Below are 219534 nucleotides of genomic sequence, written 5' to 3' on the forward strand. Positions count from 1 at the left end.
CTTCCCGCAGCTTGGTGCGCAGCCGCGAGATCCGGACGTCCATCGCCCGGTCGAAACTCTCGCCCGCCGCGCCGCCCAGGGTCTCCTGCATCTGTGCGCGGGTGATCAGCCGTTTCGGACTGTCCAGGAACAGCCGCAGCACCTCGCCCTCGGCATGGGAAAACGGCGTTTCGGCACCGCTTTCGTCCTCCAGCGCGTAGCGGTCGAAATGGGCCGTCCAGCCGGCGAACGTCGCCGTGTCGCCCTGCCGCCGCGCCACGCGCGGGCCGCGCAGCCGGGCGCGGATGCGGGCGACCACCTCCGCCGGATCGAAGGGCTTGATGATGTAATCGTCGGCGCCCAGCTCCAGCCCGGTCACCCGGTCCTGCACCTGCGCGCGCCCCGAGATGATGATCACCGCCGCGCCCTGTTCCAGCGCCAGCCGGTGCACCAGCGTCAGCCCGTCGCGGTCGGGCAAACCCAGATCGACCAGGCACACATCCGGCGTGGCGCGCTTCAGCGCTGCTTCGAATTCGGTGGCCCGCGCAAAGGTCATGGTGCGGAACCCGGCCTCGGTCAGCACGTCCGACAGGATCACGCGAATGGCCGGTTCATCGTCGAGGATGGAGACGAGCGGGGCGGTCATGCGGCGCTCCTGCGGTGGCCGAGAAAGGCAGAGAGCTCGTCGGCGGTGAAGGGCTTGGTCAGCACGGGCGCGCGGCGGCGGGCCTCCACATGCCGCGGGTGATCGGGGGGCAGCGCGGTCATCAGATGCACCGGCAGATGCGGCAGGCGCAGCGGCAGGTCCGAGCCCGGCTCGGCCCCTTCCAGGGTGATGTCGGACAGCACCAGATCCACTTCCAGCCCCTCGGCCAGCGCGCAGGCCTCCTCGACCGAGGCGGCCTCGGCCACGACATGGCCGAGCGCGGTCAGCATCTCGCGCACCTGGGCGCGCAGCTCGGGATTGTCCTCGACCAGCAGCACGAGCCCGGACTGCGGCAGCGACAGGGCGCGGCGCAGCGGCAGGCGCAGGGTCACGCAGGCGCCGGGCGCGCCGTTGCTGAGCTTCACCCCGCCGCCCGCGAGCTTGACCATGTCGTAGACCATGGCGAGCCCGAGCCCGGTGCCCTCGCCACCCTTGGTGGTGAAGAACGGGTCGAGCCCGTGTTTCAGCGCCTCTTCGCTGAACCCCGGCCCGGTGTCGGCGACCGACAGCTCCAGCCAGGTATCCTTGATCGCACGGGCGCTGACGCGGATGACGCCCTCGCTGCCGCAGGCATCGGCGGCGTTGAGGATCAGGTTCAGCACCGCGTCCTGCAACAAGCCTGCGTCGAGCAGGAAGCTGCCTTCGATCTGCGCGTCGGTCTCCAGACGCACGCTGCCGGGCAGCGAGGGGGTGGCCAGCGTTGCGAGATCGCTGAGCAGCGCCGCCGGTGCGACCGGTTCGGGCCGCCAGGCGCGGTGGGTGGTGATGTCGGCGATGCGGTTCAGCAGATCGCCGCCACGCCGCGCCGCCTGAAGGGTGCCGGCGACCAGCGCCTCGGCCTCGCGGGTCTCGACCATGCGGGCGAGTTTCGACTGCATGCCGAGGATGATGGTCAGCAGGTTCGAGAAATCATGTGCCATGCCCGAGGTGAGCTGCACCGCCAGTTCGCGCCGCCGCGTCTGTTGCAGCGCCGCGCGCGCCTGGGTCTCTTCGGTGACGTCATGGCTGAGGATATAGACCCCGGGATCCTGCGGATCGGGGGTAAAGACCGCGCGGATGCGGCGCGACGAGCCGTCATCGGTGAATTCGAAGATGCTTTGCGTCCCCGCGAGCGCGCGTTCCAGATGCGGTTTCACCTTTTCATAGGCGGGCCCCAGCGCCGTGGAGATATGCAGGCCCAGGATGTCCGAGGGCCGCCCGGGCATCACCGAGGACAGCCGCCGGTTGGAAAAGGTGTAATGCCCGGTGGCATCCACGCGGGCGATATGGGCGGGCATCATCTCGGTGGTGAGCCGGGTGCGGGCCTCCATCTCGGTCAGTTCGCGCCGCGCCTCCTCCAGCGCCGCGTTGGTGGCGGCGAGCTTGCGGTTGGCGGCGGCGAGCTTTTCCGAGCGCAGCAGCACCTCTTCCGAGAGCAGCTCGGAGCGGGTGCGCAGGAGCTGCTCCTGCCGCTTCACCGCGGTGATGTCGGTATAGACCGTGACCCAGCCGCCCTGCGGCAGCGGCGCGCCCTCGACGCTGATGGTCCGGCCGTTGGCGCGGGTGCGCTCCATGTAATGCGGCTCGAAGGCGCGGGCCTGATCGACGCGGGCGCGCACGAAGGCCTCGATGTCGGTGACCGTCCCGTATTCGCCGGCGGCGACGAGATGGCGGATGGTCTCCTCGAAGGTTGCGCCCTCGGTCATCAGCCGTTGGGGCAGGTCGAACATCTCGCCGAAGCGGCGGTTCCAGACCGCAAGCCGCAGATCGCTGTCGTAGATCGACAGCGCCTGCTGGATCAGGTTCAGCCCGGCCTGGGTCAGTGCAGCCTTGGTCATGTCTCCTCCTGGTCTATGGCTAGCACCGCCCGGCGCGGCTGGAAAGCGTGGCGCGGCATTTGCGTGGAGGCGGGCGGGAATGCTGCGGGGCGGCATGACGCGCCCGGCTGTTACAATTCGTAAGGATTGGGAAAACTTCACGAAAACATTGACCGTCAGCATGCTCGTGACCCTTAATGGGGTCAGAATCGCGCATCAGACGCGATGGCCCTCTGGAGGAGGGGGCGTGCGTCCGGGAGACCGGGCGAAACGGGAGGAAACAACTTGGCGTATATGTCCGAGGGCGTGGAAGGTCTGCGCTCGATTCCGGCGCTGTTGCACAGGAACGCGACGCAATTCGCGGGGCGCCCGGCCTATCGCGAGAAAGAGTTCGGCATCTGGCAGAGCTGGACCTGGGCCGAGGTCGAAAAGGAGATCGAGGCTTTTGCGCTGGGGCTGCTGAACCTCGGCGTGAACCCCGGCGATCATGTCGCGGTGATCGGGCGCAACCGACCGACGCTGTACTGGTCGATGGTGGCGGCGCAGATGTGCGGCGCGGTGCCGGTGCCGCTGTATCAGGACGCGGTGGCCGAAGAGATGGAATATGTGCTGCAACATTGCGGCGCGCGCTTTGTCATCGCCGCCGATCAGGAGCAGGTCGACAAGGTCATCGACATCCAGGAGGACCTGCACCAGTTCGAGCATATGATCTATGTGGACCCGCGCGGCATGCGGAAATACGATCACCGCACGCTGCACGAATATGCCCACATCCAGAACCAGGGTCGCGCCGCCTATGACGAGTTCATCGGCGAGCTGACCAGGCGGCGCGAGGCGCTGGGTTATGACGACACCTGCGTGATGCTTTACACCTCGGGCACCACCGGCAAGCCCAAGGGCGTGGTGCTGTCGAACCGCAATATCATCGAGACGGCGCGGAATTCGGCGGAGTTCGACAAGCTGGGACCGGGCGAGGAGGTGCTGGCCTATCTGCCGATGGCCTGGGTCGGCGATTTCATCTTTTCCATCGGTCAGGCCTATTGGACCGGGTTCTGCGTGAACTGTCCCGAAAGCGCCGAGACGATGATGACCGATCTGCGCGAGATCGCGCCCAGCTATTATTTCGCGCCGCCGCGGGTCTTCGAGACGCAGCTCACCCAGATCATGATCCGCATGGAGGATGCGGGCGCGCTGAAGCGCCGGATGTTCCACCATTTCATGGCGCATGCGCGGCGGGTGGGGCCGAAGGTCCTGGACGGCAAGCCCGTGGGTGTGCTGGAGCGGCTGAAATACGCTTTGGGGTCGTTCCTGGTCTACGGGCCGCTCAAGAACACGCTGGGGTTTTCCAAGGTGCGGGTGGGCTATACCGCCGGCGAGGCCATCGGGCCGGAGATCTTCGATTTCTACCGGGCGCTGGGGATCAACCTGAAACAGCTTTACGGGCAGACCGAGGCGTCGGTCTTTATCACCCAGCAGCCCGATCACGAGGTGCGGCCCGATACGGTGGGGGTGCCCTCGCCGGGGGTGGAGATCCGCATCGCCGAGAACGGCGAGGTGTTCTACCGTTCGCCGGGGGTGTTCGTGGAATATTACCAGAACCCCGACAGCACGGCGGACACCAAGGACGCCGAGGGCTGGGTCGCCACCGGCGATGCCGGGTTCTTCGAGGAGGGCACCGGGCATCTGCGGATCATCGACCGGGCCAAGGATGTGGGCAAGATGGCCGACGGGGCGCTGTTCGCGCCGAAATACGTCGAGAACAAGCTGAAGTTCTATCCCAATATCCTCGAGGCGGTGGTGTTCGGCGCGGATCGCGACCGCTGCACCGCCTTCATCAACATCGACCTGACGGCGGTGGGCAACTGGGCTGAACGCAACAATATTGCCTATGCCTCCTATCAGGAGCTGGCGGGCCATCCGCAGGTGCTGGAGACGATCCGGTCCCATGTGGAGGAGGTGAATGCCTCGGTGGCGGAGGACGAGATGCTCTCGGGCTGCCAGATCCACCGCTTTCTGGTGCTGCACAAGGAACTGGATGCCGACGATGGCGAACTGACGCGGACGCGGAAGGTGCGGCGCAAGATCATCGCGGAGAAGTTCCACGATCTGGTGACCGCGCTCTATGACGGCTCGTCGAGCGTCTACACCGAGACCGAGGTGACCTATGAGGACGGGCGCAAGGGCAAGATCAGGGCGACGCTGACGGTTGTGGACGCGCAGGTGGTGCCGGTGGCACCGCGCGCGATGGCGGCGGAGTGAGCGGGATGGCTGGACGTCGCTCGTGCTGCGCACATCGCCCCGCCCGCCATCCCGTGGGGCGCCCGAGCCGGGGAGGCCCGCGATGATGGATGGGGCGGATCAGAGTATTTGGGGGGAAGATGAAAGGCAGGAGGCCGTGACGGACACGCAAGGCTATGTGACCGCCGACGGGCGGCAGATCGGGGGGGTTCTGATGGAACTGCGCAACATCACCCTGCGCTTCGGCGGCGTGGTGGCGATCAAGGATATTTCCTTCGACATTCGCGAAGGCGAGATCCGCGCGATCATCGGGCCCAACGGGGCGGGCAAGAGCTCGATGCTGAACATCATCAGCGGGTTCTACACGCCCTCCGAGGGCGAGCTTTGGTACAAGGGCGCGAAACGGCCTGCGATGAAACCTTATGAGGTGGCGCGCATGGGTGTGGCGCGGACCTTTCAGAACATCGCGCTCTTCGAGGGCATGTCGGTGCTCGACAACGTCATGACCGGGCGGCTCACGCATATGCATGCGGGCATCGCGTCGCAGGCGCTCTGGTGGGGCCGCGCGCGCGACGAGGAGATCGCCAACCGCGAGAAGGTGGAGAAGGTCATCGACTTTCTGGAGATCCAGGCGATCCGCAAGACGCCGGTGGGGCGGCTGCCCTATGGCTTGAAGAAGCGGGTGGAGCTGGCGCGGGCGCTGGCGGCGGAACCGTCGATCCTGTTGCTCGACGAGCCGATGGCGGGGATGAACGTGGAGGAGAAGGAGGACATGAGCCGCTTTATTCTCGACGTGAACGACGAGTTCGGCACCACGATCTGTCTCATCGAGCACGACATGGGCGTGGTGATGGATCTGAGCGACCGGGTGGTGGTGATGGATTACGGCAAGAAGATCGGCGACGGGCCGCCCGAGGAGGTGCGGGCGAACCAGGACGTGATCGACGCCTATCTGGGAGTGGCGCATTGAGGCCGGGGGGCGGTGTGTGCCGGCCGGCGGCAGAGCGCCGGTCCGGAATGGGGGTGACAGGGAGTGAGACGGGGCAGACGCTATGCTGAACGAGATTTTCATCAAACCCTTCGCCGATATGGTCGGGGCGCCGGATTTTCTGTTGCAGGTGCTCTGGGAAGGGCTGGTGTCGGGGATCCTCTATGCGCTGATCGCGCTGGGCTTTGTACTGATCTACCGGTCGAGCCGGATCTTCAACTTTGCCCAGGGCATCATGGTGGTCTTTGCCGCGCTGACGCTGGTGGGGCTGCACGCCATGGGCGTGCCGGCCTGGATCTGCGTGATCCTGACGCTGGGGGTGATGTTCGTGCTGGCGGTCACCATCGAGCGGGTGGTGCTGCGCCCGCTGGTCGGCCAACCCGACATCATCCTCTTCATGGCCACCATCGGGATCACGCTGTTCCTCATCGGCTTCGGCGAGATCATCTTTGGCGGCGAGAACAAGGTGATGATCACCTCGGAGCTGGGCATTCCCACGGACTCGGTGCTGCTGGAACCCTGGGGCGGGCTGCTGATCCTCGAGCAGAAGGACATCACCGCGGTTGTGGTGGCGGCCCTGCTGGTGGTGGCGCTGCTGGCCTTCCTCAACAAGACGCGCATGGGCCGGGCGATCCGGGCGCTGGGCGACGATCATCAGGCGGCGTTGTCGGTGGGGATCTCGCTTCAGACGATCTGGGTGCTGGTCTGGTTCATCGCGGGGATCATCGCGCTGGTCACCGGCATCGCCTGGGGCGCGCGCGCGGGGGTGAGCTTTGCGCTGGAGGTCATCGCCTACAAGGCGCTGCCGGTGCTGATGCTGGGTGGACTCGAATCGATCACCGGGGCCATCGTGGGCGGGCTGATGATCGGCATGCTGGAGAAGCTCTTCGAGATCTATTGGGGGCAGCCGCTGCTGGGCGGCAATACCGAGACCTGGTTCGCCTTCATGCTGGCGCTGATCGTGCTGCTGTTCCGCCCGCAGGGGCTCTTCGGGGAACGCATCATCGAAAGGGTCTGACGCCGGTCCGGGCGCAAGCCCGGCAAACCCTCCGGGGGAGGGTTTGAGGCGGCAGAGGGCGGAGCCCCGATGACGAGGCAGCGACGAGGGCAGCCCGGAAAGACCTCCGGGGATCGGTTTCCGCCATATGCGGGCGCCTCGGAGGAAGAGACAGATGATGGTGGGCAGGATTGCCCACCCTACGACCGGGCCGTCGCGGTGACAGGACGGAGCGGGTGGCGCCGGGAGGAGAGACGGGGCCGCCGATCAAGGGAGAAGATCAAGATGGCAAAGCTGATTGCGATCCTGAACGTGGTGGCCTGGGCGGGCTTCTGGGCGTTCGGCTATCTGGCGCTCACCGCCAATACGGCGGCCGGCGGGCAGACGGTCACCGCGCTCATCCTGGCGGCGCTTGGCGGCGCGCTGGGGCTCTGGGCCTGGTTCTGGCTGGTCGGGCACAGCGAGCGCACGGGCTATGCGCCCGCGCCCAAGCGGGCCTTCCCGGACGAGTTCCGGGAGCACGAAGGCAGCCTCTGACACCGCTTCAATAGCGGCTCTGATCAATGCAGTTCGCGGCGGGGTGTCCCGACCGCACGGGTGCCCTGCACCCTCACAGACAAGGGAGAGAAGGCGGGATGCTGTATCGCACGGCCGGACAATTCAAGACCAGCTATCAGGCCGACCAGGCCCTGTTCCCGATCCGTCAGGACGCGGTTCTGCTGGGCATCATCCTGATCTTCGCCTGGGCGATCCTGCCGCTGGTGGCGAGCGAATTCGCCTATCAGACGCTGCTGATCCCGATCCTGATCTATTCGCTGGCGGCGCTGGGGCTGAACATCCTGACGGGCTATGCCGGGCAGCTTTCGCTGGGCACGGCGGCCTTCATGGGGGTGGGCGCCTATGCCTGCTACAAGCTGGTCACGCTGTTCCCCTGGATGAACCCCATTGTGGCCATCCTGCTCTCGGGGGTGTTCAGCGCCGGGGTGGGGGTGCTGTTCGGCATCCCGTCGCTGCGGATCAAGGGGTTCTACCTCGCCATCGCGACGCTGGCGGCGCAGTTCTTCCTGGTCTGGCTCTTCGAGAAATGGGGCTGGCTTTACAACTACAACGCCTCGGGCGCGATCCAGGTGCCCAATCTCGAGATGTTCGGGGTCTATGTGGCCGGGCCGCAGGCCTCGTCCGTCGTGCAGTATTTCGTGGTGCTGGGGGTGGTGACGCTGATGACCCTCATCTGCATCAACCTCACCCGCGGCACGCTGGGGCGGAGCTGGAAGGCGACGCGGGACATGGACATCGCTGCCGAGCTCATCGGCATCAACCTGATGCGCTCGAAGCTCACCGCCTTTGCGATCTCGTCCTATGTGGTGGGCGTGGCGGGCGCGCTTTTCGTCTTCATGTGGCGCGGCGCAGCGGAACCCAACCTCTTCGACATCCCGCTCAGCTTCCGCATCCTCTTCATCGCGATCATCGGGGGGCTCGGGTCGGTCCTCGGGAACTACCTGGGCGCGATCCTGATCGTCGGCCTGCCGGTGGTGCTGAACACCGTGCCCGAGGCGCTGGGCCTGCCGATCTCGTCCGCCACGGTCGAGCATCTGAACGTCATGATCGTCGGCAGCCTCATCGTCTTCTTCCTGATCATCGAGCCGCACGGGCTCGCCCGTCTCTGGGCGCTGATCCGGGAGAAGCTGATCATCTGGCCCTTCCCGCACTGACGGGCGGGTCGGCACGACCGGAAAACACAACCATTCATCGGACATTCAAGGGAGGAGACTCGATGAAACACTTTACCAGACTGGCCGCCGCTGCGGCGCTGGGCGCGCTGATGGGCGGCACGGCGCTGGCCGAGGGGCTCTACACGCCGAACCTCGCCTATCGCACCGGGCCCTTTGCGGCGACCGGCATCCCGATCATGAACGGGCAGAAGGACTATATGGAACTGCTGAACGCCCGCGACGGCGGCATCGGCGGCGTTCCGGTCGATTTCGAGGAATGCGAGACCGGCTATTCCACCGAGAAGGGGGTGGAGTGCTACGAGAAGACCAAGGGCCGGGCCATCGTCACGCAGCCCTGGTCGACCGGCATCACGCTCCAGGTGCTGCCCAAGACCAATGTCGACGAGATCCCGATCCTGGCGCCCGGCTACGGCTTTTCGCCGATGGCCGACGGCAAGGTGTTCAAATGGGCCTTCAACACGCCGCTCTCCTATTGGGACGGCGCCTCGATCATCCTGGAATACCTGTCCCAGCAGGGGGATCTGAAGGGCAAGAAGGTCGCCTTCCTGCATCTCGACCACCCGTTCGGCAAGGAGCCGCTGCCCTATCTCGAGATGAAGGCGGAAAGCCAGGGCTTCGAGCTGCTGCCGATCCCGGTCGGGCTCAAGGAGATGCAGAACCAGTCGGCGCAATGGCTTCAGATCCGCCGCGAACGCCCGGATTACGTGATCATGTGGGGCTGGGGCGCGATGAATGCCGGTGCCATCACCGAGGCGGTGAAGACCAAGTTCCCGATGGAGAACATGCTGGGGGTCTGGTGGGCCGGGCATGACGCGGATCTCAACCTCGTGGGCGAGGCCGGCAAGGGCTATAAATCGGTGAGCTGGTCCTTCCCGAACCCGGATGCGCCGATCATGGCGGATCTGCAGAAATATCTCGTCGAGCCGGGCAACACCCTGTCGAACCCGGAGGAGATGGCCGGGGTCTTCTATTCGCGCGGGCTGGTCATCTCGATGATGCTCGCCGAGGGCATCCATGTGGCGCAGGCGCATTTCGGCAAGGGCGAGATCTCTCCCTCCGAGCTGCGCTGGGGGCTGGAGAACCTCAACCTCACCGAAGAGCGTCTGGCCGAGCTGGGCATGACCGGCATGGTGCCGCCCTTCTCGACCTCCTGCGCCAACCACACCGGCCATTCGGGCGGCTGGATCCTGGAATGGGACGGGGCGAAATTCACCAAGGCCTCGGATCTGATCATGCCCGACAGCGCGGCGATCGCCGAGCTGGAGGAGGCCAAGGCCAAGGAATATGCCGAAGCCAACGCGCCCTGGCCGATGAACGACGATTGCAAGATGTGATCTGAGCTGCCCGGCGGCGGCGCGGGTGTCGCCGCCGGATTTCGCGTATTTGGAAAGAGAAGAAGATGCTGGATTCGGGACGCACCGAGACCCTTCTCGAGGTCAACAATATCGAGGTGATCTACAACCACGTCATCCTCGTGCTGAAAGGCGTGTCGCTGTCGGTGCCCAAGGGCGGGATCACCGCGCTTCTGGGCGGCAACGGCGCGGGCAAGACCACGACGCTGAAGGCGATCTCGAACCTGCTGCATTCCGAGCGGGGCGAGGTGACCAAGGGCTCGGTGATCTATCGCGGCGAGCGGGTACAGGATCTGGACCCCGCCGCGCTGGTGAAGAAGGGCGTCATCCAGGTGATGGAGGGGCGACATTGCTTCGAGCATCTGACCATCGAGGAAAACCTGATGACCGGGGCCTTCACCCGGCGCGACGGCAAGGCGGCGGTCGCCGCCGATCTGGAGATGGTCTATGAGTATTTCCCGCGCCTGAAGGAGCGGCGGAAATCGCAGGCCGGCTATACCTCGGGCGGCGAGCAGCAGATGTGCGCCATCGGGCGGGCGCTGATGAGCCGCCCCGAGACGATCCTGCTGGACGAGCCCAGCATGGGGCTGGCGCCGCAGTTGGTGGAGCAGATCTTTCAGATCGTGAAGGCGGTGAACGAGGGCGAGGGCGTGTCCTTCCTGCTGGCCGAGCAGAACACCAATGTGGCGCTGCGCTATGCGCATTACGGCTATATCTTGGAGAATGGCCGGGTGGTGATGGACGGGCCCGCGGCGGATCTGCGCGAGAACCCGGATGTGAAGGAATTCTATCTCGGCATGTCGGACGAGGGCCGCAAGAGCTTCCGCGACGTGCGGTCCTATCGCCGCCGCAAGCGCTGGCTGGCATGACGCGCATGTATGCGATGTTTTCTGGCGCTTCCCATCCCCGAGCCGCTTCTGCCCGCCCTGCTGGATGTGCAGGAGGCGGTGCCCGTGGGCCGCGCGGTGCCGGAGGAGAACCTGCACCTGACGCTGGTCTTTCTGGACGATCAGCCGCAGACGGCATTGCAGGAGCTGCATCTGGCGCTGGAGAGCCGCGCGCTGCCGGGCTGTACGCTGGCGCTGACGGGGCTTGCGCTGTTCGGCGGGCGCCGCGCCAGGCTGCTGGCGGCGGATGTGGCGCGGGCGCCGGCGCTGATGGCGTTGCAGCGCGCGGCGATGCGGGCCGTGAGCGCGGCAGAGATCGCCCTGCCACGCGCGCGCTTTCGCCCGCATGTGACGCTGGTGCGCTTCGGCGCCGGTCTGCGCGAGGCCGACCGGCTGCGGCTGGATGCGGCGCTGGCGCGGTTCGCGGGTCTGGCCACGCCGCCCGCGCCGGTGGCAGCGCTGCGGCTCGTGGGATCGGTGCTGACGCCCGAGGGGGCGGTTTACGAAACGCTGGCGGAGTATCCGCTGGGGCCATGGTCCGGGACGGAATGACAAGGAGGCTCGGATGAGCAGGTATTACGACGATCTGGAGACGCGCAGCGCGGATGCGCGCGCGGCGGCCCTGGCGGCGGCCATGCCGGAGCAGATCGCGCGGGCCCGGGGGCTGCCGGGCTATGCGGAGACGCTGGCCGAGGTCGATGCGGCGGCGGTCACCGATCGCGCGGCGCTGGCGCGCCTGCCGGTGCTGCGGAAATCGGCGCTGGTCGCGGCGCAGGCGTCGGCGGCGCCTTTCGGGGGCTATGCGACGAAACCCGCGCATGGGTTTGCGCATGTCTTTCAGTCGCCCGGACCGATCTACGAGCCGGGCGGCAACGCGCACGACTGGTGGCGGCTGGGACGGTTCCTGTCGGCCTGCGGCATCGGGCCGGGGGACATCGTGCAGAATTGTTTCGGTTATCATCTGACGCCGGCGGGGATGATCTTTGAGAACGGCGCCCGCGCGGTGGGCGCGGCGGTGCTGCCCGCCGGCACCGGCCAGACCGAGCTTCAGGCGCGGGCGGCGCATGACGTGGGCGTGACCGCCTATGCGGGCACGCCGGATTATCTCAAGCTCATTCTGGAAAAGGCCGATGCGCTGGGCTTGGGGTTGGGAATCGCGCGGGCGGCGGTGTCGGGGGGGGCGCTGTTCCCGTCGCTCCGGCAATATTACGCGGATCGCGGGATTTCCTGCCAGCAATGTTATGCCACCGCCGATCTGGGCATGGTGGCCTATGAAAGCGACGCCATGGAGGGGATGATCGTCGATGAACAGGTGATCGTCGAGATCGTGACGCCCGGAACCGGCGATCCGGTCGCGCCGGGCGAGGTGGGCGAGGTGGTGGTGACCACGCTCAACCCCGATTACCCGCTGATCCGCTTCGCGACGGGCGATCTGTCAGCGGTCATGGAGGGGGAAAGCCCCTGCGGCCGGACCAATATGCGCATCAAGGGCTGGATGGGGCGCGCCGACCAGACCACCAAGATCAAGGGCATGTTCGTGCGCCCCGAACAGGTCGCCGCGCTGGTGGCCAAACATGCCGAGATCGACCGCGCGCGGGTGGTGGCGAGCCGCGAGGGCGAGATGGACGTGATGACCGTGCGTATCGAGACCGTTGCCGAGGATCCGGCCCCCTATGCGGGCACCGTGGCCGAGGTACTCAAGCTCAAGGGGACCGTGGAGCTGGTGAAGCCGGGCGGGCTGCCGCGCGACGGCGTGGTGATCGAGGACACGCGGCGCTACGATTGAGCGCCGCAGCGCTTGACGCCCGGGCGGGCGCTGCGCAGGGTCGCGGCGGGCGCCCGGAGGCCGCGTGTCGGACGGGGAGGGAGGCGCTCTGAACGAGGAGCTGTCTCATGTCCGTTTCCCCGGCCCTTGGGGTCTGCCGCTGCGGTGCCACCCGGATCGAGGTGAGTGCCGAGCCTCTGATGACCGCCGTCTGTCATTGCACCGGCTGCCAGAAGATGAGCGCCAGCGCGTTTTCGCTGACCGCGATGGTGCCCGCCGGGGCGTTTCGCGTGGTGCAGGGGGTGCCGGTGCGCGGCGGGGCGAAGACGCCGGGGCTGGATCACATGTTCTGCCCGGACTGCCTGACCTGGATGTTCACCCGTCTGAGCGGCTTCGAGGGGGCCGACAGCTTTGTGAATGCAAGGGCCACCATGTTCGACCGGCCCGACTGGTGCGTGCCCTTCCTCGAGACGATGACGGATGAGAAACTGCCCTGGGTCAGCACCCCGGCGCAGCGCAGCTATGCGGGCTTTCCCGGCGTCGAGGATTTTGCGGGGCTGGTCGGGGACTATGCGGCAAGCCGCGCCTGAGGCGGGTCAGAGCAGTTCCAGAACCCGTTCCGGAGGGCGGCCGATGATGGCCCGCCCTTCGGCGAAGGCAACCGGACGTTCGATCAGTTTCGGCTCGTCTGCCATGGCGCGCAGCAGCGCCTCGTCGCTGTCCTCGCGGGTCAGACCCCGCTCGCGGAAGGCGGCCTCCTTCGTGCGCATCATCGCGATGGCGGGCAGGCCGAGCGCGGTCTGCGCGGCCTTCAGCTCGTCGTAGCTGGGCGCGTCGTCGAGATATTTGCGAATCTCCGGGCGAAGCCCCTTTTCCTCGAGCAGCGCCAGGGCCTGCCGGGATTTCGAACAGCGGGGGTTGTGCCAGAGAATCATGTCCAGTCCTCTCGTCCGGTGCCCACTGCCTCGGCGACCGAGGCGAATCCGTCCCGCGCCAGCAGAGCATCGAGCCCGTGCAGGATTTCGGAGACGAGGCTGAGACCGCCATAGACCAGGGCGCTGTAAAGCTGCACCGCCGAGGCGCCGGCGCGGATCTTCTGATAGGCCTGCTCGGCCGAGCCGACACCGCCCACGCCGATCAGCGGCAGCCGTCCCTCGGTCAGCACCGAGAGGCGCGCCAGCACGCGGGTCGATTTCTCGAACAGCGGCTGGCCCGAGAGCCCGCCGGCTTCCGCCCGCAGCGGCGAGCGCAGGCCGTCGCGGTCGAGGGTCGTGTTGGTGGCGATCACCCCGGCCACACCCGAGGAGAGCGCCACCTCCGCGACATCGGCAAGCCCGGCCGCGTCGAGGTCGGGCGCGATCTTGAGAAAGACCGGGATCGGGCGGTCGAGATCCGCGCGGGCCTCCATCACACCGGCCAGCAGCGCCGCGAGCGCCGCCTTGCCCTGAAGGTCGCGCAGCCGTTCGGTATTGGGCGAGCTGACATTGACCGTGGCGAAATCCAGATCGGCGCCGCAGCGCGCCAGGACGCGGGCGAAATCCCCCGCGCGGTCGTCGCTGTCCTTGTTGGCGCCGAGATTTAGACCTAAAATCATGTCCTTGGGCCGATGCATCAGCCGCCCGGCGATGGCATCCATCCCGTCGTTGTTAAAGCCGAACCGGTTGATCACCCCGCGGTCTTCGGTCAGGCGGAACAGCCGGGGCCGGGGGTTTCCGGGCTGCGGCCGAGGGGTGGCCGCGCCCACTTCGACAAAGCCGAATCCGGCGCGGGAGAGGCCCGACAGCGCCTCGGCGTTCTTGTCGAACCCGGCGGCAAGGCCCAGCGGATTGGCAAGATCGAGCCCCGCGAGGCGGCAGCGCAGCCGGTCCGAGGTGATCGTGCCCGGTGCCGCGGCCAGCCCCGATTGCAGCGCCTTCAGCGCCAGCCCGTGGGCGGACTCGGGGTCCATGCGGTGCAACAGCGCCAGCCCGGCGCGCTCGACGAGGCTCATGTCATGTCATCCGGAAACACATGCCCGCCCATGCCCAGCGGCAGGGGGCGCGACCAGCGCACATCGGCCAGCCGCAGGGCGCCGTAGAGATGCGGGAACAGGGCCCCGCCGCGCGAGGGTTCCCATCTCAGGGCATCGCCCAGATCGTCGGCCTCGAAGGCCAGGATAAAGAGCCCGTCCTCGCCCGCGAAATGCTTGGAGGCGGTTTCGCGCACCTGATCCAAGGTGGAGAAATGGATAAAGCCATCGGCCTCGTCCACCGGTGCTCCGGTGGTTTCGCCCTCGGCTTGCAGCGCGGCCCATTCCCCGGACCTCAGGATTTTATAGATCAGCATGAGAGTGAGATGCCGGGGAACGCCCCGCCGGTCAATCCCCGGCGGAGCGATAGAGCGTCACAGCCAGCGTCCGAAATGGCGGTGAATGCGGGGAATGATGACCCAGATCATCGACACGACGATGATCGGCACCATCACGAGGTTGCGTTGCCAGATCGTCCAGCCCTCGGTCATGGGGGCGAGCCCGTAGAGGGCCAGCGTGACAAGCGGGTAGACGCCGAGGAAGACAAAGACCGCAAGGCGCGGCCGGGAAGGCGGACGGGAGGAGGAAGTCATGCGCGTTTCCTTTATATGAACGGAACGTATCGTTCCTATATTTTCTGGCATCGCCCTCTGTAAAGGGGTAAACAGGCGGAAACGGCGAAAGGCGATGCAAATGACTGTCAAGCGTGCGTCCATCGGGGCCCGGCGCAATCCCGCGACCGAAACGGCCATTCTGGATGCCGCCGCGGCGCTGCTGGCGGAGCGCGGGATCGCCGGGGTCAGCATGGAAGCGGTGGCCAAGCGGGCACGGGCGGGCAAGGCGACGCTCTACCGCTGGTGGCCGACGCGGGGCGCGCTTCTGATGGCCGTCTACCGCCGGCAGAAGCAGATCACCGGCTACCCCGAGACCGGCACGCTCGAGGGCGATGTGGCGGCGGTGCTCGACACGCTGTTCGCGCATTGGCGCCGGCCCGAGGGGCGGATCTTTCGCCATATCATCGCCGCGTCGCAAAGCGACGACGATCTGCGCGAGGCGCTGGAGATCTACCGTCAGGAGCGCCTGATAGGGCTTGGCGAGGTGTTCGAGCGCGCCGCAGGGCGCGGCGAGCTGTCCGGCGAGGTGCCGGTCCCCGAGATGGCGCGGACGGTCATGGCGATGGCCTGGCTGCATCTGCTGGTGGACAGGCTCGACACCGACACCGCCGGAATGGCGCGGTCTCTGGTGCGGGGCTGGGCCAAACCCGCCGACGGTTAGTCGCGGAGCCCGTCCTGGATCGCCCCGGGGGCCGCGCCGGCGCGCCGGGCAAGCCGCGTCGCCGCGAATTCGGCCACGCCTTCGTCGTGGCCGTCGGCGAAACTCGCCACGGTGACCGGGCGGTCCAGATCCGGGAAGTGATAGACCGCGCAGACGCAGCCGGGGCCGCCGCCTGAATGCCCGATGCACCGGCCGGCATCGCCCGCCCGGCCGTTCATCAGGCCAAGACTGTAGCCGCATTCGGTCCAGGGCCGGCCTGCGAGCGCGCCGCCGAGGGGAACGGCCTCAAGCATCTGTGCCAGAGCCGGCGCAGACAAAAGCGCACCCGAGAACAGCGCATGCAGGAGCCGCGCCGCATCGCGCGCGGTTCCTGTCAGACAGCCGTGATAGACCCAGCCGGGATGATAGGCGCCGGCGGTGGGGCAGGCCGTGCGGGCGAAATCGGCGCGGGTCCGGGCAAGCGCGATGCTGTCGAGCCCGAGCGGATCGCCGAGCGCCGCCTTGAAGAGCGAAAAGAAATCCGTCCCGGCGGCCCGCTCGATCTCTTCGCGTGCCAGCATGTAGCCGAGATTCGAGTAGGCCCAGCCCTGTCCGGGCGCGAATAGCGGGCCCTCTGCCATGACAGCGGCGACAAGCCGCTCACGCGGCCAGGGCTCTTCCTGCGCGGCAACCGCCGCCGCATAGGCGGGGAGCGGCCCGTAGTCCGGCAACCCGGCGGTATGGGTCAGAAGCTGCCGGAGCGTGGCGGGGAACGCCGTCACCGGCGCGTCGAGATCGAGCTTGCCGGTCTCGGAGAGCGTCAGCGCGCAAAGGGCTATGACGGTCTTGGTAAAGCTCCAATAGGGAAACACGGGCGCGGACCCGGCGGTTGCGCCTTCGCGCCCGTCAGCGCAGCTCCAGTGAGCGTGTGTCTCTGCCGGGTTTTGCATGGTCTCTCCTGGCGACAACCGGCGCATCGCGCCACCGGCCGGTTTCGGCCTGAGTTTGGGCGATGCCATGGGAATGTCATCTCCCGGCGCTACGTCACGCGAAGCAGTGCTTTGACACTCTCCCCGAAGCGTTGCAACATTTCTGTCATAAAACGCCTACAGAGAGGTTTTCCCATGTCTTTCCGTCTTCTGACGAGTGTTGCGGCGCTGGCACTGTCCGCCGGTGCGGCCAGCGCGGACTATTCGCTGACCATCCTGCACACCAACGATTTCCATGATCGCTTCGAGCCGATCAGCAAATACGATTCGACCTGTTCCTCCGAGGACAACACCGAGGGCAAATGCTTTGGCGGCATCGCACGCCTTGTGACCGCGATCGAGGCCGCGCGCGCGGGCGCCGAAGGCGACGTGCTGCTGCTCGACGCGGGCGACCAGTTCCAGGGCTCGCTGTTCTTCACGCAATACGGTGGCGATCTGGCCGCCGAGTTCATGACCAAGCTGAACTATGACGCGATGGCCGTGGGCAACCACGAGTTCGACAAGGGCCCCGAGGGCCTGTCGGCCTTCCTCGACAACGTGTCCTTCCCGGTGCTTTCGGCGAATATCGACGTCAGCCAGAACAACCTGCTGGCGGGCCGCGTGGCCAAATCCGCCGTGCTCGAACCCGGTTCGGAAAAGATCGGCATCATCTCGGTTCTGGCCGAGGACACGCCCGAGACCTCCTCGCCCGGCAATACCGTGATCTTTTCGCCCTCCATCGACGCGGCCCAGGCCGAGATCGACCGTCTGACCGCGGAAGGCGTGAACAAGATCATCCTGCTGACCCATGTCGGATACAAGGCCGACATCCATCTCGCCGAATCGCTGAGCGGCGTCGACCTGATCATCGGCGGCCACAGCCACACGCTGCTGGGTGACATGGACGGCGCCGAGGGCCCCTATCCGACCATGGCCAACGGCACGCCCATCGTCACCGCCTATGCCTATGGCAAGTATCTGGGCGAGATGAAGGTGACCTTCGACGACGCGGGCACCCTGACCGGGCTGACCGGCGCGCCGATGCTGCTCGATGCCTCGGTTGCCGAGGACGAGGCCACCGTCGCCCGCGTCGCCGAGCTTGCCGGGCCGCTCGACGAAATGCGCCAGACCATCGTCGCCGAGGCGGCCGAGCCGATCGACGGCGACCGGACCAGCTGCCGCGCGATGGAATGCACGATGGGCAACCTCGTGGCCGATGCGATGCTCGACCGGGTCAAGGATCAGGGCATCGAGATCGCCATCCAGAACGGCGGCGGCCTGCGCGCCTCCATCGACGCGGGTGAGGTGACGATGGGCGAGGTGATCTCGGTCCTGCCGTTCCAGAACACGCTGTCGACCTTCCAGGTGACCGGCGCGACGATGATCGCGGCGCTCGAGAACGGCGCCAGCCAGATGGAAGAAGGCGCGGGCCGTTTCGCGCAGGTCGCGGGCCTCTCCTACACCGTCGATCCCAAGGCCGAGGTCGGCAGCCGCATCTCCGACGTGAAGGTGGGCGGCGAGCCCATCGACCCGGAAAAGCTCTACGGCGTGGTGTCGAACAACTACGTGCGCAACGGCGGCGACGGCTACAAGATGTTCGTCGATGCGCAGAACGCCTATGATTTCGGTCCGGACCTGGCGGATGTGACGGCGGAATTCATCGCCGCCAACGCGCCTTACACGCCCTATACCGATGGCCGCATCACCGTGAAGGAGTAAGCGGCTCCCATCGCTCGGATGGCAACGCGCGGGGGCGACCCCGCGCGTTTTTCGTTTCGGGCGCTTTGTTCTGTCGGGCGGCCACGGTCTCATGCCACATGCGCGCGTTTCCGGGCCTTCATGGCCATCCCCGCCCGCATGTTCAGCCCCAGCAGCACGATGTTCAGCGCGCCGGCGCAGAGTTCCAGAAGCTGCACATAGGCGAAGGCGCCGGTCAGATCTCCGGCCCGTGCCCGCAGCCCGAGAAACACCGCCGCCGGGACGAGCACCAGCAGACCGTTCAGCGCCGCCACCCGCATCCGTGCCATCTTGGCCCGCACGGCGGGGGCTTTCGACCCTCCGGCGAGCCTGGCGCCGCTGGCGCCGGCGGCCGCCATGGCCAGCACCAGGAATGGCAGCACATAGAGGATCGCCTGCCGGATCGCGATCACCGCGCCGGAAGAGGCGAGGAATTCGGCATAAAGTGCCAGCGACCAGAACGATGCGACAATCGCCAGCGCGGCGGCGCCCGAGGCGCCATGGATCAGAACCAGACGGGAACGGGACATGGGGAAGACTCCTTTTTGATAGCAAGCTATGTATGTGGCGTATTGAATAGCGCGCTATGCAAGTGTAGGCAAGCCCCATGAGCGATTTCGAAAAGACCCGGTCCGCGGGCTATCTGGCCAATCACATGGCGCGGCTCTTTGCCCATGCGCTGGCCGAGCGGATCCGCCCGCTGGATCTGGCGCCGGCGCAGTTCATGACGCTGCTCGAGCTCTGGCGCGAGGACGGGCTCACCCAGCGCGATCTGGTGGCGCGGCTGGATGTGGAACAGGCGACCATGGCCAATACGCTGAAGCGCATGGAGCGCGACGGGCTGATCACCCGCCGCGCCCATGCCGAGGATGCCCGCGCCCGCACCATCCATCTCACCGCCCGGGCCCGCGCCCTTCAGGGGCCCGCCGAACGGGCCGCGCAGGAGGTGAACGACCGGGCGATGGCCGCGATGACTGCGCCGGAGCGCGCCGCTTTCGTCGCCGCGATGACCCGCGCCATCGACGCGCTGAAGGACTGACCGCCTCTTTCATCTTTCCGGCAAATACGCCGGGGGAAAGCGCGCCCCGGCGCGCGAGGGGGCAGCGCCCCCGCCTGGCCACTGGCCAAACCCGCGGATCGCCGGCATGCTGTCCGCCAAAGTCAGCCGGAGAGAGCCATGCACGGGCGCTGCACCTGCGGAGAGATCCGCTTTCACCTGACCGATACGCCGCTCATCACCCATTGCTGCCATTGCACATGGTGTCAGCGGGAGACCGGTTCGGCTTTTGCCCTGAACGCCATGATCGAAACCCGCAACATCGCATGCGACGCGGGCCGTCCGCAGGAAATCGCGCTGCCCTCGGCCAGCGGCAAGGGCCAGACCGTGGCGCGCTGCCCCAGCTGTCAGGTGGCGCTCTGGTCGCATTATGCCGGGGCCGGGCGCGCCTTTGCCTTTGTCCGGGTGGGCACGCTCGACGACGCGTCGCGCGTCGCGCCGGACGTGCATATCTTCACCGAAAGCGCCCATCCCTGGATCCCCTTTCCCGACGGCGCGCGGGTCTTTCCCGCCTTCTACCGCCGCTCGGCCACCTGGCGCCCCGAGGCGCTGGAACGGCGCGCGGCAGAGCTTGCGCGCGTGGCGCAGCAGCAACAGCAACAACAGGGCTGAACGCGATGGACCACCCGCTGATCGACCTCATCAACGCGCGCATCCGCAAGGCCGAGGAGGAGGGCGCCTTCGACAACCTGCCCGGCGCCGGACAGCCCTTGCCGGCCTGCGACGACCCTGAAAACGCGGTGCTGAACCGGATCCTGAAGGACAATGGCGCGGTGCCGGAATTCGTCTCGCTCTCGCGCGAGCTGGCAAAGCTGCGCGAAGAGCTGCGCGAGACCGCCGACCGCAGCGCGCGGCGCCGGCTGATGCAGGATATGTCGCTGCTGGAAGCGAAGATCGAGATCGCCCGCAAGGCGCGCTGAGGCTTGGACATCCCGCGCCGCCCGTGCCAGTGTCGCGCGCGGCGGAAGCTGGGGCACAGGAGGCGCGGGCGCATGGTCACGGTCAAGGAACAATACGAAGCCTACCCCTATCCCGAGCGCGATCCGGAAGACGAACGCACCCGCCTGATCACCGGATCGCCCTCGCATCCGCTGGAAATGGACCATTTCCTCTGGAACGGGCTGCGCGACTGGTCAAAGCCGCTGCGGGTGCTGGTGGCGGGCGGCGGCACCGGCGACGGGCTGATCCAGCTTGCCACGCTGATGCAGAAGGCCGGCGCGCCCGCAGAATTCACCTATCTCGACCTCTCGGCCGCCGCGCGCGAGGTGGCCGAGGCCCGCGCCGCGATCCGGGGCCTGGGCAATATCGCCTTTCACAGCGGCAGTCTGCTGGAGGCGCCAGAGCTCGGCACCTTCGACTATATCGACTGCTGCGGTGTGCTGCATCACCTGCCCGACCCGGCGGCGGGGTTCCGGGCCCTGCGCGCGGCGCTGGCGCCGGGCGGAGGCCTGGGCTTCATGGTCTATGCGCCCTATGGCCGATCGGGCGTCTATCCGCTGCAAGAGGCGTTCGGCGCGCTTTTCGAGGGGCTGCCGCCCGAGGCGCGGCTCGACCGGGCGAAACGGCTGGTGGCGGGGCTGCCCGAGGGGCATCCCTTTGCCTGCAATCCCAATCTGAGCGACCACCGCAAGAGCGACGCGGCGTTCTACGACCTGCTTTTGCACGGGCAGGACCGTGCCTATGCGGTGCCGGATCTGCTGGCGGTGCTGGCCGAAACCGGATGGGATCTGGCCTCCTTCACCACACCGGCGCTTTACGATCTGGCGCTGATCACGGAGGTGCCCGAGGACATGGCGCCCGAGACGCAGATGGCGGTGGCCGAAAAGCTGCGCGGGACGATCCGGATGCATACGGCCTATGCCGTGGCGCAGGGCGCCGGGCCAAGCGTCGCACAGGGGCGCAACCGCCAGCTCGTGCCGCATCTGCGCGGGGTGCAGCGGCAGGCGCTGGCGCGGGCGGTGGCGCAGGGGCGGTCGCTGCCGCTGCGCATCGGCCAGCTCTCGGCCGAGCTGGCGCTGCCCAGGGAGGCGGCGGCGCTGATCGCGGGGATCGACGGTCGGCGCAGCCTGGACGAGATCGCCCGTGCCGCGCGGATCGACCCGCTGGCCTTCGGCGCGCTCTGGGCGCGAATCGACGGCGCGCTGGCGCCTTGGGGTCTGCTGCTTTATTCGGGACTGCTGCGGCGCCCGGAACCGCCACGGCGCTGACCCGCGGCCCCGGCGTTCCCAGTCCGGGCGCGGCCAAAATGCCGCGTCACAGCGGTTTTTCCCTCTTGCCCTCGGGTGGGGCGGCGCAGAGATTGCCCCGGCAATGTGTAATCGGGGAGGATCCGAGATGGGTCTGTTCAACTTCTGGAAAAAATCCGGCAAATCGCTCGCTGGCGGCGGTGACGCCGCGCCGACCGCCGAGGTGCTGAAGCAGGAGGTCGCCGCTCTGGGCCTCAAGGCCGACGATGTCGAGATCTCGGTCGCGGGCGACAAGGTGACCGTTTCCGGCGGCGCGCTGAGCGCGGAAGAGCGGGAAAAGGTGATCCTCGCCGTGGGCAATGTCGAAGGCGTGGCCGAGGTCGAGGCGGAAGAGGCCGACACGGCGGTGTTCCACACTGTCGAGAAAGGCGATTCGCTCTGGAAGATCGCCGCGAAGACCCTGAGCAACGGTGCCCGCTACAACGAGATCTTCGAGGCCAACCGCCCGATGCTGAAGGATCCCGACGAGATCTATCCCGGCCAGGTGCTGCGTATTCCCGCCAGCGCCGAGGCCTGATCGCCTCCGGGCGAGGGGGCATCCCCTCGCCCCACGGCCCGGCGCACCGGCGGTGTGCCGGGCTTTGCCGCAATTCCGCCTCTTGCGCTGCGGCGCGTTCCTTTCCAGACTGCGGCTCTAGCAGGGAGACGCCCGAACCCATTCGGGACGTCAGGGAGGAGCGACGACCATGACCTTCGCGTCCGTGGCCGACCGAGATGCCATCGAAGCGGAAATGCCCTGGGCCGCGCGCGATGTGCCCGCCACGCTTTACGCCCAGTTGCAGCGCACCGCCGAAGCCTTTCCCGACCGCCCCGCCGTCAGCTTTCAGCTTTTCTCGGGGCCCGGCGACACGGCCGAGACGCTGAGCTGGCGGGTTCTGAAGGACAAGACGACCCAGGCGGCGAACCTCTTCCGTAGCCTCGGCGTGGGCGAGACCGATGTGATCGCCTATGTGCTGCCGAACTGCAACGAGACGGTGTTCACGCTGCTCGGCGGCGCCGTGGCGGGGATCGTGACACCGATCAACCCGTTGCTCGAGCCCGAACAGATCGCCGCCATCCTGCGCGAGACCGAGGCCAAGGTCGTGGTGACGCTCAAGGCCTTTCCCAAGACCGACGTGGCGCAGAAGGTGGCAGAGGCCTGCCGTCATGCGCCGCAGGTGAACTATGTGCTCGAGGTCGATCTCAACCGCTACCTGTCGCCGCCGAAATCCTGGATCGTGCCCTTCCTGCGCCCCAAGGTCACGGCCAAGCGCCACGCCGATGTGCTGTGCTTTGCCAGGGAACTGGCAAAGCAGCCGACCACATTGACCTTTGCCGATGGCGCCGAGGACCGTGTCGCGGCCTATTTCCACACCGGCGGCACCACCGGCATGCCCAAGGTGGCGCGGCACCGCTATTCGGGGATGCTCTACAATGGCTGGCTCGGCAGCACGCTGCTGTTCAGCGAGGAAGACAACATCATCTGTCCGCTGCCGCTGTTCCACGTCTTCGCGGCGCATGTGATCCTGATGTCGGCGCTCTGTTCAGGCGCGCATGTGGTCTTGCCGACACCGGCGGGTTATCGCGGCGAGGGGGTGATCGGGAATTTCTGGAAGCTGTGCGAACGCTGGAAGATCAGCTTCATCATCACCGTGCCCACCGCCGTTTCGGCGCTGATGCAGCAGAAGCCGGATGCGGATATTTCCTCGGTCAAGGTGGCATTCTCGGGCTCGGCACCGATGCCGCTGGAGCTCTTCCGCCGCTTCGAGACCGCCTGCGGGGTGACCGTCTGCGAAGGCTACGGGCTGACCGAGGCCACCTGCCTCGTTTCGGTGAACCCGCCCGAAGGGGTCAAGAAGGTGGGCTCGATCGGCATTCCCTTCCCCTATACCCATGTCAAGATCGTCAAGCAGACAGCAGAGGGGCCGCGCGAATGCGCCTGTGACGAGGTGGGCGAGATCTGCGTCTCGAACCCGGGGGTCTTTTCCGGCGCGACCTATACCGAGATCGACAAGAACCGGGATCTGTTCCACGAGGGGATCTTTCTGCGCACCGGCGATCTGGGGCGGATGGATGCGGACGGCTATCTCTGGATCACCGGACGGGCGAAGGATCTGATCATCCGGGGCGGCCACAACATCGACCCCGCCGAGATCGAGGAGGCGCTGCTGGTGCATCCCGCGGTGGCCTTTGCCGGCGCGATCGGCCAGCCCGACGCGCATGCGGGCGAGCTGCCCTGCGCCTATGTCGAGCTGGTGGCCGGGGCGGAGGTGACCGAGGACGAGCTGATGAAACACGCGCGCGTGCATATCCACGAGCGCGCGGCCTTTCCCAAGCACATGACGATCCTGCCGGAGCTGCCCAAGACCGCCGTGGGCAAGATCTTCAAGCCCGAGCTGCGGATGCAGGCGATCACGCGGGTCTATAACGGGGCTCTGGAACAGGCGGGGCTGTCCGCGCGGGTGGTCTCGGTGGTCGATGATCGCAAGCGCGGGCTGATCGCGCTGGTCGAACGCAACGGCGCCGATGCCGAAGCGGTCGGCCATTGCCTCGGGGCGTTCACCCGGCCCTGGGACTGGGCGGAAGAGGAGGTCGCGCTGACGCGGGCCTCGGCATGAGGCGCTGACCGCGCGGGGTCTGCGGGGACAGGGCGCGGCCGGGTCCGGAGGTCGCCGGGCAAGGGTGTCGGGCGGGTTGGCTGCTCAGCAGGCGCCCTTGGCGCAGAAGATCTCGTAAAGCAGGCCGATCACCCGGCCGGTGTCTTCGTTGGCGAGGCTGTAATAGATCGTCTTGCCGTCGCGCCGGGTGGTCACCAGCCCTTCCTCGCGCAGCCGCGCCAGCATCTGGCTGACCGCCGCCTGACGGATGCTGAGCAGTTCTTCCAGTTCGCCCACCGACTTTTCGCCCGATCCCAGATGACACAGGATCATCAGCCGGCCTTCATGGGCCAGTGTTTTCAGAAAGGACGCCGCGCTGCGCGCATTGGTGGCCATTTCCTCGGGCGGGGCAGGGATCGTCTGGGAGTTCACGTGTCAGGACCTCTTCGCAAGTGTCGAATATATAGCATGTTTGCGGCGGAATGCGAGATGGCGACGTGGTCGCTTGGCCTCTGCCCGGGCGGGAAAAGCCGGAAAAGCGGCGCTTTTTGCCCTTTGGGGGCCGTGTCAGGCGGGAGGCGCCGTGCGGACGGCCCGCACGAAACGGCGCGCCTCTTCGGCGGCCTGCGCCGTGCCCTGCCGCGAGTCGGCCAGCGGCGCGTCGGGGGCGGTCAGTGTCTCGGCGAGGCTGCGGGCGTGGTGCAACGCGGCGCCGGTGCTCAGCAGGAGCTGCGGCAGGCTCAGCCATTCGGTGCAGCGCGCCGCCATGTCCTGCGGTTGATGCAGGGCGCCCAGCAGCCCCGCGACATGTCTGCCGCAGGCCATCACGATCGAAGCCGCGACCCCGGTTGCCGCGTCGGTGGCGCCGGGGGCGAGATCCTGCCCGATCTTCGCGAGCGCGGTGGCGAGCCCCGCGCTCCAGCCCGCGACGGCCAGCACCGGGCGGCGGTCGCCATGCCAGCCATGGCCGGGATCGCCGAGGTTCAGCGCCTCCGCCAGAGCCGTGCGCAGGGCGGGGGCCTTCGGGCCAAGCTCGGCCAGACCGGTCAGCGAGACCCGGAGCGCCGTGCTTCGCAGCGCGGGCAGCCCGTCGCGCAGCGCCAGCAGCGGCCAGCCCCAGCCCGCCACCAGGGCGCCGGCTTCGCTCTCTGCCCGCGCGTCCGCGGCGACGGCGAGCGACGCCAGCAGCGCCGTCAGCTCGGAGCCGAAGATCGTCAGCACCTGGCGCAGCCTGAGCATCAGCGCGCTGTCCTCGATGTCCTGCGGGCAGACGCCCCAGCCGAGGTGCCGCGCGTGCTCGGGGGCCTGCATCAGACTGCGGAAGGCGGCGATCAGCTCCGGAACGGGGCTGCCGTCGCGCAGGGTGCCGGCGGCAAGCCCGCCCGGGTCGATCTGAAGCTCGAGGCTGGCGCGGTGGATCGCCTGTGCCGAGGTCTCGGGGATGAGCCCCGCAGCGCCCTGCACCTTGGCCAGCGCACCCAGCACGATCATCATCGCGCGGATCTCGGCGCTGTCGGAAAACAGCTTGCCCAGATCTCCGGCGGGAAAGAGCCGGTGCAGATGCGCGCTGTCGAAAGGGGTTGCGGTCATGGCGTCCTCGTCTCTGGCTGCGCCTCCCTATAGGCAAGCGCGCCGCCGGAGACCAGCGCTCAGCCCCGTGCGATGCGGTCGAGCAGCGCCGCCAGCCCCTCCGGATCGGAGAGGAAGGGCGAATGCGACCAGGCGCGTTCGTAGACGTCTCCCGCCGGCAGGGCTGCCGCCATTTCGCGCTGATACGCGGGCGGAATCGCTCCGTCCTCGCCGCAGACGATGTAGCTGCGCGGCAGCGTTTCGGCCTGGCCGGTGAGGGTCACGGGGGTTTCCTGCGGCGGGATGGCCTGCGGAGTGAGATGCGCCAGCGCATAGGCCACCGCCGCGTCGGAGCAATCGTGATAAAAGATGTCGCGGGCCATTTCGGGCGCGAAATGAAAGGTCACGCCGCCCGGATCGCGCCGGACCGCCGGCAGCAGCGGCTGGTCGCGCTGCTTGCGCCGCAGCGTGGCGACGCTGTCGCCGGTCTCGGGGATGTAGGCGCAGAGATAGACCAGCCTGCGGAACCGCTCCGGCGCGCGGTCGGCGGCCTGTGTTATCGGCACGCCGGCCATGGAATGCCCGACCACGATGGCGGGCTCGGCGAGCGCGCCGAGGATCGCATCGACATAGGATTCGAGCGTGACCGCCTCTGGCGGGGTGGTGTCGGCGCCGTGGCTGGGCAGGTCGATGGCCTGCGCCTCATGTCCAAGCGCTGTCAGCGCCGGCAGAACGTCGCGCCAGCACCAGGCGCCATGGGCGGATCCGTGGACGAGCAGGAAACGGGTCATTGGATGCCATGCCCCTGTGCGGTGAGGAAGTCGGTGAGGAGCCGCGCGTAATCGTCGGGCTTCTCGACGCAGGGCAGATGCCCGGTGCCGCGGATCAGCGCGAATTGCGATCCGGGGATCAGCTCGACGGTCTCGCGCACCAGATCCGGCGGGGTCGAGCCGTCCTCGGAGCCGGCGATCCCCAGCGCGGGCAGCCGCAGCCCCGAGGTGGGGGTCATGAAATCGGTGCCCGCGATGGCGGCGCAGCAGCCGATATAGCCCTGCATGTCCGTCCGTTCGAGCATGTGCCGCCAGGCCGCGCATTCGGCGCTTTCGCGAAAGGCGGGGGCGAACCAGCGCTGCATCGTGCCCGCGGCAAGCGCGGCGATGCCGCCGGTCTCGACCGCGGCGATGCGCTCGCCCCAGATCTCGCGGGTGCCGATCTTGCAGGCGGTGTTGGAAAGCACCAGCGCCCGCACCAGATCCAGCCGCTTGGCCGCCAGCCCCTGGGCGATCATCCCGCCGATGGAGAGGCCCACGAACACCGCGTCGCGAAAGCCCAGATGGTCCATCAGCCGCTCGGCGTCGCGCACCAGCGTGCCCATGGAATAGGGGCCCTCGGGGGCGTCCGAGAGCCCGTGCCCGCGCTTGTCGTAGCGCAGGATGCGCAGCCCGGCGGGCAGCCGCGCGACCACCTTGTCCCAGAGCCGGAAATCGGTGCCGAGCGAATTGGCGAAGACGACGGGTGCGCCGTCCTCGGGGCCGTCGATGCGGTAATGCAGGCGGATGTCGCCCAGATCGGCCATCTGCATGGGGCTGCCTCCCTGATCTTCTCGCGGCGAGCCTAGCGGGGCTTGCCGCGAGAGGAAAGAGAGGGCGCGCAAGGGCCGTGGCGACCGTCGGCAGGACCGGGCCGCGGACGCCCCGGTCTGTGGTGCGATGGCAGGCCGCGGCCTCAGGCGATCTCGATCAGTTCGATGGCGAAGGTGAGGTCCTTGCCGGCCAGCGGGTGGTTGGCGTCGAGCGTGACCTCGGTTTCGGTCACCTCGGCGACCACCACCTGCATGGTCTGGCCGGTGGGCGTCTGCACTTGCAACTGCGTGCCGAGGTCGAGCGGGATGTGATCGGGGATTTCCTGACGCGGCACCGCCTGGCGCGCTTCGGGATGCATCGGGCCATAAGCCTCGTCCGAGGGCACCTCGACGGTCTTCTTGTCGCCCACGGTCATGCCGGGGATCGCCTTGTCCAGACCGGGGATGATCTGGCCCGAGCCGACGGTGAATTCCAGCGGATCGCGGCCCGCGCTGGAATCGAAGGTGGTGCCGTCGGCCAGCGTGCCGGTGTAATGAATGCGGACAGTGTCGCCGGTCTTGACCTGCGTCATGAGAAACTCCGTTCTGTTGGGGGAAGCTGTGTGAATGGACGAGGCCGCGAAAGCGGGTGCTCGTATCGCTCGCCTCCAACCTAGCCCCGGGCTCGCCCGATTGCAAATCTTGACGGGTTTGGCCTTCCCCCGGCCCGCCGCCCGTGCCACCTTTGCGCGCGGAGGGGCCCGCATGACCATCACGACCTGCATCTTCGACGCCTATGGCACGCTTTTCGATGTCTCTGCCGCCGCCCGCAACGCCGCCGGAGAGCCGGGGCAGACGGCCCTCGCGGCGGTTTGGGAGGCGCTGGCCGAGGATTGGCGGCGCAAGCAGCTCGAATATTCCTGGCTGCGCGCGATCACCGGCGATCATGTCTCGTTCTGGCAGGTCACGCAGGACGGGCTCGACTGGGCGATGGAGCGCCACGGGCTGGCCGACCCGGAGCTGCGCGAACGGCTGCTGGCGCTCTACTGGGAGCTGGCCGCCTATCGCGAGGTGCCCGCCCTGCTGGCGCGGCTCAAGGCGGCGGGCAAGCGCTGCGCGATCCTGTCGAACGGCTCGCCGGACATGCTGGAGGGCGCTGTGGACAGCGCCGGTCTGGGGCTCTACCTCGACGCGGTGCTGTCGGTGGAGGAGGCCGGCGTCTTCAAGCCCGCAAGGGCGGTCTATGACCTGGTCGGGGCCCGTTTCGGCACCGACCCGGGCGAGGTGCTTTTTGTGTCGTCCAACGGCTGGGACGCGGCAGGCGCCGCAGCCTACGGCTTTGCCACCGTCTGGGTGAACCGGGCGGGGCTGCCGACCGACCGGCTGCCGGCCCGCCCGCAGCATATCCTCACCGATCTCACGTCTATCCCGGAGCTTCTCTGATGCCGCGTTTCACCACCTCCGACAATTTCTCGCTGTACTACACCGATGACGGGGAGGGCCTTCCGCTGCTCTGCCTTGCGGGGCTCACCCGCGACGGGCACGATTTCGACTATCTCGCGCCGCATCTCGACGCTGTGCGGATGATCCGGCTCGACTATCGTGGGCGCGGGCAGTCTGACTGGGGGGATCCCGCGACCTACACCATCCCCGTCGAAGCCCGCGACGCGCTGGAACTGCTCGACCATCTCGGACTCGAGAAGGCCGCGCTGCTCGGCACCTCGCGGGGCGGGCTGATCGCCATGGTGCTGGCGGCCACGGCAAAGGGCCGGCTGCTGGGCGTGGCGCTGAACGACATCGGCCCCGAGATCGCGCCGGGGGGGCTTGCGGTGATCAAGGATTATCTGGGGCGCAACCCGCCCTGGAAAACCGTAGACGAGGCGGTGGGCAAGCTGAGCGCCGCCCGGTTCGGTTTCGACGATGTGCCGGAAAGCCGCTGGCGCGAGGAGGTGGAGAAGCTCTATCGCGAAACGCCGGACGGGCTGAAAATTCCCTATGATCCCAAGCTGCGCGACGCGGTGCTGGGCGACGGCGCGCAGCCGGCGCCCGATCTGTGGCCGCTCTTCGATGCGCTGAAGGGGCTGCCGCTCTGCGCGTTGCGGGGCGGAAACTCGGATCTGCTCTCAGAAGAGACCTTTGCCGAGATGAAGGCGCGCCGCCCCGACATGATCGCGGTGGAGGTGCCTGGGCGCGGACATATCCCCTTCCTCGACGAGCCCGAGGCGCTCGATGCACTCTCCCGCTGGATCAAGATGCTGGGCTGACGGAGGATGATGTGGAAACAATTTCCGCATTGGCGGGCGATTGTTTCCAGAACGGCGATCAATGGGGGCGTCTGCCCCTAGGGTGGTCAAACAAGGCCGAATCGTGAGTGAATTGAAACATAGGTTTTCGACTCGCCTTTGGCGGTAATGTGTTTGGTATCAGAGCACTGGGGCTTTTGTTCGGCGCGGTCGTTCTGGGCTGGGCGTTCGGCGTCCTCGATGGAAGCGGCGCCGCCAACGACACCATCGTCACGGAGCACAGCGATGCAACGGTCACCGGCGGCGATGGCGACGACGTGCTGGATCTGCGTGAATCGGGCGCCGGGAACGATGTGATCTACACGCCGGCGCTTTGGAATTACGGCTCTCCCGGGGGCGGGATCGCGCTTGGCGGCGACTTTGCCGAAGTCAGGTTTGCGACGGCGCTGGAGGCGGGCTGACGAACACCCGGGTCGGGTGCAGCTCTCCGGCCTTGAAGACCCCAACGGCCACGGGCTGGCCTTCGAACGAGGCCCAAGCCTCGTCGCCATACTCGGCCTCGCCGGGGATCACCATGCCGGGGTTGCCGTTGCGCAGCCGCGCCGCACCCTCGGCAGTGCATTTCAGCTCGGGCAGCTCGGCGAGCCCGACTTCGAGCGGCAGCAGTCTCTCGTCCAGGGCGGGCGTTTTGGCCAGCGCGTCGATCTCGTCGATGCCGATGCCGTCCTCGGCGTCGAACGGGCCCGACCAGATCCGCCGCAGTCGCAGCACATGGCCGTGGCAGCCCAGCTTTGCGCCCAGATCGCGGGCAATCGACCGCACATAGCCGCCCTTGCCGCAGGTCATCTCCAGCTCGACATGATCCGCATCGGGGCGCCCGGTCATCACCAGTTCCTCGACCCAGAGCGGTCGCGCGGCGATCTCCATGGTCTCGCCGTCGCGCGCGCGCTTGTAGGCGCGTTCGCCGTCGATTTTCACCGCCGAGAATTGCGGCGGCACCTGCTGGATCTCGCCGACGAAGGCGTGCAGCGCCTCCTTGATCTCGTCATCCGAGGGGCGCATGTCGGAGGAGGCGATCACCTCGCCCTCGGCATCGTCGGTGTTGGTCGCCTGTCCCAGCCGCACCGTAAAGCGATAGGCTTTCAGCGCGTCGGTGATATAGGGCACCGTCTTGGTCGCTTCGCCAAGGGCCACCGCAAGAACGCCGGTCGCCTCCGGGTCGAGCGTGCCCGCATGGCCGGCTTTCTTGGCGTCGAGTGCCCAGCGGACCTTGTTGACCACCGAGGTCGAGGTCATGCCGGCGGGTTTGTCGACGATCAGCCAGCCGGAAATGTCGCGGCCCTTCTTGCGTGCCATATCTGCCCTCTGGTTGCTGAGGCGCGCGGGGTAGCGCGGACCGGATGGGCTTGTCAATCGTCGCCCGGCGGTGCGGCGCTCAGTGTCCGCGCGATGGTGTCGAGCGCGGCGCGGACCGGCGGGTCGTGGCGCGCCTCGTGGTGGCTGACCAGCCATTCGTCATGGGCCAGCGCGGCGATGGGATCGGAGAGCCGTCGCAGCCCGGTCTCGGCATCGCCGGCGAAACAGGGCAGCACCACCCGCCCGAACCCGGCCAGCGCCAGATCGAGGCAGAGCCGCAGGTCGCTGGCGGTGGTTGCGATCTCGTCGCCATGCTCGGCGCGCAGCCAGCGCTGCGAGGCGGCCAGCCCCGGCCCGTCGGGTTGCGCGACATAGCCGGTGACCTCGGCGCTGCTGCCATAGACCGCATAACCGATGCGCCGCAGCCGCCGCCGCGCCAGACGGGACGAGTCGGGCGGACGGTTGCGGATGCCGATGTCGGCCTCGCGTCGCGCCAGATCGAGCGGCGCGTTCGAAGGCAGGAACAGCGGCAGCCAGAGCGGATTGCGGCCCGGCGACAGCGCCCGGGCCAGGTGGCGCGAAGTCCAGGTTCCGGCGGTGATGCGCACCGGTGCGGGGCCGTGGCCGGCATCGGCCCAGAGCGCCACCCGTCGGCGCACCGCGCGCAGCTCGGCCGCCTCCGCCGCCAGCGCGCGCCCCTCGGCTGTGAGCGCGTAGCCAGCCTTGCCGCGCAGGAACAGCACCCGCCCGCTGTCGCGTTCGAGCCGGGTCATGCGCCGCGACAGGGTCGGCAGCGGCACGCCCCGGCGTTGCGCGGCGCCGGTCAGCGACCCGGCATCGGCCACATCGAGCAGCAACAGAAGGTCGTCGAGGCTGAAATGACTTTCATTCATGAAAGTCAGTTTGCGCCGAACGGCAGTATTTTCAAGGGATCTGTCGCGAGAGGATCGCCGCCGGGGGGAAGGCTTTGCTTGCAAAGGTGGAAGATGTGCAAGAATGACCCGTATGACACGACCCAACCGCCGACGCTTTATCGGAGCGAGCAGGCGCTGTTTGCCCGCAGGCTTGCCAGCCACCGGAAATGGCGCCGGCGAAGGCGGATCTTGTGGGTCCGAGCGTGGCTGTTCGGGCGGCGAAAGCTCAGTCGCGCCGCCCGGCAAAGCGCGCCTGCCAGTCCTCGCGCTCGGCATCCGTGATCTTGCGGAAGGTCACCTCGGGCACGACAAACCCGTGGCCGGCGGGCAGGGTCTCGAGCGCCGCCGCCACATCGTCGGGCCATGCCTCGCCATCCGCCGCAAGCGCGGTCAGGAGCTGCGCCGAGGCGTCGGGGATGAAGGGCGCGGAAATCACCGCATAAAGCCGGATGAGGTTCAGCGCGAGGCGGATCTGCATCGCCGCCGCCTCGGGATCGGTCTTGAAGGTCGACCAGGGGGCGGCTTCTTGCAGATATTCATTGCCGAGCACCCAGGCAGCGCGCAGCGCGGTGGCGGCCTTGCGCACCTCGTTGGCGGACATGTGGGTTTCGTATTCCCGGACCTTCTCGGTCAGAGCGGTGATGAGCTTGGTCTCGAGATCGCCATAGGCGCCGCCCTCGGGCACCGCCTCGCCGAATTTCGAGCGGCAGAACTTGGTGACGCGGCTGGCGAAATTGCCCAGCACGTCCGCCAGATCCTTGTTCACCGAGGCCTGAAAATTTTCCCAGGTGAACTCGCTGTCCGAGCTTTCCGGCGCGTGGCTCAGCAGCCACCAGCGCCAGTAATCCGCCGGCAGGATCTCCAGCGCCTGATCCATGAACACCCCGCGCCCGCGCGAGGTGGAGAACTGGCCGCCATCGTAGTTCAGGTAGTTGAACGACTTGATGTAATCGACGAGCTTCCAGGGCTCGCCCGAGCCGAGAATGGTCGCGGGGAAGCTGAGCGTGTGGAAGGGCACGTTGTCCTTGCCCATGAACTGGGTATAGGTCACGTCCTCCGCGCCCTTGTCGGTGCGCCACCAGCGCTCCCAGTCGGCGCCCTTGCCGGCCTCGACCCATTCCTGCGCGCAGGCGATATATTCGATGGGCGCGTCGAACCAGACATAGAAGACCTTGCCTTCCATTCCCGGCCAGTCCTCTGTGCCCTTCTTGACCGGGATGCCCCAGTCGAGATCGCGGGTGATGCCCCGGTCCTGAAGCCCGTCACCGTCGTTCAGCCATTTCTTGGCGATCGAGGTGGTGAGCACCGGCCAGTCGGTCTTGCTGTCGATCCAGGCTTCCAGCTCGTCCTTCATCTGGCTTTGGCAGAGGTAGAGGTGCTTGGTCTCGCGCATCTCCAGATCGGTGGCGCCCGAGATCACCGAGCGCGGGTTGATCAGGTCCACCGGGTCGAGCTGCTTGGTGCAGTTGTCGCACTGGTCGCCGCGCGCATCCTCGAAGCCGCAATTCGGGCAGGTGCCCTCGATATAGCGGTCCGGCAGGAAACGCCCGTCGGTGGGCGAATACATCTGGGTTTCCGAAACCTCGCGGATCAGCCCGCGCTCGGCCAGCACCCCGGCGAAATGCTGGGTGAGCCGGTGGTTCTGCGGGCTCGACGAACGGCCGAAATGGTCGAAGCTGAGCCGGAATCCCTTGGCGATCTCGGCCTGGATCTCGTGCATCTCGGCGCAATACTCCGCCACCGGCTTGCCCGCCTTGGCGGCGGCCAGCTCGGCCGGGGTGCCATGTTCGTCGGTGGCGCAGAGGAACAGCACTTCGTTACCACGGGCGCGCTGGTAGCGGGCAAAGAGATCGGCGGGCAACTGGCTGCCCACGAGATTTCCCAGATGCTTGATCCCGTTGATATAGGGGATCGCCGAGGTGATGAGATGACGCGCCATCTGTTGCCTGCCTTCTGCTCCGCTTCGAAGCCGCTTTAGCGGATGTGGCAAGGCGTGGAAAGTCCGGTGTCGGCGGGGGTTGGCTTTGCCGCGTCGCGGCGTAGTGTGGCGCCGAATGCGAAGCAGGAGAGACGCCATGAAGATGAAACCGCTGGGCCGCACGGGGATGACGGTCTCGGAGCTCTGTCTCGGCACCATGACCTTTGGCAGCCAGACCGGTTCCGACGAGGCCCTTGCCCAGATCGACCGGGCGCTGGCTGCGGGCGTCAATTTCATCGACACCGCCGAGATCTACCCGGTGAACCCGATCAGTGCCGAAACCGTCGGGCGCACGGAAGAGATCGTCGGCGCGTGGTTCGAAAAGACCGGCCGCCGGGCAGAGGTGGTGCTGGCCACCAAACATGCGGGCGATTCCAAGTTCATCCGCGACGAGGCCCCGATCAGCGCCGACTCCATTCCGGTCGCCATCGAAGGTTCTCTGAAACGGCTCAAGACCGATGTGATCGACCTCTATCAGTTCCACTGGCCGAACCGGGGCAGCTATCATTTCCGGCAGAACTGGCGTTTTGCGCCCTGGACCCAGGACCGGGCGGCAACCGTGCAGCACATGCAGGATGCGCTGGGCGCGTTGCAACGCGAGGTCGAGCGCGGCACGATCCGGGCCTTCGGCCTGTCGAACGAAAGCACCTGGGGCACCGCGATGTGGCTGCGCATCGCCGAAGAGAGCGGCGGGCCGCGGGTGGTCACGGTGCAGAACGAATATTCGCTGCTCTGGCGCATGGCCGACACGGATCTGGCCGAGCTGATGGTCAACGAGGAGGTGGGGCTGCTGCCCTTCTCGCCGCTCGGGGCCGGGCTGCTGAGCGGCAAGTATCAGAACGGCGCGGTGCCCGAGGGCTCGCGCATGGCGATCAACGGCGATCTGGGCGGGCGCAAGGGGCCGCGCGTGTTCCCGGCGGTCGATGCCTATCTGGCGGTGGCGCGGGAGTTCGGCCTCGATCCGGTGCATATGGCGCTGGCCTGGGCGGCACGGCGCCCCTTCGTGGCCTCGGCGATCTTCGGCGCGACGACGCTGGCGCAGCTCGACCGCGCGCTGGGCGCGGCAGAGGTGACGCTTTCGGAGGAGCTTCTGGAAGCGCTGGACACGGTGCACCGGAGCCATCCGATGCCCTATTAGGAAGGCGCGGGCCGGGCCGGCGGGTCCGGCCTATTCCGCCGCCATCCCGTCGGTGAATTGCAGCCGGGCCAGGCGCGCGTAAAGCCCGCCCTGGGCCACCAGCGCATCATGCGAGCCCTGTGCCACGATACGCCCGTGATCCATCACCACGATCCGGTCGGCCTTTTTCACCGTTGCCAGCCGGTGCGCCACGATGATCGTGGTGCGCCCCTCGGCCAGACGGTCCACCGCCGCCTGCACCGCGCGCTCGCTTTCCGCATCCAGCGCCGAGGTCGCCTCGTCGAGCAGCAGCACGGGCGCGTCGCGCAGGATCGCCCTTGCGATCGCGACTCGCTGCTTCTGACCGCCCGACAGCATCACGCCGCGCTCGCCCAGATAGGTGTCGTAACCGTCGGGCAGCGCGGTGATGAAATCATGCGCCGCCGCCGCCTTTGCGGCCTCCTCGATTTCCGCGTCGGTTGCGCCGGGGCGTCCGAACCGGATGTTCTCGCGTGCGGAGGCGGCAAAGATCACCGGATCCTGCGGCACCAGCGCGATATGCTGGCGGAAGGCGTCGCGCGTCATCTCGGTCAGGGGAACGCCGTCCAGCGTCACCCGGCCGGTATCGGGATCGTAAAAGCGCTGGATGAGCTGCACGATGGTGGTCTTGCCCGCCCCCGAGGGGCCGACCAGCGCCACCGTCTCGCCGGGACGGATCGAGAGGTCCACATCGTCGAGCGCTTGCACGCCGGGCCGGGCGGGATAGGCAAAGCCGACGTGATCGAGTGCGATCTCGCCCCGCACCGGCGCCGCGAGCGCGCGCGGCTGGGCCGGGTCGCGAACCGTGTCCTGGGCCTCCAGCAGCTCCACCAGCCGTTCGGTGGCGCCCGCCGCGCGTTGCAGCTCGCCGAAGATTTCCGACAGCGCCGCCACGGCGCCCGCGACCATCACCGAATAGATCACGAACTGCACCAGCGCGCCGGTGCTCATATGGCCCGCCCGCACGTCCCAGGCGCCCATCCAGAGCACGCCGACGATGCCGGTGAAGACCAGAAAGATCACGATCGCGGTCATCAGCGCCCGGACCCAGATCCGCCGCCGCGCCGCATCGAAGCTCTTTTCCGTAACCGCGCCGAAGGCCTCGCGCGAGATCGCCTCGTGGGTGAAGGCCTGCACGGTCTGCACCGCCGCCAGTGCCTCGGCGGCATTGCCCGAGGAGGCGGCGATCCAGTCCTGGTTTTCGCGGCTGAGCTTGCGCAGCTTGCGTCCCAGCGTGAGGATCGGCACGATCACCACCGGCACCAGCAGCAGCACCAGCCCGGTCAGCTTGGCCGAGGTCAGCAGCATCAGCACCAGACCGCCCGCCATCATCAGGATGTTGCGCAGGGCGATGGAGACGGACGAGCCGATCACCGACTGGATCAGCGTCGTGTCGGTGGTGATGCGGCTCAGCACCTCGCCGGTCATGACCTTTTCGTAGAACACCGGCGACAGCCCGATCACCCGGTCGAACACCGCCTTGCGGATGTCGGCCACCACCCGTTCCCCCAGCCGCGTGACCAGCGCGTAGCGCAGCGCGGTGCCGATCGCGAGCAGCGCCGCGATCCCGAGCGCCGCGAGGAAATAGAGATCGAGCAGGGCGCCGTCCTCGACGTTGAAATTGTCCACCACCCGGCGCACCGCCAGCGGCAGGGTCAGCGACACGCCTGCGGTGGCGATGAGCGCCAGCGTGGCGGCCAGCATCAGCGCCTTATAGGGCAGCATGAAGGGCCAGAGCGCCGCCAGCGATCCGAGTTTGCGTGATTTCTCCCGTTCTTCCGCGACCGCGGTCGCCGGGTTTCCGTGAGCCATGTCCCCTCCTGTCCTGCGCCGGGCTGTTTTGCCATGCCTCCCACGGGCGTCAAGTCGCCTGTCGCCCCGCGCGGGGCGGAAACCGCCGCGCTGGCGGGATCGGCCGCGTCCGGATCGGTCGGCACGGGCGATGGCTGGCGGCGGAGGGAGGATGGAGCGGGCGACGGGAATCGAACCCGTATCTCTTGCTTGGAAGGCAAGGGTCTTACCATTACACAACGCCCGCTCAGCGGTTAGCACGCCTAGTTCATGGGGCAGCGGCGGTCAAGCGGGATGTTTCCGCAGCGCCTTTGGCGGTGCCGCGCCCGGCGGGAAAAGTTTCGCTTCTGCTCGCGTGCTCCGGGCTCTACGGTTGCGGGTGAGCGGCCCCTGCGGTCGTCCCTGCCCGTATCCGCCGCCCCGCGCGGCCCGTTCCGCAAAGACCCTGCTCATGGCCTTCGATTTCATCCTGATGCTCACCGAGAACGACCGCACGATTCCGGAGGCACGGGCGCGGCTCGACGAGGCGCTGGAAGGCGGCGTGCGGCATATCGGCTTCAAGGATGTCGGGCTGCCGTTCTCCGAGCTCAAGGGGCTGGCCGATGCCATCCGCGCGGCGGGCGGGCGCTCGTATCTGGAGGTGGTGAGTCTGGACGAAGAGAGCGAGCTGGTCTCCGCCCGCGCGGCGGTCGAACTGGATGTGGATTGTCTTCTGGGGGGCACGCGGCCGCAGGCGGTAACCCGGGTGACCCGCGATCATCCGCTGCGCTACTTCCCCTTCGCGGGCCGGATCACCGGCCATCCCAGCGTGCTGGAAGGTCCGGAAGGAGAGATCGTCGAGTCGGCTCGCCGGCTGGCCGATCTGGAACATGTGCACGGGCTCGACCTGCTGGCCTATCGCTTTGCCGGCGAGGTGCCGGCGCTGATGACGGGCGTCTGCTCTGCCGTGGGCAAGCCGGTGATCATGGCGGGCAGCATTGACAGCGAGGCACGGATTCTGGCCGCCGCCGAGGCCGGGGCCGCCGGCTTTACCGTCGGCACGGCGGCGCTGGCGGGGGCCTTTCCCGCCGAGGGGCCGGGCTTTGCCGCACAGGTGCGCGCGATCATGGGCTTCACCGCGCGCGGACGGGCCCGCTCGACCGCGCCGCGCCGGCTGGCGCTGGCCGCGCATGACACCCGCAAGGCGCATCTGCGGGCCTGGGTGATCCGTCACGCGGCGGCGCTGCGGGGGCACCGTCTGGTCTGCACCGGCGGCACCGGGCGGATGATCGCCGAGGCCGCGCCGCAGCTCAGCCTGCGCCGCCTGCAACGCGGTTCGCACGGGGGGGACCAGCAGCTCGGAGCGCTGATCGCCACCGGCGAGCTGGATGCGGTGATCTTTTTCGCCGATCCCACCGTGCCGCATGGCGGCGAGGCGGATCTTCAGGCGCTGAGCCGGCTGGCGGCGCTGCACGACACGCCGCTGGCGCTGGGCCCCTCCGCCGCCGACATGATCGCCACCGCGCTGCTGGCCGCGCCCGGCGTTTGACCGGCGGGGCGGATGCATGCTCCACTGACGGCATGATCAAGGGGATTCTGCTCGATATCGCGGGCGTGGTGCTTGACGGCGAGACGGCGCTGCCCGGCGCGGCGGAGGCGGTGGAGGCCCTGCGCGCGGCGGGGCTGCCGCTGCGGTTCCTGACAAACTCCACGCGCAAGCCGCGCCGGCGGGTGGTTGCGGCGCTGCGGGACGCGGGTATCGAGGTGGCCGAGACGGATGTGCTGACCCCCGCCGCCCCGGCGCTGGCGCGGCTGCGGGCGGGCGGATACCGCCCGCATCTGCTGGTGCATCCCGATCTGGAAGAGGATTTTGCCGGGGCGCCGGCCTCTGGCCCGGAGGCGCTGGTTCTGGGGGATGCGGGCGAGGGGTTTTCCTATACGCGGCTCAACGCGGCGTTCCGGGTGCTGGAGACCGGGGCGCCGTTTCTGGCGCTGGCGGCGAATCGGGTCTTCCGCGACGCCGACGGGCAGCTCAGCCTCGATGCCGGGGCCTTTGTCCGGGCGCTGGAATATGCCAGCGGCACGCCGGCCGAGGTGCTGGGCAAGCCGGCGCCGGCTTTCTTTCGCGCGGGCTGCGAGAGCATGGGGCTGGCGCCGTCGGAAGTGGCGATGGTCGGAGACGATGCGGAAAGCGATGTCGCGGGCGCGCTGACGGCCGGTCTTGGGCAGGCATTTCTGGTGGAGACGGGCAAATACCGTCCGGGAGACGAGGCCCGCGCGCGCCTGGCGCCCACCGCGGTGCTGCCGGGGCTGGGCGCGGCGGCGGCGCGGATCCTGAGCGCATCGGCGGGAGAGGGGCCTCTTGCGTGATGCGCAGCTTTATTCTGCCTTATGGCGCCAAAAAACGCCGAGAATCTGAAAATTCGACAAATTTTTGCCTTAGTTACCCCTTATGAAAGCCATCAGCCATGAGGTGGGGGCCGATTGTGCTGTTCTAAGGAGCGAACCATGCTGCGCAAGACCGGTCTTCTTGCCCTCACCCTGGGCTGCCTCGCCATGCCCCTTCAGGCCAAAGAGCATTATGTGCTGCTGCTTGGTGACGGTTATTTCCCCGATTATGTCTATCCCAACTACGGCGACACGATCCGTTTCGTGAACAACTCCAACGTCGCCATGTCGGCCACCGCGACCGATGCGAGCTGGACCACCGGCCGGATGGAGCCGGGCGCGGTGGTGATCCTCGAAGTCGTCGAGGGCATGAAGCAGACCTTTGTCGATACCGTCGCGACCGACAGCACCGCTGTAGGCGTGATCGACTATCTCAACGCGGCGCCGCTCGATCTCGAGCGCAACAGCGAACACAATCACTAAGATTTCCGAGCCGCGTATCGGGCTCAGAGCGGTGCGACAAGCTGCGCGCCGCTCGCGCGGTTGGAGTTGACCTCCGGCGCGACCCGATGAAAGCGCAGGGCGTCCTCCGGCGCGGCCCGCATCAGCACGGCCGCGCCATGGCCGCGTTCGCCCAGCCAGAGCGCCCAGTCCGCCTTGGCCAGCACCACCGGCACCCGGTGGTGGATCTGCCGCATCGCGCCTTCTGCCGCGGTGGTCACGATGGCGCAGCTCCGCAGGCGCTGCCCGTCGCGCTCCCAATCCTGCCAGACACCGGCAAAGGCCATCGCCCGATGATCCGGGGCGTGGATGTACCAGGGCAGCCGATTGCCCTCGGCGTCCTTGGTCCATTCGTAGAACCCGCTGGCGGGGATCAGGCAGCGTCGGCTGCGGCAGGCGTCGCGGAAGGCGGGTTTCCGCGCCAGGGTCTCGGCCCGGGCGTTGAAGAGCAGCGGCCCGTCGCCGGGGGTCTTGTACCAGTGCGGAAGGAACCCCCAGCGCATGGCCGAGAGCCTGCGATGGCCGGCATCGCTGCGCACCGTGGCGACCGGCACGGTGGGGCAGATGTTATACGCCGGCAGCTCCGGCAGATCGTTGTCGGGCGTGGCCTGAAACAGATCCGTCAGAACGTCGAGCGGCTGGGTCAGCGCGAAGCGCCCGCACATCCGGCGCGGCCGCTCAGCGGATCAGCGTCTTGATCGCCCGGGCATGGGCCGGATCGGCGCCCAGCGTGTCCTCGGCCAGTGCGCGGGCCGCGGGCAGCAGCGCCTCGGGCGCGACCACACGGTCGATCAGCCCCCAGCTCATCGCCTCCTCGACGGGCACCTTCTGCCCTGCCATGAGGATCATCTTGGCCCGCGCCGGCCCCACCAGCGCCGCCAGCCGGGCGGGATCGGAGGGCTGCGGCAGGAAGCCCAGCTTCATCACCGGATAGAACACCTTCGCCCCCGGCACCGCGATGCGCAGATCGCAGGCCAGCGCCATGCCCATGGCGCCACCCGCAAGCGTGCCGTTCAGCGCCGCGATGCTGAGCCCGGGCAGCCGCGCGATGGCACCCGAGAGCCGCTCCCAGAGCGGCGAGGTGGCAAGCCCCGCGCGCGCGGCTTCAAGATCGGCGCCGGCTGAGAACACCTTGCCCACCCCGGTCAGCACGAGAACCTGCGCCTCGCGCGCCGCTTCGGCGATTTCACAGAGCTTTTCCAGCATCTCCGGGGTCAGCGAATTGGCCTTGTCCGGGCGGTCGATCACCGCCAGCCAATAGCCTCCGTCCTTTTCCAGCGAGATCATGCCACGCCCACCTTTTTCCGAATCTCCTCCTCGCGCAGCGACACCTCGCCGCCGAGGAACCCGTCCGCCTCTTCGCCGCACATCCAGAGCAATGTCTTGGCCACCCAGTCCGGCGGGATGTGATCCTCCCAGTCGAGCTGGCTGACCTGATTCACGCCGCTCGCCTTGATGGTGCGCTGCATCTGCGTGGCGACCGTGCCCGGTGAGAGCGAGATCGCCCGGATGCCCTTGGCGCGGTATTCCTCGTCCGCCGCGCGGGTCAGCATCAGCGCCCCGGCCTTGGAGGTGCAATAGGCCGACCAGCCTTCGAGCGGGCGATGCGCCGCACCCGAGCCGATGGTCAGGATCGTGCCGCCGCCGGCCTGCGTCATCACCGGCAGCGCGGCGCGCATCCCGTGGTAGACACCCTTGATATTGATGTCGATGAGCGCGCCCCAGGCCTCGGGATCGCTTGCGCCGAGCGGCGCGATGGGCTCGATCACGCCGGCGTTGTTGATCAGGATGTCGAGCCCGCCAAAGGCGGTCAGACAGTTCTGCACCGCCTGCTCGACCTCCCAGTAACGCGAGATTTCGCAGGGGATGGCCACGGCGTTTGCACCGATCTCGCCGGCCAGCTCGGCAACGGCGTCGCCGCTGCGGGCGACCAGAGCCACCTTGGCGCCGGCCGCAGCGAAGGTCCGGGCGGCGGCGGCGCCGATGCCGCGGCTCGCCCCGGTGATCAGCGCGGTTTTCCCTGTCAGATCCATGGGATGCCTCGTTTTTTCGATTCACATCCTTGGTAAAGGCTGGAATACCCCCGGTCCAGCCTCTTGACCCGGCAGGTCATGAGGCAGAAGCTCCGCCCATTGATTTTTCGCACGCCGAAGAGAGGGTTGATTATGCGGGTTTCGAAATATGCCATCGTGCCGGTGGCCGCAGCGTTGCTGATGGCATCGCCGGCGCTGGCCGAGGTGACGCCCGAGCAGGTCTGGGAGGATTTCAGCGGCTATCTGAAGAGCTTCGGCTACGAGGTGAACGCCAGCGAGGCGCTGTCCGGCGACACGCTGACGCTGTCGGATCTGCGCGTGACCATGGCACTGCCCGAGGCCAATGGCGCGGTTGCGGTCGCGTTCGGCAGCATGGAGCTGCGCGGCCAGGGCGACGGGTCCGTCAAGGTGGTCCTGCCCGAAACCGTGCCGATTTCCGTCACCGTCGCGCCCGAGGACGAGGACGCGGTCGATATGGAGATCGGTTATTCGCTCGACGCGCTCGACATGGTGGTGTCGGGCGATCCCGAGGCGATGACCTATGTCTTCAGCGCCGAGGCGATGGCGATGGCGCTGTCGAAGCTGGTGGTCGATGGCAAAGAGATCCCGCGCGACGGTCTGCGGGCCGAATTGACCACCGGGCCGGTCGAGGGCGAGGCTCAGGTGACCATTGCCGACGGCACGCGCGAGGTGGTGCAGACGGTCTCGATCGGGACGGTCTCCTATGACGTCGCCGGCCAGGATCCCGAAGGCGAGGGGGCGGGCATGCTGCTGGGCTCGCTCACCGGGCTGGTCTCGGAGAGCCTTGCGCGCATTCCGGCCGAGTCCGGTGCGGCGGATATGCCCGCGCTTCTGGCCGCAGGCATGACCGTGTCGGGCAAGATGACCTATGACGCCGGGCAGTCGCAATTCTCCTTCACCGAAGAGGGGCAGACCACCAGCGGCCAAAGCGCGAGTGCGGGCGGCAGCTTCGAGATCGGCATGTCGAAGGACGCGCTGATGTATGACATCGCCGCGCGCGAGGTGAATTACAGCCTGTCCGGGGGCGAGATCCCCTTTCCCGTCAGCGCCGCGATGGAGGAGATGAGGCTGACGATCGCCGCGCCGATCAGCAAATCCGACACGCCGCGCGATGTGGCGCTCGCGCTGACGCTGGGCGGGTTCACCACCTCGGACATGATCTGGAACATCTTCGACCCGGCGGCGGTGCTGCCGCGCGATCCGGCGACGGTGGCCTTCGACCTGACCGGCAAGGTGACGCCGTTCGTCGATTTCATGGATCCCGCGCAGCTTGCCGGGGTCGAGGCCGGATCGCAGCCGCCGGGTGAGTTGAACGCGCTGACGCTCAACAGCCTGACGGTCGAGGCGGCGGGGGCGAAAATCACCGGCACCGGCGATTTCACCTTCGACAACACCGATTTGCAGAGTTTCGACGGGATGCCGAAACCCACCGGCGCGCTGGATCTTCAGGTGGCCGGGGCCAATGGGTTGATCGACAAGCTGATCCAGATGGGGCTGGTCGCCGAACAGGACGCCATGGGGGCGCGCATGATGATGAGCATGTTCGGCGTGCCGGGCTCGGAGCCGGACACGCTGACATCGAAGATCGAGGTCAACGAGCAGGGGCATGTGCTCGCCAACGGGCAGCGGATCAAATAGCGATGCGCTTCGGCGCCCATGCTGGGAGGCCGGAATAGATTCGGGGCGGGCAATCATGCCCGCCCTTTTTTTGTGCCAGATGCGCGTCGAATGGCGCAGCGATGTGTTGAGGGGCGCTAGGTGCTTTCCGGGGATCGTTCCCGCAGCGCCGGAAGCCCCACGCCGGTCGAGTCGAACCCGCCGTCCACCGCCAGCACCTGCCCGGTGATATAGGAGGCATTTGGCGAGGCCAGGAACACGATGGCCTCGGCCAGCTCCTGCTCGGATCCGTAGCGGTTGAGCGGGATCGCGTCGTGATAGGCGTCGATGATGTCCTGCGTGTGCACCGCCATGGCGAGTTTCGTCCGCACCGGCCCCGGCGCGACGCAGTTCACTCTGATGCCGACCTCTCCGAGTTCGGCGGCGTATTGCTTGGTGAGCTGGATCACCGCCGCCTTCGAGGTGCCATAGGCCACCCGCAGCGTCGAGGCGCGCAGCCCGCTGATCGAGGCGATGTTGACGATGGCGCCACGCGTTTCGGCCAGCGCCTCGGTGCAGGCCTGGCTGCACAGGAACACCCCGTCGAGATTGGTGGCCATGACGCGCCGCCACATGGCGAAATCGCAGTCCCGGATCGGGCCGAACTCGGCCACGCCCGCGTTGTTCACCAGCGCGTCGATCCGGCCCGCCCAACGCAGCACCGCGTCGCGCATCCCGTCCACCTGGGCGGGGTCGGAAATGTCGAAGGGCAGTGCCAGCATGTCGGGCCGCGTGGCGGCCACCGTCTCCAGCTCGTCGCTGTCGCGGTCGACCAGCGCGACCTTCCAGCCGCGCGCGGCGAACAGATCGGCGGTGGCAAGGCCGATGCCGCGCGCGGCCCCGGTGACGATTGCGCAGTTTCCGGTCATGTGTCTCCTCCCTCCCACATGGCTTTGCCAAGTCTTGGCACGGGGGAGGGAGGATAGAAAGCCGTCCTAGCGCCAGCCGAGCGCCGGGGCGATCTCTTTCAGGATCGTCTCGATCACATGGGCGTTGTAGTCGACGCCCAGCATGTTCGGCACGGTCAGCAGCAGCGTATCGGCCTCGGCAATCGCCTCGTCACGGCGCAGCTGCTCGATCAGCCGGTCGGGCTCGTCGGCGTAACCGCGTCCGAAGATCGAGCGCTGCTCTTCGATGAAGCCCACCTGATCGCTCTCCTTGCCGCCACGGCCGAAATACATCCGGTCCATGTCATTGGTCAGCGCAAAGATCGAGCGGCTGACCGAGACGCGCGGCGCATGCGCATGGCCCGCCTCTTTCCAGGCGGCGCGATAGGCGCGGATCTGGTCGGCCTGCTGGATGTGGAAGGGCTCGCCCGTCTCGTCGTCCTTGAGGGTCGAGCTTTGCAGATGCATGCCTTGCTCGGCCGCCCAGATCGCGGTGGCGTTCGACCCCGCGCCCCACCAGATGCGGTTGCGCAGCCCTTCGGAATGCGGCTCCAGCCGCAAAAGGCCCGGCGGGTTGGGGAACATCGGTCGCGGGTTCGGCTGGGCAAAGCCTTCGCCCTTCAGCAGATCGAGAAACACCAGTGCGTGGCGCCGTGCCATGTCGGCGGCGCTTTCGCCCTCGTCGGGGCGGTAGCCGAAATGTTTCCAGCCGTCGATCACCTGTTCCGGCGAGCCGCGCGAGATGCCGAGCTGCAGGCGTCCGCCTGCGATCAGATCCGCCGCGCCCGCGTCCTCGGCCATGTAGAACGGGTTCTCGTAACGCATGTCGATGACGCCGGTGCCGATCTCGATTTTCGAGGTGCGCGCGCCGACCGCCGCCAGAAGCGGGAAGGGCGAGGCGAGCTGGCGGGCGAAATGGTGGACACGGTAATAGGCGCCGTCGAGCCCCAGCTCTTCGGCGGCGACCGCCAGTTCGATGGACTGCGTCAGCACATCCGCGGCGGTCCTGACCTGCGAACCACGGGAGGCATCCCAGTGGCCGAAGGAAAGAAATCCGAGTTTCTTCATGAATCCGGCTCCTTGAACGGTTTGCGCGGCCTCTGCCGCCTTGACCCTGAGATAAGGAGCGTGCCCCGCTCCCGGCAAGCCGCGTGGCGGTTCGCCTGGGCGCAGGGTCTGTGCAAATCCGCTCCGACCGCTGTGCGGCCGGAGCGGTGCCCGCCGATTACTCGATCAGGCCGATTTGCTGATAGAAGGCGTGGTTGTCCCAGAAGAGGTATTCCTCGTCCATCACGCCCGCGTCGGTCCAGTGGCCGATGGTGGCCATGGTCAGCGTGTAGCGCTTGCCGGTGGGCTGGATGACCTGGCCGCCGCCGATCGGCATGGGCTCCGAGAAGGTGCCGGTGATCTCACCCACGACGCCGGTCCATTCGCCCTGGCCGATGCGGATCGGGTGCTTGTCGATGGTGGTGTCGGGCGCAAAGACGAAGAAGGCGCTCAGATCGTCGATATGGGCGTCGAGGCCCTGCACCGTGCGGCCATCGGGCCAGTGCACCACGATGTCCTCGGCGTGGCTTTCGTGCAGGCGGTCCCATTGCTGGCCGGAGAAGACCTCGAAATCGAGCGTGTCGAAGGTTTCGAGGTTCTTGGCGATGCGGGCGTCCTCGGCCTGGCGCTGGGCCAGCTCGGCGAGGGCGGCGGTGACGACCGCGCTGTCTTGGGCAAATGCGGCTGTGGCGAGGCCGGCGGTCAGAGCGGCGGCGGTGAGGGTCGTGAGCGTTTTCATGTCGTGGTCTCCTTGGTTGGATCGGTGCATCTCTGCGTTGCGATGAGGGCAACCTAGGCCGAGTTTATTTTCCACGAAATGGATATTTTGTTGAATGACTATCCTTGAAATGTTCCTAATTTGAGCGAACAAAACTCCGCGCGCACCCCTGCCGTCTGGCAGGAGCGTCCCGGTCGTTTCTCCGTTGGGGAGGCGAGGCGCGCGCGGTCAGGCGCGCATCAGGTCCGGCAGGTCTCCGGTGATCCCGGCGGCTTCGCGGATAAAGCCCCGGCGCAGCGGTGCGGCGGCGTTGATCGCCGCCATGCCCAGGTCCCGGCCCAGCCGCAAAAGCGGATTGTCGTTCGAGAACAGCCGGTTGAAAAGGTCCGTCGCCGCCGCCAGCGAGGCGGTGTCGAAGCGCCGCCATTGCTGGTAGCGCGCCAGAACCATGGGCGAGGCGATGTCCTCGCCACGCCGCTGGGCATGGGCGAGCACATGCGCCAGCGCCGCCACGTCGCGCAGCCCGGCGTTCAGCCCCTGCCCGGCGATGGGATGCATGCCATGCGCCGCGTCTCCGATCAGCGCCAGACGATCCCCCACAAAGCTGTTCGCCAGCGTCAGGTTCAGCGGATAGAGGAACCGCTGCCCGGCGAGCGCGATCTCTCCCAGGAAATCGCCGAACCGCGGGCGCAGCACGGCGAGATAGTCCTCGTCCGGCAGCGCCTGAATCGCCCGGGCCCGGTCGTCCGCCTCGCTCCAGACGATGGAGCTGCGGTTGCCCGGCAGCGGCAGGATCGCCAGCGGTCCCGGCGGCATGAAGAACTGATGCGCGATGCCGTGATGCGGTTTCTCATGGGCGATGGCGCAGACCAACGCCGTCTGGCCATAGCCCCAGCCCGTCCGCCGGATGCCCGCCCGCTCCGCCGTGCCGCTGCGGCGCCCGTCGGCGCCCACCAGCAGTCGTGTGGTCAGGGTCTCACCACTGGCCAAGGTCACCGTCGCGCCCTGCGGTGTCACGCTCTGCGCCACCACCGTCTCGCCCGCGCGATGGGTGACCCGTTCGGAGGCGTCCATCGCCGCCATCAGCGCGCGGCGCAGGTAGCGGTCCTCGATCATCTGGCCCATCGGGCCTTCCTCGATCTCCGCCGAATCGAAATGCAGCCCAAGGAAGACCCGCGCCTCGCCGACACGCCCGTCGCTGACCTTGATTTCGGTCATCGGCTGGGCATTCGGCGCCAGAACCGGCCAAATCCCCAGATTTTCCAGCAACCTGACCGAAGACAGCGCCAGCGCGTAGCCGCGCCCGTCGAAATCTTCTTCCGCACGCGCAGCCTCGGGAAGCGCGTCGATGACGATGCTTTTCAGGCCGCTTTGCGCGGCTGCAAGCGCCAGGGCGGGGCCATTGAGCCCGCCGCCCACGATCAGGATGTCGCAATCATGTTCCATGGGGGCAAATATGCCCCCCTTCCCGGGATTGTCCATGCGCCGCGCTGCCGCTACCGTCGCGCGCGAACAGGAGAGGGAAGACGATGAGCGACTGGACGGAGATGAGTGCCACAGAACTGGGGCAGGGGATCGGCAAGGGCGAGATCGACCCCGTGGCGCTGGCGCAGGCCTTTCTCGACAAGATCGCCGCGCATCCGCTCAAGGACCGCATCTATGCCCGTCTGACCCCTGAACGCGCGCTGGCCGAGGCCGGGGCCGCCCGTGACCGCGCCGCCGCCGGGCAGCGCCGCTCGCCGCTCGACGGGGTGCCGGTGAGCTGGAAGGATCTTTTCGACACGGCGGGGGTCGCGACCGAGTCGGGCTCCAAGCTGCTCGAGGGCCGGGTGCCCGAGGTCGACGCGCCGGTGCTGCAGGTGGCCACGGCCATGGGGCTGGTCTGCCTGGGCAAGACGCATATGTCCGAACTGGCCTTTTCCGGCCTGGGGCTGAACCCGGTCACCGCGACGCCGCCCTCGGTCAACGATCCCGAGGCTGTGGCGGGCGGATCCTCCTCCGGCGCCGCCGCCTCGGTGGCCTTCGGGCTTGCCGCCGCCGCCATCGGCTCGGACACCGGCGGCTCGGTGCGGATTCCCTCCTGCTGGAACGATCTGGTGGGGCTCAAGACCACCTCGGGCCGCATCTCGCTCGAGGGTGTGGTGCCGCTGGCCGCGGGGTTCGACACGGTGGGGCCGCTTTGCCGCTCGGTCGCGGATGCCGCGCTGGTCTTTGCCGCGCTCGAGGGGCGGGCGGCGCCCGATCTGCGTGGCGCCACGCTCGAGGGCAAGCGCTTTGCCCGGCTCACCAATATCGTGCTCGACGACCTGCGCCCCGAGCCCGCGCGCGGCTATGCGCAGGCGCTCGAGAAACTGGCGCGGGCCGGGGCAGAGATCGTCGATCTCGAGGTCCCCGAGATCGCCATTCCCATGGCGGATGCGGGCGTCCTCTACACCACCGAAGCCTGGGCCACCTGGGGCGAGGCCATCATCGCCAACCCCGACGTCATGTTCGCCCCGATCCGCGAGCGTTTCGAGGCCGGGCAGCATTACACCGGCGCCGATTACCTGCGCGCCTGGGAACGGATGATGGCCGCGCGCGACGCCTATTATGCCGCCAGCGCCGGGGTGGATGCGGTGCTCTGCCCGACCGCGCCGATCCTGCCGCCGAAGATCGACAAGCTGATGGAGCAGGGAGAGTATTACGTCACCGAGAACCTGCTCGCTCTGCGCAACACACGGGTCGGCAATCTCATGGGCACCTGCACCCTGACCCTGCCCACCGGTGTGCCCTCCTGTGGCATCTCGCTCATGTGCCCGCACCGGCAGGAGGACAGGCTGCTCCGGCTGGGCGCCGCTGCGGAAAAAGCGCTCGCCTGAGCCTTTCATCTTTCCGGCAAATACTCCGGGGGGAGCGCGTCCCGGCGCGCGAGGGGGCAGCGCCCCCTCTCCCCCGCAAGGGCGCCGGACGCGCGGCGGAAATGCAACGCCCAAAGGGTCTTGCACGCTTTCCGCCGGAGCTGCGGCTTTCGCGCCACATCCCCCGGCGGACTCACCTCGGCGCTGGACGAAGCGCCGTCTCATCCCTTATCGTGCTCACAAAACGGGACGACAACGATCCCGAGAACAAAAGCAGTATTGCAGGCAGTCCAAAGGCACGTAGCCCATGTTTCCCGAGCGGTTTTCGAACCTGCCGCCCTATGCGTTCCCGCGTTTGCGGGCGCTGCTCGACGCGCATGCGCCGGGCGGCCCGGTCACGCATATGTCGATTGGCGAGCCCAAACACGCCTTTCCCGCCTGGGTGGGCGAGGTGCTGGCGGCCAATGTCGCGGAATTCTCGAAATACCCGCCCAATGACGGGACGCCCGAACTGCGCGCGGCGATCACCGGCTGGATCGCCCGCCGCTACGGGGTCGAGCTGGACCCGGCCACTCAGGTGATGCCGCTGAACGGCACCCGCGAGGGTCTCTACAACGCCGCGATGGCGCTTTGCCCCGAAACCAAGTCCGGCCAGCAGCCCACGGTGCTGATCCCCAATCCGTTCTATCAGGTCTATGCGGTGGCCACGGTCTCGGTGAATGCCGAGCCGGTGTTCGTGAACGCCACGCAGGAGACCGGCCATCTGCCCGATTACGGGGCGCTGCCCGCCGAGGTGCTCGACCGTGCGGCGCTGGCCTATATCTGTTCGCCCGCCAACCCGCAGGGCGCGGTGGCGGACCGCGATTACTGGGAGCGGCTGATCGCGCTGGCCGAAAAGCACGATTTCCAGATCCTCGCCGACGAATGCTATTCCGAGATCTACCGCGACACGCCGCCCCCCGGCGCGCTTCAGGTCGCGCGCGAGATGGGCGCCGACCCCGAGCGCGTGGTGATCTTCCATTCGCTCTCCAAGCGGTCGAACCTGCCCGGCCTGCGCTCGGGCTTTGTCGCCGGCGGGCCGGAGAGCCTGGCGCGGATCAAGCAACTGCGCAATTACGCGGGCGCGCCGCTGCCGCTGCCGATCCAGCGGGTCAGCGAAAAGGTCTGGGCGGACGAGGGACATGTGGTCGAGAACCGCGCGCTCTATGCCGAGAAATTCGCCATGGCCGACCGCATCTTCGGCAATGTGCCGGGCTACGCGCCGCCGCAGGCGGGGTTTTTCCTCTGGCTGCCGGTCGAGGATGGCGAGACGGCGGCGCTGAAACTCTGGCAGGAGACCGGGGTGCGGGTGCTGCCGGGGGCCTATCTGTCGCGCGATACGGCCGCGGGCAATCCGGGCAAGGGATATATCAGGGTGGCCCTCGTGGCCCCCGCAAAAGAAACCGAACAGGGGCTGACGCGGATCCGTGACTGTCTCTTCGGGCAATAAGAAAAAGACGAGGCGAGCGATGGCATATCAGGCACGGGGGCGTGACCCCCTATTCGACAGCAACATGCAGGCGGCAATCGAGAAGCGCGGCAAGGAGCTGGGCGGTCTGGCGCTGGTGGCGCTGGGGCTGATGGCTGCCGCGATGATCGGATCCTATACGCCCGACGATCCCTCCTGGCTGTCGGCCACCGATGCGCCGGTGCAGAACTGGATGGGTCGCATGGGCGCCTCCATCGCAGCGCCGCTTTTCATGATCGTCGGCTGGGGAAGCTGGGGTCTTGCGCTTGTGCTGCTGGTCTGGGGGGTGCGCCTCGCCCTTCACCGCGGCGAAGAGCGTGCGCTCTCGCGGGTCGTCTTTGCTCCGATCTGGATCGCCCTGTCCGCCGTTTATGCCGCAGGCCAGCCCGTGGGGCCGGAATGGACCCACAGCTTCGGGCTGGGCGGGCTGTTCGGCGATATGATGATGGGCTCTGTGCTGGGCATCCTGCCGCTGGGCGCGGGGCTCGGGCTCAAGCTCGCGATGATCGTGCTGGGGGTCGGCATCGTCACCATGGGCGCCTTCGTGCTGGGCTTCACCCGGATCGAGTTGAATGCCATCGCGCGGTTCCTGCTGGTCGGTGTGGTCATGGTCTATGCCACCCTGTTGACCCTGCTGGGACGCGGGGCCAGCGCGTCGGTGGCTGCCGCGCAGCATATGCAGGCGGCTCAGGCCGCCCGCCGCGAGCGTCGCCAGCAGGAAGCGGCAGAGGCCGCCGCCTGGGCCGCCGCGCAAGAGGCGGTTCCGTCTCCCTCGCTGGTGCGCCGCCCGCCCGCTGCCGCGCCCGCGGCTGCGCCGATGGCCACGCAGCCCGTCGCCCCGCGTGTCATGACCGCCACGCCCGCTCCGGCACCGGACTATGACGAGGGCTATGCCGGCTTTGTCGAGGCAGAGCCCGCGCCCGAGCCGAAAAAGCAGGGGTTGCTGGCGCGCGTGCCCGGGCTGATCAAGCGCCCCGAGCCGATGCCGGAACCCGAGCTGGTCGAACCCGCCGAGATGGATCACGATGTGGAGCAGCCGGGCGAGGAGCGGATCCGCGCCAAGATCGCCGATGTGATCCGCGCCCGCCGTCCCGAGCCGGCCTCCGAGGCGGCGCCCGCCTTTGTGCCCGACCCCTCGAAGCCGCTGACCAAGGGCCGTGGCCGTGGCCCCGATCCGCTGATCTATCAGCCCGCCCCCGCTGTGCGCCGCGAGCCGCCGGTGAGCGCCGCGCATCCGCATCCGCACAGCCTGCCGCCGGAGCCGCCGCTTTCTGCGCCGCGTGCGGCGGTGGCGGCCGCGCCTGTCGCAGCGCCTGCTGCCCCGGCGCCGGCCCTCGCGCCCGAGCCTGTCCTGTCGGCCCCGGCGCCCGCGCCGCAGCCGGAGACCGCCCGGGTTGCCGCGCCGATGCCAGTCGTGCCGCCCGCTCCGGCGCCTCTGAGCGAGGCGTTGCAGGCCGAGGACGCGGTGACCGACGATTACGACGATTTTGCCGATTACCGCGATTTCGACGATTACGGCGACGAGGACGACCACATCCCCGCCATGCCCGCTCATGTCGAACGCACGGCGATCCCGATCGCACAGCCCAAGAAGGTGGTGCAGCAGCCGCAGCGCAAGCCGATGCAGCCCTCGCGCCGCGCGCAGGCCGAGGCGCAGCCGCAGCTCAGCTTTGACGAGGGGCATTCGGAATACGAACTGCCGCCGCTCAGCCTGCTGGCCAGCCCCGATGCCATCGAACGCCATCACCTCTCCGACGAGGCGCTGGAAGAGAACGCGCGGATGCTGGAAACCGTGCTCGACGATTACGGCGTGAAGGGCGAGATCGTCTCGGTCCGCCCCGGCCCCGTGGTCACCATGTACGAGCTGGAACCGGCGCCGGGCCTCAAGGCATCGCGCGTGATCGGCCTTGCCGACGACATCGCGCGCTCCATGTCGGCGCTGTCGGCCCGTGTCTCGACCGTGCCGGGCCGCTCGGTGATCGGCATCGAACTTCCCAACGAGAACCGCGAGATGGTGTCGTTCCGCGAGATCCTGTCGTCCCGCGATTACGGCGACGGCAACCAGAAGCTGCCGCTGGCGCTGGGCAAGGATATCGGCGGCGACGCGATGGTCGCGAACCTCGCCAAGATGCCCCACCTGCTGATCGCCGGGACCACCGGCTCCGGCAAGTCCGTGGCCATCAACACCATGATCCTGTCGCTGCTCTACAAGCTGACGCCGGACGATCTGCGGCTGGTGATGATCGACCCCAAGATGCTGGAACTTTCCGTCTATGACGGCATCCCGCATCTGCTCTCGCCCGTGGTGACCGACCCCAAGAAGGCCGTCGTGGCGCTGAAATGGGTCGTGGGCGAGATGGAGGACCGCTATCGCAAGATGTCCAAGATGGGCGTGCGGAACATCGACGGCTACAATGGCCGGGTCGCCGAGGCACTGAAGAAGGGCGAGCTGTTCAAGCGCACGGTGCAGACCGGCTTTGACGACGAGACCGGCGAGCCGGTCTTCGAGACCGAAGAGTTCGAGCCCAAGAAGATGCCCTATATCGTGGTCATCGTGGACGAGATGGCCGACCTGATGATGGTCGCGGGCAAGGAGATCGAGGCCTGCATCCAGCGTCTGGCGCAGATGGCGCGGGCCTCGGGCATTCATATCATCATGGCCACGCAGCGGCCCTCTGTGGATGTGATCACCGGCACGATCAAGGCGAACTTCCCCACGCGGATCTCCTTCCAGGTGACCTCGAAGATCGACAGCCGGACGATCCTGGGCGAGATGGGCGCCGAGCAGCTTCTGGGCATGGGCGACATGCTCTACATGGCCGGTGGGGCAAAGATCACCCGCTGCCACGGACCGTTTGTGTCGGATGAGGAGGTCGAGGAGGTGGTGAACCATCTCAAGGCCTTCGGTCCGCCGGATTATGTCGCGGGCGTGGTGCAGGGGCCGGATGACGACAAGGCCGAGAACATCGACGCGGTGCTGGGGCTGAACACCGGCGGCAACACCGGTGGCGAGGATGCGCTTTACGATCAGGCGGTGGCCATCGTCATCAAGGACCGGAAGTGCTCGACCTCCTACATCCAGCGCAAGCTGGGCATCGGCTACAACAAGGCCGCGCGGCTTGTGGAGCAGATGGAGGACGAGGGCGTCGTCTCGCCGGCGAACCACGTGGGCAAGCGCGAGATCCTGGTGCCGGAGCAGGCCTGAACCCGCGGGGGCAGGATTCGCTGACAGGACCGCCGTTCGCGCCTTTGGCGCGGGCGGCATTTTTTTGAGTATTTTTAGAAAGATGAAGGGGGGCGGCGCGCTTTGCCCGGTGCGGGGCTGGACCGGCGCAGCGGGGCGCCTATCTGCTCATATCGGCGGGCGGCTATCGCATAACCGCGTTCGGGTTGCCATATAGAGGCGACGACACGAGCAGGAAGGACGTCACATGCTCCGACTCATCCCCGCCGCGCTGGCGGCGCTGATGCTGACCGCGCTGCCGGCGGCGGCGCAGAAACTCTCGCTGAACGAGATTTCGGGCTATCTGAACACGATCCAGTCGGCCAAGAGCCCTTTCACCCAGATCAATGGCGACGGCACGATCTCGACCGGGACGATCTATATCAAGCGCCCGGGCAAGGCGCGGTTCGAATACAACCCGCCGGATCAGGCGCTGGTGCTGGCCTGGTCGGGGGCGGTCTATATCTTCGACAAGAAGGTGAGCGGGCAGCCCGAGACCTATCCGCTGGCACAGACGCCGCTGTCGATCATCCTGGCGCGCAACGTCAATCTGGCGCAGGCCGGCATGGTCACCGGGCACAGCTATGACGGCACCGCGACCACGGTGACCGCGCAGGATCCGAAGCGGCCGGAATACGGCTCGATCCAGCTCAAGTTCACCGGCAATCCGGTGGAGCTGCGGCAATGGGTGATCGACGATGGCAACGGCAACCGGACCACGGTCGTGCTGGGCGGTCTGGAAGACACCGCGCTGGCCAACAGCGTGTTCGACGTGAAGCGCGTGGGCGGCCGCTGACCCGTCCCAAAGGGCAGGGCGCCCCGGGGCGCCCTGTGTTTTTCCGTCAGCGCCGCGCGGCGCGGCAATTGGCGAGTTGCACCTCGTAGACCACCGCGCGGTCTCCGACCTCGTCTGCGACGCGCAGCAGCCAGGCCTTGGAATTGTAGGTGCCGCGTTTGAAGCCCGTCCGCCCTTCGTGATAGGCGAGATACTGGTTGCGGGCGTCGCGCAGGCTGATGCCCAGACGGTCGCGGCTTCCGGCCATGTACCAGCCCATGAAATCGGTCGCGTCGCGGATGTCGTCGCGCTGCGCGCCGCGCTTGCCGGTGGCGGTCAGATATTCCTCCCAGGTGCCGTCCAGCGCCTGGCTGTAGCCGAAGGCCGAGCTTTGGCGGCCATAGGGAATCACGCCGAGCGCGTAGCGGAACGGGGTCCGCGCGTCGGATTTGAATTTGCTTTCCTGATAGATTGTCGCCATCTGCACATGCACCGGCACGCCCCATTTCCGTTCGGTCGCCCGGAAGGCGCGGATGTATTGCGGCCGCTGGTTCAGGATCGAACAGGCGTCGTCAAGATTGCCGGGCGACTGCCCGCTTCCGCCGCCGCCCCCGCAGGAAGCGGCCAGCAACACAATCACCAACGCGCGAAGCCATCTGCTCATCTGCCTCTCGCTTTTCATTGTTTTTATGGGTTTCTTGCCTAAACTTGAGTTTACCCCAATGCGCAGGCGGAGGGAATCACATTTCCGCTGGTAGCCCGCGTCAGCAACTCTATGCTGGCGAACGGGCAACGCTGTCCGGGAATGCCACTGTTGGGCCGCAGTTCACAGTGTGTTTCCTGTAAAAATCGTCCTTAAGTTGGACAATCCGCCACGGAAATGCCAAAACTTGGCCCAAGAGGTCTGAATGCACACACAGCGCGCGAAATATCATCTGGGCCAGGTCGTCCGGCATCGCAAGCACCCTTTCCGGGGCGTGGTCTTTGATGTCGATCCCGAGTTCAGCAATACCGAGGAATGGTACGAAGCCATCCCCGAGGAGTCGCGCCCGGTGAAGGACCAGCCTTTTTATCATCTGCTCGCCGAGAACGATCAGAGTTTCTACGTGGCCTATGTGTCCGAGCAGAATCTGGTTGCCGATTATTCCGGCGAGCCGGTGGATCATCCCGACATCCCGGACCTGTTCGGCGCCTTCAACGATGGCAGCTACGAGCTGCATTTCCAGCTTAACTGACGCAGCGGCGGGGCCTCGGGCATGGATCTCGCGGCGGCTCTGACCCTTGTGCTCTCCACGGCGGTTCTGGTGGCGATTCCGGGGCCGAACGTGGCGCTGATCGTGGGCAACACGTTGCGGCACGGGCTGCGCCATGGCGCGGCCACCGTCGCGGGCACCACGCTGGGCGTGGCCTTGCAGGTGGGGCTTGTGGTGGCGGGGCTGGCGGCGCTGCTCGATCTGGCGGGCTGGGCGCTGCACTGGCTGCGCTGGGCCGGGGTGGTCTATCTGCTTTGGCTCGGGGTCGCGGCCTGGCGACGCGGGGCCGAGGGGCTGGCACCGGCAGAGCCGCCGCGCTGTCCGCCGCTGCGGCTGGTGGGGCAGGGCGCGCTGGTGGCCGCGGTGAACCCCAAGACGCTGCTGTTCAACGCGGCCTTCCTGCCGCAATTCGTCGCCCCTGAGGGCGGCGCGGCGGCGCTGGCGGGAGTCGCGGGGCTGTATCTCACGGTGCTGTTTGCGGGAGATCTGCTTTGGGCGCTGGCCGCCCGCCGGGCGCGCCGGTGGCTTCAGGGCGCGGGGCGGCTGCGGCACCGGCTGACCGGAGCGCTCTATCTGCTGGCGGGGACCGGGCTGGCGCTTGCGCGCCTGCCGCGCTGAGCGCGGATCAGAGCGCCTTGCCGACCAGATCGAGGAAGTCGGACACGGCTTTCGGCGAGAGCGACCAGTCGCAGACGAGCCGCGCCAGCGCGGGGCTGTCCCCGGGCCCCTCCAGATCGTCCCAGAGGTGATAGACCGCGCCGGCCTCCTGTACGGCGCGGTGCACGCGCCGGGGCATTTCGAAGAACACCACATTGGCATGGGCCTCGGTCCTGACCGCGACCCCCATGCCTTTCAGCCCCTGCACAAGCTGGTCGCCGCGGGCATTGGCCCGCGAGGCGAGATCGTGCCAGAGATCGCCGTCCAGATAGGCCGCCATCTGCGCCGCGAGATAGCGATGCTTGGAAAACAGCAGCGCGCCGCGCTTGCGGCGCAGCTCGAACTCGGCGGCTTTGGCCGGGTCGAAGATCAGCACCGCCTCCACCCCCATCAGCCCGTTCTTGGTGCCGCCGAAGACGCAGATGTCCACGCCGATCTTCCAGCTCATCTCGGCGGGCGTCACACCCAGCTTCACCGCCGCGTTGGAGAAGCGCGCGCCATCGAGATGCACCGGCAGGCCGAACTCCCGCGCGACATCGGTCAGCGCGCGCAGCGCGTCGAGGCTGTAGACATTGCCGCGCTCGGCAACCTGGGTGATCGAGACCGGGCCGCGCAGCGGGCCGTGCACGCCCCGGGTCTCTTCGTTCGCGATGGCCGCGCGCAGTGCCTCGGGGCGCATGCGGTCGCCGTCGCCCACCAGCGTCAGCTTGGCGCCGCCGGTGTAGAATTCCGGCGCGTTGCACTCGTCTTCCTGGATATGTGCCACAGGGGAACAGAAGACCGTGGCATAGGGCGGGCAGAGACAGGCCAGCGACAGAACATTGGCCGCCGTGCCGGTGGGCACCAGATAGACTGCCGCCTCGGGCGCCTCGAACAACGCGCGCAGCCGCTCCACCACCTGTTCCGACAGCGTGTCGCTGCCATAGCCCGGCGCATAGCCGTCATTGGCGCGCGCCAGCGCTTCCAGCACTTGCGGCGCCACGGGACCGGAATTGTCGGAGGCAAAGAACATCAGGTCGGTTCCTCGATGATATGGTCTTCCCAATCGTCCTCGTCGATTTCGAACTCCGGCACCGTGCGGTGTCGCATCGACACGCCGGCGGCGTGCACCGTCTCGGGATCGCCCGAGATCAGCGGATGCCAGTCGAACAGCGGCTTGCCCTGCCAGAGCAGACGATAGGCGCAGGTCTGCGGCATCCAGTAGGCGTGTTCGTCGATATTCGAGGGTTTCAGAACGATGCATTCCGGCACGAATTGATGCCGGATCTCGTATTGCGCGCAGCGGCAGGTGCTGTCGTCGAAAAGCCGGCAGGCCACGCAGGTCAGCGCCACCTCGCCGGTTTCCTCGTCTTCGAGCTTGTTCAGGCAGCATTTGCCGCAGCCGTCGCAGAGCGCCTCCCATTCGCGCTCGGAAAGCTGGTCGAGCCGTTTCTTCTCCCAGAAGCGCGGCGTCAGGCCGCTGCGGTCGATGGGATCGCTCATAGGGCGGCCAGGATTGCGCGCGCCTGTGCGCAATCGGCCTCCATCTGGGTGATCAGCGCGTCGAGGCTATCGAATTTCTCTTCGGGGCGGAGATAGTCGACCAGCCCGATGCTGAGCGTGGCGCCATAGAGATCGCCGGAAAAATCGAAGATGAAGGTCTCGAGATTGGGCCGGTTCTCGCCGAACATCGGGCGCACGCCGATCGAGGCGGCGCCGTGATACTGGCCCTTGTGCTCGCCGTCCATGACATCGACCAGCACCGCATAGACGCCGAGCCTGGGCGGATGCAGCCCGTCGATGGACATGTTGGTGGTGGGATAGCCCAGCTCGCGGCCGCGCTGTTCGCCGCCGATGACCGTGCCTTCGATCCGGTGCCAGTGGCCGAGCTGCGCCGCCGCATCGCGGGGGCGGCCATCGCTCAGCGCCTGACGGATGGCGGTGGAACTGACCTGACCGCCGTCATATTCGAGGATCTCGGCGACGGTCACGCCAAAGCCCATCTCGTCGCCGAAGCGCTTGAGATCGTCCACGGTGCCCTTGCGGTCCTTGCCGAAACAGAAATCGGCGCCGACAACCACATGCGACAGGCCCAGCCCGTCGGTGATCACGCGGCGGGCGAACTCATAAGGGGTGAGCGCCGCCAGCGCACTGTTGAAATTCAGCTCGTAAAGCCGCTCGACCCCCAGTTTCTCCAGCCGCGAGGCGCGCGCCTTGGGCGACATCAGCCGGAAGGGCGGGGCGTCGGGGGTGAAATACTGGCGCGGATGCGGCTCGAAGGTCAGCACCCCCAGCGGCGCGCCGGCGCAGGCCGCGCGCGCGAGGCGGATCACTGCCTGGTGGCCGCGGTGCACACCGTCGAAATTGCCGATGGCCACGCTGGCGCCCCGGTCCTGGGTCTCGACGAATTGATAATCCCGGATGATCCGCATGGCCGAAGCCCTAGCCGCCCGCGCGTCCGGGTGCAAGGTGGCTTGGAACGCGCCTGGAAAAGCGGGGCGGGCTGTGGCAGATGTCGCCGCAAGCGCGCCCGCCGCTTCGGCCTTTGCCGGGCCGGGCGCCGCCGCTGGCCTGTGTGTGCCGTGGCACGCGCCGCAGGGCACGGCGCGTCGGTATGGCCGGGCGCAGGGCCCGATTCCCGCTTGCATCACCGGGCGCTCGGTCCTATAGGGGCGCCTCTACCCGCGCGGCCGGCCCGGAGTGGCATGCCGAGTCGCGCGTCAACGCCAAACGTCAAGGAGACGGAAATGCCCAAGATGAAGACAAAGTCGAGCGCCAAGAAGCGCTTCAAGGTGAGCGCCACCGGCAAGGTGATCACCGCTCAGGCCGGCAAACGCCACGGCATGATCAAGCGCACCAAGAAATTCATCCGCGACGCGCGCGGCACCACCACGCTGTCGGCCCCCGACGCGAAAATCGTCAAGGGCTACATGCCCTACGACCGCTGATAGGAGGATCGACACATGTCCCGAGTCAAAGGTGGAACCGTCACCCACGCCCGTCACAAGAAGGTTCTCTCGCAGGCGAAAGGCTATTACGGCCGCCGCAAGAACACCTTCAAGGTCGCAGCCCAGGCCGTCGACAAGGCCAACCAATACGCGACCCGCGACCGCAAGAACCGCAAGCGCAACTTCCGCGCGCTGTGGATCCAGCGGATCAACGCGGCTGTCCGCTCGTATGACGAGGCGCTGACCTATTCGAAATTCATCAACGGTCTGACCAAGGCCGGGATCGAGGTGGACCGCAAGGTTCTGGCCGATCTCGCCGTGCACGAGCCCGAAGCCTTCGGCGCCATCGTGGAGCAGGCCAAAGGCGCTCTGGCCGCCTGAGCCCGCGCTTATTAATCGAGAAAAACCGCGTCCGGAGCGATCCGGGCGCGGTTTTCTTTTGCACATGAGGGGTGCTGGCGACCCGTGAAGGACTCGAACCCTCAACCTGCTGATTAGAAGTCAGCTGCTCTATCCAGTTGAGCTAACGGGCCGGCATATCGTCCTTCTAGCCCCTCGCCCGGTGCTGCGCAATCGCCGCCGGAGGGGCATTTCCCGCCCTCTCCCGCGCTGTCCGCTTGCGTCCGGCCCCCGGCCTCGGTAGGTGAGGCGGCAAAGACAGATCCGAGGGTACCGCGATGGATGACCTGCGCGACAAATATATCGACCTGATCGCCACAGCGGCCGACGAGGCCACGCTGGAGGAGCTGCGCGTGCAGGCCGTGGGCAAGAAGGGCGAGATCAGCCTGCAGATGCGCAGCCTCGGCAAGATGAGCCCCGAAGAGCGGCAGGTTATGGGGCCGAAGCTCAACGCGCTCAAGGACGAGATCAACTCGGCGCTTTCCGCCAAGAAGGTGGCGCTGGCCGATGCCGCGCTGAACGACCGGCTTGCCGCCGAATGGCTGGACGTGACCCTGCCGGGCCGCACCCGCCGCGTGGGCAGCATCCACCCGGTCAGCCAGGTCTGGGAGGAATGCACCGCGATCTTCGCCGATATGGGCTTTGCCGTCGCCGAAGGCCCGCAGGTCGAGGAAGACTGGTACAATTTCGATGCGCTGAACATCCCCGGCCACCACCCGGCCCGTGCCGAGATGGACACGTTCTACATGCACCGCGCGGCGGACGACGACCGCCCGCCGCATGTGCTGCGCACCCATACCTCGCCGGTACAGATCCGCTCGATGGAACAGCATGGCGCGCCGCTGCGCATCATCTGTCCGGGGCGCGTCTACCGGGCCGATTACGACCAGACCCACACGCCGATGTTCCATCAGGTCGAGGGGCTGGCGATCGACAAGGACATCTCCATGGCGAACCTGAAATGGGTGCTGGAGGAGTTCTTCTCGGCCTATTTCGGCACCACGGTGAAGACCCGCTTCCGTGCCTCGCATTTCCCCTTCACCGAACCGTCGGCGGAGGTCGACATCCAGTGTCAGTGGAAAGACGGCTCGGTCGTGGTGGGCGAAGGCGACGACTGGCTGGAAGTGCTGGGCTCGGGCATGGTGCACCCGCATGTGCTACGGTCGGGCGGGGTTGATCCGGACAAATGGCAGGGCTTTGCCTTCGGCATGGGGATCGACCGGATCGCGATGCTGAAATACGGCATCCCCGATCTGCGCGCCTTCTTCGACAGCGATCTGCGCTGGCTGCGGAACTACGGCTTTGCGTCGCTGGACGTGCCGACGATCCGGGGCGGGCTGTCGCGGTAAGGCGGCTGCAAGGTACGCGGCTCGGGGGGATCCGGACCGTAGACCGCCTGATCGCAAGCGAAACGAAAGCCGGGCCCGGCGGCCTTCGGCCTTGATTCCGGGCCGAGCGCACGGGGATTGGACGTTTCGATGTCTCGAAGCAGAGGTTCGCCTGCCCCTCTCGACTTTGTAGGGTGGGCGAGACCCGCCACAAGAGAGACTGTTCGGCATGAAGCTCTTTCACCATGAGAACCGCGAACGCAACGACGCCACCCGCCGTGTCTACGCGCTCTTCGAGATCGCCTATACCGCCGTCGATTTCGCCGCCGCGCTCTGCTTTACCGTGGGCTCGGTGCTGTTCTTCTTTCCGGTCTACGAGATCCCGGCGGTCTGGCTCTTCACCATCGGCTCGGTGTTTTTCATGGCCAAGCCGACGCTTCGCCTGAGCCGCGAGATCAAGCTCTACCGCATGGGCCGGCTCGACCGGCTGGCGCAGCGGGCGGAGGGCGAATAGCGTTCACAGCCCCAGCGCTTCGCGCGCCCGCAGCAGGGTGTCGCCGGGCCGGCCCGAGGCGTCGATGCGCCGCCAATGGGCGGGCACCTGGGCATGCAGCGCCTGGCGGGCGACGACGCCCGCATCCGCATCCGAGGCATCGCCGCGCCGCGCTGTGACGCGGGCCTGCAAGGTGCCGGTTTCCGCCTCCAGCCAGAGTGCCGCGAACGGTAGGTTCAGCCGTGTTGCCATCGCCTCCACCGCCCTGCGCTCGGCGGGGGCGAGCCAGGTGGCGTCGATCAGCACGCTGCGCCCGGCGCGGAGCAGCGCTTCGGCGCGGGCCAGCAGCCGGTCATAGACCGCCTGCGTCGCCGCCGCGCCATAGGCATCGGCGGGCAGCCGGTCGAGCGGGCGCACCCCGGCAAGCCGCTTGCGCTCGAGATCGCTGCGCAGATGCACGGCGCCGGGGGCAGGGCTCAGCAGCGGGGCGAGGTCGCGGGCCAGCGTCGTCTTGCCGACGCCCGAGAGCCCGCCCGCCACCAGCAGCCGCGGCGGCGGCGGGGCAAAGCTGGCAAGCGCGTCGTCGAGAAAGCCCCGCGCCTGCGCGGCATGCTCTGCGGGGTCTCCGGCGGCGCGTCCGGTCTGGACCTCGACCATCGCCTTGATCGCCGCGCGGATGCCCAGGAAATAGGGCAGGGCGGCGAGCCCGGCATCCTGCTGCCCCTCTGCCGCGAAGAGCCAGGAATCGAGCACGATGCAGGCGGCGCGGGCCAGCCGGCGGTGGCGCAGATCCATCACCAGAAAGGCGAGATCGTAGAGCACGTCGCAGGTGCCCAGAACCTCGTCGAATTCCAGCGCGTCGAACAGCACCGGGCGCCGGTCCAGCAGCACGATATTGTGCAGATGCAGATCGCCATGCGCCCGGCGGACATGGCCCTCTGCCGCGCGCGCCGTCAGCAGCGGCGCCAGCGCCGCTTGCAGGCGCCGCGCGCGCTGGCGGAAGAGCAGGGGGCGCTCCGGGCCCAGCTCCTCCGTCATGCCGGAAAAGGCATCTTCCAGCTCGGTCACGATGTCGGCCATCAGCCGGGCGCCATCGGCATCGCGCCGGGGCGCCTGTTCGTGGTAGGCGTGAATGGACTCTCCCAGCGCTTGTGCGAGCCCGTCGGTCAGGGCGCCCCGCCCGGCAATCTCCGAGAGCTCGTTTTCGCGGGGGAATCGGGCCATGCGCAGCACCCATTCCACCACGGCGCCCCTGCCATCCAGCTCCAGCCCGCCATCCTCGCGGCGGGTGAGCGGGCAGATGTCGCGGTAGATCTCCGGCGCCATGGGACGATTCAGATCAAGTTCGCGGCGCAGCATCGCCTCGCGCAGCGGCAGGGTCGAGAAATCCATGTAGTCGTAGGTTACGGCGCGCTTGATCTTGTAGGCGTGGTCGCCGGCGAGAAACACATGCGCCCCATGGGTTTGCACATGTTCCACCGGCGCGCCGCCATGGCTGGCCGGGTCGGAAAGATAGGCAATCACCTCTGTCTGGTCGTCTGGCATGGGTGCCTCCGCCTCGCGGCATTGTCTCAGATTCCGCGACGCCGGCCATGACCAGAATCAATGGCGGCATTGCGGTGATGTGTTAGAATCGCCAAATTATGAAAGGGTGGAGGTTCATCATGAATATGATCGCTACCAAAGACCGTCTCACAACCGACCGCATGCCGGATCGCGACTTTCACATCCGCTGGAGCCTTGAGCCCTTCGCAGCCACCTCGGTGGTGGATGCGTGGCTCGATCTCGGTAGCGAGATGCAGTCCTTCTATGCGGACCGGATTCGCGAGGACGTGAGCACGCAGCACCGGTTCCTGCACTGCAAGAGCCCGGCTGAAATGTTCGAGATCCAGGCGGGGTTCTTCCGCAAGGCCGTCACCGACTACCGGGCTCATGCGGGCCGGATGTCGGAGCTGGCCGAGCGGCTGTGGTTCCCGAAACCCGGCGCGGATCAGCCGAACACATAGGTTCCCGGCGCTGCCCCGAGCGAGGGCAGCGCATCGGTGACAGCGGGGCGCGTCCCCGAGGACCGGCCAGAGAGCCAGTCTGCCCATGCGGGCCACCACGATCCCTCGACAGGCGTATGGGATGCCTGCCAGGCGTCGGCGCTTTCCGCGTGGCCAATCACCTCGCCGATCCGGTAATGCCGGCGCGGGTGGCCCGGCTCCGAGACGATGCCCGCGTTGTGGCCGCCGCTCGTCAGCAGGAAGGTGTTGCTGCCATCGGCGAAGCGGGTGATCTTCCAGACCGATTTCCAAGGCGCCACATGGTCCTTTTCGGTGCCGACGGCAAAGACCGGAATGTCGATGTCTTCGACCGAAACCGGCCGTCCGCCGAGCTTGTACTGCCCCAGCGCCAGCCTGTTTTCGAGGAACAGCCTGCGCAGATATTCCGAATGCATCCGCGCGGGCATGCGCGTGGCATCGGCGTTCCAGGCCATCAGGTCGTTCATCCCGCCGCGTTGGCCCAGCAGGTAATCGTTGATCGTGCGGGACCAGATCAGATCGTTCGAGCGCAGCATCTGGAAGGCGCCGGCCATCTGGTCGGATTTCAGATAGCCCTGCTCGGACATGATGTCCTCGAGGAAGGCGACCTGGCTGTCGTCGATGAACAGCGTGATCTCGCCCGCTTCGGCAAAATCCACCTGCGCGGCCAGCAGCGTCAGCGAGGCGAGCCGGCTGTCGCCGTCGCGCGCCATGGCGGCGGCGGCGATGGAGAGCAGCGTCCCGCCCAGGCAATAGCCGGCGGCGTGGATCTTCTGATCGGGGACGGCCTGGCCGATGGCGTCGAGCGCCTCGAACACGCCGAGACGGACGTAATCCTCCATCGAGAGTTCTGCGTCTTCGGCATCGGGGTTCAGCCAGGAGATCATGTAGACCTCGATTCCCTGATCCACGAGGAACCGCACCATGGAGTTCTGCGCCGAGAGATCGAGAATATAGTATTTCATGATCCAGGCCGGCACGATGAGCAGCGGCTCGGCCTGGACGGTCTTGGTGGTTGGCCGGTAGCGGATCAGCTCCATCAGCCGGTTGCGGTGCACCACCTCGCCCGGGGTGATTGCCATGTTTTCCCCGACCTTGAAGGCGCCGGTATCCGGCGGTGCATCCTCGGCGTAGCGGGCAAAATCCTCGAGCAGGTTCTGGAAGCCGCGCAGCAGGTTGGCGCCATGCTCTTCCTGCGTGCGTTCCAGCACCACCGGGTTGGTCAGCGCGTAGTTTGACGGCGCCATCATATCGAGCGTTTGCCGGGCGGCGAAATTGGTCATGTGTTCATGACGCGGAGCGACGCCCTGCACGCCGCTGGTGGCGGTATCCCACCAGCTTTCCGTCAGCAGAAAGCACTGGGCCATGAGATTATAGGGGTAGCGCTGCCATTCGGGGGCGCGAAACCGCTTGTCGGCGGCCATCTCGGCGCAGCCGCCCCCCTCGGGGGAGAGCGGGCAACTGACCGAGGCTTGCATGGCCCGGGCCGCGTTGGCCACGGCCTTTTCCTGCAATTCGGCCTGCTTGGCGGGCGAGCCTGCCAAATGCACCGCCCAGTCGAACCAGGCGGTCGCCAGCCCCATGGGGGAAAGCCCCCCGGTCAGGCTGCCGATGGTGGCGTGAAAGGCGCGGTCGATGGCGCTGTGCTGGTCAGCGTCCGCGGCCGGCACCGCTTGGGCGGGGGGGATGTTTCCGGCGTGTTTCATGGCCCCTCTCTGGCACGATTTGCTTTGGAATGTCTTGATCAAGAGCAAGAAACCCCCTCGACGTTACGTCGTATCTGAGCCGTTAGCGTAACCTTTTCGTGTCACTTCGGAACCCCGGGTCAGCGAATCGTGACTTGCCATAAATCAAACGATTGATTAATTCCTGACCATGGCACCGCGTCCCGACTCATCCGGCCCCGCCGAGACCACCCGCAGCAATCTGATCGCGGCGGGATTCGAGTTGTTCGGTACTGCCGGTTATGCGGCGACATCGACGCGCAGGCTGGCCGAGCGGGCGGGCACCAATGTCGCCTCCATCGCCTATCACTTCGGCGGAAAGGCCGGGCTGCACGCCGCCTGCGCCCAGGCGGCGGCGGAGCGGATCGCCGACGCGGTGGGCGCACCGCGGGATCCCGGCGCCATCGGCGCGGACGCGGCGGTTGCGGCGCTGGAAAAGGCGCTGCGCGGGTTGGCCGCGCTGCTGCTGAACGGCGAACAGGCGGCCAGCATGGTGGGGTTTCTGGTGCGCGAGATGAACGCCTCCGAAGAGATCGTCCAGATCCTTTTCGACCGCTTCGTCGGCCCGAAACACCGCGAGCTCTGCGCGCTCTGGGCGGCGGCCACCGGCCGCCCGGCGGAGAGCGAGGAGGTGCGGCTATCGGTCTTCTCGATGATCGGGCAGGTGCTTTACTTCCGACTGGGACAGCCGGTGGTGCTGCGGGGCATGGGCTGGGACGCGGTCGGTCCCGACGAGGCCGGGCGCATCGCCGAACATCTCGTGGCGCAGCTTCGCGCCTCTATCGACAGGAGCCGGATATGACAGGATTGCTTTGTGCGCTTCCCTTTGCCGCCGCGCTGTTCGGCGCCTGCGCGGATCCCGGCCCGCTGGCCACCGGCTATGTGGAGGGGGATTTCACCCTGATCGCGCCGGTTGCCACCGCGCAGATCCGGGGCGTTACCGTGACCAGCGGCGATACGGTCGCGGCGGGCCAGGTGCTGGTCACGATGGAGCGGCGCGATGCCGAGATCGCGCTCGCCCGGGCCGAGGCGGCGCTGGCGCAGTCCGAAAGCCAGCTCATGGACCTTCAGGAAGGCAAGCGCCCGGCCGAGATCCGCGCCATCGAGGCCTCGCTGGCCTCCGCCAAGGCGCAGGCCGAGGACGCGGCCCGCACCCGCGACCGGATGGTCAGCCTCGCCAGCCGCGGGGCCGTGACCGAAAGCCAGCGCGACGACGCCGTGACCGCCGCCACGGTCGCCGAAGCGCATGTGGCACAGATCGAGGCCGAGCTGGCCGTCGCCCGCCTGCCGGCGCGGGCGCAGGCGATTGCCGCCGCAAAGGCCGCGATGACCGGGGCCGAGGCCGCGCGCGACGAGGCGCGCTGGAACCTCGATCAACGGACCCTCGCCGCTCCGGCGGCGGGCACGATCTTTGACGTGATCCGCCATGAGGGAGAGATCGCCGGCCCGTCCTCTCCGGTGCTTTCGATGCTGGCGGAGGGCGCGGTGAAGCTGCGGCTCTACGTGCCCGAGACAGAGTTCTCGCAAGTGTCGGTCGGCACGCTTCTGGCGGTCAATTGCGATGGCTGCGGCGCCGGGATGACGGCGCGGGTGACCTATGTCTCGGACGAGGCGGAGTTCACGCCGCCGGTCATCTACTCGCTCGAGAACCGGCAGAAGCTGGTCTATTTGATCGAGGCGCGGCCCACGCTGCCCTCATCGCTGAAACCGGGGCAGATCGTCGATGTCTCGCTGGCGGAGACGGCGCAGTGACCGAGCCGGCCATATCGGTTCACGACCTGACCAAGCGCTTCGGCGACAGGACGGTGGTCGACCGGGTCTCGCTGTCGGTCGAGCGGGGCGAGATTGCCGGGTTTCTCGGGCCCAACGGCTCGGGCAAGACGACGACGATCCGGCTGATGTGCGGGCTGTTGCAGCCCGATGGTGGCACCGGGCGGGTGCTGGGCCATGACATCCTGACCGACCGCGGCGCGATCAAGCGCGAGGTCGGCTACATGACCCAGAGGTTTTCCTTTTACGAGGATCTCACCATCGAGGAAAACCTGAACTTTGTCGCCGGTCTCTACCGGATGACGCGGCGGCGCGAGGTGGTGCGCGAGACCCTTCAGGATCTGGGGCTCTACAGCCGTCGCGGGCAGCTTGCCGGCGCGCTGTCCGGCGGCTGGAAACAGCGGCTCGCGCTGGCGGCCTGCGTCATGCACCGGCCCAAGCTGCTGATGCTCGACGAGCCCACGGCGGGGGTGGACCCCAAGGCGCGGCGCGATTTCTGGGACGAGATCCACCGGCTCGCGGCGGACGGGCTGACCGTTCTGGTCTCGACCCATTACATGGACGAGGCGGAGCGCTGCCACCGGATCAACTATATCTCCTACGGCACGCTGGTGGCGCGCGGCACCGTGGCCGAAGTGGTGCGCGACGCGGGGCTCACCACGGTGATCGTCACCGGCGAGCGGACCGCCGAGGCAGCACGGCGGCTGGCCGGGGCGGCGGGGGTCGATCAGATCGCTCCCTTCGGCAATGCGCTGCATGTGGTGGGGCGTGACGGCGCTGCGCTGCGGGCCTCGGTGGCGCGGGTGGCGGAGGAGACGGGCACGCGGATGGCCGATGCCGAGACCAGCCTTGAGGACGTGTTCATTCAGCTCATGGGCGATGCGCAGGACAATATGGCATGACACGCATTCTCTCGTTCACAAGGCTCTGGGCGCTGCTGGTCAAGGAAACGATCCAGATGCGCCGCGACCGGGTGACCTTTGCCATGATGATCGGCATCCCGCTGGTGCAGCTCATGCTTTTCGGTTTTGCCATCAACACCGATCCGAAGGAGCTGCCCGCCGCGCTGGTGGCCCCCACGCAGGACCGTTTTACCCGCGCGATGGTCAGCGCGCTGGAGCTGACCGGCTATTACCGTTTCATCGCGCCCGACGCGACGGCGGCGGAGGCCGAGGAGATGATCGCGCGGGGGGACGTGGTGTTCGTGGTGACGGTGCCGTCGGATTTCGGGCGGCGGGCGGAGCGCGGCGACGCCCCGTCGATTCTGATCGAGGCGGATGCCACCGATCCCTCGGTGGCCTCGGGGGCGATCTCGACCCTGGGCACGGTCGCCTCGGAGGCGCTGCAACGCGAGGCGGGTGGGGCGCAGAGCGACGGTCAGGCGCTCTCGGTCGTGGTGCACAAGCGCTACAATCCCGAGGGCATCACGCAATACAACATCGTGCCGGGGCTGCTGGGGGTGATCCTGCAACTGACCATGGTGATGATGACCGCCATGGCGCTGACCCGCGAGACCGAGCGGGGCACGATGGAGAACCTTTTGTCGATGCCCGCCACGCCGCTCGAGATCATGCTGGGCAAGGTGGTGCCCTATCTCGGGGTCGGGGCGGTGCAGGTGGTTGTGGTGCTCGTCGCCTCGAAGGCGATCTTCGACATCCCCATGGTGGGGCATCTCTGGGTGATCCTGTTCGGGATCTTCGTCTTCGTGCTGGCGCTGGTGATCCTGGGCTATCTGATCTCGACAGTGTCGCGCACGCAGATGCAGGCGATGCAGCTCACCTTCTTCTTCTTCCTGCCCTCGATCATGCTCTCGGGCTTCATGTTCCCCTATCGCGGGATGCCGGGCTGGGCGCAGACGCTGGGAGAGGTGTTTCCGCTCACCCATTTCCTGCGGCTGATCCGCTCGGTCATGCTGAAGGGGGCGGATGCGCAGACGGTGGCGCAATCGCTCGCGGCGCTGGGGGTGTTCGTGCTGATCCTGTCGCTGGCGGCGCTGCTGAGGTTCCGCCGGACGCTGGACTGAGCGCGGGCAAATCTCTTCGAAGAGATTTGCAACGTCCTTCGAAGGACGTTGCCCCCTAGGCCGGCTGTTGCGTGGGCTGTGTGCGCAGGTGCCCCGCTCCCCAGGCGCTCAGAGCCACCATGGCCGCCGCCGTGCCGAGACAGAGCGGCAGGCCGCCGAGCTGATAGCTCGCGCCCGACAGCACCGTGCCCATGAGCCGCCCGGCGGCATTGGCCATATAGTAGAACCCCACATCCATGGTCACCCGTTTGTCCTCGGTAAAGGCGAGGATCAGATAGGAATGCAGCGAGGAGTTCACCGCAAAGATCGCACCGAAGACCAGCAGCCCGGCCACCAGCAGGGCGGTCAGCCAGGGCGCCGGCGCACCCGCCGCAGCGACCAGCCCGGCCAGCACGAGCGGCACCGCCGCCAGCATCAGCGCCCAGGTCCGGGTGTCGGCGATCAGCGCCGCAGTGCCCCGGCGCCGGGCGTGCAGCAGCTTGGGGGCGGCCGCCTGCACGGCGCCGTAAAGGATGATCCAGACCGCCATGAAGCTGCCGATGATGAAAAACGCCATGCGGTTGCCGGCTTCGGTCCCGTCCGACAGCACCGCATAGAAATAGATCGGGATGCCGACCACGAACCACACGTCGCGTGCGCCGAACAGGAACACCCGCGCGAAGCTCAGCCAGTTGACGTTGCGGTTCTTCGAAAAGACCTCGCGGAATTTCGCGTCCTTGCGGCCCGCCGGCAGCCCGCCCGGCATGCGCAGCACCACCGCGATCAGGATGACGCCCAGCACCGCCGCCATGCCCAAAACCGCGGGCACGAAGCCCGCGAGCCCAAGCAGCGCCGCGCCCAGCAGGAAGCCCAGCCCCTTGACCGCGTTTTTCGATCCGGTCAGCACCGCGACCCAGCGAAAGAGCCCGTCCTCGCCCTTGGGGGCCAGCAGCTTGACGGCGGATTTCGAGGACATCTTGGCAAGGTCCTTGGCCACGCCCGAAGCGCCCTGCACCAGCATCACATAAAGCACCGAGAGCCCCATCGCCCAGGACGGGTCGAGCTGCGCCAGCGCGATCAGTGCCAGCACTTGCAGCGCCAGCCCGGCGTAGAGCGTCGCCGTCAGCCCGAACCGTGCGGCGATCCAGCCCGCCGAGAGGTTCGTCACCACCCCCGCGATCTCGTAGAGCACGAAGAGATAGGCAAGCTGCACCGGCGAAAAGCCCAGCGTGTGGAAATGCAGCAGCACCAGCATGCGCAGCGCGCCATCGGTGAGCATGAAGGCCCAATAGGCGGCAGTCACTGCCACATAGGCGGCAAGCCCGCTGGCTCTCTCGGTCGGCATGTCGGGCGGTCCTTCGGGTGGCGGCGTCGGGTGTGAGTATTTTGCAGAAAGATGAAAGGGCTGTGTCAGAGCGAGGCGCCGACCATCAGCGCCACATCGGAAAGCCGGTTGGCGTAGCCCCATTCGTTGTCGTACCAGGCATAGAGTTTGAGCTGGGTGCCGTTGGTGACCATGGTCGAGGGCGCGTCCACGATGCTCGATCTGGGATCGTTGACGTAGTCGCAGCTGACCAGCGGACGTTCCTCGTAGCCGAGGATGCCTTTGAGCGGGCCGTCGGCGGCAGCTTTGAAAAGGGCGTTGACCTCCTCGGCGGTGGTGGGTCGGTCGAGCTCGAAGACGCAGTCGGTCAGCGAGGCGTTGAGCAGCGGCACCCGCACCGCATGGCCGTTCAGCTTGCCCGTCAGTTCGGGGTAGATCAGCGTGATCGCGGTGGCGCTGCCGGTGGTGGTGGGGATCAGCGAGTTCAGCGCCGAGCGGGCGCGGCGCAGGTCCTTGGCGGGTTTGTCCACGATGGTCTGGGTGTTGGTCACGTCATGGATCGTGGTGATCATGCCGTGTTTGATGCCGAGGTTTTCGTGCACGACCTTGACCACCGGAGCGAGACAGTTGGTGGTGCAGCTGGCCGCCGTGACGATGTCATGTGTCGCGGGATCATAGGCGTGGTTGTTGACCCCATAGACGATATTCGCGGTCGGGCCGTCCTTGACCGGGGCGGAGACCACGACCTTTTTCACCCCGGCGGCGAAATAGGGGGCGAGTTTCGCCTCGGTCTTGAAGACCCCGGTGCAGTCGATCACCACATCCACCCCGTCGAGCGGCAGGTCCTCGATGCGCTTTTCGCAGCGCACGGGCAGGCGGGTGCCGTCGATGGTCACGCTGTCCGCATCATGCGAGAAGGTCGCGGGCCAGCGCCCGTGCACCGTGTCGAATTCCAGCAGATGCGCGTGCATCGCCGCATCGCCCACCGCGTCGTTGATCCAGGCGATCCGGGCGCCTTTTTCCAGCAGCGGGCGCAGCGCCAGCTTGCCCATGCGGCCAAGCCCGTTCAGTGCGTAGGTGGTCATGCGGTGTGATCCTCAATGTCGGTTTGTCCGATCCGGTCGACGGCGGCCTGAAGCGAGATCCGGTCGAGCGTGTCGAGCGGCAGCGCGGTGAACCCCGCGAGCCGGTGTTTCAGCATGCCGTAGACCTGCTGGAAGGCGAGGCGCTTTTGCGCCTGGGTGCCCGTCGCCTTCACCGGGTCGGGCAGGCCCCAATGGGCGCTGATCGGCTGGCCGGCCCAGGCCGGGCAATCCTCGTTCGCGGCACGGTCGCAGACGGTAAAGACGAAATCCATGCGCGGGGCGTCTTCGGCCCAGAACTCCGAGATATGCTTGGCGCGCAGCGGGGTCGTGTCGAGCCCCTTGTCCCGCAGCATCTCGACTGCGATCGGGTTCAACTCGGAATAGGGCCGGGTGCCCGCCGAATAGGCCTCAAACCTGTCACCGGCGAGCGCGCGGAGCAGCGTTTCGGCGATGATCGAGCGGGCGGAATTGCCGGTGCAGATGAACAGCACGTTGTATTTGCGGGTCGTCATCTCCGGGTCTCCTTGCATCGGGTTATGCGCCTCGGGCGGGCAAAGATCGGGCCGCCCCCGGCAGCAATCGTTGAACAGGAACCCCATCAGCCCCTGTACCGCCGCCACATCTGCGCGATAGAGCAGCGAGCGCCCCTCGCGGGTCTGGGTGATCAGCCCCGCCTCGCGCAGCGCGGCCAGATAGACCGAGGCGGTGCTGGGCTTCAGCCCCAGCGCCGTGCCAATCTCGCCCGCCGGCACCGCATCGGGATAGCGGCGCAGGAGCAGGCGGAAGAGGTCCATCCGCTGCGGGTGGCTCAGGGTGCTGAGCTGGTCGAATCGAATCATTTCCATGATTCATGAATTATTGAATTATTTGGCGGAGCGCAATCCCGCCCGAACAGGGGGTAGGGTGGGCAATCCTGCCCACCGCCCGCGAGGCGCGGTTCTCTGCCGGATGGCCGGAAGAGGTTTAGACGGTGATGCCGCTCATCCGCGCGTGATGCAGGGCCGCCACCGCGCAGGAGGCGAGGCGGCTCATATCGTCGTCGGCCCGGCTGTTGAGGATGATCGGCACCCGCGCACCCATCACCACGCCCGCAGCCTCGGCATGGGAGATATAGGTGAGCTGCTTCGCCAGCATATTGCCCGCGTCGAGGTTGGGCACCACGAGGATGTCGGCCCGGCCCGCCACCGCCGAGGTGATGCCCTTGGTGCGTGCGGCGGCGATGTCGACGGCATTGTCCATCGCCAGCGGCCCGTCGACCAGCCCGCCGGTGATCTGGCCCCGGTCGGCCATCTTGGACAGCAGCGCCGCGTCGATCGAGGAGGGGATGTCGGGGTTCACCGTCTCCGTGGCCGAGAGCACGCCGACCTTGGGCTGCTCCATCCCCAGCGAGATCGCCAGGTCGATGGCGTTCTGGGTGATGTCCACCTTGGTCTTGAGATCGGGGGCGATGTTGATCGCCGCGTCGCTGACCAGCAGCGGATGGGGATAGCCCGGCACGTCCATGACGAAGATATGGGTGAAGCGGCGGCCCATGCGCAGGCCGGTCTGCTTGTCGAGGATCGGTCGCAGCAGCAGGTCGGTGTGAAGATGCCCCTTCATGATCGCCTGTGCCTGACCTGCGTGCACCAGCTCCACCGCCTTGCGGGCGGCGTTGCGGTGCAGCGGTTCCTCGATGATCTCGATGCCGTCCAGCGATACGCCCATGGCGTTCGCGACCTCGGCGATCTTGGCGGTAGAGCCGATCAGGATCGGGTCGATCAGCGTGTGGGTCCGCGCCATGAGCGCGCCGCCCAGCGAGTTGGGCTCTTCCGGACAGACGACGGCGGTCTTCAGCGCGGCGAGGGGTTCGGCCTTTTTCAGCAGCTTTTCGAAATGGCGGTGGCGCTGCACGATGAGGCCGGGCAGGTCCTGGCTGTTGTATTCGACCTTGCGGCGCGGGGCGAGCACCTCGGCCACGCCGGACAGCACCAGCGCGTCGTCGGCAATGCGGCGCACCTCGGTGGCAAGCGTGACGGTGCTTTCCTTCTCGTTCTTGCCGGTCACGGTCACCCGCATGACGATCTCGTCATCGGCGAAGACGCGGGCGTGAAACACCCAGCTTTGTGCGCGGTAGAGCGTGCCGGCGCCGGGCAGCACATTGCCCAGAACCGCGCCCACCAGCGCCGCGACGAAAGAGCCCGGCGCCATGGCTTCGGGGCGGCCGTCGCCGTCGCCATCCTGATCGTAGATATGCAGCGGGTTGTGGTTGCCCGAGACATTGGCATAGGCGAGCAGGTCGTCGGCGGTCACCAGGCGGCGCAGCTCGGCGCTGTCGCCTTCCTTGAGTTCGTCGAAGGTGCGGTTTTCGATATGCATTAAGATCTCCGGCTGTCGGCGCCCCGGCACACCGCGCGGGCGACCGAACGGTTTGGGCTGTCGCGATCAGCTATACGCGGCAAACGTATGTAATCCATGACCCGGGGCTGCGTCCGCTCGCCGCACCGCGGCATAAGCCGCTCTTCGCCGCAGTCTTCCGTTGCGACCGGTGAAAAACCGGGCAGAGCGGGGTCAGGTCAGCAGGTCGCGCAGCTTTGGAACAAGCGCGTCTGCGACTTCCTCATGCGCCGCCGGGCCCATGAGTTCGGCTGCGGCAGCGGCCTCGAAATCGGCAAAGACCAGCCCCGGGGCACCGCGTGCGCGTGCGGCTTCGGTGAGTGGCGCCTCGACGATCCCGGCGGCGCGGGGGCGCAGCGCCTCGATCATCGTGCGGTCGATGAAGAGCGGATCGCCCTCGAGCCCGGCGACCGGCTTTTCCGAGGGCGGATGGTCGGCGAACCACAGCAGCAGCACACGCCCGCGCAGCATGGTGAGCAGATGTTTCATCCGGGCCATCCAGGCCTGGCGCAGTTCCTCGGCGATCTCGGTGAAGCGGTCGTCCGACAGCGCGCTCAGCCGGCTCAGCAGGTGGCGGTTGAAATGGAACTCGGTGAAATCGACCTCGGGGTAAAGCGCCTGAAGCCGGTCCGAGGCGCGCAGGAACCGGTCGTTGCGGCGCGGATGCACGCTGTAATAGCGGTTCGACATGTTTTGCGCCCCCATGATCTGGAGCACGCAGATCTCGGCCCGTTCGGCCACATGCAGCACCGCAGGATCGTGCAGATAGAGGTCGAGCCCGGCATTCACCGCCCCGAAATTGATGCAGGGATGCTGAAGCGCGGCCTCGATCAGCGCGGGAAAGGGGGTTTCCACGAAGCGGCCATAGGTTTCCGTGCCGCCGAGAAAGCCGATATAAGGCGCATCGAGGGGCCGTCTGGGCCCCCGGAACAGCACGCGCGACCGGCCGTACCGGCACGGATAATAGTCCAGCGCACCCTGCGCCGTGACAGCATAGGTCATGGCTCCCACCTTCGGTCGATCTCACCCGCGAGGCAGAGTCCGGCAAAGATCTTGCCATTTCGCTAATGCGAAAAAGCCCGACAAATCCCCTCTGTGCGCCTTGCGGCGGGTCGCGGCGCGTGGCTATGGTTGGGGTGGAAAATCAGGGATGCGGGCGATGGAAATCAACAAGATCGGTGTTGTGGGCGCGGGGCAGATGGGCAATGGCATCGCCCATGTGATGGCGCTGGCCGGCTACGAGGTGCGGCTGTCGGATGTCAGCCAGGACGCGCTTGATTCGGCGGTGGGGCTCATCGCCCGGAACCTCGACCGTCAGGTCAGCCGCGACAAGGTCTCGCAAGAGGCACGCGACGCCGCGCTGGCCCGGATCCAGACGACGCTGGACATCGCGGAGATCGGCCAGACCGATCTGGTGATCGAGGCGGCGACCGAACAGGAAACCGTCAAGCAGAAGATCTTCGACAGCCTCGCGCCGCATCTTCTGCCGCATACGATCCTCACCTCGAACACCTCGTCGATCTCGATCACCCGGCTGGCCTCGCGCACCGACCGGCCCGAGCGGTTCCTCGGCTTCCATTTCATGAACCCCGTGCCGGTGATGCAGCTCGTCGAGCTGATCCGCGGCATCGCCACCGATCAGGACACTTACGAGACCTGCCTCCGCGTGGTCGAGAACCTTGGCAAGACCGCTGCCAGCGCCGAGGATTTCCCCGCCTTCATCGTGAACCGCATCCTGGTGCCGATGATCAACGAGGCGGTCTACACGCTTTACGAAGGCGTAGGCAACGTGCGTTCGATCGACATGGCGATGAAGCTGGGGGCCAACCACCCGATGGGGCCGTTGGAGCTGGCGGATTTCATCGGGCTCGACACCTGTCTCGCGATCATGAACGTGCTGCATGACGGGCTGGCCGATACCAAATACCGTCCCTGTCCGCTGCTGACCAAATATGTCGAGGCCGGCTGGCTGGGCCGCAAGACCAAGCGCGGCTTCTACGACTATCGCGGCGAAGAGCCTGTGCCGACGCGCTGAGCGTGCAGGCAGCCCAAGATTATTCGTCCGAAAAATCTTGGGCTTCGGAAAATTCGCAGAATTTTCAGGGGTGGGTCAAGCCTGTTGGCGCAGGCTGAGCGTGGCTTCGCGCAGCCAGGCCACGAATTCCCGCTGCTTTCCCGTCCAGGCTTTCACCGCTTCTGGGGTGATGGGCTCGCCCACCACCGGGCGTTGCGGACGTCCGCAGGCATGCATGACCTCGTGAATCAGCAGCCCCTGGCGCATCGTCGGCGACAGCTTGTTGGCGATCTGATAGGCGCGGCTGTTCTGGCCGGGGAAATAGATCGGCACCACCGTCGCGCCCGAGCGCTGGATCATCTTCGCGGTGAACGGGTTCCAGATCGCCTCGACCGCCGGGCCGAAGAGCGTGCGCGAGGCCGCCACCACTCCCGAGGGAAAGAGCGCGATCACGCCGCCTTTCTTGAGGTGGTCCATGGCGCTGGCACGCATTTCCAGGCTCTGTTCGCGGGCGCTTTCCTCATGCGGGAAGGGCACCGGGATCATGAACTGCTCGATCTCCTTCACGCCGGTCAGCAGCGAGCGGGTGAGGATCTTGTAATCGGTGCGCACCCGTCCGATCAGCTCGGCCAGGATCATGCCGTCCACCAGACCGTGCGGGTGGTTCGCCACCACGATCAGCGGGCCCTTTTCGGGAATGCGGCGGATCTGCTCCTCGGGAGTCTGGAGCTCGATGCCCATATGCCCCAGCGCCTGCGGCCAGAACCCCTGTCCCTCGGTCACGCCCGAGCGTTCGAAGCGGCGCACCAGCCGGATCAGCGGGATCTTTCCCGTCGCCCATTCCATCGCGCGGATGGTGTTGGCCTTCCACGGATTGGTAAAGGTATTGGCATAGCTCAGCTTGCGCTTGTCATAGGGGGCGGGCTGGGGGCGTGCCACCTTTCCCTGTCCGGCCGTGGCCTGATAGCTCTCAACCATGCGCCCGCTCTATCCCGTTTCCTTGCGCCCGGACCGTCGTCCGGGGCTCAGTTCTCTTCTCCGAAGCGGTTGGCGACCAATGCTTCCACGGCATCGGCCAACGCCTGCGCGTCCGGCCCTGAGGTTTCGACCTCAATAGAGGTTCCTTTGGACGCTGCCAACATCAAAAGCCCCATGATGCTGTCGCCCCCGGCGCTCAGCCCGTCCTTCGAGACCTCGGCGCGCGCGTCGAATCCTTCCACCACCTCGACCAGCTTGGCGGAGGCGCGGGCATGAAGGCCCTTTTCGTTCACGATCTTCAGCACGCGATGCACGGTTTCGGTCATGGACTCGGTTTTCCCTTGGGGCAGCTCTTGCGCTAGACGGGATCGGGCTTGACGTTGACGCTGTCAATATATTTCCGTCCGGCTTCCAGAGCGCCCTTTACCGCATCCGGCACCGCCATCTGCCGGCTTTTCGCCAGTTTGATCAGCATCGGCAGGTTCATGCCATAGAGAATGCGCCGGTTGTCGGGCTGGCAGGCCATCAGCGACAGGTTCGAGGGCGACCCGCCATAGAGATCGGTTACCACCACCACGCCGTCGCCGGTATCCACATTGTCGGCCGCGATGCAGATCTCGGCCTGCTTCTTGCTGCGGTCATGATCGGCTTCGATCGAGACAGCGACGACCCCGGGCTGCGCGCCCACGACATGTTCCACCGCCGCGAGATATTCCCGCGCCAGTCCGCCATGGGCCACGATCACGATGCCGATCACCCCTGCCTTCCTCCGCTAGCTTCGCTTTGCCCGCTCCGGGCCGCAAGTCCGCGCCGCTCCAGCTCGCGGTGTCTAGTTGACACTTGCCAGCCGCGCTCTGCAAGGGCGCTGGCGACGGTTTCCGTCACGGCAACGGAGCGGTGTTGCCCGCCGGTACAGCCGAAACCGAACGAAAGATGCGCCTTGCCCTCTTCCTTGCAGGCCGGCAGCACGAAGAGCGCCAGATCCGTCATCTTTGCGACAAAGGGCGCAAAGCGGGAATCCCGCGCGATATAGGCGGTCACCTCCGTGTCGAGCCCGGTCAGCGTGCGCAGCCCGGGTTCCCAATGGGGGTTGTCCAGAAAGCGGCAGTCGAACACCCAGTCGAGCCCCTGCGGCAGACCGCGCTTGTAGGAAAAGCTGTGCAGCGAGATCGCCAGGCGCTGGCCGGTCTCGTCGGTGAACCAGCCTTCCATCTGCGCGCGCAGATCATGCGGCGACAGCTCGCTGGTATCGACCAGGATGTCGGCGGCGACCCGCACGTCCTGCAACAGCTCCAGCTCGCGGGCGATGCCTTGGGTATAGCTTTCGTCGGGCGCCATCGGATGGCGGCGGCGGGTTTCGGAATAGCGCCGGGCGAGCACCGCCGGGTGGCAGTCGAGATAGAAGAGCTGCGCCTCGATGGCCGGCTCGGCGCCGAGCCGGCGGTGCAGGTCGAGCAGGCGTTGCACCGAGAAATCGCGGTTGCGTATGTCGATCCCCAGCGCCACCGGGCGGCTCAGCGTGCCGCCCTCCAGCAGCAGGCGCGGGATCAGGCTGAGGGGGATGTTGTCGATCGCCTCATAGCCGAAATCCTCCAGCACATTGATCGCGGTCGAGCGCCCGGCGCCCGAAGGCCCGGTTACCAGAACGACGCGCTGGCTTCCCGTCGGCTGATCCTGCATGGCAGCTCAATTCCTCCTGCCCCCCTTCAGATATTGCACGAGGGCTGCTGGAAAATAGGGATGCGCGGCTTTGTGAAGCAAGGGGATTCTTTGCCCTTGCAGCATGATTTCGCGGCGTTGCGGCAAGCGCTCCGTCTCGGCATGGTCGAGATCGAGAATGGCGGCCAGCCGGACGGGCCCCGATGGCTCGGCCGAGAGCAGCCCCAGCCCGCGCGCCTCGATCAGCCCGCGCAGCGGATCCGGAGCCGACAGCCACAGCGCGCCGTCGCGGGCGGAGACGATCACGCGGTCGTCGGCGACCAGCGCCGCGCCGCGCGCCATCATTTCCAGCGCCAGCCCCGACTTGCCGCTGCCCGAGGCGCCGCGGATGAGCAGCCCGTTGCCCGCAACGGCCACGGCGGTGGCGTGCAGCGGAGACGGGCTGTCCCAGGTCACGGGATCAGATCGGCAGGCCCACGACAAAGCGCGCGCCCAGCGGTTCCGAGGTCACGTCGGCTTCGGTCGGGCGGATGTTTTCGGCCCAGATCACGCCGCCATGCGCCTCGACGATCTGCTTCGAGATCGCCAGGCCAAGGCCGGAGTTGTTGCCGAAATCGTTCTCGGGGCGCTGCGAATAGAAGCGCTTGAAGATCTTTTGCAGCGCCTCTTCGGGGATGCCCGGGCCGGTATCCTCGACCACGACCAGCACGCGGTTGTCGCGGCGCCGCGCCCAGACGCGGATCGCGTCGCCATCCTCGCAGAAGCTGATGGCGTTGGTGATGAGGTTCACGAAGACCTGCGCCAGACGCGGTTCCAGCCCGTTGATCATGATCGGCTTGGCGGGCAGGTCGGTGATGAACTCGACCCCTTTCTTGCGCGCGTCCTCGCCCAGAAACTGAGTGATATTTCCAAGCATTTCGAGCAGGTTGAACTCCTGCTCCTCTTCCTTGACCAGCTCGGAATCGAGCCGCGAGGCGTTGGAGATGTCGCTCACAAGACGGTCGAGCCGGCGCACATCGTGTTCGATCACGTTGAGCAGCTTGTCGCGATGCTCTTCCTTCTTGACGATACGCAGCGAGCCGATGGCCGAACGCAGGCTGGCCAGCGGGTTCTTGATCTCATGCGCCACGTCGGCGGCGAATTGTTCGTTGCTGTCGATGCGGTCGTAGAGCGCCGAGACCATGCCGCGCAGCGCGCCGGAAAGGCGCCCGATCTCGTCGGGGCGGGCGGTCAGGTCGGGAATGCGGATGCGGCGCGACGCGCCCTTGCTGCGGTCGTTGCGGTCGCGTCCGATCTCGGCGGCGTCGGCGAGGTCGGAAATCGGGTTGGCGATGGTCGAGGCCAGCACCAGGCTGAGGCCGATGGAGACCAGCGTGGCGATGACGAACATCTGTAGCACGCGCTCGCGCTCGGCGCTGACGGCGGCGTCGATCCCGGCGGCGGTCGAGACCATGGCCACGGTGCCGATGATCGCGTCGCCCTGGCGGATCGGCGACAGCGCGGTGAACAGCGTCTCGCCGCTGCTGCCACTGCCCGAGGTCACGCGCGTGGCGGTGGGGTCGCCGGCCTCGATGGCGCGGCGCAGCCGGTCTTCGAGATCGAGCTCGGGCGCGCTTTCGAAATAAGAGAACAGCCCGGCGACCCCGCGCCAGACCGTATCGAGGAAATCCGAGATCAGCGTCGGGTGATCTTCGCCACGCGGATCGACGGGCTGGGGCAGGGGCAGCGTGCCGGTGGTTTCGCCCACAAGGAAATTGCCGGCGTCGAACACCAGCACCTCGACGCCCTGGCGCAGATCGAGCCCGTCGAGCGTGGCGGCCAGATCGACCCCGGGCGTGTTGCCCAGCACCGCCGCCGGCGTCGCGGGCAGTTGCGCCTCGAACACGTCCGCGATCAGCTCGACCTCGGAGATGAGCGCATTGCTGCGCTGTAGCACCAGCGTATCGCGTGAGGAATTGAGCCACAGGATGCCCGCGACCAGCACATTCAACGCGATCAGGTTGAACGTGATGATCTTGCGGGTCAGCGGCGAACGATTGAGCGAAAACAGGCTGCGCCGCGCGCGGCTGTCGCGCAGCTCTTTCTCAACCGTGCTGTCGGGGGCGACCCAATCGTCCCCCAGAACAACATCGGCATCCTGCCGTTCGCCCGACTGGTCGTCGCGCATCGAGATCCTTTCGGCCAGGGCCATCGCTTACTCTTCGTTGTAACGATACCCGATCCCGTACAGGGTTTCGATGGCCGAGAAATCGGAATCCACCGTACGCATCTTCTTGCGCAGGCGCTTGATATGGCTGTCGATCGTGCGGTCGTCCACATAGACCTGATCGTCATAGGCGACATCCATGAGCTGGTCGCGCGATTTCACGAAGCCCGGACGCTGCGCCAGTGCCTGCAGCAGCAGGAATTCGGTGACGGTCAGAGAGACATCCTTGCCCTTCCAGGTCACCGCGTGGCGCAGCGGATCCATGCTCAGCGAGCCGCGGGTCATCAGCTTGGTTTCCTCGGTGTCGCCCACCACATCGCCGGCGACCGCCTCCTGGCGGCGCAGAAGCGCGCGGATGCGCTCGACCAGAAGTCTTTGAGAAAACGGCTTTTTCACGTAGTCGTCGGCGCCCATGCGCAGGCCGAGTACCTCGTCGATCTCGTCATCCTTGGAGGTGAGGAAGATCACCGGCATCTTGGATTTCTGCCGCACCCGCTGCAGCAGATCCATGCCGTCCATGCGCGGCATCTTGATGTCGAAGACGGCCATGTCGGGCATCTTCTTGTTGAACGCGTCCAGCGCGGACTGCCCGTCGTTGTAGGTTTCGACCTCAAACCCCTCTGCCTCGAGAGTCATCGACACAGATGTCAGGATATTCCTGTCATCGTCCACCAAGGCGATTTTCGACATGGGCCTGTTTCCTTGTACTGCTCAACTGCCTGTTTTTTGCCGCACTATGCGGGAATTTGGGCTTTACAACAATCCCAAACTGCGAATCAGGCAAGCGTCCCGCCCTCATTGCAGAGGAAATGTGGTAAGGAATGGCTAAAATGCCTCAGTCGCTGCCGGGCCGGTCGGCGGGGTTTCGCGGGTGCTAACGCTAAACCAGAGCTGGTTGCGCTAACTGAGCGGATGCGTCCTGTTCTTGACGTAATGCGTCGTGCTAAAGGCTCCGGTGCCGGCGGCGGGCGCCTCCGGTGAACGGATCTCTTTTTCGTTCTGATTACGACCGCCGCGTTTTGCGCGGCTACAGGAGCTTGGCAGATGACATTTGGACGGGTGAACCCGCAATTCCGGCTGGAGGATCAGGGGATCGAGGGGCTGGGCAATGTCTATTACAATCTTATGGAGCCGGCGCTGATCGAGGCCGCCCTGAAACGCGGCGAAGGCACGCTGGGCAAGGGCGGCGCCTTTTACGTCTCCACCGGCAAGTTCACCGGCCGTTCGCCGCAGGACAAGCACGTGGTCAAGACCGACTCCGTCGCGGACAAGATCTGGTGGGAAAACAACCGCGAGATGTCGCCCGAGGGCTTCGACCGCCTCTATGAAGACATGATCGAACACATGAAGGGCCGCGACTATTTCGTCGAGGACCTGACCGGGGGTGCCGACCCGGCCTATTCCATCAAGGTCCGCATGGTGACCGAGCTGGCCTGGCACGGTCTCTTTATCCGCCACATGCTGCGCCGCCCCGAGCGCGACGCGCTGGACGATTTCATTGCCGATTTTACCGTCATCAATTGCCCCAGTTTCAAGGCCGATCCGGAAAAGCACGACTGCCGCACCGATACGGTCATCGCGATGAACTTCGACAAGAAGATGATCCTGATCGGCAACACCGAATATGCCGGCGAGAACAAGAAATCGGTGTTCACGCTGCTGAACTACCTGCTGCCGCTCAAGGGCATCATGGCGATGCACTGCTCGGCCAACCACGCGCCGAACAATCCGGTGGACACCGCCGTGTTCTTCGGCCTGTCGGGCACCGGCAAGACCACGCTCTCGGCCGACCCCGAGCGCGTGCTGATCGGCGATGACGAGCATGGCTGGTCGGATCGCGGCACCTTCAACTTCGAAGGCGGCTGCTATGCCAAGACCATCAACCTGAGCGCCGAGGCCGAGCCGGAAATCTACGCCACGACCTCGAAATTCGGCACCGTGATCGAGAACATGGTCTTCGATCCCGAGACATTCGAGCTCGATTTCGACGATGACAGCCTGACTGCCAACATGCGCTGCGCCTACCCGCTGGAGTATATCTCCAACGCGTCGCCGACCGCGCTGGGGGGGCATCCGAAGAACATCATCATGCTGACCTGCGACGCCTTCGGCGTGCTGCCGCCGATCGCGCGGCTCACCCCGGCGCAGGCGATGTATCACTTCCTGTCGGGCTTCACCTCGAAAGTGGCGGGCACCGAGCGTGGCATCACCGAACCGCAGCCGACCTTCTCGACCTGCTTCGGCGCGCCCTTCATGCCGCTGCGCCCCGAGGTCTATGGCAACCTGCTGCGCGACAAGATCGCCAAGCACGGCGCGACCTGCTGGCTGGTCAACACCGGCTGGACCGGCGGCGCCTACGGCACCGGCCACCGCATGCCGATCAAGGCGACCCGCGCGCTGCTGCATGCCGCGCTGAACGGCTCGCTGGCCAAGGTCGAGTTCCGCAAGGATCCGAATTTCGGCTTCGAGGTGCCGGTGTCGGTCGAAGGCGTGCCGGAGCTGCTGCTCGACCCGCGCCGCACCTGGTCGGACAAGGAGGCGTTCGATGCTCAGGCGGCGAAGCTGGTGAAGATGTTCGCCGACAATTTCGAGCAATACGTGCCCTATATCGACGACGACGTGAAAGCGGCCGCCATCGGCTGATCCCGTCGCTCGACGGATGAGAGATACAGCGCCCGCCGGAAACGGCGGGCGTTTTGCGTTGCGCGGGAGATCGCGCAAACTTGCCGGGCAATGCTCTTTCCCTTTGTGGGCTCGCGCAGTATCCCGTCGCAGGATCCGCCTTTCCGGAGACCGTCATGCTGTCACTGTCCCGTTCCGTGCTTGCCTGCCTCGCCGCGTTTGCGGCGCCGGCTCCGGCTGTTGCCGCGGAGTCCTATGCCCACGATCCGATGATCCTGATCGACCATGGTGTGATCTGTCAGGTCACCGCGCAGGGTGCGCGCCCTGCGCCCGACACGCTGCTGGGCGAAATCAACCTGATCGAGCAGACCCGCGATATGGATGTGACGACCCGCGTGGTGCCGGCGAAGGCGGGCATCAGCTTCGGGATCAAGTTCACCCTGCGCCCCGGCACGGGCGAGCGCGACATGCGGGTGATCGTGACCCATCCGCCCATGGGGCCCGAGGGCATCACCCGCGAAAGCTGGACCGCGGCGGTCTCGGAGGGGCGCAGCAGCCTCAATCTCTTCACCTTCGAATTCCCCTACGAGATGGTCCCCGGCGAGTGGGTCATGGCGCTGGAGGCCGAGGGCGAGCGTCTGATGGAACAGCGCTTCGAGGTGGTGCCGGAACTGGCGGCGCCGGGGGTATTGTCGGTCTGTTTCGGGCAGGATTTCCTGTCCTGATCAAGCGTTGGCGGGCGGTTCCGGGCCGCAGGGCGTTTTCCGGTTGCGGATGGCGCGGCGTCAGGGCAAGTCCCGCGTTCCCCTGCAAAGCGCCGCGTGGCAAGTTACCCACATATCCACAGTCGCCATCTTGAGCGCTACGGGAAGTCATCCACAACTTATTGCGTGGGTCTCGAATATTTCGCTTTACAGAAGCTGCCCCCCACATGCACGATATATGGTAAGGGGAGGGGAACAACTCCCAGCCCCTAGAGCAGTCAGCTAGCGCTTGGGGCGCAGCCATTTCCCCGGCGCTACGAGCACAAAGAGGTGGCGCATGGCACTGTCCGAAGAGTTTCTGAGCGACGAGATTCACCCCATCGATATCGTCGAGACGCTGGCCGAACACCATGAGTGGGATTTCGACCGTATCGCCGAGGATCAGATCGCCATGGCGGTGGAAGGCCAGTGGCGCACCTATTCGATCACCCTGGCCTGGTCCCCCTACGACGAGACCTTGCGCCTGATCTGCACTTTCGAGATGGAACCGCCCGAGCACGCGCTGCCCGAGCTTTATGCCGGGCTGAACGCGGTCAACGATCAATGCTGGGCGGGATCCTTCAGCTACTGGGCCGAGCCCAAGCTGATGGTCTATCGCTATGGGCTGGTGCTCGCGGGCGGGCAGAGCGCCAGCGCCGAGCAGATCGACACGATGATCTCGGCCGCGGTGCTGTCGTCGGAGCGCTACTACCCGGCGTTCCAGCTCATCGCCTGGGCGGGCAAGCCCGCCTCCGAAGCGATCAAGATCGCCATCGCCGAGGCTTACGGCCGCGCCTGACCACCGGGCGCCCGAAGATTTTTCGGACGAAAAATCTTCGGGCTCTGCCGTGGCGGCGCGGGTTTCGCAGAGCCCGGGATTTCCAGGCCGTTGCCCCTTGGGCAGCGGCCTTGTGCTGCCGGAGAGGCGCGCGCCTGACGGCACAGCTTGAATCCCGGAGCCTGCCACGACAGATTGGCGCCGACGCTAGGAGAGAGACATCATGCAGGATGGTGATATTGCACGCCGGGGCCTCGTGCTTCTGGGATGCGGCAAGATGGGGTCGGCCATGCTCGAGGGCTGGCTGAAACGCGGGCTTCCCGCCACATCGGTCTGGGTGATGGATCCGCACCCCTCGGACTGGCTGCGCGCCCGGGGCGTGCATCTGAACGACGAACTGCCCGAGGATCCCGCCATCGTTCTGGTGGCGGTGAAGCCGCAGATGATGACGGAGGCGCTGCCGTCTCTGGTGCCGCTCGGCAATGGCACGACGCTGTTCCTCTCCGTCGCGGCGGGCATCCGCATCGCGACCTACGAGACGATGCTGGGCGCCGACACGCCGGTCATCCGCGCCATGCCCAACACCCCGGCGGCGGTGGGGCAGGGGATCACCGCCATCGTCGGGAACGCGCGGGCCACGGATATGCAGTTGGCACAGGCCGAAGAGCTGCTCTCCGCCGTGGGCGCTGTGGTGCGGCTGGAGAGCGAGGCGCAGATGGACGCGGTGACCGGGGTCAGCGGATCGGGGCCGGCCTATGTGTTCCACATGATCGAATGCCTCGCCGCGGCAGGAGAGGCGCAGGGGCTGGCACCGGAACTGGCGATGCAACTGGCCAAGGCGACGGTCGCGGGTGCCGGGGCGCTGGCGATGCAGGCCGATGAGGACCCCGCGCAGCTTCGCCGCAACGTGACCTCGCCCAACGGCACCACGCAGGCCGGGCTCGAGGTGCTGATGGACGAGACGGCGGGCCTGCCGCCGCTGATGGCGGCGGCGGTGGCGGCGGCCACCCGCCGGTCGAAGGAGCTTGCCGATGGCTGAGATCACCTATGACGACTTTCTCGCGGTCGATATCCGGGTGGGGCGCGTGATCCGCGCCGAACCTTTCCCCGAGGCGCGCAAGCCGGCGATCAAGCTCTGGATCGACTTCGGCCCCGAGATCGGTCAGAAGAAATCCTCGGCCCAGATCACCGTGCATTACGATCCCGAGAGCCTTGTCGGGCGTCAGGTGATGGCGGTGGTGAATTTCCCGCCGCGTCAGATCGGGCCCTTCATGTCGGAATGTCTGACGCTGGGCTTTTCCGACGAAAGCGGCGCGGTGGTGCTCGCCGGCCCCGACCAGGACGTGCCTTTGGGCGCGCGGCTGCATTGACCCGCATTCTCATCGGCCGCAACCTGCCCGCGCGTGTCGTCGAGGCGGCCCGGGGCCTTTTCGACGTGACCTATCGCGACCGGCCCGAGCCGCTCGACCGGGAGGAGATGCTGGTCGCGCTGCGCGATTACGATGGCGCGCTCGTCACGCTGGGAGATGCTTTCGGGGGCGATGTCTTTGCCGAGGCCGGGGCGCCGCGCGCGCGCATCCTCGCCAATTTCGGCGTCGGCTATAACCATATCGACGTGGCTGCGGCGCGTGCCGCCGGGCTGGTGGTGACCAACACCCCCGGCGCCGTCACCGACGCCACCGCCGACCTCGCCATGACGCTGATGCTGATGACCTGCCGCCGCGCGGGCGAGGGCGAACGGCTGGTGCGCTCGGGCCGCTGGCAGGGCTGGCATCCGGTGCAGATGCTGGGGCTGCATCTGAGCGGCAAGCGTGTGGGCATTCTGGGCATGGGCCGGATCGGCCAGGCCATCGCGCGGCGCTGCCATTTCGGCTTTGGCATGAGCGTCGCCTATGCCAGCCGCACGGAAAAGACACTCGACTTTCCGGCGGAGCGGCTTGCTTCGCCCGAAGCGCTGGCGGCGGCGGCGGATGTGCTGGTGGTCGCGGTGCCCGCGAGTCCCGAGACCTATCATATGGTGGATGCCGGGGTGCTGGCGTCGCTGCGGCCGCATGCGCATCTGGTCAATATCGCGCGGGGCGACATCGTGGACGAGGCGGCGCTGATCGCGGCGCTGCAGTCGCATGCTTTCGCCGGGGCGGGGCTTGATGTCTACGAGCACGAACCGCTGGTGCCGGAGGCGCTGCGGGCGCTCGACAACGTCACGCTGCTGCCGCATCTGGGCACCGCCGCGCTGGAGGTGCGTGAGGATATGGGGCGCATGGCGGTGGAGAACCTGCGGGCGTTCTTTGCCGGTGAGGCGGTGCCGAACCCGGTGTGAGGAGAGGGGCGTGGTGGGCAAATTGCCCACCCTACCGCGCGTTGCCCCAGCGTGGGACAAGGCGAAGCCGCCTCTCACACCGCCTCTCACACATGGCCAAGCGATTTGGTGACGTCTACGCTTTGTTGCGAGCTCCCTCGGATTTGGCCAAGATAAAGCAAAAATAAGGGGTTCGTTGCGTTGCATCGCCATCCCACGGTCCGGCGATGGCACGACGCCCGATGCTTCTCGTCACCGTAGGGTGGGCAATCTGCCCACCACGCCGCAGACGCCTTACGCCTCGCTGTCCATCCAGATCGTGACCGGCCCGTCATTGACTAGCGCGACCTTCATGTCGGCGCCGAACCGGCCCGTGGCCACCGAAACCCCCTCCGCCTGAAGCCGCGCGGCGAAATACTCGTAAAGCTCTTCGCCGATCTCGGGCGGCGCGGCGGTGGAAAAGCCCGGGCGGTTGCCGCTGCGCGTGTCGGCGGCCAGGGTGAATTGGCTGACCACCAATGCTGCGCCGCCCAGATCGCGGACCGAGCGGTTCATGCGCCCCTCTGCATCCTGGAAGATGCGCAGCTTGGCAATCTTCGCCGCCAGTTTCTCTGCCTGCGCCGGGCCGTCTCCGCGCATGGCGCAGATCAGCACCAGAAGACCGGGGCCCACCTCGCCCAGCACCGCGCCCTCGACCGTCACCCGCGCCTCCGAGACGCGCTGGATGAGCGCCCTCACAGTTCGTCCTCCCAAGGCGGATTGGCTCCGGCGCGGCTCACCGTCACCGCCGCCGCCCGGGCGCCAAGCGCGACGCAGGGGCGCAGCGCCTCGAGCCCGGCGGCGCGCAGCGCCTGCCGGTCCAGCAGGTTCTCCCGCCAGAGCCCGGCCAGCAGCCCGGCATTGAAGGTATCGCCGGCGCCCACCGTATCGACCACCTCGGCCTTGTGCGCGGGCACCAGCATCTCGCCCGCCGCGCTGACCGCCAGAATGCCCTCGGCCCCGCGTGTCTCCAGCACCAGCGCCGCCCCTCCGGCGCATAGCGCGGCGGGGGTGGTGCCCAGCCAGGCCATGTCCTCGTCGGAGATCTTGACGATGTCGGCCCGTGCCAGCATCGCCCCAAGCCGCGCGCGATAGCGGGCCTCGTCGGTGATGAAGCCGGGCCGGATATTCGGGTCGATCATCACCAGCCGGTCGCCCGACCGCGCGCAGAGGCTGGCATAGGTATCGGCGGCGGGCTCGGCGACCAGGCTGATGCCGCCGAAGAACAGCGCGGCGATCTCGTCGGACAGGGCAGGGAGGTCGGTTGCGGCCAACATCCGGCCGGCGGTGTTCTCGTCGTAGAAGGCGTATTGCGCCTGCCCGTCGGTGAGCGTGACGAAGGCCAGCGTGGTGGGGCGCGGGGACCTGGGGCAGAGCCTGTCGTCCACCCGGGAGGCGCGGAGCGCCTCCGTCAGCGCGGTGCCGAACAGATCGGTGGAAAGCCCGCCGAAATAGCCCGCGGGCGCGCCCAGGCGCCCCAGCGCGATGGCGGTGTTGAAGACCGCGCCGCCGGGGACGGGGGCAAAGCCCGGCTCGCCGGCGGTGGTGGTCCGGGGCAGCATGTCGATCAGCGACTCGCCACAGCACAGGATCATGGCAACCTCCCTCTGTTAGCGCCGCAACCTGCCCTGACAAATCCGCCGACACAAGGCCCGGATTTGCGCAGGATCATGGCGCGGTCCCTGCCTCTGAGGGATAATCCGCAATGTGAGGAAAGGAGGTGGTTGTCATGGTCGAAACCAACCAAACCGGCCTCTGGCCGCACCTTTACGCGCCGCTTCGGGGGCTGAGTACCAAGCTGTCGGAATGGTTGTCTCCGGCCTCGGATGCGTCTTCGGATGACAGGGTCTACCGGATCTCGGTCGAACTTCCCGGAGTGCCCGAGGATGCGCTTGAGCTGACGGTGGACGACGGCGTTCTCACCGTGACGGGCGAGAAGACCGCGACCCGTGAAGACAAAGGAGAAACGTGGTATTTTACGGAACGGGAGTATGGTGCGTTCCGCCGCTCGTTCCGGCTGCCGGGCGATGCCGATGCCGGCAAGGCCGAGGCGCATATGAAGGACGGCGTGCTTGAGGTGACCGTCCCGCGAAGAGCGCCGGAGGAAGGCCGCGGCAAGAGGATCGCGGTGACGAAGGGATAGGCGCTAAGGCGGTGATCCCCGTCCCGCCTTCCCCGAAGCCTGTGCCTGCGTTATCGCGGAAGGGTGGACAGCAATGTCCACCCTTCATTCATAGGCCCTGATTCTGGGCCATGACATAGCCGACGATGGCGGCGGCGATCAGCCCGAGTGCCACGGCGAAGGCGATCTTCCAGGCCGACCAGGGGCGTTCGCCCTGCACCCGGCCCGTGGTGCCGTTCACCACGAAGCGGTAGGTCTTGCCGCGATATTTATAGGCCGCCATCCAGACCGGCAGCAGGATGTGCTTGAAGGTCACGTTCGACACGGCGGTGTCGATGCGGTGGATGCGCTGGCGGTCGCCGCCGATGTCGAATTTCACGTCGCGTTCGATCTGCCGGTCCATCAGCGCGCGTGCCTGGCCATAGCCCTCGTCGAGATCGACCTGATAGCCTTCTGCCCGGAACCCCGCGAGGAACTCCGGCCGGTAGGGTTCCATCCGCGTCAGATCCCAGGGCTCCAGTGCGTCGGTGAAGCGCTTGGGCAGGGAATGCGAGGCGAGAACCAGCACATCGTCGAAAAACCGCGCCACACGGCCCGAGGCCGGGCGCCAGCGGATCTTGGCCACCTGGACGGTCTGCATCTTGCCGTCGCGCATGACCTGCCGCGTCTCGTAATAGACCGTGCCCCGCTCGCCCCGGTAGTCCGAGGCAGTGTTGGCGTCGAAGGTCCAGTAGGGCACGTAGATGCCCTGCATCTTCCGCCCCTTGCGGGCATAGTTCTGAAGCCCGTTCGGGGCGAACCAGAGCCGGCCCAGCCAGTCGGTCATGGCGCTGCGGGCGGCCTCCTCGTCAAGCTGGAACGGCAGAAGGCCGCGCGGCTTGATCTGCCGGTGGGTGCCGGTGTCGGTCACCACCGGGGTGGCGCAGAACGGGCATTCGGTGGCGTGGGTGTCGGGGTCGAACTCGACCTCGGCGCCGCAATTGGGGCATTGGGTGACGCGCAGCTCTTCCATTTCCTGCAAGGGCAGGAGGTTGTCGATGGCGGTGCGGAAATCCAGCTCGCGGATGCTGCCCTTCCATGGGCCGGTGTCGCCGATCTCTTTCACATCGCCGCAATGGTCACAGACCAGTTGGCCCTTGGCGGGATCGTAGCGGTAATCGGCGCCGCATTGTTCGCAGGGAAAGCGGTGTTCCTCGATCATGATTGCACCCTTGGTTCCGGCAGCGCGACCCTAGGGCGGATGCAAGGGGGATGGAACCCGGTTTTCCTTTGCCGCGCCCCTGTCTAGGGTGGCGCCACCGCGGCCCGGCCCGCGGCGGTTCGATATGCAAGACGAGGCGGATGTGAAACAGCGGCTAGGAGCGGCGATTCTGGCAACGGGGCTGGCGGCTTGCGCGGTTCCGGCTTTGGCCGAGACCGTGAGCTACCGGTTCGACTGGCAGGGCTCGGGGGGGTATTCCATGCGCGGCGCGCTGGGGTTCGATGCGGAGCTTCTGGCGCGCGAGGAAATCCGGGCCGCCGATCTGAGCTGTTTTGTGATCGAGGGGTTTCACGACGGAGCGCCGGTCGGGCGATGGGCGCTGTCGATGCTGAACGAAGAGACAAGCTGGGTGCTGACCTTTTTGCCGCGTTCGTCGGAATTCGCTGTCTTCGGTCCCGGCCGTCTGATGCCGCAGGCCTGGAACATGGACGGGGCGGGCACCGACTGCGGCCCCGGCGGTTTCGGCTTCAACATCGGCAATGCGGCGCAGGATCTCTGCCTCAACGGCCGCCTGGTGGTCGAGTCGCAGGTGGCGCCCGCGCGCCCCTTTCCCGCGCGGCGGGAGCAGGGCATTTCGTTTCCGGCCGATGCCTGTCTGGGGCCGATGCTTATGAGCGCGCTGCCCGCGCGAGCCGTTCCCGTGTCTTTCCAAACCGAAAAGGACCCTCCCCATGGCCAAGACTGAGGCTGTCGCCACCCCATTGCTTTCCGATGAGCAGACCCGCACGACCCGGTTCGATTTCGCCCCCGGTGCGGAAACCGGCTGGCATGTGCACGATCATGATTACGTGATCGTCGCGGTCACCGACCTGACCATGCGGCTGGAACTGCCGGGCGGCGAGACCCGCGAGGTGTTCACCCCGGCAGGCCAGGCCTATCGCCGCGACAAGGGCACCGAACATAATGTCATCAACGCGGGCGACGCGCCGATGAGCTTTGTCGAGGTGGAAATCCTCTGAGGATGCGAAGGGCGGCTTGCCCGCCCTCGCCGCTCACGCGCCGGGGGGCGGCGGCGGCATGACGGTGAAGAGCTGTGCCAGCTCGGTCACGTCCTCGGCCTTTTGCCAGCCGTCCTGACCTTGCGTCCAGACATAGGTTTCGCGGGTCAGCCCGCCTTCGGTCACCATGCGGCCCAGCCGCGCCTTGGAGAAGGGGCCGCTGGTCTGGCCGTTCTCGGCGATGTGCCAGACATGTTCGACCGGCGGCGGGGGAGGCGGCGGCGGGGCCGAAGCGGCGGGCGCGGGCTGCGCCGCCGCCGGGCGCGCGCCCCAGGGTCCGGCCTGCATCCCGGTCATCTGCGCGCCCATCGCCATGCCGAGCCCGGCGCCGAAACCGGTGCCCATGGCCTGACCGGCGGCGGAGCCCTCGGCCCCCAGCGCTTCGGCAGCCTGGAACTTGGTATAGGCGTCAAGATTGCCGACCACGCCCATCGAGGTGCGCCGGTCCAGCGCCTTTTCCACGGCTTCCGGCAGCGAGATATTCTCGATGTAAAGCTCCGGCAGGCTCAGCCCGTATTCCGCGATGGTGGCCGAAATCCCCTCGGCGAGCATCCGGCCCAGATCGGCGGTGTTCGCAGCCATGTCGAGTACCGGAATGCCCGAGCCGGCGATGAGCCGCGAGAATTCCTGCACGATGATATTGCGGATCTGGAAGCTGATCTCGTCGGAGGTGAACTCGCCATCGGTGCCGACGATCTCGCTCAGGAATTTCGCCGGGTCGCTCACCCGGACCGAATAGGTGCCGAAGGCGCGCAGACGCACCGGGCCGAATTCCGGGTCGCGGCAGATGATCGGGTTCTTGGTGCCCCATTTCAGCCCGTTGAACCGCGTCGTGTTGACGAAATAGATCTCGGATTTGAAGGGCGAGCGGAAGCCGTGATGCCAGTGCTGGAGCGAGGTCATGATCGGCATGTTGTTGGTCTCGAGCATGTAGAGACCGGGGCTGAACACATCCGCGAGCTGCCCCTCATGCACGAACACCGCCGCCTGGCCCTCGCGCACGGTCAGCTTGGCGCCGTATTTGATCTCGTGCCCCTCGCGCTCGAAGCGCCAGACCATCGTGTCGCGGGTGTCGTCCACCCAGTGGATCACGTCGATGAACTGGCCCGAGAGGAAATCCAGAATGCCCATTGGTTGCTCCTTTGAAAGTCAGCTCGGCCCTGTGCCACCGGCAAGCTGCGCAGCCAGATCCCGCACGATGGGACGCACGGTGTCGGCGTCCATGCCCGGCTTCAGCCTGGGATCGTAGAGGATTTTCAGCAGCATCTCGTCATGCGTGGTCAGCAGGGCGAACTCGTCGTCGTCGTTGAAGATCGAGGGGCGTGCCTGGGGCGAGTCGTTGCCCAGCCCCAGCCCCTGCGCCACTTCCTCGTGGATGCAGGAGCGGCGCAGCAGATCGGGATGTTCGGACCGGATCACCGCGATGGCCTCGCCGTAGGAATAGCCGCCGGGCTGCTCGGAAAAGGCGATGACCAGGCAGTGGATCGAGCGCGGCAGGTTCTGGAACACCTCCAGCGCGGCGGGGTTCACATCGGGCACGAGCTGGCGGATGCGCGGGGCGATGCTGGCCTTGTCGTCCTCGGACATGAACAGCACATGGAAGTTCGCCGCGCCGGTGGTCATGGTGATCGGATGCCCGGTCACCCGCGCCAGCCGGCTGACATACTGGATCAGCATGTTGCGGTCCTGCACCTGCTGATCCGCCGGTACGAGATCGCCGAATTCCACCGAAACGCGGACCGGTTTGACCCATTTCTTCACCCGCCCGAGCTCGCCGCGCGAGGGGCGCAGCCCGGCGCCGCGCTCGTATTCCTCGGCCAGCGCGATGCGTTCGAAGTTCCGCGCCAACATCGTGTCGGTGAAGGGCGTGTCCGGGCCGCCGCCATCGGTGCGCAGCAGGCCCTGCGCCAGAAGGTCGGCCTGGACGCGGGCGTAATAGACCTCGAGATCGTGGCTGGCGAGCGACTGCCCCGCAGGTTTGCGGGGCGACGGGGCCACCGGTTGCAGCCCCGTCGGACGCGCATGCGGCGGCACGTCGGTCTTGCGGGGGGCAAGCGGCGAGGTCTCGCAGGCCGAGAGACCCGCAAGCAGACTGACCGCAAGTGCGATACGGCGCACGCCCCCGCGCATGGCTCAGGCGCCTTTCGGCACCGAGGTGCCGGCGGTGTCGCCGACACCGTCGCGGCGCGCCTTGGCCGAGGCCAGCGTGTCGCGCAGGTCGTGCTCCATCTTCTTGAGCTCCTCTTCGGCCTTGGCGCGGCGGGCCTTGCCCTCGTCGGCGATTTGCAGCGATTCCTGGATCGTGGCGATCAGGTCGGAGTTGGCCTGCTTCACCGCCTCGATGTCGAAGACGCCGCGCTCCATCTCCTCGCGGATCATCTTGTTGCTGTCGCGCAGGTTCTTGGCGTTGGCGGTCAGCAGCTCGTTGGTGAGGTCATTGGCGTCGCGCACCGCGGCGGCGGCCTCGGCCGAGCGCTGGATGGTGACCGCCTGCGCAAGCTGGGTTTCCCAGAGCGGCACGGTGTTGACCAGCGTCGAGTTGATCTTGGTGACCAGCGACTTGTCGTTCTCCTGCACCAGACGGATCGAAGGCAGCGACTGCATGGTGACCTGACGGGTCAGCTTGAGGTCGTGCACCCGGCGTTCGAGATCGTCGCGGGCGGCGCGCAGGTCGCGCAGCTCCTGCGCCTTCATCACCTGATCCTTCTCGGGCGCGGCCTGCACTTCGGCTTCCTTGGCGGGAATGACCGTGCCGTCGAGCTCTTTCAGCTTTTCCTCGCCCGCGGCGATATAGAGCGCCAGCTCGTCGTAGAATTGCAGCGTCTTGTCATAGAGCAGATCGAGCGACTTGATGTCCTTCAGCAGCGTGTGCTCGTGCTTGAGCAGGCTATCGGTGATCTTGTCGATCTGGCCCTGCACCTGCTCGTAGCGGGCGGTGAACTTGGCGAAGGGCGCGGCCTTGCCCAGCAGCTTCTCCCACCAGCTCCGCTTGCGGCGCACGTCCAGTTCCGAGACCGAGAAGCCGCGAATCGTGGTGACGATGTTGCGCAGGCTGTCGCCGGCCGGGCCCACATCCTTGTTGCGGACACCGTCGAGCATGGCCTGGCTGATCTCCTGAAGCTCGGCTTGCGCGGCAGAGCCGAAGGAGACGATGGAATTGGTGTCGGCCATGTCGATCTCGGACATGCGCGACCGGATCTCTTCGCCCACTTCCGGGGTGGCATCGGCCAGCGGTACGACCGCCGCCGCCTCGACGGGCTCGGGCAGGACCACCGCGTTCACCTCGTCAACCATCGCCAGCGCCTTTTCGGCTTCGGCTCTCACATTCTCAGACATCGGATGTCCCCCAGACTTTTCATTTACACGCTTCGGCTCAACTCAGCCGCACGCCTTCGCGTTGCAGCCGGTCCCGAAGAACTTCGATTTCGACCGTCAGGTCGGCATTGTTATCCAGCAGGAGTTTTTCATTCTTTTGACCGAAGCTCTCTTCCAGGTCGGTCAGCAGCATCATGAAATCGCTTTTTGCGCCGCGATCCTGCGTGCGGCTGTAGATGTCGGCGAATTTCACCGCCGCATCGCGGGCGCCCATCAGATAGACGCCCAGGTATTTGCGTGCCGCGGTCAGGTCGCGCGGGTCTTCCTCGACCGTCCGGATCAGCTGCGAGACCTTCTGGTGAAAGCGCTCGACCCGCGCCTCGACCTGGCGGTCGGAGGCGCGTTTCACCGCATCGTCCATGGCCGTGAGATAGGCTTCGGCCTCGTCCACCACCTTGGCGACGCGGTCCTGCTGGAAGGTGTCGATGCCTTCCATGCCCTTGCTTTTCAGCGGGTCGATGCCGAAGGCGCCCAGATGCAGCACCATGGCGGACAGCCCGTAAAGCGCCGGGGCGATGACGCCCGGCTCGGCCTTGAAGGCGGCGATGGCGATGCCGACCCCGGCGAGGCCGGCGGCAAAGATCTTGCGCGGGATCGAGGGGCGCCGCGCCACGCGACGTTCGTCGAAGGCGGCCTGCGCCCGCAGCCCGTCACGCAGCAGCCAGGCCCCGAGCAGCAGCACACCGGCGCCCGCGAGCCCCAGCGTCAGCCCGGCGGCGCCATCGTTGAGCGAGGTCGCCGCCAGCACGATCGGGGGCACGAACAGCACGTTCGAGCGCGCGCCCACAGGATCCACCTTGGCGCCACGGTAATGGCTGGGGCGGATCGGTTCGTCATCGGCCGATTCGGAGGCTTCGGGGCTGTATTTCCCGCCGTAGCGCTGCGCCATGTCAGAGGCCCCCCAGCCAGCCCGAGGTGACCCCGAACAGGAGCACGATCAGAAGAACATAGGCTACCTTCTGCAAGGCCGTCCCAGACATGCCGCCTCCCGGATTTTCGCGGTTCGCGGAAAACTTAGGGGGAAAGCGGGCAACTTGCTAGGGGGAAAGGCCCGGGCTTTCGGTCAGGCGGCGCGGTCTTGCCGCATGCGGATCCAAAGCAGGTCCGCTTCAAGCTCGAATGCATCGCGACCGGTCTTTGCGCCGGTTTTCCGGGCATTCTCTTCAAAGGCTTCGCCCAGCGTGGTGATATGCGCCACATAGCGGCGGCGCGCCTGCTGCCGGTCGCCAGAGTCCCAGGCGGCCAGCAGGCTGGCATTCTCGCGGCGCATGAGGTCGATGAACTTCACCACCGGCTTGCGCAGGCGCTTCATGTCGCAGGGCTGTTCGCAAAGCGCGCGGATCAGCCCCATGACGCTGGATTTCAGCGCCTCGACCTGGCGGCAGAGCTCGGCATCGCCCAGATCGGAGATCTCCTGAACCATGTCGTCGAGCGTGCTGTCGATCCGCGCCAGCACCGCTTCGGGGGCGGCGTGGCCGTCGGTCTTTTGCGGCGCCGCAATGTCCAGGGGCTGCCCCTTGTCCTTCATCGGGTCGAGCCCGAAGGCCATGACGGTCAGCGCCGAGGCGATCAGGCCGAAACCCAGCGGCAGCAGCAGCGACACGAAATGATGCCCGGCAAGCAGCAGCACCATCAGCCCGATCAGCGCAGCGCCGGTCGCCTTGCGCGGAAAGCGCGGGGCGCGGGCGGTCTCGGCCGCGTCATAGGCGTTCTGCAATTGCTGGCCGCGATGGATGAGCCGCAGCGCCGCGAGGAACAGCGCCAGTTGCAGTACCCCAGCGAAGGCCGAGGTCGGGCTGCCCTGAAACAGCAGCAGGATCATCGGGAAGGCCGCCAGGAACAGCACGCTCAGGCCCGAATCGAGCGGGCCCATGCCGTCGTCCTGTGTCTGTCCATGCAATGTCTTGGCCATGGCGGAGGCTCCGTTCACGAGGGGATCAGAGATAGCTCAGAGCAAAGATCAGCAGCCAGAGCGCCACAAAGGCGATCTTGGCGCCCGGGTTGCCGCTGCGCCGCATCCGCGTCGCGGCATGCGACAGCGCTTCGAACGTGTCATGCGCCACCATGCGCAGGTTCCCCAGAACCAGCAGCGTGGTGGCAGTCAGGATTGCGAAGGCGAGGATCGTTGTCATCATGGCCAAAGACTGCCCCCGAATCCGGGCGAAAAAGGGGCGTGTCTCGGGAAAAACCGGGCTAATTTTCGCCTAAGTTAACCGATGCTTAGCGGTGCCGGGTCCTCAGCCTTTTTGCGGCCCGCCGCGCGGTTTCCGGCGGCGTGTCGGCTGCGGGCGGTCGGGTTTGGCGCCCTCGAGACCGAGCTGGTCGCGCAGCACCCGGCCGCGGATCTCCTGGACCTCTCCGGGCTTTAGCTGCCCGAGCTGGAAGGGGCCGTAAGAGACGCGGATCAGCCGGTTCACGGTCAGCCCGATGTCGGTCATCGCGCGGCGGATCTCGCGGTTCTTGCCTTCGCGCAGCCCGATGGTCAGCCAGGCATTCGCGCCCTGCTGCCGGTCGATCGCCACCTGCATCGGCTGGAATGCCTGGCCATCGACGACGATCCCGTTGCGCAGCGGCGCCAGCATGTCGTCGGTGGGCCGGCCGTTCACCCGCACGCGGTACCTGCGCAGCCAGCCGGTCGAGGGCAGTTCGAGCCGCCGCTTGATCCCGCCGTCATTGGTCAGCAGCAGCAGCCCTTCGGAATTGAGGTCGAGCCGGCCGACGCTCATCACTCGCGGCAGATCGTCGGGCAGATCGTCATAGATCGTCGGGCGGCCCTGCTCGTCCCGGGTGGTGGTCACCAGCCCGGTGGGCTTGTGATAAAGCCAGAGGCGGGGCGCCTGCGGTGCCTCCAAGGGCTTGCCATCAATGGTGATTTTGTCCTGCGCGGTGACGTTCAGCGCGGCGCGGGTGATGGTTTCGCCATTCACCGTCACACGGCCCATCTCGATCATGCGCTCCGCCTCGCGACGGCTGGCCACGCCGGCGCGTGCCAGCACCTTGGCGATGCGGTCGCCGGGCGGGGTCTGGGGGTCTTTGCTGGGGCGGGCAGGAGGCTTTGTCATGCGTCCCCGCTTACTGCAAAGCCGCGCCCGGGGGAAGCCGCCTCGCCAAAGCGCCGCCGCTCGGCTATCACCGCGCCATGAGCTTTCGCAGTCATATGGAGCAGGCGCTGTCCGAGGCCCGCGCCGCCGCCGCGCGCGGCGAGGTGCCGGTGGGCGCGGTGGTCGTTTCGCCGGCGGGAACGGTTGTGGCCGCCGCCGGGAACCGGACGCGCGAACTGAACGATCCCACGGCGCATGCCGAGGTTCTGGCGCTGCGGGCGGCCTGCGCCGCCGCCGGGTCGGAACGGCTTCCGGGGCATGATCTCTACGTCACGCTCGAGCCCTGCCCGATGTGCGCGGCGGCGATTTCCTTTGCCCGGATCGGGCGGCTTTACTACGGCGCGGGCGATCCGAAATCCGGCGGCGTGGCGCATGGCGCGCGGGTGTTTTCGCATCCACAATGCCACCATACGCCCGAGATTTATGACGGGATTGCGGCAAAAGAGGCCGAAACGCTGCTCCGGAGCTTCTTTGCCGAGAGGCGGGACAGGGGATGCTGATTCTCTTTAACAAACCCTTTGGGGTGCTCTCGCAATTCACCGACAAGGGCACCGAAGGCAGTCCGCGCGCGACGCTGTCGGCCTATATCGACATGCCGCGGGTCTATCCGGCGGGGCGGCTCGACCGCGACAGCGAGGGGCTGCTGCTGCTCACCGACGACGGGCGGTTGCAGGCGCGCATCGCGCATCCGAAATTCAAGAAGCCCAAGACCTATCTGGTGCAGGTCGAGGGGGATCCGACGGATGCGCAGCTTGCGCAGCTGCGCTCTGGGGTGACGCTCAAGGACGGGCCGACCCGCCCGGCGCAGGTCCGGCGTATCCCACCACCGCTGCTCTGGCCGCGCATCCCGCCGGTGCGGTTCCGCAAGACCGTGCCCGACGCCTGGCTGGAGATGACCATCACCGAGGGCCGCAACCGGCAGGTGCGCCGCATGGTGGCGCATGTGGGGCTGCCCTGCCTGCGGCTGGTGCGCTGGTCGGTGGGGGACTGGACGGTGCAGGGGCTCGCGCCCGGGGAATGGCGCGCGCTCTGAGCAGGCCGCGCCGGCGACAGATCTGGTCATTTGCGCCGAAGGGCGCCATAGCTGCGGGCCATGGACCTCTGGATCGTCGTCACCATCTCTGCCGCGTTCTTTCAGACGCTGCGTTTCATGCTGCAGAAGGTGCTGAGCATGGGCGGGCTCTCCGCCACCGGTGCCACCTTCGCGCGTTTCCTCTACGCACTGCCTGCTGCCGCGCTGGTCACCGGGCTCTATATCTTGGCGACCGGGCAGCGCTGGCCCGAGATGGGGGCGGGGTTCTGGCCCTATGCGGTGACCGGCGGGCTGGGGCAGATCCTGGCCACGGTCTGCGTCATCGCGATCTTCAAGCAGCGCAACTTTGCGGTGGGGATCACCTTCAAGAAGACCGAGGTGATCCAGACCGCGCTGGTCGGGCTCGTCCTGCTGGGCGAGCGCATCTCGCCGGCGGGCTGGGGCGCGATCCTGATCGGGCTGGTCGGCGTGCTGCTGCTGTCGGAGATGCCGGGGGCGGGCGGCTCGTGGCTGCGGCGGTTCGGCAACCGCACGGTGGTGCTGGGGCTTGCCTCGGGGTTCTTCTTTGCCTTCTCGGCGGTGGGCTATCGCGGCGCCTCGCTGACCGTGGCCTCCGAGGATCCGGTTCTGCGCGCCTCGGTCACGCTGCTTTGCGTGCTGCTGTTTCAGGTCGCGGCCATGGCGCTGTGGCTGCGCGGCGCCGAAAAGGGTCAGATCTCGGCGGTCTGGGGCACCCGGCGGATGGCGGTCTGGCTCGGTCTGGTCTCGATGGCGGGCAGCCTGTCGTGGTTCATTGCCTTCACCTTGCAGACCGCCGCCTATGTCCAAGCCATGGGGCAGATCGAGCTGGTGTTCTCGATCCTGGTTTCGGTGCTGTTCTTCAAGGAGCGGGTCACGATGCGGGAGCTTGCGGGGATCGGCTTTCTTGGGCTGTCGATCCTGGTGCTCGTGCTGGTGCTGTAAGCGGCGCGCGGCTCAGCGCATCGCGCAGCACGAGGGTGACCGTGACAAAGCTCACGTAAAGCAGCAGATACCACGAGCCCATCTTGGCAAAGCTCACCATCTCGAAATCCGCCTGTCCGGCATAGACCCAGGTGCCGGTGTTGGTGCCGACATTCTCGGCGATCCAGAGAAAGACCGAGGTCAGGCCGGCGGCCAGCGGCAGCGGCATCCAGCGTGTGCCGTGACCGGTGCTGAACCACACGCGGGTGCGGGCGTAGAGCAGCAGGGTCGCCGCCATCAGTAGATAGCGTGCATCGGGCAGGTAGTGATGGGCGAAGAAGTTCACATAGATCCCGATCGCCAGCAGCAGCGTTGTCCAGAACGGCGGGTAGGGGGCGAAGCGCATGTCGAAGATGCGGATCACCCGTGCCATGTAGGAGCCGACCGAGGCATACATGAAGCCCGAAAACAGGGGCACGCCCCAGAGCTTCAGCACCGCCGGTTCGGGATAGGCCCAGCTTCCGGCGCCGACCTTGAAGAACTCCATCGCGGTGCCGGTGAGGTGAAACAGCAGGATCACCTTGGCTTCGGCCAGCGTCTCCAGCCGAAAGAGCAGGAACCCCGCCTGTAGCGCCACCGCATAGACCAGCAGCGCATCGTAGCGCGCGACGGCCCAGCCGTCCTGCCAGATCGCCTTGCTGACCAGCAGTCCGGCCAGCATCAGCGCCCCGAACAGGCAGGCCCAACCCTGTTTCAGCACAAACATCACGGCTTCCTGCGCCCAGCGGGGCAGCAGGCCGCGCATCCAGTCGCCAAGCGCGCGTTCAAGAGAGCGGGTCGGTTTCATGGCGTCATATGGCGCGGTGGGCGCGGGCCTGTCGAGTGGGGAATACCGGCAGGGGCAGGGGGCCGCCTATGAGGGGCTGACGAGGGGCGCGGCCCTGGCGGCAAACCCACCGGGGCGAGGATCGGGCACGCGCGGCGCGTGCCGGCCCGCGTTTCTAGGGTGTGTGGCCCATGCATCCGGCTCCCCGTGTGCCGCCGTCCCTCTATACGACGAGCGACGGTCCCTGCGCGGGTTGCGCTGTGCCGATTGGGCAGGATCTGACGCTGTCGCGTCGTCCGGATGACATCGGCGGCGCGAGAGGCGGCAAGCGACCCGAACGGACCGTCCGGCCTGCGCTCGCGCCCGGCGATGGCCCCCTCCCCCCGGCTTCGGGGGCTCGGGCCGTCTCCTTGCCTTTTCCATCCGACCGGAGACGGGCGGCCCGCTCAGGGGGCAAGCTCTGTGGCCAGCAGATCCACGAATTGCCGCACTTTCGCATCGAGCAGCCGTCGGTGCGGGTAAAGCGCCATGATCTCGACCGATCCGGCATCGTGATCCGGCAAGACCTGCCTCAGATGATCCAAGCCCAGGTCGCGGCGCACCAGGCTTGCCGGCAGCAGGGCCAGCCCCATTCCGGCCAGCGCCGCTTCGCGCAGGGCTTCGCCGGAATCCATCCGGAGCCGGGATCGCCCGGCAACCCGCATCCAGGTGCCGTCGCGCTCCTGCATCTGCCAGGTCAGCCGCGCGCGCTGGTGACTGTGAATCAGCAGATCGTGCCGGCTCAGATGCTCGACACGTGTCGGAGGGTCGGTCCGGGCGAGGTAGGCGGGGCTTGCGCACAGCACCAGCGGTTCCCGCCGCAGGGTCCGGCAGATCAGCCCGGGGTTCGGGGTGCTGACACCGATGCGAATGGCCAGGTCGGTGCCGTCTGTCACCATGTCGGTGACGCGGTCGGAAAGGCTCATCTCCACCTGCACCTGTGGCCAGCGGTCGAGAAACCGCTGCACGACCGGCAGCACCAGCCGCCGCCCCAGAGCATCGGGCGCGCTGATCCGCAACTCACCACGCGGATCGCCCGCCCCCGTGGTGAGTTCACCGCCGATGCTGTCGAGCGTTTCGCGCAGCGCCAGCGCCTGGGCGTGCAGGCGGCGGCCATCTTCGGTCAGGCTCAGGGCGCGGGTGGTCCGGCGCAGAAGCCGGGTGCCGAAATGCGCCTCGAGCCGCGCGACGGCCTTGCCGGCGGCCGAGCGCGAGAGCCCCAGGCTCTGGCCGCCCGCAACAAAACTGCCCGCCTCCACGACCGCAAGGAAGGCCATCAACTCGTCTACCTGCGCGCCGCTCAGGGCCGTGCGCGTCATTGCCGCTTTCCAATCGTCATAGAATGGAATCCTGTTCGTCTTTGCTGGCGCATACATAAGGGTTCGGACCGCGCCTGTCAGCCAGCGCGCGGCCGATGAGACCGTTGAAAAGGAGAAGAGGATGGATCCCCTCACCCGCATGAACCCGCCCACGCTGCCCGACGCCGGGCGCGCCGGCTATTCGCAGATTTCGGTGGCCCCGCCCGGGCGGCTTGCCTTTGTCTCGGGGCAGGTCGCCTGGCGGCGCGACGGCGGCGCGGTGCCCGGCACGCTCGCGGAACAGACCCGCGTGGTGATCGAAAACCTGGGCCACGCACTGGCGGCGCTCGAGGCCGGGCCAGAGCAGATCGTGCAGATGCGTGCCTATACGACCGATCTGAGCCCCGAAACGCTGGAGCTTGTCATGACCCGGCTCGGTGCCTTCCTGGCCGGCGCCCGGCCAAGCCTGACGGGGGTCGGGGTGCGCTCTCTGGCGGCACCCGATCTGCTGCTCGAGGTGGAGATGGTGGTGAGCGTTCCGGGCTGACACCCGCGACCGCCCGCGCGCGACAGGGCCGGAGACCGCGCCGGCGCCGCCGCCGGCCGGCGCTCCGCCTTGCCGGCAGATCCGCCTCCCGCGGGCGCCGCCGGCCTGCGCGGGAGCGCGATCGCTGTCCGGGCGCCGTATCCCTGCACCGGACGGCCGCGTCGGCCGCCTCAAAACGGCTGCCGCTTCCGCATCTCCCGGGTTGCGCCTTCCCCCTCCCGGTGCGAGGTTCTGCCGGCATCAGCAGGAGAGAGACATGCCCTTCACCCTCGCCACCTGGAACATCAACTCCGTCCGTCTGCGCGAGGCACTGGTGGCCAAGCTCCTGACAGAAGAGGCGCCGGATGTGCTCTGCCTGCAGGAATGCAAGAGCCCGGTGGACAAGATCCCGATGGAGGCGTTCCGGGCGCTGGGCTACGGCCATATCGTGGCGCGCGGTCAGAAGGGCTATAACGGTGTGGCGATCCTGTCGAAACAGCCGCTGCGCGATCTGGGCGACAAGGATTTCGCGGATCTCGGCCATGCCCGCCATGTGGCCGCCGAGCTGGAAAACGGCGTGACGATCCACAATTTCTACGTCCCCGCGGGCGGGGATGTGCCCGACCGGGAGGTGAACGAGAAATTCGGCCAGAAGCTCGACTACCTCGCCGAGATGCGCGACTGGTTCCATGCGGAGAAGCCGGGCAAGGCGATCCTTGTGGGGGATCTCAATATCGCCCCGCGCGAAGACGACGTGTGGTCGCATAAACAGCTTCTGAAGGTGGTTTCGCACACCCCGGTCGAGGTCGAGGCGCTGGGGGCGACGCAGGAGGCGGGCGGCTGGGTCGACATCACCCGCAAGGACATTCCCGAGGGGCAGCTTTATTCCTGGTGGTCCTACCGCGCCCGCGACTGGGACGCGGCGGATAAGGGCCGCCGGCTCGATCACATCTGGGCCACGCCGGACATCGCGGGCGCGGGCCATAACAGCCGCATCCTGCGCGCCGCGCGCGGCTGGGAGAAACCCTCGGACCACGCGCCGGTGTTCGCGACCTTCGATCTCTGAACGAGCAGGGGTGCGCCGGGGGCGTGTCTGGCGGGATGTCGTTGGCTGGGTCCCGAGGCTATGACATGGTCAGAGTGTCTGCTGTGGGGGACAAGGTTGGTCGGTCGCGCCGGGCATCCCCTTGCAGGATGTTGCAAAGATCACGGGGCCAGCTCGGTCGCTGCCAGTGCAATGCCGAAGCCGACCAGGAAAACGCCGAAACCCCGGTCAATCCAATGACGTGCATCGAAAATACGCCGCTGGACAGGCGGAGCGCCAAAGAACAGGCTGACGATGGAGAACCACGCCACATGGGCCAGCGAAATGAACATTCCGTAGGCAAGTCTTGTCGCGAGCGGTGTATCTGCCTGAACGACCTGCATAAATAGGCTGACGATGAAGAGCGTTGTCTTGGGGTTCAATGCGTTGGTCAGGAAACCGACCCGCAAGGCGCCAAGGTCGGACAGGACCGTTTCGGTCGCGGAAACCGGTCCCTCAGCCTTGTGGCTCAAGAGCATCTTCGTTCCCAACCAGACGAGATAGGCCGCGCCGACCAGCTTCAGAATATCGAACAGAGCTGGTGTCTCCCGGATCAATACCCCGATACCAAGCAGCGTGTAGCTGACATGGACCAGGACGCCCGCACCAATGCCAAGCGCGGTCAGGATGCCCGCCCGGTGGGAAAGCGACAAAGAATTGCGCGACACCATGGCGAAGTCCGGTCCCGGACTGATGACGGCGAAGATCGTGATGGTGATGACAGCAATCCATTCGGTCATAGCGTTTCCTCAAGCTCTTCTCGCTGAGTAACCCGGCACCGACGGCAGCAAAAACGATGACTTCTAACAGAATGTGTGAGAATAAATGACACATGAGGCAACACATCACATCGCTCCCGGCACTGGCCTGTTTTCGGGTGGCCGCCGAACTTGAGAGCTTCAGCAAGGCGGCAGAACGTCTAAATCTGACGCATGGTGCGGTCAGCCGAGCGGTGCGTCTTCTGGAGGAGGACCTTGGAACGCCGCTGTTCGAGCGTCGCAATCGTGCGGTTTTTCTGACGGATGTCGGGCGCGGGCTGGCGCTTGTCGTCGGGCGGGGGCTTGGCGAGATCGAAGAGGAAGTGCAGCGCATCAAGGCCGAACAGGTCGATGCTCCGGTCACTGTTTCATGCGAACCGACGCTGATGATGCGCTGGCTCATTCCGCGAATGCCGCAGTTCCATGCGGCGCATCCGGCAGCCGATGTCCGCTTGCTTGCCGGTGGCGGACCGGTGTCGCTTGGGTCGGGCATCGACCTCGCCATTCGCCGAAATGATTTCACCTGGCCTGGGACCTACGTTGCGCGGCACCTGTTTGACGAACGGATCGGTCCAGTCTGCCGCCCCGACATGGCTGCGGTTTTTTTCGATGCGGGCCGGATCAAGGCGGATGCGACGCTGCTGCATACACGCTCACGCCCGTCGGCCTGGGCGACATGGGCAGAAAACACCCGCGAACCCCGTCTCTCCGGCCCTGGACAGAACTTTGAGCATTTTTATTTCAGCTTGCAGGCTGCCGTGGCGGGTCTGGGCGTTGCCATGGGGCCATGGCATCTGGTGCAGAACGACATTCGGGATGGGCTTCTCGTCGCACCGCAGGGGTTTTGCGAGGACGGCAGCGCCTATTTCCTACTGTCGGCACGGGAACCGAAAGGCGGCTCAGTGTCCGAGATATTCGGAGACTGGCTGAGAGCAGTGGCGCATGACGAAGGCGCTTCGCCAATGGCCCAAGCTCAGCACGGCTGATCTCTAGGGGCTCGGAGGAGGTCTTCGTCACGCCGCGAACCCCCGATTGCCGCGGTCGTCTATTTTGACCCGACCTATCAGGGACGGCGGTGCTTGCTCCGCTGATCGGACCGCGCCGGGGAACCCAAGCCCCCTGTCAGGGTTGATCAAAGCCCTGTACAAGCGAACCCATGATCTTCTCCGACCTGCGCATCCTCTGGTCCCTCGTCATCGCGGTCCTGCTGCCCATCTTCGTGGCGCTTGCGATCTGGCGGGTCCTGCGCCATGCGCGCACACCGCAGGGTTCGGTCGCCTGGGTGGTCTTTCTGCTGGCCTCGCCCTGGTTCGCGCTGCCCGCCTATCTGCTTTTCGGCCACCACAAGCTGCATGGCTACACCAAGCAGCGCCGCGCCAGCCACGAGGCGATGAAACGGCTGGGGTCTTATGCAAAGGCGGTGCGCCCGCGCGACGCCCTGCCGGAGCACCGGCTGTTCGAGCGGCTGGCCGGGCTGCCGGTGGTCGGCGGCAACGAGCTTGAGCTGCTGATTGACGGCGAGGCGGTGTTTGCGGCGATCTTCGCCGCCATCGACCGGGCGGAAACCTATGTGCTGGTGCAGTATTACACCATCGCCGACGATGCGACGGGCGGCGCGCTGGCCGACCGTCTCATCGCCGCCGCCGGGCGCGGCGTCACGGTGCGGGTGATCTATGACGGCGTCGGCAGTTACGGGCTTTCGGGGACGTGGCGGGCGCGGCTGATGCAGGCCGGGGTGCAGGTGCTCGACCCGCGCCATGCGCGCGGCCCGACCTCGCGCCTGCAGGTGAATTTCCGCAACCACCGCAAGACGGTGATCGTGGACGGGCGGGAAGGCTTTCTTGGCGGGCTTAACATGTCCGACACCTATCGCGGGTTGAATGCCAAGTTCGGTGCCTGGCGCGATACGCATCTGCAGCTCCGAGGACCGGCGGTGGCGCAGCTCCAGCTCGCCTATATCGAGGACTGGCACTGGGCCACCGGCGAGGCGCTGGGGCCATCGCTGTTCTGGACGCCCGCGCCGCGCGAGGACGGCGCGGACGCGGTGATCGTGCCCTGCGGCCCGGTGGACACGCTCGACACCGGGGCGCTCTATTACTTCGCCGCGATCTCGGAGGCGCGCGAACGGGTGTGGATCGCCTCGCCCTATTTCGTGCCCGACGGCGATATTCTCTCGGCGCTGAAGACGGCGGCGCTGCGCGGCTGCGATGTGCGCGTACTGGTGCCCGAGCGGCGCGACCACTGGCCCACCTGGCTGGCCGCCTTCGCCTATTTCGACGAGGTGCGCGAGGCGGGGGTGAAGGTCTATCGCTATCAGCCGGGCTTCATGCATCAGAAGGTGGTGCTGACCGACGATAGGCTGGTGGGGATCGGCACCGCCAATCTCGACAACCGCTCGTTCCGGCTGAATTTCGAGACCATGGCGACGGTCTTCGACCATGAGTTCGCGCAAGAGGTGGCGGCGATGCTGGAGACCGATTTCGCCGCCGCCGAGCCGGTCGCGAAGACGCTGGGCGAGCAGCCGCTCTGGCTGCGGGCCGGGGCGCTTCTGGCGCGGCTGATGGCGCCGGTGTTGTGAGGAAAAGATGCGGTTGAAACTGGCCAGCTACAACATTCGCAAGGCGGTGGGGCTCGACCGGCGCCGCGATCCGGCACGGATCCTGACGGTGCTGAACGGCATCGGCGCCGATGTGGTCATGCTTCAGGAGGCCGATCTGCGGCTGGGCGCCCGGCCCGCCGCGATTCCGCGTTTCCTGATCGCGCAGGAGACCGATTACGAGGTGGTCGATCTGTCGGTGAATGACGTGAGCCTCGGCTGGCATGGCAATGCGGTGCTGCTGCGCCGGGGGCTGGAGCCGCAGAGCGTGAAGCGGATCGACCTGCCGGGGCTGGAACCGCGCGGCGCGGTGCAGGTCGATGTGGCGGGGCTGACGCTGGTGGGGGCGCATCTGGGGCTCATGCGGCGTTACCGGCTGTTGCAGATGACCGCGATCCGCGAGCATCTGCGCGGGCACGAGGCGCGGACCTTTATCGCGGGCGATTTCAACGAATGGTCCGACATCCGCGGTTACGAGCCCTGGGAGACGGAGTTTCGGCTCGTGCTGCCGGGGCGCAGCTATCACGCGGCACGGCCCTTCGTGGCGCTCGACGGCTTCGCTTATGGCGCCGGGCTGACCATCGCGCAGATGGGGGTGGAGCGTTCGGGTCCGGCACGGGTGGCCTCCGACCACCTGCCGATCTGGGCCGAGCTGGAGCGGCGATAGAGCCGGCTGCCGCCGCGCTGGGTGTCATGCGTCCGGCGTGCAGACGCGGATACGGTGTCCGTCGGGGTCCAGCGCCACGAAGGTCAGGCCGAACACCGCTTCGGCGGGCGGCTGCTCGATGATGACGCCGGCAGCGCGCCACCGGTTGTGCAATGCCTGCACCTCGTCGTCGCTCGCCACCAAGAAGGCAATTTCGCAGCGGTGCCCGCTGCCGCCGGAAAGAAAATCCTGTGCGCTGGTGGACCAGAGGCCGACGCTCGTGCCGTTCTCGAAGGCAAAGGAGACATAGCTCGGAAAACGCGCCGCAGGCGGTGCGCCAAACAGTGTTTCGTAAAAAACGGCGCTTTCCAACGGATCGGTCACATAGAGCAGGAAAAGGGACGGGGTCGGCATGGCGCGCTCCTTTGGCAGCGTGGGTCTCGGGAAGCGGATACCGCGCGCTCCTGTCAGGAAACGGCGGGAAGGCCCGGTGCAGCGACGGCGCCGTGCGGTGCAAAATGCGCTGTCGGGCACCTTCGAAAGCCCGCAAAGGACGCCGAAAGCGGGCCCCTATCTGCTATGCCGCAGGGCTCGACCCTTGCAAGATCGGGGGGCATGGGCCATTTCTCTCAGCAAAGTGACCGCAAGCAGCGGAGGATAAGATGCTGGAACTGGGTGGCAAGACGCAGGCGCCGACGGGCGATCTGATCAAGGATGTGTCCGAGGCCGATTTCATGGCCGAGGTGGTGGACAAGTCGCAGGAGGTCCCGGTCATCGTGGATTTCTGGGCGCCCTGGTGCGGCCCCTGCAAGCAGCTTGGCCCGGCGCTGGAAGAGGCGGTGAAGGCCGCCAAGGGCGCCGTGGTGATGGCCAAGGTGAACGTGGACGAGAACCAGATGATCGCGGGCCAGCTACGCATCCAGTCGATCCCCACGGTCTATGCCTTCTGGAAGGGCCAGCCGGTCGACGGGTTTCAGGGCGCGCTGCCCGGCTCCGAGCTGAAGGCGTTTATCGACCGGGTCATCCAGGCGGCGGGCGGCGACGCCAGCGGCGGGCTCGACGAGGCGGTCGATGCTGCCGAGGAAATGCTGGAGCAGGGCGCGGCCACCGACGCGGCGCAGACCTTTGCCGCGATCCTCGAGGAAGACCCCGAGAACGCCCGCGCCTATGGCGGCTTTGTCCGCGCGCATATCGCCCTCTCCGATCTCGACCAGGCAGAGGCGATCCTGAACGGCGCGCCGGTCTCGATCTCGAAAAGCGCCGAGCTGGAAGCGGCTCATGCGCAGCTTGAACTCGCCAAACAGGCGGCGGATGCGGGCCCGGTGGGCGAGCTTCAGGCCAAGGTCGATGCCGATCCGACCGATCTTCAGGCGCGGTTCGATCTGGCGCAGGCGCTTTACGCCAAGGGCGATGCCGAAGCCGCGGTCGAGCAGCTTCTGGAGGTCTTCAAGCGGGACCGCGAGTGGAACGATGGCGCGGCCAAGGCGCAGCTCTTCACCATTTTCGAAGCGCTGAAGCCGAACGATCCGGTGGTTCTGCACGGGCGGCGCAAGCTCAGCTCGATGATATTTGCCTGACGGCGCATGCGGGCTAGCTCGCTCTTCATGTCCAGGCGTTTCGACCTTCCGGGCACGATCCCGGTCTTTCCCCTTCCCGGCGCGCTGCTATTGCCGCGCGCCCGGCTGCCCCTGCATATCTTCGAGCCACGCTATCTGGCGATGCTCGACGACGCGCTGAAGACCGAGGCGCGGATCATCGGCATGATCCAGCCCGACCGCATGGCCGAACGCGACGGCGGCACCGGGCTGCACCGCATCGGCTGCGCGGGCCGCGTGACGCAGTTCTCGGAGACCGAGGACGGGCGCTATATGATCACGCTCACTGGCCTGTCGCGCTTCCGCGTGTCGCGCGAGGTCGAGGGGTTCACCCCCTACCGCCGCTGCGAGGTGAGCTGGGAGGGGTTCGAGCGCGATCTGGAGAGCGGCGACAGCGATCCCTGCTTCGACCGGGGCGCCTTTCTCAAACTGCTCGACCGCTATTTCGACGCGCGCGGGCTGTCGGCGGACTGGGCGACGCTGAAAGAGGCCGATGACGAGCTGCTGATCAACTCGCTGTCGATGCTTCTGGAATTCGCGGTCGAGGACAAGCAGGCGCTGCTCGAGGCGCCGTCGTTGCAGACCCGGCGGGAAACGCTGGTGACGCTGATCGAATATGCCCTGCGGGGCGGCGGAGAGGATAATATCCAATGAGTGACGCAGTGACCGCGCCCCAGGCGCCCGGATTCGACCGCCGCATGCTGGAGGCGCTGGTGTGCCCGGCGACGCAGGGTACGCTGGACTACGATGCCGAGCGGCAGGAGCTTGTCAGCCGCGCGGCGGGTCTGGCCTTTCCGATCCGCGACGGCATACCGGTGATGCTGGTCGATGAGGCGCGGCGACTGGAGGATTGAGGTCCGGTTGCGGGTCTCGGTGTCGCGTGAGGAGAGTGCCATGGGGCGGAAGGTGATTTTGGTGGGGCTGGTCTTGGCCGGACATGCAGGGCTGCCCGCTTCGGCGGCGCCGGAGGCCGAAGCCTATTGGACGCAGTCCTGCGCCCGCTGCCATCGTGACGTGGTGGCGCTGACCGCGCCCTACGCCGGGCGCGACCCGCAAGAGGCGGCGGCAGAGCTCGACAGCTTCCTTGCCCGCCACCGCGCGCCGGATGCCGCGCTGCGGGCGGCGCTGATCGACTGGCTGCTGTCTCAGGTCAGCGAATAGGCGGCGATGGCGGCGCTCAGCGCGGCGAAGAGCAGTGTGAACCCGCCGAGCATCCGCTTGTCTTTCCTCGATAGTGCTCCGGAGCCGTAGCTGAACCGCTCGTAGTCGATCTGCGACAGTGGCACCCCCATCCCGGCCAGCAAATCGGTGAGCGAGGTCATCAGCGGGCCTGGCCCGCAGATCAGCACCTCGGTCTGCGCCGGGTCGAGCCCGTCGAGCAAACGCTGCATCTGCGCTTTGCCCAGCCGCCCTTGTGCGACCCCGTCGCCGGTGCCCGTGCTGGCCATCAGCAGCGGCGTGACATTCAGCGCCTCGAGTGCCGGGCGCAGCATCTCCTGCGGGATCATGTCCTTGGTGTCATGCGCGGAATAGGCAAAGCGCACGGGGCAGGCGCTGCCGCGATGGGCCAGATCGGTCAGGATCGAGAGGGCCGGCGCGATCCCCACGCCTCCGGCAATCAGCACCAGCCCGCCGCGCGGCTTGCCGCTGGGGCCGAAGCTGCCATGCGGCCCGTCGATGCCCACCCGCGTACCCGGCGTGACGCTGCCGAGCGAGGAGGTGAAATCGCCGACCTCCTGAATCAGCAGGCGAAGCTGTGGGTCATGCGGGGCCGAGGCGATGGAGAACGGGTGATCGTGCAGCGGCAACCGCCGCCCACCCACACTGGCCCAAACGAATTGTCCGGGGCGGAACCGCAGCCGGTGTCCCTGCGGGTTGTCGAGCGTCAGCTCCCAGATACGCGGGGTCAGCTTGCGCACCCCCGCCACGGTCCAACAGTCGCGGGCGGGGCGCGTCAGCCGTTTCACATAGACCCAGAGCGCGGGCAGGGTGACCGCCAGCGCAAAGCCGATCCAGAGCGCGGTGCCCGCCGGGCCCATGCGCCCGTCGCCGAGGATGTGCCAGACCAGCAGGGCCACCAGCGCCACGGCGCCAAGCGCGTGGCTGGCGCGCCAGATCTGGTAGCGTGCCGGCAGACGGTCGCGCAGCAGCGCCAATACGACCAGCAGCACCAGGAGGAGGAGCGCGAACCGCGCATCCCAAAGCGTGTCCGAGGTGGCGTAGAAGAGCAGCCGCCGGGTCACGCGATAGGGGCGCTCGGGATCGGGCAGGCCGATGAGGAAGGCCACATGCGCCAATGCAAACGCCAACGCCACGGGAGCGGCCCATTTGTGAAACGCCATGGTGATGTCGATGCCGATCCGGCCCGAGACGGCCTCGAACCGCCCGCTGGAGATCATTTGCAGCAGGATCATCCCTGCCGCCACGGTGCCCGTCGCAGCAGCGAATTGCATGGTCACATGGCGATGCGCTTCGCCCGCCGCTGCGGCAAACGCCAAGGGCAGCAGCACCGCGCCGGTATAAAGCAGCGCAAGGATCAGGGGCGGAAGGCCCCGGCGGCGGGGAAGATCGGTCATCTTGGCCTCCCAAGGAATGGCGCCGAGTCTACCCTGCCAACCTTGCCGCAGCCTTGAGCGGGGTCAAAGCGTGGTGTCGAGCGCGCGGCGGAAAACGGCCGGATCGACATTGCCGCCCGAAACCGTGCAGATCACCGCATCGCCCTCGATCTCGTCAGGACGGAAGAGCGCGGAGGCCAGCGCCACCGCGCCGCCCGGCTCGGCGACGATCTTGAGATGGCGGAAGGCGGCCTGCATGGCGCGCAGGGCCTCTTCTTCGGACACGGCAAGGCCCGGCCCGCAGAGGCGCTGCATGATCGGGAAGGTCAGGTTGCCCGGCTGCGGCGTGACGATCGCGTCGCAGATATTGCCGGAAAGCTGGTTGTTGCGTTCGATCCCGCCCGAGGCGAGCGAGCGTTTCACATCGTCAAACCCTTCGGGTTCCGCAGGCCGCACCCGCAGGCCCGGCGCCTTGGCCTCCAGCGCCAGCGCGATGCCCGAAGTGAGCCCGCCGCCACCGCAGCAGACGATCACATCCGCCTCGGTCACGCCTTCCTCCGCCGCCTGTTCGGCGATCTCCAGCCCGCAGGTGCCCTGACCCGCGATGACCAGCGGCTCGTCGAACGGTTTGATCAGCGTCAGCCCGCGCTCTTCCGCGAGCTTGGCGCCAAGCGCGTCGCGGTCTTCGTTGGCACGGTCATAGGGCACGACCTCGGCGCCCAACCCCTTGGTGCCCGCGACCTTCGCGGCGGGCGCGTCCGAGGGCATGATGATCACGGCGGGAATGCCATGGGCGCGGGCGGCGGCGGCGATGCCCTGCGCATGGTTGCCCGAGGAAAACGCGATAACCCCACGCTTGCGGATCTCTGGGTCAAGCGCCGAAATCGCCGACCAGCCGCCGCGGAACTTGAAGCTGCCGGTGTGTTGCAGGCACTCGGCCTTGACCAGCACGCGGCGGCCCGCGATCTCGTCGAGGAAGGGGGAGGAGAGCAGCGGCGTGCGGCGGGCGTGACCGGCCAGCCGCAGAGCGGCGGCCTCGATACGGGCGATGTCCATGTGGGGTATCCTGTCGGCTTGTTCCGGCGGCAAGGTGCGCCCGGCGGTCCGGGGTGTCAACGGGGGTTGCCCTGCAAGGCGGCGCCGGGCAGGAGTCGGGTCATGATCGAGCGGCATCATCAGGCGGAAGACGTGAGCTCGCGGGCGCTCTATTCGCCCTGCGAGCGCTACCGCTACGGGCTGGAGCGGGTCTGGGGCGACGGGCCCATGCTGCTTTACATCATGCTGAACCCCTCGACGGCGGACGAGCTGCGCAACGATCCCACCATCGAACGCTGCCAGCGCCGCGCGGGGCAGCTCGGCTTCGGCGCCATGCGGATCGCCAATCTCTTCGCCTGGCGCGCCACCCGGCCCGAGGATCTGCGCCGGGCCGAGGCGCCGGTGGGGCCGGAGAACGACGCGCTTCTACAGACCTGGCAGGGCGAGGCGGATATGACGCTGGCGGCCTGGGGCGTGCATGGCGCGCATCTGGGGCGCGGCCCGGAGATGGCGGCGGCGCTCGGAGGGGCGCTGCATCATCTGGGGCTGACCCGCGACGGGCATCCGCGCCACCCGCTCTACGTCTCCTACAAGGTGCAGCCCGAACCCTGGCCCGCCGCCGCGCGCTATGCGGAAACCGCGGCGGCGTTTTCCGGCGGTTAACCTTCCTCTGCGAAATCCGTTGAAGGGCTGTCGGCGATCGGGGAAGATCGCCGCGCGCCTGATATGTGAGGATGGCGGATGCTGTGGTTGGCCGGTTTGATGGGAATGATGGTGCTGGGATCGGTCGCGGTCATCGGCACGCAAGACACGTCGCCGGACGAAGATGTCGGCGATGGCGATCTGCCCGAAGACCTGCATGCCGGGCCGGAAGAGGCGTCCGCAGATCCGGAGGCCGCCGCTTCGGCCAGGGCTGAGACGGGGGGCGGGGGTCTGATCGCCTCCGGCACGCCGGGGGACGATACGCTGATCGGCACGGAGCGGACCGACCTGCTGGGCGGGTCCGACGGCGACGATCTGGTCGATGGGCGCGGCGACGATGACGAGCTTCTGGGCGGTGACGGGTCCGATACGGTGATCGGCGGCGCGGGCAACGACACGTTGCATGGCGATGGCGGCAGCGATCTGCTGCTGGGGCTCGAGGGCAACGATGTGCTTTATGCCCATGACGGGGGTGGCACGCTCGATGGCGGCGCCGGCGACGACGAGCTGCAAAGCGGGCAAGCCGCCGACTCGCTGCTGGGCGGCACCGGAAACGACGCGCTGCACGGGCGTGAGGGCGACGACACCCTGCGCGGCGGGCTTGGATTGGATACGCTGTTCGGCGGCTGGGACAACGACGCCCTGTCGGGGGTGGAGCGGGATGCGGCGGGTTCTGACCGCGACGGGCAGGATTTTCTCAACGGCGGCGATGGTGACGACACGCTGGAGATCGGCGCGGGCGATGTGGCAACGGGCGGCGAGGGGGCCGACCTGTTCATGCTCGGGCATTGGGGTGCCGGGGGCGAGACGGCCACGCTGATGGATTTCGATGCCGCGCAGGACCAGATGCTGGTCGTCTATGACGACAGCGCCGGCGATGCCGTGCCCGAGCTGGAACTGCGGGCCAGCCCCGATACGCCAGGCATGATGGAGCTCCTGCTGGACGGCGCCGTGCTGGCGGTGATGCCAGAGGCGGATGCTCCGGACCCGGACAGCATCGTTCTTGTCGGAGAAAGCATGGCACCGGCGCTGGGCGCGGCCTCGCCGGCGCCCTGAGGGGGCGTCACACGGGGGGAGGACAAGGCGCGGGCTGCGCCTTACCGTCTGCGCGCCTGCGGTTCAGAGACCGCCGCGCAGCTTGTCTGCCGGCGTATTGTGGCGGTCGCTTCGACCTTGCGAGGACCAGGCGCATGCTCTCCCGGAGTACGAGGGCAGGTCACACTGTGCGTGGCCAGGGGGCAACCGGTGGGCCGCAACCGGATACGGCGTCTGCGCGGCGCTAGGCGGCGAGGCTGCCGCCTGCTGGCCGTGTCTTGCGCTGCGGGTCTGGCTGCTGTTTCGGTGGGCGAGGGCCGCAGGGGGCACTTGGGATTTTCCTTTTCATCGGCGTGGAATCGCCCTATACGCGCGCATCCGCTCGACGACCGAGCGGCTTTCTCCACGGGCCCTGCTGGACGACATCCCGGCTTGCGCCATCCACACCAACCTTCGAAGGAGACCCCGATGTCGATCACTGCCGAAGAAAAAACCAAGCTGATGACGGAATACGCCACCAAGGAAGGCGACACCGGTTCGCCCGAGGTGCAGGTGGCCATCCTGACCAGCCGTATTTCGACCCTGACCGAGCACTTCAAGACCCACAAGAAGGACAACCACTCGCGCCGTGGCCTTCTGAAGCTCGTGGCTCAGCGCCGCAAGCTGCTGGACTACCTGAAGGGCAAGGACGAAGGCCGTTACCAGAGCCTGATCCAGCGTCTGGGCATCCGCCGCTGACGCCAAGGCCTCGGCGGGCGCCCCGCCCGCCCAACGCTTTGCAGCGCCCGTTCCGATTGGAGCGGGCGTTTTCTTTTGCCGTCCTCGCGCGGTCGTCCGCATCCGCCTCGCGCAGTCCGCGAGAGCGCGCCGAGCGCGGGCCCGGAACCGGAACCGGAACCGGGTTGTAATCCCGGAGACGGGTGGCACACTTCCTGGGAAAGTGATTGCAGTTTGAGGAGCTTTTTCATGGCCGACGATTTTTCCGCAGATACCAGCACCACCGGCGTGGTCCTCGTGGGGGGCAGCGTCACCGGGGAGATCGACCCGGCAACCGATACCGACTGGTTCGCGGTTCAGATGGAGGCGGGGCGCTTCTACCAGATCGAGCTGGTCGGTGAGGCGACCGCAACGATGCCCGGCTTGAGCGACACGCTGATAGAAGGCGTGTACGATCCCTCTGGCCAGTACATCGAGAACACCGACAATGACGACAGCGACGGGACGCTGTTTTCGAAACTGCTTTTCGAAGCAACGGAGACCGGCACCTACTATATTTCCGCGGCTTCCTATTCCACAATCAGTCCTTATACCACACTTACCGGTGGTTACCGGCTGAGCGTTTCGACCGTCGATATCACGGATGACTTCCCCGCCTCGCCCGATACGACCGGTGTGCTGACCCTTGAGAGTGCGACCTTCGGCAACATTCAGCCGCTGGCGGCAAACAGCGCGCCGGACGAAGACTGGTTCGCGATCGAGCTGAAGGCGGGAACGACCTATTCTTTCCGCTCGGGGGCCTGGCTGGCCGAGATTGCCGCGGTCTATGACGAAACCGGCGCGCCGCTTTCGCTGACGGATCAGGAGTTCGACAATCAGACCGTCGGGGTCTTTACGGCGCCGGAGGACGGCACCTATTACGTTTCTGTCGGGGGTTCGGAATACTATACCTATTTCGGGGAGGGCAACTATGCCTTGACCGCCCAGGAGCTGTTCGAGCACAGCGCCGACGAGATCGCCGCACTGCCAGAAGGCCATCCGGAGAACGTCTGGCTGTTGCGCGACACCTGGAAGGTGGCGGTTGAGGGCGACGCGCAATCGGAGCTGTTCGTCGGACGGAGCGAGGACGAGACGATCAGCGGGGCCGGTGGATCCGATACCATTCTGGGCAATGTCGGCGACGATTTTCTGATCGGCGACAATGCGCTGCCGGTCGACTGGACGCTGGCGGAAATGGTGGCGGTCTACGGGATGTATAATTTCCTGCTTGGCCGGTCGCCGACGACGTCGGAGCTGGCCAACGGGGTCAGCCTCGTCGGGGGCTCGGGATACCGGCTGGAGGTTCTGGCAAGCCAGATCCTGGAGAGCAGCGAGTTTCTCGATCTTCACGGCGAGATGACCAACGAGGAGCTGATCGACTTTTACTATGTCCAGCTCCGCGGCGATGTGGTGGATTCCGATCCCGGGCGGCAGGTCTGGCTCGACCTGCTGACTGCGCAGTCGACCTATTACGATGCGGGGCGGATCGCACGGGCCTTCGTCATGAGCCCGGAATACAGCCGGGCGCATTCGGAAGGGGCCGTGGTCGAGATTCTGAGTACGCAGATCAACGGCTGGGCCGACGAGGTCTTTGGCGCTTATCGCGGGCTGCTCGGGCGCGATCCCGATCCGAGAGGGTTCGACAATTGGTACGACCGCATGGCCCAGGGCGGTGACCTGGGGGATTTGGCGCAGAAGTTTCTGCGCTCGCCTGAGTTCCAGAAGGCCAACACCGGGCTTTCGGACCGCGATTTCGCGGCACTGGTTCTGGGCAATCTCGAGCTTCCCACCGGGTCTGGCGCGCTCGACGCCGCCGAGGCCCTCCTGTCCGGAGGCATGAGCCGGGCCGATTTCACCGCGGTCCAGATCCTGATGAGCGACGATTCCGGGGTGACCGACTGGATCCGCGCGCGCGGGCCCGACGATGTGCTGGTCGGCGGCCCCGGCAGCGATCTGCTGTTCGGCGGAGAACTCTCCGACCGCTTCGTCTTCGAGCCGGGGCTGCTTGGCACGGATCGTGTTCTCGACCTCGAACCTTGGGACATCATCGACCTCACGGCCTTTGGCTTTGCCGATACCGATGCGGCGCTGGCCGCGTTCAGCCAGGAGGGGACGGTGGCGGTGTTCGAAGATCAGGGCATCACCGTGCGGTTTGCCAACACCGATCTTGCGATGATCGGCGAAGAGATGCTGCTCGTGTGACCTCTTGGCGGCGGGAGCGGTGATCCGGTCCCGCCGCCTCGAAGCGAAATGGCCTTGGCAGGCGCGACATGCACATCTAGAGTGATATGTTATATCGTATCATCTCAGGTTTCCCGGCCCATGCTCACCCTTCGCCCGCCTCTTGCCGCTTGTTCGGTTGCATCGGTCTTTGTGCGAGAGACACTCAGCGCAACGGGTGCCGCATGAGCCGGAAAGGTCGGGGAAACTGCGGGGCCAGCCGGCTTCGGCGGCGATCCCGGGCCGGAGATCCGATGCACCGCTTCGATGCCCTGCCGCCGCCACTGCGGCGCTGGATGGCCGAGGCGGCACGGCCCTGGTCGCCCAGCTCCTGCCTGGCGATCTGGCGGCGGGTGCTGGCCCGGGGCGGCAGTGCCGAAGAGGCCCTGGCACATCTCGACCGGACCGAGCGGGCGCTTCTGGCCCGCGACGCCCTGCAATAAAGCGGCGCACCGCCGCGGATCGCGGGTTTTTCTTTTCATTTGGAGGGAAACACTGTATGGCCGCGCCATCTGAGACGTGACGCCTTTGGCCCCCGGGCGCGTGCACGAGGATAGGGGGCGGCGGCAATGGGGCCGCCACGCCAACGGGAGACCCGGAGGGCCGGGAGAGCTCCCTTACAGGATACACTTATGTTCAACATTACCAAAAAGACCATGCAGTGGGGCGAGGAAACGCTCACGCTGGAAACGGGCAAGGTTGCCCGTCAGGCCGACGGCTCGGTCATCGCCACGCTGGGCGAGACCAGCGTCATGGCCAACGTGACCTTCGCGAAAGAGCCGAAGCCTGGTCAGGATTTCTTTCCGCTGACCGTCCACTACCAGGAAAAATACTATGCCGCCGGTAAAGTGCCGGGCGGCTTCTTCAAGCGCGAGGCGCGTCCGACCGAGAAAGAGACGCTCACCGCCCGCCTGATCGACCGTCCGATCCGCCCGCTGTTCGTTCCGGGCTTCAAGCATGAAGTGCTGGTGATGTGCACCGTGCTGAGCCACGATCTGGTCAACGACCCCGACATCGTCGCGATGATCGCCGCCTCGGCTGCGCTGACCATCTCGGGCGTGCCCTTCATGGGCCCGATCGCCGGCGCCCGCGTCGGCTTTGAAGATGGCGAATACGTGCTGAACCCGACCGTCGACGACATGCAGGGGCTGCGCAACAACCCCGAGCAGCGTCTCGACCTCGTGGTCGCCGGCACCAAAGACGCCGTGATGATGGTGGAATCGGAAGCCTACGAGCTGACCGAGGACGAGATGCTGGGCGCCGTGACCTTCGCGCACGAGCAGATCCAGCCGGTTATCGACCTGATCATCAGCCTCGCCGAATCCGCCGCGAAAGAGCCCTTCGACTTCCAGCCGCCGGATTACTCCGCGCTGTTCGAGGTCGTGAAAGGCGTCGGCGAAGAGAAGATGAAGGCCGCCTACGCGACCACCGACAAGCAAGAGCGCGTGGCCGCCGTGGCCGCCGCCAAGGAAGAGATCAAGGCCCAGCTCACGGAAGAGCAGCTTGAAGATCCGAACCTCGGTTCGGCGATCAAAAAGCTGGAATCCACCGTGCTGCGCTCGGATGTGGTGAAGAACAAGCGCCGCATCGACGGCCGCGCGCTGGATCAGGTCCGCTCGATCCTGTCGGAAACCTCGGTTCTGCCGCGGACCCACGGCTCGGCGCTGTTCACCCGTGGCGAAACCCAGGCGCTGGTCGTGACCACGCTGGGCACCGGCGACGACGAGCAGATCATCGACGCGCTGCACGGCAACTTCCGCTCGAACTTCCTGCTGCACTACAACTTCCCGCCCTATTCGGTGGGTGAGGTTGGCCGTGTGGGCTCGCCCGGCCGCCGCGAAATCGGCCACGGCAAGCTGGCATGGCGCGCGCTTCAGGCCGTACTGCCCGCACCGACCGATTTCCCCTACACGATCCGCGTCGTGTCGGAGATCACCGAATCGAACGGCTCCTCCTCGATGGCTTCCGTCTGCGGCGGCTCGCTGTCGATGATGGATGCCGGTGTGCCGCTCAAGGCGCCGGTGGCGGGTGTGGCCATGGGCCTCGTGCTGGAAGACGATGGCGACTGGGCCGTGCTGACCGACATCCTGGGCGACGAGGATCACCTCGGCGACATGGACTTCAAGGTGGCGGGCACCGAGAACGGCATCACCTCGCTGCAAATGGACATCAAGGTCGCGGGCATCACGCCCGAGATCATGAAGCAGGCTCTGGCGCAGGCCAAGGAAGGCCGCATGCACATCCTGGCCGAGATGGCCAAGGCGATCACCACCGCCGGTGAGTTCAGCGTGCACGCGCCGCGCATCGAGACCATGCAGATCCCGACCGACAAGATCCGCGAAGTGATCGGTTCGGGCGGCAAGGTGATCCGCGAGATCGTGGAAACCTCGGGCGCCAAGGTCGACATCAACGACGACGGCGTGATCAAGATCGCGTCGCCGAACGGCGAAGCCATCCAGAAGGCCTATGACATGATCTATTCGATCGTGGCAGAGCCGGAAGAGGGCAAGGTCTACAAGGGCAAGGTCGTGAAGATCGTCGATTTCGGCGCCTTCGTGAACTTCTTCGGCAAGCGCGACGGTCTGGTGCATGTGTCCCAGATCGAGAACCGCCGCCTGAACCATCCCTCGGACGTGCTGAAGGAAGGCCAGGAAGTCTATGTGAAGCTGCTCGGCTTCGACGACCGCGGCAAGGTGCGCCTGGCGATGAAGATGGTCGACCAGGAGACCGGCGAGGAGCTGCCGCCGGAACCGAAGAAGAAAAAGGAAGAGGCTGCCGACTGAGGTCTGCCCGCTAACGAGACAGGAAACGCCCCGGCATCGCTGCCGGGGCGTTTTTTTCTGTACTGGGAAAGCGCGAAAGACTTTACCCGTTTCTTAATCTCTTCATGATGGCATGAGCGTCGTATGGCGCTGCTGACGCCACTCACGGATTCAGGCAGCTCATGGGGCCCCGGATGGGGACCGGGGCCCACTTCGCGTTGCCGGCGCCATCCGTCCAGCGCGGGAATTTGCGCCAGGTACTATGCCGCGCCGGTTTCGAGCTGGTCGGCAATGGGTTTCAGCGCGGCGTATAGCACCGAATGGATCGGGGTCGGCACGCCGTATTGCGCCCCCAGCCGCACCACATCGCCGCTCAGATATTCGTGTTCGATCGGTTTGCCGCGCCGCAGGTCGTCGAGCATCGAGGCGTGCATGGTGGCGGGCAGGGTCTCGACGAAGACCCAGTTCTTTTCGAACACGTCGTCCGGCAGATCGGGGATCACCGCCCGGCCCACGGCGATGGTCTCGTTGATTGCGTCCTTGAAAAGCTGGCGCGAGGCCGGGGTCTCGCGCAGCGGGCCAAGGTCGAGCCCGGTCAGCGTGGTCAGCGAGGCCAGCGTCGCCTGAGAGCAGAACTTCGACCAGAGCTCGTGCTGGATGTTGTCGGGGACGACCGCGGTGGTGCCGGCCGCGCGCAGAGCTGCGGCCAGCGCCTCGGCCCGGGGGCTCGTGCCGCCACCGGGCTCGCCAAAGATCAGCATGTCGAACTCGGCGCTGTGGCGCACGGTGCCGGGCTCGGGAATGTCGCCGGGAATGCGGGCAACGCCGGGCAGCACGCGCTCCGGCCCGATGATCGCGCCCAGCCGTTCCCAGGCGGTGACACCGTTCTGGCAGGTGACGACAAAGGTGTCGGGGCCCAGCATCGGCCTGATGGCCTCGCCCGCGCTTTCCACGTCGCGGTTCTTGACCATGAAGAGGATGACATCCGCCGGGCCGACCTCGGCCGGGTCGCCCGTGGCATGGATCGCGGTCACATGCGCATCGCCCTTGGGGCTGAGGATCTTCAGCCCGTTCGCTTGCATCGCCTCGAGATGCGCCCCGCGCGCGATCAGCCAGACCTCGTGCCCGGCCTGCGCCAGCCGGCCACCGAAATACCCACCAAGCGCGCCCGCGCCCATCACTGCAATTTTCATCAGGCCCTCCGTCAGATGCCGCCGCCATGAAAGACGGCGGGGCGGGGGATTTCAACCACCGGGCTGCGGGCAGGGAGGCGGATATGAAGAAGGCCGGGCTGAACGCCCGGCCCGATCCTGCCGGCCCGACCGGGGCCGGGCCGCGCGTTTGTTAAGCCAGCAGCGACGCGAAGGCGTCGAGATGGTAACCGGAGCCGGTCAGGAGGTGATCGTAGGTCTCGGCCAGCGGCGTGCCCTCCACCTCTTCGATGGCCTCGGCGATGTCGGTCATGTCCTTGGTCTCGATCGCCAGCCCAACCTCGAGCGCGTCGGTCACCGAGACGGAGCCGCTGGCGAGCAGCGTGTCGTACATCTCCTGCAACTCGTCGTTGAGAAAGGTGCCTGCGGGTTCGAGAAGGAAGACATCCACGTCGAGGCCGATGTTTTCGGCCTGCGAGATCAGCGCATCGAAATGGCGGTCCTCGGAGGTTGCGATCTGATCGAAGATCTTCAGACCGTAGAGGTCGTAGAACGCCTCATAGATGTCCCCCGCGAGCTTTTCCTCTTCGATCATGTAGTAGAGCTCTGCGATGGCCGCGTCGTCGTAAAGCACCGTCGATGTCACGTTCTCGGTGTCGCCGCTTCCCGCCGGGACGGTGGGGATCTCGTTCCCGTCACCGGCTGCGCCGAACCCGTACTGCACCTCTTGCGATATGGCCCCCGCATGCCCCTTGGGTCCGAATGACAATTGTCTCATGGTCTTGCCTCTGCATTGCGTTTGGTTCGCGCGTTCTCACATTATATTCTGAAACCGTTATGTGAACCTTAGGATGGATCACGAAAGCGGGAAAATCGCGGTCGCGACGTCGGGTCGCAGCGGCGCGCGCGGCGTCGGGGCAGGGGGCTGACGTAAGGGCAAAAAAAGGCCGGGCGAAAAGCCCGGCCAGGTCCAACAGGGAGGTGCATGTGATGACCCGCACATGCGACGGGAACTCTTGGGTTGTATCTAAAGATACCGTTTCGATACTACTTTGATCTGCGTCAAGCGGGAAGCGCGACCTTTTGCCTGACGGCGGAAAAGTCACAGACTTCGGAAATCCGCATGGTTTTCATGCGACTAGGCGGTATCCTCCGGATTCGGTGACAAGAATGCGGGCATTCGAGGGGTCGGGCTCGATCTTTTGCCGCAAACGATAGATATGCGTCTCGAGCGTGTGAGTCGTCACCCCTGCGTTGTATCCCCAGACCTCGTGCAGCAGCACGTCGCGCGCCACGACCCCTTCGGTCGCGCGGTAGAGGAACTTGAGGATATTGGTTTCCTTCTCGGTCAGGCGGATTTTGCGGTCGTCTTCGGTGATGAGCAGTTTCATCGCCGGTTTGAACGTATAAGGCCCGACCGAGAACACCGCATCCTCGGATTGCTCGTGCTGACGAAGCTGGGCGCGGATCCGGGCGAGCAGCACCGGGAACTTGAAGGGCTTGGTGACATAGTCGTTGGCGCCCGCGTCGAGCCCGAGGATCGTGTCGGCATCGGTGTCGTGGCCGGTGAGCATGATGATCGGCGCCTTGACGCCCTGCTTGCGCATCAGCCGGCAAAGCTCGCGCCCGTCGGTGTCGGGCAGGCCGACGTCGAGGATGATCAGCTCGTAATTCTGTTCCTTGACGCGGGACATCGCCGAGGCGCCGTTTTCCGCTTCGAAGACCTCGAAATCCTCGGTCATCACCAATTGCTCGGCCAGCGCTTCGCGCAGGTCGTCATCGTCATCCACCAGAAGGATATTCTTGATCTGAGCCATGTTCGTGTCTCCGTGTCGTCTTGAGGATCACATGGAAACACCGTTGCGTGTGGGCAAGATTTGCTGCACCAGTCTCACGCCCTCGTGTTGAGCGGGGGCTTTTGTTACAAGAGCCGAGCTGTTTTGTTACAGCGCCGCCGTCCGGAAGAGCCCGAATGCCCCTTGCACCGAACCTGATGGAAATCCTTGCCCGTGCCCGTGCCGATCTGCGCATGGGGGTGCCGGTGGTGCTGATGGGGGCGGATGGCGCCGGGGTGCTGGTGCTGGCCGCCGAAACCGCGTCGGAAGAGCGGCTGGCGCTGCTGCGGCAGGCCGAGGGCGAGACCGAGCTGGTTCTGACGGCACGGCGGGCCGAGACGCTCAAGGCGCGGGTCTATGACGGCGATCTGGCGCGGGTGGCGCTACCGGCGGATGCGGGGATTTCCTGGGTGCGCAATGTGTCGGACCCGGCGGACGATCTGTCGATGCCGATGAAGGGCCCGCTGAAGGAACGGCGCGGCGGCGATGTGGCGCTGCACCGGCTGGCGATCACCCTGGCGAAATCCGCCCGGCTGCTGCCGGCGGCGCTGGTGCTGCCCGTCGCGGCGCCGCGCGGTGTGGCGTTGAACGAGAATCTGACGCTGGTCGATGGCGTCGCGGCGGCGCCCTCGATGCTGATGCTGGCCAATCTCGATCATGTGGTGTCGGCCCGCGTGCCGCTCGAGACGGCCGAGAACGCGCGGTTGCATATCTTCCGCCCGGCGGACGGATCGGAAGAGCATTACGCGGTCGAGGTGGGCCGTCCGGACCGCCATGCGCCGGTGCTGGCGCGGCTGCATTCGGCCTGTTTCACCGGCGATGTCCTGGGGTCGTTGAAATGCGATTGCGGTCCGCAGCTTCACGCGGCGCTGGCGCGCATGGGTGAAGAGGGGGCGGGGGTGCTGCTCTATCTCAACCAGGAAGGTCGGGGCATCGGGCTTGCTAACAAGATGCGCGCCTATGCGTTGCAGGATCAGGGCTTCGACACGGTCGAGGCCAACCACCGGCTGGGCTTCGAGGACGACGAGCGCGATTTCCGGCTGGGCGCCGAGATCCTGCGCAAGATGGGCTTTACCTCGGTGCGGCTGCTGACCAACAACCCCAACAAGCTCGCGATGATGGAGCGGTGCGGTATCGCCGTGGCGGAACGGGTGCCGCTGAAGGTCGGCAAGACCGCGTTCAACGCGCATTACCTTGCCACCAAGGCGGCGAAATCGGGGCATCTTCTGTAGGGTGGGCAATCTGCCCACCCTGTTTTTCGACAAGGAACGGTGGGCAGATTGCCCACCCTACGGAGGTTCTGATGGAGATGGTTCTGACGCCTTTGGGCCTGCGCTTCTCAGGGCAGCTCTGGCCCTGTTCGGTGGGGCGGGGCGGCATCCGGAGCGACAAGCGCGAAGGCGACGGGGCGACGCCGGTCGGCATACACCGGATCGTCGGCACGCTTTATCGTCCCGACCGTGTGGCGCGGCCCGCGCCCTGGGCCGATCCGATCCTGCCGGGCGATCTGTGGTCGGACGATGCCGGAGATCCCGCCTATAACACGATGGTGCGGGCGCCCTACGCGCCCAGCCACGAGCGGATGCGCCGCGCCGATCCGCTTTACGACATCGTGCTGCTGACCGACTGGAACTGGCCCCTCGCCGAGCCGGGGCACGGCTCGGCGATCTTTCTGCACCAGTGGCGGCGGCCGGGCTTTCCCACCGAGGGCTGCATCGCCTTCCGCCGCGATCATCTGCGCCAGATCGCGGCGCTGGCTGTCCCCGGCACCCGGCTCATCGTGCCGGAGACCATGGCGGGGTAAGGCGCTGCCGGTTCCGCCGGGCTATTCGGGATAGGCGCGCCGGGCCTTGGCCGTGCCCACGACCTTGTTTCCCGCCTTCGCGGTTGCGGTCCATTCATAGGTGTGGCTGCCGCCGGGCGGGCAGGGGCTCTTGTATTTGAACGTGCCGAAAGGCAGCTTGCCGCTGCCGGAGATCTTCACCTTTCCGCCGCCGTGGTTGTAGCTCGGCACGTCGAGATCCTTGAGCCGGAATTCGACCGTGGTCGTGCCGGCGGGCAGATCCTTGATCGTGAAGGCCGGGGCGCCGACCCGGTTGGGCCGCCCGGTGGTGCAAAGCGGGATGTCGCCCCAGGTGAAGGAAATGGCAAATTCAGCGCTTGCGGTGCCGGCGGAGAGCAGCAGCGCGGCGACGATTGGCAGGACTCGCATGGATACACCCTTTCTTGTGAGGTGCCGGAGCGTCGCCGGGAATGCAGAACAGATCAAGCGATAGATCGGACTTACGACATCCGCCGGACGCTCATCGAGATATGGGCGCGGCGGATGAGGGCCGCAGCCTGGGTGTCGCCCGCGCGCAGCGCCGTCCGGGTTTCACGCATCTCGCTGAGAAAGATCGCGCATTCGTCGGCCAGATCCATATGGGGGATGGATTTCAGCCAGATCCGCGCGGTGCGGTAATACAGCCGTTCGCTGATCTCGCGCAGCGCGGGGTTGCCGGTCAGCGACAGGCCGAAACCGTGATAGTCCATATTGAGCTGGGCAAAGGCGCGGGCCTCCGGCGTGGCCAGAAGGGCCTGGCCCCGACGCACAAAGCTTTGCATCTCGTTCAGAACATGGGGGGTTACCGGCAGCGGGTCGAGCGTGCCCGCAAGCTGCGCCAGTTCCAGCCGCAGCGCATAGACCTGCGCCATCTCGCCGATCTCGACATCGGTGACCAGCGTGCCGACGCCGTGGCGGCTTTCCAGCAGCCCCTCGTCTTCCAGCCGGGCCAGCACCCGGCGCAGCGGCGTGCGCGAGGTGCCGAATTCCTCGGCCAGCGCGGCCTCGGAGAGCCGCGTGGCCGGCGGGTAGTCGAGCAGGCAGATACGCGCGCGCAGCTCCGCGTGCAGACGCTGGAACCGCAGCGTGGCACCGCTCACGCGGCGACGCTCCGCGCCACGCCCTCCAGCATGGTCAGACATTGCGAGAGCTGGTCGCGCGAGACGTATTCGTCGGGCTTGTGCGCCTCGTGGATCGAACCGGGGCCGCAGACCACGACCGACATGCCCATCTCCTGGAACAGCCCCGCCTCGGTGCCGAAGGGCACCACGTCGCAGGTCTCGTTGCCGGTGAGCTGCGCCACCAGATCGCGCGCGGCGTTTTCGGGCAGCGGCTCCAGACCGGCGACCTCGCCGATCACCTGGGTTTCGATGCGGGCGGCAGGGTTCACCTTGCGCATGGCGGGCAGCAGCTCGGTCTCGACATAAGCGTGCAGCGCCTCCTTGACGAAACCGGCGTCGGCCTCCTGCATCGGGCGCATTTCCCAGTCGACCTCGGCGAAACCGGGGATCACGTTATGCGCGACACCGCCGTAAAGCCGGCCGACATTGACCGTGGTCCAGGGCGGATCGAAGCGCGAATTCGCGGGCACGCGGGTTTTCAGCTGCTCCGCCAGCGCCATGAGGCGCGTGACATAGCGCACCGCGTATTCCACCGCGTTCACCCCGCGCTCGGGCGCCGAGCCATGGCCCTCCATCCCGTGGAACCGGCAGGTATATTCGCAGCAGCCCTTGTGGCCCTCGATGATCCGCATCTCGGTGGGCTCGCCGACGATGGCCATGCGCGGCGCGTAGCCGCGTTTCTGCAACTCGGGCACCAGCGCGCGGGCGCCCATGCAGCCCACCTCCTCGTCATGGGTGAAGCAGAGATGCACGGGGCGTTTCAGCGGCGTTTCGGCCAGCGGATCGGCCATGGCGATGGCGGCGGCGATGAACCCCTTCATGTCGCAGGCGCCGCGCCCGTGCAGCCGGTCGTCGCGCTCGCTGAGCTGGAACGGGTTGGAATGCCAGACCTGATCGGTGACCGGCACAACATCGGAATGGCCCGAAAGCACCACGCCGCCCGGCACGTCCGGGCCGATGGTGGCGAACATGTTGGCCTTGGCGCCGGAGCTGTCGGCAAACAGCTCGACCCTGGCGCCGTGATGCTCCAGCCGGTCGGCCATCCAGGCCATCATGTCGAGATTGCTGTCGCTCGACACGGTGGGAAAGGAGATGAGCTCGGCGAGGATCGCTTCGGTGGCTTTCAGCATGGCGTCAGTCCTTCACGAACATCTTGCGCGGGCGGTTGCAGAAACATTCCGCCGGGCCGTCTTCGGTGATGAGGATGGATTCGGTGATCTCCAGCCCCCAATCCGACATCCAGAGGCCGGGCATGAAGTGAAAGGTCATGCCGGGTTGCAGCACGGTCTCGTCCTCGGAGCGCAGCGAGATGGTCCGTTCGCCCCAGTCCGGCGGGTAGGAAAGGCCGATGGGATAGCCGCAGCGGGCGCCGCGCTCGATGCCCGCGCGCTCCAGCGGCGCGGCCAGCGCATTGGCGATGTCGCAGGCACGGTTGCCCGCGCGGGCAACCTCCAGCCCGGCCTCCAGACCCTCGACCAGCGCCGCCTCGGCGCTGCGGAAGATCTCCGGCGGTTCGCCGAGGAAAATCGTGCGGCAGAAGGGGGTGTGGTAGCGGCGGTAACAGCCGGCGATCTCGAAGAAGGTGGCCTCGCCCTTGTTGAAGGGGCGCCCGTCCCAGGTGAGATGCGGCGCGGCGGCGTCGGAGCCCGAGGGCAGCAGCGGCACGATGGCGGCGTAATCGCCCCAGTCGTCGCCCACCCCGAGGATCGCGTCGCGCTGGATCTCGGCCACCACCTGGTTTTTCGGCACGCCGGGCTCGACCCGCTCCAGCAGCCCGTCGACGATCTTTTCCGAGATCCGCGCCGCCTTGCGCATGAAGGCGATCTCTTCGGCGGATTTGACGGTGCGCTGCCAGTTCACCAGCGCGGTGGTGTCGATCAGCGTGGCTTGCGGCAGGCTCTCGGAGAGCGACTGAAAGGCCTTGGCGGAGAAATAGTAATTGTCCATCTCGACGCCCAGCCGGGCGCCGTCCTGACCCATGCCGATCAGCCGCTGGGCGAGATCCTGCATCGGGTGACGCTCGGTCGATTGCACGTAGTTGTCGGCGTAGCCGATCACCCGGTCGTCGCCCATCCAGACCGTGCGCACCGCGCCGTTGGTGTCCTGATTGCGGCCCCACCAGACCGGATCGGCGTCGTGAAACACCAGCACGCCCTGATGCACATAGAAGGACCAGCCGTCATAGCCGGTCAGCCAGGCCATGTTCGACGGGTCGGTCACCAGCAGCACCTCGATGCCCGCGCGCTCCATCGCGGCGCGGGTCAGGGCGAGGCGGCGTTCGTATTCGGCCTCGGAGAAGGGCAGGTCTTTCTGGAATCGGTGCTGGCGCATGAGAGTCTCCGGTCTCGTCTCGCCCCAGCTAGCCACTTGTGTACAACTGGAGCTGTCAAAAACCGACATTCGGCGTCGTTTGCAGAGTTCATTGATGAAAAACGCTGCTTTTGCCGCGAAGTTGTGCATCTTTGTGGGAAATTATCCCGATCTTCTGCGGTTTTAATGGTCGAAACGACCGAAAATTGAGGTTGACGCCACGTCCGGTTCGCAAAATTTTGCAGTCCATTTTCCCGAATTGCTGCATTACAGTGACGTTTTCGTCTGTAGAGTGCCGCTTTTGTGCCCGGCTTTCCTGTGTTCCGAGGCTTAGCCTTGGTTTTGCCTCTAGACGGTTGCAAGACGGGGGCTGACGCGGTTTAGTTTGGACACAAGACAGCGGGGCCAATCCGCGAGACATCAACGGGGAGCCGGATTTGCCAGATACCGGGACAAGCGACGCATTCGTCGCCTTCGAACGCGTTCAGAAAAGCTACGACGGCGAGACACTCGTCGTGAAGGATCTGAACCTCACTTTGCCAAAGGGCGAGTTCCTGACCATGCTGGGACCGTCCGGATCGGGCAAGACGACTTGTCTGATGATGCTGGCGGGGTTCGAAACCGCCACCCATGGCGAGATCAAGCTCGACGGGGTCAGCATCAACAACATCCCGCCCCACAAGCGCGGCATCGGGATGGTCTTCCAGAACTACGCGCTTTTCCCGCACATGACCGTGGCCGAGAACCTCGCCTTCCCGCTGGAAGTGCGCAAGATCGGCAAATCGGAGCGTGAGAAAAAGGTCAAGCGCGCGCTCGACATGGTCGAGATGGGTGCCTTCGGCGGCCGCCGCCCGGCGCAGCTTTCGGGCGGTCAGCAGCAGCGGATCGCTTTGGCCCGCGCGCTGGTCTTCGAGCCCGAGCTGGTGCTGATGGACGAGCCGCTCGGCGCGCTCGACAAGCAGCTTCGCGAGAAGATGCAGTTCGAGATCACCAACCTCGCGCATAGCCTCGGCATCACCACGGTCTATGTGACCCACGACCAGACCGAAGCGCTGACCATGTCCGACCGCGTCGCCGTGTTCAACGACGGCCGCATTCAGCAGCTTGCGCCGCCGGATGAGCTTTACGAGGCGCCGCAGAACAGCTTCGTGGCGCAGTTCATCGGCGAGAACAACACGCTGGAAGGCGTGGTGACCGAGGTCAAGGGCGACGTCTGCACCGTCAAGCTCGACGATGGCGAGATCATCGAGGCGCAGCCGGTCAATGTCAGCAAGGTCGGCGAACGCACCCGGGTGTCGATCCGTCCCGAGCGGGTCGAGGTGAACAAGGAGCGCCTTCAGGAAGGCGCCCATACGCTCAAGGCGAAGGTGCTGGAATTCATCTACATGGGCGACATCTTCCGCACCCGGCTGAGCGTGGCGGGCAACAACGATTTCGTCATCAAGACCCGGAACGCCCCCGACCAGATCCGCCTGAAACCGGGCGAAGAGATCGAGATCGGCTGGCTGCCGCAGGATTGCCGGGCGCTCGACGCGCCATAGGTTAAGTCATAGCGCGCGGCGCGGGACCGGACAGACCGGGCCCGGCGCCGTGGCTACTCAACGGAGCCGGTGCCGCTACCCGGGGCCCGGCCCTGAACCAAAACGGGTTTACAAGGGAGTAACCAATGAAACTGACCAAAACCCTTCTGGCCTCGACGGCACTCACCGTCGCCGCCGGTGCGGTGGCCGCGCAGGACATGACCGACAGCATGACGCTCGTCTCCTGGGGCGGCGCTTATCAGCGCAGCCAGGACGAGGCCTATGCCAAGCCCTATATCGCGATGCACCCCGAGGTGAGCGTCTCCTGGGACGAAAGCTCGAACGAGGCCGTGGCCAAGCTGCGCGCCATGAACGAAGCGGGCAACATCACCTGGGATCTCGTCGATGTGGTGGCCGCAGACGCGATGCGTCTCTGCGACGAGGGCCTCGCCATGGAATACGACCCCGACGAGCTGCTGGCGCCCGCGCCCGATGGCACCTCGGCGTCTGACGATTTCGGCGACATGATCGTGTCGGACTGCTTCATCCCGCAGATCGTTTACTCGACCACCGTGGGCTACCGCACCGACCTCGTGGGCGACACCCCGCCGACGGACATCTGCGCGATCTTCGACCTGGACGCCTATCCGGGCAAGCGGTCGCTCGAAAAGCGTCCGATCAACAACATGGAATGGGCGCTTTACTGCGACGGCGTGGCCAAGGACGACATCTATGACGTCCTGGAAACCCCGGAAGGTCAGGACCAGGCGCTCGCCAAGCTCGACACCATCAAGGACAGCGTTGTCTGGTGGTCGGCCGGTGCCGACACGCCGCAGCTTCTGGCCGATGGCGAAGTCATCATGGGCTCGACCTATAACGGCCGTCTGTTCTCGGTGATCGAAGAGCAGAAACAGCCGGTTGCGATGCTCTGGGACATGCAGGTGTTCGACCTCGACGGCTGGATCATTCCGACGGGCCTGTCGGACGAGGCGCTCGCCCGCGTGAAGGACTTCGTCTATTTCGCCACCGACACCCAGCGTCTGGCGGATCAGGCCAAGTACATCTCCTACGGCCCGGCGCGCGTGTCCTCGGCGCCGCTGGTCGGCCAGCACGAAGAGCTGGGCATCGACATGGCGCCGCACATGCCGACCGATCCGGAGAACGCCTCCAACACGCTGCTCTACAACTATGAGTTCTGGGCCGACTATCGCGACGACATCGACGCGAAATTCCAGGCCTGGCTGGCTCAATAAGACGGCTACGGGGGCGGGCACTCGTCCGCCCCTTCGCTTTCCGGGACGGGCGAGGGCGCCCGTTCCACGACGATCCGAAGAGATCGCGGCACAATCAACCAACGGGGACATCATGACCGACGCAACCGGAGACGGCAGCCAGTCCGGCCCGATGCTGGCCGCAGACGGCACACCGCTGAAAAAAAGCCTGGCCCGCGCCCTGCGCATGCAGAAGATGCGCGCGCTGATGCTGATCGCGCCGCTGCTGCTCTTTGTGCTCGTCACATTCATCGCCCCGATCGCGGACATGCTGTTCCGCTCGGTCGAGAACCAGATCGTCTCGGACACGATCCCCAACACCACCGCCGTTCTGGAAGAGTGGGATGGCGAGGGTCTGCCCCCCGAGGCGGCGTTCGAAGCGGCCTATTACGACATTTTCCTCGCGGCGGAGCGCAAGGAGCATACCAAGCTCGGCACCCGCCTGAACTACGAGCTGACCGGCGCCTCCTCGCTGTTCCGCAAATCGGGCCGCGGGCTCGACGACATCGGCGAGGTCTATCAGGACCAGTTCAAGGATCTCGACCGCGACTGGGACGAGGCAGAACCCTGGGCCGAGCTGATGGGCGATCCCGCCTGGCTTTCCGCACAGGCCGCCTGGACGAAAGGCGAGCGACAGCCGGCCTTCGCCCTGCGTGACGGGGTTTCCGACATCCTGCCCAAGACGGCCCGCGAATATGCCGTCTTCGCCCGCTATCAGCAGACCGAAGAGAACAAGAGCCCGCTCAAGGAAGAGCCTTGGACGGCGGTGCATACCGCGCTTTACGAAGACCTGAAGGCAGGCGACCTGTCGGGCTATACCGGCCCGCGCGCCGAGATGCTCAAGGCCGCCGACGCGCTGGTCGACAGCCCGGATTTCGAAACCATCACCTTCCAGGCCGGGTTCGAGGACATCGACGAGGACTGGCTGGCGCCGGACATCTGGCGCACCATCAAACTTTACAGCTCCAGCTACACTTCGGGCTACTTCCTGAACTCGGTGGACATGCAGTTGACCCCGGACGGCCCTGAGGCGCGTCCCGAGAACGAGCGGATCTATATGCTGCTCTTCCAGCGCACGCTGTTCATGTCGCTGGTGATCACGTTCAGCTGCATCCTGCTGGGCTATCCGGTCGCCTATATCCTGTCGAACCTGCCGTCGCGCACCGCCAACCTGCTGATGATCCTGGTGCTTCTGCCCTTCTGGACCTCGCTGCTGGTGCGGACCTCGGCCTGGAAGGTCATGCTGCAGCAGCAGGGCGTCATCAACGACGTGCTGGTCTGGCTGGGGCTGGTCGCCGACGATGCCCGTCTGGCGATGATCAACAACCAGTTCGGCACCATCGTGGCGATGACCCACATCCTGCTGCCCTTCATGATCCTGCCGATGTTCTCGGTGATGTCTACCATTCCGCATTCTTACGTGCGGGCCGCGAAATCGCTGGGCGCGACCAACTGGACGACCTTCTGGCGGGTCTATTTCCCGCAGTCGGTGCCGGGGATCGGCGCGGGGTCGATCCTCGTGTTCATCCTCTCCATCGGTTACTACATCACGCCCGAGATCGTCGGCGGCACCACCGGGACGTTCATCTCGAACCGGATCGCCTATCACATCTCCTCGTCGCTGAACTGGGGCCTCGCGGCCGCGCTGGGGGCGATCCTTCTGGCGGTGGTTCTGCTGCTCTACTGGGCCTACGACAAGATCGTCGGCATCGACAACGTGAAGCTGGGGTAAGGCCATGAATGACGTCGTCCTGACACCCGTGGGCAAAAAGCCCCTCTCCTTCACCCTGCCGGTGCTGGCCGCGGCCGGCGGCTTTGCCGGGATCTTCGTCGGCGCCGCCAACGGCTCGGTACTCCTCGGCATCCTGATCGGCGCCGTGGTCATGGCGGTGATCGGCTTCCTCGCCGCCGAGATGCTGGGCGAGGCGCAGGAAAAGCCGGTTCGCTGGGGGCTGATCGTCCTCTTCGGCATCGCCGGATACCTGTTCGGCGGGCTGCCCGGCGCCGTGGTCGGCCTGCTTTTCGGCTGGTTCTTCGGCTGGTTCGCCTACTGGATCGCCTTCGGTCGCTACCGGGCCAAGCTGCTGCCTTATCTCACCTCGGGGCAGGTGCTGTGGCATTACGGGTTCCGGGTGATCTGTGGTGCGATCTTCGTCTTCCTGATCACGCCGATCATCGTGGTGATGCCGCTCAGCTTCAACGCCGAGAACTTCTTCACCTTCACGCCCGAGATGCTGCGCTTCGATCCCGCAGGCTATTCGCTGCGCCATTACCGCGACTTCCTGACCAACCCGGAATGGACCCGCGCGGTGAAGAACTCCCTTCTGGTGGCGCCGGTCGCGACGATCATCTCGGTGAGCCTCGGCACGCTGGCGGCCATCGGCCTGTCGCAAAGCCATGTGCCCGGCAAGCGCGCGATCATGGCCATCCTGATCTCGCCGATGATTGTGCCGCTGATCATCTCGGCCACGGGGATGTATTTCTTCTACTCCAAGATCGGCCTGCAGGGCGAATATATCGGCATCGTGCTGGCCCATGCGGTGCTGGGCATCCCCTTCGTCATCATCACCGTGACCGCGACGCTGGTGGGCTTCGACCGCTCGCTGACCCGCGCGGCGGCGAATATGGGCGCCGATCCGGTCACCACCTTCTTCCGGGTGCAGATGCCGCTGATCCTGCCGGGCGTGATCTCGGGCGGTCTCTTCGCCTTCATCACCTCCTTCGACGAGGTGGTGGTGGTGCTTTTCGTCGGCTCCTCGGAATGGCAGACGCTGCCCTGGCAGATGTTCACCGGCCTGCGCGAGCAGATCTCGCCGACGATCCTTGCCGCGGCGACGATCCTGGTGGGCATCTCGATCCTGCTGCTGGCCTCGGTCGAGATGCTGCGGCGGCGCTCCGAGCGGCTGCGCGGCATGAGCCCGAGCTGATCCGGAAAAGGCAATGACACGGGCGGAATATCCGCCCGTGTTCAGCTTTTGGAAAGGGTGCAGCGTGCATGGTCGGGCGAGAGTCGCATCTGACCGCACGAGGCCCCGATGTCCCAGCACGATCCGCAACTGATTTCGCAGACCCGCAACTCCGGGCTGGGCGAGGTTCCGTTCGAAGCGTCGAGCATGTTCTACTCGCGCACCGACGAACGCGGGGTCATCATCGAGGGCAACAGCATCTTCCGCCGGATCTCGGGCTATGGCTGGGCCGAGCTGAAGGGCGCGCCGCACAAGATCATCCGCCATCCCGATATGCCCAAGGGGGTGTTCCACCTCTATTGGGAGCGGCTGAAGAACGGCCAGCAGGTCGCCGCCTATGTCAAGAACCGGGCCAAGGACGGGCGCCATTACTGGGTGCTGGCGATCGCCTGGCCGATTGCGGGGGGCTATCTGTCGGTGCGCGTCAAGCCGCACACGCAGCTCTTCGCACAGGTGCGCGAGCTTTATGCCGAGCTGCGCCAGGCCGAGCTGGAAGAGGGGGTGACCCCGGCCAAGAGCGCGGAAATGCTGCAAGCGCGTCTCGCCGAACAGGGGTTCGAGCATTACGAGGCTTTCATGGCGGGGGCCCTCTCGCTTGAACTGGAAGAACGGGCGCGGCGGATGGGCGTGCCGCTGGATCAGCGTCAGCAGCGGTTCCTGACCATGGTGCGCACCATCGCCCAGATCAAGCAGGAGACCGACGAGATGACCGAGGTCATCAAGGCGATCCGCACGGTGCCGATGAACATGCGCATCCTCGCCTCGCGGCTGGAGAATGCGGGTGGCCCGATCAGCGCGATTTCGGTCAATTACGGCTCTATGCTGGACGAGATGGCAAGCTGGGTCCGCGGGTTTGTCGAGGGCAGGGACAGCACCTATGTCCGGATGCGCGAGACCATCCAGCGCGGCCAGTTCCTGATGGCAGCCGCGATCATGCAGCGCGAGATGTCCTCGCTGTTCGAGGAGGACATGAAGGGCGCGCCGGACACAAGCGCACTTGTCGAGGACCGGATGACGCTGCAAAGCCAGGCCACGGCCTTCAGCACGCTGGCGGGCGAGGCGCTGAAGGTCGTCGAGACCGAGGCGACGCGGCTGGGCCGTAGCGTGCTCGACATGAAGCGCTATGTGACCGGCCTCAGTTCGACGCGCATGATGTGCAAGATCGAAAGCGCAGCGCTGAGCGGGTCGGGGGATTCGCTCTCGGGGATTGTCGATCAGCTCGACGCGGGGCAGGACGAGATCGAGGCGCGTCTGGCCAAGATCGTCGAGCTGAACACGGTGATCCAGTCGAACACGGCGATGCTGCGCGCGATCACCTGAGCGTTGTGGGCGTCAGCCCGCGCGCAGCCCGGTCTCGACCAGCATGCCGCGGCGCTTGGCCTCGTAATAATAGCCGCGGGCGTACCACATGATCGCCTGATCGTGGCTGCCATCCGACAGCAGCCAGGCGCCGCGCAGGTATTTGACGCCGTATTTCAGGTTGGTATCCGCATCCAGAAGATCCGAGGGCGCGCCGCGAAATCCCATGGTCCGGGCGGTCTGCGGCAGGATTTGCAGCAGACCGTAATAGGGGCCGTTGCGGGCGCCGGGATTGTGTGTGCTTTCGCGGATCGCCAGCCGGTGCACCAGCTTGCGGGGCACCTCGTAGTGATCGGCCCATTTGTTGATCTGCGCGCGCAGCTCCGGTGTCTCGTTCGGATAGAGCGGCGGGCTGAAGCGGCCGGATGTGGCGATCTCCGGCGCCTCGCGCCGGGTGCCACAGGCGGCAAGCGCCCCCAGCGTCAGCAGCAGGCTCGCGCGGCGTGTCAGGCGGATCATCGGCGGTCTCTCGTCAGGGGATCTGTGTCCTGAATAGCCCAAGGGCGCGGGGCTGCCCATCCCGGCGATGCATTGTGGGCGCTTCCCCGCTCAGCGCGGGCCCTTGCAAAACGCCCGGCACCCGCCCAGTCTGCGCCCATGCAGAAGACGCTTCTTTCGCTCGGACACGGCTATTCCGCACAGGCGCTCGCAGAGCGCCTGCTGCCGCAGGGCTGGCGTGTTCTGGGAACGACCCGCAACGCCGACAAGGCCGAAACATTGCGCGCCTTGGGTGTCGCGCCCGTGCCCTGGGAGCGCGAGGCGGTGACAGAGGCGCTTGGCGAGGCAACCCACCTGCTGGTCTCGGCGGCTCCGGACGGCGAGGGCGACCCGGCGTTGCGCCTCTGCGGCGGGGCGATCGCGGCGCGGGCGCCGCAGCTCGCCTGGGCGGGGTATCTGTCGACCACCGGCGTCTATGGCGACCATGGCGGCGGCTGGGTGGACGAGCGCACACCGCTGACCCCGGACACGCGGCGCGGCCGCCTGCGGGCCGGGGCCGAGGCCGCCTGGGGGGCGGTGCCCGGCCTGCCTCTGCATATCTTCCGTCTGGCGGGGATCTACGGGCCGGGGCGCGGCCCCTTCGCCAAGGTGCGCCAGGGCACCGCGCGGCGCATCGTGAAACCGGGGCAGGTGTTCTCGCGCATCCATGTGGCGGACATCGCGCAGGTGCTCGAGGCGTCGATCCGGCAGCCGAATCCCGGTGCCGCCTACAATCTCTGCGACGACGACCCGGCCCCGCCGCAGGACGTGCTGCTTTTTGCCGCCCAGCTTCTGGACGTGCCACCGCCGCCCGAAGAGCCTTTCGAGACGGCCGAGATGACGCCGATGGCACGCAGCTTCTATGCCGAGAACAAGCGCGTTTCGAACCGGCGCATCAAGGAAGAGCTCGGGGTCGCGCTGCTCTATCCCGATTACCGCGCGGGGCTGCGCGCGCTGCTTGCGGCGGAAGTTGGCTAGCGGGGTCAGGCGCGGCGGCTGATCACATCGACGCCCAGCACCGTGAGCACCTTTTCCTCGATCTGCTGCGCGTCGAGCCCGGCGCTCTTGTACATGTCGTCGGGGCTGGCGTGGTCGATGAACGTATCGGGCAGCACCATGGAGCGGAATTTCAGCCCGTGGTCGAACACCCCCTCGTCGGAGAGCAGTTGCGCCACATGGCTGCCGAAGCCGCCGACAGAGCCCTCCTCGATGGTGATCAGCGCCTCGTGCTCTGCCGCCAGCCGTAGGATCAGGTCGCGGTCGAGCGGCTTGGCAAAGCGGGCATCCGCGACGCTGGGCGAAACCCCCCGCGCTTCGAGCGCCTCGCAGGCTTTCAGCACCTCCGACAGCCGCGTGCCGAAACTCAGGATCGCGACGCGTGCGCCCTCGCGGATCATCCGGCCCTTGCCGATTTCCAGCACTTCGCCCCGTTCCGGCATCTCGACCCCCACGCCCTCTCCGCGCGGATAGCGGAAGGCGATGGGGCCACCGTCATGGGCGGCGGCGGTGGCGACCATATGCATCAGCTCCGCCTCGTCGGCGGCGGCCATCACCACCATGCCCGGCAGGTTGGCCATGAAGGCGATGTCAAACGCACCCGCATGGGTGGCGCCGTCGGCGCCGACCAGCCCCGCGCGGTCGATGGCAAAGCGCACGGGCAGGCGCTGGATCGCGACATCATGCACCACCTGATCGTATCCGCGTTGCAGGAAGGTCGAGTACATCGCGCAGAACGGGCGCATTCCGCCGGCGGCGAGCCCCGCCGAGAAGGTCACACCATGCTGTTCGGCAATGCCCACATCGAAGACGCGCGAGGGGTAGCGCTCGGCCATCAGGTCGAGCCCGGTGCCGTCGGGCATGGCAGCGGTGACGGCGCAGATGCGTTGATCGGCCGCGGCGAGGCGGGTCAGTTCCCGCGCAAAGACCTTGGTGTAGGAGGGCGCGTTGGACGGTGCCTTTTTCTGCTCGCCGGTGGCCACGTCGAACTTTGCCCGGGCATGGCCTCGGTCGGCGGCGCCCTCGGCGGGGGCATAGCCCTTGCCCTTCTTGGTCACCACATGCAGCAGGATCGGGCCGGTGGCGCGGGATTTGACCATGCGCAGCACCGGCAGAAGCTGGTGCAGGTCGTGCCCGTCCATCGGGCCGATATACGAGAACCCCATCTCCTCGAAAAGCGTGCCGCCCACCGCCATGCCCTTGAGCATCTCCTTGGCGCGCTTGGCGCCTTCGCGGAAAGGTTCGGGCAGGAGCGAGACGGCGCCCTTGGCGGCGGCCTTGAGGTCCTGAAACGGCGCCTCGGCATAGAGCCGCGAGAGATAGGAGGACATGGCGCCGGTGGGCGGCGCGATGGACATCTCGTTGTCGTTCAGGATGACGATCAGGCGCTTTTTCAGGTGGCCCGCATTGTTCATCGCCTCATAGGCCATGCCCGCCGACATCGCGCCGTCGCCGATCACCGCAATCGCATCGCCCGCGCCGGTGTCGCAGACCCCACCCAGATCGCGCGCCACGGCAAAGCCGAGCGCGGCGGAGATCGAGGTCGAGCTGTGCCCGGCGCCGAACGGGTCGAAGGGGCTTTCGCTGCGTTTGGTGAAGCCCGAGAGCCCGTCCTTCTGGCGGATGGTCCGGATACGCTCGCGGCGCCCGGTGAGGATCTTGTGCGGATAGGCCTGGTGGCTCACATCCCAGATGATCTTGTCGCGCGGAGCGTCGAACACCGCGTGCAGCGCCACCGTCAGTTCGACCACCCCCAGCCCGGCGCCCAGATGGCCACCGGTTTCCGATACCGCCGAAATGGTCTCGGCCCGCAGCTCATGGGCGAGCTGCTCCAGCTCGGCATCCGAAAAGCGCTTGAGATCGGCAGGGGTGGCGACCCGGTCGAGCAGCGGCGTTTGGGGCTTGTGAGGCATGGTGTCCCTCGGCTCTCAGTTCCGGCGGGAGATAACGAAACGGGCGGCCTCCCGCAAGGTATCGGCCCGCGTACCATAGGGAGATAGGGCGTCACAGGCCTCGGTCACAAGGGTTTGCGCACGGGACTTTGCGCCATCGAGGCCGAGATGCGACACAAAGGTCGCCTTGCCGCGATCCGCGTCCTTGCCCACGGCCTTGCCGACCTCTGCCGCATCGCCTTCGACATCGAGAATGTCGTCGGCGATCTGGAAGGCGAGGCCGAGCCGCTGCGCATAGGCGGTGAGCGGCGCGAGCTCGGCCTCAGCCAGCCGCGCGCCGGCCTGCGCCGACCAGAGGATCAGCGCGCCGGTCTTGCCGGCCTGAAGCGCGGTGATCTCATCCAGCGTGAGCGGCGCTGTGGCGCTTTCGGCGGCCATGTCGAGCGCCTGACCCAGCACCATGCCGCGCGCTCCTGCCGCTTGCGCGAGGCTCAGCGTCAGATCGGCGCGCACCTCGGCACGGTCGTGGCATCGCGGATCGGCCAGCATTTCAAAACCGAGCGCCTGAAGCGCGTCGCCCGCCAGCACGGCGGTGGCCTCGTCCCATTTGCGGTGCACTGTCGGCAGACCCCGGCGCAGATCGTCGTCGTCCATGCAGGGCAGGTCGTCATGCACGAGGCTGTAGGCATGAATGGCCTCGATGGCGCAGGCGGGCCAGAGGGCCCGCGCCTCCGACACCTCATGCAGCCGCGCGCTTTCCAGCACCAGCCAGCCGCGCAGCCCCTTGCCGCCGGTCACCGCGTAGCGCATCGCCCGGCTCACCGGCAGATCGGCGAAACCGCTCAGCACCACGTCGAAATGCGCGGCCACGGCGCCCGCGCCGGCCTCCAGAGAGCTGCGGAACATGGGGTGTCAGAGCCCTTCGGCGGCTTTCAGGCCGGCGGGCTGGCCGTCGGCGTCGAGGGTGATCTGGGCGACCTTCTCCTCGGCTTCCTTGAGCTTTTTCTCGCAACGGGCCTTGAGCGCCGCGCCGCGTTCGTAGAGCGCGATGGACTGCTCCAGCGGCACCTCGCCGCGTTCGAGCTGCCCCACCACCTGTTCCAGCTCGGCCATGGCCTGCTCGAAACTCATCTCCTCGACCGGCGTGTCGCTCATTTTCCTGCCTCGATCAGTTCTTCCACATGCGCCTTGGCCGACGCGGCCAGCGCGGAAAGATCATAGCCGCCTTCCAGCAGGGAGACCACCCGCCCGCGCGCATGTTCCGCCGCGATCCGGCAGAGCTCGTGGGTGAGCCAGCGGTAATCGGCCGCCGACCATGTGAGCTGCGCCAGCGGGTCGTCCTGATGCGCGTCGAAGCCCGCGGAGAGGATGATCAGATTGGGGCGGAAGGCGGCGAGGCGGGGAAAGGCCTGGCGGGTATAGGCGGCGCGCATCTCGTCGCCGCCGCTGCCGGGGCGCAGCGGGATGTTCAGCACATTGTCATGGCCGCCGCGCTCGGTGGCGGCGCCGCTGCCGGGCCAGAGCGGGAATTGCTGCGACGAGACCAGCAGCGCGCGCGGTTCGTCCCAGAGCAGATCCTGCGTGCCATTGCCGTGATGCACGTCGAAATCCACCACCGCCACCCGGTCGATTCCGTGCCGGTCGAGCGCGTATTTCGCCGCCAGCGCGGCATTGCCGAAGAGACAGAACCCCATGGGTTTCTCGCGCTCGGCATGGTGGCCCGGCGGGCGCGTGGCGCAGAAGGCATTCGCCACCTCGCGCGAGATCACCGCATCCACGGCGCGAATCGCGGCCCCCGCCGCGCGCCGCGCCGCTTGCATCGAGCCGGGTGACATCCAGGTGTCCTCGTCGAGGGCGATCTGCCCGTCCTCGGGCTCCGCCGCCTTGATCCGGTCGATATAGCTTTGCGGGTGGACGCGGGCGAGATCTTCGTCGCTGGCGGGCGGGGCGGCGAGGCGCATGAGGTCGAGCGGCGCCAGTGCGTGCAGCACATGATCGAGCCGCGCCACCCGTTCGGGATGGTCCGGCGGGGTCACATGGTCCAGACAATCGGCATGGGTGATCAGCGCGGTGGTCATGACGGAGCCTCCCTGACGTCATATCGCGACAGGATTCCCCGAAAGGTTGTGCCGGGCAAGCGGGGATTGCCGGGGATTTGAACCGGATTGGCGGATCGCCGGAATTTGACGCGGAGGCTCAGTCCGGTGCCAGCATATAGCCCGCGCCGCGCACCGTTTGCAGGTAGCGGGGCTGCTTCGGGTCCGACTCGATCTTGCGCCGCAGCCGGGTGATCTGCACATCCACCGCGCGTTCCTGCGCCTGCCCCTTGTCGCGGCCCAGCTCCTCGACCAGCTTGGCGCGGCTCAGCGCCTCGCCGGGGCGGGCGGAAAAGATGCGCATGAGCTGGCTTTCGGTGGCGGTCAGCCGCACCAGATCCTCGCCCTTCCACATCTCGCCACGCTCGATGTCATAGCGGATGGGGCCGAGGCTCAGCAGTTTGGGGGCGGCTTCCTCTGCGCGGGTGTCGGGCATCCGGCGCAGGATCGCGTTGATGCGCAGCAGCAATTCCTTGGGCTCGAAGGGCTTGGCGAGATAGTCGTCCGCCCCGGCCTCCAGCCCCTTGATCCGGTCTTCGGTCTCGCCGCGCGCGGTGAGCAGCATGATCGGCGTGGTGCTGGTCTCGCGGATGGCGCGGGTCAGGCTGATACCGTCTTCGCCGGGCATCATCACGTCGAGCACGATCATGTCGAATTCCAGCCCGTCCAGCAGCCGGCGGGCATGGGCGGCGTCGCGCGCGGCGCTGACCAGGAAACCGTGGCGGATCAGGAATTTCTGAAGCAGGCCGCGAATCCGCTCGTCATCGTCGACGATCAGGAGATGGGCGTCGGGATCGGTCATCCGCGGATCTCCCGAAGCCCGGAGTAATGCCGGTGCATCTCCGGATCCATCATCGCCTCGAGCACCTTGCGGAACCCGGCCACCGCCTCGGGGCCGACCTGCCGATAGGCGGCCCGCATCCGGGCGCGCTGCGCGTCCGACAGCCGCCGTTCGAGCTCTGCGCCCTCTTCGGTCAGGAAGAGATGCCGCTCGCGCTTGTCGGCGCGTCCGACGCGGCTTTCGACCAGCCCGTCCTCGATCAGCGCGCGCAGCACACGGTTCAGCGACTGCTTTGTGACCCCCAGGATCGACAGAAGATTGTTGACCGTCGTGCCCGGCGCGCAGTTAATGAAATGGATGGCGCGGTGATGCGCCCGTCCGTAATGCATGCCTTGCAGGATCCGGTCGGGATCGGCGGTAAAGGCCCGGTAGGCAAAGAACATTGCCTCGATCCCTTGCCGCAATTGTTCGTCCGTCAGGTAGAGCAGCGACTCGCCGCTGTGCCCCTGGGTTCCCGGCCCGTCTGCCATCTCCTTGCCTCTCGTCTCCCGTCTTTTGCGGCACTTTAAGTCAGCCTTGTTGACATTCCAATACCAAACTGGTAGCGAGTCGCAGTTTTTCCGCAATATTATGTCCAGTTCGGACGTAAGATGCGCAACAAATGAAAAACGAAAATGCACGAGCGCCGAAAAGGAGACTGAGATGGAAGGTGCATATGACGACCGCGACGGTAAGATCTGGCTGGATGGCAAGCTGGTGGAGTGGCGGGATGCGCAGGTGCACGTACTGACCCACGCGCTGCACTATGCCAGCTCGGTCTTCGAGGGCGAACGGGCTTACAACGGCAAGATCTTTCTGGGTCACGAGCATTCCGAGCGTCTGCATTTCTCGGCGGGCGAACTGGATTTCCAGATCCCCTTCACCGCCGACGAGATCGACGCGGCCAAGGAAGCGGTGCTGACGGCCAACGGCTTTACCAATGCCTATGTGCGTGCGGTGGCCTGGCGCGGCGCGGGGCCGGACATGGGGGTCGCGTCGTCGCGCAACCCGGTGCGTCTGGCGATCGCGGCCTGGGAATGGGGCAACTACTATGGCGATGCCAAGATGAAGGGCGCCAAGCTCGACATCGCGAAATGGAAGCGCCCGAGCCCCGAGACCATCCCGGTGCACGCCAAGGCGGCGGGTCTCTACATGATCTGCACCATGTCCAAGCACGCGGCCGAGGCCAAGGGCTGCTCGGACGCGCTGTTCATGGATTACCGCGGCTACGTGGCCGAGGCGACGGGCGCCAACATCTTCTTCGTCAAGGATGGCGAGGTGCACACGCCCGATGCCGACTGCTTCCTCAACGGGCTGACCCGTCAGACCGTGATCGGGATGCTGAAGGAGCGCCAGATCAAGGTGCATGAGCGTCACATCATGCCCGAGGAGATGGAAGGCTTCGAGCAGTGCTGGTTGACCGGCACCGCCGCCGAGGTCACCCCGGTGGGCCAGATCGGCGATTACAATTTCGAGGTCGGGGCGATGACCAAGGAGATCGCCGGCGCCTACGAAAAGCTGGTGCGCAGCTAACAGCGGTTTTATCGACAGTGGGGGAGGGCAGCGATGCCCTCCCCTTTTTTTATGCCCGATCCAAGGGCGCCGCACGCCTTGTGCCGTCCAGAGGCGTGGGGATTGAAGGACACATCAAGGGGCTGGCTCCTGCCTCTCATGTCCGGCAGCCCGCCCTCGGCCCCCTCTTTCCGCAGCGTGCCCTTCGGGCGCCGCTTGAACCCGCCCGTCCTTGGTGTCACCCTGCGGCAAAAGCAGCGTCGAGAGGCAAGGATGCAGGACAGTCAGGCACCGCTGGAAATCGTCTCGCCCGAGGCGCCGGAACCGGAGGTCTTTTCGGATGCCGCCGCCGCCGTGGACCGGCTTTGCGCGCTCTATCAGAGCTCTGTGCAGTTTCTGCACGACCGGTTTCTCGACGCGATGGCCAAGGGCCATCCCGGGGTGCGTATTCGCGCCTATTACCCCGAGGTGCGCATCACCACGGCGACCCACGCCAAGGTCGACAGCCGCCTGAGCTTTGGCCATGTGCCCGCACCCGGCACCCATGCCACCAGCATCACCCGGCCGGATCTCTTCCGCCATTATCTCAAGCAGCAGATCGGCCTGCTGCTCACCAATCACGGCGTGCCGGTGCAGGTGGGATTCTCGACGACCCCGATGCCGGTGCATTTCGCGGTGGCGAATTATCCCGATCTTTCGGTGCCGCAGGAGGGGGCAGGCCGTTTCATCCTGCGCGATGTCTTCGATGTGCCCGACCTGAGCGTCACCAATGACGACATCGTCAACGGTGTGGCCAAACCCGCCGAGGACGGCGCCGGGCCGCTCGCCCCCTTTACCGCGCAGCGAGTGGATTATTCGCTGGCCCGGCTGGCACATTACACCGCCACCGATCCGGCGCATTTCCAGAACCATGTGTTGTTCACCAACTACCAGTTCTATGTCAGCGAGTTCGAGGCCTATGCCCGCGAGCAGCTCGCCGACCCGGAAAGCGGCTACACGAGCTTTGTCTCGACGGGCAATGTCGAGATCACCGAAGCCGGGGCAGAGATTCCGCTCAGCCCGAAGATGCCGCAGATGCCGACCTATCACCTCAAGCGTCCGAACGGCTCAGGCATCACACTGGTGAATATCGGCGTGGGGCCGTCGAACGCCAAGACCGCGACCGACCACATCGCCGTGCTGCGCCCGCATGCCTGGCTGATGGTGGGCCATTGCGCGGGCCTGCGGAATTCGCAGTCGCTGGGGGATTTCGTTCTGGCGCATGCCTATCTGCGCGAGGACAAGGTGCTCGACGACGACCTGCCGGTCTGGGTGCCGATTCCGGCGCTGGCCGAGATCCAGGTCGCGCTGGAAACCGCGGTGGCCGAGGAAACCCAGCTCGACGGCTACGACCTCAAGCGGATCATGCGCACGGGCACGGTGGCCAGTGTCGACAACCGCAACTGGGAACTGCGCGACCAGTCCGGCCCGGTGCAGCGCCTGTCGCAATCCCGCGCCGTGGCGCTGGACATGGAAAGCGCCACCATCGCCGCCAATGGCTTTCGGTTCCGCGTGCCTTACGGCACCCTGCTCTGCGTCAGCGACAAGCCGCTGCATGGCGAGCTGAAACTGCCCGGCATGGCGAGCGATTTCTATAAAACGCAGGTTGCGCGTCACCTGATGATCGGTATACGCGCCATGGAAAGATTGCGCGGCATGCCACTGGAACGGCTGCACAGCCGGAAGTTGCGCAGCTTCGAGGAAACCGCATTCCTCTGACGTAGCGGAAACCGGCTCAAACCACCACTAAATGCGCAGTTTTCACTTGCAAACCGCCCCTAATCGTTGTGATTGAACTCCACATGATGTTATATTCCAGCGATGAGGCCCAATCTTTCGGGCAGTGAAGGAGACCATGAAATGGCGAAACCGATGACCAAGACCCAGCTTGTGGCAGCTCTGGCCGAAGAGATGGGCGCTGACAAGAAAACCGCGACCACCGCGCTGGACGCGATCACCGGCATCATCACCAAGGAAGTGGCCGCCGGCGGCGCCGTGACCCTGCCGGGTGTCGGCAAGATCTACTGCCGCGAGCGCCCCGAGCGTATGGTGCGCAACCCCGCCACCGGCGAACAGTTCAAGAAAGAGGCCGACAAGCAGGTCAAGATGACCATTGCCAAGGCTCTGAAGGACAGCGTGAACGGCTGAGCCGTCCCGCATCCGAGGACTGCGAAGGGTCGCTTTCGGCGGCCCTTTTCTTTTGCTCGAAGGTCTCAGGAGATCTCGTCGGTCCAGACCTCGAACCCGGTGAGCGTATTGCGCCCGAAACTGTGGATCAGCGGCACATCCGCCGCGTCCCGTCCGCGCGCGACCAGCAGGCGCCCGATACGCGGCATCGAGGCGTTGTTGCGCGGGTCGAAGACCCACCAGGCGCCGCCCAGAAAGACCTCCATCCAGGCCGAGAAATCCCCCGGCGCGTAGGGCGGCGGCATACCGATGTCGCCCAGATAGCCGGTGCAATAGCGCGCGGGAATGTTCATGCAGCGGCAGAGCGTGATGGCGAGATGGGTGAAATCGCGGCACACGCCGCGCGCCTCGGCAAAGGTCTGCGAGGCGGTGCGGGTGGCGCGGGCATGTTCGTAACCGAACTGCACATGCCGGTTGGTGAAATCGCAGATCGCCTGTACCCGCATGGTCCCCGAGGGCACGGTTTCGAACATTCGCCAGGCCTCTTCCGACAGGAGGTCGGTGTCGCAATACCGGCTGCCCAGAAGATAGGGCAGCGTGTCCTCGGGCAGCGCCTCGACCGGCGTTTGCGGAATGTCGGGCGGCACCGCGTCGGGCAGGCCATTGTCGTAAAGGACGCTGCCGCTGCCGATGCTGAAGGCACCCGCAGGGGCGACCAGCTTGGTGCACCAGTTGCCGAACCCGTCGCGATAGGCGGTGAGCGGGACGGAGGGGGAGGTGGTGATGTGGTCGGGGCGCTCCAGATCGCCCGCGCGCGAATAATGCACGTTGAGCAGCGCGATCATCGGCGTGGGCTGCGGCAGGTCGAGGTGAAAGCGGCAGCCGAATTTGATGCGCATAACGCGTGGCCCTCCGGTTGGGGCGCAGGCGGCGCGCCCGCTCTCCCTCTTAGGCGATGGCACGGCCTTTGTCGAAACATGGCGGCGGATCGGCGCAAGGTTTCGCGCATCTTCGAGCTGGCGGGCAAAAACTGCCCGCCCCTTCGGCACTCACCCATTCATCTTTCCGGAAAATACTCCCGCCGGAGGCGTCCATGCCCCTCCGCAGCGTTCAGCCCAGACTGCCGAGCGCTGCCCTCTGCGTACCGTCCTCGGCGAAATTCTCCGGTGCGAGCCAGGCTTCGAGCCGCGCCTTCACCGTCGGCCATTCCTCGTCGATGATCGAGAACCAGGCGGTGTCGCGGTTGCGCCCCTTGACGATCACCGCCTGCCGGAAGGTGCCCTCGTATTTGAAGCCCAGCCGCTGCGCCGCCCGGCGCGACGGCGTGTTCAGCGCGTCGCATTTCCATTCATAACGGCGATAGCCCAACTCGTCGAAGGCGCGGGACATCATCAGATACATGGCCTCGGTCGCGGCCGCCTGCTTTTGAAGACGCGGCGCGAAATGGATATTGCCGACCTCGATCACGCCATTGGCCGGGTCGATGCGCAGATAGGAGCAAAACCCCAGCGGCGTGCCCTCGGGGGTGCAGATGGCAAAGAAGAGCGGGTCGGTGCTTTGCGCGGCCTCTGCCGCCCAATGCTCCGCATCGGCCAGATCGGCGAAGGGGCCGCGCGGCAGATAGGTCCAGTTGCGGCCCAGCGTGTCTTCGGCAAAGGCCTCGTAAAGCCCCGCCGCATGCGAGGGGGTCAGAGGTTCGAGGCGCACGAGGCGGCCTTCGAGCGGCGCGTGCGGCGGGCGGGGGCGCGGAAAAGACCCGCCGACCGGAAGGCCGACGGGCTGACCGAGATCGTTGATCCTGTTGTGGGACATGGGTCAGGCAAAGACTTTCGTAAGGCTCTGGTCCACCGCGTCGATGATCTGGTCGATGTCGTCCTTGGTGGCGATCAGCGCGGGCGCGAAGCAGAGCGTGTTGTTGAGGCCGGGCACCGAGCGGTTGGTGGCCCCGATGATGACACCCGCCGCGTTGCAGCCCGCGACCACGGCGCCCACCTCTTTCTCCGAGACGGGCTCCTTGGTGGCGCGGTCGGCAACCAGTTCGGCGCCGAGGAACAGGCCCTTGCCGCGCACATCGCCGATCACGGCGTGCTTGTCCTTCAGTTCGGACAGGCGGTCGAGCATGTAATCCCCCATGGCGACGGTGTTGTCGAGCAGCCCTTCATCTTCGATAATCCGCATGTTTTCAAGCGCCGCCGCCGGCCCGGCGGTGCAGCCGCCAAAGGTCGAAATGTCGCGGAAATAGTTCATCGGATCGCTGGCATCGTCCTTGAAAAGATCGAAGACGCGTTCGGAGGTGACGCAGCAGGCGATGGCGGCGTAGCCCGAGGCCACACCCTTGGCCATGGTCACGAAATCCGGCTCGACGCCGTAATGCTGATAGCCGAACCAGGTGCCGGTGCGGCCCACGCCGCAGACGACCTCGTCGATATGCAGCAGCACGTCGTATTTGCGGCAGATCTCCTGCACCCGCTCCCAGTAGCCGGGGGGCGGGACGATCACGCCGCCGCCGGCGGTCACCGGCTCCAGACAGAGCGCGCCCACGGTGTCGGGGCCCTCGCGCAAAATAACTTCCTCAATCGCATCGGCGGCCTTTTGGCCATAGGCCTCGCCCGTCAGATCCCATTGCGCGCGGTATTCCAGGCAATGCGGCACCTCGACAAAGCCCGGCGCGAAGGGGCCGTATTGCGCGTTGCGCTCCAGTTGCCCGCCCGCCGAAAGCGCGCCGATGGTGGTGCCGTGGTAATCGCGCTCGCGGTAGAGGATCTTGTGCTTCTTGCCGCCATAGCGCTTGTGGGCGATCTGGCGGACCATCTTGAAGGCCTTCTCATTCGCCTCGGACCCGGAGTTGGTGTAATAGACCCGGCTCATGCCCGGCATCTTCTCGATGAGCTTCTCGGCGAAGAGCGCGCCGGGCACGGAACCCAGAGCCCCGGCAAAATAGTTGAGCTTCAGAAGCTGTTCGCTGATCGCATCGACAATGGTCTTGCGACCGTAGCCCACGTTCACCGTCCAGACCGCGCCCGACACCGCGTCGAGCGCCTCGCGGCCGTGCTGGTCCCAGACGCGCATGCCCTTGCCCTCGACGATGATGCGCGGGTCGGTGGTCTCGAAGGTCTTGTGCTGCACCAGATGGTGCCAGACATGGGCCTTGTCCGCCTCGACAACGTGGCTCAGATCGTTCTGCGAAAGGGTGCCGTCCATCTTCCAAATCTCCCGGAAAAGCGAGTCTCCGGCACGCGTGCCGGTTCGGTCAGGATGTTAGCACACGTATGGAAGCCGGACGCAACTCTCCACCGTAGGGACGCAAGGGCATTCCGGCACGGTTGCGGCGAAAGGCGGCGGTTGAGAGTGCCCGGCAATCGGGCCGATGCCCGGTTTGCGGGCGGCAATCCGGGCGGGTTCGGGGATTAACCGTTGATCGTCTGCCGGTTTTCCGCTCGGATTGAGGCGTGGCCAGAGGCCGCCGAAGAGTACCGCCCTTCCGGAGCGGACCGTGTAAACAGGGGAGTGACAAGATGACGATGACCAAGCGCCTTTTGGGAGCCGTTGCCGGCACCGCGCTGCTGGCCGGCGCCGCCAGTGCCGAGACGATCACGGTGGGCTATTTCCTCGAATGGCCGATGCCTTTCGAATATGCCAAGGCCGAGGGCCTGTACGAAGAGGCGATGGGCGTCGAGATCAACTGGGTGAGTTTCGACACCGGCACCGCGATGAGTGCGGCCATGGCCTCGGGCGATGTGCAGCTCTCGGTCAGCCAGGGCGTGCCGCCCTTTGTCGTGGCGGCCTCGGCGGGGCAGGATCTCCAGATCCTGGACGTGGCGGTGAGCTATGCGGACAATGACAACTGTGTCGTGGCCGAAGCGCTGGAGATCGACAAGGACTCCGCCGGCGAGCTGGCGGGCAAGAAGGTGGCGGTGCCGCTCGGTACGGCGGCGCATTACGGATTCCTCAAGCAGATGAGCCATTTCGGCGTGGATCTGGCGAGCCTCGAGATCGTCGATATGGCGCCGCCGGACGGGGCGGCGGCCATCGCGCAGGGGGCTGTGGACATGGCCTGCGGCTGGGGCGGCTCGCTGCGCCGGATGAAGGAGCATGGCAATGTGCTGCTGACCGGGGCCGAAAAGGAAGAGCTGGGCATTCTGGTCTTCGACGTGACCTCGGGGCCTGCGGGCTGGGTCGCGGAAAACGCCGATCTGGTGGCGGAATTCCTGAAGGTGACGGCGGAGGCCAACGCCATGTGGTCGGATGAGGCGAACCATGCCAAGATGCTGCCGGTGATCGCCAAGGATGCGGGCATGGATGAAACCGCCACCGCCGAGACGCTGGCGAGCTTCGTCTTCCCGACGGTTGCGGATCAGCTCTCGGCGAAATGGCTGGGCGGCGGCGCGCAGGAGTTCATGAAGGGTGTGGCGGATGTGTTCGTGGAGGCGGGCTCCATCGACGCGGCGCTAGATAGCTATGCCGATCACGTGAACATCGGGCCGCTGACCGCCGCCTCGGGCATGTGACCGGCGGGGCCGCTCATCGGCCCGGGCGGGCCTCTTCGCGAGGAGAGGCCGCAAGGGCTCGAGGAGCGGTCGCCGTCGCGCGATTTTTAAGCGGGATGTCATGACCGGGCTCGTCCTCGAAAACCTCTCCATGCGCTTCGACCTGCCCAACGGAACGTCGGTTCAGGCGCTGAAGGATGTCTCGCTCGATCTGGCGGCGGGCGAGCTTCTGTCGGTGCTGGGCCCCTCGGGCTGCGGCAAGACCACGCTTCTGAACATCGTCGCGGGGTTTCTCGCGCCGACCGAGGGCAGGGTGCTTCTGAACGGCCACGCCGTGACCGGCCCCGCCGCCGAGCGGGGCATGGTGTTCCAGCAGGGCGCGCTCTTCGAATGGATGGATGTGCGGGCCAATGTGAGCTTTGGCCCGCGCATGGCGGGCAAGCGCGAACGCGACTGGGGCGCGCATGTGGACCATCTGCTCGATGTGGTGGGTCTGCGCGAGTTCAAGGAAAAGGCGGTTTACGAGCTTTCGGGCGGCATGCAGCAGCGCGTGGCGCTGGCACGCTGTCTCGCCAACGACCCGGATGTGATCCTGATGGACGAACCTCTGGGCGCGCTCGACGCGCTGACCCGCGAGAAGATGCAGAGCCTTGTGCTGAAGCTCTGGAAGGAGACCGGCAAGACCATCATCCTCATCACCCACTCGGTGGAGGAGGCGCTGCTGCTGGGCGAGCGGCTGCTGGTCATGGCGCCGCGTCCGGGCCGCATCCACAAGGAATACCGCCTGCCCTTTGCCGATCTCGGCGTGGGCGAGGATCTGCGGGCGGTGAAGAAACACCCCGATTTCGCGGCGACCCGCGAAGAGATCCTCGGCATGATCTGGAACATGGAGGAAGAGATCATGGGCCGCACCGAGGCGGCGCAATGATCGTTTTCCTCATCTACATCGCCATCTTCGTGGCCTCCTTCCTGCTGGTGAAGCTGCTGGTGCACCGCAGCACGCGCGATTTCACCGCGCGCAAGACGGTGACCTTCGGCGACGAGAGCGCGGTGCGCCCGAACCGCGTCGCCGGTGTCGTCTCGGTGCTGACCATCTTCCTGCTCTGGGGGGCGTTCACCGGCTCGAAATGGGTGCCGGGGGTCCTGCACGCGCCGGGGCCGTTCATCGGAGACGCGACGTTCACCTATACCGCCGAGGCCGAGGGCGTGGCGCCCGACGACGCCACGGTGACGATCCGCGTCTTTCCGGTGGGCGAGGAGGTCACGGCACCCGAGGTCGCGCCCGGCGAGGGCTGGGCGAAGAACGACGCCGATACGGTGGGCGCCTGGCGCTCGGGGCTCGTGCGGGTGGACCGGAACGATGATCACGGCCGCGATCAGGGGCACCGGGTGGTGGCGGTGAACGGCACGCCCATCGCGCCCGGCGGCGAGGTGATGACCGCGTTCGGACGGGTCGGCATGTCGCCCAAGGGCACGCTGAATTTCGAGCCCAGCAAGGGCTTGCAGATGGAGCCGATCTGGCTGCCGCCGCCCGAGGCGGTGCTGGCGCGGCTGAGGGAGATCGCGCGGGAAGGCTATCGCGACAGCACGCTCTGGGAGCATCTGGGCTGGTCGCTTTTCCGGGTGATCGCCGGGTTCTTCTTCGGCGCGCTCATCGGCATCCCGCTGGGCTATGCGATGGGGCTATCGGACTGGTTCCGGGGCTGGTTCGACCCGATCGTCGAATTCATGCGGCCCGTCCCGCCGCTGGCGCTGATCCCGCTGGTGATCATCTGGGCGGGGATCGGCGAGCCGGGCAAGATCATCCTGCTCTTCCTCGCGGCGCTCTGGATCATGGCCATCGCCGCGCGCGCGGGCGTGTCGGGGGTGAAGATCTCCAAGGTGCACGCGGCCTATTCGCTGGGCGCGAGCAAATGGCAGATCATGCGCCATGTGATCATCCCCAATTCGCTGCCCGACATCTTCACCGGCGCGCGGGTGGCAATGGGGGTCTGCTGGGGCACCGTGGTGGCCGCCGAGCTGGTGGCTGCCGAAAAGGGCGCGGGCATGATGATCATGGTGGCGTCGAAGTTTCAGCTCACCGATATCGTGATCATGGGGATCATCCTGATCGGCGTTATCGGCTTTGGCATCGACATCCTGATGCGGCTGGCGGAGAAGGCGCTTGTGCCGTGGAAAGGCCGCGGCTGAGCCTCTGCGACGCGGAGCGGGAGAGGGGCGGCGCTGCGGTTCGCCGATCCGGCGCCGGCGACGCATCGCTCTGCGGGCCGGCAAGACAAGGCCGGGCGGTCTGATCCCGCCCGGGAGGCCGGCTCAGTCGCCGGGCGCCTCGGAGCTCATCCCGTCAAGCATTTGCAGCAGCGCGGTGATCTGACCGTCGAGCCAGAGGCGCAGCACATCGACCTTGGCCACATAGGCCGCCATGATCGGGCCCGCGCCGGGGAACATCTCGGCGATCTTGGGGGCGAGCATGTAGAGCGCTATGGCGAAGATCGCGAGCGCCAGCACCAGCCGGAACCCGTTCGAGAACCCGCTGCGCTGCGCCTTCTCTTCCTCTTCGACGGCGGCACGGCCCTGCGGGGTTTCCATGCTCCGGCGCTCGGAGGAGGCGCGCAGCGTCTGGTTGATCTCTTCGATGTCGGGCAAAAGCTCGCGCCGCGATCCGGCCGCCGCCGCCGCCGCTGCGGTCTCGGCAGCCTGCTGCTGCGGCGACTCGTCTTCCTCGAATTCGCCGCGCATCCGCGCCATGCGCTCGCGCGCCTCGCGCGAGCGGCGGGCGGCCTCGTCCTCGCTGGGCTCTTCGAGCCCCAGTTCCGGCTGGCTTTCCAGGGTTTCGGCCTCGGCGGCGCGCTGGCGCGTCTCGCGCTCGGCCTCCTCGCGCAGGACCTCGGCCACCGACGGGTCGAGACCGCGCGGGCGGCGCGTTTCGGGCTGCGCCTGTTCCTCGGAGGGGGCCGGTTCCGGTTCGGGGATCGGTTCGGGCTCCGGGTCCGGCGGCGTTTCGGGCTCGGCGTCCGGCTCGGGCTGCCAGTCTTCGTCGGGCAGCGTGCGGCCCAGTTCCAGCGCCAGTTCGGGATCGTCGTCGGGGTGGGCCTGGAACCACGTATGGCCGCAACTCGAGCACTGCACGTCGCGCCCGCCCTCGGGAATAACATTCGAAGGCACTTCGTACTGCGCGCCGCAATTTGGGCAAATCAGCCGCATATGGCTCTCATCTTCCTGCGTGTGTTCGGCGGGTCCTTCTTGCGGGACAATAGGTTACCGCGATTGCATGCGAAAGCCCAATTTCCGCGCCCCCGGCGGATTGCATCTGCGGCGCGGCTCATGCACAACAGGGCTTGTTTCCGCAAGGGTGGTCTGGGCGTGATCGAGCTGGAAAATGTGGCCTACAGCTATGGCGGCGGAGAGCTGCTGTCCGATCTCTCGCTGCAACTGGCGCCGGGCTCATTCCATTTCCTGACCGGACCCTCCGGGGCGGGCAAGACCACGCTGCTCAAGCTCTGCTACGGCGCGCTGCGCCCCACTGCGGGCTATGCCCGGCTTTTCGGCCAGGACGTGCGTCAGATGGACCGGGACGCGGTGGCGCTGTGCCGGCGGCGGATCGGGGTGGTGCATCAGGATTGCCAGTTTCTCGATCACCTGCCGCTGAACGAGAACGTGGCGCTGCCGCTGACAGTGGCCGGGCAGGACAGCGCCGGCCAGGCCGAGAACCTGCGCGAGCTGCTCGCCTGGGTCGGGCTGACCGAACGCGGAGAGGCGCTTCCGCCCGAGTTGTCGGGCGGCGAGCGCCAGCGCGCGGCGCTGGCCCGCGCGGTGATCATGTCACCCGAGGTGGTGCTTGCCGACGAACCCACCGGCAACGTCGATTGGGAGATGTCGCAGCGGCTGCTGCGGCTGCTGGTCGAACTCAACCGGATGGGCAAGACGATCCTCATCGCCACCCACGATCTGCAGCTTATCCGCGCGGCCAAGGCGCAGGTGCAGGCGCGGGTGTTGCGGATCTCGAACCGCCGGTTGCAGACGGCGGGGGCGGATCTGTGAGACTGTCTTTCGAAACCGTCCGGGCGCTCGGGCGCGGGGATACGGCCGCCGACCGGGTTGTCCCGCCGACCGGCTTCACCGCGCGTCTGACGCTGTTCGTCGCGGCGGCCATGGCATTTCTGGCGGTCTTCGCGCTGGCGCTGTCGCTGGCGGCCGGGCGGCTGGCGACAAGCTGGGGAAACGAACTGGCCCGGGCCTCGACGGTGCGGATCTCGGCCCCCGACGGCCAGCGCGCGGCGCAGACCGCCGCGGCGCTGCGGCTGTTGCAGCAGACGCCGGGGATCGCTTCGGCCCGGGCGCTGAGCGAGGCCGAGCAGCAGGCGTTGCTCGAACCCTGGTTCGGGCCCGATCTGCCGGTGGCCTCGCTGCCGGTGCCGCAGCTCATCGAGGTGATCGAGACGCCCGGAGGGTACGATCCGACGGGGTTGCGGCTGCGGCTTCAGGCCGAGGTGCCGGGGGCGGTGCTGGACGATCACGCGCGCTGGCGCAAGCCGCTGGTGGCGGCAGCGGCGCGGCTGAAGATGCTGGGCTGGGTGTCGGCGCTGCTGATCGCGGCGGCGGTTGGGGCGATGGTGACGCTGGCGGCCAATGCGGCGCTGGCGGCGAATGCGCAGGTGATCGCCGTGCTGCGTCTGGTGGGGGCCACCGACAATTATATCGCCCGCGCCTTTGTGCGCCGCTTCACCCTGCGGGCGCTCACCGGCGCGGCGGCGGGCACGGTGCTGGGGGTCGTCGCGGTGTTCCTGATGCCGTCGGGCGGCGAGACGGCGGGTTTTCTGACCGGGCTGGGCTTTCGCGGCTGGCACTGGCTGATTCCGCTGCTGGTGCCGCCGCTGGCGGCGGCTGTCGCCTTTGTTGCCACGGCGGTGGCGGCGCGGCGCGTGCTGGGAGGGTTGAGCTGATGGCATATGCGGTGCAATGGCTGCGGTCGCTGATCTTTGTCGGGCAGATGTATGGCGCGATGGCGGTTCTGGGGATCCTGTTCTTTCCCTGGGCGATGGTCTCGCGCCGGGGCGCGCGCCTGGCCTGTCTTCTCTGGTGCCGCTGGGCGCGCTGGACCGCGCACTGGATGGTCGGGTTGAAATCCGAGATCCGTGGCACGCCGCCCGAGGGCGAGGTGCTGATCGCCGCCAAGCATCAGAGCTTTTTCGACATCATCATGATCTTCTCGGCGGTGCCGGCGGGCAAGTTCATCATGAAGCGCGAATTGCTCTGGGCGCCGGTGCTGGGGCAATATGCGCTGCGCATCGGCTGCGTGCCGGTCGACCGGGGCAAGCGCGGGGCGGCGATCGCAAAGATGTTGCAGGATGTGGACCGCGGAACGGCCGAGCCGGGCCAACTGATCATCTATCCGCAGGGCACCCGCGTCGCGCCGGGGGTGCACAAGCCTTACAAGGTGGGGGCGGCGCTGCTCTATGAACAGACCGGCCAGCCCTGCGTGCCGGCGGCCACCAATGTCGGGGCGTTCTGGCCGCGCACGGGTATCTACCGCAAGCCGGGGCTGGCGGTGGTGGAGTTCCTGCCGGTCATCGCGCCGGGGCTGCCCAAGGACGCGTTCCTCAAGCAGCTTGCCGAGGAGGTCGAAACCGCAAGCGACGCGCTCTATGCAGAGGCGACGGGGGCGTGAGGCGGATCGAGAGCATCGAGGCGCTGGAAGCGCTCTACGGGACACCGGGAGAGGCGGCACTGCGCAAGGTGGCGCGGCGTCTGACGCCTGCCTATCGCCGCTGGATCGCCGCCTCGCGGTTCTGCGTGGTCTCGACCGTGGGCCCCGAGGGGACCGATGGCACGCCGCGCGGCGATGACGGGCCGGTGGTGCTCGAGCTCGATCCGGGCACGCTGGCGCTGCCGGACTGGCGCGGCAACAACCGGCTGGATTCCCTGCGCAACATCGTGCGCGATGCGCGGATCGCGCTGATGTTCATGGTGCCGGGCGAGAACACGGTGGTGCGGGTCAATGGCACCGCCTTTCTGACCGACGACGCGGATCTGCGCGCGCGCTTCGAGCGCAAGGGGCGTCAGCCCGCCACGGTGGCGGTGATCGCCATCGCGGAGATCTATTCGCAATGTCCCAAGGCGTTGCTGCGTTCGGGGCTCTGGGGGCGCGACGACAGCGCGGAGGTGCCCAGCCTCGGCGAAATCCTGTCCGAGATGACGCGCGGCGACATCGAGGCCGGGGCGTGGGACCGGAGCTATCCGGAGCGGGCGCAGCGCACGCTCTGGTAGCCGCGGGGTGACGCGCGCCCATGGGCCGGGGTGCCTGCAAGGGTCGGGCCTGCGCCTGTCCGGGAGCGTCGGTCCGCCACCCGTGGGCCGTGCCGAGGTGGTCTGCGCCGGCGCATCCGGTTGGGCCGGGGCAAATTCCTTTGAAGGAATTTGCAAAAGCCTTCGAAGGCTTTTGACGCGAAAGGCCCCCGCGTTGGGCGGGGGGCCTCTGACGGGTCCGCTGGGGACCGGCGGATTACGCGTGGATCGGTCCGTCGCCGCAGGCCAGCGCCGCCTCGCGCACCGCTTCGGAATAGGTCGGGTGCGCGTGGCAGGTCAGGGCCACATCCTCGGCGGAGGCGCCGAATTCCATCGCCACGCAGATCTCGTGGATCAGATCGCCGGCGCCCGGTCCGATGATGTGGCAGCCGAGGATGCGGTCGGTTTCCTTATCGGCGAGGATCTTGACGAAGCCCTCGCCGGCAAAGACCGCCTTGGCGCGCCCATTGCCCATGAAGGAGAACTTGCCGGTCTTGTAGGCGCGGCCCTCGTTCTTCAGATCCTGCTCGGTGGCGCCGACCGAGGCAACCTCGGGCCAGGTGTAGATCACGCCGGGGATCACGCCATAGTTCACATGGCCGTGCTTGCCCGCCAGGACCTCGGCACAGGCCATGCCCTCGTCCTCGGCCTTATGCGCCAGCATCGGCCCGGCGATGGCGTCGCCGATGGCGTAGATGCCGGGCACATTGGTCTGCCAATGGGCGTCGGTCTTGATCTGGCCGCGCTCGGTGGTGGCGATGCCCAGCTTGTCGAGCCCCAGCCCCTCGGTGAAGGGACGGCGGCCGGTGGCGACGAGCACCACATCCGCCTCGACCGTGTGTTCGCTGTCGTCCTTGCGCAGCTTGTAGGTGACCTTGGCCTTGGTCTTGGACGCCTCGACCTTCTGCACGGCGGCACCGAGGGTAAACTCCAGCCCCTGCTTGGTCAGCATCTTCTGCAGCCCGCGCTGCACCTCGGCATCCATGCCGGGGGTGATGACATCGAGGAATTCGATGACCGAGACCTCGGAGCCCAGCCGCTTGTAGACCGAGCCCAGTTCCAGCCCGATCACGCCGGCGCCGATCACGACCAGCTTCTTCGGCACTTTCGGCAGCTCCAGCGCGCCGGTGGAACTGACCACCACCTTCTCGTCGATCTCGACGCCGGGCAGGGTGCTGGGCTCGGAGCCACTGGCGATCAGGATGTTCTTGGTCTCATAGGTCTCGTCCCCGACCTGGACCTTGCCGGCCTCGGGGATCGTCGCCCAGCCCTTGATCCAGTCGATCTTGTTCTTCTTGAAGAGGAACTCGACGCCCTTGGTGTTCTGGCCGATCACGTCGTCCTTGTAGGCGAGCATCTGTTTCCAATCGACCGACGGCGCCTTGCCCTTGAGCCCCATCTTGGCAAAGTTGTGCTCTGCCTCATGCAGCTGGTGGGAGGCGTGCAGCAGCGCCTTGGAGGGGATGCAGCCGACGTTCAGGCAGGTGCCGCCGAGCGTGTCGCGGCCCTCGACGCAGGCGGTTTTCAGGCCGAGCTGGGCGCAGCGGATGGCGGCGACGTAGCCGCCGGGGCCCGAGCCGATGACGATGACGTCGTATTGTGCCATATGGGTGGTCCTCTTGGTTGGCGGGGCGGGGGCGCTGCCCCCTTCGCGAGCCGGGGCTCGCTTGTCCCCCGGAGTTTATCGGGAAAGATGAAAGGTCATATGAGCGTGGCGATGAGCATGACGGCGGTGGCGAAGAACCCCGCGAGCCAGATGAGCGAGCGCCAGGGAGTCCAGCCGAAGAGATAGGCGGGAATATAGAGCAGGCGCGCCAGCAGATGGGTGACGGCGGCGATGGTGGTGACGGCGCTGGTCTGGTCGGTGAAGGTGACGATCAGCACGGCGGGGGCGAACATCACCAGGCTTTCGAAGGAGTTGTTCACGGTGCGCGAGAGCCGCCCGGTGAGGGTCGAGGGCTGTTTCGGCGGCGGTGTATCGCGGGGGCCGGCGGCCCAGTCGCCCAGTTCGCCGGCGCGGGTGCCCATGTAGATCATCAGTGCGCAATGCAGCAGCAGCGCAAGGGTGAGGGCGGTGAGTTCGGGGGTCATGCGGTCTTTTCCTCGTGCCAGCGGGCCAGGAGGGTTTCGGCCTGCGCCTGTTCGGCTTCGGTCAGAAAACCGGGAATGGGGTCCGAGAGGGCGGTGTTGATCAGGCTCCAGTCACTCTCGTTGCGGATTCGGCCGCGTTTGAGAAGCGCGCGGACCTGCCGGGCCGGGGGTTTGACGTCGGACCAGAGGTTGCGGCCGGTGCGGCGCTTGTATTCCTCGGTCGCCCAGTCGGCGGCTTGCGGGTCGCGGTGGCGGATGTCCTCGATGGCGTAGGTCATGGAGGTCAGCTCTTCGCGCGCGCCAGCGAGAATCTGCGAAGCGCTCGCCTTGCCCTCGGTCACGAGGGCACGCATCGAAGCGGCCGGTATGGCGCCGTCGGTCAGGTAGGTCGGATTGTCCGGTTCGATGATCGGCCCGAGGATTGCAAAGAGATGGTCCAGGGCCGCGCGGGTGCGGTCATGGTCAGCCAGGATCTCTTCGGTGCTGCGGCGGGGCATCTTCCGGCTCCGGGGTGGGATGCGGGCGGGCCTTGGGGCCCGCCCGGCATGTCAGAACGCTGATGGTGGTCGGGGGATTATCCCACCGATCACAGATCCATCAGCAGCCGGCGCGGATCTTCCAGCGCTTCCTTGACGCGCACGAGGAAGGTCACGGCGCCCTTGCCGTCGACGATGCGGTGATCGTAGGAGAGCGCCAGATACATCATCGGGCGGATCTTGATCTCGCCGTTGACGACCATCGGACGGTCCTGGATCTTGTGCATGCCGAGGATGCCCGATTGCGGCGGGTTCAGGATCGGCGAGGACATCAGCGAGCCGTAGACACCGCCGTTCGAGATGGTGAAGGTGCCGCCCTGCATCTCGGCCATCGAGAGCTTGCCGTCGCGGGCGCGGCGGCCCTTCTCGGCGATCTCGGCCTCGATCTCGGCAAAGCTCTTGGCATCGACATCGCGCAGCACCGGCACCACGAGACCCTGCGGGGTGCCCGCGGCGATGCCCATGTGCACGAAGTTCTTGTAGACCACATCGGTGCCGTCGATCTCGGCGTTCACCTCGGGGACTTCCTTCAGCGCGTGCACGCAGGCCTTGGTGAAGAAGGACATGAAGCCCAGGCGCACGCCGTGCTTCTTCTCGAAAAGGTCCTTGTACTGGTTCCGCAGCGCCATCACCTCGGTCATGTCCACCTCGTTATAGGTGGTGAGCATGGCGGCGGTGTTCTGCGCGTCCTTGAGGCGGCGCGCGATGGTCTGGCGCAGGCGGGTCATCTTGACGCGCTCTTCGCGGGCGGCATCCTCGGCGGGTGAGGGGGCGCGCGGCGCGGCGGCGGGCGCGGCAGCGGCGGCCGGTGCCGATTTCGCGGCGGAGATGGCGGCGGAGACATCTTCTTTCATGATGCGACCGTCCTTGCCGGTGCCCTGCACGGCCTTGGGGTCGAGACCCGCTTCGGCCATGGCCTTCTTGGCCGAGGGGGCATCCTCGACATCCTTGCCGGACGATGCGGCCGGCGCCGGGGCGGGCGCGGCTGCGGGGGCCGCGGCAGAGGCGGAGGCGGAGGCACCGCCCGACATCACCGCGAGCTTGCCGCCGGCTTCCACCGTGGCACCCTCTTCTGCGAGGATCTGGGTCAGCACGCCGGAGGCGGGGGCCGGAACCTCGACCGACACCTTGTCGGTTTCCAGCTCGCAGAGCATCTCGTCCTGGGTCACCTGATCGCCGACCTTCTTGAACCAGGTCGAAACGGTGGCCTCGGTCACCGATTCACCCAGCGTCGGCACCATCACATCGACGGGCGCGGCATCGCCGGCATCGGTGAGCGTTTCGGGCTTGGTGGCGGAGGGGCGCAGCTCCACATCCGCCGAACCGGCCTCGCCCGCCGGGGCGATATTGGCCAGAAGCGCATCGACGCCGACCGTATCGCCTTCCTGCGCGACGATGTCCTCGAGCACGCCTTCGACCGGAGACGGCACCTCGACGGTCACCTTGTCGGTTTCCAGTTCGCAGAGCATCTCGTCCACGTCCACGCTGTCGCCCGGCTTCTTGAACCAGGTCGCCACCGTTGCCTCGGTCACGGATTCCCCGAGCGTGGGGACTCGCACTTCGGTCGTCATTGTCTCAGTTCCCTTCGATGCTCAGCGCCTCGTTCACGAGCGCTTCTTGTTGTGCTTTGTGCTGGCTGGCCAGACCCGTGGCGGGCGAGGCCGAGGTGGCGCGGCCCACGTATCGCGGCCGCTTGTGGGTGGCGTCGATGCGCCCCAGCACCCATTCGATATTGGGCTCGATGAAGGTCCAGGCGCCCTGGTTCTTGGGCTCTTCCTGGCACCAGATCATCTCGGCGCCCTTGAAGCGTTCCAGCTCCTTGACCAGCGACAGCGCCGGGAAGGGGTAGAACTGTTCGATCCGCAGAAGATAGACATCGTCGATGCCGCGCGCGTCGCGCTCTTCCAGCAGGTCGTAATAGACCTTGCCCGCGCACATCACCACGCGCTTGATCTCGGCGTCCGGCTTCAGCTGCGTGTCCGAATGGCCTTTTTCCGCATCGTCCCAGAGGACGCGGTGGAAGGAGGAGCCGGTGGTGAAATCCTCGGCATCCGAAACCGCCAGCTTGTGGCGCAGAAGCGATTTCGGCGTCATCAGGATCAGAGGCTTGCGGTAGGAGCGGTGAAGCTGACGGCGCAGGATGTGGCAGTAGTTGGCCGGCGTCGAGCAGTTGGCGACGATCCAGTTGTCCTGACCGCACATTTGCAGGAAGCGCTCCAGACGGGCGGAGGAGTGCTCCGGTCCCTGGCCCTCGAAGCCGTGCGGCAGCAGGCAGACCAAGCCCGACATCCGCAGCCACTTCGATTCACCCGACGAGATGAACTGGTCGAACATGATCTGCGCGCCGTTGGCGAAATCGCCGAACTGGGCCTCCCACAGAACCAGCGCGTTGGGCTCGGCCAGCGAGTAGCCGTATTCGAAGCCCGACACCGCGTATTCCGAGAGCGCCGAGTCGATGACCTCATAGCGCGCCTGACCTTCGCGGATGTTGTTGAGCGGGTAGTACCGCTCTTCGTCATCCTGGTTCACGAGACCGGAATGGCGCTGCGAGAAGGTGCCGCGCGTGCTGTCCTGCCCGGCCAGACGCACCGGGTAGCCCTCGGTCAGCAGCGAGCCGAAGGCGATGCTTTCGGCGGTCGCCCAGTCAAAGCCTTTGCCCTCTTCGAACATCTTCTTGCGGTGTTCGAGGAAGCGGCCCACGGTCTTGTGCAGCGGGAAGCCCTCGGGAACGGTGGTCAGGCCCTTGCCGATCTCGGCCAGCGTCTCGGGCTTGATCGCGGTTTCGCCGCGCTGGTAGTTGCCCTCTTTCTGCTTGTCGAGATGCGACCAGCGGCCATCCAGCCAGTCGGCCTTGTTAGGCTTGTAGGTTTTCCCGGCCTCGAACTCTTCGTTCAGATGCGCCTGGAACGCGGCCTTCATATCCTCGATTTCGCCTTCGGGGATCAGGCCGTCCTTGACCAGCCGCTCGGTATAGAGCGTCAGCGTGGTTTTCTGCTTCTTGATGGCCTTGTACATCACCGGGTTGGTGAACATGGGCTCATCGCCTTCGTTGTGACCGAAGCGGCGGTAGCAGAAGATGTCGATGACCACGTCCTTGCCGAATTTCTGGCGGAACTCGGTGGCCACCTTGGCGGCGTGCACCACGGCCTCCGGGTCGTCGCCGTTGACGTGGAAGATCGGCGCCTCGACCACCAGCGCGTTGTCGGTGGGGTAGGGCGAGGAGCGCGAGAAGTGCGGCGCGGTGGTAAAGCCGATCTGGTTGTTCACCACGATATGGATCGTGCCGCCGGTGCGGTGACCGCGCAGACCCGACAGCGCAAAGCATTCCGCCACGACGCCCTGGCCGGCAAAGGCCGCGTCGCCGTGCAGCAGGATCGGCAGCACCTGTCTGCGCTCGGTATCGCCGAACTGGTCCTGCTTGGCGCGGACCTTGCCCAGAACCACCGGGTTCACCGCCTCGAGGTGCGAGGGGTTGGCGGTCAGCGACAGGTGCACCTTGTTGCCGTCGAATTCGCGGTCGGAGGAGGCGCCGAGGTGGTATTTCACATCGCCCGAGCCGTCCACGTCCTCGGGCTTGAACGAGCCGCCCTGGAATTCGTTGAAGATCGCGCGATAGGGCTTCTGCATCACGTTGGCCAGCACCGAGAGGCGGCCGCGGTGGGGCATGCCCACGACGATTTCCTTGAGGCCGAGATTGCCGCCGCGCTTGATGATCTGCTCCATCGCGGGGATCAGCGATTCACCGCCATCGAGGCCGAAGCGCTTGGTGCCCATGTATTTCACATGGAGGAATTTCTCGAAGCCCTCGGCCTCGACCATCTTGTTGAGGATCGCCTTGCGGCCCTCGCGGGTGAATTTCACCTCTTTGCCGTAGCCCTCGATCCGCTCTTTCAGCCAGGAGGATTCCTCGGGGTTCGAGATATGCATGTATTGCAGCGCGAAGGTGCCGCAATAGGTGCGTTTCAGCACGCCCATGATCTCGCGCAGCGAAGCGATTTGCAGGCCCAGCACGTTGTCGATGAAGATCGGCCGGTCCATGTCGGCCTCGGTGAAGCCATAGGCCTTCGGGTCGAGCTCGGGATGCGGTTCGCGGCCATGCAGCGCCAGCGGGTCGAGATCGGCGGCCAGATGGCCCCGGATCCGGTAGGCACGGATGATCATCAGCGCGCGGATCGAATCGAGCACGGCGCGCTTGACCTGATCGTCGGTGAGGCTCACGCCCTTCTCGGCGGCCTTTTCGGCGATCTTCTTGCCGGCGCCCCTGGCCTCTTTCGGCGGCACGGGCATCGGCCATTCGCCGGTCAGCGCGGCGGTCAGGTCGTCATTGGGGCTCGGCGGCCAGTCGGCGCGCTCCCACGAGGCGCCTTGGGCCTCTTTCTTGACGCTGGTCTCGTCGTCGCCGAGCGCGGCAAAGAACTCGGCCCAGGCCGCGTCGACCGCATTGGGGTCCTCGGCATAGCGGGCGTACATCTGTTCGAGATATTCCGCGTTCGCCCCCTGCATGAAGCTGGAGGCATGGAACTGATCGTTCGGGCTTTGATCCGTCATCGCGCGTCTTCCTTTCAGACCGATCGGTGAAGCAGCAGGAAAGGGACCTTGGCCTCAGGGCCCCTTTCGCGATGCTCCTCTTCCGGTTTGCGGGGGGCAAGGCAAGGCCCCGCCCGACCACGAATTCGTGTGCGTGGCAGGCAAAACTGCCTGCCACGCAAGGATATAGCTCAACCCTTGATCGCTGCCATGACGGCTTCGCCCAGCGTTGCGGGGCTATCGGCCACCACGATGCCGGCGGATTTCATCGCTTCGATCTTCGACTCCGCGTCGCCCTTGCCACCGGCGACGATGGCGCCCGCGTGGCCCATGCGGCGGCCCGGAGGGGCGGTGCGGCCGGCGATGAAACCGGCGGTCGGTTTCCAGCGGCCCTTTTTCTTCTGCTCGGCGAGGAAAGCGGCGGCTTCCTCTTCGGCGGAGCCGCCGATTTCACCGATCATGATGATCGCTTCGGTCTCGTCGTCGTCGAGGAACATGTCCAGCACGTCGATATGCTCGGTGCCCTTGATCGGGTCGCCGCCGATGCCCACGGCCGAGGACTGGCCAAGGCCCAGATCGGTGGTCTGCTTCACGGCCTCATAGGTCAGCGTGCCCGAGCGGGACACGACGCCCACCTTGCCGCGCTTGTGGATGTGGCCGGGCATGATGCCGATCTTGCAGGCGTCCGGCGTGATGACACCGGGGCAGTTCGGGCCGATCAGCCGCGAGCCGGAATCGACGAGGGCGCGCTTCACGGTCATCATGTCGAGGACGGGGATGCCCTCGGTGATGCAGATGATCAGCTCGACCTTGGCGTCGATGGCTTCGAGGATCGAATCCGCGGCGAAGGGCGGCGGAACGTAGATCACCGAGGCATTGGCACCGGTCACATGCACGGCCTCGTGGACCGAGTTGAAGACCGGCAGGCCGAGATGCTCGGTGCCGCCTTTGCCGGGGGTCACGCCGCCGACCATCTTGGTGCCGTAGGCGATGGCCTGTTCGGAGTGGAAGGTGCCCTGCGAGCCGGTGAAGCCCTGACAGATGACTTTGGTATTTGCGTCTACGAGGACAGCCATTGCGGCCTCCTATTTTGCAGTTTCAAGTTTCGAAGCGGCGCGTTTGCGGGCTTCGATCCATAATCTGATGCTCAGGCCCAGCACGCTGATCGCGCCGGTCGCCAGAAAGGCGTGCATTCCGAAAAGCAGGGCCACCGCGCCGATGCCCCCCGGTCCGTCGACCTCGCCCGTGGCGAGACCCTGCCGGATCGGAAAGGTGACGCGCTGCCAGACCTGCCAGAGCAGAGCCAGAGCGGCGATAGAAGAGAACGGGATCGAGACGCGCGTCGCCTTCGCAAGCAGAGCGGCCAGAATCATGAGTACGCCGGCGGACACTGCGCCCGCAATCGCGCCCAGACAGACCGCTATGCCATAGATGAAGACCAACACGCACGGAGTCTCTTAGCCCTTCACAGCCTTCACGATCTTCTCGGCGCCATCGGCGAGGTTGTCGGCGGCGATCACGTCCAGACCGGACTCGTTGATGATCTTCTTGCCGAGATCCACGTTGGTGCCTTCGAGACGCACGACCAGCGGAACCTGGAGGCCGACCTCTTTCACCGCGGCGATCACGCCCTCGGCGATCACGTCGCAGCGCATGATGCCGCCGAAGATGTTCACCAGGATGCCTTTGACGTTCTCGTCCGAGGTGATGATCTTGAACGCCTCGGTCACCTTCTCCTTGGTCGCGCCGCCGCCCACGTCGAGGAAGTTGGCCGGTTCCGCACCGTAGAGCTTGATGATGTCCATGGTCGCCATGGCCAGGCCCGCGCCGTTCACCATGCAGCCGATCTCACCGTCGAGCGCGATGTAGTTCAGGTCGTGCTGGGAGGCGGCGAGTTCCTTGGGGTCTTCCTCGGTCTCGTCGCGCAGGCCGACGATGTCGGGGTGACGGTAAAGCGCGTTGCTGTCGAACCCGGCCTTGCAGTCGAGGCACTTGATCTCGCCGTCGGTGGTCAGGATCAGCGGGTTGATCTCCAGCATCTCCATGTCTTTCTCGACGAACATCCGGTAGAGGTTGCCGATCAGGTTGGAACACTGGCGGACGGCCTTGCCTTCCAGACCCAGCGCAAAGGCGACGCGGCGGCCGTGGAAGCCCTGGTAGCCGACAGCGGGGTCGATGGAGAAGGAGAGGATTTTCTCAGGCGTCGAGGCCGCGACCTCTTCGATGTCCATGCCGCCCTCGGTCGAGCAGACGATGGAGATGCGGCTGGACTGACGGTCCACCAGCAGGGCGAGGTAGAATTCGGAGGTGATGTCCGAGCCGTCCTCGATATAGATGCGGTTCACCTGCTTGCCGGCGGGGCCGGTCTGGTGCGTCACCAGCGTGTGGCCGAGCATGCGATTGGCTTCCTCGGCGGCTTCTTCCACCGATTTGGCCAGGCGCACACCGCCTTTTTCACCGGCTTCCGATTCCTTGAAGGAGCCCTTGCCGCGGCCGCCTGCATGGATCTGAGCCTTGACCACCCAGAGCGGGCCGTCGAGCTCGCCCGCTGCGGTCTTGGCGTCGTTGGCGGTCAGAACGATACGACCGTCCGAGACCGGGCAGCCATAGTCGCGCAGAAGCGCCTTCGCCTGATATTCATGGATGTTCATGAAAGAATCTTCCCGTCTTGCTGCGATTTCGTTGCCGGTATACCCATGCATAGCGGCCTGCGTTAAACGAAATATCGCGAGGTCCCTCGAATTGCGAGGAAATTCTGCCTTTTGTGATCACGCTTTTCGGAGCTGTGATCACAAAATCAAATCGTGTTTGTCTGATGTTAGCGGCGTCACGGAAGAATCACCGTTCCGCTGCGCTTCGGCCCCACCGTTTGGTGCATGGCGGAGGGCGGGAACGAAGGAAAAACGGGCGGAGGGCGCTGCGTGGACTATCTCGAGAGATCGGGACCGGACCGGATAGACCGGGAGGCGGTGCCGGTGGTGGCGCTGGTGCACAACGAGGCGAATATCCTGCCGGCGTTCCTGGCGCATTATCGCGGTCTGGGCCGGGTCACCTTTCTGATCGTCGACGACCGCTCGACCGATGGCACGGCCGCGCTTTTGGCGGCGCAGCCGGATGTCACGGTTTTCCGTCCGGTCGAGGGGTCGAGCTATCGTGCGCACAAGGCGCTGTGGCGGTCGCAGCTTCTGGATCGCTATGCGGATGGGCGCTGGTGTCTGGTGCCCGATCTCGACGAGCATTTCGTCTTCGCGGGCCAGCCCGGGCTGTCGCTGGAGGGCTATATCGCAGCGCTCGAAGGCGAGGGGGCGCAGGCGGTGGCGACGCTGATGATCGACATGTATGACGACCGGCCGCTGGGCGAGCACATCTTTCCGGACGGTCAGGGGCGCAGCCTGACTGAGAGCTTTCCCTATTTCGATGGCCCGGCGCCGTTCCCCGAAGGCTATGCCCTGCGCCCGGTGACGCGCGCGACGCTGAAACGGTTTCCGACGCCGCCGGTGGCCTTTGTCGGCGGGGCCCGGCACCGTCTGTTCTATCCGCGACCCACCCCGTCCGGTCCGGTCTCGCGCTGGGTCGCGTCGCATCGGTTCGGTTTTGACGGGGCGGTGAATGCCCGGCCGGGGCGGCTGGCGCGTTCGGTGGCGAAACGGCTCTTCGCGGGCACGCTGAACTGCACGAAGCTGGGGCTGCTGCGCTGGCGGCGGGGCTGGCAGTTCAACGGCGGCGCGCACAAGCTGGATGCGGCGATCCCGATGTCCGAGAGCATCGCGGCCTTTCTGCATTACCCCTTCACCCGCGGGCGCGAGGGGATCGAATATATCGCGAAACGGGGGCAGCACGCCGATGGTTCGGGCCATTACAAGCGGTTGCTGGATGGGGAGGGGCTGGCGCAGTCGCCGGTCTATGCCGGATCCAAGCGCTATACCGGGCCCGAGGCGCTGGCCGGGCTGATCCGGGGCGTGCCGGGGCGCTAGGCGCGCCCCGGCGAAAGCTCTTACGCGAGCGAGCCGTCGATGCCTTTGCAGGCTTCGACCAGGCCCTTCACGGCCTTGACCGAGGTGTCGAACATCTCTTGCTCTTCCTTGTTGAGCTTGATGTTGACGATCTTCTCGATGCCGCCGGCGCCGATCACGGTGGGCACGCCGACATACATGTCGGAGACGCCGAGGTCGCCGTCGCAATAGGCGGCGCAGGGCAGCACGCGCTTCTGGTCTTTCAGATAGGCTTCGGCCATTTCGATGGCCGAGGTGGCGGGCGCGTAGAAGGCCGAGCCGGTCTTCAGCAGGCCGACGATTTCGGCGCCGCCGTCACGGGTCCGCTGCACGATGGCGTCCAGCTTCTCCTGCGTGGTCCAGCCCATCTCGATCAGGTCGGGCAGCGGGATGCCGGCGACGGTCGAGTAACGGACCGAGGGGACCATGGTGTCGCCGTGGCCGCCCAGCACAAAGGCGGTGACGTCTTTCATCGACACGTTGAATTCGGTGGCGAGGAAGTGACGGAAGCGTGCCGAGTCGAGCACGCCGGCCATGCCGCAGACCTTGTTCGCGGGCAGGCCCGAGAATTTCTGCAGCGCCCAGACCATCGCGTCGAGCGGGTTGGTGATACAAATAACAAAGGCATCCGGCGCGTTGTCGCGGATGCCTTCACCGACCGACTTCATGACCTTGAGGTTGATGCCGAGCAGGTCGTCGCGGCTCATGCCGGGCTTGCGCGGCACACCGGCGGTGACGATGCAGACGTCGGCACCGGCGATGTCGGCGTAATCCTGCGTGCCCTTCAGCGTCGCGTCGAAGCCCTCGGAGGGGCCGGATTCGGCGATGTCGAGCGCCTTGCCCTCGGGGGTGCCTTCGGCGATGTCGAAGAGGACGACGTCACCCAGTTCCTTCAGGGCTGCGAGGTGGGCGAGCGTGCCGCCGATCTGTCCCGCGCCGATCAGGGCGATCTTGGGTCTTGCCATGGATCTAATCTCCGCTCCATTTCATGAATTCCGCCGCTTGCGTAAGGGTTTGCCCGGGCGCGCGCAAGGGCGCTGCGGGGCAGCGATGCGCGGGGGCGCCGGGGGGCAGGCGGAAATGATGGCGCTAAAGACAAGAAAATCGAGAGCTTAGCCCACGCCGGGCCCGGCGATGCGCGGGATCTGTTTTCAGCCCGCCAAAGGCGGGTGGGCGGGGGCCGGATCCGCAAATCCGCCGCTTGTGCGGCGGGGCTGTCGATTCTCGCGGTGGCCGGTCAGGCATCGCTTTCGGGGGCGGGAAGCGCCTCGGCCAGCGGCTCGAACGCCTGACCGCTGGCGACCAGACAGGTCAGCCCCGCCGGAGAGGTGACGGTGATCGTCCAGGTGCCGGTCTCGGCCGAGGCGAACACCTCCATCACCGCGTTGTTGCTGCCCAGCCCGATGCTCTGCCGCGTTTCGCCGTATTTCGAGGCCAGCTTCTCGATCACCTGCGCGCGGGGGGCACAGGTCGCGGTCTGCGCGCGGGCCTGCCCCGCGGGCACCGCCCCCAAACAGGCCACCAAACCCGCCATGACTGCCATCGTCCGTTTCATCGCTTTGCCCTTTCGGCTGTCGCGCCAGGAGGTCGCGCGGGCTTTGCCGCGCCTCCCGCGCCGGTCGTGCCCTCGGCTCTGGGTTGGCTTCGCTCCCCGGGGATGCGAACGCAGGTCCGAACCCCTGTCAAAAGCCTGCGGAGAAAACCCAAAGGATTGGTTAAGGCACCGGGACAGCCGTGCCGGTCGCGCCGGAAACGCGTCGGAAACCGGCTTTTTTCTGCGACGCGGCGCTTCTCCTCTTGCACTTTTCGCAAAAAACTGGCCTCTACCGCGCAACATTATTTCTTCGAAACGGAGGAGACTCATGGATCTCACGATGCGCCCCTACCGCTCGGTGCTCTATATTCCCGGTTCCAAGGACCGTGCTCTGGACAAGGCGCGCGGCCTGCCGGTGGATGCGATCATCTTCGATCTCGAAGACGCGGTCTCGCCCGGCGAAAAGCCCGCGGCGCGTGCCACCCTGGCCGCTGCGCTGGCGCAGGGCGGCTATGGCAAGCGGACCAAGATCGTGCGGATCAACGGGTTCGACACCGAATGGGGCGAGGCCGATGCCAAGGCCGCCAACGATATGGACTGCGACGCGGTGCTGCTGCCCAAGGTGGAAAGTACCGATCAACTCGACGCGCTGGCCAGGCTGACGGACAAGCCGCTCTGGGCGATGATGGAGACGCCCAAGGGCATGCTCAATGCCGCCAGTATCGGCGCGCATCCACAGCTCATGGGCATGGTGATGGGCACCAACGATCTGGCCAAGGAGCTGAACTCGCGCTTCCGCGCCGACCGGCTGCCGATGATGGCCTCGCTGGGCATGTGCCTGCTGGCAGCCAAGGCCACCGGCTGCGTGATCGTCGACGGCGTCTATAACGCCTTCAAGGACGACGCGGGGCTCAAGGCGGAATGCGATCAGGGCCGCGACATGGGTTTTGACGGCAAGACGCTGATTCACCCCGCGCAGGTCGAGATCACCAACGCCGCCTTTGCGCCGACCGAAGCCGAAATCGAGCTGGCCAAGCGCCAGATCGCCGCCTTTGAAGAGGCCGAGAAGGCCGGGCAGGGCGTTGCCGTGGTCGATGGCAAGATCGTCGAGAATCTGCATGTGGCGACCGCGCAAAGCCTGCTGGCCAAGGCGGATGCCATTGCCGCGCTGAGCGAATAAAGGCAGTCTGGCCGGGTATCGACACGCAAGGCACCAAAGGAGTTCTTTATGGTCCTGCTGATCCTCGGCGTGCTGCTCTGGGCGGGCGCGCATCTGTTCAAACGGGCCGCGCCCGCGCAGCGCGCGGCGCTTGGCGACAAGGGCAGGGGCGCCGTTGCGCTGGCGCTGCTCGTCTCCGTCCTGCTGATGATCTTCGGCTATCGCATGGCCGATGGCGCGGCGTTCTGGGGCCGGGATCCGGCAACGGTGGGCATCAACAATCTGCTGATGCTGGCGGCGCTCTATTTCACCTCGCCTGGGCCGAAGAAAGGCGCGCTGTTCTACCGGATGCGCCACCCGATGCTGACCGGGTTCCTGCTCTGGACGGTGGCGCATCTGCTGGTCAACGGCGACGTGCCGAGCTTTGTGCTGTTCGGCGGGCTGGGGCTCTGGGCCATTGTCGAGATGGGGGTCATCAACCGCGCCGAACCGGACTGGACCCCGCCGGAAAAGGGGCCGATCCGGAAAGACCTGATCTTTCTGGCCGCCAGCCTTGTCCTGCTTTTCGTCATTGGCTGGGTGCACACCTGGCTTGGCTACCCCACCTTCGGATAATGTCTGGGACCGCTATGAAACTCTACCGCTTTCTGACCGAGGACGACACCTCGGCCTTCTGCCACAAGGTCACCGCCGCGCTGAACAAGGGCTGGGAGCTGCACGGCCAGCCGACCTATGCCTTTGACGCCGCCAACGGGGTGATGCGCTGCGGTCAGGCCGTGGTGAAAGAGGTGGAGGGCACCTACACCCCCGAGACCAAACTGGGAGAGCACTGATGGCCAAGACCAATCCGGGACGTTTCTTCGAAGATTATGCCATCGGTCAGGTGATCGACCACGCGGTGCCGCGCACCGTCTCCACGGGCGAGCGGGCGCTTTATCACGCGCTCTACCCGGCGCGGCATGCGCTTTATTCCTCGGACGAATTCGCGCGTGCCAGCGGGCTGCCGGAAAGCCCGATCGACGATCTTGCGGCCTTCCATGTGGTGTTCGGCAAGACCGTGCCCGACATCTCGCTGAACGCGGTGGCCAATCTGGGCTATGCCGAAGGGCGCTGGCTGACCCCGATCTATGCGGGCGACACGCTGCGGTCGTCGTCCGAGGTGATCGGGCTCAAGCAGAACTCCAACGGCAAGAGCGGCGTGGTCTATGTGCGCACCACCGGCACCAACCAGCGCGGCGAGACCGTGATGGACTATTGCCGCTGGGTGATGGTGAAGAAAAACGATCTCGACGCGCCCGCGCCCGAAACGGTGATCCCCGAGCTGAAGACGGTGCTGACGCCCGAGGATCTGGCAGTGCCCGAGGGGCTGAGCTTCGAGAATTACGATTTCACCCTGGCGGGCGAGCCGCATCGCTGGGGCGATTATCAGGTGGGCGAGACCATCGACCATGTGGACGGCGTGACCATCGAAGAGGCCGAGCACATGATGGCGACTCGGCTCTGGCAGAACACATCCAAGGTGCATTTCGATTCCACGATCCGGCCCGACGGGCAGCGGCTGATCTATGGCGGGCATGTGATCTCCATGGCGCGCGCGCTGAGCTTCAACGGGCTGGCCAATGCGCAGATGATCGTGGGGCTGAACGGCGGGGCGCATGCCAACCCCTGCTTCTCGGGCGATACGGTCCGCGCCTGGACCGAGGTGCTGGACAAGGCCGACACCCCGGCGCCGGGCGTGGGGGCCATCCGCCTGCGGCTGGTCGCGACCAAGGGCGGGGCGCCGTTCGAGCTGAAAGGCGAGGACGGGAAATACCTGCCTAACGTGCTGCTGGACCTCGATTATTGGGCGCTTATGCCGCAGTGATCGGCGCCCCGGCGTTAACGATTTCGTCGCAAATGCGACCCCGCTCCGGTACACTTGGAGCGGGAGGAGATTCGTTTCTGCCATCAGAGGGTTCGCCATGCCTGCCACCGATCTGCCGCACGGAACCGAAGACGTTCTGGCCCTGCCTGTCCGGGACATTCCCGATACGATCAGCGATCTGGTCAAGTGCCGCAAATTCAGCGGGCTGGTCAGCAGCATCCACCGCGACATCCGCTCGCCGGATCCGGCGCTGCGCGACAAGGGCGCGCTGGCGCTGAAGCGGCTGGGGTTTCCCGACTGAGCCGCCGTCCTGTCGCATCTCGCAGCGACAGAATCAAATTCCGGCACATATTCTGCACTGCGGAATGTTAGCGTCCGATATGTGATCACACTTTTTCGGGTGTGATCACATTTTTGCTTATTTTTTCAAAAAGCGATCAAAAAACGCGCCTGCCATGCATGCACCGGCGTGACATGAGGCCCGGAAACCCGCTAGAACCCTGCCACGAGGGAACCGAAAGGACACGCCATGGCCGAAGAGACCCGGATCGAGCGCCCGCTCTCCCCCTTCATGATCGGGCCGTATTATCGACCGCAGCTCACTTCGATGAGCTCCATCCTCACTCGCATCACCGGAAACGCTCTGATCGTCGGCACGCTGCTGATGGTCTGGTGGTTCCTGGCGCTTGCCGCGGGGCCGGAATACTTTGAAACCGCCGAATGGTGGATTACCTCCTGGGTGGGCAATCTCATCATGTTCGGCTCGCTCTGGGCCATCTGGTATCACTACCTGGCCGGGCTGCGTCACCTGATCTTCGACGCGGGCAAGGGGCTCGACATCAAGACCGCCGAAAAACTCGGCTGGGCCTGCATTTACGGCTCCGTGGCGCTGACCGTCGCGACCGTGATCATCTACTGGATCTGAGGGAGGCATCGGATATGCGTTACCTGACCGACCGCAAGCGCGCCGTTGGCAAGGGCTCGGCCCATACCGGCGCCGAACATCACTGGTACATGATGGTCAGCTCCGTGGCGCTGGCGTTCATGGTGCCCACCTTCCTCATCATCTTCGGCCGGGCGCTGGGCTCGGGCTACGAGAGCGCGCTCGCCACGTTCGAGCGGCCCTTTCCGGCGATCCTCGCGGGGCTCACGCTCTTCGTCGGCATGCAACACTTTCACAAGGGCGCCCGCGTGATGCTGGAGGATTACACCAGCGGCACCACCCGGAAGCTGCTGATCATGCTGGTTGTGGGTCTGACCTATGCGCTCACCGCCGCCGGAATCTTCGGCATCGCCAAGATTGCCCTCTGAGACAGAAAGACCCGGAAAAATGGCTGCATACGAATACGAGACGCATGATTATGACGTCGTGGTGGTCGGGGCAGGGGGCGCTGGCCTTCGCGCCACGCTCGGCATGGCGGAGCAGGGGCTGCGCACGGCCTGCGTGACCAAGGTCTTCCCGACGCGTTCGCACACCGTCGCCGCGCAGGGCGGCATCGCGGCGTCGCTGTCGAACATGGGCCCGGACAACTGGCAGTGGCACATGTACGACACCGTCAAGGGCTCGGACTGGCTCGGCGACACCGACGCGATGGAATATCTCGCCCGTTCGGCGCCCGCCGCCGTCTACGAGCTGGAGCATTACGGCGTGCCCTTCTCGCGCACCGAAGAGGGCAAGATCTATCAGCGCCCGTTCGGCGGCCACACCACCGAATTCGGCGAAGGCCCGCCCGTGCAGCGCACCTGCGCCGCGGCCGACCGCACCGGCCACGCCATCCTGCACACGCTTTATGGCCAGTCGCTCAAGAACAACGCCGAGTTCTACATCGAATATTTCGCCATCGACCTGATCATGTCCGATGACGGCGTGTGTCAGGGCGTGGTCTGCTGGAAACTCGACGACGGCACCTTCCACGTCTTCAACGCCAAGATGGTCGTGCTGGCCACCGGCGGTTATGGCCGCGCCTATTTCTCGGCGACCTCGGCCCACACCTGCACCGGCGACGGCGGCGGCATGGTGGCCCGTGCGGGGCTCGCGCTTCAGGACATGGAATTCGTGCAGTTCCACCCGACCGGCATCTACGGCTCGGGCTGCCTGATCACCGAAGGCGCGCGCGGCGAGGGCGGTTACCTCACCAACTCCGAGGGCGAGCGCTTCATGGAGCGTTACGCGCCGACCTACAAGGACCTCGCACCGCGCGACTATGTCTCGCGCTCGATGACCATGGAGATCCGCGAGGGCCGTGGCGTGGGCGAGCATGGTGATCACATTCACCTGAACCTGTCGCACCTGCCCGCCGAAGCGCTGGCCGAACGCCTGCCGGGCATCTCGGAAAGCGCCAAGATCTTTGCCGGTGTGGACGTGACCAAAGAGCCGATCCCGGTTCTGCCGACGGTGCACTACAACATGGGCGGCATCCCGACCAACTACTGGGGCGAGGTGCTGAACCCGACCGCCGACAACCCGAACGCCGTGGTTCCGGGTCTGATGGCCGTGGGCGAGGCGGGCTGCGCCTCGGTGCACGGGGCCAACCGTCTCGGCTCCAACTCGCTGATCGACCTCGTGGTCTTTGGCCGCGCCGCCGCCATTCGTGCCGGCAAGGTGGTCGACAAGGACGCACCGAAGCACGCGCTGAACCAGCCGTCGGTGGATGCAGCCTTTGACCGGTTCGACGGGCTGCGCAACGCCAATGGCAGCACGCCGACCGCCGAGCTGCGGCTTGAGATGCAGCGTACCATGCAGTCCGATGCGGCGGTGTTCCGCACCGACAAGACCCTCAAGGAAGGCGTCGTGAAGATGACCGAGATCGCCGGCAAGATGGGCGACCTCAAGGTCACCGACCGCTCGCTGATCTGGAACTCGGATCTGATGGAAACGCTGGAGCTGACCAACCTCATGCCCAACGCGCTGGCCACCATCGTGGGCGCCGAGGCGCGCAAGGAATCCCGCGGGGCGCATGCCCACGAGGATTATCCGACGCGCGACGACGAGAATTGGCGGGTCCACACCATCAGCCGCGTCGAGGGCACCGAGGTCACGCTGAGCCATCGTCCGGTGATCCTCGATCCGCTGACCACCGAGGAGCAGGGCGGCATCAGCCAGGCCAAGATCGCGCCGAAGGCCCGGACCTTCTGATGCGGATCGGTCTCGCCCTGGGGATGCTTCTTGCCGGCTGCTCGGTTCTCGAGCCGCTGCCGGCAGGGGATCTTGCGCGCGAGACCGCCCGCGATGCGGTTGCGCCGGTGCTGATGGAAAAGGCGCCGGGGGTCGAGATTGGCCGTGCGGTCGATTGCACGCTCGATTACGCCAGCCGTGGCCAGATCGAGGCGCTGTCGCTTGCCTCGGCCAGCGGCCAGCCCGAGCTGATCGACGATATCGTCACCGATATCCTATACAAGAGAGGCACCCGCGATTGTATGCGCGGCGGCCTCGCCTACTGGCTGTTCCACTAGGAGATCCCGTCTTGCGCAAAGCCCTCCTTCTCACGCTGCTCCTCGCCGCCTGTTCGCAGGAAAGCCAGGATCAGATCGCACGCGAGGCCGCGCGGTCGACCGTGTCGAAGGTGGTGGCCGAGCGCTTTCCGGGCGTGCCTGTGCAGCCGGCCATCGACTGCGTCATCGACAATGCGTCGTCCACGCAGATCTATGCGCTGGCGGCGGACAGCATCACCGGTCCGACGGAAAGCACCGTGCAGATCGTCAGCGAGATCGTCTCGAAGCCCGAGACCCTAACCTGCCTGGCAGCCGAGGGGCTCCCGGCCCTCATCCGATAGGAGAGCGATATGGTTCAATTCACACTCCCCAAGAACTCCAAGATCCGTACGGGCAAGACCTGGCCGAAGCCCGAGGGCGCGACCAATGTCCGGGCGTTTAAGATCTACCGCTGGGATCCCGATACCGGCGAGAATCCCCGTGTCGATACCTACTATCTCGACATGGACAAATGCGGGCCGATGGTGCTGGACGCGCTGATCAAGATCAAGAACGAGATCGACACGACCCTGACCTTCCGTCGTTCCTGCCGTGAAGGCATCTGCGGCTCCTGCGCGATGAACATCGACGGGATCAACACGCTGGCCTGTATCTACGGGCTGGACGAGATCAAGGGCGATGTGAAGATCTACCCGCTGCCGCATATGCCGGTGGTCAAGGACCTGATCCCCGATCTCACGCATTTCTATGCGCAGCACGCCAGCATCATGCCCTGGCTTGAAACCAAGACCAACCGCCCCGAGAAGGAGTGGAAGCAGTCCATCGAGGACCGCAAGAAGCTCGACGGTCTTTATGAATGTGTGATGTGCGCGTCGTGCTCGACCGCCTGCCCGAGCTACTGGTGGAACTCCGACCGCTATCTCGGCCCGGCGGCACTGCTGCACGCCTACCGCTGGATCATCGACTCGCGCGACGAGGCGACGGGCGAGCGTCTGGACGGGCTGGAAGACCCGTTCAAGCTCTATCGCTGCCACACGATCATGAACTGCACCAAGACCTGCCCGAAAGGTCTGAACCCGGCGAAGGCCATCGCCGAGATCAAGAAGATGATGCTGAACCGCCACGTGTGATTTCCGCGTTCAGCGACCGACAAGCGCCGCGCCCTCCCGGGTGCGGCGTTTTTCTATGGCCCGCCGTGCGCCCGCTCTCGGGCGCCTGCGTGACCGGATGCTTTGCGGCATCCGTGTTGTAGACCGGCAGCCGCCACGGGTTTTGCACTGGCAGTTGTGTTGCCCATCAGGATCGAGACCGGTCCAATCGCCGCGCCTTATCGAAGAGGTTGGGCATGTGGGCTGGGCGATGGCTGGGGCCGGGGGGGGCTCTACAAGGCGCGTGAGTGACCTTGGGGAACCATGCAAAAGATGCATTTCGCATTTGCAGCATCGTGGGATGTGCTGCGGTGCAGCAAAGTATATGTCGGTATGCAAGGGGGGGATGACGGCACAGAACCGAAAGGCCACCCGATGCAAGAGCAGACCAAATCCCAGATCGACGCGCAGGACGCGCTTGCCATCCTCGAGCAAGCCTATGCCTATTACCAGCCCGAGCCGGTGCTGGTGCATGTGAACGCCCGCGAGCTGAACGAAGACAAAGACGGCTTCGCCTATTACCGCGCGGCCTGAGGCACTGGTCCCGCAGGCACGGCGGGCTAGGGTTTTCCTCATGACACAGGTGATTTTTGAACGGAGCCGGCGATGATCTTTGCTGCCGGCTTCGTTTTCGTTTTTGTGATCTTGTTGTTTTACAATATGAAATTCCGCGACAGACGGCTTTGCCGCTGGCGTGAGTACCGGCAGGGCGGCGTCTCGCGCTGGACTTGCATTCACTGCGGTGCCGAGACCGAAGGCACACCGGGCACCCCGCCGAAACTGTGTTTGCGCGATCACATCTGACCGGCCCGGAAAATTTTTTGCAGAGCGCAAAAATTCCCTCTTGATCGAATCCGGGCGTGGCCTCATATGCCCGCTCATAGACGCCAACGCACGCGCCTCTGTCGAGGTGGGCAATCACAAACCCACGCGGTTACGTAGCGACGGTAACGTCTCCCTTGGAACTGAGCGGTCTGCGCCGGGAAACCGGAATGGCCGGGTCTGATTGGAGATGACCAATGAACGCATACGTGACCGGGCTTGCCGCCCGCCAAACCCCTGTCTTTGCCGCACCCGCTCCGGAAGCGCCCGTCGAGCAGCACCTGTCGCGTGCCGAGGCCTATATCCGCGCCCATGATTTCGCGCGTCCGACCCTGGTGATCGACACCCAGGCGGTGGCCCGTCAATACGCCGCGCTGGCGCAGGGGCTGGGCCGTGCCCGCATCCACTATGCGGTCAAGGCCAACCCGGCGCCGGAAATCCTGCGCCTGCTGGCCCGCCTCGGCTCGAATTTCGACGCCGCGTCGCGCACCGAGATCGCCATGTGCCTGGCCGCCGGGGCCACGGCCGACCGCATCTCCTTCGGCAACACGGTCAAGAAAGTGTCGGACATCGCCTGGGCGCATGCGCAGGGCGTGAGCCTCTTTGCCGCCGACGCCGAGGAAGAGCTGGCAAAGCTGGCCGAGCACGCGCCGGGCGCCCGCGTCTACATTCGCGTGATCGTCGAGAACACCGAGGCCGACTGGCCGCTGACCCGCAAGTTCGGCTGTGCCCGCGACAAGGCGCTGGAGCTCATCGCGCTGTCCAAGACGCTGGGGCTCGACCCGGTGGGCCTGTCCTTCCACGTGGGCTCGCAGACCCGCCGCGCACAGATGTGGGCGCCGGTTCTGGATCAGGTCGCGGCCATCTGGCACGCCGCTGGCGACGCAGGCCACGCGCTGACCCTGCTGAACATCGGCGGCGGTTTCCCGGCCTTCTATGGCGAGGCCATCGAGGCGCCGATGAACTATGCCGCCGACGTGATGGGGCTGGTGCATGAGCGCTTTGGCGATGTGGCCGAGATCATGGCCGAGCCGGGCCGTGGCCTGGTGGCCGAGGCCGGCGCGATTGCCGCCGAAGTGCTTCTGGTGTCGAAGAAATCCGACAACGACCTGCACCGCTGGGTGTATCTCGACATCGGCAAGTTCTCGGGCCTGGCAGAGACCATGGAAGAGGCGATCCGCTACCAGTTCCTGACCGACCGCGACGGCGACGATCTCGGCGCCTGCATCCTCGCCGGCCCGTCCTGCGACAGCGCCGACGTGCTCTACGAAAAGCGCCCGGTCGAGCTGCCGCTGGGGCTGAAGGCGGGGGACCGTATCATCATCCGCAACTGCGGCGCCTATACATCGACCTATGCCTCGGTCGGTTTCAACGGCTTCCCGCCGCTGGATGTCGTGGCGATCTAGGCTCTACCGCCTTGCTCACGGACCAAAGGCCGGCCCCATCGGGGTCGGCCTTTTTCTTTGAAGTGGCGAACAGGCGGGAATGGTGGGCAGATTGCCCACCCTACGGATCGCGCGGGTCCCGCCCCGGACCTGGTCCGGGGCCTCATCGTTTGAGCCGCCGGTGCGATTTTCCCGCGCCGTGCTTCAATCTCCACTCTGCCGGAGCTGGCTCGCGTTTCGGCTGTGGCCATGGCGCGCCCGTCCCGGTCTTCTGGCATGTCCCCGACCTTCTGGCGTCTCTCACAGCGCTGTCCCTTCAACCGCATGGACATCCCCGGCAATTCCGGTAACCGTAGCGCCGTCGCCGGGCGCAGATCCGGCAGGGGATACCAGGGATAAGACAGGGAGTTCCGCAATGTCCGTGAAAACGCTTCTCGCCGCCGCGAGCCTGGTGGCAATGGCCGCCGCCGCGCAGGCCGAGGTCAAGGTCGGTCTGATCACCACGCTTTCGGGCGGCGGCGCGAGCCTCGGGATCGACACGCGCGACGGGTTCCTGCTGGCGATGGACGCGGCGGGGCGCGACGATGTCGAGGTGATCGTCGAGGACGACCAGCGCAAGCCGGATGTGGCGGTGCAGATCGCCGACAAGATGATCCAGTCCGACAAGGTCGATATCCTGACCGGCATCGTCTGGTCGAACCTCGCCATGGCCGTGGTGCCCGCCGCCACCGCGCAGGGCAAATTCTACCTCTCGACCAATGCCGCCCCCGCGCAACTCGCGGGCAAGGGCTGCAACCCGAATTACTTCTCGGTCTCCTATCAGAACGACAACCTGCACGAGGCCGCTGGCGCCTATGCCAAATCTGAGGGCTATACCAAGCCCTTCATCATGGCGCCCAACTATCCTGCCGGCCATGACAGCCTGAACGGGTTCAAACGCTTCTATGGCGGCGAGCTGGCGGGCGAGGTCTTTACCCAGCTCGGACAGACCGATTACGCCGCCGAGCTGGCGCAGATCCGGGCCAGCGGCGCCGACAGCATCTTCTTCTTCCTGCCCGGCGGCATGGGGATCTCCTTCCTCAAGCAATATGCCGACAGCGGCATCGAGCTGCCGGTGATGGGCCCCGCCTTCTCCTTCGATCAGGCGATCCTTCAGGCGGTGGGCGACGCCGCACTTGGCGTCAAGAACGGCTCCAACTGGTCCAAGGATCTCGACGTGCCGGCCAACGCCGCCTTCGTCAGCGCATTCGAGGAGAAATACGGCCGGCTGCCCTCGCTCTACGCCGCCTATGGCTATGACACCGCGAACCTGATGCTCTCGGCGCTGGACAAAGCCGAGCCCTCGGATGCCGATGCCTTCCGCGCGGCGCTGAAGGCTGCCGATTTCGACAGCGTGCGGGGCAAGTTCTCCTTCGACACCAACAATCACCCGATCCAGGACATCTATATCCGCGAGGTGATCAAGGAGGGCGACATCTACACCAACAAGATCGTCGCCACCGCGATCGAGGACCGGTCGAGCGCCTATGTCGCCGACTGCCCGATGCAGTAAACCCGGCAGGGGCCGCCCCGGCGGCCCGCCCGAGACGAGCGCCCGCAATGTCCCCGATCCTGCTTGCTGAACAGGTCCTGAACGGCCTGCAATCCGGTGTCATGCTGTTTCTCATGGCCGCCGGGCTGACGCTGATCTTCGGCGTCATGGGGCTCATCAACCTGGCGCATGGTTCGCTCTACATGGTGGGGGCCTTTGCCGCCGCCGCGGTCGCGGGGCTCACCGGCTCGTTCCTGCTGGCGCTGGTGGCGGCGCTGGCCGCCGCCGCTGCCGCCGGTGCGCTGGTCGAGCTGCTGGTCATCCGCAGGCTTTATGCCAAGGACCATCTCGACCAGGTGCTCGCCACTTTCGCGCTGATCCTGATCTTTTCCGAAGGCACGCGCTGGCTTTTCGGCTCCTTCCCGCTCTATCTCGACATTCCCGAGGCGCTCTCGGGCACCGTGACCCTGCCCGGAGGGATCGCCTATCCCGCCTACCGGCTGGCGCTGATCGGGGTGGGGATTGCCGTGGCGCTGGGGCTCTGGTGGCTGAACGCCCGCACCCGGCTCGGCATCCGCATCCGCGCGGGCGAGAACGACCGCGAGATGATCGCGGCGCTGGGGGTGGATATTTCCAAGCTCTACACGCTGGTGTTTGCGCTCGGCGCGGCGCTGGCGGGGCTCGCGGGCGCGCTGGTGGGGGCGATCCAGTCGGTGCAGGTGGGTATGGGCGAGCCGGTGCTGATCCTCGCCTTCGTGGTGATCGTGATCGGCGGCATCGGCTCAATCAAGGGCGCGCTGATCGGCGCGCTGCTGGTCGGGCTCACCGATACGCTGGGCGGCGTGCTGCTGCCCGAGCTCTTCAAGCTCTTCACCGACCCGGCCAGCGCCGCCGCCAGCGGTTCGGCCTTTGCCTCCATGGCGATCTATATCCTGATGGCGGCGGTGCTGATCTGGCGGCCCACCGGATTGTTCGGGGCAAGGGCATGAGCCGGGAAAGCTGGCTCAACACCGCGCTGCTGCTGGCGCTGGTGGCGGTGCCGGGATGGGCGCTCTGGGCGGACGAGCCCTTTACCATCACGCTTGCCACCCGCGCGGTGATCTTTGCGCTGGCGGCGGTGGGGCTGAACATCGCGCTGGGGATGGGCGGGCTGGTGAGCCTCGGCCATGCGGTGTTTTTCGGCATCGGCGGCTATGCGATGGGGATCCTTGCGAGCCATGCGCAGACCTATACCGCGCTGATGGAGTGGCCCTTTGTGATCGAGGGCACAAAATCCATGCCGGTGATCTGGCTTGTGGCGGTGGCGGCCTCTTCCTGCGCTGCGCTTGTCATCGGGTTGTTGAGTCTGCGCACCTCGGGGGTCTATTTCATCATGATCACGCTGGCCTTCGGTCAGATGATGTATTTCTTCGCGATCTCCTGGCCGGCCTATGGCGGCGAGGACGGCCTGTCGATCTATGTGCGCAACGGCTTTCCGGGGCTGAACACGCTTGTTCCGATCCAGTTCTACGGCATCTGCCTCGTCTGGCTCTGCATCGCGCTTTTGCTTTACGCCCGGCTGATGCGCTCGCCCTTCGGGCTGGCGCTGAACGCGGCGCGGCAGGTGCCGGCGCGGGTGCGGGCGGTGGGGCTCGACCCGAGGCGGCTGCAACTGGTGGCGCTGGTGATCTCGGGCGGCATCACCGGGCTTGCCGGGGCGCTCTTTGCCGATCTCAACCGCTTTGTGAGCCCTTCCATGCTGAGCTGGCAGATGTCGGGTGAGATCATGGTGTTCGTCATCATCGGCGGCGTGGCGCGGCTTTTCGGCCCGGTGGCGGGGGCGGGGTTCTATGTGCTGCTGGAGCATCTTCTGGGCGGGGTCAGCGAGTTCTGGCAGATCTTCCTCGGGCTCTTCCTGCTGGCGGTGGTGCTGTTCGGCAAGGGCGGTCTGGTGGGGATGATCGCGGGGAGGCGGGGTAATGGCTGAGCCGGTTCTGGCCACGCATGGGCTCAGCAAGGCCTTTGGCGCACTTCAGGCGAGCGACGGGATTTCCATCGACCTGCGGCCGGGCGAGATCCACGCCATCATCGGGCCGAACGGCGCGGGGAAATCCACGCTGATCGCGCAGATCTGCGGTGCGCTTGCCCCCGATGCCGGGCGGGTGGAGTTCCTCGGGCGCGACGTGACGCGCGAGAGCACCGAGGCGCGGGCGGCGCGCGGGCTGGCGCGGACCTTCCAGACCTCGGCGCTGGCGATGGAGGACACGGTTCTGCAAAACGCGCTGCTCGGCGCGCTTGGGGCCAGCGGGCGGCCATGGCGGTTCTTTGCGCGGGCGGATCGGGATGCAAGCCTGCGCGCCCGTGCCGAGGCGGCGCTGGAGGCGGTGGGGCTTGCCGATCTGGCCGAGCTGCGCACCGCCGAGCTGAGCCATGGCCAGCGCCGGCAGCTTGAGGTGGCAGTCGCGCTGACGCTGGCGCCCAAGGCCTTTGTCATGGACGAGCCGATGGCCGGGCTGGGGCAGGAGGGCTCTAAACGTCTGACCGGGTTCCTTGACGGGCTGCGGGCGCAGGCGCCGATCCTGCTGGTGGAGCACGATATGGACGCGGTCTTTGCGCTGGCCGACCGGATCAGCGTGCTGGTCTATGGAAAGGTGATCGCCACCGGCAGCGTCGAGGAGATCCGCCGCGACCCGCAGGTGCGCGACGCCTATCTGGGAGAGGAGGCATGAGCCTCCTGTCGCTGCACCGGGTTACGGCGTCCTATGGCGCGAGCCAGGCGCTCTTTGGCGTCGATCTGGAGATCGCGCCGGGGCAGGCGGTGGCGATGATGGGCCGCAACGGCATGGGCAAGACCACCACCGTGCACTGCATCTGCCGAATGCTGCCAGCGCAAGGGACGCTGGTTTTCGACGGCCACGATCTGAGCCGCCTGCCAAGCCACAAGGCCGCGCGGCTGGGCATCGGGCTGGTGCCCGAGGGGCGGCGCTGTTTCCGCGATCTGACGGTGAGCGAAAACCTCATCGCCGCCGCGCGCCCGGGTCATTGGGATGCGGCGCGGGTCGAGGCGCTGTTCCCGCGTCTGGGCGAGCGGCGGCGCCAGCGCGCCGCCTCGCTCTCGGGCGGCGAGCAGCAGATGCTGGCCATCGGGCGGGCGCTGATGACCAATCCGCGCCTGCTGATTCTCGACGAGGCGACCGAGGGGCTGGCGCCGACTGTCCGGCAGGAGATCTGGGCCGCCATCGCGGCGCTGAAGGCCGAGAGCGGCATGGCGATGCTGGTGATCGACAAATCCCTGAAGGAGCTGCGCGGTGCCTGCGACCGGGCGGTGATCCTCGAACGCGGACGCAGCGTCTGGAGCGGCGCCATGGCGGCTCTGACCGAAGAGGTCTGCGAGACCCATCTGGGGCTCTGAGCGCGCGGCAGGCCCTGCCGGTGCGATTCGCGCTGGCGTGCCTGCCAGGGGCATTTGCTCAAAACAGACACAAATCGGGCATTTTTTCGGATTTGTCGCCATATGGCGATCAGCGCATCCGTTCGGTCGGGTTTCTGGGTTCCCATAGGTAAACCTATGGCCAGACAGCTTTTCTCTGCCGCGTGTGAAGGAGGCTGTCACTGTTTCCAAAATGGATACACAAAGTTTCTGCCGGTTTTTCGCCGCAAAGGGCTTAGGTTGCGCAAGCTGCAGTGCACGCTGCTGGGAAGGGTGCAGTTTGGTTGGCTCTTCCCGTTTCTGGTAGAGGATCCGCAATGCCCACATTCGACCCGAACGCCGCTCTCGGCGATGTGGAGGATATCCATGGCGCCTTCGAGATCGAGGTGGTCGCCCGTTTCGACGATGTTCTCGCCGGCTATTGGCAGCGGGTTCTCGACCTCGGCGACGGCCCGGCGACGAACAACATCCTTCTGGCGCAGGTCGAGAACACCACCGACATGGTGTTTGCCATCTACCAGAACGGCGAGAACTACCGGGTTACCGCGCCCGATGCGATCGTCGAGGGGGAAACGGCGACCTGGAATGTCGGTGTCGATCCGGATGGGCTGATGTGGATCGCCAAGGACGGCGTGCGGCTGGGCGAGGCGCAGGGGGTGGTGCCGTCCGACACCTCGCGGCTGAACGAATTGCTGGGAGAGTCCAACTGGGCGGACGACGCCCCGCTGGAAGGGGCGGTTCTGGGCATCGACGTGACCAATGCGGCCGAAACCCCGGATGGCGGTTTTCTGAACGAGCCCGCGCAGATCGGCGGGGCGTTCCGGCTCGATGTCGCGGCGCGCTATGACGATCTGTCGGGGCGCTCCTGGCAGGGGGTGTTCGATTTCGCGGACGATGCGGGCACCAGCAGCATTGCGCTGACCCAGGTCGGCGCGACCGGGGACATGATGTTCGCCATCGTGCAGGATGGCGTGACCTATTCGGTCACCGCGCCCGACGCCATCGAAGAGGGCGAGATGGCGCATTGGGCGGTCGGCATCGAGGCGGACGGCACCATGTGGCTGGAAAAGGACGGCGCGCGGCTGGCGGAAGGTCAGGGCGTGGTGCCCGCCGATGTGAGCCGCGACGATCTGCTGATCGGCGACAGCGGCCAGTCCGGCGGCGATCCGCTGGACGGGGTCGTGCTCGACCTCACGGTCACAGGCGGCGATCCGGTGGAAGATCCGGTGGTGCCCGAAGATCCGACCGCTCCGGAGGACCCGGCGGTCCCGGAGGATCCCGTTGTTCCCGAGGAACCGGTGGATCCTGTCGACCCCGATCCGACGCCGGCGGAGGAACTGCCGCAGATCGACGGCGCTTTCCGGCTGGATGTGACGGCGCGGTTCGACGATGTGCAGGGCGCCTATTGGCAGCGGGTGGTGGATTTCGGCGACGGCCCTGCCACGAACAACATCATTCTGGGGCAGATCGAGAATACCTCGGACATGATGTTCGAGATCTGGCAGGACGGCAGCGTCTACCGGGCCATCGCGCCGGACTCGATCGTGCAGGGGGAAACCGCCGACTGGAGCGCCGGAGTCGATCCGGACGGGCTGATGTGGCTCGAGAAGGACGGCGTGCGGCTGGCCGAGGCCGATGGCGTGGTGCCCGAGGACACCGACCGCGAAAATCTGCTGGTGGGCGAATCCAACTGGCCCGGAGACGATCCGCTTGTCGGCGAGGTCACGGAGATTTCGGTCACGGCGCTGACCGAACCGGCCGACCCCGGAGAGGATCCGCCGGTGGAAGACCCGGTGGTGACCGATCCCACGGACCCAACCGATCCCACCGATCCGACCGACCCCACGGATCCGACCGACCCGGTGGCCGCCGGCGCCGGCGACATGATCTTTGTGGCGCATCAGGACGACGACCTGCTGTTCATGAACCCCACGATCAGCGAGTTGATCGACGCGGATGAACCGGTGACGACGGTCTATCTGACCTCGGGCGATTTCGGTCTGGACGAATCCTATTGGGGGGCACGGGAACAGGGCGAAAAGGATGCCTATGCCCATATGGCGGGGTCGAACGACTGGGTCGATGAAACCGTAAGCGTCTCGGCCGGCGGGCAGGAGTACGAGATCGCCAGCTCCTATCTTGCCAGCCAGCCCGAGATCCGGCTCTATTTCATGCGTCTTCCCGACGGCTTCTCGGGCACCGGCTCGGACACTTACGGGCTCGAAAGTCTGGAAAAGCTGTGGGACGGCTCGATCGAGACCATGACCGCGGTCGATGACAGCGCCACCTATTCGCGTGACGAGCTGCTGAATGTCCTGACGGCGTTGATGGATCGGCATCAGCCCGACCAGATCCATATCCAGGATCACAGCAGCGAACATGTCGATCTGGAGCATTCCGATCACGTACATGCCTCGGAATTCGCCGCTTCCGCCGCGGCGGATTACAGCGGCGACCTGACGGTCACGAGCTATTACGGCTATGCCACCTGGGGCTTCGAGGAGAACGTGGTCGGCGCCGAGCACGAAGAGATGCGCGATACTTTCCTGGAGTATGCTGGCCACGACCCGCAGGTCTGGGGCGGCGACGGCCAGTTGATCGACGCCTACGAAGAGTGGCTACAGCGCGAATACGTGGCCGAGGAATACACGCAGGGCGCCACGCCGCAGGCCGCGCTGGCGGCGCTGATGCTCGTGTCCGACACGGTGGTGGAGGAAGAGGCGCAGCAGCTTCTCGATGCCGAGGCGGAGGCCGCCGACGAGGTGCTGGTCGCCTGATGTCGGGCAGGCCGGTCGCAGACCCTGCCGGCGGTCTGAACGGTGTCTTGTCCCGGGCGGCGCTTTGGGGTTCAGTCGGGCTTTCGATAGGAGAGCCGCCGATGACCCAAGCGCCCCCCGATGCCGATGCCCGCCGTGCCATTCCGCCGGTGGTCGCCTATCCGCCCGACACGCTGCCGCGCCCCGATCTGGCGCTTTATGCCGGCGCGCTGGCGGGGGCGACCCTTGTCGGGTCCGCAACCGCCGCTCCGCGTGAGGCGTGCAGCTTTCGCGTCGCCGCCGGGCAGTTCTTCCGCATCCGCAGCGTCGACGGGCCGCAGGTGGGGGACCTGAACCTCTGGCATGACGGCGATCTGAGCGAGCGGTTCTATTCCGGCAAGACCCGCGCTTTGCACGGCACCCATGTAAGCACGGGAGAACGGCTCTGGTCGTCCTTTCCGCATCTGCGCCCGATGGCCACCATCGTCGAGGATACGCTCGACTGGTACGGGATCGACACCTTTGGCGGCGCGGTGCACGATGTGATCGGCACGCGCTGCGATCCCTATACCGGCAATCTCCTGTCGGGGACGCAATATCATCACTGCTGCCATTCGAACCTGACACGGGCGCTCGCCGACGCGCTGGAGATCCCGCTGGCCGAGGCCGAACCGCATGTGCATGACGTGCTGAACGTCTTCATGTGTACTGGGTTCACCCGCGACACCGGGCAGTATTTCATGAAAGCGAGCCCCGTGCGGCCCGGCGATCACCTGACGGTTTTCGCCGAGATCGACCTGCTGGGCGCACTCAGCGCCTGTCCCGGCGGCGATTGCTCGTCCGAGCACAGCTCGGACGAGGCGCGGTGCTACCCGTTGCAGGTGGAGATCCTCGCCCCCGCCGTCGGGGCGCTGGAGGGCTGGCAGCCGCCGGCGCGCAGCGGCTATGACGGCAGCCACGGGCGCTAGCCGCGCTCAGCCATGCACGAAATGCACCCGGTCGAAGCTCTGCCGCCACGCGGCGACTTCGGGGGCGAGACTTTCCGGGTCGTTGGCGCGCAGCGCCTCGGCGATGAGCTTGGCAAGCCTGGGCGCATCGGCGGCGGTCATGCCCCAGCGCACCAGCTCGGGCGTGCCCAGCCGCAGCCCGTTCATATCGCCGGGCACCGGCGCGCCGGGCAGGCCGATGCCGCAGGCGAGAAACCCGGCGCGGCGCAGCGTCTGCGCCGCCGCCTGACCGCCGCCCAGCGGCGCCGCCTCGAGGGCGAACTGATGCGAGAGCGTCGGAGCTATTGCGGCGCCATGAACCGCCAGCCCCTCGGCTTGCAGCGCCGAGGAAAGCGCCTGCGCCATGGCGATCATCTCTTGCGCATAAGCCGCCCCGAAATCGCGCCAGTCGAGCAGCGACATTGCCAGCGCGGCGGTTTTCGAGGCGTCGAAATTGGCGGTCATGCCGGGAAAGGCGATGGCGTCGAGCCGTTCGGCGATTGCGGCATCGTTGGTGACCAGCAGCCCCGAGGGCGGTCCGCCAAGCGACTTATACGTGCTCATGGTCATCAGATCCGCGCCGTGATCGAGCGGGTTCTCCCAGGCACCGCCCGCGATGATGCCGCATTGATGCGCCGCGTCGAACATCAGGCTGGCGCCCACCTCGTCGGCGATGGCGCGCACCTCGGCCACCGGATGCGGCCAGAGGTTCAGCGACCCGCCCAGCGTGATGATGCGCGGCCGTACCTCCCGGGCCAGCCGGGCCAGCGCGTCCAGATCGACCGTGTAATCGTCGGCATTCACCGGCGCGGCATGGGTCGTCAGGCCGTAGAGCCCGGCGCAGCCCGCCGCGTGATGGGTGACATGGCCGCCGATCTCGCCGGGCGGGGCGATGATCGCATCGCCGGGTTGCGCCAGCGCCATGAAGGCATAGAGATTGGCGATTGCCCCGGAGGCGACGCGCAGCTCGGCAAAGGCCGCGCCGAACACTTCGCAGGCGAGGGTCGTGGCGAGGATCTCGATCTCTTCCACCGCTTCGAGACCGGTCTCGTATTTGTCGCCGGGCGCCCCCAGAGAGGGGCGCATCCCCAGACCCGAGGCCAGCAGCGCCTCGGCGCGCGGGTTCATCACATTGGTGGCCGGGTTCAGGTTGAAACACGCGCGCTCGTGGATCGCGCGGTTGCGCTCGGCCAGCGCGTCGATGCGGTCGGCCAGCGTGGCGGATGTCTCGGCGGTCATCTCGCCGGTCACGCGGCGGATCAGGGTCTTGCTGGCCTCGGGCAGCCAGCGGCGTTCGGCGACAGTCATGCGGATCTCCTGTGATCTGGCGCCCATTGGACATGCGACCCGGCTTGCGCGCAAACCAGTATTCATGAATACTAGGGATAGAAAAACTAAACATGGTCTGATGCCCGTCGATCCTCCCCGCCCCAAACCGCCGCCGCTGACGGCGCTGCGCGCTTTCGAGGCGGCGGCGCGGCTGGGCGGCTTTGCCCGCGCGGCCGAGGAACTGGCGGTCAGCCCGGGGGCGGTATCCCAGCATATCCGCACGCTGGAGGATTGGGCGGGCGTGACGCTGTTCATTCGCAATGCGCAGGGCGTGCGGCTGACGGCGGCGGGCGCGCGGGTGCTGCCGCTGGTTTCCGAGGCGTTCGACGGGCTGGGGCAGGCGGCGCAGACCCTGCGTGCGGCGGCGGGGGATGTGCTGAGCATCGCCGCGCTGCCGTCCTTCGCGCAGCTCTGGCTCTCGCCCCGGCTGCCGCGGCTGCGCGCGGCGCTGCCGGGGGTGACGATTTCGGTCACCGCGCTCGAACGCCCGCCGAACCTGCTGCGCGAGCCGTTTTCGCTGGCGCTGTTCCCGGGGGCGCAGGGGCAATATCTGGCGCAGGACGCGCTGTTTCCGGTCTGCACCCCCGAACTGGCCCGCAGGCTGCATCGGACCGAGGATCTACTGTCGGTGCCCTGTCTCGGCGATACGATCTGGACGGAGGACTGGCCGCTCTGGTTGCAGCGGGCCGGTGGGCCGGCGCAAGTGTCGGGGCCGGGCTTCTCGCTTTATGCGCTGGCGCTGGCAGAGGCGCTGAACGGGGCAGGGGTGCTTATGGGGCGCAAGCTGCTGGTGGCGCCACATCTGCAAAGCGGTGCGCTGGTGCGCCCGTTTCCGCTTGCGGTGCCGCTGCCCGATCCGCTGCGCGCGCTGACGCCGCCCGAGCCCCTTCCGGGCCCGGTGCGGCGTCTTCTGGATCTTCTGCGCGAGGATCTATGAGGCGAAAGCCGCCTCGAGGGCGATCTGCACCATATCTTCGAACGAGCTTTGCCGATCTTCCGAAGGCAGCGCCTCATGCGTCAGAAGGTGATCGGAGACCGTCAGCACGGCAAGCGCCCGGACGCTGTGGCGGGCGGCGAGATTATAGAGCTCTGCCGCCTCCATTTCGACGCCGAGGACCCCGTGCCGGCTCATGATCTCGTTAAGATCGGGGCGCTCGTCATAAAACACATCCGCGGAATAAATTCCGCCGACGTGATATGTTGCGCCAATCGCTTTCGCCGCGTTCGCCGCGGCGTTCAGCAATCCGTAATCCGCGCAGGGGGCGAAATTCAGCTCGCGGAAAATACCGGAGGACGGAGTCGACAAGGACGAGGCCGTCATTGCGAGAATGACGTCTCGTAAGCCGACCGTTTCCTGCATCGCACCACAGGAGCCGATACGGATCAGGGTCTTTGCGCCGTAATCGCGGATCAGCTCGTTTGCATAGATCGACAGGCTGGGCATTCCCATGCCCGAGCCGTGGATCGTGACCCGGTGACCCTGCCAGGTGCCGGTAAAGCCCAGCATCCCGCGCACGCGGTTCACACATACAGGATTGTCGAGAAACGTCTGTGCCGCCCATTCCGCGCGCAACGGATCTCCGGGCATGAGCACCGTTTCGGCGATCTGCCCGGGCTCCGCTCCGATGTGAATGGTCATCAGAGAGCCAGGTCTTCCAGAGACTTCCCGGACTCGAGGGCGGCGACCACCCAATTCGGTTTGCGGCCGCGCCCGGTCCAGGTTTGCTCGGGATCGGCGGGGTTGGCGTATTTCGGTGCGCCTTTGGAACCTTTGCTGCCGCCTGCGGCAAGAATTTCGTCAAGCGAGAAACCGAATTCCTTGGCGGCCTGTTCGACGGCGCGTTTCGCCTCGGCCTTGCGGCGGGCGTCGATGGTTTTCAGCGCCTTCTCGACATCGATCTTGAGTTGTTTCAGCTCGTCTTTGGAAAGGGTTTCCAGGTCGATATCCATTTTTTATCTCCTTATCTGGCTGAAGATTTCTGGCTTCTTATCTCCTTTTCCCAGATTGGAGTAAACGCAAGGGTAAAAATTGTGTCAGTTGCATAAAGATGCAATAAAAGCGGAAAGCCGCTCATCTTTTCGATGAGCGGCCAAATTCACATTCTATTTATGGTGTACGTCTCGGCCTATTCGGCGGCAACCGCCTGCGGATCCACAAGCGTGACGATATCCATCATGATCGTGTTCAGCACGAAATCCTTGGGCGTATAGACCTTCGCCACGCCCATGGCTTTCAGCCGTTTGGCATCCTCGTCGGGAATAATGCCGCCGACGATCACCGGAATATCGCCCAGCCCTTCGTTGCGCATGCGCTCCATCAGATCCTCGACAAGCGGGATATGGCTGCCCGACAGGATCGAGAGCCCCACCACATGGGCGCCGGTCTTGGCCGCCTCGACGATCTGCTCGGGGGTCAGACGGATGCCCTCGTAGTCGATCTCCATGCCGCAGTCGCGGGCGCGGAAGGCGATCTGTTCGGCGCCGTTGGAATGGCCGTCGAGGCCGGGCTTGCCGACCAGGAAGCGCATGCGCCGGCCCAGCCGGTCGCTGACCGCATCCACCGCCTCGCGGATGTCTTCCAGACCCTCTGTCTTGTTGCTGACCGCTTTCGACACGCCGGTCGGGCCGCGATATTCGCCATGCACCATGCGCATCTGCGCCGCCCATTCGCCGGTGGTCACCCCGGCCTTGGCCGCCGCGATCGAGGCGGGCATGACATTGCGCCCTTCGGCGGCCGCGGCGCGCAGCTCGGCCAGCGCCGCCTGTACCGCCGCGTCGTCGCGGGTCTCGCGCCATTCGGCCAGGCGGCCGATCTGCTCCTGCTCGACCGCCGGATCGACGACCATGATCCCGCCGTCTTCACCCACCAGCGGCGAGGGCTCGCCTTCGGTCCACTTGTTCACGCCGACGACGATGGTCTCGTGCTTCTCGATCCGGTTCAGCCGTTCGGCATTGGCATCGACCAGGCGGCCTTTCATATAGTCGATGGCGCCGATGGCGCCGCCCATGGAGTCGATATTGGCCAGTTCCGAGCGGGCACCGTCTTTCAGCGCCTCGACCTTGGCATCCACGGCGGGGTTGCCATCGAACAGATCGCCGTATTCCAGCAGATCGGTCTCGTATGCCAGGATCTGCTGCATCCGCATCGACCATTGCTGATCCCAGGGGCGGGGCAGGCCAAGCGCCTCGTTCCACGCGGGAAGCTGAACGGCGCGGGCACGGGCCTTTTTCGACAGCGTCACCGCCAGCATCTCGATGAGAATGCGGTAGACGTTGTTCTCCGGCTGCTGCTCGGTCAGGCCCAGCGAGTTCACCTGCACCCCATAGCGGAAGCGGCGGAACTTCGGGTTCTCGACCCCATAGCGGTCACGCAGGATCTCGTCCCAGAGATCGACGAAGGCGCGCATCTTGCACATCTCGGTGACAAAACGGATGCCGGCGTTGACGAAGAAGGAGATCCGCCCGCAAAGCGCCGGGAAATCCTCGTCCTTCACCCGCGGGCGCAGCTCGTCCAGAACAGCGATGGCCGTGGCCAGCGCAAAGGCCAGCTCCTGCTCGGGTGTCGCGCCGGCCTCTTGCAGATGGTAGGAACACACGTTCATCGGGTTCCATTTCGGCACGTTGGTATAGCAGTATTCCGCCACATCGCCGATCATCTTGAGCGACGGTTTGGGCGGGCAGATATAGGTGCCGCGCGACAGGTATTCCTTGATCAGATCGTTCTGGACGGTGCCCTGCAGCTTGGAAATATCGGCGCCCTGCTCCTCGGCCACCGCGATATAGAGCGCCAGCAGCCAGGGGGCCGTGGCGTTGATCGTCATCGAGGTGTTCATCTGTTCGAGCGGGATCTCGTCGAAGAGCGTGCGCATATCGCCCAGATGGCAGACCGGCACGCCCACCTTGCCCACTTCGCCGCGCGCCAGGATATGGTCGCTGTCATACCCCGTCTGGGTGGGCAGGTCGAAGGCCACCGAAAGGCCCGTCTGCCCTTTGGCGAGGTTGTTGCGGTAGAGCGCGTTCGAGGCCTTGGCCGTCGAATGCCCGGCATAGGTGCGGATGAGCCAGGGGCGGTCTTTCTGTACTTCCGTCATGTCGGTCTCCGTGCGGGCGGATCAGAATCAAATGGGCAAGCATGTTGCGTGCGGGGTTGGATATGCGAAATATTATGTCTCGTCAATTCGCCGCGCTGCGGCGATGGCCGGGGCGTGCGAGCCCGGCACATAAGAGTGTAGCGGGGGAAGGGGCTCTCTGGCTATTCTGACGCCATGTTCGGCTGCGGATGTGGCGTTTTCCCTGGGGATTCCCGGGCATTCGGCGGTTTTTCTGCATTCGCTCGGTCATAAAATTACAAAATGCACCTTGGTCGTTGTTGCATTGTTGCGCGGCGAACGCTATCTCCCCAAGTCAAAGCCCCGCGATTCTGCGCTGCAGCGCGGATAACAGACACCAGGATCACAATTGATCGCACCAGGAAGGAGGCCCCGATGGCTCTGGACACGCAAACCGGGATCGCGCCCTACGAGGCGCCGGAGAAAGACCTCTACGAGATCGGCGAAATGCCGCCCCTCGGCTATGTACCGAAGAAGATGTACGCCTGGGCGATCCGCCGCGAGCGTCACGGCGAGCCGGACAAGAGCTTCCAGAAGGAAGTGGTCGATACCTGGCAGGTCGACAGCCACGAGGTTCTGGTGCTCGTGATGGCCGCGGGCGTGAACTATAACGGTGTCTGGGCCGGTCTCGGCATCCCGATCTCGCCCTTCGACGTGCACAAGCAGGATTACCACATCGCGGGCTCCGACGCGGCGGGCATCGTCTGGGCGGTCGGCGACAAGGTGAAGACCTGGAAGGTCGGCGACGAGGTCGTGATCCACTGTAACCAGGACGATGGCGACGACGAGGAATGCAACGGCGGCGACCCGATGTTCTCGCCGACCCAGCGGATCTGGGGCTACGAGACCGGCGACGGCTCGTTCTCGCAGTTCACCCGCGTGCAGGCGCAGCAGCTCATGCCGCGTCCCAAGCACCTGACCTGGGAAGAAAGCGCCTGCTACACGCTGACGCTGGCCACCGCCTACCGGATGCTTTTCGGTCACCACCCGCACGAGCTGAAGCCGGGCCAGAACGTGCTGGTCTGGGGCGCCTCGGGCGGCCTCGGCTCCTATGCGATCCAGCTGATCAACACCGCGGGCGCCAATGCGATCGGGGTGATCTCGGAAGAGGACAAGCGCGACTTCGTGCTGGGCCTCGGCGCCAAGGGCGTCATCAACCGCAAGGACTTCAAGTGCTGGGGCCAGCTGCCCACGGTCAACACGCCGGAATATAACGACTGGATGAAAGAGGCCCGCAAGTTCGGCAAGGCGATCTGGGACATCACCGGCAAGGGCGTGAACGTCGATATGGTCTTCGAGCATCCGGGCGAGGCGACCTTCCCGGTCTCCACCCTGGTCTGCAAGAAGGGCGGCATGGTGGTGATCTGCGCCGGCACCACCGGCTTCAACTGCACCTTCGACGTGCGGTATATGTGGATGCACCAGAAGCGCCTTCAGGGCTCGCACTTCGCGCATCTCAAGCAGGCGGCATCTGCCAACCGGCTCATGGTCGAACGCCGTCTCGATCCCTGCATGTCGGAAGTGTTCGAATGGGACCAGATCCCCGACGCGCATATGAAGATGCTCCGGAACCAGCACAAGCCCGGCAATATGGCCGTTCTGGTGCAGTCGCCGAAGACCGGGCTGCGCACTTTCGAGGAGGCGCTGGAGGCCCGCGGTTAACCCGTATTTCACCCTCAGACTGCTATAACGCCCGCGAATCGTTCTCCGGTTCGCGGGCGTTCACTTTTGTAAATGAAGTCCCATGAAATCAGGCAATTATATGGCAATAGATCGCCATTTCTGGGGAGTTGGAATTTGTGAATGTCGGGAAGTCACAGTTTTGTGCTAATGTCAAATTAACCAATTGTTAAAGGTCTGAGGGAAGGTTTATTATGCGACACGATTGGATCATCGACGTATTGACCGACCTGAAGACATTTGCGCGTGCCAATGCGCTTGATGCGCTGGCCGAGCAGTTGGACGAAGCACAGCTCGTCGCTCAGATCGAGATTGCGTCCGGCGTCGAAGGAAACGCACTTGGGCTTTGCGGCAGACATGCCCGTAACGGGCGGGATTCTGGAACGGCTTGAACAGGCCGAGCGACTGGAAGATCTCCAGGCCGCAAGTGAAGATTTGCGAAACCGCTACCAGGTGGATCATCTGGTCTATCACTGGGTCAGCGCCAATGGCGAGCAATATGGCTGCGGCACCTACGATCCGGTCTGGGTGCAGCGCTATATCGACAAGGGCTATCTGCGCGTCGATCCGGTGATCGTCGGCTGCTATCAGCGCTTTCACCCGGTGGACTGGAAGCGGCTCGACTGGTCGTCGAAAGCGGCGCGCGCCTTCCGCAAGGACGCCATCGCCCATGGGGTGGGGAATCAGGGCTACTCGATTCCCATCCGGGGGCCGAACGGCCAGTTCGCGCTTTTCTCAATAAGTCACAATTGTGACGACGATTGCTGGACCGAATTCACCGAGACCAATCGTCGCGACCTGATTCTCGTGGCGCATTACTTCAATCAGAAGGCGCTGGAGCTGGAGCCGGGCCGCACGCCCGAGGCCGCGCAGCCGCTCAGCCCGCGCGAAGTCGAGGCGATGACACTGCTCGCCGTCGGTTACAGCCGCGCGCAAGTTGCTGAAACACTTAATATTTCCGAACATACGCTGCGGGTCTACATCGAAAGCGCGCGATTCAAGCTGGGCGCGATGAACACGACTCACGCGGTGGCGCGCGCCCTTTCGCGGGGTTTGATCGTGATCTGACGGATCCTAAGAATCGGGCAAAACTAGGGCAGGAATCGGGCAACAGGCAATTTTTTGCCTATTTTTGGCCACCGAACCAAATCGTTCGTTTTTGCAACCTTAACGAAAGTCTATCAGCTTTTACTCCATCGGATAAACTAGGGAGTAAAGCTATGATCCGCTACATCTACGCCGACCAACTCGATGCCTTCCCGCTGCTCAAGCGGAGCATGTTTCGCGACCGTGCCGATCAGTTCAAGACCCGGCTCGGATGGGATGTCCATGTGGACGCGAACGGAGAGGAGCGCGACGAATACGACGCGCTGAACCCGCTCTATGTCATCTGGGAACGCCCCGATGGCACGCATGGCGGCTCGATGCGGCTGCTGCCCACCGTGGGGCGCTGCATGGTTAACGAGCATTTCCTGAATCTGACCGGGGGCGTGCGCATCGTCAGCCCGCTGATCTGGGAATGCACCCGCTTCTGTCTCGCGCGCGAAACCGATCCCGGCACCGCCGCCGCTCTGATGCTGGCGGGCGGCGAGGTCATGCAGGGCTTTGGCGTCGAGCATTACGTCGGTGTCTTCGACGCCCGCATGGTGCGAATCTACAAGCGCATCGGCTCCTCGCCCGAGGTGCTGGGCAGCCAGGGCACCGGGCGTGAGCGCATCAGCGTGGGCCTGTGGGAGTTCAGCCCCGATGCGCAGGCGCGCGTGTCGCAAAGCGCGGGCATCCCGGCGATGCAGTCGCGCGCCTGGTTCGAACGGGCCTTCGGTGCAGAGCCTCTCCGGGTTTCGGCCGCGGCCTGACGCAGACGAACGCGGCGGGGTCTTGGCCCCGCCGCGTTCGGCCCGGAGCGCAGGCGATGCTCTCTGGTCTCCGGCGACGGGGACGATTAGGGTCCGCGGCATGGATCTTACCGCATTGACCCTCTCTGACGATCAGGCCGAGGCCTGGGACCGCGTGGCCGACATGCTGCGCGATGCCGGCGTCGATCTGGACGAGGGGTTGTGCCTGCCCGCCAAGGAAAGCAGCGCGCAGGTCATGGCGCTGATGGGCAAGGCGGGCTCGGGCAAGACATTGCTTCTGTCGGAGCTTTGCAAGGCGCTGGAGGCGGCGGGCGCTGAGATCGTCTCGGGCGATTACGAAAGCCGCCGCAGGCAGGAAAAGCGCAGCTTCGCGGTGCTGGCGCCGACCAACAAGGCCGCCAGCGTGCTGCGCATGCGCGGCGTGCCCGCGACCACGATCCACCGCATCATCTATACGCCGGTCTACGATCCGGAATACGAACGCATCGCCGAATGGCTGATGGGCAACGATGAAAAGCCCGAGATCGAGGCGCTGACCGACGAGGCGCTGGACCGCGCCTTTGCCGCCTATCAGATTCACAAATCCGTGCCTGCCGCGCTGGCCGCTGCCGGGCTGCGCGGCAGCGATTTCATCACCGGCTGGAAGCGCCGCGAAGAGCCGCTGGACATCGGTTTCGTCGATGAGGCCTCGATGCTCGACGACCGGCAGTTCGAGGATCTGCAAGAGATCTTCCCCAATCTCGTGCTCTTCGGCGATCCGGCGCAGCTCGCCCCGGTGAACCAGTCGGGCAAGATGGTCTTTGACGCGCTGAAACTCTCGCAAAAGCTGGAGCTGCACCGCATCCACCGGCAGGAGGCCGACAACCCGATCCTCGATCTCGCCCATGCGCTGGCCGACCCGTCGCTGGAGTTCCAGGATTTCGAGCGCATGGTCGAGGAGAAGGCGGCGCAGGACGACCGGGTGGTCTGGGCGCAGCGGGTCGAGGTCGATCTCATGGCGCGTTCGCCGGTGCTGGTCTGGCGCAATGCCACGCGCATCCGGCTGATCAACGCCTTCCGCGCCGTGCATGGCGCCCCCGAGACCGAGCTGCTGCCCGGCGAGCCGCTCATTTGCGACGGCATCGAATTGCCGCTGAAACACCGCAAGAAGCGGCTGGATCTGGAGGCGCGCGGGCTCATCAAGGGCGCGCAGGTGATTTATCTCGGACCCGGACGCAAGCCGGGGTTCTCGCGGCTGCACGTGATGGGCGCGCCCGACCCGCAGGTCTCGGCGGCCTCGATCGTGAAGATCGAGAAGCCCGAGGAGGAAGAGCCCTTCATTCCCTTCGCCGCCCGCATGGGCGCGGCCTTTCTGCATGGGGCGGCGGTGACGATCCACAAGGCGCAGGGCTCGCAATGGAACGAGGTGCAGGTCTTTGCGCCCGACCTTTTCGTCGCGGCGCGCATGGGGCGGGTCGAGGCCGGGCAGCCGCTGTGGAAGCGGCTGGCCTATGTGGCCATCACACGAGCGTCGGAGCGGCTTTACTGGGTGGTGCGCAACCGGCTTGCAAAGCCAACCGGGCCGCTGCGGACGGACGATTTGAAGGCGCCGGCGGTGCCGCTGGCGCTGGAACAGGAAGAGACGGGGTTGCTATGAGCGACGTTTACGAACCGCCGAGCGCCTTTGCGCTGCATCTGGGATACGAGCTGACCGAATGGCGCGAGAATTTTGCGCGCTACGAGATGCCGATTGCCGCGTTCATCCGGAACCGGCAGGGCCTGCCGCATGGCGGGGTGCACGCAACGCTGCTGGATTCCGCGATGGGGATCAGCGGGTGCTGGACCGGCGACAGCGACCGGCGGATCATGACACTGACGCTTTCGCTCAACGTGCAGTATATCGGCCGCGCCGGGGGCACGCGCCTGATCGTCGAGGCGCGGAAGACCGGCGGTGGCCGCAACACCTTCTTTGCCGAGGGCGCGGTGACCGACGATACCGGCATGCTGGTGGCCAAGGGGACGGGAGTGTTCCGCTATCGCCCCGGCTGAGGGCGCGGGGGCTCAGTATCCGGCGCTGCGATCCACAAGGTAGAGCAGCGGCTCGTCGGCTTCGCCGCGGCGGATGTTCTCGGCGATGACCCGGGCGGCGCTGCCGGTCCGGGTTGCGGCCGCGATATGCGGTGTGACCGTGACGCGGGGATGCGCCCAGAACGGGTGTCCGGCGGGCAGCGGTTCCGTCCGGAAGACGTCGAGCGTCGCGTGGCCGATCTGGCCCGCGTCCAGCGCCGCGATCAGCGCCGCGTCGTCGATGAGGGGCCCGCGTCCCGGGTTCACGATGGCGGCGCCCCGGGGCAATAGTGCCAGCGTTTCGGCATCGAGCAGGTTCTGCGTGGCCGGCGTGTCGGGCAACAGCAGCACGAGGATTTCGGCACTCTTCAATGCCTTGACCAGCCCGTCTGGCCCGAATTGACAGGTGATCCCGTCAACGCTCTTGGCCCGGCGCGACCAGCCGGTGACCGGAAAGCCGAGCCCCGCCAGCGCCTCGGCGCAGGCGCGGCCCAGGATGCCCAGACCAAGCACGCTCACCGGCCGCTCGGTGGCCAGCGGCGGGACGACGGGAGCCCAGTCGTGGCCCGGGTTGACGATATGGGCATCCATCCCGAGATGGTGCCGCAGCACATGGCCGGTGACATATTCGACCATGCCCCGGGTCAGACCTTCGTCATCCACCATCCGCGCCAGCGGCACCCGCAGCGTCGTGTTGGGAGAGATCCGTTCCACCCCGGCCCACAGGCTCAGCACCGCTTTCAGCCCGGTGTAGGGGGTGAAATCCGTCACCTGCGAATCCGGCGCATAGACGATGTAATCGACGCCTTCGGGCGGCAGGTCGCGGCTCAGACGGTAGGACAGGCCGTGCCCGTCCAGGGCGGCGCGCAACGGCGTTTCGTAGTCGGCCCAGTCGTCGGGGCCTGCGGCAAAGAGAATGTCGATCATCAGCGGGCTCTGTGGATATGGGCGCTCTGCACCAGTCCGAAGGCGATCATCAGCACCAGCATGGCCGATCCGCCATAGCTGACCAGCGGCAGCGGCACGCCGACCACCGGGGCAAGCCCCATCACCATCGACATGTTCACGGCGAAGAACAGGAAGAAGGTCAGTCCGACGCCGAGGATCAGCAGCGAGGAATAGCGGTCGCGGTTCTGCATCGCCGCGACGATGCAGAAGAGCAGGATCAGCACATAGAGCGCGAGCAGGGAAAAGCCGCCGACAAATCCGAATTCCTCGGCCAGCGTGTTGAAGATGAAATCGGTGTGTTTCTCGGGCAGGAAGTTCAGCCGCGACTGGGTGCCCTGCATGAAGCCGCGCCCGGTCCAGCCGCCCGATCCCATGGCGATCTTCGCCTGGGTGATGTGATAGCCCGCGCCCAACGGGTCCGACGACGGGTCGAGAAAAGTGTCGATGCGCTTGAACTGATACTCCTTGAGGAGTTGCCAGCTTGTCCCGCGCGACAGGAAAACGGTGTAGACCGCGCCCACACCGGCGGTGACCACCACCGCGAAATAGGCCCAGTGCACCCCGGCGAGGAACATCATCAGCCCGCCCGCCGTCATCAGCAGGATCGCGGTGCCGAGGTCGGGCTGGGTAAGCACCAGGAAGGTGGGCGCGAGGATCAGCACAATCGGCGCCAGCACCCAAAGCGGATGCGACACGCGCTTCATGGGCAGCCAGTCGTAATAGGCCGCCAGCGCCATCACCAGCGCGATCTTCATCACCTCCGAGGGCTGAAGCCGCATGAAGCCGATGTCGATCCAGCGCTGCGCGCCCATGCCCACGGCGCCGAACAGCTCCACCGCCACCAGCAGCAGCAGCGCCACGAGATAGATCAGCGCCGACAGGTTGCGCCACAGCCAGATCGGCACCATCGCCACCACGAACATCGCCGCGAGTCCGAGGCCGAAACGCTTCATCTGCGGCTCGGCCCAGGGGCTGAGCGACCCGCCGGCCACCGAATAGAGCATCAGGAAGCCGACGCAGGCCACCGCCGCCAGCAGGATCACCAGCGGCCAGTTGAGGTAGAGCACCTTGCGCCAGCCCGCGGGGACCGTCTTGACCGTATATTCGAGATAGCTCATGCGCGGCTTCCGCTATGGCCGTCGCGGGCCTGCCGTTCGCGCTCGAGCCGCTCCTGCTGGGCCTTGATGCGGCCCCGGTCGGCGGTGGGGTAGGCGTCGAGCGGCGGCGTGCCGCGATAGAGCGCCTCGAGCGTGATGTCGCGGGCGATGGGCGCGGCGACCGCCGAGCCGCCACCGCCATGCTCGACCACCACCGACACCGCGATGCGCGGCGCGTCGAAAGGGGCGAAGTTGACAAAGAGCGCATGGTCGCGCTCTTCCCAGGGCACATCCTGGTTGCGGACCACGCGGTTCAGCACCTGGCTGGTGCCGGTCTTGCCCGCCATGCGCATATCGTCCGCGATGATCCGCGAACGGTAGGCGGTGCCGCGCCGGTTGTTGGACACCGCGAACATCGCCTTGCGGATCTGGCGCAGGTTGTTCGGGTCGATGTCCAGCGGCGCGCCGGCGCCCGAGGGCGTCTCGACTCCGTTCACGCTGCGCACCAGCCGCGGGGTCACCGCGCGGCCGGTGGCGAGGCGCGCGGTCATGACCGCCTGCTGCAGCGGCGAGGTCAGCACAAAGCCCTGGCCGATCGAGGCGTTCACCGTGTCGCCGATCAGCCATTCCGCCCCGCGCTCGCGGCGCTTCCAGGCCTTGTCCGGCATCAGCCCGGCGGTCACCGCCGACATCGGCACATCGGGGGCGGTGCCGAGCCCCAGCTTGCGCCCCATGGCGGCAATGTTCTCGATCCCCACCTTGAGCGCGAGATCGTAGTAATAGACGTCGCAGCTTTCGCGCAGGCTCTGTTCCAGGTTCACATGGCCATGGCCCGAGCGTTTCCAGCAATGGAACCGGCGCGAGCCCACTTCCATATGGCCGGGGCAATAGACCGTGTCGTCGGGGCCGATCAGCCCGGCCTCCATCGCCGCCAGCGCGGTCACCATCTTGAAGGTCGACCCGGGCGGGTAGGCGTCCTGCACGGTTTTCGAGGCCAGCGGCCGGTGATCGTTGTCTCGCAGCTCGGCGTAATCGGGCACCGAGATCCCGCGCACGAACTTGTTGGGGTCGTAGGAGGGGGCCGACGCGATGGCCAGCACGTCGCCATGCTCCAGATCCATCACCACCGCCGAGGCGCTTTCCTCGCCCAGACGCGCCTTGATGTAATCCTGCAACGCGCTGTCGAGCGTGAGTTGCAGGTCGGCGCCGGCCTTGCCCTCGCGGCGGTCGAGCTCGCGCATGACACGGCCCACGGCGTTGACCTCGACGCGTTTGGCGCCGGCCTGGCCGCGCAGGCTGTCTTCGTATTTCGACTCGATCCCCACCTTGCCGATCTGGAAGCGCGGGATGCGCAGCACCGGCTCGGGGTCTTCGTAGCGTTCGAGATCGCGTTCCGAAACCGGGCCCACATAGCCCACCACATGGGCAAAGGTCTCGTGCCGGGGATAGACCCGGCTGAGCCCGACCTCGGGCGTCACGCCGGGCAGGGCGGGGGCGTTGACCGCGACGCGGCTGATTGCCTCCCAGCTCACCCGGTCGGCCACCGTGACCTGAAGGAAGGGCGGCGAGCTGCGCATCTCTTCGAGCGCGCGGGTGACCTCGGTCTCGTCCAGCTCGACCAGCGCCGAGAGTCGCGCGATTACATCTTCCACATCGCCGGCATCCTCGCGCCGCATGGTGATGCGGTAGGTCGGTTCGTTTTCGGCGATCACCCGGCCCTCGCGGTCGAAGATTCGTCCGCGCGCGGGGGGGATCAGGTGAATGTTGACGCGGTTTTCCTCGGCCAGGAGGCGGAACTCGTCGGCCTGATCGACCTGCATATAGCGCATCCGCAGCGCCAGCGCGCCGGCAAAGCCAAGCTGCGCACCGCCCAGGATGAGCCCGCGGCGGGTGATCCGGCGGGTGCTTTCGGCGCTGTCGCGGGGCGTGCGTCTCACAGGCTCCTCCCGGCATGATCGAAGTCGCCCGGGGCCATGCGGCGCACCCCGAGCAGATATTGCGAGACCATCACCACAAGCGGATAGACCAGCACGGTCATGGCGTATCGCATGAGCGCAAGGAAAGACGTTCCCGTGGGCACGATCAAGAGGGCGAGCAGCAGCCTATACGCGATCGTGATCGCCAGCAGCGTGGTGGCAACGGCAATCCATTCCATGGCAAAGGTCGTCTCGCGGTCGCGCCGGTCGCGGGATTTGAGAAACTCCGCCGCCATCAGCACCAGCGCCGCCCAGAGACCGGGGGGCCGCTGGAACAGGATGTCGGCCAGCAGCATCACGCCGGCGATGCTGAGCGCGGGCACGTAATCGGGGCGGCGCAGCACCCAGGCAAAGCAGAGCGCGACCAGCAGGTCGGGCCCGGCAAAGCGCGGCGGCATCATGTCGAGCGGCAACAGGTGATAGAACATCACCATCAGCGCGAGACCGACAAAGGCGCCGCGCATGATCCAGATCCGGGCCGGGCGGGGCTCAGCCATCGGGCTGGTCCGTGGCCGGGGCGGTGGCCGTGCCCGGCGGCGTCTCCGGCAGGATCAGGGCCGAAGGCGCGCTCACCTGCCGGGCGCCGTGATCGCGCAGCACCCGCAGGAATTCCAGCCGTTCGTAATCGGCCGCCAGCCGCACCCGCAGCCGCCCGCCCGGATCCTCGGCCACCTGGCCGATCAGCAGGCCGGGGGGAAACACCTCGCCGTCGCCGCTCGTCACGATCCGGTCGCCGGGGCGCACCTGATCGGGGTCTTCGAGGAAATCCACCGGCGGCGCGGCGGAATTGTCGCCGGTGACCAGCGCGCGCTGGCCCGAGGGCTGGATGATCGCGGGAATGCGGCTGGTGGCATCGGTCAGCAGGATCACCCGCGAGGTGTTCGGCCCCACGCCCGAGATCCGCCCCACAAGCCCGATCCCGTCCATCGTGGCCCAGCCGTCGACGATGCCATCGCGCGAGCCCACGTTGATCAGCACCGACTGCCGGAAGGGCGAACCGCTATCGGCCAGCACCACGCCGGTGATATAGGTCAGCCGCGGGTCGAGCCGCACATTGTTCAGATCGCGCAGCCGGGCGTTTTCCTGCTCAAGTTGCAACGCCGCCTCTTTCCAGGCGGTCATCTGCCGCAGCTCGCGCCGCAGCTCCTGGTTCTGGTCGTAGATGCGCTGATAGCTCTGGAAATCGCGCAGGATCCGCACGCCGCCGGTGACCGGCGCCATCGCCCAGTCGAACCCTGGCATCACCGCATCGACGATCTGCGCGCGGAAGCGTTCCACACGCGGGCTGTCGATGCGCCAGAAGATGAAGAGCCCGACGAGACACAGCACAAGAACCGCGAGAAGCAGGCGCTTCAGCGGACCGGCATAATCCTCGGCATTCGAACCATGTTTCGCCATTCAACCCCTTATAGGGCGTCGGGACCCGCTCTCAAAGCACGCGTCACGAATCGTAGTCGATCGCGTGGCGGAGCTGTTTTTCGTATTCCAGCGCCTTGCCGGTGCCGAGCGCCACGCAGTTCAGGCTCTCGTCGGCAATCGACACGGCGAGCCCCGTCTGCTCGCGCAGGGCCAGATCCAGCTCGCCCAGAAGCGCGCCGCCGCCGGTCAGCATCACGCCCCGGTCGACGATGTCGGCGGCCAGATCCGGCGGCGTCGCCTCGAGCGCGGTCATCACCGCCTCGCAGATCTGCTGCACCGGCTCGCTCAGCGCCTCGGCCACCTGCGCCTGGCTGATCTCGGTTTCCTTGGGCACGCCGTTCAGCAGGTCGCGGCCGCGGATCTGCATCGAGGAACCGCGCCCGTCATCGGGCATCCGGGCGGTGCCGATGCTGGTCTTGATCCGCTCGGCGGTGCTTTCGCCCACGAGCAGGTTCTGCTGGCGGCGCAGGTAGTTGACGATGGCCTCGTCCATCCGGTCGCCACCGACGCGGACCGAGCGCGCATAGACGATGTCGCCCAGCGACAGAACGGCCACCTCGGTGGTGCCGCCGCCGATGTCCACCACCATGTTGCCGGTGGGGTCGGTGATCGGCATGCCGGCGCCGATGGCCGCCGCGATGGGCTCGGCGATGAGCCCCGCCTTGCGGGCGCCCGCGCTCAGCACCGACTGGCGGATGGCGCGTTTCTCGACCGGGGTGGCGCCATGCGGCACGCAGACGATGATCTTGGGTTTCGAAAAGGTCGAGCGCTTGTGCACCTTGCGGATGAAGTGCTTGATCATCTCCTCGGCGGTGTCGAAATCGGCGATCACGCCTTCGCGCATCGGGCGGATGGCCTCGATGCTGCCCGGCGTCCGGCCCAGCATCAGCTTGGCGTCCTCGCCCACGGCCAGCACCTTCTTGACGCCATCCTTGATGTGATAGGCGACCACGGAGGGTTCGGAGAGTACGACACCACGCCCTTTCACATAGACCAGCGTGTTCGCTGTCCCAAGGTCGATGGCCATGTCCGCCGAAAAGGCGCCCATGAGTCTGTCCAGTCCAAACATGCTGCGTCCTGCCCCGAATACTAGGATGGGCCCGCGACTCTCCCCGAGCCCAAGCCGGAGCCCTTATAGGGCCGCTTTTCCCAGCGCGAAAGGGGCAGGACAGCGCAAATCAGCGTGAAACCGCCGCAGTGCCGCCCGGCTCAGCGCGGCCAGGCGGTGGGGACGCGCTCCTGGACGCGCTTGAGCTTCAGAAGCTCGATATAGTTGCCGATCTTGTGATCCTCGCCCGGGTTCACCTCGTCCGGAGAGAGCCAGTAGAGGCTGCCGACATTGCGGAAGCCCAGGAATGCCGGCGGCGCGTGGCAGACCGTGTCGTCGATCCGGCAGATGTTCATCACCCAGCCCTCGCCGGGCATCTGGCTGCGCGACTTGCAGGTCTTGGGCGAGGCGAAGGCGATGGTGGGGGTCGAGAGCGAGGCGCCGACGATCTGTGCAGAGGCCGCGCCCAGGCTGTGGCCGACGATGAATTTCGGCCGCAGCCCCTTGGCGAAGGTGTAGACGATCTGGGCGTGTTCCAGAAACCCGCCGTGCCAGAGCGTGCCGCTGTCGCCGGGCACCACCTCGAACCCGTGCCCGTCCATCGGCGTGCCGCCGAATTGCAGGTTGAAATCGAACCAGTCCGAGAGCTCGTTGGTGCCGGGGATCACCAGCGTGCCGTCCTTGAGGTAATGCGCCTGGACGCCGCGGATGTCGATCGAGGTGTGGATCCGGTCGCCAAGATCCTTGGCATAGGCATCGCGGATGTAATCCGCCGCGGTCAGGACGGGCAGTTTCGCCATTGGAAAATCTCCTTGTGATCAATCAATGGGGGCAAGCATACCGGTTCTGGTCGTCCTTGGGTAGCGCTCCCTGCCGTCTGCGCGAGGCGGGGGCAGAGCGCGCGCGGGGTGGTCGTGCCAGGGTGGGAGCCTTGTTTCCGCGCCGGTCGGTGTTACGTCTTGCGCAACTTTTGAGCGAGGGAGAGACGCTATGGGACTCAATGTGTACCTGTCGGGCGAGATTCACACCGACTGGCGCGACCGGATCATCGAGGGGGCGCAGGGGCTCGACCTCACCTTCTCTGCGCCGGTGACCGATCACGCCGCCAGCGACGATTGCGGCGTGGCGATCCTCGGCGCCGAGGACAGCAAGCTCTGGCACGACCGCAAGGGCGCGATGCTCAACGCGATCCGCACCCGCAAGGGGATCGCCGATGCCGATGTTGTGGTGGTGCGCTTCGGCGACAAATACAGGCAGTGGAACGCGGCCTTCGACGCGGGCTATGCCGCCGCGCTGGGCAAATCGCTGATCATCCTGCAACCGCCGGAGCACGACCACGCGCTGAAAGAGGTCGATGCTGCCGCGCTGGCGGTGGCGCGTGAGCCCGAAGAGGTGGTGGAGATCTTCCGCTACGTGTTGACCGGCACGCTGCCCGGCTGAGGCCGCGCCGGTCGGGGCGCGTTGCCCCCTCGCGCGCCGGGGCGCGCTCCCCCGACGATGTGCCGGAAAGATGAAAGCAGAGCGCAGGCCCGGGCTTTCATCCTTCGCAGAATACTCCCGCCGGAGGCGTCCTCGCCCGGCGGTCCGGATGGTGACGCTAGGTCAGCCGCGCGGCGGAATGTTCAGTGCCGCCTGCACCGCCGGTCGGGCGAGGAACCGGTCGAGATAGGCCACGCAGCGCGGGTGCTCCTCCCAGCCGACCGCCTCCTTGGCACCGTAGAAATCGAGCGCGTTGAGCCAGGGGGCCAGCGCCATGTCGGCGATGGAATAGGGGCCCGCGATCCAGTCGCGCCCCTCGAGCACGCCTTCGATCACCCCCAGCAGCCGCCGCGTCTCGCCGAGATAGCGGTCGCGCGGGAGGGGATCCTCGACCTTGGCGCCGGCGAATTTCCAGAAGAACCCGAGCTGACCGAACATCGGCCCCGGCCCGCCCATCTGGAACATCACCCATTGCAGGATCTCGTAGCGCTCGCGCGCGGATTCGCCGATGAAATTGCCGGTCTTCTCCGCCAGATAGACCAGGATCGCCCCGCTTTCGAACAGCCCGATGGGGGCGCCGCCGGGGCCGTTGGGGTCGATGAGCGCGGGGATCTTGCCATTGGGGTTGAGCGAGGTGAACTCCGGGCTTTTCACATCGGCATCGGCCAGCGTCACCTTATGGGCCTCGTAGGGCAGGCCCATCTCTTCCAGCGCGGTCGAGACCTTGACGCCGTTGGGCGTGGGAAAGGAGTAAAGCTGAATGCGGTCGGGATGCGCGGCGGGCCATCGCCGGGTGATCGGAAACGCGGACAAATCGGTCATGCAAAAGCTCCTTCGGAGGCGGGAGGGAAAGACATGGTCGATTTCCCTTTTGGTTGAGTGACATGCTGTGTCATGGGGATGTCGTGGAAACTTGCACAGGGTGCGGAGGAGCGCAATCGCCGCCGCCCCCCACAGGCCGTAAGAGTAGGACCGGACACATGATTCAGGAATTCAAGGATTTTATCGCCAAGGGCAATGTCATGGACATGGCCGTCGGCATCATCATCGGCGCGGCATTCACCGCGATCGTGACGTCGCTGGTGGGCGACATCATCAACCCGATCATCGCGCTTTTCACTGGCGGCATCGACTTTACGGGCTGGTTCTACGCGCTGGACGGCGGCGATTACGCCTCGCTCGACGCCGCGAAAGAGGCGGGCGCGCCGGTCTTCGCCGTCGGCAGCTTCCTCATGGCGGTGATCAATTTCTTCATCATCGCCTTCGTGGTCTTCATGCTGGTCAAGACGGTCAACCGGGTGAAGGCCGCCGCCGAAACGCCCGAAGAGCCGGCGCCCGAAGCGGCACCGGGCCCGTCCGAACTCGACATCCTGATCGAGATCCGCGACGCGCTCAAGAAATGAGGCCGCAAGCCTTCTGAAGCGACAGGTCCGCCCCGGGGGCGGGCCTGTCCGATGCCTCGGGCGCGGCTTGGTTGCGGTTGTCCGGAGGCTTCGCTATCAGGCACGGGCACGCGGAGAGGCGCCCATGAGCCGTACATTGAAAATCGCCTATGGCAGCGTTGCCGTGGGCATCGCGGTCCTTGCGATCAAGGTCCTTGCCTGGTGGCTGACCGGCTCTGTCGCGCTGCTCTCGGACGCGCTGGAAAGCATCGTGAACGTGGCGACCGCGCTGGCGGCCTTGCTGGCGCTGCGCATTGCGGCCCAGCCCGCCGATGCCGATCACCCCTTTGGCCATCACAAAGCGGAATATTTCAGCGCCGTGCTCGAAGGCGTGCTGATCGTCATCGCCGCGCTGCTGATTCTGCACGAGGCCTGGTCGGCCTGGCAGGTGCCCCGCGCGATTTCCGAGCCCTGGCTGGGGCTTGGGGTGAACCTGATCGCCAGCGTGCTGAACGGGGTCTGGTGCTGGGTGCTGCTGCGCGCGGGGCGCGAGATGCGCTCGCCGGCGCTGGAAGCGGATGGCGAGCATCTGCTGACCGATGTCTATTCCTCGGTCGGGGTGACGATCGGGGTCGTGGCGGCGGTGCTGACCGGCTGGCACTGGCTCGATCCGGCGCTGGCCGCGCTGGTGGCGCTGAACATTCTGTGGTCGGGCTGGCGGGTGTTCCGCCGCTCGGTGGGCGGGCTGATGGACGAATCCGCCCCCGAGGACGAGCTGGAGCAGATGCGGGCGCTGATCTCGGCCAATGCCGAGGGCGCGGTCGAGGCGCATGACCTGCGGTCGCGCCGCGCCGGGCGGGCGGTCTTTGTCGAGTTCCATCTGGTGGTGCCGGGCGGGATGACGGTGGACGCCGCACATGACATCTGCGACCGGATCGAGGCAGCGCTCAACGATGCCTTCGACGGCAGCCGCGTCACCATTCACGTGGAGCCCGAGCACAAGGCGAAACACAGCGGAATCGTGGTGCTCTGACCCGCTGGCAGTGCGGGATTACCCGTCGCAGCCCTGAATATCGACTGCGTGCCGGCTGCCCAGGACGGTGATGCGCAGGCGCGACCGGTCGAGCATGAAGGGTTTGCCGTCCATATGCATGAGCTTGGTCTCGGCGATCAGCGTGCCGCCTTCGCGGTGGGTTTTCGGTTCGGCGACCCAGACCGTCGGCTGGCCGCTCTCGATTACGGTTTCCTCGTCACCGCCGGCACCGGGCATGTCGATCTCGGCGCGCAGGGCAAGCCCGCTCTTGGCCGGGCTGACCTTGCAGCGCACCTGTTTCACCGCGGCCTCGCGTTCCGAGAACGGCGCCGAGGCGAGCGCCGAGGCGATCATCGGATCGGGGGTGCCGAGCGTTGCGGGCAGGGTGGCGCGGATGCGCAGCGTGTGCGGCAGGCAGATGTCGTTGCACAGGCCAAGCTGCATTTCGGTCTCGAGCGCGATGTCGCCGCTCCGGTCCGGGGTGATGCGCAGCGGAAGCACAAGCTCGTTCTTGTATCCGACCGAACGCATGCCCGATTGCCAGAACACATGTGGCGTGGGCCAGAGCACCTCGACCGCCTCGGTATTGCGCGATCCGCGCCAGTCGAAGACCGGGGGAATGCCGGCCTCGCCCGGCGCGCGCCAATAGGTCTTCCAGCCGGGCGCCAGCGTCAGGTGCAGCGCGGCCATGTGATCGCCGTTCGGCAGGCGCCATCCGGGGCGCAGCTCGGCGTGAACGGGATCGTCCGCGCGGGCCGGTGTGGACAGCGCGAGGCAGGCGGCGAGAAGGAGGGTCAGGCGTCGGATCATAGGGATCACATGGCGGCTCTTGAATGAAATGCCAAGTCACATTGCGGCGATAGCCGCGCGAGCCGTGGCGTCTCGTCCCTTGCGCCACAGGACGCAGAGCGCCATGCTGGGGCCAAGACCCGGTGCAGAAAGTCGAGCTTATGGATAACGCCAGCGGTGTGACGGACCTGACAGGCAAGATGCTGATCGCGATGCCCGGAATGGGCGATCCGCGATTCGAGCATTCCGTCGTCTATATGTGCGCCCATTCCGACGAGGGGGCGATGGGTCTCATCGTCAACAAGCCTTCGGGCGATGTGACGATGGCAGGGCTGCTCGAACAGCTTTCGATCACGCCGGGGCCGGGGCTCGACCGGCTCAAGGTGCATTTCGGCGGTCCGGTCGAGATGGGGCGCGGCTTTGTGCTGCATTCGCCGGATTACCTGTCGGGGCTGACGACATTGAAGGTGGACGAGCGGTTTCACATGACCGGCACGCTGGACGTGCTTGAAACCATCGCGCGCGGCGAGGGGCCGGCGCAGTGGATGGCGATGCTGGGCTATGCCGGCTGGGGGCCGGGGCAGCTCGAGGGCGAACTGGCCCAGAACGGCTGGCTGGTCTGCGATGCCTCTCCCGAGCTGGTCTTCGGCACCGCCGATGCCGCGAAATGGGAGGCGGCGCTGAACTCGCTGGGAATTCCCGCGCATCTGCTCTCCGCCGAGGGCGGAACCGCCTGAGCGGGCGCGCCCGGCCGATGCGGCCGGGCAATGCCCTTATGTATGATCTCAGGCCGGAAGCTCGAGCGCCTGCTGCGGAGAGATCGTGTCGCGCGACAGCGCCTCGCCCACGGCGGCATTGGTCAGCTTGCCCGCATGCACGTTCAGCCCGGCCAGCAGATGCGGATCCTCGGCGCAGGCCCCGCGCCAGCCCTTGTCCGCCAGCGCCAGCACGAAGGGCAGGGTCGCATTGCCAAGCGCGATGGTTGAGCTGCGCGGCACCGCCCCCGGCATGTTCGCGACGCAGTAATGCTGGATGCCGTCCACCTCATAGACCGGATCGTCATGGGTGGTGGCGCGCGAGGTCTCGAAACAGCCGCCCTGGTCGATGGCCACATCGACCAGCACCGCGCCCGGTTTCATCTCGGCCAGCATCGCCCGCGACACCAGCTTGGGCGCGGCCGCGCCGGGGATGAGCACCGCGCCGATCACCATATCCGCCTGCGCGATCAGCTCGCTCAGCGCGCCCTCCGTCGAGTAGCGGTTGCGGAACACGCTGCCGAACACATCGTCGAGATAGCGCAGACGCGGCAGCGACCGGTCGAGCACGGTGACCTCCGCGCCCATACCGGCGGCGATGCGCGCCGCATGGGTGCCGACATTGCCGCCGCCGATCACCAGCACATTGGCGGGGCCCACGCCGGGCACGCCGCCCATCAGCACGCCGCGCCCGCCATTGGGCTTTTGCAGCGCCCATGCACCCATCTGCGGCGCCAGACGGCCCGCGACCTCCGACATCGGCGCCAGCAGCGGCAGCCCGCCACGGTCGTCGGTCACCGTCTCATAGGCGATGCAGGTCGCGCCCGAGGCCAGCAGATCTTCGGTCTGCGCGGGATCCGGGGCGAGATGCAGATAGGTGAAGAGAAGCTGGCCCGGGCGCAGCATCTTGCGCTCGGCGGGTTGCGGTTCCTTCACCTTCACGATCATGTCGCTTTCGGCAAAGACCTCGGCCGCGCCGTCCACGACCCGTGCGCCGGCGGCGAGATAGGCCGTATCGTCGAACCCGGCGCCCAGCCCGGCGCCGCGTTGCACCAGCACGCCGTGGCCATGCGCCACGGCTTCGCGGGCGGCGTTGGGCGTGAGCCCGACGCGGTGTTCCTGAGGTTTGACCTCGGTGGGGCATCCAATGATCATCGCGTATCCTTCCCTGTTGTGTTTTCCACAATCCTGCCAAGCGTGGCTTGCAATTTCCGAGCGGATTTGATGCGTTGAAATCCGCCTTGATCGCAGAATCTTCGACAACCTGACCGCTTTGCGAAAGAAACCGCCATGGAGCTAGACGACCTTGACCGCCGCATCCTGCGGGTGCTCCAGAAACAGGGGCGGATGTCGAATGCCGAACTGTCCGAGCAGGTGCATCTGTCGCCCTCCGCCTGCCACCGCCGGGTGCAGCGGCTGGAGACCGAAGGCTATATCCGCGGCTATGTGGCGCTGCTGGATGCACGCAAGATGAACATGCCGACCACGGTCTTTGTCGAGATCACCCTGAGCGCGCAGGCCGATGAGGTGCTCGACGCCTTCGAGAAGGCGGTGGCGCGGGTGCCGGATGTGCTGGAATGCCACCTGATGGCGGGCAGCGCCGATTACATCCTCAAGGTGGTGGCCGAGGACACCGAAGATTTCGCCCGCATCCATCGCCAGTACCTGACCCGCCTGCCGGGGGTGGCGCAGATGCAGTCGAGCTTTGCCCTGCTCACCGTCTTCAAGACCACGGCCCTGCCGGTCTGAGCGCGGTTGCACGGCTCTCAATTGTCTGACATATCAAATGTCAGACAATTGGGTTTGCGGTTGTCTGATCGGCAGGGAGGAGGGGCCATGTCCTGGGATCACGTCATCATCGGCGCGGGCAGCGCGGGCTGCGTGCTGGCCAAGCGGCTCTCGGAGGCCGGGCGCCGCGTGCTGCTGCTCGAGGCGGGCGGGCGCGACAATTACCATTGGATCCACATTCCGATGGGCTATCTCTACTGCATCGGCAACCCGCGCACCGACTGGTGCTACCGCACCGCCGAGGAGCCGGGGCTGAACGGGCGCTCGCTGCTCTATCCGCGCGGCAAGGTGCTGGGCGGCTGCTCGTCGATCAACGGCATGCTCTATCTGCGCGGCCAGGCGGCGGATTACGACGGCTGGCGGCAGATGGGGCTGGCAGGCTGGGGCTGGGACGACGTGCTGCCCTATTTTAGGAAATCCGAGGATTATGTCGAGGGCGCCAGCGAACTGCATGGTGCGGGCGGCGAGTGGCGGGTGGAGAACCAGCGGCTGCACTGGCAGGTGCTGGATGACTGGATGGCGGCAGCGGAGGCGGCGGGTCTGCCGAAGGTCAGTGATTTCAACACCGGCGACAACGAGGGCGTCGGTTATTTCCGGGTGAATCAGCGCGCGGGCTGGCGGATGAACACGGCCAAGGCGTTCCTGCGCACGACCGATAGCGAGACGCTGCGCGTGGAAACGCAGGCGCATGTGACCGGGTTGCTCTGGGAGGGCCGCAAGGTGGTGGGTGTCGCCTATGAGCAGGGCGGGCAGGCGCGCGAGGCGCGCTGCGGCGGCGATGTGATCCTCTCGGCGGGGGCGGTGAACTCGCCGCATCTGTTGCAGCTTGCAGGGATCGGCCCGGCGGATCTGCTGCGCGGACACGGGATCGAGGTGAAGCACGACGCGCCGGGCGTGGGCGGCAATCTTCAGGACCATCTTCAACTGCGCTGCGCCTGGCGGCTGACGGGGGCGAAAACTCTGAACACCCTGGCCAATTCGTTCTGGGGCAAGGCCAAGATCGGGCTGGAATATCTGGCACGGCGCTCGGGGCCGATGTCCATGGCGCCGTCGCAGCTCGGCGCTTTCGCGAAATCCCGGCCGGGGCTGGCGACGCCGGATCTGGAGTATCACGTGCAGCCGCTCTCGCTCGACGCTTTCGGCCAGCCGCTGCACAGCTTCCCGGCGGTCACCGCCAGCGTCTGCAACCTGCGGCCCGAAAGCCGGGGGTCGGTCAGGCTGGCCTCGCCCGATCCGAAAGCGCCGCCGGTGATTGCGCCGAATTATCTTGCGACCGAGGGCGACCGGCGCGTGGCGGTGGACAGCATCCGCCTGACCCGCCGGATCGTCGCGCAAAGCCCGATGGCGAAATACGCGCCCGAAGAGATCAAGCCGGGGCTCTCCTATGAGAGCGACGCCGATCTGGTGCGGGCGGCGGGCGAGGTCGGCACGACGATCTTTCACCCGGTGGGCACGGTGTGCATGGGGACGGGGGAGGAGGCGCCGCTCGATGCGGAATGTCGCATGAACGGAATCGGCGGGTTGCGGGTGGTGGATGCCAGCGTGATGCCGACGATCACCAGCGGCAACACCAATGCGCCGACGATCATGATTGCCGAGAAGGCGGCGGATATGATCCTGCGGGGGTAACGAGCCTGCGGGGGCGGTGGGCAGGATTGCCCACCCTACCGATGTCCCGGCGTCGAGACGCGGAGAGGGCGGGACGCCTCCGGCGGGCGTATTTTGCCAAGAGAAGAAGATCAGGGGCGCGCCTTTGCCCTTCTTCTCTTTCCAAATACGCAAATACGATCGGCGACGCAGGCGCGCCCTGTCGAGGTTCAGTCCTGTTTCGGGGCGTCGTCGTACTGCCCCGAGAGGATGCGCTGGGCGTTGCCCTCGGGGTCGTCGTATTGCTTTGTCCGCACGGTGATCACGAAGAACAGCAGGCCCATGCCGCCGAGGAACAGCGAAATCGGGATCAGGTAGAGCAGGATGTTCATTCGGGTCTCTTTCCCTATCCGGGGCCGCGCCGGGTCAGCGCAGCCGCAGGGCGTTCAGCGACACTGTAATCGAGGAGGCCGACATGGCCAATGCGGCGATCAGCGGCGAACACAATCCCGCGATGGCCAGCGGCACGGCGATGACATTGTACCAGGTGGCGATGCCGAAATTCTCGCGGATGCGTTTGGTGGCGCGGCTGGCGGTGCCGATGGCGTCGGGCACCGGGGCCAGCGAATTGCCCAGCAGCACGATGTCCGAGGCGACGCGGGCGGCATCCAGTGCCGAGGCGGGGGAGATCGAGACATGGGCGCTGGCGAGCGCCGCCGTGTCGTTGAGCCCGTCGCCCACCATCAGCACATGGCGGCCCTCGTCGGAGAGCGCCTTGATCCGTGCCGCCTTGTCCTGCGGCAGCGCCTCGGCGATCCATTGCGGGATGCCCAGCCGGTCTGCCAGGGTTTCCACCGCGCGGGTGGTGTCGCCGGACATCAGGATCACGCGTTTGCCGCTCTCGACCAGCGCGCGCACCGCCTCTTCGGCGCCATCACGCAAGCTGTCGGTGAAGGTGAAGACCTGCGCCGGGCCTTCGCCCACGCGCAGCCAGGCCGAGGTCACGTCGGACTGCCCGCCGCCGACCCAGGCCGCGCGGCCCAGCCGCACCTGCTGGCCGCGCCACACGGCTTGCGTACCGTAGCCCGGCACCTCTTCGGCTTCGCTCAGCGTGGCGGGTTTGATCCCGGCGGTGCGCAGTGTGGCGGTCAGCGAGGCGGACAGCGGATGCGAGGAGCCCTCGGCCAGCGCCAGCGCGATTTCCAGATCGTTGCGGGTGAAATCGCCGGTATTGGTGACCTCGGGCGCGCCTGCGGTCAGCGTGCCGGTCTTGTCGAAGACCACCGTATCGACCTGGGAGAGCCGTTCCAGCGCGGTGCCGTCCTTGATCAGCAGGCCCTTCTTGAAGAGCCTGCCGGAAGCGGCGGTGGTCACCGCCGGTACGGCCAGACCCAGCGCGCAGGGGCAGGTGATGATCAGCACGGCGGCGGCGATGTTCAGCGCGACGCGGAAATCCTGCGTGTAGAGGAACCAGCCGATGAACGCCAAGGCGGAGAGGATATGCACGCCCGGCGCGTAGAGCTTGGCGGCCTTGTCGGCGAGCGGCGTGTAATTGGCCCGGCCGGATTCGGCCACCGCCACCAGATCGGCCATGCGGTGCAGCGAGGTCTCGCGGCCCACGGCGGTGGCGCGCACCACCAGCGGGCCGGTGAGGTTGACCTCGCCCGCGCTCACGCGTGTGCCGGGGGCTGCGAAGACGGGCAGCGTCTCGCCGGTGAGCAGGGAGCGGTCGAGTTCGGACTGGCCTTCGGTGATCTCGCCATCGACGGGCATCCGTCCGCCGGGGCGCACGCGCAGCAGATCGCCCACCGCCAGATCGGCGACGGAGACCTGTTCCTCGCCGTCCTCGGTCATGCGCCAGGCGCGGGGCACTTCCAGCGCCGCCAGCTCCTCGGCGGCGGAGCGCGCGATGGAGCGGGTGCGGTGGTCGAGATAGCGGCCGGTCAGCAGGAAGAAGGTGAGCGCGATGGCGGCGTCGAAATAGGCGTGCTCGCCCGAAAGCGAGGTCTCCCAGAGCGAGGTCGCCACCGCCAGCAGGATCGCCAGCGAGATCGGCACATCCATGTTCAGGCGGCCCGCTTTCAGCGCGCCCCAGGCGTTGCGGAAAAAGATCTGACCGGAAAAGGCGATCACCGGAAGGGTGATCGCGGCCGAGATCCAGTGGAACATGTCGCGGGTCGGCCCCTCGGCACCGGACCAGACCGAGATCGACAGCAGCATGACATTCATCATGGCAAAGCCCGCGACCGCCAGCCGCATCAGCAGGTCGCGCCCGGCCTTGTCGGTCTTGGTGGCAGCCAGAGCGCCGGTGTCGAGCTCATGCGCCTCGTAACCGGCGCCCTCGACCACTGGGATGAAATCCGATGCGTCGAGGCCCGGATCGGCCTCGATGCTGACCCGCTTCATCGTCAGGTTGACGCGGGCGGATCGCACGCCCGGCGTCTCGTTCAGAGCGGTTTCCACCGCGCGCATGCAATTGGCGCAGTGGATCGTTGGCAGCGACAGGACCACATGCGCGTCCGAGGGGTCCTGCGCCGCCAGCGCCTCGGCGGCGGGGGCGGCGGAACAGGCGGGGCAGGCCGAGACCTGCGGGCGCATGGCTGCGGTCATGTCGTCACTCCTTGACGTAAAGTTCCAGGCGCTGCTGGAAGAGCGTGCCGTCGAAAGCCTCGGCGTTCAGCCAGACATTCCAGTAGCCGGGCGCCAGCGCGTCCTCGGCCACATAGGCCCGCCCGTCGAAGCGGAAATCGGGCTCGTGGTCGTCCTTGACGTTGGTGGTGCGCCCGATCTTGGCCGAGAGCCTGGCAGGCTGCACCGGGTAGCCTTTCTCGTCGGTGATCGCGAGCACCACATGGCCGGCGTCATGGCTGGTCTCGACCGTCCAGCCCAGGGCCTCCTGCGCCTCGCGGCGCTTGTCGAAGGTCTGGCTGGCGACGTAGGAGTTGTCGACCTCGAGCCCGGGGAAGGTCGCGATGGCGTTATAGGCCAGCGCGAGATTGACCCCGATGATCACGCCGAAAGCGCCCACGAAAATCGCCAGCACATGCCAGCCGGTGAGCCTGCGTTCCTTGGTAGCCATCAGTTATCCCGTCCGTTGAAGACCGTGTCGTTCTCTGCCTTGGTGCCGTTGGTCAGATCCTCGACCCAGAGGCTGAACGAGGTACGTTCGTCCTGGGCCTCTTCGGTCCCTTTCGGCGCCGTGACATAGACCCGCTGGAGATAGGTCTCGTTGGCGGGCACGTCCACCACCATATCGTCCTCGCCTTCGAGCGACAGGCTCAGATTGTCGCTGCCAGTGAGCGACAGTTCGAAGGGCCGGGCCTCGCCGTGCTTGTTGAGCAGGCGCACGTCATAGGTGTTGCGGATCGACCCGTCGGAGAGCACCACGAAAGTCGGGTTGCGAACCGGGGCGACGGTCATCTCGATCTCGGGGCGCATGAAGAGCGCAAAGACCAGACCGATGCCCACCAGCGACCAGAGCGCGGTGTAGAGGATGACACGCGGGCGGAAGACGTGCTTCCAGACCGGGCGGGGGGTGCTGCCACCGCGCTCGCGATCCTCGTCGGAAAGCGCGAGATAGTCGATAAGGCCCCGCGGCTTGCCGATCTTTTCCATGACGTCGTCGCAGGCGTCGATGCAGAGCGCGCAGGTGATGCAGGCGAGCTGCTGGCCGTCGCGGATGTCGATCCCCATCGGGCAGACGTTCACGCAGGCGCGGCAGTCGATGCAATCGCCGAGCTGGTCGGCGCCTTCGCCCTTGCGGTGCTTGCCGCGCGGCTCGCCGCGCCAGTCGCGATAGCCGACGGTCAGCGTGTCTTCGTCCATCATCGCGGCCTGGATCCGCGGCCAGGGGCAGGCGTAGATGCAGATCTGTTCGCGGGCGAAACCGCCGAAGGCAAAGGTCGTGGCGGTGAGGATGAGGATGGTCGTGTAGGCCACCGCATGGGCCTGACCGGTGACGAGATTGTGCAGCAGCGTCGGCGCGTCGGTGAAATAGAACACCCAGGCGCCGCCGGTGGCCAGCGCGATCAGGAACCAGGCGACCCATTTGGTGATCCGCAGCCGCAACTTGCGGAAATCCCATTTCTTCTGCCGATGCAGACGCAGGCGGGCGTTGCGGTCGCCTTCGATCCAGCGTTCGACCAGAATGAAAAGATCGGTCCAGACGGTCTGCGGACAGGCATAGCCGCACCAGACCCGTCCCAGCGCCGAGGTGAAGAGGAAGAGCCCGAGCCCCGCCATCACCAGAAGGCCCGCGACGAAATAGAATTCATGCGGCCAGATCTCGATCATGAAGAAGAAGAACCGCCGCCCGGCGAGGTCCAGCAACACCGCCTGATCGGGCAGTTCCGGTCCGCGATCCCAGCGGAGCCAGGGGGTGATGTAGTAGATGCCCAGCATGACGGCCATCAGCACCCACTTGAGATTGCGGAATTTCCCGCTCACCCGCCGGGGGAAGATCGGTTCGCGTGCTTCGTAAAGGGAGGGGGCGGGAGTCTCGGTATCAGCCACGGGGAATCGCTCCGGTGTCAGGTTGCCTGTTGCGGGCCCTTTTCGCGCCGCAAGGTTGCGGCAACATTGACCTGCATCAATAATTACATCCCCGATGAAGGTTTTGCAGCCTCTCGCCGCAACCACGTTACGAAGTGCCGCAGGGGCGGACGGGAGACGCCGGGACGGGTAACGAGGAAATAGCCCTTCTTGCGCCCGTCTTCGAAGAGAATGCGCAGCCGGCCCGCTGCAATGTCCGGCTCGGCGAACAGCCTTGCGGTGATGGCGACGCCCTGACCCTGCCGCGCGGCCTCGATCATCAAATTGCCGGGCAGGGCGGTGAGGCCGAGGCTGCGGTCGTGCTCGACGCCGTATTCCGCGAACCAGTCGGTGGCCTCGTTGGTGCCCAGCTCCTGCAACCAGGGAAAGGGGCGCAGGTCTGCGGGGGTGGTGATCTCGCGGTCGCCGACCAGATCGGTGGCGGCGACCACGGCGATGGGCGAGCGGACAAGCAGATGGCTTTCCAGACCGGGCCAGTCGCCGTTGCCATAGCGGATCGCCACGTCGAGCCCGCCGGGCTCCAGAGTGCGGAGCGTGGCGGACGGGTCGATGGTCAGGCTGATCTCGGGATGGTGGGCGCGAAAGCTCGGCAGGCGGGGCATCAGCCAGGTGGCGGCAAAGCCGGGGGTGGCCGAGATTTCCAGCGGCCGGTCGGCGTCGCGGCCAGTCAGCTCGTTTGTGGCGTTGAGGATGGTGCCGAACCCCTCGGCCAGCGCCGCGGCGAGGCGGTCGCCCTCGGGCGTGAGATGCATCTTCCGCTTGCTGCGGTCGAGCAGGGTGGTGCCGAGATGGGTTTCGAGGTTGCGGATCTGCTGGCTGATCGCCGCGTGGCTGACGTTCAGCGCGCGGCCCGCCTCTGCAACGGAACCGCTGCCGGCATAGGCGGCAAAGGCGCGCAGGGCGGAGAGCGGCGGCAGGGCGGACCAGTCCAATGTTAGATTTCCTTACATTGTCGCATTTTTCCTGACTCGCTCGAAAGGGCGTTTCGGTCAATATTTCTTTCAAGGAATGCGAT

226 protein-coding genes and 2 tRNA genes are annotated in these 219534 nt (G+C 66.4%); 121 read left to right on the forward strand and 107 right to left on the reverse strand.

Annotated elements, in window-relative coordinates; translation table 11 throughout:
• The coding region (locus M4578_RS08660) for a response regulator transcription factor (RefSeq protein WP_258093049.1) at nt 1-625 on the reverse strand (625 nt) is incomplete at its 3' end.
• Complete coding sequence (locus M4578_RS08665) at nt 622-2502, reverse strand: hybrid sensor histidine kinase/response regulator (RefSeq protein WP_258093050.1); 1881 nt, start codon at nt 2500-2502, stop codon at nt 622-624. The genes M4578_RS08665 and M4578_RS08660, both read right to left, overlap by 4 nt.
• Nucleotides 2503-2775: 273 nt before the next feature.
• Between M4578_RS08665 and M4578_RS08670 the strand changes: the two genes are divergently transcribed.
• The 10 genes from M4578_RS08670 (at nt 2776) to M4578_RS08715 (ending at nt 13031) form a co-directional block, all read left to right on the forward strand.
• Nucleotides 2776-4740 carry an AMP-binding protein gene (locus M4578_RS08670; protein WP_258093288.1) on the forward strand — a complete coding sequence of 655 codons (1965 nt, stop codon included), beginning with the start codon at nt 2776-2778 and terminating at the stop codon, nt 4738-4740.
• 85 nt (nt 4741-4825) lie between these two features.
• A complete protein-coding gene (locus M4578_RS08675) occupies nt 4826-5689 on the forward strand; it encodes an ABC transporter ATP-binding protein (RefSeq protein ID WP_258093289.1) in 864 nt (287 codons plus the stop codon).
• An 82-nt stretch (nt 5690-5771) separates the two neighbouring features.
• On the forward strand, nt 5772-6725 hold the full coding sequence (locus M4578_RS08680; RefSeq protein WP_258093051.1) for a branched-chain amino acid ABC transporter permease: 954 nt from the start codon (nt 5772-5774) through the stop codon (nt 6723-6725).
• A 264-nt stretch (nt 6726-6989) separates the two neighbouring features.
• Entirely contained in the window at nt 6990-7241 is a 252-nt protein-coding gene (locus M4578_RS08685; RefSeq protein WP_258093052.1) for a hypothetical protein, read from the forward strand.
• Nucleotides 7242-7339: 98 nt separating this feature from the next.
• Nucleotides 7340-8416: a branched-chain amino acid ABC transporter permease gene (locus M4578_RS08690; protein ID WP_258093053.1), complete on the forward strand. Its 1077-nt coding sequence runs from the start codon at nt 7340-7342 to the stop codon at nt 8414-8416.
• A 62-nt stretch (nt 8417-8478) separates the two neighbouring features.
• Nucleotides 8479-9771: an ABC transporter substrate-binding protein gene (locus M4578_RS08695; protein ID WP_258093054.1), complete on the forward strand. Its 1293-nt coding sequence runs from the start codon at nt 8479-8481 to the stop codon at nt 9769-9771.
• A gap of 65 nt (nt 9772-9836) precedes the next feature.
• Nucleotides 9837-10658, forward strand: a complete 822-nt coding sequence (locus M4578_RS08700) for an ABC transporter ATP-binding protein (RefSeq protein WP_258093055.1) — start codon at nt 9837-9839, stop codon at nt 10656-10658.
• Nucleotides 10659-10667: 9 nt separating this feature from the next.
• On the forward strand, nt 10668-11228 hold the full coding sequence (gene thpR / locus M4578_RS08705) for an RNA 2',3'-cyclic phosphodiesterase (protein ID WP_258093056.1): 561 nt from the start codon (nt 10668-10670) through the stop codon (nt 11226-11228).
• A 13-nt stretch (nt 11229-11241) separates the two neighbouring features.
• Complete coding sequence (locus M4578_RS08710; protein WP_258093057.1) at nt 11242-12462, forward strand: phenylacetate--CoA ligase family protein; 1221 nt, start codon at nt 11242-11244, stop codon at nt 12460-12462.
• A gap of 107 nt (nt 12463-12569) precedes the next feature.
• Nucleotides 12570-13031: a GFA family protein gene (locus M4578_RS08715; protein WP_258093058.1), complete on the forward strand. Its 462-nt coding sequence runs from the start codon at nt 12570-12572 to the stop codon at nt 13029-13031.
• A 6-nt stretch (nt 13032-13037) separates the two neighbouring features.
• Here M4578_RS08715 and arsC read toward each other — a convergent pair whose 3' ends face one another.
• Genes arsC through M4578_RS08735 form a run of 4 tightly spaced genes read right to left on the reverse strand, consistent with a single transcriptional unit; the run spans nt 13038 to nt 15042 of the window.
• A complete protein-coding gene (arsC, locus tag M4578_RS08720; protein WP_258093059.1) occupies nt 13038-13376 on the reverse strand; it encodes an arsenate reductase (glutaredoxin) in 339 nt (112 codons plus the stop codon).
• On the reverse strand, nt 13373-14431 hold the full coding sequence (locus M4578_RS08725) for a quinone-dependent dihydroorotate dehydrogenase (RefSeq protein WP_258093060.1): 1059 nt from the start codon (nt 14429-14431) through the stop codon (nt 13373-13375). The genes arsC and M4578_RS08725 overlap by 4 nt, the downstream gene beginning before the upstream one ends.
• Nucleotides 14428-14766, reverse strand: a complete 339-nt coding sequence (locus M4578_RS08730; protein WP_258093061.1) for a DUF952 domain-containing protein — start codon at nt 14764-14766, stop codon at nt 14428-14430. Before M4578_RS08730 ends, M4578_RS08725 begins: the two co-directional genes overlap by 4 nt.
• Before the next feature lie 57 nt (nt 14767-14823).
• Complete coding sequence (locus M4578_RS08735) at nt 14824-15042, reverse strand: putative antibiotic biosynthesis monooxygenase (RefSeq protein ID WP_258093062.1); 219 nt, start codon at nt 15040-15042, stop codon at nt 14824-14826.
• A 100-nt stretch (nt 15043-15142) separates the two neighbouring features.
• On the opposite strand from M4578_RS08735, the gene M4578_RS08740 reads away from it, so the two are divergent.
• A complete protein-coding gene (locus tag M4578_RS08740) occupies nt 15143-15724 on the forward strand; it encodes a TetR/AcrR family transcriptional regulator (protein WP_258093063.1) in 582 nt (193 codons plus the stop codon).
• Here M4578_RS08740 and M4578_RS08745 read toward each other — a convergent pair.
• Entirely contained in the window at nt 15721-16653 is a 933-nt protein-coding gene (locus tag M4578_RS08745) for a serine hydrolase domain-containing protein (RefSeq protein WP_258093064.1), read from the reverse strand. The genes M4578_RS08740 and M4578_RS08745 overlap by 4 nt on opposite strands.
• Nucleotides 16654-16827: 174 nt before the next feature.
• On the opposite strand from M4578_RS08745, the gene M4578_RS08750 reads away from it, so the two are divergent.
• Nucleotides 16828-18390, forward strand: a complete 1563-nt coding sequence (locus M4578_RS08750) for a bifunctional metallophosphatase/5'-nucleotidase (RefSeq protein WP_258093065.1) — start codon at nt 16828-16830, stop codon at nt 18388-18390.
• Nucleotides 18391-18479: 89 nt separating this feature from the next.
• Here M4578_RS08750 and M4578_RS08755 read toward each other — a convergent pair whose 3' ends face one another.
• Complete coding sequence (locus M4578_RS08755) at nt 18480-18938, reverse strand: hypothetical protein (protein WP_258093066.1); 459 nt, start codon at nt 18936-18938, stop codon at nt 18480-18482.
• A 77-nt stretch (nt 18939-19015) separates the two neighbouring features.
• Here M4578_RS08755 and M4578_RS08760 point away from each other — a divergent pair, with 77 nt between their 5' ends.
• The 6 genes from M4578_RS08760 to M4578_RS08785 all read left to right on the forward strand — a co-directional run bounded on the left by M4578_RS08760 (nt 19016) and on the right by M4578_RS08785 (nt 24308).
• Nucleotides 19016-19447, forward strand: coding sequence for a MarR family winged helix-turn-helix transcriptional regulator (locus M4578_RS08760; protein ID WP_258093067.1), 432 nt, complete (start codon nt 19016-19018; stop codon nt 19445-19447).
• Nucleotides 19448-19585: 138 nt separating this feature from the next.
• Nucleotides 19586-20077, forward strand: coding sequence for a GFA family protein (locus M4578_RS08765; RefSeq protein WP_258093068.1), 492 nt, complete (start codon nt 19586-19588; stop codon nt 20075-20077).
• A gap of 5 nt (nt 20078-20082) precedes the next feature.
• Nucleotides 20083-20385 carry a DnaJ family domain-containing protein gene (locus tag M4578_RS08770; RefSeq protein WP_258093069.1) on the forward strand — a complete coding sequence of 101 codons (303 nt, stop codon included), beginning with the start codon at nt 20083-20085 and terminating at the stop codon, nt 20383-20385.
• Nucleotides 20386-20457: 72 nt separating this feature from the next.
• Nucleotides 20458-21672, forward strand: coding sequence for a class I SAM-dependent methyltransferase (locus M4578_RS08775; RefSeq protein WP_258093070.1), 1215 nt, complete (start codon nt 20458-20460; stop codon nt 21670-21672).
• A 127-nt stretch (nt 21673-21799) separates the two neighbouring features.
• Entirely contained in the window at nt 21800-22228 is a 429-nt protein-coding gene (gene lysM / locus M4578_RS08780; RefSeq protein ID WP_258093071.1) for a peptidoglycan-binding protein LysM, read from the forward strand.
• Nucleotides 22229-22397: 169 nt separating this feature from the next.
• The gene (locus tag M4578_RS08785) at nt 22398-24308 is read left to right on the forward strand and encodes an acyl-CoA synthetase (RefSeq protein WP_258093072.1); all 1911 of its coding nucleotides are present in this window, start codon (nt 22398-22400) and stop codon (nt 24306-24308) included.
• 84 nt (nt 24309-24392) lie between these two features.
• On the opposite strand, the gene M4578_RS08790 is transcribed toward M4578_RS08785, so the two are convergent.
• The 5 genes from M4578_RS08790 to M4578_RS08810 all read right to left on the reverse strand — a co-directional run bounded on the left by M4578_RS08790 (nt 24393) and on the right by M4578_RS08810 (nt 28010).
• Nucleotides 24393-24683, reverse strand: a complete 291-nt coding sequence (locus M4578_RS08790) for an ArsR/SmtB family transcription factor (protein ID WP_258093290.1) — start codon at nt 24681-24683, stop codon at nt 24393-24395.
• 171 nt (nt 24684-24854) lie between these two features.
• Nucleotides 24855-25877, reverse strand: a complete 1023-nt coding sequence (locus tag M4578_RS08795; RefSeq protein ID WP_258093073.1) for a lyase family protein — start codon at nt 25875-25877, stop codon at nt 24855-24857.
• A 59-nt stretch (nt 25878-25936) separates the two neighbouring features.
• Nucleotides 25937-26647, reverse strand: coding sequence for an alpha/beta fold hydrolase (locus M4578_RS08800; protein ID WP_258093074.1), 711 nt, complete (start codon nt 26645-26647; stop codon nt 25937-25939).
• Entirely contained in the window at nt 26644-27438 is a 795-nt protein-coding gene (gene pcaD, locus M4578_RS08805) for a 3-oxoadipate enol-lactonase (protein WP_258093075.1), read from the reverse strand. The genes M4578_RS08800 and pcaD overlap by 4 nt, the downstream gene beginning before the upstream one ends.
• A 143-nt stretch (nt 27439-27581) precedes the next feature.
• On the reverse strand, nt 27582-28010 hold the full coding sequence (locus tag M4578_RS08810) for an FKBP-type peptidyl-prolyl cis-trans isomerase (RefSeq protein ID WP_258093076.1): 429 nt from the start codon (nt 28008-28010) through the stop codon (nt 27582-27584).
• A 172-nt stretch (nt 28011-28182) separates the two neighbouring features.
• Between M4578_RS08810 and M4578_RS08815 the strand changes: the two genes are divergently transcribed.
• From M4578_RS08815 to M4578_RS08825, 3 genes are all read left to right on the forward strand, one after another.
• Nucleotides 28183-28860, forward strand: a complete 678-nt coding sequence (locus M4578_RS08815; RefSeq protein WP_258093077.1) for a haloacid dehalogenase type II — start codon at nt 28183-28185, stop codon at nt 28858-28860.
• Nucleotides 28860-29681 (forward strand): alpha/beta fold hydrolase, encoded by an 822-nt coding sequence (locus M4578_RS08820; protein WP_258093078.1) that lies wholly within the window; start codon nt 28860-28862, stop codon nt 29679-29681. The genes M4578_RS08815 and M4578_RS08820 overlap by 1 nt, the downstream gene beginning before the upstream one ends.
• Before the next feature lie 149 nt (nt 29682-29830).
• A complete protein-coding gene (locus tag M4578_RS08825) occupies nt 29831-30121 on the forward strand; it encodes a hypothetical protein (RefSeq protein WP_258093079.1) in 291 nt (96 codons plus the stop codon).
• Here the strand turns inward: M4578_RS08825 and truB are convergent.
• From truB to metG, 3 genes are all read right to left on the reverse strand, one after another.
• The gene (truB, locus tag M4578_RS08830) at nt 30090-31016 is read right to left on the reverse strand and encodes a tRNA pseudouridine(55) synthase TruB (protein ID WP_258093080.1); all 927 of its coding nucleotides are present in this window, start codon (nt 31014-31016) and stop codon (nt 30090-30092) included. The two genes, M4578_RS08825 and truB, sit on opposite strands and share 32 nt — an antisense overlap.
• Before the next feature lie 53 nt (nt 31017-31069).
• Nucleotides 31070-31909 carry a LysR family transcriptional regulator gene (locus M4578_RS08835; RefSeq protein WP_258093081.1) on the reverse strand — a complete coding sequence of 280 codons (840 nt, stop codon included), beginning with the start codon at nt 31907-31909 and terminating at the stop codon, nt 31070-31072.
• Between the two features lie 247 nt (nt 31910-32156).
• On the reverse strand, nt 32157-33869 hold the full coding sequence (gene metG / locus M4578_RS08840) for a methionine--tRNA ligase (RefSeq protein WP_258093082.1): 1713 nt from the start codon (nt 33867-33869) through the stop codon (nt 32157-32159).
• Nucleotides 33870-34005: 136 nt separating this feature from the next.
• On the opposite strand from metG, the gene M4578_RS08845 reads away from it, so the two are divergent.
• The gene (locus M4578_RS08845; protein ID WP_258093083.1) at nt 34006-35046 is read left to right on the forward strand and encodes an aldo/keto reductase; all 1041 of its coding nucleotides are present in this window, start codon (nt 34006-34008) and stop codon (nt 35044-35046) included.
• A gap of 30 nt (nt 35047-35076) precedes the next feature.
• Here M4578_RS08845 and M4578_RS08850 read toward each other — a convergent pair whose 3' ends face one another.
• Together M4578_RS08850 and M4578_RS08855 are read right to left on the reverse strand one after the other, a co-directional pair.
• Nucleotides 35077-36876, reverse strand: a complete 1800-nt coding sequence (locus M4578_RS08850) for an ABC transporter transmembrane domain-containing protein (protein ID WP_258093084.1) — start codon at nt 36874-36876, stop codon at nt 35077-35079.
• 152 nt (nt 36877-37028) lie between these two features.
• Nucleotides 37029-37102 (reverse strand) — tRNA-Gly (locus M4578_RS08855).
• Between the two features lie 204 nt (nt 37103-37306).
• On the opposite strand from M4578_RS08855, the gene M4578_RS08860 reads away from it, so the two are divergent.
• The 3 genes from M4578_RS08860 (at nt 37307) to M4578_RS08870 (ending at nt 39705) form a co-directional block, all read left to right on the forward strand.
• Nucleotides 37307-38383, forward strand: coding sequence for a methylglyoxal synthase (locus M4578_RS08860; RefSeq protein ID WP_258093085.1), 1077 nt, complete (start codon nt 37307-37309; stop codon nt 38381-38383).
• 32 nt (nt 38384-38415) lie between these two features.
• Nucleotides 38416-39204 carry a TIGR01458 family HAD-type hydrolase gene (locus tag M4578_RS08865; protein ID WP_258093086.1) on the forward strand — a complete coding sequence of 263 codons (789 nt, stop codon included), beginning with the start codon at nt 38416-38418 and terminating at the stop codon, nt 39202-39204.
• A 138-nt stretch (nt 39205-39342) separates the two neighbouring features.
• Nucleotides 39343-39705 (forward strand): cupredoxin domain-containing protein, encoded by a 363-nt coding sequence (locus M4578_RS08870; protein ID WP_258093087.1) that lies wholly within the window; start codon nt 39343-39345, stop codon nt 39703-39705.
• Nucleotides 39706-39728: 23 nt separating this feature from the next.
• Here the strand turns inward: M4578_RS08870 and M4578_RS08875 are convergent, their stop codons facing one another.
• The 3 genes from M4578_RS08875 to M4578_RS08885 are packed head-to-tail and all read right to left on the reverse strand — an operon-like array spanning nt 39729 to nt 41756.
• On the reverse strand, nt 39729-40388 hold the full coding sequence (locus M4578_RS08875) for an SOS response-associated peptidase (protein WP_258093088.1): 660 nt from the start codon (nt 40386-40388) through the stop codon (nt 39729-39731).
• Nucleotides 40389-40401: 13 nt separating this feature from the next.
• Nucleotides 40402-41010 carry an enoyl-CoA hydratase/isomerase family protein gene (locus M4578_RS08880; RefSeq protein ID WP_258093089.1) on the reverse strand — a complete coding sequence of 203 codons (609 nt, stop codon included), beginning with the start codon at nt 41008-41010 and terminating at the stop codon, nt 40402-40404.
• Nucleotides 41007-41756 (reverse strand): SDR family oxidoreductase, encoded by a 750-nt coding sequence (locus M4578_RS08885; protein WP_258093090.1) that lies wholly within the window; start codon nt 41754-41756, stop codon nt 41007-41009. The genes M4578_RS08880 and M4578_RS08885 overlap by 4 nt, the downstream gene beginning before the upstream one ends.
• Before the next feature lie 132 nt (nt 41757-41888).
• On the opposite strand from M4578_RS08885, the gene M4578_RS08890 reads away from it, so the two are divergent.
• Entirely contained in the window at nt 41889-43415 is a 1527-nt protein-coding gene (locus tag M4578_RS08890) for a DUF2125 domain-containing protein (RefSeq protein WP_258093091.1), read from the forward strand.
• A gap of 116 nt (nt 43416-43531) precedes the next feature.
• Here the strand turns inward: M4578_RS08890 and M4578_RS08895 are convergent, their stop codons facing one another.
• The 4 genes from M4578_RS08895 to M4578_RS08910 form a co-directional block, all read right to left on the reverse strand.
• Nucleotides 43532-44302 (reverse strand): SDR family NAD(P)-dependent oxidoreductase, encoded by a 771-nt coding sequence (locus M4578_RS08895; RefSeq protein WP_258093092.1) that lies wholly within the window; start codon nt 44300-44302, stop codon nt 43532-43534.
• A 66-nt stretch (nt 44303-44368) separates the two neighbouring features.
• A complete protein-coding gene (locus M4578_RS08900) occupies nt 44369-45388 on the reverse strand; it encodes an LLM class flavin-dependent oxidoreductase (RefSeq protein ID WP_258093093.1) in 1020 nt (339 codons plus the stop codon).
• Nucleotides 45389-45545: 157 nt separating this feature from the next.
• On the reverse strand, nt 45546-46106 hold the full coding sequence (locus M4578_RS08905) for an ester cyclase (protein ID WP_258093094.1): 561 nt from the start codon (nt 46104-46106) through the stop codon (nt 45546-45548).
• A gap of 207 nt (nt 46107-46313) precedes the next feature.
• Nucleotides 46314-47531, reverse strand: coding sequence for a UbiH/UbiF/VisC/COQ6 family ubiquinone biosynthesis hydroxylase (locus M4578_RS08910; protein WP_258093095.1), 1218 nt, complete (start codon nt 47529-47531; stop codon nt 46314-46316).
• Nucleotides 47532-47614: 83 nt separating this feature from the next.
• Between M4578_RS08910 and M4578_RS08915 the strand changes: the two genes are divergently transcribed.
• The 4 genes from M4578_RS08915 (at nt 47615) to M4578_RS08930 (ending at nt 54448) form a co-directional block, all read left to right on the forward strand.
• Nucleotides 47615-48943 (forward strand): amidase, encoded by a 1329-nt coding sequence (locus tag M4578_RS08915; RefSeq protein ID WP_258093096.1) that lies wholly within the window; start codon nt 47615-47617, stop codon nt 48941-48943.
• Between the two features lie 286 nt (nt 48944-49229).
• The gene (locus M4578_RS08920; RefSeq protein ID WP_258093097.1) at nt 49230-50411 is read left to right on the forward strand and encodes an aminotransferase class I/II-fold pyridoxal phosphate-dependent enzyme; all 1182 of its coding nucleotides are present in this window, start codon (nt 49230-49232) and stop codon (nt 50409-50411) included.
• A gap of 19 nt (nt 50412-50430) precedes the next feature.
• Nucleotides 50431-53634 carry a DNA translocase FtsK gene (locus M4578_RS08925; RefSeq protein WP_258093098.1) on the forward strand — a complete coding sequence of 1068 codons (3204 nt, stop codon included), beginning with the start codon at nt 50431-50433 and terminating at the stop codon, nt 53632-53634.
• A 226-nt stretch (nt 53635-53860) separates the two neighbouring features.
• The gene (locus tag M4578_RS08930; RefSeq protein ID WP_258093099.1) at nt 53861-54448 is read left to right on the forward strand and encodes a LolA family protein; all 588 of its coding nucleotides are present in this window, start codon (nt 53861-53863) and stop codon (nt 54446-54448) included.
• A gap of 46 nt (nt 54449-54494) precedes the next feature.
• Here the strand turns inward: M4578_RS08930 and M4578_RS08935 are convergent, their stop codons facing one another.
• Nucleotides 54495-55091: a transglycosylase SLT domain-containing protein gene (locus M4578_RS08935; RefSeq protein ID WP_258093100.1), complete on the reverse strand. Its 597-nt coding sequence runs from the start codon at nt 55089-55091 to the stop codon at nt 54495-54497.
• A 244-nt stretch (nt 55092-55335) separates the two neighbouring features.
• Between M4578_RS08935 and hspQ the strand changes: the two genes are divergently transcribed.
• Both hspQ and M4578_RS08945 read left to right on the forward strand, forming a co-directional pair.
• Nucleotides 55336-55662, forward strand: coding sequence for a heat shock protein HspQ (gene hspQ, locus M4578_RS08940; protein WP_258093101.1), 327 nt, complete (start codon nt 55336-55338; stop codon nt 55660-55662).
• Nucleotides 55663-55683: 21 nt separating this feature from the next.
• Nucleotides 55684-56298 carry a LysE family translocator gene (locus M4578_RS08945; protein ID WP_258093102.1) on the forward strand — a complete coding sequence of 205 codons (615 nt, stop codon included), beginning with the start codon at nt 55684-55686 and terminating at the stop codon, nt 56296-56298.
• A 7-nt stretch (nt 56299-56305) separates the two neighbouring features.
• Here M4578_RS08945 and M4578_RS08950 read toward each other — a convergent pair whose 3' ends face one another.
• Genes M4578_RS08950 through M4578_RS08960 form a run of 3 tightly spaced genes read right to left on the reverse strand, consistent with a single transcriptional unit; the run spans nt 56306 to nt 58748 of the window.
• Nucleotides 56306-57349, reverse strand: coding sequence for a threonine aldolase family protein (locus M4578_RS08950; protein ID WP_258093103.1), 1044 nt, complete (start codon nt 57347-57349; stop codon nt 56306-56308).
• Nucleotides 57349-57819, reverse strand: a complete 471-nt coding sequence (locus M4578_RS08955; RefSeq protein WP_258093104.1) for a YcgN family cysteine cluster protein — start codon at nt 57817-57819, stop codon at nt 57349-57351. The genes M4578_RS08950 and M4578_RS08955 overlap by 1 nt, the downstream gene beginning before the upstream one ends.
• On the reverse strand, nt 57816-58748 hold the full coding sequence (locus M4578_RS08960; RefSeq protein ID WP_258093105.1) for a bifunctional riboflavin kinase/FAD synthetase: 933 nt from the start codon (nt 58746-58748) through the stop codon (nt 57816-57818). The genes M4578_RS08955 and M4578_RS08960 overlap by 4 nt, the downstream gene beginning before the upstream one ends.
• Nucleotides 58749-59063: 315 nt before the next feature.
• On the opposite strand from M4578_RS08960, the gene rpmI reads away from it, so the two are divergent.
• Both rpmI and rplT read left to right on the forward strand, forming a co-directional pair.
• The gene (gene rpmI / locus M4578_RS08965) at nt 59064-59264 is read left to right on the forward strand and encodes a 50S ribosomal protein L35 (protein ID WP_258093106.1); all 201 of its coding nucleotides are present in this window, start codon (nt 59064-59066) and stop codon (nt 59262-59264) included.
• Between the two features lie 15 nt (nt 59265-59279).
• On the forward strand, nt 59280-59645 hold the full coding sequence (gene rplT / locus M4578_RS08970; RefSeq protein WP_258093107.1) for a 50S ribosomal protein L20: 366 nt from the start codon (nt 59280-59282) through the stop codon (nt 59643-59645).
• A 75-nt stretch (nt 59646-59720) separates the two neighbouring features.
• On the opposite strand, the gene M4578_RS08975 is transcribed toward rplT, so the two are convergent.
• Nucleotides 59721-59797: transfer RNA gene (locus M4578_RS08975), tRNA-Arg, on the reverse strand.
• A 144-nt stretch (nt 59798-59941) separates the two neighbouring features.
• On the opposite strand from M4578_RS08975, the gene pheS reads away from it, so the two are divergent.
• Both pheS and M4578_RS08985 read left to right on the forward strand, forming a co-directional pair.
• A complete protein-coding gene (pheS, locus tag M4578_RS08980) occupies nt 59942-61012 on the forward strand; it encodes a phenylalanine--tRNA ligase subunit alpha (RefSeq protein WP_258093108.1) in 1071 nt (356 codons plus the stop codon).
• A gap of 208 nt (nt 61013-61220) precedes the next feature.
• Nucleotides 61221-61505: a YrhK family protein gene (locus M4578_RS08985; RefSeq protein ID WP_258093109.1), complete on the forward strand. Its 285-nt coding sequence runs from the start codon at nt 61221-61223 to the stop codon at nt 61503-61505.
• A gap of 3 nt (nt 61506-61508) precedes the next feature.
• Here the strand turns inward: M4578_RS08985 and M4578_RS08990 are convergent, their stop codons facing one another.
• Nucleotides 61509-63029 (reverse strand): bifunctional aminoglycoside phosphotransferase/ATP-binding protein, encoded by a 1521-nt coding sequence (locus M4578_RS08990; RefSeq protein ID WP_258093110.1) that lies wholly within the window; start codon nt 63027-63029, stop codon nt 61509-61511.
• A gap of 119 nt (nt 63030-63148) precedes the next feature.
• Here M4578_RS08990 and M4578_RS08995 point away from each other — a divergent pair, with 119 nt between their 5' ends.
• Nucleotides 63149-63490 carry a phasin family protein gene (locus M4578_RS08995; RefSeq protein ID WP_258093111.1) on the forward strand — a complete coding sequence of 114 codons (342 nt, stop codon included), beginning with the start codon at nt 63149-63151 and terminating at the stop codon, nt 63488-63490.
• Here M4578_RS08995 and M4578_RS09000 read toward each other — a convergent pair.
• Nucleotides 63475-65214: a PHA/PHB synthase family protein gene (locus tag M4578_RS09000; protein WP_258093112.1), complete on the reverse strand. Its 1740-nt coding sequence runs from the start codon at nt 65212-65214 to the stop codon at nt 63475-63477. The two genes, M4578_RS08995 and M4578_RS09000, sit on opposite strands and share 16 nt — an antisense overlap.
• 169 nt (nt 65215-65383) lie before the next feature.
• Here M4578_RS09000 and M4578_RS09005 point away from each other — a divergent pair, with 169 nt between their 5' ends.
• The 4 genes from M4578_RS09005 to M4578_RS09020 are packed head-to-tail and all read left to right on the forward strand — an operon-like array spanning nt 65384 to nt 69025.
• Nucleotides 65384-66034 carry a CerR family C-terminal domain-containing protein gene (locus M4578_RS09005; protein ID WP_258093113.1) on the forward strand — a complete coding sequence of 217 codons (651 nt, stop codon included), beginning with the start codon at nt 65384-65386 and terminating at the stop codon, nt 66032-66034.
• Nucleotides 66031-66984 (forward strand): HlyD family secretion protein, encoded by a 954-nt coding sequence (locus tag M4578_RS09010; protein ID WP_258093114.1) that lies wholly within the window; start codon nt 66031-66033, stop codon nt 66982-66984. The genes M4578_RS09005 and M4578_RS09010 overlap by 4 nt, the downstream gene beginning before the upstream one ends.
• Nucleotides 66981-67904, forward strand: a complete 924-nt coding sequence (locus M4578_RS09015; RefSeq protein WP_258093115.1) for an ABC transporter ATP-binding protein — start codon at nt 66981-66983, stop codon at nt 67902-67904. The genes M4578_RS09010 and M4578_RS09015 overlap by 4 nt, the downstream gene beginning before the upstream one ends.
• Entirely contained in the window at nt 67901-69025 is a 1125-nt protein-coding gene (locus M4578_RS09020; protein WP_258093116.1) for an ABC transporter permease, read from the forward strand. Before M4578_RS09015 ends, M4578_RS09020 begins: the two co-directional genes overlap by 4 nt.
• A 55-nt stretch (nt 69026-69080) precedes the next feature.
• Here the strand turns inward: M4578_RS09020 and arsJ are convergent, their stop codons facing one another.
• The 5 genes from arsJ to M4578_RS09045 all read right to left on the reverse strand — a co-directional run bounded on the left by arsJ (nt 69081) and on the right by M4578_RS09045 (nt 74788).
• Complete coding sequence (gene arsJ, locus M4578_RS09025) at nt 69081-70349, reverse strand: organoarsenical effux MFS transporter ArsJ (protein ID WP_258093117.1); 1269 nt, start codon at nt 70347-70349, stop codon at nt 69081-69083.
• Between the two features lie 65 nt (nt 70350-70414).
• The gene (locus M4578_RS09030; protein WP_258093118.1) at nt 70415-71413 is read right to left on the reverse strand and encodes an ArsJ-associated glyceraldehyde-3-phosphate dehydrogenase; all 999 of its coding nucleotides are present in this window, start codon (nt 71411-71413) and stop codon (nt 70415-70417) included.
• Nucleotides 71410-72258, reverse strand: coding sequence for an arsenate reductase/protein-tyrosine-phosphatase family protein (locus M4578_RS09035; RefSeq protein WP_258093119.1), 849 nt, complete (start codon nt 72256-72258; stop codon nt 71410-71412). Before M4578_RS09035 ends, M4578_RS09030 begins: the two co-directional genes overlap by 4 nt.
• Nucleotides 72259-72376: 118 nt before the next feature.
• Entirely contained in the window at nt 72377-73768 is a 1392-nt protein-coding gene (locus tag M4578_RS09040) for a bifunctional enoyl-CoA hydratase/phosphate acetyltransferase (RefSeq protein ID WP_258093120.1), read from the reverse strand.
• Between the two features lie 192 nt (nt 73769-73960).
• Nucleotides 73961-74788, reverse strand: a complete 828-nt coding sequence (locus M4578_RS09045; protein ID WP_258093121.1) for a DUF6473 family protein — start codon at nt 74786-74788, stop codon at nt 73961-73963.
• A 157-nt stretch (nt 74789-74945) separates the two neighbouring features.
• Between M4578_RS09045 and M4578_RS09050 the strand changes: the two genes are divergently transcribed.
• The gene (locus tag M4578_RS09050; protein WP_258093122.1) at nt 74946-75821 is read left to right on the forward strand and encodes a 3-hydroxybutyryl-CoA dehydrogenase; all 876 of its coding nucleotides are present in this window, start codon (nt 74946-74948) and stop codon (nt 75819-75821) included.
• Between the two features lie 75 nt (nt 75822-75896).
• Here the strand turns inward: M4578_RS09050 and M4578_RS09055 are convergent, their stop codons facing one another.
• Genes M4578_RS09055 through M4578_RS09085 form a run of 7 tightly spaced genes read right to left on the reverse strand, consistent with a single transcriptional unit; the run spans nt 75897 to nt 81333 of the window.
• Complete coding sequence (locus M4578_RS09055; protein ID WP_258093123.1) at nt 75897-76778, reverse strand: lysophospholipid acyltransferase family protein; 882 nt, start codon at nt 76776-76778, stop codon at nt 75897-75899.
• Nucleotides 76779-76825: 47 nt separating this feature from the next.
• Nucleotides 76826-77104, reverse strand: a complete 279-nt coding sequence (locus M4578_RS09060) for an HPr family phosphocarrier protein (RefSeq protein ID WP_258093124.1) — start codon at nt 77102-77104, stop codon at nt 76826-76828.
• 32 nt (nt 77105-77136) lie between these two features.
• Nucleotides 77137-77535, reverse strand: coding sequence for a PTS sugar transporter subunit IIA (locus tag M4578_RS09065; RefSeq protein ID WP_258093125.1), 399 nt, complete (start codon nt 77533-77535; stop codon nt 77137-77139).
• Complete coding sequence (gene rapZ, locus M4578_RS09070) at nt 77532-78458, reverse strand: RNase adapter RapZ (RefSeq protein WP_258093126.1); 927 nt, start codon at nt 78456-78458, stop codon at nt 77532-77534. The genes M4578_RS09065 and rapZ overlap by 4 nt, the downstream gene beginning before the upstream one ends.
• 6 nt (nt 78459-78464) lie before the next feature.
• On the reverse strand, nt 78465-78893 hold the full coding sequence (locus M4578_RS09075) for an HPr kinase/phosphorylase (protein WP_258093127.1): 429 nt from the start codon (nt 78891-78893) through the stop codon (nt 78465-78467).
• 4 nt (nt 78894-78897) lie between these two features.
• On the reverse strand, nt 78898-80628 hold the full coding sequence (locus M4578_RS09080) for a sensor histidine kinase (RefSeq protein WP_258093128.1): 1731 nt from the start codon (nt 80626-80628) through the stop codon (nt 78898-78900).
• Between the two features lie 3 nt (nt 80629-80631).
• Complete coding sequence (locus M4578_RS09085) at nt 80632-81333, reverse strand: response regulator transcription factor (protein WP_258093129.1); 702 nt, start codon at nt 81331-81333, stop codon at nt 80632-80634.
• 354 nt (nt 81334-81687) lie between these two features.
• Between M4578_RS09085 and M4578_RS09090 the strand changes: the two genes are divergently transcribed.
• From M4578_RS09090 to M4578_RS09115, 6 genes are all read left to right on the forward strand, one after another.
• Complete coding sequence (locus tag M4578_RS09090; protein WP_258093130.1) at nt 81688-83286, forward strand: phosphoenolpyruvate carboxykinase; 1599 nt, start codon at nt 81688-81690, stop codon at nt 83284-83286.
• A 155-nt stretch (nt 83287-83441) separates the two neighbouring features.
• Entirely contained in the window at nt 83442-83990 is a 549-nt protein-coding gene (locus M4578_RS09095) for a DUF3859 domain-containing protein (protein ID WP_258093131.1), read from the forward strand.
• Between the two features lie 316 nt (nt 83991-84306).
• Nucleotides 84307-84807 (forward strand): type III secretion system chaperone family protein, encoded by a 501-nt coding sequence (locus tag M4578_RS09100; RefSeq protein WP_258093132.1) that lies wholly within the window; start codon nt 84307-84309, stop codon nt 84805-84807.
• A 202-nt stretch (nt 84808-85009) separates the two neighbouring features.
• Nucleotides 85010-85825: a pyrroline-5-carboxylate reductase gene (gene proC / locus M4578_RS09105; RefSeq protein ID WP_258093133.1), complete on the forward strand. Its 816-nt coding sequence runs from the start codon at nt 85010-85012 to the stop codon at nt 85823-85825.
• Nucleotides 85818-86156: a tRNA-binding protein gene (locus M4578_RS09110; protein ID WP_258093134.1), complete on the forward strand. Its 339-nt coding sequence runs from the start codon at nt 85818-85820 to the stop codon at nt 86154-86156. The genes proC and M4578_RS09110 overlap by 8 nt, the downstream gene beginning before the upstream one ends.
• Nucleotides 86153-87106, forward strand: coding sequence for a 2-hydroxyacid dehydrogenase (locus M4578_RS09115; protein ID WP_258093135.1), 954 nt, complete (start codon nt 86153-86155; stop codon nt 87104-87106). Before M4578_RS09110 ends, M4578_RS09115 begins: the two co-directional genes overlap by 4 nt.
• 273 nt (nt 87107-87379) lie before the next feature.
• Here the strand turns inward: M4578_RS09115 and dtd are convergent, their stop codons facing one another.
• Nucleotides 87380-87823, reverse strand: coding sequence for a D-aminoacyl-tRNA deacylase (gene dtd / locus M4578_RS09120; RefSeq protein WP_258093136.1), 444 nt, complete (start codon nt 87821-87823; stop codon nt 87380-87382).
• The gene (locus M4578_RS09125) at nt 87820-88719 is read right to left on the reverse strand and encodes a carbohydrate kinase family protein (protein ID WP_258093137.1); all 900 of its coding nucleotides are present in this window, start codon (nt 88717-88719) and stop codon (nt 87820-87822) included. Before M4578_RS09125 ends, dtd begins: the two co-directional genes overlap by 4 nt.
• Before the next feature lie 134 nt (nt 88720-88853).
• Between M4578_RS09125 and M4578_RS09130 the strand changes: the two genes are divergently transcribed.
• On the forward strand, nt 88854-89267 hold the full coding sequence (locus M4578_RS09130; RefSeq protein ID WP_258093138.1) for an Hsp20/alpha crystallin family protein: 414 nt from the start codon (nt 88854-88856) through the stop codon (nt 89265-89267).
• An 88-nt stretch (nt 89268-89355) separates the two neighbouring features.
• Here M4578_RS09130 and M4578_RS09135 read toward each other — a convergent pair whose 3' ends face one another.
• Nucleotides 89356-90447, reverse strand: coding sequence for a TFIIB-type zinc finger domain-containing protein (locus M4578_RS09135; RefSeq protein ID WP_258093139.1), 1092 nt, complete (start codon nt 90445-90447; stop codon nt 89356-89358).
• Between the two features lie 124 nt (nt 90448-90571).
• Here M4578_RS09135 and M4578_RS09140 point away from each other — a divergent pair, with 124 nt between their 5' ends.
• Nucleotides 90572-91192 carry a hypothetical protein gene (locus tag M4578_RS09140; protein WP_258093140.1) on the forward strand — a complete coding sequence of 207 codons (621 nt, stop codon included), beginning with the start codon at nt 90572-90574 and terminating at the stop codon, nt 91190-91192.
• Nucleotides 91179-91466: a cupin domain-containing protein gene (locus M4578_RS09145; RefSeq protein WP_258093141.1), complete on the forward strand. Its 288-nt coding sequence runs from the start codon at nt 91179-91181 to the stop codon at nt 91464-91466. The genes M4578_RS09140 and M4578_RS09145 overlap by 14 nt, the downstream gene beginning before the upstream one ends.
• Before the next feature lie 33 nt (nt 91467-91499).
• Here the strand turns inward: M4578_RS09145 and M4578_RS09150 are convergent, their stop codons facing one another.
• The 7 genes from M4578_RS09150 to M4578_RS09180 form a co-directional block, all read right to left on the reverse strand.
• The gene (locus tag M4578_RS09150; RefSeq protein ID WP_258093142.1) at nt 91500-92636 is read right to left on the reverse strand and encodes an SPFH domain-containing protein; all 1137 of its coding nucleotides are present in this window, start codon (nt 92634-92636) and stop codon (nt 91500-91502) included.
• Nucleotides 92637-92654: 18 nt separating this feature from the next.
• Complete coding sequence (locus M4578_RS09155) at nt 92655-93635, reverse strand: DUF2927 domain-containing protein (RefSeq protein ID WP_258093143.1); 981 nt, start codon at nt 93633-93635, stop codon at nt 92655-92657.
• A gap of 3 nt (nt 93636-93638) precedes the next feature.
• The gene (locus M4578_RS09160) at nt 93639-94841 is read right to left on the reverse strand and encodes a toxic anion resistance protein (RefSeq protein ID WP_258093144.1); all 1203 of its coding nucleotides are present in this window, start codon (nt 94839-94841) and stop codon (nt 93639-93641) included.
• A gap of 37 nt (nt 94842-94878) precedes the next feature.
• Complete coding sequence (locus M4578_RS09165; protein WP_258093145.1) at nt 94879-95769, reverse strand: 5-bromo-4-chloroindolyl phosphate hydrolysis family protein; 891 nt, start codon at nt 95767-95769, stop codon at nt 94879-94881.
• A 174-nt stretch (nt 95770-95943) separates the two neighbouring features.
• Nucleotides 95944-96792, reverse strand: coding sequence for a hypothetical protein (locus M4578_RS09170; protein WP_258093146.1), 849 nt, complete (start codon nt 96790-96792; stop codon nt 95944-95946).
• 25 nt (nt 96793-96817) lie between these two features.
• Complete coding sequence (locus M4578_RS09175) at nt 96818-97015, reverse strand: hypothetical protein (RefSeq protein WP_258093291.1); 198 nt, start codon at nt 97013-97015, stop codon at nt 96818-96820.
• A 102-nt stretch (nt 97016-97117) separates the two neighbouring features.
• Entirely contained in the window at nt 97118-97942 is an 825-nt protein-coding gene (locus M4578_RS09180) for a pseudouridine synthase (protein ID WP_258093147.1), read from the reverse strand.
• 77 nt (nt 97943-98019) lie between these two features.
• On the opposite strand from M4578_RS09180, the gene M4578_RS09185 reads away from it, so the two are divergent.
• The 3 genes from M4578_RS09185 to M4578_RS09195 are packed head-to-tail and all read left to right on the forward strand — an operon-like array spanning nt 98020 to nt 99977.
• Nucleotides 98020-98481, forward strand: coding sequence for a nucleoside deaminase (locus M4578_RS09185; protein WP_258093148.1), 462 nt, complete (start codon nt 98020-98022; stop codon nt 98479-98481).
• Nucleotides 98475-99014, forward strand: coding sequence for a pseudouridine synthase (locus M4578_RS09190; RefSeq protein ID WP_258093149.1), 540 nt, complete (start codon nt 98475-98477; stop codon nt 99012-99014). The genes M4578_RS09185 and M4578_RS09190 overlap by 7 nt, the downstream gene beginning before the upstream one ends.
• A gap of 60 nt (nt 99015-99074) precedes the next feature.
• Nucleotides 99075-99977 (forward strand): DMT family transporter, encoded by a 903-nt coding sequence (locus M4578_RS09195; protein WP_258093150.1) that lies wholly within the window; start codon nt 99075-99077, stop codon nt 99975-99977.
• Here the strand turns inward: M4578_RS09195 and M4578_RS09200 are convergent.
• Together M4578_RS09200 and M4578_RS09205 are read right to left on the reverse strand one after the other, a co-directional pair.
• Nucleotides 99907-100803, reverse strand: a complete 897-nt coding sequence (locus M4578_RS09200; RefSeq protein WP_258093151.1) for a DUF817 domain-containing protein — start codon at nt 100801-100803, stop codon at nt 99907-99909. The genes M4578_RS09195 and M4578_RS09200 overlap by 71 nt on opposite strands.
• Before the next feature lie 425 nt (nt 100804-101228).
• Nucleotides 101229-102140 carry a LysR family transcriptional regulator gene (locus M4578_RS09205; protein ID WP_258093152.1) on the reverse strand — a complete coding sequence of 304 codons (912 nt, stop codon included), beginning with the start codon at nt 102138-102140 and terminating at the stop codon, nt 101229-101231.
• A 121-nt stretch (nt 102141-102261) separates the two neighbouring features.
• On the opposite strand from M4578_RS09205, the gene M4578_RS09210 reads away from it, so the two are divergent.
• On the forward strand, nt 102262-102666 hold the full coding sequence (locus tag M4578_RS09210) for a RidA family protein (protein ID WP_258093153.1): 405 nt from the start codon (nt 102262-102264) through the stop codon (nt 102664-102666).
• Between the two features lie 256 nt (nt 102667-102922).
• Nucleotides 102923-103711 carry an exodeoxyribonuclease III gene (locus M4578_RS09215; RefSeq protein WP_258093154.1) on the forward strand — a complete coding sequence of 263 codons (789 nt, stop codon included), beginning with the start codon at nt 102923-102925 and terminating at the stop codon, nt 103709-103711.
• A 140-nt stretch (nt 103712-103851) separates the two neighbouring features.
• Here M4578_RS09215 and M4578_RS09220 read toward each other — a convergent pair whose 3' ends face one another.
• Nucleotides 103852-104469: a LysE family translocator gene (locus tag M4578_RS09220; RefSeq protein WP_258093155.1), complete on the reverse strand. Its 618-nt coding sequence runs from the start codon at nt 104467-104469 to the stop codon at nt 103852-103854.
• 92 nt (nt 104470-104561) lie between these two features.
• On the opposite strand from M4578_RS09220, the gene M4578_RS09225 reads away from it, so the two are divergent.
• The 3 genes from M4578_RS09225 (at nt 104562) to M4578_RS09235 (ending at nt 107750) form a co-directional block, all read left to right on the forward strand.
• Complete coding sequence (locus M4578_RS09225) at nt 104562-105473, forward strand: LysR family transcriptional regulator (RefSeq protein ID WP_258093156.1); 912 nt, start codon at nt 104562-104564, stop codon at nt 105471-105473.
• Nucleotides 105474-105643: 170 nt separating this feature from the next.
• Nucleotides 105644-107065: a cardiolipin synthase gene (gene cls, locus M4578_RS09230; RefSeq protein WP_258093157.1), complete on the forward strand. Its 1422-nt coding sequence runs from the start codon at nt 105644-105646 to the stop codon at nt 107063-107065.
• 7 nt (nt 107066-107072) lie between these two features.
• The gene (locus M4578_RS09235) at nt 107073-107750 is read left to right on the forward strand and encodes an endonuclease/exonuclease/phosphatase family protein (RefSeq protein ID WP_258093158.1); all 678 of its coding nucleotides are present in this window, start codon (nt 107073-107075) and stop codon (nt 107748-107750) included.
• A 24-nt stretch (nt 107751-107774) separates the two neighbouring features.
• Here the strand turns inward: M4578_RS09235 and M4578_RS09240 are convergent, their stop codons facing one another.
• On the reverse strand, nt 107775-108143 hold the full coding sequence (locus tag M4578_RS09240) for a VOC family protein (RefSeq protein ID WP_258093159.1): 369 nt from the start codon (nt 108141-108143) through the stop codon (nt 107775-107777).
• 248 nt (nt 108144-108391) lie between these two features.
• On the opposite strand from M4578_RS09240, the gene trxA reads away from it, so the two are divergent.
• From trxA to M4578_RS09260, 4 genes are read left to right on the forward strand one after another with little or no spacing between them, the layout of a single operon-like run.
• Nucleotides 108392-109306 (forward strand): thioredoxin, encoded by a 915-nt coding sequence (trxA, locus tag M4578_RS09245; protein ID WP_258093160.1) that lies wholly within the window; start codon nt 108392-108394, stop codon nt 109304-109306.
• Between the two features lie 27 nt (nt 109307-109333).
• Nucleotides 109334-109978 carry an LON peptidase substrate-binding domain-containing protein gene (locus tag M4578_RS09250; RefSeq protein ID WP_258093161.1) on the forward strand — a complete coding sequence of 215 codons (645 nt, stop codon included), beginning with the start codon at nt 109334-109336 and terminating at the stop codon, nt 109976-109978.
• Nucleotides 109975-110178, forward strand: a complete 204-nt coding sequence (locus tag M4578_RS09255; RefSeq protein WP_258093162.1) for a Trm112 family protein — start codon at nt 109975-109977, stop codon at nt 110176-110178. Before M4578_RS09250 ends, M4578_RS09255 begins: the two co-directional genes overlap by 4 nt.
• 40 nt (nt 110179-110218) lie before the next feature.
• Nucleotides 110219-110485, forward strand: a complete 267-nt coding sequence (locus M4578_RS09260; RefSeq protein ID WP_258093163.1) for a hypothetical protein — start codon at nt 110219-110221, stop codon at nt 110483-110485.
• On the opposite strand, the gene M4578_RS09265 is transcribed toward M4578_RS09260, so the two are convergent.
• Together M4578_RS09265 and M4578_RS09270 are read right to left on the reverse strand one after the other, a co-directional pair.
• On the reverse strand, nt 110470-111900 hold the full coding sequence (locus M4578_RS09265) for a ferredoxin reductase family protein (protein WP_258093164.1): 1431 nt from the start codon (nt 111898-111900) through the stop codon (nt 110470-110472). The genes M4578_RS09260 and M4578_RS09265 overlap by 16 nt on opposite strands.
• A gap of 63 nt (nt 111901-111963) precedes the next feature.
• Entirely contained in the window at nt 111964-112935 is a 972-nt protein-coding gene (locus M4578_RS09270) for a threonine ammonia-lyase (RefSeq protein ID WP_258093165.1), read from the reverse strand.
• A gap of 102 nt (nt 112936-113037) precedes the next feature.
• Here M4578_RS09270 and M4578_RS09275 point away from each other — a divergent pair, with 102 nt between their 5' ends.
• The 6 genes from M4578_RS09275 to pnp all read left to right on the forward strand — a co-directional run bounded on the left by M4578_RS09275 (nt 113038) and on the right by pnp (nt 120410).
• Nucleotides 113038-113577 carry a DUF1643 domain-containing protein gene (locus M4578_RS09275; RefSeq protein WP_258093166.1) on the forward strand — a complete coding sequence of 180 codons (540 nt, stop codon included), beginning with the start codon at nt 113038-113040 and terminating at the stop codon, nt 113575-113577.
• Between the two features lie 78 nt (nt 113578-113655).
• Entirely contained in the window at nt 113656-114672 is a 1017-nt protein-coding gene (locus M4578_RS09280; protein ID WP_258093167.1) for a calcium-binding protein, read from the forward strand.
• A 447-nt stretch (nt 114673-115119) separates the two neighbouring features.
• Complete coding sequence (rpsO, locus tag M4578_RS09285; protein WP_258093168.1) at nt 115120-115389, forward strand: 30S ribosomal protein S15; 270 nt, start codon at nt 115120-115122, stop codon at nt 115387-115389.
• 228 nt (nt 115390-115617) lie between these two features.
• On the forward strand, nt 115618-117609 hold the full coding sequence (locus M4578_RS09290) for a pre-peptidase C-terminal domain-containing protein (RefSeq protein ID WP_258093169.1): 1992 nt from the start codon (nt 115618-115620) through the stop codon (nt 117607-117609).
• Nucleotides 117610-117812: 203 nt separating this feature from the next.
• Complete coding sequence (locus M4578_RS09295) at nt 117813-118070, forward strand: DUF6525 family protein (protein ID WP_258093170.1); 258 nt, start codon at nt 117813-117815, stop codon at nt 118068-118070.
• Nucleotides 118071-118259: 189 nt separating this feature from the next.
• Entirely contained in the window at nt 118260-120410 is a 2151-nt protein-coding gene (gene pnp / locus M4578_RS09300; protein WP_258093171.1) for a polyribonucleotide nucleotidyltransferase, read from the forward strand.
• A 239-nt stretch (nt 120411-120649) separates the two neighbouring features.
• Here pnp and M4578_RS09305 read toward each other — a convergent pair whose 3' ends face one another.
• The 3 genes from M4578_RS09305 to M4578_RS09315 all read right to left on the reverse strand — a co-directional run bounded on the left by M4578_RS09305 (nt 120650) and on the right by M4578_RS09315 (nt 123357).
• The gene (locus M4578_RS09305; RefSeq protein ID WP_258093172.1) at nt 120650-121582 is read right to left on the reverse strand and encodes a ketopantoate reductase family protein; all 933 of its coding nucleotides are present in this window, start codon (nt 121580-121582) and stop codon (nt 120650-120652) included.
• Between the two features lie 151 nt (nt 121583-121733).
• Complete coding sequence (locus tag M4578_RS09310) at nt 121734-122318, reverse strand: DUF2202 domain-containing protein (RefSeq protein WP_258093173.1); 585 nt, start codon at nt 122316-122318, stop codon at nt 121734-121736.
• A gap of 352 nt (nt 122319-122670) precedes the next feature.
• Nucleotides 122671-123357, reverse strand: coding sequence for a response regulator transcription factor (locus M4578_RS09315; protein ID WP_258093174.1), 687 nt, complete (start codon nt 123355-123357; stop codon nt 122671-122673).
• Nucleotides 123358-123512: 155 nt separating this feature from the next.
• Here M4578_RS09315 and ribA point away from each other — a divergent pair, with 155 nt between their 5' ends.
• Complete coding sequence (ribA, locus tag M4578_RS09320) at nt 123513-124607, forward strand: GTP cyclohydrolase II (RefSeq protein WP_258093175.1); 1095 nt, start codon at nt 123513-123515, stop codon at nt 124605-124607.
• A gap of 71 nt (nt 124608-124678) precedes the next feature.
• Nucleotides 124679-125179, forward strand: a complete 501-nt coding sequence (locus M4578_RS09325) for a L,D-transpeptidase family protein (protein ID WP_258093176.1) — start codon at nt 124679-124681, stop codon at nt 125177-125179.
• Between the two features lie 21 nt (nt 125180-125200).
• Here M4578_RS09325 and M4578_RS09330 read toward each other — a convergent pair whose 3' ends face one another.
• The 4 genes from M4578_RS09330 to M4578_RS09345 form a co-directional block, all read right to left on the reverse strand.
• Nucleotides 125201-125587, reverse strand: a complete 387-nt coding sequence (locus M4578_RS09330) for a hypothetical protein (RefSeq protein WP_258093177.1) — start codon at nt 125585-125587, stop codon at nt 125201-125203.
• A gap of 71 nt (nt 125588-125658) precedes the next feature.
• Complete coding sequence (locus M4578_RS09335; RefSeq protein ID WP_258093178.1) at nt 125659-126297, reverse strand: GntR family transcriptional regulator; 639 nt, start codon at nt 126295-126297, stop codon at nt 125659-125661.
• Nucleotides 126294-127448, reverse strand: a complete 1155-nt coding sequence (argE, locus tag M4578_RS09340) for an acetylornithine deacetylase (RefSeq protein WP_258093179.1) — start codon at nt 127446-127448, stop codon at nt 126294-126296. The genes M4578_RS09335 and argE overlap by 4 nt, the downstream gene beginning before the upstream one ends.
• A gap of 4 nt (nt 127449-127452) precedes the next feature.
• Nucleotides 127453-128649 (reverse strand): M24 family metallopeptidase, encoded by a 1197-nt coding sequence (locus M4578_RS09345; protein ID WP_258093180.1) that lies wholly within the window; start codon nt 128647-128649, stop codon nt 127453-127455.
• Nucleotides 128650-129065: 416 nt separating this feature from the next.
• Between M4578_RS09345 and M4578_RS09350 the strand changes: the two genes are divergently transcribed.
• The 5 genes from M4578_RS09350 to M4578_RS09370 all read left to right on the forward strand — a co-directional run bounded on the left by M4578_RS09350 (nt 129066) and on the right by M4578_RS09370 (nt 135705).
• Nucleotides 129066-130169, forward strand: coding sequence for an ABC transporter ATP-binding protein (locus M4578_RS09350; RefSeq protein WP_258093181.1), 1104 nt, complete (start codon nt 129066-129068; stop codon nt 130167-130169).
• Nucleotides 130170-130294: 125 nt separating this feature from the next.
• Nucleotides 130295-131401 carry an extracellular solute-binding protein gene (locus M4578_RS09355; protein ID WP_258093182.1) on the forward strand — a complete coding sequence of 369 codons (1107 nt, stop codon included), beginning with the start codon at nt 130295-130297 and terminating at the stop codon, nt 131399-131401.
• Nucleotides 131402-131513: 112 nt separating this feature from the next.
• Nucleotides 131514-133151 (forward strand): ABC transporter permease, encoded by a 1638-nt coding sequence (locus tag M4578_RS09360; RefSeq protein ID WP_258093183.1) that lies wholly within the window; start codon nt 131514-131516, stop codon nt 133149-133151.
• 4 nt (nt 133152-133155) lie between these two features.
• Nucleotides 133156-134346, forward strand: coding sequence for an ABC transporter permease (locus M4578_RS09365; protein ID WP_258093184.1), 1191 nt, complete (start codon nt 133156-133158; stop codon nt 134344-134346).
• 108 nt (nt 134347-134454) lie between these two features.
• Nucleotides 134455-135705 (forward strand): PAS domain-containing protein, encoded by a 1251-nt coding sequence (locus tag M4578_RS09370; RefSeq protein WP_258093185.1) that lies wholly within the window; start codon nt 134455-134457, stop codon nt 135703-135705.
• 12 nt (nt 135706-135717) lie between these two features.
• On the opposite strand, the gene M4578_RS09375 is transcribed toward M4578_RS09370, so the two are convergent.
• Complete coding sequence (locus M4578_RS09375; RefSeq protein WP_258093186.1) at nt 135718-136203, reverse strand: lytic transglycosylase domain-containing protein; 486 nt, start codon at nt 136201-136203, stop codon at nt 135718-135720.
• Between the two features lie 138 nt (nt 136204-136341).
• On the opposite strand from M4578_RS09375, the gene M4578_RS09380 reads away from it, so the two are divergent.
• Nucleotides 136342-137199, forward strand: a complete 858-nt coding sequence (locus M4578_RS09380; RefSeq protein ID WP_258093187.1) for an SDR family oxidoreductase — start codon at nt 136342-136344, stop codon at nt 137197-137199.
• A gap of 5 nt (nt 137200-137204) precedes the next feature.
• Here M4578_RS09380 and dxs read toward each other — a convergent pair whose 3' ends face one another.
• From dxs to M4578_RS09410, 6 genes are all read right to left on the reverse strand, one after another.
• Nucleotides 137205-139130, reverse strand: a complete 1926-nt coding sequence (gene dxs / locus M4578_RS09385) for a 1-deoxy-D-xylulose-5-phosphate synthase (RefSeq protein WP_258093188.1) — start codon at nt 139128-139130, stop codon at nt 137205-137207.
• Nucleotides 139131-139145: 15 nt separating this feature from the next.
• Nucleotides 139146-140015: a polyprenyl synthetase family protein gene (locus M4578_RS09390; protein ID WP_258093189.1), complete on the reverse strand. Its 870-nt coding sequence runs from the start codon at nt 140013-140015 to the stop codon at nt 139146-139148.
• A gap of 6 nt (nt 140016-140021) precedes the next feature.
• The gene (locus M4578_RS09395; protein WP_258093190.1) at nt 140022-140264 is read right to left on the reverse strand and encodes an exodeoxyribonuclease VII small subunit; all 243 of its coding nucleotides are present in this window, start codon (nt 140262-140264) and stop codon (nt 140022-140024) included.
• Nucleotides 140261-141187 (reverse strand): histone deacetylase family protein, encoded by a 927-nt coding sequence (locus M4578_RS09400; RefSeq protein ID WP_258093191.1) that lies wholly within the window; start codon nt 141185-141187, stop codon nt 140261-140263. The genes M4578_RS09395 and M4578_RS09400 overlap by 4 nt, the downstream gene beginning before the upstream one ends.
• A 118-nt stretch (nt 141188-141305) precedes the next feature.
• Nucleotides 141306-142007, reverse strand: a complete 702-nt coding sequence (locus tag M4578_RS09405) for a response regulator (RefSeq protein ID WP_258093192.1) — start codon at nt 142005-142007, stop codon at nt 141306-141308.
• Complete coding sequence (locus M4578_RS09410) at nt 142004-142516, reverse strand: MarR family winged helix-turn-helix transcriptional regulator (RefSeq protein ID WP_258093193.1); 513 nt, start codon at nt 142514-142516, stop codon at nt 142004-142006. The genes M4578_RS09405 and M4578_RS09410 overlap by 4 nt, the downstream gene beginning before the upstream one ends.
• Nucleotides 142517-142688: 172 nt before the next feature.
• On the opposite strand from M4578_RS09410, the gene M4578_RS09415 reads away from it, so the two are divergent.
• The 3 genes from M4578_RS09415 to M4578_RS09425 all read left to right on the forward strand — a co-directional run bounded on the left by M4578_RS09415 (nt 142689) and on the right by M4578_RS09425 (nt 145724).
• A complete protein-coding gene (locus M4578_RS09415; protein WP_258093194.1) occupies nt 142689-143558 on the forward strand; it encodes a branched-chain amino acid aminotransferase in 870 nt (289 codons plus the stop codon).
• A gap of 252 nt (nt 143559-143810) precedes the next feature.
• The gene (locus tag M4578_RS09420; RefSeq protein ID WP_258093195.1) at nt 143811-145295 is read left to right on the forward strand and encodes an AMP nucleosidase; all 1485 of its coding nucleotides are present in this window, start codon (nt 143811-143813) and stop codon (nt 145293-145295) included.
• A gap of 141 nt (nt 145296-145436) precedes the next feature.
• Entirely contained in the window at nt 145437-145724 is a 288-nt protein-coding gene (locus M4578_RS09425; RefSeq protein WP_258093196.1) for an HU family DNA-binding protein, read from the forward strand.
• Between the two features lie 65 nt (nt 145725-145789).
• On the opposite strand, the gene M4578_RS09430 is transcribed toward M4578_RS09425, so the two are convergent.
• The 3 genes from M4578_RS09430 to M4578_RS09440 all read right to left on the reverse strand — a co-directional run bounded on the left by M4578_RS09430 (nt 145790) and on the right by M4578_RS09440 (nt 148904).
• Nucleotides 145790-146602: a transglutaminase-like domain-containing protein gene (locus M4578_RS09430; protein ID WP_258093197.1), complete on the reverse strand. Its 813-nt coding sequence runs from the start codon at nt 146600-146602 to the stop codon at nt 145790-145792.
• Nucleotides 146603-146813: 211 nt separating this feature from the next.
• Nucleotides 146814-147515, reverse strand: a complete 702-nt coding sequence (locus tag M4578_RS09435) for a GNAT family N-acetyltransferase (protein ID WP_258093198.1) — start codon at nt 147513-147515, stop codon at nt 146814-146816.
• A gap of 3 nt (nt 147516-147518) precedes the next feature.
• The gene (locus M4578_RS09440) at nt 147519-148904 is read right to left on the reverse strand and encodes an aminotransferase family protein (protein WP_258093199.1); all 1386 of its coding nucleotides are present in this window, start codon (nt 148902-148904) and stop codon (nt 147519-147521) included.
• Nucleotides 148905-149218: 314 nt separating this feature from the next.
• Between M4578_RS09440 and M4578_RS09445 the strand changes: the two genes are divergently transcribed.
• The 3 genes from M4578_RS09445 to M4578_RS09455 all read left to right on the forward strand — a co-directional run bounded on the left by M4578_RS09445 (nt 149219) and on the right by M4578_RS09455 (nt 152380).
• Nucleotides 149219-150211: a taurine ABC transporter substrate-binding protein gene (locus M4578_RS09445; protein WP_420854805.1), complete on the forward strand. Its 993-nt coding sequence runs from the start codon at nt 149219-149221 to the stop codon at nt 150209-150211.
• Nucleotides 150212-150311: 100 nt separating this feature from the next.
• Entirely contained in the window at nt 150312-151118 is an 807-nt protein-coding gene (locus M4578_RS09450) for an ATP-binding cassette domain-containing protein (protein WP_258093200.1), read from the forward strand.
• Nucleotides 151115-152380, forward strand: coding sequence for an ABC transporter permease (locus tag M4578_RS09455; protein WP_258093201.1), 1266 nt, complete (start codon nt 151115-151117; stop codon nt 152378-152380). The genes M4578_RS09450 and M4578_RS09455 overlap by 4 nt, the downstream gene beginning before the upstream one ends.
• A gap of 123 nt (nt 152381-152503) precedes the next feature.
• Here the strand turns inward: M4578_RS09455 and M4578_RS09460 are convergent, their stop codons facing one another.
• Nucleotides 152504-153394, reverse strand: coding sequence for a zinc-ribbon domain-containing protein (locus tag M4578_RS09460; protein ID WP_258093202.1), 891 nt, complete (start codon nt 153392-153394; stop codon nt 152504-152506).
• Nucleotides 153395-153553: 159 nt separating this feature from the next.
• On the opposite strand from M4578_RS09460, the gene M4578_RS09465 reads away from it, so the two are divergent.
• The 4 genes from M4578_RS09465 to M4578_RS09480 are packed head-to-tail and all read left to right on the forward strand — an operon-like array spanning nt 153554 to nt 156457.
• Nucleotides 153554-154231 carry a cell division ATP-binding protein FtsE gene (locus tag M4578_RS09465; RefSeq protein WP_258093293.1) on the forward strand — a complete coding sequence of 226 codons (678 nt, stop codon included), beginning with the start codon at nt 153554-153556 and terminating at the stop codon, nt 154229-154231.
• On the forward strand, nt 154228-155133 hold the full coding sequence (locus M4578_RS09470) for a cell division protein FtsX (protein WP_258093203.1): 906 nt from the start codon (nt 154228-154230) through the stop codon (nt 155131-155133). Before M4578_RS09465 ends, M4578_RS09470 begins: the two co-directional genes overlap by 4 nt.
• Nucleotides 155133-155858 (forward strand): lysophospholipid acyltransferase family protein, encoded by a 726-nt coding sequence (locus M4578_RS09475; RefSeq protein ID WP_258093204.1) that lies wholly within the window; start codon nt 155133-155135, stop codon nt 155856-155858. Before M4578_RS09470 ends, M4578_RS09475 begins: the two co-directional genes overlap by 1 nt.
• Complete coding sequence (locus M4578_RS09480) at nt 155855-156457, forward strand: pyridoxamine 5'-phosphate oxidase family protein (protein ID WP_258093205.1); 603 nt, start codon at nt 155855-155857, stop codon at nt 156455-156457. Before M4578_RS09475 ends, M4578_RS09480 begins: the two co-directional genes overlap by 4 nt.
• A gap of 235 nt (nt 156458-156692) precedes the next feature.
• On the opposite strand, the gene lpdA is transcribed toward M4578_RS09480, so the two are convergent.
• The 8 genes from lpdA to sucC form a co-directional block, all read right to left on the reverse strand.
• Nucleotides 156693-158081, reverse strand: a complete 1389-nt coding sequence (gene lpdA, locus M4578_RS09485) for a dihydrolipoyl dehydrogenase (RefSeq protein ID WP_258093206.1) — start codon at nt 158079-158081, stop codon at nt 156693-156695.
• Between the two features lie 95 nt (nt 158082-158176).
• Entirely contained in the window at nt 158177-158566 is a 390-nt protein-coding gene (locus tag M4578_RS09490) for an MAPEG family protein (RefSeq protein WP_258093207.1), read from the reverse strand.
• On the reverse strand, nt 158563-159063 hold the full coding sequence (locus M4578_RS09495) for a hypothetical protein (protein ID WP_258093208.1): 501 nt from the start codon (nt 159061-159063) through the stop codon (nt 158563-158565). Before M4578_RS09495 ends, M4578_RS09490 begins: the two co-directional genes overlap by 4 nt.
• Nucleotides 159064-159152: 89 nt before the next feature.
• The gene (gene odhB / locus M4578_RS09500) at nt 159153-160673 is read right to left on the reverse strand and encodes a 2-oxoglutarate dehydrogenase complex dihydrolipoyllysine-residue succinyltransferase (RefSeq protein ID WP_258093209.1); all 1521 of its coding nucleotides are present in this window, start codon (nt 160671-160673) and stop codon (nt 159153-159155) included.
• Nucleotides 160674-160677: 4 nt separating this feature from the next.
• Nucleotides 160678-163650: a 2-oxoglutarate dehydrogenase E1 component gene (locus M4578_RS09505; RefSeq protein ID WP_258093210.1), complete on the reverse strand. Its 2973-nt coding sequence runs from the start codon at nt 163648-163650 to the stop codon at nt 160678-160680.
• Between the two features lie 170 nt (nt 163651-163820).
• Nucleotides 163821-164705, reverse strand: coding sequence for a succinate--CoA ligase subunit alpha (gene sucD, locus M4578_RS09510; RefSeq protein WP_258093211.1), 885 nt, complete (start codon nt 164703-164705; stop codon nt 163821-163823).
• A gap of 9 nt (nt 164706-164714) precedes the next feature.
• Nucleotides 164715-165074, reverse strand: a complete 360-nt coding sequence (locus tag M4578_RS09515) for a hypothetical protein (protein ID WP_258093212.1) — start codon at nt 165072-165074, stop codon at nt 164715-164717.
• Nucleotides 165075-165086: 12 nt separating this feature from the next.
• Nucleotides 165087-166280 carry an ADP-forming succinate--CoA ligase subunit beta gene (gene sucC, locus M4578_RS09520; RefSeq protein ID WP_258093213.1) on the reverse strand — a complete coding sequence of 398 codons (1194 nt, stop codon included), beginning with the start codon at nt 166278-166280 and terminating at the stop codon, nt 165087-165089.
• Between the two features lie 270 nt (nt 166281-166550).
• Here sucC and M4578_RS09525 point away from each other — a divergent pair, with 270 nt between their 5' ends.
• Nucleotides 166551-167603 carry a glycosyltransferase family 2 protein gene (locus M4578_RS09525; protein ID WP_258093214.1) on the forward strand — a complete coding sequence of 351 codons (1053 nt, stop codon included), beginning with the start codon at nt 166551-166553 and terminating at the stop codon, nt 167601-167603.
• A 20-nt stretch (nt 167604-167623) separates the two neighbouring features.
• On the opposite strand, the gene mdh is transcribed toward M4578_RS09525, so the two are convergent.
• Both mdh and M4578_RS09535 read right to left on the reverse strand, forming a co-directional pair.
• Nucleotides 167624-168586, reverse strand: a complete 963-nt coding sequence (gene mdh / locus M4578_RS09530) for a malate dehydrogenase (protein WP_258093215.1) — start codon at nt 168584-168586, stop codon at nt 167624-167626.
• 272 nt (nt 168587-168858) lie between these two features.
• Complete coding sequence (locus M4578_RS09535; RefSeq protein WP_258093216.1) at nt 168859-169176, reverse strand: hypothetical protein; 318 nt, start codon at nt 169174-169176, stop codon at nt 168859-168861.
• Between the two features lie 307 nt (nt 169177-169483).
• On the opposite strand from M4578_RS09535, the gene M4578_RS09540 reads away from it, so the two are divergent.
• From M4578_RS09540 to M4578_RS09635, 20 genes are all read left to right on the forward strand, one after another.
• Complete coding sequence (locus M4578_RS09540; protein WP_258093217.1) at nt 169484-170335, forward strand: HpcH/HpaI aldolase/citrate lyase family protein; 852 nt, start codon at nt 169484-169486, stop codon at nt 170333-170335.
• A 48-nt stretch (nt 170336-170383) separates the two neighbouring features.
• Entirely contained in the window at nt 170384-170929 is a 546-nt protein-coding gene (locus M4578_RS09545) for an NnrU family protein (protein WP_258093218.1), read from the forward strand.
• A 14-nt stretch (nt 170930-170943) separates the two neighbouring features.
• Nucleotides 170944-171147, forward strand: a complete 204-nt coding sequence (locus M4578_RS09550; protein ID WP_258093219.1) for a DUF1737 domain-containing protein — start codon at nt 170944-170946, stop codon at nt 171145-171147.
• Nucleotides 171147-172178, forward strand: coding sequence for a MaoC family dehydratase (locus tag M4578_RS09555; RefSeq protein ID WP_258093220.1), 1032 nt, complete (start codon nt 171147-171149; stop codon nt 172176-172178). The genes M4578_RS09550 and M4578_RS09555 overlap by 1 nt, the downstream gene beginning before the upstream one ends.
• Nucleotides 172179-172275: 97 nt before the next feature.
• Complete coding sequence (locus M4578_RS09560; protein WP_258093221.1) at nt 172276-172479, forward strand: hypothetical protein; 204 nt, start codon at nt 172276-172278, stop codon at nt 172477-172479.
• Nucleotides 172480-172707: 228 nt separating this feature from the next.
• Complete coding sequence (gene sdhC, locus M4578_RS09565) at nt 172708-173103, forward strand: succinate dehydrogenase, cytochrome b556 subunit (RefSeq protein WP_258093222.1); 396 nt, start codon at nt 172708-172710, stop codon at nt 173101-173103.
• 14 nt (nt 173104-173117) lie between these two features.
• Nucleotides 173118-173489, forward strand: a complete 372-nt coding sequence (gene sdhD / locus M4578_RS09570; protein WP_258093223.1) for a succinate dehydrogenase, hydrophobic membrane anchor protein — start codon at nt 173118-173120, stop codon at nt 173487-173489.
• Nucleotides 173490-173508: 19 nt separating this feature from the next.
• Complete coding sequence (gene sdhA / locus M4578_RS09575; RefSeq protein ID WP_258093224.1) at nt 173509-175314, forward strand: succinate dehydrogenase flavoprotein subunit; 1806 nt, start codon at nt 173509-173511, stop codon at nt 175312-175314.
• Nucleotides 175314-175631, forward strand: coding sequence for a hypothetical protein (locus M4578_RS09580; protein ID WP_258093225.1), 318 nt, complete (start codon nt 175314-175316; stop codon nt 175629-175631). The genes sdhA and M4578_RS09580 overlap by 1 nt, the downstream gene beginning before the upstream one ends.
• 11 nt (nt 175632-175642) lie before the next feature.
• Nucleotides 175643-175951, forward strand: coding sequence for a hypothetical protein (locus M4578_RS09585; protein ID WP_258093226.1), 309 nt, complete (start codon nt 175643-175645; stop codon nt 175949-175951).
• A 9-nt stretch (nt 175952-175960) separates the two neighbouring features.
• Nucleotides 175961-176740 carry a succinate dehydrogenase iron-sulfur subunit gene (locus tag M4578_RS09590; RefSeq protein ID WP_258093227.1) on the forward strand — a complete coding sequence of 260 codons (780 nt, stop codon included), beginning with the start codon at nt 175961-175963 and terminating at the stop codon, nt 176738-176740.
• 393 nt (nt 176741-177133) lie between these two features.
• Nucleotides 177134-177292, forward strand: a complete 159-nt coding sequence (locus tag M4578_RS09595; protein WP_258093228.1) for a hypothetical protein — start codon at nt 177134-177136, stop codon at nt 177290-177292.
• A 485-nt stretch (nt 177293-177777) separates the two neighbouring features.
• Nucleotides 177778-178986, forward strand: coding sequence for a type III PLP-dependent enzyme (locus M4578_RS09600; RefSeq protein WP_258093229.1), 1209 nt, complete (start codon nt 177778-177780; stop codon nt 178984-178986).
• A 394-nt stretch (nt 178987-179380) separates the two neighbouring features.
• Nucleotides 179381-180517, forward strand: coding sequence for an ABC transporter substrate-binding protein (locus M4578_RS09605; RefSeq protein ID WP_258093230.1), 1137 nt, complete (start codon nt 179381-179383; stop codon nt 180515-180517).
• Between the two features lie 47 nt (nt 180518-180564).
• Nucleotides 180565-181485, forward strand: coding sequence for a branched-chain amino acid ABC transporter permease (locus M4578_RS09610; protein WP_258093231.1), 921 nt, complete (start codon nt 180565-180567; stop codon nt 181483-181485).
• The gene (locus tag M4578_RS09615; RefSeq protein ID WP_258093232.1) at nt 181482-182462 is read left to right on the forward strand and encodes a branched-chain amino acid ABC transporter permease; all 981 of its coding nucleotides are present in this window, start codon (nt 181482-181484) and stop codon (nt 182460-182462) included. The genes M4578_RS09610 and M4578_RS09615 overlap by 4 nt, the downstream gene beginning before the upstream one ends.
• Complete coding sequence (locus M4578_RS09620; RefSeq protein ID WP_258093233.1) at nt 182455-183204, forward strand: ABC transporter ATP-binding protein; 750 nt, start codon at nt 182455-182457, stop codon at nt 183202-183204. Before M4578_RS09615 ends, M4578_RS09620 begins: the two co-directional genes overlap by 8 nt.
• Nucleotides 183201-183887 carry an ABC transporter ATP-binding protein gene (locus M4578_RS09625; RefSeq protein ID WP_258093234.1) on the forward strand — a complete coding sequence of 229 codons (687 nt, stop codon included), beginning with the start codon at nt 183201-183203 and terminating at the stop codon, nt 183885-183887. The genes M4578_RS09620 and M4578_RS09625 overlap by 4 nt, the downstream gene beginning before the upstream one ends.
• A gap of 335 nt (nt 183888-184222) precedes the next feature.
• Nucleotides 184223-186682, forward strand: a complete 2460-nt coding sequence (locus M4578_RS25700; protein WP_274705592.1) for a PIG-L family deacetylase — start codon at nt 184223-184225, stop codon at nt 186680-186682.
• A gap of 101 nt (nt 186683-186783) precedes the next feature.
• On the forward strand, nt 186784-187629 hold the full coding sequence (locus tag M4578_RS09635) for an urea carboxylase-associated family protein (protein ID WP_258093235.1): 846 nt from the start codon (nt 186784-186786) through the stop codon (nt 187627-187629).
• A gap of 6 nt (nt 187630-187635) precedes the next feature.
• Here the strand turns inward: M4578_RS09635 and M4578_RS09640 are convergent, their stop codons facing one another.
• Nucleotides 187636-188955 (reverse strand): serine hydroxymethyltransferase, encoded by a 1320-nt coding sequence (locus M4578_RS09640; protein WP_258093236.1) that lies wholly within the window; start codon nt 188953-188955, stop codon nt 187636-187638.
• A 100-nt stretch (nt 188956-189055) separates the two neighbouring features.
• On the opposite strand from M4578_RS09640, the gene M4578_RS09645 reads away from it, so the two are divergent.
• Complete coding sequence (locus tag M4578_RS09645) at nt 189056-189913, forward strand: LysR family transcriptional regulator (RefSeq protein WP_258093237.1); 858 nt, start codon at nt 189056-189058, stop codon at nt 189911-189913.
• On the opposite strand, the gene deoD is transcribed toward M4578_RS09645, so the two are convergent.
• The 3 genes from deoD to M4578_RS09660 all read right to left on the reverse strand — a co-directional run bounded on the left by deoD (nt 189908) and on the right by M4578_RS09660 (nt 193067).
• Nucleotides 189908-190615: a purine-nucleoside phosphorylase gene (gene deoD / locus M4578_RS09650; RefSeq protein WP_258093238.1), complete on the reverse strand. Its 708-nt coding sequence runs from the start codon at nt 190613-190615 to the stop codon at nt 189908-189910. The genes M4578_RS09645 and deoD overlap by 6 nt on opposite strands.
• On the reverse strand, nt 190615-190926 hold the full coding sequence (locus tag M4578_RS09655; RefSeq protein ID WP_258093239.1) for an H-NS histone family protein: 312 nt from the start codon (nt 190924-190926) through the stop codon (nt 190615-190617). Before M4578_RS09655 ends, deoD begins: the two co-directional genes overlap by 1 nt.
• A gap of 176 nt (nt 190927-191102) precedes the next feature.
• Complete coding sequence (locus M4578_RS09660; RefSeq protein ID WP_258093240.1) at nt 191103-193067, reverse strand: protein meaA; 1965 nt, start codon at nt 193065-193067, stop codon at nt 191103-191105.
• A gap of 393 nt (nt 193068-193460) precedes the next feature.
• Between M4578_RS09660 and ccrA the strand changes: the two genes are divergently transcribed.
• From ccrA to M4578_RS09690, 6 genes are all read left to right on the forward strand, one after another.
• Nucleotides 193461-194747, forward strand: coding sequence for a crotonyl-CoA carboxylase/reductase (gene ccrA / locus M4578_RS09665; RefSeq protein WP_258093241.1), 1287 nt, complete (start codon nt 193461-193463; stop codon nt 194745-194747).
• 212 nt (nt 194748-194959) lie between these two features.
• Nucleotides 194960-195157, forward strand: coding sequence for a hypothetical protein (locus M4578_RS09670; RefSeq protein ID WP_258093242.1), 198 nt, complete (start codon nt 194960-194962; stop codon nt 195155-195157).
• Complete coding sequence (locus tag M4578_RS09675) at nt 195123-195833, forward strand: helix-turn-helix transcriptional regulator (protein ID WP_258093295.1); 711 nt, start codon at nt 195123-195125, stop codon at nt 195831-195833. Before M4578_RS09670 ends, M4578_RS09675 begins: the two co-directional genes overlap by 35 nt.
• A 152-nt stretch (nt 195834-195985) precedes the next feature.
• Nucleotides 195986-196621, forward strand: a complete 636-nt coding sequence (locus tag M4578_RS09680; RefSeq protein WP_258093243.1) for an acyl-homoserine-lactone synthase — start codon at nt 195986-195988, stop codon at nt 196619-196621.
• 100 nt (nt 196622-196721) lie between these two features.
• Nucleotides 196722-198257, forward strand: coding sequence for an ATP-dependent DNA helicase (locus M4578_RS09685; protein ID WP_258093244.1), 1536 nt, complete (start codon nt 196722-196724; stop codon nt 198255-198257).
• Nucleotides 198254-198649, forward strand: coding sequence for a PaaI family thioesterase (locus M4578_RS09690; protein WP_258093245.1), 396 nt, complete (start codon nt 198254-198256; stop codon nt 198647-198649). The genes M4578_RS09685 and M4578_RS09690 overlap by 4 nt, the downstream gene beginning before the upstream one ends.
• A gap of 12 nt (nt 198650-198661) precedes the next feature.
• Here the strand turns inward: M4578_RS09690 and M4578_RS09695 are convergent, their stop codons facing one another.
• The 7 genes from M4578_RS09695 to M4578_RS09725 all read right to left on the reverse strand — a co-directional run bounded on the left by M4578_RS09695 (nt 198662) and on the right by M4578_RS09725 (nt 205955).
• Entirely contained in the window at nt 198662-199594 is a 933-nt protein-coding gene (locus tag M4578_RS09695; protein WP_258093246.1) for a 2-hydroxyacid dehydrogenase, read from the reverse strand.
• Nucleotides 199594-200733 (reverse strand): rod shape-determining protein RodA, encoded by a 1140-nt coding sequence (rodA, locus tag M4578_RS09700; protein ID WP_258093247.1) that lies wholly within the window; start codon nt 200731-200733, stop codon nt 199594-199596. Before rodA ends, M4578_RS09695 begins: the two co-directional genes overlap by 1 nt.
• Entirely contained in the window at nt 200730-202649 is a 1920-nt protein-coding gene (mrdA, locus tag M4578_RS09705; RefSeq protein ID WP_258093248.1) for a penicillin-binding protein 2, read from the reverse strand. The genes rodA and mrdA overlap by 4 nt, the downstream gene beginning before the upstream one ends.
• On the reverse strand, nt 202646-203185 hold the full coding sequence (locus M4578_RS09710; RefSeq protein WP_258093249.1) for a rod shape-determining protein MreD: 540 nt from the start codon (nt 203183-203185) through the stop codon (nt 202646-202648). Before M4578_RS09710 ends, mrdA begins: the two co-directional genes overlap by 4 nt.
• Nucleotides 203178-204086, reverse strand: coding sequence for a rod shape-determining protein MreC (gene mreC / locus M4578_RS09715; protein ID WP_258093250.1), 909 nt, complete (start codon nt 204084-204086; stop codon nt 203178-203180). The genes M4578_RS09710 and mreC overlap by 8 nt, the downstream gene beginning before the upstream one ends.
• Nucleotides 204087-204129: 43 nt before the next feature.
• Nucleotides 204130-205176 (reverse strand): rod shape-determining protein, encoded by a 1047-nt coding sequence (locus M4578_RS09720; RefSeq protein WP_258093251.1) that lies wholly within the window; start codon nt 205174-205176, stop codon nt 204130-204132.
• A gap of 140 nt (nt 205177-205316) precedes the next feature.
• Complete coding sequence (locus M4578_RS09725) at nt 205317-205955, reverse strand: alpha/beta hydrolase family protein (protein WP_258093252.1); 639 nt, start codon at nt 205953-205955, stop codon at nt 205317-205319.
• A 190-nt stretch (nt 205956-206145) separates the two neighbouring features.
• On the opposite strand from M4578_RS09725, the gene M4578_RS09730 reads away from it, so the two are divergent.
• Entirely contained in the window at nt 206146-206595 is a 450-nt protein-coding gene (locus M4578_RS09730; RefSeq protein ID WP_258093253.1) for a YtoQ family protein, read from the forward strand.
• A gap of 162 nt (nt 206596-206757) precedes the next feature.
• Here M4578_RS09730 and M4578_RS09735 read toward each other — a convergent pair whose 3' ends face one another.
• Nucleotides 206758-207456, reverse strand: coding sequence for a glutathione S-transferase family protein (locus tag M4578_RS09735; RefSeq protein WP_258093254.1), 699 nt, complete (start codon nt 207454-207456; stop codon nt 206758-206760).
• 158 nt (nt 207457-207614) lie between these two features.
• Here M4578_RS09735 and mscL point away from each other — a divergent pair, with 158 nt between their 5' ends.
• Nucleotides 207615-208037 carry a large conductance mechanosensitive channel protein MscL gene (gene mscL / locus M4578_RS09740; protein WP_258093255.1) on the forward strand — a complete coding sequence of 141 codons (423 nt, stop codon included), beginning with the start codon at nt 207615-207617 and terminating at the stop codon, nt 208035-208037.
• Nucleotides 208038-208161: 124 nt separating this feature from the next.
• The gene (locus M4578_RS09745; RefSeq protein ID WP_258093256.1) at nt 208162-209049 is read left to right on the forward strand and encodes a cation diffusion facilitator family transporter; all 888 of its coding nucleotides are present in this window, start codon (nt 208162-208164) and stop codon (nt 209047-209049) included.
• An 18-nt stretch (nt 209050-209067) separates the two neighbouring features.
• Here M4578_RS09745 and M4578_RS09750 read toward each other — a convergent pair whose 3' ends face one another.
• Nucleotides 209068-209859: a protein-disulfide reductase DsbD domain-containing protein gene (locus tag M4578_RS09750; RefSeq protein WP_258093257.1), complete on the reverse strand. Its 792-nt coding sequence runs from the start codon at nt 209857-209859 to the stop codon at nt 209068-209070.
• A gap of 140 nt (nt 209860-209999) precedes the next feature.
• Between M4578_RS09750 and M4578_RS09755 the strand changes: the two genes are divergently transcribed.
• Nucleotides 210000-210575: a YqgE/AlgH family protein gene (locus tag M4578_RS09755; protein ID WP_258093258.1), complete on the forward strand. Its 576-nt coding sequence runs from the start codon at nt 210000-210002 to the stop codon at nt 210573-210575.
• A 48-nt stretch (nt 210576-210623) separates the two neighbouring features.
• On the opposite strand, the gene ald is transcribed toward M4578_RS09755, so the two are convergent.
• Entirely contained in the window at nt 210624-211748 is a 1125-nt protein-coding gene (ald, locus tag M4578_RS09760; RefSeq protein WP_258093259.1) for an alanine dehydrogenase, read from the reverse strand.
• A gap of 135 nt (nt 211749-211883) precedes the next feature.
• Between ald and M4578_RS09765 the strand changes: the two genes are divergently transcribed.
• Both M4578_RS09765 and M4578_RS09770 read left to right on the forward strand, forming a co-directional pair.
• On the forward strand, nt 211884-212342 hold the full coding sequence (locus M4578_RS09765) for an Lrp/AsnC family transcriptional regulator (RefSeq protein WP_258093260.1): 459 nt from the start codon (nt 211884-211886) through the stop codon (nt 212340-212342).
• Between the two features lie 87 nt (nt 212343-212429).
• On the forward strand, nt 212430-214010 hold the full coding sequence (locus M4578_RS09770) for a GMC family oxidoreductase (RefSeq protein WP_258093261.1): 1581 nt from the start codon (nt 212430-212432) through the stop codon (nt 214008-214010).
• A gap of 188 nt (nt 214011-214198) precedes the next feature.
• On the opposite strand, the gene ccoS is transcribed toward M4578_RS09770, so the two are convergent.
• The 5 genes from ccoS to M4578_RS09795 form a co-directional block, all read right to left on the reverse strand.
• Entirely contained in the window at nt 214199-214360 is a 162-nt protein-coding gene (gene ccoS, locus M4578_RS09775) for a cbb3-type cytochrome oxidase assembly protein CcoS (RefSeq protein ID WP_076701937.1), read from the reverse strand.
• 34 nt (nt 214361-214394) lie between these two features.
• Nucleotides 214395-216578 carry a heavy metal translocating P-type ATPase gene (locus M4578_RS09780; RefSeq protein ID WP_258093262.1) on the reverse strand — a complete coding sequence of 728 codons (2184 nt, stop codon included), beginning with the start codon at nt 216576-216578 and terminating at the stop codon, nt 214395-214397.
• A gap of 4 nt (nt 216579-216582) precedes the next feature.
• Entirely contained in the window at nt 216583-217047 is a 465-nt protein-coding gene (locus M4578_RS09785) for a FixH family protein (protein WP_258093263.1), read from the reverse strand.
• Nucleotides 217047-218480: a cytochrome c oxidase accessory protein CcoG gene (ccoG, locus tag M4578_RS09790; RefSeq protein WP_258093264.1), complete on the reverse strand. Its 1434-nt coding sequence runs from the start codon at nt 218478-218480 to the stop codon at nt 217047-217049. The genes M4578_RS09785 and ccoG overlap by 1 nt, the downstream gene beginning before the upstream one ends.
• An 83-nt stretch (nt 218481-218563) precedes the next feature.
• Nucleotides 218564-219451, reverse strand: coding sequence for a LysR substrate-binding domain-containing protein (locus tag M4578_RS09795; RefSeq protein WP_258093265.1), 888 nt, complete (start codon nt 219449-219451; stop codon nt 218564-218566).
• Between the last annotated feature and the right edge of the window lie 83 nt (nt 219452-219534).

The sequence above is a fragment of the Salipiger pentaromativorans genome, from assembly GCF_024721115.1.
Classification (GTDB): domain Bacteria; phylum Pseudomonadota; class Alphaproteobacteria; order Rhodobacterales; family Rhodobacteraceae; genus Salipiger; species Salipiger pentaromativorans.

Excerpts from the sequence above, each read along its gene's own strand:
- M4578_RS08960 (WP_258093105.1), bottom strand. The coding sequence starts at position 58,748 with ATGCGGATCATCCGGGATTATCAATTCGTCGAGACCCAGGACCGGGGC.
- cls (WP_258093157.1), top strand. The coding sequence starts at position 105,644 with ATGATCTTCTCCGACCTGCGCATCCTCTGGTCCCTCGTCATCGCGGTC.
- M4578_RS09730 (WP_258093253.1), top strand. The coding sequence starts at position 206,146 with ATGGGACTCAATGTGTACCTGTCGGGCGAGATTCACACCGACTGGCGC.
- M4578_RS08900 (WP_258093093.1), bottom strand. The coding sequence starts at position 45,388 with ATGAAGAAACTCGGATTTCTTTCCTTCGGCCACTGGGATGCCTCCCGT.
- M4578_RS08945 (WP_258093102.1), top strand. The coding sequence starts at position 55,684 with ATGGATCTCGCGGCGGCTCTGACCCTTGTGCTCTCCACGGCGGTTCTG.
- arsC (WP_258093059.1), bottom strand. The coding sequence starts at position 13,376 with ATGATTCTCTGGCACAACCCCCGCTGTTCGAAATCCCGGCAGGCCCTG.
- odhB (WP_258093209.1), bottom strand. The coding sequence starts at position 160,673 with ATGACGACCGAAGTGCGAGTCCCCACGCTCGGGGAATCCGTGACCGAG.
- M4578_RS08665 (WP_258093050.1), bottom strand. The coding sequence starts at position 2,502 with ATGACCAAGGCTGCACTGACCCAGGCCGGGCTGAACCTGATCCAGCAG.
- pnp (WP_258093171.1), top strand. The coding sequence starts at position 118,260 with ATGTTCAACATTACCAAAAAGACCATGCAGTGGGGCGAGGAAACGCTC.
- M4578_RS09365 (WP_258093184.1), top strand. The coding sequence starts at position 133,156 with ATGAATGACGTCGTCCTGACACCCGTGGGCAAAAAGCCCCTCTCCTTC.
- M4578_RS09275 (WP_258093166.1), top strand. The coding sequence starts at position 113,038 with ATGATCGAGCGGCATCATCAGGCGGAAGACGTGAGCTCGCGGGCGCTC.
- M4578_RS08750 (WP_258093065.1), top strand. The coding sequence starts at position 16,828 with ATGTCTTTCCGTCTTCTGACGAGTGTTGCGGCGCTGGCACTGTCCGCC.
- deoD (WP_258093238.1), bottom strand. The coding sequence starts at position 190,615 with ATGACCATTCACATCGGAGCGGAGCCCGGGCAGATCGCCGAAACGGTG.
- M4578_RS09195 (WP_258093150.1), top strand. The coding sequence starts at position 99,075 with ATGGACCTCTGGATCGTCGTCACCATCTCTGCCGCGTTCTTTCAGACG.
- M4578_RS08695 (WP_258093054.1), top strand. The coding sequence starts at position 8,479 with ATGAAACACTTTACCAGACTGGCCGCCGCTGCGGCGCTGGGCGCGCTG.
- M4578_RS09535 (WP_258093216.1), bottom strand. The coding sequence starts at position 169,176 with ATGAAACGGACGATGGCAGTCATGGCGGGTTTGGTGGCCTGTTTGGGG.
- M4578_RS09250 (WP_258093161.1), top strand. The coding sequence starts at position 109,334 with ATGTCCAGGCGTTTCGACCTTCCGGGCACGATCCCGGTCTTTCCCCTT.
- M4578_RS09315 (WP_258093174.1), bottom strand. The coding sequence starts at position 123,357 with ATGGCTCAGATCAAGAATATCCTTCTGGTGGATGACGATGACGACCTG.
- ribA (WP_258093175.1), top strand. The coding sequence starts at position 123,513 with ATGCCCCTTGCACCGAACCTGATGGAAATCCTTGCCCGTGCCCGTGCC.
- M4578_RS09695 (WP_258093246.1), bottom strand. The coding sequence starts at position 199,594 with ATGATCGACATTCTCTTTGCCGCAGGCCCCGACGACTGGGCCGACTAC.
- M4578_RS08760 (WP_258093067.1), top strand. The coding sequence starts at position 19,016 with ATGAGCGATTTCGAAAAGACCCGGTCCGCGGGCTATCTGGCCAATCAC.
- M4578_RS08885 (WP_258093090.1), bottom strand. The coding sequence starts at position 41,756 with ATGGATCTGACAGGGAAAACCGCGCTGATCACCGGGGCGAGCCGCGGC.
- M4578_RS09140 (WP_258093140.1), top strand. The coding sequence starts at position 90,572 with ATGCAAGACGAGGCGGATGTGAAACAGCGGCTAGGAGCGGCGATTCTG.
- M4578_RS09455 (WP_258093201.1), top strand. The coding sequence starts at position 151,115 with ATGATCGTTTTCCTCATCTACATCGCCATCTTCGTGGCCTCCTTCCTG.
- M4578_RS09495 (WP_258093208.1), bottom strand. The coding sequence starts at position 159,063 with ATGCCCCGCCGCAGCACCGAAGAGATCCTGGCTGACCATGACCGCACC.
- M4578_RS09260 (WP_258093163.1), top strand. The coding sequence starts at position 110,219 with ATGGGGCGGAAGGTGATTTTGGTGGGGCTGGTCTTGGCCGGACATGCA.
- M4578_RS09345 (WP_258093180.1), bottom strand. The coding sequence starts at position 128,649 with ATGCGCCAGCACCGATTCCAGAAAGACCTGCCCTTCTCCGAGGCCGAA.
- M4578_RS08670 (WP_258093288.1), top strand. The coding sequence starts at position 2,776 with ATGTCCGAGGGCGTGGAAGGTCTGCGCTCGATTCCGGCGCTGTTGCAC.
- M4578_RS09780 (WP_258093262.1), bottom strand. The coding sequence starts at position 216,578 with ATGACCGCAGCCATGCGCCCGCAGGTCTCGGCCTGCCCCGCCTGTTCC.
- M4578_RS09200 (WP_258093151.1), bottom strand. The coding sequence starts at position 100,803 with ATGAAACCGACCCGCTCTCTTGAACGCGCGCTTGGCGACTGGATGCGC.
- M4578_RS09080 (WP_258093128.1), bottom strand. The coding sequence starts at position 80,628 with ATGGCCCTGGCCGAAAGGATCTCGATGCGCGACGACCAGTCGGGCGAA.
- M4578_RS08875 (WP_258093088.1), bottom strand. The coding sequence starts at position 40,388 with ATGTGCGGGCGCTTCGCGCTGACCCAGCCGCTCGACGTTCTGACGGAT.
- M4578_RS09010 (WP_258093114.1), top strand. The coding sequence starts at position 66,031 with ATGACAGGATTGCTTTGTGCGCTTCCCTTTGCCGCCGCGCTGTTCGGC.
- arsJ (WP_258093117.1), bottom strand. The coding sequence starts at position 70,349 with ATGCCGACCGAGAGAGCCAGCGGGCTTGCCGCCTATGTGGCAGTGACT.
- M4578_RS09225 (WP_258093156.1), top strand. The coding sequence starts at position 104,562 with ATGAGGCAACACATCACATCGCTCCCGGCACTGGCCTGTTTTCGGGTG.
- M4578_RS09600 (WP_258093229.1), top strand. The coding sequence starts at position 177,778 with ATGAACGCATACGTGACCGGGCTTGCCGCCCGCCAAACCCCTGTCTTT.
- M4578_RS09280 (WP_258093167.1), top strand. The coding sequence starts at position 113,656 with ATGCTGTGGTTGGCCGGTTTGATGGGAATGATGGTGCTGGGATCGGTC.
- M4578_RS08935 (WP_258093100.1), bottom strand. The coding sequence starts at position 55,091 with ATGAGCAGATGGCTTCGCGCGTTGGTGATTGTGTTGCTGGCCGCTTCC.
- M4578_RS08870 (WP_258093087.1), top strand. The coding sequence starts at position 39,343 with ATGCTGCGCAAGACCGGTCTTCTTGCCCTCACCCTGGGCTGCCTCGCC.
- M4578_RS09580 (WP_258093225.1), top strand. The coding sequence starts at position 175,314 with ATGCGGATCGGTCTCGCCCTGGGGATGCTTCTTGCCGGCTGCTCGGTT.
- M4578_RS09125 (WP_258093137.1), bottom strand. The coding sequence starts at position 88,719 with ATGATCCTGTGCTGTGGCGAGTCGCTGATCGACATGCTGCCCCGGACC.
- M4578_RS09440 (WP_258093199.1), bottom strand. The coding sequence starts at position 148,904 with ATGGACGGCACCCTTTCGCAGAACGATCTGAGCCACGTTGTCGAGGCG.
- M4578_RS08815 (WP_258093077.1), top strand. The coding sequence starts at position 28,183 with ATGACCATCACGACCTGCATCTTCGACGCCTATGGCACGCTTTTCGAT.
- M4578_RS08790 (WP_258093290.1), bottom strand. The coding sequence starts at position 24,683 with ATGGCCACCAATGCGCGCAGCGCGGCGTCCTTTCTGAAAACACTGGCC.
- M4578_RS08770 (WP_258093069.1), top strand. The coding sequence starts at position 20,083 with ATGGACCACCCGCTGATCGACCTCATCAACGCGCGCATCCGCAAGGCC.
- M4578_RS09435 (WP_258093198.1), bottom strand. The coding sequence starts at position 147,515 with ATGTCCCACAACAGGATCAACGATCTCGGTCAGCCCGTCGGCCTTCCG.
- lysM (WP_258093071.1), top strand. The coding sequence starts at position 21,800 with ATGGGTCTGTTCAACTTCTGGAAAAAATCCGGCAAATCGCTCGCTGGC.
- M4578_RS09545 (WP_258093218.1), top strand. The coding sequence starts at position 170,384 with ATGGTCCTGCTGATCCTCGGCGTGCTGCTCTGGGCGGGCGCGCATCTG.
- M4578_RS09190 (WP_258093149.1), top strand. The coding sequence starts at position 98,475 with ATGCTGATTCTCTTTAACAAACCCTTTGGGGTGCTCTCGCAATTCACC.
- M4578_RS09615 (WP_258093232.1), top strand. The coding sequence starts at position 181,482 with ATGAGCCGGGAAAGCTGGCTCAACACCGCGCTGCTGCTGGCGCTGGTG.
- M4578_RS09255 (WP_258093162.1), top strand. The coding sequence starts at position 109,975 with ATGAGTGACGCAGTGACCGCGCCCCAGGCGCCCGGATTCGACCGCCGC.
- M4578_RS09220 (WP_258093155.1), bottom strand. The coding sequence starts at position 104,469 with ATGACCGAATGGATTGCTGTCATCACCATCACGATCTTCGCCGTCATC.
- M4578_RS09755 (WP_258093258.1), top strand. The coding sequence starts at position 210,000 with ATGGATAACGCCAGCGGTGTGACGGACCTGACAGGCAAGATGCTGATC.
- M4578_RS09100 (WP_258093132.1), top strand. The coding sequence starts at position 84,307 with ATGGCACTGTCCGAAGAGTTTCTGAGCGACGAGATTCACCCCATCGAT.
- rpsO (WP_258093168.1), top strand. The coding sequence starts at position 115,120 with ATGTCGATCACTGCCGAAGAAAAAACCAAGCTGATGACGGAATACGCC.
- hspQ (WP_258093101.1), top strand. The coding sequence starts at position 55,336 with ATGCACACACAGCGCGCGAAATATCATCTGGGCCAGGTCGTCCGGCAT.
- M4578_RS09180 (WP_258093147.1), bottom strand. The coding sequence starts at position 97,942 with ATGACAAAGCCTCCTGCCCGCCCCAGCAAAGACCCCCAGACCCCGCCC.
- M4578_RS09305 (WP_258093172.1), bottom strand. The coding sequence starts at position 121,582 with ATGAAAATTGCAGTGATGGGCGCGGGCGCGCTTGGTGGGTATTTCGGT.
- M4578_RS08905 (WP_258093094.1), bottom strand. The coding sequence starts at position 46,106 with ATGAAAACGCTCACGACCCTCACCGCCGCCGCTCTGACCGCCGGCCTC.
- M4578_RS09405 (WP_258093192.1), bottom strand. The coding sequence starts at position 142,007 with ATGACCGATCCCGACGCCCATCTCCTGATCGTCGACGATGACGAGCGG.
- M4578_RS09135 (WP_258093139.1), bottom strand. The coding sequence starts at position 90,447 with ATGATCGAGGAACACCGCTTTCCCTGCGAACAATGCGGCGCCGATTAC.
- M4578_RS09060 (WP_258093124.1), bottom strand. The coding sequence starts at position 77,104 with ATGACCGAAACCGTGCATCGCGTGCTGAAGATCGTGAACGAAAAGGGC.
- M4578_RS09150 (WP_258093142.1), bottom strand. The coding sequence starts at position 92,636 with ATGGGCATTCTGGATTTCCTCTCGGGCCAGTTCATCGACGTGATCCAC.
- M4578_RS09655 (WP_258093239.1), bottom strand. The coding sequence starts at position 190,926 with ATGGATATCGACCTGGAAACCCTTTCCAAAGACGAGCTGAAACAACTC.
- M4578_RS09295 (WP_258093170.1), top strand. The coding sequence starts at position 117,813 with ATGAGCCGGAAAGGTCGGGGAAACTGCGGGGCCAGCCGGCTTCGGCGG.
- M4578_RS09590 (WP_258093227.1), top strand. The coding sequence starts at position 175,961 with ATGGTTCAATTCACACTCCCCAAGAACTCCAAGATCCGTACGGGCAAG.
- M4578_RS09395 (WP_258093190.1), bottom strand. The coding sequence starts at position 140,264 with ATGAGCGACACGCCGGTCGAGGAGATGAGTTTCGAGCAGGCCATGGCC.
- M4578_RS08925 (WP_258093098.1), top strand. The coding sequence starts at position 50,431 with ATGGCATATCAGGCACGGGGGCGTGACCCCCTATTCGACAGCAACATG.
- M4578_RS09050 (WP_258093122.1), top strand. The coding sequence starts at position 74,946 with ATGGAAATCAACAAGATCGGTGTTGTGGGCGCGGGGCAGATGGGCAAT.
- rodA (WP_258093247.1), bottom strand. The coding sequence starts at position 200,733 with ATGAGCTATCTCGAATATACGGTCAAGACGGTCCCCGCGGGCTGGCGC.
- M4578_RS08955 (WP_258093104.1), bottom strand. The coding sequence starts at position 57,819 with ATGAGCGATCCCATCGACCGCAGCGGCCTGACGCCGCGCTTCTGGGAG.
- M4578_RS09560 (WP_258093221.1), top strand. The coding sequence starts at position 172,276 with ATGCCTGCCACCGATCTGCCGCACGGAACCGAAGACGTTCTGGCCCTG.
- M4578_RS09745 (WP_258093256.1), top strand. The coding sequence starts at position 208,162 with ATGAGCCGTACATTGAAAATCGCCTATGGCAGCGTTGCCGTGGGCATC.
- M4578_RS08700 (WP_258093055.1), top strand. The coding sequence starts at position 9,837 with ATGCTGGATTCGGGACGCACCGAGACCCTTCTCGAGGTCAACAATATC.
- M4578_RS08740 (WP_258093063.1), top strand. The coding sequence starts at position 15,143 with ATGACTGTCAAGCGTGCGTCCATCGGGGCCCGGCGCAATCCCGCGACC.
- M4578_RS09400 (WP_258093191.1), bottom strand. The coding sequence starts at position 141,187 with ATGACCACCGCGCTGATCACCCATGCCGATTGTCTGGACCATGTGACC.
- M4578_RS08895 (WP_258093092.1), bottom strand. The coding sequence starts at position 44,302 with ATGACCGGAAACTGCGCAATCGTCACCGGGGCCGCGCGCGGCATCGGC.
- M4578_RS09330 (WP_258093177.1), bottom strand. The coding sequence starts at position 125,587 with ATGCGAGTCCTGCCAATCGTCGCCGCGCTGCTGCTCTCCGCCGGCACC.
- M4578_RS09210 (WP_258093153.1), top strand. The coding sequence starts at position 102,262 with ATGGATCCCCTCACCCGCATGAACCCGCCCACGCTGCCCGACGCCGGG.
- M4578_RS09020 (WP_258093116.1), top strand. The coding sequence starts at position 67,901 with ATGACACGCATTCTCTCGTTCACAAGGCTCTGGGCGCTGCTGGTCAAG.
- M4578_RS09390 (WP_258093189.1), bottom strand. The coding sequence starts at position 140,015 with ATGTTCCGCAGCTCTCTGGAGGCCGGCGCGGGCGCCGTGGCCGCGCAT.
- dxs (WP_258093188.1), bottom strand. The coding sequence starts at position 139,130 with ATGCCTCACAAGCCCCAAACGCCGCTGCTCGACCGGGTCGCCACCCCT.
- M4578_RS09290 (WP_258093169.1), top strand. The coding sequence starts at position 115,618 with ATGGCCGACGATTTTTCCGCAGATACCAGCACCACCGGCGTGGTCCTC.
- M4578_RS09750 (WP_258093257.1), bottom strand. The coding sequence starts at position 209,859 with ATGATCCGACGCCTGACCCTCCTTCTCGCCGCCTGCCTCGCGCTGTCC.
- M4578_RS09445 (WP_420854805.1), top strand. The coding sequence starts at position 149,219 with ATGACGATGACCAAGCGCCTTTTGGGAGCCGTTGCCGGCACCGCGCTG.
- M4578_RS08730 (WP_258093061.1), bottom strand. The coding sequence starts at position 14,766 with ATGCTGATCTATAAAATCCTGAGGTCCGGGGAATGGGCCGCGCTGCAA.
- M4578_RS09215 (WP_258093154.1), top strand. The coding sequence starts at position 102,923 with ATGCCCTTCACCCTCGCCACCTGGAACATCAACTCCGTCCGTCTGCGC.
- sucC (WP_258093213.1), bottom strand. The coding sequence starts at position 166,280 with ATGAACATCCATGAATATCAGGCGAAGGCGCTTCTGCGCGACTATGGC.
- M4578_RS09370 (WP_258093185.1), top strand. The coding sequence starts at position 134,455 with ATGTCCCAGCACGATCCGCAACTGATTTCGCAGACCCGCAACTCCGGG.
- M4578_RS09620 (WP_258093233.1), top strand. The coding sequence starts at position 182,455 with ATGGCTGAGCCGGTTCTGGCCACGCATGGGCTCAGCAAGGCCTTTGGC.
- M4578_RS08950 (WP_258093103.1), bottom strand. The coding sequence starts at position 57,349 with ATGTTCTTTGCCTCCGACAATTCCGGTCCCGTGGCGCCGCAAGTGCTG.
- M4578_RS09040 (WP_258093120.1), bottom strand. The coding sequence starts at position 73,768 with ATGCATATCGAAAACCGCACCTTCGACGAACTCAAGGAAGGCGACAGC.
- M4578_RS09605 (WP_258093230.1), top strand. The coding sequence starts at position 179,381 with ATGTCCGTGAAAACGCTTCTCGCCGCCGCGAGCCTGGTGGCAATGGCC.
- M4578_RS09090 (WP_258093130.1), top strand. The coding sequence starts at position 81,688 with ATGACATTTGGACGGGTGAACCCGCAATTCCGGCTGGAGGATCAGGGG.
- M4578_RS08880 (WP_258093089.1), bottom strand. The coding sequence starts at position 41,010 with ATGATCTCGCTGGAAAAGGACGGAGGCTATTGGCTGGCGGTGATCGAC.
- M4578_RS08735 (WP_258093062.1), bottom strand. The coding sequence starts at position 15,042 with ATGACTTCCTCCTCCCGTCCGCCTTCCCGGCCGCGCCTTGCGGTCTTT.
- M4578_RS09240 (WP_258093159.1), bottom strand. The coding sequence starts at position 108,143 with ATGCCGACCCCGTCCCTTTTCCTGCTCTATGTGACCGATCCGTTGGAA.
- M4578_RS09450 (WP_258093200.1), top strand. The coding sequence starts at position 150,312 with ATGACCGGGCTCGTCCTCGAAAACCTCTCCATGCGCTTCGACCTGCCC.
- M4578_RS09000 (WP_258093112.1), bottom strand. The coding sequence starts at position 65,214 with ATGAAACACGCCGGAAACATCCCCCCCGCCCAAGCGGTGCCGGCCGCG.
- ccrA (WP_258093241.1), top strand. The coding sequence starts at position 193,461 with ATGGCTCTGGACACGCAAACCGGGATCGCGCCCTACGAGGCGCCGGAG.
- M4578_RS08690 (WP_258093053.1), top strand. The coding sequence starts at position 7,340 with ATGCTGTATCGCACGGCCGGACAATTCAAGACCAGCTATCAGGCCGAC.
- M4578_RS09035 (WP_258093119.1), bottom strand. The coding sequence starts at position 72,258 with ATGGAAATGATTCGATTCGACCAGCTCAGCACCCTGAGCCACCCGCAG.
- M4578_RS09325 (WP_258093176.1), top strand. The coding sequence starts at position 124,679 with ATGGAGATGGTTCTGACGCCTTTGGGCCTGCGCTTCTCAGGGCAGCTC.
- truB (WP_258093080.1), bottom strand. The coding sequence starts at position 31,016 with ATGGCACGCAAGAAGGGCCGCGACATTTCCGGCTGGCTGATCGTCGAC.
- M4578_RS09045 (WP_258093121.1), bottom strand. The coding sequence starts at position 74,788 with ATGACCTATGCTGTCACGGCGCAGGGTGCGCTGGACTATTATCCGTGC.
- M4578_RS08775 (WP_258093070.1), top strand. The coding sequence starts at position 20,458 with ATGGTCACGGTCAAGGAACAATACGAAGCCTACCCCTATCCCGAGCGC.
- M4578_RS09085 (WP_258093129.1), bottom strand. The coding sequence starts at position 81,333 with ATGTCGAAAATCGCCTTGGTGGACGATGACAGGAATATCCTGACATCT.
- M4578_RS09710 (WP_258093249.1), bottom strand. The coding sequence starts at position 203,185 with ATGGCTGAGCCCCGCCCGGCCCGGATCTGGATCATGCGCGGCGCCTTT.
- M4578_RS09720 (WP_258093251.1), bottom strand. The coding sequence starts at position 205,176 with ATGTTTGGACTGGACAGACTCATGGGCGCCTTTTCGGCGGACATGGCC.
- M4578_RS09685 (WP_258093244.1), top strand. The coding sequence starts at position 196,722 with ATGGATCTTACCGCATTGACCCTCTCTGACGATCAGGCCGAGGCCTGG.
- M4578_RS08785 (WP_258093072.1), top strand. The coding sequence starts at position 22,398 with ATGACCTTCGCGTCCGTGGCCGACCGAGATGCCATCGAAGCGGAAATG.
- M4578_RS09690 (WP_258093245.1), top strand. The coding sequence starts at position 198,254 with ATGAGCGACGTTTACGAACCGCCGAGCGCCTTTGCGCTGCATCTGGGA.
- M4578_RS09055 (WP_258093123.1), bottom strand. The coding sequence starts at position 76,778 with ATGGTTGAGAGCTATCAGGCCACGGCCGGACAGGGAAAGGTGGCACGC.
- M4578_RS08765 (WP_258093068.1), top strand. The coding sequence starts at position 19,586 with ATGCACGGGCGCTGCACCTGCGGAGAGATCCGCTTTCACCTGACCGAT.
- M4578_RS09410 (WP_258093193.1), bottom strand. The coding sequence starts at position 142,516 with ATGGCAGACGGGCCGGGAACCCAGGGGCACAGCGGCGAGTCGCTGCTC.
- thpR (WP_258093056.1), top strand. The coding sequence starts at position 10,668 with ATGCGATGTTTTCTGGCGCTTCCCATCCCCGAGCCGCTTCTGCCCGCC.
- M4578_RS09415 (WP_258093194.1), top strand. The coding sequence starts at position 142,689 with ATGGAAGGTGCATATGACGACCGCGACGGTAAGATCTGGCTGGATGGC.
- M4578_RS08715 (WP_258093058.1), top strand. The coding sequence starts at position 12,570 with ATGTCCGTTTCCCCGGCCCTTGGGGTCTGCCGCTGCGGTGCCACCCGG.
- M4578_RS09765 (WP_258093260.1), top strand. The coding sequence starts at position 211,884 with ATGGAGCTAGACGACCTTGACCGCCGCATCCTGCGGGTGCTCCAGAAA.
- proC (WP_258093133.1), top strand. The coding sequence starts at position 85,010 with ATGCAGGATGGTGATATTGCACGCCGGGGCCTCGTGCTTCTGGGATGC.
- M4578_RS09770 (WP_258093261.1), top strand. The coding sequence starts at position 212,430 with ATGTCCTGGGATCACGTCATCATCGGCGCGGGCAGCGCGGGCTGCGTG.
- rpmI (WP_258093106.1), top strand. The coding sequence starts at position 59,064 with ATGCCCAAGATGAAGACAAAGTCGAGCGCCAAGAAGCGCTTCAAGGTG.
- M4578_RS09785 (WP_258093263.1), bottom strand. The coding sequence starts at position 217,047 with ATGGCTACCAAGGAACGCAGGCTCACCGGCTGGCATGTGCTGGCGATT.
- M4578_RS09505 (WP_258093210.1), bottom strand. The coding sequence starts at position 163,650 with ATGACGGATCAAAGCCCGAACGATCAGTTCCATGCCTCCAGCTTCATG.
- M4578_RS09725 (WP_258093252.1), bottom strand. The coding sequence starts at position 205,955 with ATGGCGAAACTGCCCGTCCTGACCGCGGCGGATTACATCCGCGATGCC.
- pcaD (WP_258093075.1), bottom strand. The coding sequence starts at position 27,438 with ATGCAGATGGCCGATCTGGGCGACATCCGCCTGCATTACCGCATCGAC.
- M4578_RS09185 (WP_258093148.1), top strand. The coding sequence starts at position 98,020 with ATGAGCTTTCGCAGTCATATGGAGCAGGCGCTGTCCGAGGCCCGCGCC.
- M4578_RS09165 (WP_258093145.1), bottom strand. The coding sequence starts at position 95,769 with ATGGCGCAGCGCTACGGCGGGAAATACAGCCCCGAAGCCTCCGAATCG.
- M4578_RS08985 (WP_258093109.1), top strand. The coding sequence starts at position 61,221 with ATGAAGCTCTTTCACCATGAGAACCGCGAACGCAACGACGCCACCCGC.
- M4578_RS09680 (WP_258093243.1), top strand. The coding sequence starts at position 195,986 with ATGATCCGCTACATCTACGCCGACCAACTCGATGCCTTCCCGCTGCTC.
- M4578_RS09610 (WP_258093231.1), top strand. The coding sequence starts at position 180,565 with ATGTCCCCGATCCTGCTTGCTGAACAGGTCCTGAACGGCCTGCAATCC.
- M4578_RS09110 (WP_258093134.1), top strand. The coding sequence starts at position 85,818 with ATGGCTGAGATCACCTATGACGACTTTCTCGCGGTCGATATCCGGGTG.
- M4578_RS08915 (WP_258093096.1), top strand. The coding sequence starts at position 47,615 with ATGAGCGACTGGACGGAGATGAGTGCCACAGAACTGGGGCAGGGGATC.
- M4578_RS08675 (WP_258093289.1), top strand. The coding sequence starts at position 4,826 with ATGGATGGGGCGGATCAGAGTATTTGGGGGGAAGATGAAAGGCAGGAG.
- M4578_RS08820 (WP_258093078.1), top strand. The coding sequence starts at position 28,860 with ATGCCGCGTTTCACCACCTCCGACAATTTCTCGCTGTACTACACCGAT.
- M4578_RS09635 (WP_258093235.1), top strand. The coding sequence starts at position 186,784 with ATGACCCAAGCGCCCCCCGATGCCGATGCCCGCCGTGCCATTCCGCCG.
- M4578_RS09420 (WP_258093195.1), top strand. The coding sequence starts at position 143,811 with ATGCAGGACAGTCAGGCACCGCTGGAAATCGTCTCGCCCGAGGCGCCG.
- argE (WP_258093179.1), bottom strand. The coding sequence starts at position 127,448 with ATGCTGAAAGCCACCGAAGCGATCCTCGCCGAGCTCATCTCCTTTCCC.
- M4578_RS09645 (WP_258093237.1), top strand. The coding sequence starts at position 189,056 with ATGCCCGTCGATCCTCCCCGCCCCAAACCGCCGCCGCTGACGGCGCTG.
- M4578_RS08800 (WP_258093074.1), bottom strand. The coding sequence starts at position 26,647 with ATGACCCGTTTCCTGCTCGTCCACGGATCCGCCCATGGCGCCTGGTGC.
- M4578_RS09675 (WP_258093295.1), top strand. The coding sequence starts at position 195,123 with ATGCCCGTAACGGGCGGGATTCTGGAACGGCTTGAACAGGCCGAGCGA.
- M4578_RS08920 (WP_258093097.1), top strand. The coding sequence starts at position 49,230 with ATGTTTCCCGAGCGGTTTTCGAACCTGCCGCCCTATGCGTTCCCGCGT.
- M4578_RS09460 (WP_258093202.1), bottom strand. The coding sequence starts at position 153,394 with ATGCGGCTGATTTGCCCAAATTGCGGCGCGCAGTACGAAGTGCCTTCG.
- M4578_RS09265 (WP_258093164.1), bottom strand. The coding sequence starts at position 111,900 with ATGACCGATCTTCCCCGCCGCCGGGGCCTTCCGCCCCTGATCCTTGCG.
- lpdA (WP_258093206.1), bottom strand. The coding sequence starts at position 158,081 with ATGGCACAATACGACGTCATCGTCATCGGCTCGGGCCCCGGCGGCTAC.
- M4578_RS08910 (WP_258093095.1), bottom strand. The coding sequence starts at position 47,531 with ATGGAACATGATTGCGACATCCTGATCGTGGGCGGCGGGCTCAATGGC.
- M4578_RS09095 (WP_258093131.1), top strand. The coding sequence starts at position 83,442 with ATGCTGTCACTGTCCCGTTCCGTGCTTGCCTGCCTCGCCGCGTTTGCG.
- sdhA (WP_258093224.1), top strand. The coding sequence starts at position 173,509 with ATGGCTGCATACGAATACGAGACGCATGATTATGACGTCGTGGTGGTC.
- M4578_RS09235 (WP_258093158.1), top strand. The coding sequence starts at position 107,073 with ATGCGGTTGAAACTGGCCAGCTACAACATTCGCAAGGCGGTGGGGCTC.
- mscL (WP_258093255.1), top strand. The coding sequence starts at position 207,615 with ATGATTCAGGAATTCAAGGATTTTATCGCCAAGGGCAATGTCATGGAC.
- M4578_RS08865 (WP_258093086.1), top strand. The coding sequence starts at position 38,416 with ATGATCAAGGGGATTCTGCTCGATATCGCGGGCGTGGTGCTTGACGGC.
- pheS (WP_258093108.1), top strand. The coding sequence starts at position 59,942 with ATGGATGACCTGCGCGACAAATATATCGACCTGATCGCCACAGCGGCC.
- M4578_RS09640 (WP_258093236.1), bottom strand. The coding sequence starts at position 188,955 with ATGACTGTCGCCGAACGCCGCTGGCTGCCCGAGGCCAGCAAGACCCTG.
- M4578_RS08745 (WP_258093064.1), bottom strand. The coding sequence starts at position 16,653 with ATGCAAAACCCGGCAGAGACACACGCTCACTGGAGCTGCGCTGACGGG.
- rplT (WP_258093107.1), top strand. The coding sequence starts at position 59,280 with ATGTCCCGAGTCAAAGGTGGAACCGTCACCCACGCCCGTCACAAGAAG.
- M4578_RS09170 (WP_258093146.1), bottom strand. The coding sequence starts at position 96,792 with ATGGCCAAGACATTGCATGGACAGACACAGGACGACGGCATGGGCCCG.
- M4578_RS09735 (WP_258093254.1), bottom strand. The coding sequence starts at position 207,456 with ATGACCGATTTGTCCGCGTTTCCGATCACCCGGCGATGGCCCGCCGCG.
- M4578_RS09130 (WP_258093138.1), top strand. The coding sequence starts at position 88,854 with ATGGTCGAAACCAACCAAACCGGCCTCTGGCCGCACCTTTACGCGCCG.
- M4578_RS09005 (WP_258093113.1), top strand. The coding sequence starts at position 65,384 with ATGGCACCGCGTCCCGACTCATCCGGCCCCGCCGAGACCACCCGCAGC.
- M4578_RS09555 (WP_258093220.1), top strand. The coding sequence starts at position 171,147 with ATGGCCAAGACCAATCCGGGACGTTTCTTCGAAGATTATGCCATCGGT.
- M4578_RS08990 (WP_258093110.1), bottom strand. The coding sequence starts at position 63,029 with ATGCCAGACGACCAGACAGAGGTGATTGCCTATCTTTCCGACCCGGCC.
- M4578_RS09670 (WP_258093242.1), top strand. The coding sequence starts at position 194,960 with ATGCGACACGATTGGATCATCGACGTATTGACCGACCTGAAGACATTT.
- M4578_RS08890 (WP_258093091.1), top strand. The coding sequence starts at position 41,889 with ATGCGGGTTTCGAAATATGCCATCGTGCCGGTGGCCGCAGCGTTGCTG.
- metG (WP_258093082.1), bottom strand. The coding sequence starts at position 33,869 with ATGGCGCGTCATCTCATCACCTCGGCGATCCCCTATATCAACGGGATC.
- M4578_RS09205 (WP_258093152.1), bottom strand. The coding sequence starts at position 102,140 with ATGACGCGCACGGCCCTGAGCGGCGCGCAGGTAGACGAGTTGATGGCC.
- M4578_RS08860 (WP_258093085.1), top strand. The coding sequence starts at position 37,307 with ATGGCCTTCGATTTCATCCTGATGCTCACCGAGAACGACCGCACGATT.
- M4578_RS08680 (WP_258093051.1), top strand. The coding sequence starts at position 5,772 with ATGCTGAACGAGATTTTCATCAAACCCTTCGCCGATATGGTCGGGGCG.
- sdhC (WP_258093222.1), top strand. The coding sequence starts at position 172,708 with ATGGCCGAAGAGACCCGGATCGAGCGCCCGCTCTCCCCCTTCATGATC.
- M4578_RS09550 (WP_258093219.1), top strand. The coding sequence starts at position 170,944 with ATGAAACTCTACCGCTTTCTGACCGAGGACGACACCTCGGCCTTCTGC.
- M4578_RS25700 (WP_274705592.1), top strand. The coding sequence starts at position 184,223 with ATGCCCACATTCGACCCGAACGCCGCTCTCGGCGATGTGGAGGATATC.
- M4578_RS08795 (WP_258093073.1), bottom strand. The coding sequence starts at position 25,877 with ATGACCGCAACCCCTTTCGACAGCGCGCATCTGCACCGGCTCTTTCCC.
- trxA (WP_258093160.1), top strand. The coding sequence starts at position 108,392 with ATGCTGGAACTGGGTGGCAAGACGCAGGCGCCGACGGGCGATCTGATC.
- M4578_RS09540 (WP_258093217.1), top strand. The coding sequence starts at position 169,484 with ATGGATCTCACGATGCGCCCCTACCGCTCGGTGCTCTATATTCCCGGT.
- M4578_RS09145 (WP_258093141.1), top strand. The coding sequence starts at position 91,179 with ATGGCCAAGACTGAGGCTGTCGCCACCCCATTGCTTTCCGATGAGCAG.
- ccoS (WP_076701937.1), bottom strand. The coding sequence starts at position 214,360 with ATGAACATCCTGCTCTACCTGATCCCGATTTCGCTGTTCCTCGGCGGC.
- M4578_RS09425 (WP_258093196.1), top strand. The coding sequence starts at position 145,437 with ATGGCGAAACCGATGACCAAGACCCAGCTTGTGGCAGCTCTGGCCGAA.
- M4578_RS08930 (WP_258093099.1), top strand. The coding sequence starts at position 53,861 with ATGCTCCGACTCATCCCCGCCGCGCTGGCGGCGCTGATGCTGACCGCG.
- M4578_RS08685 (WP_258093052.1), top strand. The coding sequence starts at position 6,990 with ATGGCAAAGCTGATTGCGATCCTGAACGTGGTGGCCTGGGCGGGCTTC.
- M4578_RS09360 (WP_258093183.1), top strand. The coding sequence starts at position 131,514 with ATGACCGACGCAACCGGAGACGGCAGCCAGTCCGGCCCGATGCTGGCC.
- mreC (WP_258093250.1), bottom strand. The coding sequence starts at position 204,086 with ATGGCGAAACATGGTTCGAATGCCGAGGATTATGCCGGTCCGCTGAAG.
- M4578_RS08710 (WP_258093057.1), top strand. The coding sequence starts at position 11,242 with ATGAGCAGGTATTACGACGATCTGGAGACGCGCAGCGCGGATGCGCGC.
- rapZ (WP_258093126.1), bottom strand. The coding sequence starts at position 78,458 with ATGCAGGATCAGCCGACGGGAAGCCAGCGCGTCGTTCTGGTAACCGGG.
- M4578_RS09490 (WP_258093207.1), bottom strand. The coding sequence starts at position 158,566 with ATGACCCCCGAACTCACCGCCCTCACCCTTGCGCTGCTGCTGCATTGC.
- M4578_RS09430 (WP_258093197.1), bottom strand. The coding sequence starts at position 146,602 with ATGCGCATCAAATTCGGCTGCCGCTTTCACCTCGACCTGCCGCAGCCC.
- M4578_RS08725 (WP_258093060.1), bottom strand. The coding sequence starts at position 14,431 with ATGAGCCTCGTCGAGCGCGCCGGGCTGGCGCTGTTGCACCGCATGGAC.
- M4578_RS09155 (WP_258093143.1), bottom strand. The coding sequence starts at position 93,635 with ATGCGCGGGGGCGTGCGCCGTATCGCACTTGCGGTCAGTCTGCTTGCG.
- M4578_RS09475 (WP_258093204.1), top strand. The coding sequence starts at position 155,133 with ATGGCATATGCGGTGCAATGGCTGCGGTCGCTGATCTTTGTCGGGCAG.
- M4578_RS09160 (WP_258093144.1), bottom strand. The coding sequence starts at position 94,841 with ATGTCTGAGAATGTGAGAGCCGAAGCCGAAAAGGCGCTGGCGATGGTT.
- M4578_RS09595 (WP_258093228.1), top strand. The coding sequence starts at position 177,134 with ATGCAAGAGCAGACCAAATCCCAGATCGACGCGCAGGACGCGCTTGCC.
- M4578_RS08755 (WP_258093066.1), bottom strand. The coding sequence starts at position 18,938 with ATGTCCCGTTCCCGTCTGGTTCTGATCCATGGCGCCTCGGGCGCCGCC.
- M4578_RS09175 (WP_258093291.1), bottom strand. The coding sequence starts at position 97,015 with ATGATGACAACGATCCTCGCCTTCGCAATCCTGACTGCCACCACGCTG.
- M4578_RS09660 (WP_258093240.1), bottom strand. The coding sequence starts at position 193,067 with ATGACGGAAGTACAGAAAGACCGCCCCTGGCTCATCCGCACCTATGCC.
- M4578_RS08835 (WP_258093081.1), bottom strand. The coding sequence starts at position 31,909 with ATGAATGAAAGTCATTTCAGCCTCGACGACCTTCTGTTGCTGCTCGAT.
- ald (WP_258093259.1), bottom strand. The coding sequence starts at position 211,748 with ATGATCATTGGATGCCCCACCGAGGTCAAACCTCAGGAACACCGCGTC.
- M4578_RS08810 (WP_258093076.1), bottom strand. The coding sequence starts at position 28,010 with ATGACGCAGGTCAAGACCGGCGACACTGTCCGCATTCATTACACCGGC.
- M4578_RS09625 (WP_258093234.1), top strand. The coding sequence starts at position 183,201 with ATGAGCCTCCTGTCGCTGCACCGGGTTACGGCGTCCTATGGCGCGAGC.
- M4578_RS09375 (WP_258093186.1), bottom strand. The coding sequence starts at position 136,203 with ATGATCCGCCTGACACGCCGCGCGAGCCTGCTGCTGACGCTGGGGGCG.
- M4578_RS09270 (WP_258093165.1), bottom strand. The coding sequence starts at position 112,935 with ATGGACATCGCCCGTATCGAGGCCGCCGCTCTGCGGCTGGCCGGTCAC.
- M4578_RS08995 (WP_258093111.1), top strand. The coding sequence starts at position 63,149 with ATGAATATGATCGCTACCAAAGACCGTCTCACAACCGACCGCATGCCG.
- sdhD (WP_258093223.1), top strand. The coding sequence starts at position 173,118 with ATGCGTTACCTGACCGACCGCAAGCGCGCCGTTGGCAAGGGCTCGGCC.
- M4578_RS08850 (WP_258093084.1), bottom strand. The coding sequence starts at position 36,876 with ATGGCTCACGGAAACCCGGCGACCGCGGTCGCGGAAGAACGGGAGAAA.
- M4578_RS09030 (WP_258093118.1), bottom strand. The coding sequence starts at position 71,413 with ATGACCACCTACGCACTGAACGGGCTTGGCCGCATGGGCAAGCTGGCG.
- mdh (WP_258093215.1), bottom strand. The coding sequence starts at position 168,586 with ATGGCAAGACCCAAGATCGCCCTGATCGGCGCGGGACAGATCGGCGGC.
- sucD (WP_258093211.1), bottom strand. The coding sequence starts at position 164,705 with ATGGCTGTCCTCGTAGACGCAAATACCAAAGTCATCTGTCAGGGCTTC.
- M4578_RS08845 (WP_258093083.1), top strand. The coding sequence starts at position 34,006 with ATGAAGATGAAACCGCTGGGCCGCACGGGGATGACGGTCTCGGAGCTC.
- M4578_RS09380 (WP_258093187.1), top strand. The coding sequence starts at position 136,342 with ATGCAGAAGACGCTTCTTTCGCTCGGACACGGCTATTCCGCACAGGCG.
- M4578_RS09310 (WP_258093173.1), bottom strand. The coding sequence starts at position 122,318 with ATGAGACAATTGTCATTCGGACCCAAGGGGCATGCGGGGGCCATATCG.
- M4578_RS09355 (WP_258093182.1), top strand. The coding sequence starts at position 130,295 with ATGAAACTGACCAAAACCCTTCTGGCCTCGACGGCACTCACCGTCGCC.